Annotated in this window: 198 protein-coding genes, 2 tRNA genes and 3 rRNA genes (2 of these 203 running past the window's edge); 97 read left to right on the top strand and 106 right to left on the bottom strand. The window is 71.5% G+C overall.

All coding sequences use genetic code 11. From position 1 onward, the window contains the following. The 6 genes from J2S55_RS22840 to J2S55_RS22815 form a co-directional block, all read left to right on the top strand. Positions 1 to 511, top strand: the 3' portion of a protein-coding gene (locus J2S55_RS22840; protein ID WP_370879693.1) for a class I SAM-dependent methyltransferase. It extends 203 nt beyond the left edge of the window; only the last 511 of its 714 coding nucleotides appear in the window; the start codon falls outside the window, past its left edge; it ends in the stop codon at positions 509 to 511. Between the two features lie 79 nt (positions 512 to 590). Further along, the gene (locus tag J2S55_RS22835; RefSeq protein WP_306864554.1) at positions 591 to 1,643 is read left to right on the top strand and encodes a prenyltransferase; all 1,053 of its coding nucleotides are present in this window, start codon (positions 591 to 593) and stop codon (positions 1,641 to 1,643) included. A 309-nt stretch (positions 1,644 to 1,952) separates the two neighbouring features. After that, entirely contained in the window at positions 1,953 to 3,440 is a 1,488-nt protein-coding gene (locus J2S55_RS22830; RefSeq protein WP_306864551.1) for a DUF1702 family protein, read from the top strand. A gap of 17 nt (positions 3,441 to 3,457) precedes the next feature. Then, complete coding sequence (locus J2S55_RS22825) at positions 3,458 to 5,623, top strand: CRTAC1 family protein (RefSeq protein WP_306864548.1); 2,166 nt, start codon at positions 3,458 to 3,460, stop codon at positions 5,621 to 5,623. A 2-nt stretch (positions 5,624 to 5,625) separates the two neighbouring features. Beyond that, positions 5,626 to 6,564 (top strand): enediyne biosynthesis protein UnbU, encoded by a 939-nt coding sequence (locus J2S55_RS22820; protein WP_306864545.1) that lies wholly within the window; start codon positions 5,626 to 5,628, stop codon positions 6,562 to 6,564. 29 nt (positions 6,565 to 6,593) lie between these two features. Then, positions 6,594 to 11,081: an SDR family NAD(P)-dependent oxidoreductase gene (locus J2S55_RS22815; protein WP_306864542.1), complete on the top strand. Its 4,488-nt coding sequence runs from the start codon at positions 6,594 to 6,596 to the stop codon at positions 11,079 to 11,081. 2 nt (positions 11,082 to 11,083) lie between these two features. On the opposite strand, the gene J2S55_RS22810 is transcribed toward J2S55_RS22815, so the two are convergent. Further along, a complete protein-coding gene (locus tag J2S55_RS22810) occupies positions 11,084 to 11,731 on the bottom strand; it encodes a class I SAM-dependent methyltransferase (RefSeq protein ID WP_306864540.1) in 648 nt (215 codons plus the stop codon). A gap of 77 nt (positions 11,732 to 11,808) precedes the next feature. Here J2S55_RS22810 and J2S55_RS22805 point away from each other — a divergent pair, with 77 nt between their 5' ends. From J2S55_RS22805 to J2S55_RS22795, 3 genes are read left to right on the top strand one after another with little or no spacing between them, the layout of a single operon-like run. After that, on the top strand, positions 11,809 to 12,273 hold the full coding sequence (locus J2S55_RS22805) for a pyridoxamine 5'-phosphate oxidase family protein (RefSeq protein WP_306864537.1): 465 nt from the start codon (positions 11,809 to 11,811) through the stop codon (positions 12,271 to 12,273). Positions 12,274 to 12,282: 9 nt separating this feature from the next. Beyond that, positions 12,283 to 12,477, top strand: coding sequence for a ferredoxin (locus tag J2S55_RS22800; RefSeq protein WP_203876987.1), 195 nt, complete (start codon positions 12,283 to 12,285; stop codon positions 12,475 to 12,477). An 11-nt stretch (positions 12,478 to 12,488) separates the two neighbouring features. Continuing rightward, the gene (locus tag J2S55_RS22795; protein WP_306864533.1) at positions 12,489 to 13,574 is read left to right on the top strand and encodes a Zn-dependent alcohol dehydrogenase; all 1,086 of its coding nucleotides are present in this window, start codon (positions 12,489 to 12,491) and stop codon (positions 13,572 to 13,574) included. A 137-nt stretch (positions 13,575 to 13,711) separates the two neighbouring features. Here the strand turns inward: J2S55_RS22795 and J2S55_RS22790 are convergent, their stop codons facing one another. From J2S55_RS22790 to J2S55_RS22780, 3 genes are all read right to left on the bottom strand, one after another. Further along, on the bottom strand, positions 13,712 to 14,002 hold the full coding sequence (locus J2S55_RS22790) for a hypothetical protein (RefSeq protein ID WP_306864532.1): 291 nt from the start codon (positions 14,000 to 14,002) through the stop codon (positions 13,712 to 13,714). A 263-nt stretch (positions 14,003 to 14,265) separates the two neighbouring features. After that, positions 14,266 to 14,937: a response regulator transcription factor gene (locus tag J2S55_RS22785; RefSeq protein WP_306864529.1), complete on the bottom strand. Its 672-nt coding sequence runs from the start codon at positions 14,935 to 14,937 to the stop codon at positions 14,266 to 14,268. Beyond that, positions 14,928 to 15,977, bottom strand: coding sequence for a sensor histidine kinase (locus J2S55_RS22780; protein WP_306864526.1), 1,050 nt, complete (start codon positions 15,975 to 15,977; stop codon positions 14,928 to 14,930). The genes J2S55_RS22785 and J2S55_RS22780 overlap by 10 nt, the downstream gene beginning before the upstream one ends. A gap of 131 nt (positions 15,978 to 16,108) precedes the next feature. On the opposite strand from J2S55_RS22780, the gene J2S55_RS22775 reads away from it, so the two are divergent. Both J2S55_RS22775 and J2S55_RS22770 read left to right on the top strand, forming a co-directional pair. Further along, positions 16,109 to 17,002 (top strand): ABC transporter ATP-binding protein, encoded by an 894-nt coding sequence (locus tag J2S55_RS22775; protein ID WP_306864523.1) that lies wholly within the window; start codon positions 16,109 to 16,111, stop codon positions 17,000 to 17,002. Beyond that, a complete protein-coding gene (locus J2S55_RS22770; RefSeq protein ID WP_306864519.1) occupies positions 16,999 to 19,209 on the top strand; it encodes an alpha/beta fold hydrolase in 2,211 nt (736 codons plus the stop codon). Before J2S55_RS22775 ends, J2S55_RS22770 begins: the two co-directional genes overlap by 4 nt. A 246-nt stretch (positions 19,210 to 19,455) precedes the next feature. Here J2S55_RS22770 and J2S55_RS22765 read toward each other — a convergent pair whose 3' ends face one another. The 8 genes from J2S55_RS22765 to J2S55_RS22730 form a co-directional block, all read right to left on the bottom strand. After that, entirely contained in the window at positions 19,456 to 20,463 is a 1,008-nt protein-coding gene (locus J2S55_RS22765; RefSeq protein WP_306864517.1) for a sugar phosphate isomerase/epimerase family protein, read from the bottom strand. Further along, positions 20,460 to 21,647, bottom strand: a complete 1,188-nt coding sequence (locus J2S55_RS22760) for a Gfo/Idh/MocA family protein (protein WP_306864514.1) — start codon at positions 21,645 to 21,647, stop codon at positions 20,460 to 20,462. The genes J2S55_RS22765 and J2S55_RS22760 overlap by 4 nt, the downstream gene beginning before the upstream one ends. Next, positions 21,647 to 22,708: a substrate-binding domain-containing protein gene (locus J2S55_RS22755; protein ID WP_306864513.1), complete on the bottom strand. Its 1,062-nt coding sequence runs from the start codon at positions 22,706 to 22,708 to the stop codon at positions 21,647 to 21,649. The genes J2S55_RS22760 and J2S55_RS22755 overlap by 1 nt, the downstream gene beginning before the upstream one ends. 117 nt (positions 22,709 to 22,825) lie before the next feature. Further along, on the bottom strand, positions 22,826 to 23,887 hold the full coding sequence (locus J2S55_RS22750; RefSeq protein WP_306864511.1) for an ABC transporter permease: 1,062 nt from the start codon (positions 23,885 to 23,887) through the stop codon (positions 22,826 to 22,828). Continuing rightward, positions 23,884 to 25,419, bottom strand: coding sequence for a sugar ABC transporter ATP-binding protein (locus J2S55_RS22745; protein WP_306864508.1), 1,536 nt, complete (start codon positions 25,417 to 25,419; stop codon positions 23,884 to 23,886). Before J2S55_RS22745 ends, J2S55_RS22750 begins: the two co-directional genes overlap by 4 nt. Continuing rightward, positions 25,416 to 26,597: an ROK family protein gene (locus tag J2S55_RS22740; protein WP_306864504.1), complete on the bottom strand. Its 1,182-nt coding sequence runs from the start codon at positions 26,595 to 26,597 to the stop codon at positions 25,416 to 25,418. Before J2S55_RS22740 ends, J2S55_RS22745 begins: the two co-directional genes overlap by 4 nt. Positions 26,598 to 26,741: 144 nt before the next feature. Further along, the gene (locus tag J2S55_RS22735; protein ID WP_306864501.1) at positions 26,742 to 30,245 is read right to left on the bottom strand and encodes a ThuA domain-containing protein; all 3,504 of its coding nucleotides are present in this window, start codon (positions 30,243 to 30,245) and stop codon (positions 26,742 to 26,744) included. Between the two features lie 333 nt (positions 30,246 to 30,578). After that, positions 30,579 to 31,475, bottom strand: a complete 897-nt coding sequence (locus J2S55_RS22730) for an SDR family oxidoreductase (RefSeq protein ID WP_306864498.1) — start codon at positions 31,473 to 31,475, stop codon at positions 30,579 to 30,581. Positions 31,476 to 31,693: 218 nt separating this feature from the next. On the opposite strand from J2S55_RS22730, the gene J2S55_RS22725 reads away from it, so the two are divergent. Next, positions 31,694 to 32,752: an NAD(P)H-dependent amine dehydrogenase family protein gene (locus tag J2S55_RS22725; protein WP_306864496.1), complete on the top strand. Its 1,059-nt coding sequence runs from the start codon at positions 31,694 to 31,696 to the stop codon at positions 32,750 to 32,752. 34 nt (positions 32,753 to 32,786) lie between these two features. On the opposite strand, the gene J2S55_RS22720 is transcribed toward J2S55_RS22725, so the two are convergent. The 6 genes from J2S55_RS22720 to J2S55_RS22695 all read right to left on the bottom strand — a co-directional run bounded on the left by J2S55_RS22720 (position 32,787) and on the right by J2S55_RS22695 (position 37,929). Next, positions 32,787 to 33,293, bottom strand: a complete 507-nt coding sequence (locus J2S55_RS22720) for a flavin reductase family protein (protein ID WP_306864493.1) — start codon at positions 33,291 to 33,293, stop codon at positions 32,787 to 32,789. 180 nt (positions 33,294 to 33,473) lie between these two features. After that, positions 33,474 to 33,995 carry an NADPH-dependent FMN reductase gene (locus J2S55_RS22715; RefSeq protein WP_306864492.1) on the bottom strand — a complete coding sequence of 174 codons (522 nt, stop codon included), beginning with the start codon at positions 33,993 to 33,995 and terminating at the stop codon, positions 33,474 to 33,476. Continuing rightward, positions 33,992 to 35,320: an LLM class flavin-dependent oxidoreductase gene (locus J2S55_RS22710; RefSeq protein ID WP_306864490.1), complete on the bottom strand. Its 1,329-nt coding sequence runs from the start codon at positions 35,318 to 35,320 to the stop codon at positions 33,992 to 33,994. The genes J2S55_RS22715 and J2S55_RS22710 overlap by 4 nt, the downstream gene beginning before the upstream one ends. Further along, the gene (locus J2S55_RS22705) at positions 35,320 to 36,135 is read right to left on the bottom strand and encodes an ABC transporter permease (RefSeq protein ID WP_306864488.1); all 816 of its coding nucleotides are present in this window, start codon (positions 36,133 to 36,135) and stop codon (positions 35,320 to 35,322) included. The genes J2S55_RS22710 and J2S55_RS22705 overlap by 1 nt, the downstream gene beginning before the upstream one ends. Continuing rightward, positions 36,128 to 36,922 (bottom strand): ABC transporter ATP-binding protein, encoded by a 795-nt coding sequence (locus tag J2S55_RS22700; protein ID WP_306864486.1) that lies wholly within the window; start codon positions 36,920 to 36,922, stop codon positions 36,128 to 36,130. The genes J2S55_RS22705 and J2S55_RS22700 overlap by 8 nt, the downstream gene beginning before the upstream one ends. Further along, positions 36,919 to 37,929 carry an ABC transporter substrate-binding protein gene (locus tag J2S55_RS22695; protein WP_306864482.1) on the bottom strand — a complete coding sequence of 337 codons (1,011 nt, stop codon included), beginning with the start codon at positions 37,927 to 37,929 and terminating at the stop codon, positions 36,919 to 36,921. Before J2S55_RS22695 ends, J2S55_RS22700 begins: the two co-directional genes overlap by 4 nt. Positions 37,930 to 38,263: 334 nt before the next feature. Between J2S55_RS22695 and J2S55_RS22690 the strand changes: the two genes are divergently transcribed. The 7 genes from J2S55_RS22690 to J2S55_RS22660 all read left to right on the top strand — a co-directional run bounded on the left by J2S55_RS22690 (position 38,264) and on the right by J2S55_RS22660 (position 48,465). Then, positions 38,264 to 39,208, top strand: a complete 945-nt coding sequence (locus J2S55_RS22690; protein WP_306864479.1) for a glutathione S-transferase family protein — start codon at positions 38,264 to 38,266, stop codon at positions 39,206 to 39,208. A gap of 206 nt (positions 39,209 to 39,414) precedes the next feature. Then, positions 39,415 to 41,931, top strand: a complete 2,517-nt coding sequence (locus J2S55_RS22685; RefSeq protein WP_306875533.1) for a glycoside hydrolase family 9 protein — start codon at positions 39,415 to 39,417, stop codon at positions 41,929 to 41,931. A gap of 144 nt (positions 41,932 to 42,075) precedes the next feature. Then, positions 42,076 to 42,741: a B3/B4 domain-containing protein gene (locus J2S55_RS22680; RefSeq protein ID WP_306864475.1), complete on the top strand. Its 666-nt coding sequence runs from the start codon at positions 42,076 to 42,078 to the stop codon at positions 42,739 to 42,741. A gap of 169 nt (positions 42,742 to 42,910) precedes the next feature. Then, a complete protein-coding gene (locus J2S55_RS22675; RefSeq protein ID WP_306864473.1) occupies positions 42,911 to 46,582 on the top strand; it encodes a multifunctional oxoglutarate decarboxylase/oxoglutarate dehydrogenase thiamine pyrophosphate-binding subunit/dihydrolipoyllysine-residue succinyltransferase subunit in 3,672 nt (1,223 codons plus the stop codon). 109 nt (positions 46,583 to 46,691) lie between these two features. Continuing rightward, on the top strand, positions 46,692 to 46,868 hold the full coding sequence (locus tag J2S55_RS22670) for a DUF6104 family protein (protein WP_306864470.1): 177 nt from the start codon (positions 46,692 to 46,694) through the stop codon (positions 46,866 to 46,868). A 71-nt stretch (positions 46,869 to 46,939) separates the two neighbouring features. Next, the gene (locus J2S55_RS22665) at positions 46,940 to 47,737 is read left to right on the top strand and encodes a DUF4097 family beta strand repeat-containing protein (RefSeq protein WP_306864467.1); all 798 of its coding nucleotides are present in this window, start codon (positions 46,940 to 46,942) and stop codon (positions 47,735 to 47,737) included. Then, on the top strand, positions 47,734 to 48,465 hold the full coding sequence (locus J2S55_RS22660) for a PadR family transcriptional regulator (protein WP_306864464.1): 732 nt from the start codon (positions 47,734 to 47,736) through the stop codon (positions 48,463 to 48,465). Before J2S55_RS22665 ends, J2S55_RS22660 begins: the two co-directional genes overlap by 4 nt. A gap of 80 nt (positions 48,466 to 48,545) precedes the next feature. On the opposite strand, the gene J2S55_RS22655 is transcribed toward J2S55_RS22660, so the two are convergent. The 3 genes from J2S55_RS22655 to J2S55_RS22645 form a co-directional block, all read right to left on the bottom strand. Continuing rightward, a complete protein-coding gene (locus J2S55_RS22655) occupies positions 48,546 to 49,424 on the bottom strand; it encodes an oxygenase MpaB family protein (protein ID WP_306864461.1) in 879 nt (292 codons plus the stop codon). Positions 49,425 to 49,600: 176 nt separating this feature from the next. Further along, the gene (locus J2S55_RS22650) at positions 49,601 to 50,563 is read right to left on the bottom strand and encodes a zinc-binding dehydrogenase (RefSeq protein ID WP_306864458.1); all 963 of its coding nucleotides are present in this window, start codon (positions 50,561 to 50,563) and stop codon (positions 49,601 to 49,603) included. A gap of 216 nt (positions 50,564 to 50,779) precedes the next feature. Then, positions 50,780 to 52,240, bottom strand: a complete 1,461-nt coding sequence (locus J2S55_RS22645) for an acetyl-CoA acetyltransferase (protein ID WP_306864455.1) — start codon at positions 52,238 to 52,240, stop codon at positions 50,780 to 50,782. Between the two features lie 317 nt (positions 52,241 to 52,557). Here J2S55_RS22645 and J2S55_RS22640 point away from each other — a divergent pair, with 317 nt between their 5' ends. Next, on the top strand, positions 52,558 to 53,670 hold the full coding sequence (locus J2S55_RS22640) for a trypsin-like serine peptidase (protein ID WP_306864453.1): 1,113 nt from the start codon (positions 52,558 to 52,560) through the stop codon (positions 53,668 to 53,670). A 121-nt stretch (positions 53,671 to 53,791) separates the two neighbouring features. Here the strand turns inward: J2S55_RS22640 and J2S55_RS22635 are convergent, their stop codons facing one another. Continuing rightward, a complete protein-coding gene (locus J2S55_RS22635) occupies positions 53,792 to 54,139 on the bottom strand; it encodes an SSI family serine proteinase inhibitor (protein ID WP_306864450.1) in 348 nt (115 codons plus the stop codon). A 766-nt stretch (positions 54,140 to 54,905) separates the two neighbouring features. Between J2S55_RS22635 and J2S55_RS22630 the strand changes: the two genes are divergently transcribed. The 4 genes from J2S55_RS22630 to J2S55_RS22615 all read left to right on the top strand — a co-directional run bounded on the left by J2S55_RS22630 (position 54,906) and on the right by J2S55_RS22615 (position 61,500). Beyond that, a complete protein-coding gene (locus tag J2S55_RS22630) occupies positions 54,906 to 56,489 on the top strand; it encodes a trypsin-like serine peptidase (RefSeq protein ID WP_306864448.1) in 1,584 nt (527 codons plus the stop codon). Between the two features lie 206 nt (positions 56,490 to 56,695). Next, entirely contained in the window at positions 56,696 to 57,859 is a 1,164-nt protein-coding gene (locus tag J2S55_RS22625) for a trypsin-like serine peptidase (protein ID WP_306864445.1), read from the top strand. A gap of 136 nt (positions 57,860 to 57,995) precedes the next feature. Then, positions 57,996 to 59,060, top strand: a complete 1,065-nt coding sequence (locus J2S55_RS22620) for a trypsin-like serine peptidase (RefSeq protein ID WP_306864442.1) — start codon at positions 57,996 to 57,998, stop codon at positions 59,058 to 59,060. An 847-nt stretch (positions 59,061 to 59,907) separates the two neighbouring features. After that, positions 59,908 to 61,500 carry a trypsin-like serine peptidase gene (locus J2S55_RS22615; RefSeq protein WP_306864440.1) on the top strand — a complete coding sequence of 531 codons (1,593 nt, stop codon included), beginning with the start codon at positions 59,908 to 59,910 and terminating at the stop codon, positions 61,498 to 61,500. A gap of 146 nt (positions 61,501 to 61,646) precedes the next feature. Here the strand turns inward: J2S55_RS22615 and J2S55_RS22610 are convergent, their stop codons facing one another. Together J2S55_RS22610 and J2S55_RS22605 are read right to left on the bottom strand one after the other, a co-directional pair. After that, complete coding sequence (locus J2S55_RS22610; RefSeq protein ID WP_306864437.1) at positions 61,647 to 63,005, bottom strand: NsdA family TPR-like regulatory protein; 1,359 nt, start codon at positions 63,003 to 63,005, stop codon at positions 61,647 to 61,649. 370 nt (positions 63,006 to 63,375) lie between these two features. After that, positions 63,376 to 64,581 carry an NAD(P)-dependent malic enzyme gene (locus J2S55_RS22605; protein ID WP_306864434.1) on the bottom strand — a complete coding sequence of 402 codons (1,206 nt, stop codon included), beginning with the start codon at positions 64,579 to 64,581 and terminating at the stop codon, positions 63,376 to 63,378. Between the two features lie 277 nt (positions 64,582 to 64,858). Between J2S55_RS22605 and J2S55_RS22600 the strand changes: the two genes are divergently transcribed. Beyond that, on the top strand, positions 64,859 to 65,404 hold the full coding sequence (locus J2S55_RS22600) for a CGNR zinc finger domain-containing protein (RefSeq protein ID WP_306864431.1): 546 nt from the start codon (positions 64,859 to 64,861) through the stop codon (positions 65,402 to 65,404). Here the strand turns inward: J2S55_RS22600 and sodX are convergent. Further along, positions 65,371 to 65,676: a nickel-type superoxide dismutase maturation protease gene (sodX, locus tag J2S55_RS22595; protein ID WP_306864429.1), complete on the bottom strand. Its 306-nt coding sequence runs from the start codon at positions 65,674 to 65,676 to the stop codon at positions 65,371 to 65,373. The two genes, J2S55_RS22600 and sodX, sit on opposite strands and share 34 nt — an antisense overlap. Positions 65,677 to 65,766: 90 nt before the next feature. On the opposite strand from sodX, the gene sodN reads away from it, so the two are divergent. The 3 genes from sodN to J2S55_RS22580 all read left to right on the top strand — a co-directional run bounded on the left by sodN (position 65,767) and on the right by J2S55_RS22580 (position 67,712). Further along, the gene (gene sodN / locus J2S55_RS22590; RefSeq protein ID WP_306864426.1) at positions 65,767 to 66,168 is read left to right on the top strand and encodes a superoxide dismutase, Ni; all 402 of its coding nucleotides are present in this window, start codon (positions 65,767 to 65,769) and stop codon (positions 66,166 to 66,168) included. 321 nt (positions 66,169 to 66,489) lie between these two features. Further along, complete coding sequence (locus tag J2S55_RS22585) at positions 66,490 to 66,915, top strand: anti-sigma factor (protein WP_370879692.1); 426 nt, start codon at positions 66,490 to 66,492, stop codon at positions 66,913 to 66,915. A gap of 17 nt (positions 66,916 to 66,932) precedes the next feature. After that, positions 66,933 to 67,712, top strand: coding sequence for an RNA polymerase sigma factor SigF (locus J2S55_RS22580; protein ID WP_197048491.1), 780 nt, complete (start codon positions 66,933 to 66,935; stop codon positions 67,710 to 67,712). 31 nt (positions 67,713 to 67,743) lie between these two features. Here J2S55_RS22580 and J2S55_RS22575 read toward each other — a convergent pair whose 3' ends face one another. Next, positions 67,744 to 68,112: a hypothetical protein gene (locus J2S55_RS22575; protein WP_306864422.1), complete on the bottom strand. Its 369-nt coding sequence runs from the start codon at positions 68,110 to 68,112 to the stop codon at positions 67,744 to 67,746. 92 nt (positions 68,113 to 68,204) lie between these two features. On the opposite strand from J2S55_RS22575, the gene J2S55_RS22570 reads away from it, so the two are divergent. Together J2S55_RS22570 and J2S55_RS22565 are read left to right on the top strand one after the other, a co-directional pair. Then, the gene (locus J2S55_RS22570) at positions 68,205 to 69,164 is read left to right on the top strand and encodes a diacylglycerol/lipid kinase family protein (protein WP_306864419.1); all 960 of its coding nucleotides are present in this window, start codon (positions 68,205 to 68,207) and stop codon (positions 69,162 to 69,164) included. A 280-nt stretch (positions 69,165 to 69,444) separates the two neighbouring features. Further along, positions 69,445 to 69,699, top strand: a complete 255-nt coding sequence (locus J2S55_RS22565) for a WhiB family transcriptional regulator (protein WP_306864416.1) — start codon at positions 69,445 to 69,447, stop codon at positions 69,697 to 69,699. Positions 69,700 to 69,730: 31 nt separating this feature from the next. On the opposite strand, the gene J2S55_RS22560 is transcribed toward J2S55_RS22565, so the two are convergent. Further along, on the bottom strand, positions 69,731 to 71,194 hold the full coding sequence (locus tag J2S55_RS22560) for a sensor histidine kinase (RefSeq protein WP_306864414.1): 1,464 nt from the start codon (positions 71,192 to 71,194) through the stop codon (positions 69,731 to 69,733). Positions 71,195 to 71,253: 59 nt separating this feature from the next. Here J2S55_RS22560 and J2S55_RS22555 point away from each other — a divergent pair, with 59 nt between their 5' ends. From J2S55_RS22555 to J2S55_RS22530, 6 genes are all read left to right on the top strand, one after another. Then, positions 71,254 to 72,423, top strand: a complete 1,170-nt coding sequence (locus tag J2S55_RS22555) for an 8-amino-7-oxononanoate synthase (RefSeq protein ID WP_370879691.1) — start codon at positions 71,254 to 71,256, stop codon at positions 72,421 to 72,423. 76 nt (positions 72,424 to 72,499) lie between these two features. Beyond that, entirely contained in the window at positions 72,500 to 73,219 is a 720-nt protein-coding gene (locus J2S55_RS22550; RefSeq protein ID WP_306864408.1) for a GntR family transcriptional regulator, read from the top strand. Between the two features lie 75 nt (positions 73,220 to 73,294). Then, positions 73,295 to 74,017, top strand: coding sequence for a dethiobiotin synthase (gene bioD, locus J2S55_RS22545; protein WP_306864405.1), 723 nt, complete (start codon positions 73,295 to 73,297; stop codon positions 74,015 to 74,017). 35 nt (positions 74,018 to 74,052) lie between these two features. Further along, positions 74,053 to 75,048: a biotin synthase BioB gene (gene bioB, locus J2S55_RS22540; protein WP_306864401.1), complete on the top strand. Its 996-nt coding sequence runs from the start codon at positions 74,053 to 74,055 to the stop codon at positions 75,046 to 75,048. Between the two features lie 48 nt (positions 75,049 to 75,096). After that, positions 75,097 to 76,065 (top strand): thermonuclease family protein, encoded by a 969-nt coding sequence (locus J2S55_RS22535; protein ID WP_306864399.1) that lies wholly within the window; start codon positions 75,097 to 75,099, stop codon positions 76,063 to 76,065. A gap of 231 nt (positions 76,066 to 76,296) precedes the next feature. Further along, a complete protein-coding gene (locus J2S55_RS22530) occupies positions 76,297 to 77,949 on the top strand; it encodes an acetolactate synthase (protein ID WP_306864396.1) in 1,653 nt (550 codons plus the stop codon). Positions 77,950 to 78,248: 299 nt separating this feature from the next. On the opposite strand, the gene J2S55_RS22525 is transcribed toward J2S55_RS22530, so the two are convergent. Together J2S55_RS22525 and bsaP are read right to left on the bottom strand one after the other, a co-directional pair. Further along, positions 78,249 to 79,928, bottom strand: a complete 1,680-nt coding sequence (locus J2S55_RS22525) for a serine/threonine-protein kinase (protein WP_306864394.1) — start codon at positions 79,926 to 79,928, stop codon at positions 78,249 to 78,251. Positions 79,929 to 80,297: 369 nt separating this feature from the next. Then, positions 80,298 to 80,480 carry a biotin synthase auxiliary protein BsaP gene (gene bsaP, locus J2S55_RS22520; RefSeq protein ID WP_306864392.1) on the bottom strand — a complete coding sequence of 61 codons (183 nt, stop codon included), beginning with the start codon at positions 80,478 to 80,480 and terminating at the stop codon, positions 80,298 to 80,300. Positions 80,481 to 80,503: 23 nt separating this feature from the next. Here bsaP and J2S55_RS22515 point away from each other — a divergent pair, with 23 nt between their 5' ends. Further along, positions 80,504 to 80,884: a thioesterase family protein gene (locus tag J2S55_RS22515; protein ID WP_306864389.1), complete on the top strand. Its 381-nt coding sequence runs from the start codon at positions 80,504 to 80,506 to the stop codon at positions 80,882 to 80,884. A gap of 291 nt (positions 80,885 to 81,175) precedes the next feature. Here J2S55_RS22515 and J2S55_RS22510 read toward each other — a convergent pair whose 3' ends face one another. The 7 genes from J2S55_RS22510 to J2S55_RS22480 all read right to left on the bottom strand — a co-directional run bounded on the left by J2S55_RS22510 (position 81,176) and on the right by J2S55_RS22480 (position 87,849). After that, positions 81,176 to 81,388 (bottom strand): biotin/lipoyl-binding carrier protein, encoded by a 213-nt coding sequence (locus tag J2S55_RS22510; RefSeq protein ID WP_306864387.1) that lies wholly within the window; start codon positions 81,386 to 81,388, stop codon positions 81,176 to 81,178. 49 nt (positions 81,389 to 81,437) lie between these two features. Further along, complete coding sequence (locus tag J2S55_RS22505; RefSeq protein WP_306864385.1) at positions 81,438 to 82,769, bottom strand: acetyl-CoA carboxylase biotin carboxylase subunit; 1,332 nt, start codon at positions 82,767 to 82,769, stop codon at positions 81,438 to 81,440. 200 nt (positions 82,770 to 82,969) lie between these two features. Continuing rightward, entirely contained in the window at positions 82,970 to 84,253 is a 1,284-nt protein-coding gene (locus tag J2S55_RS22500) for an HD-GYP domain-containing protein (protein WP_306864383.1), read from the bottom strand. A gap of 111 nt (positions 84,254 to 84,364) precedes the next feature. Next, complete coding sequence (locus J2S55_RS22495; RefSeq protein WP_399963525.1) at positions 84,365 to 85,720, bottom strand: HD-GYP domain-containing protein; 1,356 nt, start codon at positions 85,718 to 85,720, stop codon at positions 84,365 to 84,367. A 198-nt stretch (positions 85,721 to 85,918) separates the two neighbouring features. Next, positions 85,919 to 86,860 carry an NAD-dependent epimerase/dehydratase family protein gene (locus J2S55_RS22490; RefSeq protein ID WP_306864380.1) on the bottom strand — a complete coding sequence of 314 codons (942 nt, stop codon included), beginning with the start codon at positions 86,858 to 86,860 and terminating at the stop codon, positions 85,919 to 85,921. Between the two features lie 55 nt (positions 86,861 to 86,915). After that, positions 86,916 to 87,182 carry a mycothiol system anti-sigma-R factor gene (rsrA, locus tag J2S55_RS22485; RefSeq protein WP_306864376.1) on the bottom strand — a complete coding sequence of 89 codons (267 nt, stop codon included), beginning with the start codon at positions 87,180 to 87,182 and terminating at the stop codon, positions 86,916 to 86,918. Between the two features lie 61 nt (positions 87,183 to 87,243). Then, positions 87,244 to 87,849: a sigma-70 family RNA polymerase sigma factor gene (locus J2S55_RS22480; protein WP_306864373.1), complete on the bottom strand. Its 606-nt coding sequence runs from the start codon at positions 87,847 to 87,849 to the stop codon at positions 87,244 to 87,246. A gap of 282 nt (positions 87,850 to 88,131) precedes the next feature. On the opposite strand from J2S55_RS22480, the gene J2S55_RS22475 reads away from it, so the two are divergent. Then, positions 88,132 to 88,872: a class I SAM-dependent methyltransferase gene (locus J2S55_RS22475; protein WP_306864370.1), complete on the top strand. Its 741-nt coding sequence runs from the start codon at positions 88,132 to 88,134 to the stop codon at positions 88,870 to 88,872. 273 nt (positions 88,873 to 89,145) lie between these two features. Here the strand turns inward: J2S55_RS22475 and J2S55_RS22470 are convergent, their stop codons facing one another. Both J2S55_RS22470 and J2S55_RS22465 read right to left on the bottom strand, forming a co-directional pair. Further along, entirely contained in the window at positions 89,146 to 89,478 is a 333-nt protein-coding gene (locus tag J2S55_RS22470; protein WP_306864368.1) for a TraR/DksA family transcriptional regulator, read from the bottom strand. Between the two features lie 199 nt (positions 89,479 to 89,677). Beyond that, a complete protein-coding gene (locus J2S55_RS22465; protein ID WP_306864365.1) occupies positions 89,678 to 90,436 on the bottom strand; it encodes an SOS response-associated peptidase in 759 nt (252 codons plus the stop codon). Between the two features lie 58 nt (positions 90,437 to 90,494). Between J2S55_RS22465 and aroA the strand changes: the two genes are divergently transcribed. Both aroA and rsgA read left to right on the top strand, forming a co-directional pair. Then, complete coding sequence (aroA, locus tag J2S55_RS22460) at positions 90,495 to 91,772, top strand: 3-phosphoshikimate 1-carboxyvinyltransferase (RefSeq protein ID WP_306864363.1); 1,278 nt, start codon at positions 90,495 to 90,497, stop codon at positions 91,770 to 91,772. A 130-nt stretch (positions 91,773 to 91,902) separates the two neighbouring features. Beyond that, complete coding sequence (gene rsgA, locus J2S55_RS22455) at positions 91,903 to 92,955, top strand: ribosome small subunit-dependent GTPase A (RefSeq protein ID WP_370879792.1); 1,053 nt, start codon at positions 91,903 to 91,905, stop codon at positions 92,953 to 92,955. On the opposite strand, the gene J2S55_RS22450 is transcribed toward rsgA, so the two are convergent. Beyond that, on the bottom strand, positions 92,952 to 93,395 hold the full coding sequence (locus J2S55_RS22450) for a DUF4442 domain-containing protein (RefSeq protein ID WP_306864357.1): 444 nt from the start codon (positions 93,393 to 93,395) through the stop codon (positions 92,952 to 92,954). The genes rsgA and J2S55_RS22450 overlap by 4 nt on opposite strands. A 382-nt stretch (positions 93,396 to 93,777) precedes the next feature. Between J2S55_RS22450 and hisN the strand changes: the two genes are divergently transcribed. The 6 genes from hisN to J2S55_RS22420 all read left to right on the top strand — a co-directional run bounded on the left by hisN (position 93,778) and on the right by J2S55_RS22420 (position 99,577). Further along, positions 93,778 to 94,581 (top strand): histidinol-phosphatase, encoded by an 804-nt coding sequence (gene hisN / locus J2S55_RS22445; protein WP_306864355.1) that lies wholly within the window; start codon positions 93,778 to 93,780, stop codon positions 94,579 to 94,581. A gap of 490 nt (positions 94,582 to 95,071) precedes the next feature. Further along, on the top strand, positions 95,072 to 96,190 hold the full coding sequence (gene pstS, locus J2S55_RS22440; RefSeq protein WP_306864353.1) for a phosphate ABC transporter substrate-binding protein PstS: 1,119 nt from the start codon (positions 95,072 to 95,074) through the stop codon (positions 96,188 to 96,190). A gap of 4 nt (positions 96,191 to 96,194) precedes the next feature. Continuing rightward, complete coding sequence (pstC, locus tag J2S55_RS22435) at positions 96,195 to 97,172, top strand: phosphate ABC transporter permease subunit PstC (RefSeq protein ID WP_306864350.1); 978 nt, start codon at positions 96,195 to 96,197, stop codon at positions 97,170 to 97,172. Then, positions 97,169 to 98,044: a phosphate ABC transporter permease PstA gene (gene pstA, locus J2S55_RS22430; protein ID WP_306864346.1), complete on the top strand. Its 876-nt coding sequence runs from the start codon at positions 97,169 to 97,171 to the stop codon at positions 98,042 to 98,044. The genes pstC and pstA overlap by 4 nt, the downstream gene beginning before the upstream one ends. A 13-nt stretch (positions 98,045 to 98,057) precedes the next feature. Further along, on the top strand, positions 98,058 to 98,834 hold the full coding sequence (gene pstB, locus J2S55_RS22425) for a phosphate ABC transporter ATP-binding protein PstB (RefSeq protein ID WP_306864344.1): 777 nt from the start codon (positions 98,058 to 98,060) through the stop codon (positions 98,832 to 98,834). Between the two features lie 23 nt (positions 98,835 to 98,857). Beyond that, positions 98,858 to 99,577, top strand: a complete 720-nt coding sequence (locus J2S55_RS22420) for a response regulator transcription factor (protein WP_306864341.1) — start codon at positions 98,858 to 98,860, stop codon at positions 99,575 to 99,577. Here the strand turns inward: J2S55_RS22420 and J2S55_RS22415 are convergent. Continuing rightward, positions 99,550 to 100,548 (bottom strand): serine hydrolase, encoded by a 999-nt coding sequence (locus J2S55_RS22415; protein WP_503167703.1) that lies wholly within the window; start codon positions 100,546 to 100,548, stop codon positions 99,550 to 99,552. The genes J2S55_RS22420 and J2S55_RS22415 overlap by 28 nt on opposite strands. A gap of 212 nt (positions 100,549 to 100,760) precedes the next feature. Beyond that, on the bottom strand, positions 100,761 to 101,654 hold the full coding sequence (locus tag J2S55_RS22410; protein ID WP_306864335.1) for a phenylalanine 4-monooxygenase: 894 nt from the start codon (positions 101,652 to 101,654) through the stop codon (positions 100,761 to 100,763). 120 nt (positions 101,655 to 101,774) lie between these two features. Here J2S55_RS22410 and J2S55_RS22405 point away from each other — a divergent pair, with 120 nt between their 5' ends. Beyond that, entirely contained in the window at positions 101,775 to 102,242 is a 468-nt protein-coding gene (locus J2S55_RS22405) for an Lrp/AsnC family transcriptional regulator (RefSeq protein WP_306864332.1), read from the top strand. A gap of 128 nt (positions 102,243 to 102,370) precedes the next feature. Here J2S55_RS22405 and rrf read toward each other — a convergent pair. From rrf to J2S55_RS22390, 3 genes are all read right to left on the bottom strand, one after another. Further along, positions 102,371 to 102,487, bottom strand: a 5S ribosomal RNA gene (gene rrf, locus J2S55_RS22400). A 144-nt stretch (positions 102,488 to 102,631) separates the two neighbouring features. Continuing rightward, positions 102,632 to 105,755 (bottom strand): 23S ribosomal RNA (locus J2S55_RS22395). Between the two features lie 390 nt (positions 105,756 to 106,145). Beyond that, positions 106,146 to 107,668, bottom strand: a 16S ribosomal RNA gene (locus J2S55_RS22390). Together the 16S, 23S and 5S rRNA genes form the textbook arrangement of a ribosomal RNA operon. Positions 107,669 to 108,303: 635 nt before the next feature. Here J2S55_RS22390 and J2S55_RS22385 point away from each other — a divergent pair. Both J2S55_RS22385 and J2S55_RS22380 read left to right on the top strand, forming a co-directional pair. Further along, positions 108,304 to 108,705, top strand: a complete 402-nt coding sequence (locus J2S55_RS22385) for a hypothetical protein (RefSeq protein WP_306864329.1) — start codon at positions 108,304 to 108,306, stop codon at positions 108,703 to 108,705. A 53-nt stretch (positions 108,706 to 108,758) separates the two neighbouring features. Next, on the top strand, positions 108,759 to 109,001 hold the full coding sequence (locus J2S55_RS22380; protein WP_306864327.1) for a hypothetical protein: 243 nt from the start codon (positions 108,759 to 108,761) through the stop codon (positions 108,999 to 109,001). A 3-nt stretch (positions 109,002 to 109,004) separates the two neighbouring features. Here J2S55_RS22380 and J2S55_RS22375 read toward each other — a convergent pair whose 3' ends face one another. The 8 genes from J2S55_RS22375 to J2S55_RS22340 form a co-directional block, all read right to left on the bottom strand. Continuing rightward, positions 109,005 to 109,424 (bottom strand): PH domain-containing protein, encoded by a 420-nt coding sequence (locus J2S55_RS22375; RefSeq protein ID WP_306864324.1) that lies wholly within the window; start codon positions 109,422 to 109,424, stop codon positions 109,005 to 109,007. A gap of 26 nt (positions 109,425 to 109,450) precedes the next feature. Then, positions 109,451 to 110,218 (bottom strand): group II truncated hemoglobin, encoded by a 768-nt coding sequence (locus J2S55_RS22370; RefSeq protein WP_306864321.1) that lies wholly within the window; start codon positions 110,216 to 110,218, stop codon positions 109,451 to 109,453. Between the two features lie 165 nt (positions 110,219 to 110,383). Next, positions 110,384 to 110,457: transfer RNA gene (locus J2S55_RS22365), tRNA-Met, on the bottom strand. Positions 110,458 to 110,577: 120 nt separating this feature from the next. Next, positions 110,578 to 110,651 (bottom strand) — tRNA-Met (locus J2S55_RS22360). 72 nt (positions 110,652 to 110,723) lie between these two features. Then, complete coding sequence (locus J2S55_RS22355; protein ID WP_306864319.1) at positions 110,724 to 113,630, bottom strand: UPF0182 family protein; 2,907 nt, start codon at positions 113,628 to 113,630, stop codon at positions 110,724 to 110,726. Positions 113,631 to 113,949: 319 nt separating this feature from the next. Then, the gene (locus J2S55_RS22350) at positions 113,950 to 114,996 is read right to left on the bottom strand and encodes a YlbL family protein (RefSeq protein WP_306864314.1); all 1,047 of its coding nucleotides are present in this window, start codon (positions 114,994 to 114,996) and stop codon (positions 113,950 to 113,952) included. A gap of 84 nt (positions 114,997 to 115,080) precedes the next feature. Beyond that, on the bottom strand, positions 115,081 to 115,506 hold the full coding sequence (locus tag J2S55_RS22345; RefSeq protein WP_306864311.1) for a molybdenum cofactor biosynthesis protein MoaE: 426 nt from the start codon (positions 115,504 to 115,506) through the stop codon (positions 115,081 to 115,083). Between the two features lie 226 nt (positions 115,507 to 115,732). Beyond that, positions 115,733 to 116,806 (bottom strand): NAD-dependent epimerase/dehydratase family protein, encoded by a 1,074-nt coding sequence (locus J2S55_RS22340; RefSeq protein WP_306864308.1) that lies wholly within the window; start codon positions 116,804 to 116,806, stop codon positions 115,733 to 115,735. Positions 116,807 to 116,885: 79 nt separating this feature from the next. Here J2S55_RS22340 and J2S55_RS22335 point away from each other — a divergent pair, with 79 nt between their 5' ends. The 3 genes from J2S55_RS22335 to J2S55_RS22325 all read left to right on the top strand — a co-directional run bounded on the left by J2S55_RS22335 (position 116,886) and on the right by J2S55_RS22325 (position 119,828). Continuing rightward, a complete protein-coding gene (locus J2S55_RS22335) occupies positions 116,886 to 118,190 on the top strand; it encodes a zinc-dependent metalloprotease (protein ID WP_306864305.1) in 1,305 nt (434 codons plus the stop codon). After that, complete coding sequence (locus J2S55_RS22330) at positions 118,187 to 118,732, top strand: NUDIX hydrolase (RefSeq protein WP_306864303.1); 546 nt, start codon at positions 118,187 to 118,189, stop codon at positions 118,730 to 118,732. The genes J2S55_RS22335 and J2S55_RS22330 overlap by 4 nt, the downstream gene beginning before the upstream one ends. Before the next feature lie 94 nt (positions 118,733 to 118,826). Continuing rightward, a complete protein-coding gene (locus J2S55_RS22325; protein ID WP_306864300.1) occupies positions 118,827 to 119,828 on the top strand; it encodes an endonuclease/exonuclease/phosphatase family protein in 1,002 nt (333 codons plus the stop codon). A 6-nt stretch (positions 119,829 to 119,834) separates the two neighbouring features. Here the strand turns inward: J2S55_RS22325 and J2S55_RS22320 are convergent, their stop codons facing one another. The 3 genes from J2S55_RS22320 to J2S55_RS22310 all read right to left on the bottom strand — a co-directional run bounded on the left by J2S55_RS22320 (position 119,835) and on the right by J2S55_RS22310 (position 121,873). Continuing rightward, positions 119,835 to 120,434 (bottom strand): DUF2064 domain-containing protein, encoded by a 600-nt coding sequence (locus J2S55_RS22320; RefSeq protein ID WP_306864297.1) that lies wholly within the window; start codon positions 120,432 to 120,434, stop codon positions 119,835 to 119,837. After that, positions 120,431 to 120,946: a M48 metallopeptidase family protein gene (locus tag J2S55_RS22315; RefSeq protein ID WP_306864294.1), complete on the bottom strand. Its 516-nt coding sequence runs from the start codon at positions 120,944 to 120,946 to the stop codon at positions 120,431 to 120,433. Before J2S55_RS22315 ends, J2S55_RS22320 begins: the two co-directional genes overlap by 4 nt. Positions 120,947 to 121,087: 141 nt before the next feature. Continuing rightward, the gene (locus J2S55_RS22310) at positions 121,088 to 121,873 is read right to left on the bottom strand and encodes an enoyl-CoA hydratase/isomerase family protein (protein WP_306864291.1); all 786 of its coding nucleotides are present in this window, start codon (positions 121,871 to 121,873) and stop codon (positions 121,088 to 121,090) included. 160 nt (positions 121,874 to 122,033) lie between these two features. Here J2S55_RS22310 and J2S55_RS22305 point away from each other — a divergent pair, with 160 nt between their 5' ends. Next, positions 122,034 to 123,134, top strand: coding sequence for a ThiF family adenylyltransferase (locus J2S55_RS22305; RefSeq protein ID WP_306864289.1), 1,101 nt, complete (start codon positions 122,034 to 122,036; stop codon positions 123,132 to 123,134). Between the two features lie 64 nt (positions 123,135 to 123,198). Next, on the top strand, positions 123,199 to 124,536 hold the full coding sequence (locus J2S55_RS22300) for an ABC1 kinase family protein (RefSeq protein WP_306864286.1): 1,338 nt from the start codon (positions 123,199 to 123,201) through the stop codon (positions 124,534 to 124,536). A 695-nt stretch (positions 124,537 to 125,231) separates the two neighbouring features. On the opposite strand, the gene J2S55_RS22295 is transcribed toward J2S55_RS22300, so the two are convergent. The 5 genes from J2S55_RS22295 to J2S55_RS22275 all read right to left on the bottom strand — a co-directional run bounded on the left by J2S55_RS22295 (position 125,232) and on the right by J2S55_RS22275 (position 129,222). After that, positions 125,232 to 125,426, bottom strand: a complete 195-nt coding sequence (locus J2S55_RS22295) for a putative WhiB-interacting protein (RefSeq protein WP_306864284.1) — start codon at positions 125,424 to 125,426, stop codon at positions 125,232 to 125,234. A gap of 52 nt (positions 125,427 to 125,478) precedes the next feature. Continuing rightward, positions 125,479 to 125,748, bottom strand: coding sequence for a WhiB family transcriptional regulator (locus J2S55_RS22290; protein WP_012894732.1), 270 nt, complete (start codon positions 125,746 to 125,748; stop codon positions 125,479 to 125,481). A gap of 129 nt (positions 125,749 to 125,877) precedes the next feature. Then, positions 125,878 to 126,174, bottom strand: a complete 297-nt coding sequence (locus J2S55_RS22285; protein ID WP_306864279.1) for a hypothetical protein — start codon at positions 126,172 to 126,174, stop codon at positions 125,878 to 125,880. A gap of 115 nt (positions 126,175 to 126,289) precedes the next feature. Further along, a complete protein-coding gene (locus tag J2S55_RS22280) occupies positions 126,290 to 127,156 on the bottom strand; it encodes an acyl-CoA thioesterase (RefSeq protein ID WP_306864275.1) in 867 nt (288 codons plus the stop codon). After that, entirely contained in the window at positions 127,153 to 129,222 is a 2,070-nt protein-coding gene (locus J2S55_RS22275) for an ATP-dependent DNA helicase UvrD2 (protein ID WP_306864273.1), read from the bottom strand. Before J2S55_RS22275 ends, J2S55_RS22280 begins: the two co-directional genes overlap by 4 nt. 178 nt (positions 129,223 to 129,400) lie before the next feature. Here J2S55_RS22275 and J2S55_RS22270 point away from each other — a divergent pair, with 178 nt between their 5' ends. Next, positions 129,401 to 130,597, top strand: coding sequence for an alpha/beta hydrolase (locus J2S55_RS22270; RefSeq protein ID WP_306864270.1), 1,197 nt, complete (start codon positions 129,401 to 129,403; stop codon positions 130,595 to 130,597). A gap of 99 nt (positions 130,598 to 130,696) precedes the next feature. Further along, entirely contained in the window at positions 130,697 to 130,933 is a 237-nt protein-coding gene (locus J2S55_RS22265; protein ID WP_306864267.1) for a mycoredoxin, read from the top strand. On the opposite strand, the gene nudC is transcribed toward J2S55_RS22265, so the two are convergent. Next, a complete protein-coding gene (nudC, locus tag J2S55_RS22260; protein WP_306864264.1) occupies positions 130,934 to 131,911 on the bottom strand; it encodes an NAD(+) diphosphatase in 978 nt (325 codons plus the stop codon). 186 nt (positions 131,912 to 132,097) lie between these two features. On the opposite strand from nudC, the gene J2S55_RS22255 reads away from it, so the two are divergent. From J2S55_RS22255 to J2S55_RS22240, 4 genes are read left to right on the top strand one after another with little or no spacing between them, the layout of a single operon-like run. Further along, entirely contained in the window at positions 132,098 to 133,261 is a 1,164-nt protein-coding gene (locus J2S55_RS22255) for an ATP-grasp domain-containing protein (RefSeq protein ID WP_306864261.1), read from the top strand. Then, positions 133,258 to 134,898, top strand: coding sequence for an IucA/IucC family protein (locus tag J2S55_RS22250; protein ID WP_306864258.1), 1,641 nt, complete (start codon positions 133,258 to 133,260; stop codon positions 134,896 to 134,898). Before J2S55_RS22255 ends, J2S55_RS22250 begins: the two co-directional genes overlap by 4 nt. Then, the gene (locus tag J2S55_RS22245; protein ID WP_306864256.1) at positions 134,895 to 136,454 is read left to right on the top strand and encodes an IucA/IucC family protein; all 1,560 of its coding nucleotides are present in this window, start codon (positions 134,895 to 134,897) and stop codon (positions 136,452 to 136,454) included. The genes J2S55_RS22250 and J2S55_RS22245 overlap by 4 nt, the downstream gene beginning before the upstream one ends. Further along, positions 136,451 to 137,521, top strand: coding sequence for an alanine racemase (locus J2S55_RS22240; protein WP_306864253.1), 1,071 nt, complete (start codon positions 136,451 to 136,453; stop codon positions 137,519 to 137,521). Before J2S55_RS22245 ends, J2S55_RS22240 begins: the two co-directional genes overlap by 4 nt. Before the next feature lie 26 nt (positions 137,522 to 137,547). On the opposite strand, the gene J2S55_RS22235 is transcribed toward J2S55_RS22240, so the two are convergent. Together J2S55_RS22235 and J2S55_RS22230 are read right to left on the bottom strand one after the other, a co-directional pair. Beyond that, positions 137,548 to 138,576, bottom strand: a complete 1,029-nt coding sequence (locus tag J2S55_RS22235; protein WP_306864250.1) for an aldo/keto reductase — start codon at positions 138,574 to 138,576, stop codon at positions 137,548 to 137,550. Further along, entirely contained in the window at positions 138,573 to 139,019 is a 447-nt protein-coding gene (locus J2S55_RS22230) for a VOC family protein (protein ID WP_306864247.1), read from the bottom strand. Before J2S55_RS22230 ends, J2S55_RS22235 begins: the two co-directional genes overlap by 4 nt. Positions 139,020 to 139,095: 76 nt before the next feature. On the opposite strand from J2S55_RS22230, the gene J2S55_RS22225 reads away from it, so the two are divergent. Continuing rightward, entirely contained in the window at positions 139,096 to 139,782 is a 687-nt protein-coding gene (locus J2S55_RS22225) for a TetR/AcrR family transcriptional regulator (protein WP_306864244.1), read from the top strand. A 63-nt stretch (positions 139,783 to 139,845) separates the two neighbouring features. On the opposite strand, the gene qcrB is transcribed toward J2S55_RS22225, so the two are convergent. From qcrB to J2S55_RS22165, 12 genes are all read right to left on the bottom strand, one after another. Continuing rightward, the gene (qcrB, locus tag J2S55_RS22220; RefSeq protein ID WP_306864241.1) at positions 139,846 to 141,468 is read right to left on the bottom strand and encodes a cytochrome bc1 complex cytochrome b subunit; all 1,623 of its coding nucleotides are present in this window, start codon (positions 141,466 to 141,468) and stop codon (positions 139,846 to 139,848) included. 196 nt (positions 141,469 to 141,664) lie between these two features. Further along, positions 141,665 to 145,357 (bottom strand): ATP-dependent helicase, encoded by a 3,693-nt coding sequence (locus J2S55_RS22215; RefSeq protein ID WP_306864238.1) that lies wholly within the window; start codon positions 145,355 to 145,357, stop codon positions 141,665 to 141,667. A 112-nt stretch (positions 145,358 to 145,469) separates the two neighbouring features. Beyond that, entirely contained in the window at positions 145,470 to 148,625 is a 3,156-nt protein-coding gene (locus J2S55_RS22210) for an ATP-dependent helicase (protein ID WP_306864235.1), read from the bottom strand. Positions 148,626 to 148,973: 348 nt separating this feature from the next. Further along, entirely contained in the window at positions 148,974 to 151,769 is a 2,796-nt protein-coding gene (locus tag J2S55_RS22205) for a CDP-glycerol glycerophosphotransferase family protein (RefSeq protein WP_306864231.1), read from the bottom strand. Positions 151,770 to 151,941: 172 nt separating this feature from the next. Beyond that, positions 151,942 to 152,262 (bottom strand): MGMT family protein, encoded by a 321-nt coding sequence (locus J2S55_RS22200; protein ID WP_306864228.1) that lies wholly within the window; start codon positions 152,260 to 152,262, stop codon positions 151,942 to 151,944. Then, positions 152,250 to 152,618: a hypothetical protein gene (locus J2S55_RS22195; protein WP_306864226.1), complete on the bottom strand. Its 369-nt coding sequence runs from the start codon at positions 152,616 to 152,618 to the stop codon at positions 152,250 to 152,252. The genes J2S55_RS22200 and J2S55_RS22195 overlap by 13 nt, the downstream gene beginning before the upstream one ends. Positions 152,619 to 152,745: 127 nt before the next feature. After that, positions 152,746 to 153,981 carry a S8 family serine peptidase gene (locus J2S55_RS22190; protein WP_306864224.1) on the bottom strand — a complete coding sequence of 412 codons (1,236 nt, stop codon included), beginning with the start codon at positions 153,979 to 153,981 and terminating at the stop codon, positions 152,746 to 152,748. Then, positions 153,975 to 154,934, bottom strand: coding sequence for a hypothetical protein (locus J2S55_RS22185; RefSeq protein ID WP_306864222.1), 960 nt, complete (start codon positions 154,932 to 154,934; stop codon positions 153,975 to 153,977). The genes J2S55_RS22190 and J2S55_RS22185 overlap by 7 nt, the downstream gene beginning before the upstream one ends. 170 nt (positions 154,935 to 155,104) lie before the next feature. Then, positions 155,105 to 156,337 (bottom strand): S8 family serine peptidase, encoded by a 1,233-nt coding sequence (locus J2S55_RS22180; protein WP_306864219.1) that lies wholly within the window; start codon positions 156,335 to 156,337, stop codon positions 155,105 to 155,107. After that, on the bottom strand, positions 156,331 to 157,065 hold the full coding sequence (locus J2S55_RS22175; RefSeq protein WP_306864217.1) for a hypothetical protein: 735 nt from the start codon (positions 157,063 to 157,065) through the stop codon (positions 156,331 to 156,333). The genes J2S55_RS22180 and J2S55_RS22175 overlap by 7 nt, the downstream gene beginning before the upstream one ends. 150 nt (positions 157,066 to 157,215) lie before the next feature. After that, on the bottom strand, positions 157,216 to 158,397 hold the full coding sequence (gene moeZ, locus J2S55_RS22170) for an adenylyltransferase/sulfurtransferase MoeZ (RefSeq protein ID WP_306864215.1): 1,182 nt from the start codon (positions 158,395 to 158,397) through the stop codon (positions 157,216 to 157,218). A gap of 77 nt (positions 158,398 to 158,474) precedes the next feature. Continuing rightward, positions 158,475 to 159,389, bottom strand: a complete 915-nt coding sequence (locus J2S55_RS22165; RefSeq protein ID WP_306864212.1) for an alpha/beta fold hydrolase — start codon at positions 159,387 to 159,389, stop codon at positions 158,475 to 158,477. Between the two features lie 294 nt (positions 159,390 to 159,683). Here J2S55_RS22165 and J2S55_RS22160 point away from each other — a divergent pair, with 294 nt between their 5' ends. Next, positions 159,684 to 160,004: a hypothetical protein gene (locus J2S55_RS22160; protein ID WP_306864209.1), complete on the top strand. Its 321-nt coding sequence runs from the start codon at positions 159,684 to 159,686 to the stop codon at positions 160,002 to 160,004. Positions 160,005 to 160,371: 367 nt separating this feature from the next. Here the strand turns inward: J2S55_RS22160 and ku are convergent, their stop codons facing one another. After that, positions 160,372 to 161,289, bottom strand: a complete 918-nt coding sequence (ku, locus tag J2S55_RS22155; protein ID WP_306864206.1) for a non-homologous end joining protein Ku — start codon at positions 161,287 to 161,289, stop codon at positions 160,372 to 160,374. A 196-nt stretch (positions 161,290 to 161,485) separates the two neighbouring features. Between ku and J2S55_RS22150 the strand changes: the two genes are divergently transcribed. From J2S55_RS22150 to J2S55_RS22140, 3 genes are all read left to right on the top strand, one after another. Next, entirely contained in the window at positions 161,486 to 161,794 is a 309-nt protein-coding gene (locus J2S55_RS22150; protein WP_306864203.1) for an Rv3202a family protein, read from the top strand. 84 nt (positions 161,795 to 161,878) lie between these two features. Then, on the top strand, positions 161,879 to 162,508 hold the full coding sequence (locus tag J2S55_RS22145) for a TetR/AcrR family transcriptional regulator (RefSeq protein ID WP_306864200.1): 630 nt from the start codon (positions 161,879 to 161,881) through the stop codon (positions 162,506 to 162,508). Positions 162,509 to 162,602: 94 nt separating this feature from the next. Next, on the top strand, positions 162,603 to 162,833 hold the full coding sequence (locus tag J2S55_RS22140; RefSeq protein ID WP_306864199.1) for a DUF3107 domain-containing protein: 231 nt from the start codon (positions 162,603 to 162,605) through the stop codon (positions 162,831 to 162,833). A gap of 417 nt (positions 162,834 to 163,250) precedes the next feature. On the opposite strand, the gene J2S55_RS22135 is transcribed toward J2S55_RS22140, so the two are convergent. Then, positions 163,251 to 163,901, bottom strand: a complete 651-nt coding sequence (locus J2S55_RS22135; protein ID WP_306864197.1) for a ferritin-like fold-containing protein — start codon at positions 163,899 to 163,901, stop codon at positions 163,251 to 163,253. A gap of 365 nt (positions 163,902 to 164,266) precedes the next feature. Here J2S55_RS22135 and J2S55_RS22130 point away from each other — a divergent pair, with 365 nt between their 5' ends. The 3 genes from J2S55_RS22130 to J2S55_RS22120 all read left to right on the top strand — a co-directional run bounded on the left by J2S55_RS22130 (position 164,267) and on the right by J2S55_RS22120 (position 168,138). Next, complete coding sequence (locus J2S55_RS22130) at positions 164,267 to 166,156, top strand: DEAD/DEAH box helicase (RefSeq protein ID WP_306864194.1); 1,890 nt, start codon at positions 164,267 to 164,269, stop codon at positions 166,154 to 166,156. 99 nt (positions 166,157 to 166,255) lie between these two features. Beyond that, complete coding sequence (locus J2S55_RS22125; RefSeq protein WP_306864191.1) at positions 166,256 to 167,128, top strand: alpha/beta fold hydrolase; 873 nt, start codon at positions 166,256 to 166,258, stop codon at positions 167,126 to 167,128. 92 nt (positions 167,129 to 167,220) lie between these two features. Then, positions 167,221 to 168,138, top strand: a complete 918-nt coding sequence (locus tag J2S55_RS22120) for an oxygenase MpaB family protein (protein ID WP_306864189.1) — start codon at positions 167,221 to 167,223, stop codon at positions 168,136 to 168,138. Between the two features lie 34 nt (positions 168,139 to 168,172). Here J2S55_RS22120 and J2S55_RS22115 read toward each other — a convergent pair whose 3' ends face one another. The 4 genes from J2S55_RS22115 to J2S55_RS22100 form a co-directional block, all read right to left on the bottom strand. After that, positions 168,173 to 169,054: a RecB family exonuclease gene (locus J2S55_RS22115; protein ID WP_306864186.1), complete on the bottom strand. Its 882-nt coding sequence runs from the start codon at positions 169,052 to 169,054 to the stop codon at positions 168,173 to 168,175. Between the two features lie 6 nt (positions 169,055 to 169,060). Then, entirely contained in the window at positions 169,061 to 169,777 is a 717-nt protein-coding gene (locus tag J2S55_RS22110; RefSeq protein WP_306864183.1) for an MBL fold metallo-hydrolase, read from the bottom strand. Positions 169,778 to 169,907: 130 nt separating this feature from the next. Further along, positions 169,908 to 170,519: a MarC family protein gene (locus J2S55_RS22105; RefSeq protein WP_306864180.1), complete on the bottom strand. Its 612-nt coding sequence runs from the start codon at positions 170,517 to 170,519 to the stop codon at positions 169,908 to 169,910. 115 nt (positions 170,520 to 170,634) lie between these two features. Continuing rightward, positions 170,635 to 171,309 (bottom strand): DUF6758 family protein, encoded by a 675-nt coding sequence (locus tag J2S55_RS22100; protein WP_306864177.1) that lies wholly within the window; start codon positions 171,307 to 171,309, stop codon positions 170,635 to 170,637. Here J2S55_RS22100 and J2S55_RS22095 point away from each other — a divergent pair. Continuing rightward, positions 171,302 to 171,772, top strand: a complete 471-nt coding sequence (locus J2S55_RS22095) for an NUDIX hydrolase (protein ID WP_306864175.1) — start codon at positions 171,302 to 171,304, stop codon at positions 171,770 to 171,772. The genes J2S55_RS22100 and J2S55_RS22095 overlap by 8 nt on opposite strands. A gap of 162 nt (positions 171,773 to 171,934) precedes the next feature. Here J2S55_RS22095 and J2S55_RS22090 read toward each other — a convergent pair whose 3' ends face one another. Then, positions 171,935 to 174,382 (bottom strand): hypothetical protein, encoded by a 2,448-nt coding sequence (locus J2S55_RS22090; RefSeq protein WP_306864172.1) that lies wholly within the window; start codon positions 174,380 to 174,382, stop codon positions 171,935 to 171,937. Positions 174,383 to 175,722: 1,340 nt separating this feature from the next. Here J2S55_RS22090 and J2S55_RS22085 point away from each other — a divergent pair. Together J2S55_RS22085 and J2S55_RS22080 are read left to right on the top strand one after the other, a co-directional pair. After that, complete coding sequence (locus J2S55_RS22085; protein ID WP_306864170.1) at positions 175,723 to 176,397, top strand: hypothetical protein; 675 nt, start codon at positions 175,723 to 175,725, stop codon at positions 176,395 to 176,397. Then, positions 176,397 to 176,957, top strand: coding sequence for a DUF6529 family protein (locus tag J2S55_RS22080; protein ID WP_306864166.1), 561 nt, complete (start codon positions 176,397 to 176,399; stop codon positions 176,955 to 176,957). The genes J2S55_RS22085 and J2S55_RS22080 overlap by 1 nt, the downstream gene beginning before the upstream one ends. Positions 176,958 to 176,988: 31 nt before the next feature. Here J2S55_RS22080 and J2S55_RS22075 read toward each other — a convergent pair whose 3' ends face one another. Next, a complete protein-coding gene (locus J2S55_RS22075; RefSeq protein WP_306864163.1) occupies positions 176,989 to 177,930 on the bottom strand; it encodes an HpcH/HpaI aldolase/citrate lyase family protein in 942 nt (313 codons plus the stop codon). 159 nt (positions 177,931 to 178,089) lie between these two features. On the opposite strand from J2S55_RS22075, the gene J2S55_RS22070 reads away from it, so the two are divergent. Both J2S55_RS22070 and J2S55_RS22065 read left to right on the top strand, forming a co-directional pair. Continuing rightward, positions 178,090 to 178,659 (top strand): biotin transporter BioY, encoded by a 570-nt coding sequence (locus tag J2S55_RS22070; protein ID WP_306864159.1) that lies wholly within the window; start codon positions 178,090 to 178,092, stop codon positions 178,657 to 178,659. 61 nt (positions 178,660 to 178,720) lie between these two features. Beyond that, complete coding sequence (locus J2S55_RS22065) at positions 178,721 to 179,086, top strand: hypothetical protein (RefSeq protein WP_306864156.1); 366 nt, start codon at positions 178,721 to 178,723, stop codon at positions 179,084 to 179,086. On the opposite strand, the gene J2S55_RS22060 is transcribed toward J2S55_RS22065, so the two are convergent. Continuing rightward, positions 179,061 to 180,005, bottom strand: a complete 945-nt coding sequence (locus J2S55_RS22060) for an EamA family transporter (RefSeq protein ID WP_306864152.1) — start codon at positions 180,003 to 180,005, stop codon at positions 179,061 to 179,063. The genes J2S55_RS22065 and J2S55_RS22060 overlap by 26 nt on opposite strands. Positions 180,006 to 180,137: 132 nt before the next feature. On the opposite strand from J2S55_RS22060, the gene J2S55_RS22055 reads away from it, so the two are divergent. Continuing rightward, entirely contained in the window at positions 180,138 to 181,379 is a 1,242-nt protein-coding gene (locus tag J2S55_RS22055; RefSeq protein ID WP_306864148.1) for a magnesium transporter MgtE N-terminal domain-containing protein, read from the top strand. After that, a complete protein-coding gene (locus J2S55_RS22050; RefSeq protein ID WP_306864146.1) occupies positions 181,372 to 181,872 on the top strand; it encodes a DUF1003 domain-containing protein in 501 nt (166 codons plus the stop codon). Before J2S55_RS22055 ends, J2S55_RS22050 begins: the two co-directional genes overlap by 8 nt. Here the strand turns inward: J2S55_RS22050 and J2S55_RS22045 are convergent. Continuing rightward, positions 181,869 to 182,342, bottom strand: a complete 474-nt coding sequence (locus tag J2S55_RS22045) for a MarR family winged helix-turn-helix transcriptional regulator (RefSeq protein ID WP_306864142.1) — start codon at positions 182,340 to 182,342, stop codon at positions 181,869 to 181,871. The genes J2S55_RS22050 and J2S55_RS22045 overlap by 4 nt on opposite strands. A gap of 269 nt (positions 182,343 to 182,611) precedes the next feature. Here J2S55_RS22045 and J2S55_RS22040 point away from each other — a divergent pair, with 269 nt between their 5' ends. Beyond that, positions 182,612 to 183,754 (top strand): Mrp/NBP35 family ATP-binding protein, encoded by a 1,143-nt coding sequence (locus tag J2S55_RS22040; RefSeq protein ID WP_306864139.1) that lies wholly within the window; start codon positions 182,612 to 182,614, stop codon positions 183,752 to 183,754. 110 nt (positions 183,755 to 183,864) lie between these two features. Here J2S55_RS22040 and J2S55_RS22035 read toward each other — a convergent pair whose 3' ends face one another. From J2S55_RS22035 to sigE, 5 genes are all read right to left on the bottom strand, one after another. Beyond that, the gene (locus J2S55_RS22035) at positions 183,865 to 184,236 is read right to left on the bottom strand and encodes a sec-independent translocase (RefSeq protein ID WP_306864137.1); all 372 of its coding nucleotides are present in this window, start codon (positions 184,234 to 184,236) and stop codon (positions 183,865 to 183,867) included. Positions 184,237 to 184,341: 105 nt separating this feature from the next. After that, positions 184,342 to 185,889 (bottom strand): S1C family serine protease, encoded by a 1,548-nt coding sequence (locus J2S55_RS22030; protein WP_306864135.1) that lies wholly within the window; start codon positions 185,887 to 185,889, stop codon positions 184,342 to 184,344. A gap of 95 nt (positions 185,890 to 185,984) precedes the next feature. Beyond that, entirely contained in the window at positions 185,985 to 186,998 is a 1,014-nt protein-coding gene (locus J2S55_RS22025) for a sigma-E factor regulatory protein RseB domain-containing protein (protein ID WP_306864132.1), read from the bottom strand. Next, positions 186,995 to 187,525, bottom strand: coding sequence for an anti-sigma factor family protein (locus tag J2S55_RS22020; protein WP_306864129.1), 531 nt, complete (start codon positions 187,523 to 187,525; stop codon positions 186,995 to 186,997). Before J2S55_RS22020 ends, J2S55_RS22025 begins: the two co-directional genes overlap by 4 nt. 52 nt (positions 187,526 to 187,577) lie before the next feature. Next, positions 187,578 to 188,210 (bottom strand): RNA polymerase sigma factor SigE, encoded by a 633-nt coding sequence (gene sigE / locus J2S55_RS22015; RefSeq protein WP_306864126.1) that lies wholly within the window; start codon positions 188,208 to 188,210, stop codon positions 187,578 to 187,580. A 171-nt stretch (positions 188,211 to 188,381) separates the two neighbouring features. Here sigE and J2S55_RS22010 point away from each other — a divergent pair, with 171 nt between their 5' ends. Further along, the gene (locus tag J2S55_RS22010; protein ID WP_306864123.1) at positions 188,382 to 189,032 is read left to right on the top strand and encodes an O-methyltransferase; all 651 of its coding nucleotides are present in this window, start codon (positions 188,382 to 188,384) and stop codon (positions 189,030 to 189,032) included. Here J2S55_RS22010 and J2S55_RS22005 read toward each other — a convergent pair. After that, positions 189,022 to 190,488, bottom strand: a complete 1,467-nt coding sequence (locus J2S55_RS22005) for a leucyl aminopeptidase (RefSeq protein WP_306864119.1) — start codon at positions 190,486 to 190,488, stop codon at positions 189,022 to 189,024. The two genes, J2S55_RS22010 and J2S55_RS22005, sit on opposite strands and share 11 nt — an antisense overlap. A 176-nt stretch (positions 190,489 to 190,664) precedes the next feature. Continuing rightward, a complete protein-coding gene (locus J2S55_RS22000; RefSeq protein ID WP_012894793.1) occupies positions 190,665 to 190,832 on the bottom strand; it encodes a DUF3117 domain-containing protein in 168 nt (55 codons plus the stop codon). 189 nt (positions 190,833 to 191,021) lie between these two features. On the opposite strand from J2S55_RS22000, the gene J2S55_RS21995 reads away from it, so the two are divergent. Beyond that, positions 191,022 to 191,804 carry a PaaX family transcriptional regulator gene (locus J2S55_RS21995; RefSeq protein WP_306864110.1) on the top strand — a complete coding sequence of 261 codons (783 nt, stop codon included), beginning with the start codon at positions 191,022 to 191,024 and terminating at the stop codon, positions 191,802 to 191,804. Between the two features lie 13 nt (positions 191,805 to 191,817). Beyond that, positions 191,818 to 192,600, top strand: coding sequence for an enoyl-CoA hydratase-related protein (locus tag J2S55_RS21990; RefSeq protein ID WP_306864107.1), 783 nt, complete (start codon positions 191,818 to 191,820; stop codon positions 192,598 to 192,600). Between the two features lie 76 nt (positions 192,601 to 192,676). Here the strand turns inward: J2S55_RS21990 and J2S55_RS21985 are convergent, their stop codons facing one another. Continuing rightward, on the bottom strand, positions 192,677 to 193,234 hold the full coding sequence (locus tag J2S55_RS21985) for a DNA-3-methyladenine glycosylase I (RefSeq protein ID WP_306864106.1): 558 nt from the start codon (positions 193,232 to 193,234) through the stop codon (positions 192,677 to 192,679). Continuing rightward, positions 193,231 to 193,881, bottom strand: a complete 651-nt coding sequence (locus tag J2S55_RS21980; protein WP_306864103.1) for a hypothetical protein — start codon at positions 193,879 to 193,881, stop codon at positions 193,231 to 193,233. Before J2S55_RS21980 ends, J2S55_RS21985 begins: the two co-directional genes overlap by 4 nt. 41 nt (positions 193,882 to 193,922) lie before the next feature. Here J2S55_RS21980 and J2S55_RS21975 point away from each other — a divergent pair, with 41 nt between their 5' ends. After that, complete coding sequence (locus tag J2S55_RS21975; protein ID WP_306864101.1) at positions 193,923 to 194,222, top strand: hypothetical protein; 300 nt, start codon at positions 193,923 to 193,925, stop codon at positions 194,220 to 194,222. Here J2S55_RS21975 and J2S55_RS21970 read toward each other — a convergent pair. The 3 genes from J2S55_RS21970 to dapE all read right to left on the bottom strand — a co-directional run bounded on the left by J2S55_RS21970 (position 194,199) and on the right by dapE (position 196,866). Next, positions 194,199 to 194,786, bottom strand: coding sequence for an LOG family protein (locus J2S55_RS21970; protein ID WP_306864098.1), 588 nt, complete (start codon positions 194,784 to 194,786; stop codon positions 194,199 to 194,201). The two genes, J2S55_RS21975 and J2S55_RS21970, sit on opposite strands and share 24 nt — an antisense overlap. Before the next feature lie 9 nt (positions 194,787 to 194,795). Then, complete coding sequence (locus J2S55_RS21965) at positions 194,796 to 195,590, bottom strand: LOG family protein (RefSeq protein ID WP_306864096.1); 795 nt, start codon at positions 195,588 to 195,590, stop codon at positions 194,796 to 194,798. A 214-nt stretch (positions 195,591 to 195,804) separates the two neighbouring features. Beyond that, entirely contained in the window at positions 195,805 to 196,866 is a 1,062-nt protein-coding gene (gene dapE / locus J2S55_RS21960; RefSeq protein ID WP_306864094.1) for a succinyl-diaminopimelate desuccinylase, read from the bottom strand. On the opposite strand from dapE, the gene J2S55_RS21955 reads away from it, so the two are divergent. After that, entirely contained in the window at positions 196,865 to 197,161 is a 297-nt protein-coding gene (locus J2S55_RS21955) for a hypothetical protein (protein WP_306864092.1), read from the top strand. The genes dapE and J2S55_RS21955 overlap by 2 nt on opposite strands. Positions 197,162 to 197,165: 4 nt before the next feature. Here J2S55_RS21955 and J2S55_RS21950 read toward each other — a convergent pair whose 3' ends face one another. After that, positions 197,166 to 198,050, bottom strand: coding sequence for a 2,3,4,5-tetrahydropyridine-2,6-dicarboxylate N-succinyltransferase (locus J2S55_RS21950; protein WP_306864090.1), 885 nt, complete (start codon positions 198,048 to 198,050; stop codon positions 197,166 to 197,168). 125 nt (positions 198,051 to 198,175) lie between these two features. Between J2S55_RS21950 and J2S55_RS21945 the strand changes: the two genes are divergently transcribed. Then, on the top strand, positions 198,176 to 199,000 hold the full coding sequence (locus J2S55_RS21945) for a hypothetical protein (protein WP_306864088.1): 825 nt from the start codon (positions 198,176 to 198,178) through the stop codon (positions 198,998 to 199,000). On the opposite strand, the gene J2S55_RS21940 is transcribed toward J2S55_RS21945, so the two are convergent. From J2S55_RS21940 to fdxA, 3 genes are all read right to left on the bottom strand, one after another. Further along, positions 198,997 to 199,668: a DUF4178 domain-containing protein gene (locus tag J2S55_RS21940; protein WP_306864085.1), complete on the bottom strand. Its 672-nt coding sequence runs from the start codon at positions 199,666 to 199,668 to the stop codon at positions 198,997 to 198,999. The genes J2S55_RS21945 and J2S55_RS21940 overlap by 4 nt on opposite strands. Before the next feature lie 11 nt (positions 199,669 to 199,679). Further along, positions 199,680 to 200,759 (bottom strand): succinyldiaminopimelate transaminase, encoded by a 1,080-nt coding sequence (gene dapC, locus J2S55_RS21935; RefSeq protein WP_306864082.1) that lies wholly within the window; start codon positions 200,757 to 200,759, stop codon positions 199,680 to 199,682. A gap of 114 nt (positions 200,760 to 200,873) precedes the next feature. Then, the gene (gene fdxA / locus J2S55_RS21930; RefSeq protein ID WP_306864079.1) at positions 200,874 to 201,200 is read right to left on the bottom strand and encodes a ferredoxin; all 327 of its coding nucleotides are present in this window, start codon (positions 201,198 to 201,200) and stop codon (positions 200,874 to 200,876) included. Between the two features lie 109 nt (positions 201,201 to 201,309). On the opposite strand from fdxA, the gene J2S55_RS48635 reads away from it, so the two are divergent. From J2S55_RS48635 to J2S55_RS21890, 9 genes are all read left to right on the top strand, one after another. After that, a complete protein-coding gene (locus tag J2S55_RS48635) occupies positions 201,310 to 201,528 on the top strand; it encodes a putative acetyltransferase (protein ID WP_442480490.1) in 219 nt (72 codons plus the stop codon). Between the two features lie 126 nt (positions 201,529 to 201,654). Beyond that, positions 201,655 to 202,701, top strand: coding sequence for an ABC transporter substrate-binding protein (locus J2S55_RS21925; RefSeq protein WP_306864076.1), 1,047 nt, complete (start codon positions 201,655 to 201,657; stop codon positions 202,699 to 202,701). A gap of 105 nt (positions 202,702 to 202,806) precedes the next feature. Then, positions 202,807 to 203,583 carry a class I SAM-dependent methyltransferase gene (locus tag J2S55_RS21920; protein ID WP_306864074.1) on the top strand — a complete coding sequence of 259 codons (777 nt, stop codon included), beginning with the start codon at positions 202,807 to 202,809 and terminating at the stop codon, positions 203,581 to 203,583. A gap of 111 nt (positions 203,584 to 203,694) precedes the next feature. Further along, positions 203,695 to 205,866 carry an ICP22 family protein gene (locus J2S55_RS21915; protein ID WP_306864071.1) on the top strand — a complete coding sequence of 724 codons (2,172 nt, stop codon included), beginning with the start codon at positions 203,695 to 203,697 and terminating at the stop codon, positions 205,864 to 205,866. Between the two features lie 3 nt (positions 205,867 to 205,869). Beyond that, positions 205,870 to 207,927, top strand: a complete 2,058-nt coding sequence (locus tag J2S55_RS21910) for a UvrD-helicase domain-containing protein (protein WP_306864067.1) — start codon at positions 205,870 to 205,872, stop codon at positions 207,925 to 207,927. A gap of 49 nt (positions 207,928 to 207,976) precedes the next feature. Then, on the top strand, positions 207,977 to 209,824 hold the full coding sequence (locus tag J2S55_RS21905; protein WP_306864064.1) for a sigma factor-like helix-turn-helix DNA-binding protein: 1,848 nt from the start codon (positions 207,977 to 207,979) through the stop codon (positions 209,822 to 209,824). Positions 209,825 to 209,865: 41 nt separating this feature from the next. Next, on the top strand, positions 209,866 to 211,245 hold the full coding sequence (gene cysS, locus J2S55_RS21900) for a cysteine--tRNA ligase (protein ID WP_306864062.1): 1,380 nt from the start codon (positions 209,866 to 209,868) through the stop codon (positions 211,243 to 211,245). Positions 211,246 to 211,418: 173 nt separating this feature from the next. After that, on the top strand, positions 211,419 to 211,895 hold the full coding sequence (locus tag J2S55_RS21895) for a GNAT family N-acetyltransferase (RefSeq protein ID WP_306864060.1): 477 nt from the start codon (positions 211,419 to 211,421) through the stop codon (positions 211,893 to 211,895). Positions 211,896 to 212,092: 197 nt separating this feature from the next. Then, positions 212,093 to 214,636, top strand: coding sequence for a penicillin acylase family protein (locus J2S55_RS21890; protein WP_306875525.1), 2,544 nt, complete (start codon positions 212,093 to 212,095; stop codon positions 214,634 to 214,636). A 152-nt stretch (positions 214,637 to 214,788) separates the two neighbouring features. On the opposite strand, the gene J2S55_RS21885 is transcribed toward J2S55_RS21890, so the two are convergent. The 4 genes from J2S55_RS21885 to J2S55_RS21870 are packed head-to-tail and all read right to left on the bottom strand — an operon-like array spanning position 214,789 to position 218,145. After that, positions 214,789 to 215,214 carry a hypothetical protein gene (locus J2S55_RS21885; protein ID WP_306864058.1) on the bottom strand — a complete coding sequence of 142 codons (426 nt, stop codon included), beginning with the start codon at positions 215,212 to 215,214 and terminating at the stop codon, positions 214,789 to 214,791. Between the two features lie 14 nt (positions 215,215 to 215,228). Continuing rightward, positions 215,229 to 215,714, bottom strand: a complete 486-nt coding sequence (locus J2S55_RS21880; RefSeq protein WP_306864055.1) for a DUF6113 family protein — start codon at positions 215,712 to 215,714, stop codon at positions 215,229 to 215,231. Positions 215,715 to 215,728: 14 nt separating this feature from the next. Next, positions 215,729 to 216,637, bottom strand: a complete 909-nt coding sequence (gene mshB, locus J2S55_RS21875; RefSeq protein WP_306864050.1) for an N-acetyl-1-D-myo-inositol-2-amino-2-deoxy-alpha-D-glucopyranoside deacetylase — start codon at positions 216,635 to 216,637, stop codon at positions 215,729 to 215,731. Then, positions 216,634 to 218,145 carry a glycosyltransferase family protein gene (locus tag J2S55_RS21870; protein ID WP_306864046.1) on the bottom strand — a complete coding sequence of 504 codons (1,512 nt, stop codon included), beginning with the start codon at positions 218,143 to 218,145 and terminating at the stop codon, positions 216,634 to 216,636. Before J2S55_RS21870 ends, mshB begins: the two co-directional genes overlap by 4 nt. Before the next feature lie 86 nt (positions 218,146 to 218,231). Between J2S55_RS21870 and J2S55_RS21865 the strand changes: the two genes are divergently transcribed. The 6 genes from J2S55_RS21865 (at position 218,232) to J2S55_RS21840 (ending at position 229,787) form a co-directional block, all read left to right on the top strand. Continuing rightward, entirely contained in the window at positions 218,232 to 220,292 is a 2,061-nt protein-coding gene (locus J2S55_RS21865) for a S9 family peptidase (RefSeq protein WP_306864044.1), read from the top strand. Between the two features lie 408 nt (positions 220,293 to 220,700). Next, positions 220,701 to 223,619 (top strand): class IV lanthionine synthetase LanL, encoded by a 2,919-nt coding sequence (lanL, locus tag J2S55_RS21860; RefSeq protein ID WP_306864041.1) that lies wholly within the window; start codon positions 220,701 to 220,703, stop codon positions 223,617 to 223,619. Beyond that, positions 223,616 to 225,409 carry an alpha/beta hydrolase family protein gene (locus J2S55_RS21855; protein ID WP_306864038.1) on the top strand — a complete coding sequence of 598 codons (1,794 nt, stop codon included), beginning with the start codon at positions 223,616 to 223,618 and terminating at the stop codon, positions 225,407 to 225,409. Before lanL ends, J2S55_RS21855 begins: the two co-directional genes overlap by 4 nt. Before the next feature lie 175 nt (positions 225,410 to 225,584). Further along, the gene (locus J2S55_RS21850; RefSeq protein ID WP_306864033.1) at positions 225,585 to 225,728 is read left to right on the top strand and encodes an ALQxL family class IV lanthipeptide; all 144 of its coding nucleotides are present in this window, start codon (positions 225,585 to 225,587) and stop codon (positions 225,726 to 225,728) included. A 235-nt stretch (positions 225,729 to 225,963) separates the two neighbouring features. After that, positions 225,964 to 227,820, top strand: coding sequence for an ABC transporter ATP-binding protein (locus J2S55_RS21845; RefSeq protein WP_306864031.1), 1,857 nt, complete (start codon positions 225,964 to 225,966; stop codon positions 227,818 to 227,820). Beyond that, positions 227,802 to 229,787 carry an ATP-binding cassette domain-containing protein gene (locus J2S55_RS21840; RefSeq protein WP_306864029.1) on the top strand — a complete coding sequence of 662 codons (1,986 nt, stop codon included), beginning with the start codon at positions 227,802 to 227,804 and terminating at the stop codon, positions 229,785 to 229,787. Before J2S55_RS21845 ends, J2S55_RS21840 begins: the two co-directional genes overlap by 19 nt. An 84-nt stretch (positions 229,788 to 229,871) precedes the next feature. Here the strand turns inward: J2S55_RS21840 and J2S55_RS21835 are convergent, their stop codons facing one another. Then, a protein-coding gene (locus J2S55_RS21835) for an ABC transporter ATP-binding protein (RefSeq protein WP_306864026.1) crosses the window boundary here: on the bottom strand, positions 229,872 to 230,686 show its 3' portion. It continues 931 nt past the right edge of the window; only the last 815 of its 1,746 coding nucleotides appear in the window; its start codon lies beyond the right edge, outside the window; its stop codon occupies positions 229,872 to 229,874.

The following is a 230,686-nucleotide window of genomic DNA, read 5'->3' as shown; positions in this document are numbered from 1 at the left end:
GACGGCCGAGACCGTGACCGGCGACGCGCTCAAGATGCCGTTCGAGGACGCCAGCTTCGACCGGGTGATCGCGGCCGAGGTGCTGGAGCACATCCCCGACGACATGGCCGCGATGCGGGAGATCTTCCGGGTGCTCAAGCCGGGCGGCCGGGCGGCCATCACCGTGCCGAGCTTCCTGCCGGAGCGGATCTGCTGGGCGCTGGACGAGGCCTACCACACCGCCCCCGGCGGGCACGTCCGCATCTACACGCTGGCCGAGCTGAGCGCCAAGCTGAAGTCGATCGGCATGGAGATCGGCCCGCACCACCACGCCCACGGCCTGCACGCGCCGTACTGGTGGATCAAGTGCGCGGTCGGCGTCAACAACGACGACCACCCGCTGGCCAAGGCCTACCACGAGATCCTGGTCTGGGACATCATGAAGCGCCCGGCCGCGACCAGGATCGCCGAGGCGCTGCTCAACCCGCTCATCGGCAAGAGCGTGGTGCTCTACGTGCGGAAACCCGCATGATCTACTGGGAGCGGATCCGACGCGGCGGGCGCAGTGGGCCGCGGAGGGACGGGGCGGACCGCGGAGCGAATGGGGAGCGGTGAGCGACCGGTTGGAGTGGGAGCAGGTCGTCCAGACCGCTCAGAGCATCGCGGACGTGCAGGAGGCCGACGGCGGCATCCCGTGGCCCGAGGGACACGTGGACGCCTGGAACCACGTCGAATGCCTGATGGCGATGAGCGTGGCGGGGCTCTCCGGACCGGCCCGCAAGGGTTACGACTGGCTGGTCCGCACGCAGCGGGCCGACGGCTCCTGGCCGATGAAGCTGGTCGGCGGCAGGGCGGTCGAGCAGGGCGGGGAGTCCAACCACGCCGCATATGTCGCGGTCGGCGTCTGGCATGAGCTGCTGGTCACCGGGGACGACGGATTCGCCCGCGAGATGTGGCCGGTCGTCCGGGCGGCGCTGGACTTCGTGGTCGAACTGCAGACCACCCGGGGTGAGATCGTCTGGGAGCGGGCGGCCGACGGCACGCCTGCCCGCTACGCCCTGCTGACCGGCTGCTCCTCCGTTTACCAGGGGCTCCGCAGCGGCGTGCTGCTGGGTGAGCGGCTGGGCGATCCGCAGCCCGACTGGGAGCTCGCGGCCGACCAGCTCGGCCACGTGCTCGCCGCCCATCCTGAGGCGTTCGCCGACAAGAGCCGCTTCTCGATGGACTGGTACTACCCGATCCTCGGCGGCGCGCTCCGCGGCCCGGCCGCCCAGGCACGGCTGGCCGAGGAGTGGGACACGTTCGTGGAGCCGGGCCTCGGCATCCGCTGCGTCTCCGACCAGCCGTGGGTGACCGGCGCCGAGTCATGCGAGCTGGTGCTCGCCCTGGACGCCCTGGGCGAGCGGGACCGGGCGCTGAAGCTCTTCGCCGACATGCAGCACCTCCGGCACGAGGACGGCTCCTACTGGACCGGCTGGCAGTTCGTGAACGGCAAGCACTTCCCGCACGAGCGCTCCGCCTACACCGCGGCCGCCGTGGTGCTGGCCTCCGACGCGCTGACCGGGCACACCCCCGCCGCGGGCATCTTCCGGGACGCGGGCAGTCACGTGACCGACCGCCCCACGGCGGCCTGCGGCTGCAGCCACGCCCCCTCGCGGACCTGAGCCCGTGCCCCGCACGGGCGCGGGCCATGACATTCCGGACCGAGCCCGTGCCGCTCAGGACTTGGCCCTGTGGCACCTACGGGACCTGAGTCCGCGCCCCGCACGGACGTGACACTCCGGAGCGAGCCCGTGCCGCTCACGGGCCCGGGTCTGTTTCCCCGCGCGGACCCGGAGCCGGTGACCCGTGTCCGTGATCCCGTCGACGGGCCCGCGGGCCTGACGGGACCACCCGGGATCTAACGCTTTCTTTGCCCGGAACCCGAAACGCGGTGCTTGAAGGGCCGAATGCGGCTTACTACGTTCGGGCCTGTGAGCAATGCGGAGGGCACCCGGACAACAGCTCAGAGTGACGGAGCCGAGGAGGTCTCCGCGGCGAAGGCCCCCGACGTGGCCCAGGTCCCCGGCACCGGGGAGGCCCCCGAGGAGGGGTGGTTCTCCGGCGCGGCCTCCGATCCCTCCGGCGCGGCCCCCGATCCGGAGGCGCCGTCCGGCGACGTGCCGGAGCCGGCCTCCCCGGCCTCCGCGTCTCCCGCCTCCCCGGCCTCCACGTCTCCGGCCGCCCCCGCCGTCCCATCCCTGGACACGCCGACCGCCCCGGCCGTCCCATCCCTGGACACGCCGACCGCCCCGCTCCCGGTCGTCCCACTCCCGGTCGCCCCGGCAGCATCAGCCTCGGCCGCCCCTTCCCCGGGCACCCCACTCCCTGCGTCCCCGGCCACCTCGACTCCGGCCACCTCGACTCCGGTCGCCTCTGCCCGGGCCACCCCTTCCCCGGGCACTCCGCTCCCGGCCTCCCCGGCCGCTCCGGGCCCGTCGGCTCCGGACGCCCCCACCCTCATGGACCCGGCGGAGCTGGAGCTGACCAGACCACGTGGCCTGACGAGCCTGCTCTGGCAGGACCTCGCCCGGGCCGACTCCGGGCCGCGCCGGTTCCGGCTGGGACCGGCCCGCGAGCGGCTGGAGAACTCGGGCCGGTCGTTCCTGACGGGCTACAACGCGGTGATCGCCGGTGAGGTCGAGCGGATCGACGACATCCACGACGAGCTGCGCGGATACGCCTACGGGGGCGCGGGAGCGGCCTGCGCGACCCTGGACGTGCTGACGGGCACCGGCGGCCGACGGCTGAGGGGCCTGCTCAACGGGCCCGGCATGCGCCATCCGCACATGATCCACCTGGGCACCGGCTGGGCGTACGCCCGGCTGCGCATGCGGCCGATGTGGGGCATCCGCTCGGTCCACCCGCTGCTGCGCTGGCTGGCCTTCGACGGCTTCGGTTTCCACCAGGGCTTCTTCGCCACCGACCGGACGGTCGGGCGGCAGCGTACGGCCGGCCTGATGGACCGGACGCGCCGGGCGATCTTCGATCAGGGACTGGGCCGGATGCTCTGGTTCCACGAGTGCGCGGGCGTGGACGACGTCATCCTCCGCATCGCCGAATTCCCTCCGGGCCGCCGCGCCGACCTGTGGAGCGGTGTGGGCATGGCCGCCACGTACACCGGCGGGGCGGGCGCCGCCGAGCTGGAACGGCTGGGCGCGGCGGCGGCCGAGGACGGCTTCCGCGCCCACCTCGTCCAGGGCAGCGCCTCCGCCTGCGCCGCAAGGCTGATCTCCGGGACCGTGCCCGAGCACACGGCCGCCGCCGCGCCCGCGCTGTGCGGGGCGGACGTCGACGAGGCCGCCGGCTGGACCGACACCGCGCTCATCGCCCTGGGGCACAACGCGCACAGCGGCGACCACTACCAGGCTTGGCGGGCGGGGATCAGGAAGACCTGGGCGCGGCGCAACCGCGACTCATGACCACAGCTCGGGGAGTCGTGAAAGCGGTGCCGGGGATCCGCAGGTGCGCGGCGGGGGCGCTGGCCCTGACGGCCTGCGCCGCCGGCTGGCTGCTGACCGGCCCCCCGCGCGCCTCCACGGTGGAGGCCGCCGCGGGCTTCTCCTTCGCCGCCAGCCGCCTCGGCCCGGCCGACCGGCCGGGCGACCGGAGCCTCCGGCCGGTCGCGCCGGGCTACCGGAACCTCCGGGCCTGGGTCTCCTCGACGGGCGCGGGGGTCGCGCTGTTCGACGTCGACAACGCGGTCGTCTCCGACGACGTGTGCCTGGTCGACCCGCGTCATGACACGGTGACCGTGAGCCCCGCGCCGGGGACGCCCCGGCGCTACCGGCCGTTCACGCTGTCCGCGCCGGGGCGGATGCCGTACGAGGCGCCGACGGGGTGCCTGCCGGCCGACCTCGACCAGGACGGCTGGCAGGACCTGGTCGTCTACTACTGGGGCCGCTCCCCCTCGCTGTTCCTGCGCGTGCCCGGGGTCCCGCCGTCCGGGGCGGCCTTCCGCCACCGGGACCTGACCCCGCGGCCGGAGGTCTGGAACACCAGCGCCGCCACGGCCGGTGACTTCGACGGCGACGGCCGCCTCGACCTGGTCTTCGGCAACTACTTCCCGGACGGCGCCAGGGTGCTGGACGACACCGGCGACCACGGCGACATCGTGCTGCCCGGCTCGCTGTCCGACGCCGGGGACGGGGGTGCCGACCGGCTCTACCGGGCGACGGGGCCCGCCCGGTTCGCCGAGGCCGAAGGGGTGTTCGGCGAGTCCGGGGGCAGGGGGTGGACGCTCGCGCTGGGCGCCCAGGACCTGGACGGCGACGGGCTGCCCGAGCTGTACGTGGCCAACGACTTCGGCCCGGACGAGCTGCTGGTCAACGAGTCCGCGCCCGGCAGGATCAGCTTCCGGGAGGCGCGCGGCACCCGGCACCTGGCCACGCCCAAGTCCCGCGTGGTCGGCCAGGACTCCTTCAAGGGCATGGGGGTCGGCTTCACCGATCTCAACGCCGACGGCACACCGGACATCCTGGTCAGCAACCTCACCGAGGACTACGCGCTGCACGAGAGCAACTTCGCCTTCGTCTCCCGGCCGGGCGGGCTCCACGGGGGCCACGCGCCCTACGACGACCGCGGCGAGGAGCTGGGGCTGGGCCGTACCGGCTGGTCCTGGGACGTCAAGGCCGCCGACTTCGACAACGACGGCACCGACGAGATCATGCACGCGACCGGGGCGGTCCGGGGGGAGGTCAGCCGGTGGGCGCAGCTGCAGGAGGCGGCGATGTCCAACGACCTGTTCCTGCGGGAGCCGGCGCTGTGGCCGCGCCTCGGGGCCGGGGACGACCTGTCGGGCCGCGACACCAACAGCTTCTTCGCCCGGGGCGCCGACGGCCGCTACGTGGACGTGGCCCGGCGGGCCGGGGTCGGCGGGGACACGGTCAGCCGGTCCTTCGCCGTCGGTGACGTCGACGACGACGGGCGGCTGGACTTCGCGGTCGCCAACCAGTGGGCCGCCTCGGCGCTCTACCGCAACGACGGCGCCACCGCGCCGTTCGTGGGCCTGCGCCCACGTCTTCCCGCCGGTCCCTGCGCCACGGCCCCCGCCCAGGCCCATCCCTTCCCGGCCCAGGCCCGCCCCCTCCCGGCGCCTCTCACCTCAACCGGCCCGGCAACGGCGCTCTCCGCGCTCATCAGCCCCCTCCCGTCCCGCTCCGCCCCCGGGCTCACCGGCCCCCTCTCACCCCACCCCGTCGCGGCGCTCTCGGCGCTCATCAGCCCTCTCCCGACCGGCCCGCCGCTGGAGCGGCCGCGGCTGACGCTCCCCGCGCTCGTCGGCCCGGCCGCGTCAGGCGCCGTCCGGTCCCGCTCCGCCGCGCCCGGCCGGGTCCGGACGCGTCCGGCCGTCGGAGCCACCGCCACGGTGCGCCTGCCCGGCGGGAGGACGCTGAGCCGGCAGCTCTACCCGGCCAACGGGCACAACGGCGTCTCCGCGCCGGAGCTGCTGTTCGGCCTGGGCGACGGCGCGCCGGACGGCCCGTACCCGGTCGAGCTGTCCTGGCGCGACGCCTGCGGCGTCCTCCACGCCGCGTCGGTGTCCGTACGGCCCGGCTGGCACCGGCTCCTGCTGGCCGACGGCCGCGCCCGGGAGATGGACTGATCATGACCACCGCCCGGGAACGCGACAGGGCGCTCCGGTATTTCGCCGGGTCCATCACCCTGGTGACGGTGCTGGGGCACACCGTGCTCGGCTTCGAGCAGGCCTATCTGGCGCCGATCGTGGGCGCGGTCACCGGGGTGACCGCCGAGTTCGCGCTGGAGACCGTGGAGGCGTGGGCGTGGCGGCGCCGGGCGCGGTACCGCGGGGCGGGGCCCGGCCGGGTGGCCGGCTTCCTGCTGCCCTCCTACATCACCGGGCTGACGTGCGCGATGCTGCTGTCCGGCAGCGCGCACCCGGCGCCGGTCGCGCTGGCCGTCCTCATCGGCGTCGGCAGCACCTACGTCCTGCGGGTCAGGGTGCCCGGCACGGCGGCGGGCACGCCCGGCAGGCACTACCTGAACCCGCCGTGCTCCGGCGCCGCCGCCGTGCTGCTGCTGATGCCGTGGGTCGGCGCCGCGCCGCCGTACCAGTTCACCGAATGGGTGTCGGGGCCGTTCGACGCGCTCGTGCCGCTGGCCCTGCTGGCGCTGGGCGCGGCGAACGCCGGGCTGGCCGGGAGGCTGCCGCTGGCCCTGGGCTGGGCGGTCGGGTCCGCCCTGCAGGGGCTCGTCCGGGGCGCGGCGGCCGGCCTCCCGCCGCTCGGCGCCCTGCTGCCGATGACCGGTGCGGCGTTCGTCCTCTACACCACCTACCTGGTCACCGACCTGGACACGACTCCGGCGAGGCCCCGTAACCAGGTCTGGTTCGGCCTGGCCGCGGCGGCGGTCTACGGCCTGCTGGTCCAGCTCCACGTCGTGTTCGGGCTGCTGTCCGCCCTTTTGATCGTCTGCGCCGGCCGGGGGGCGGGCCTGGCCCTGCTCGCCCGCGTCCGCCCGCTCACCGTCCCCGTCCCCGCCGGCGCGCGGGACCTGCCCGAGGTCCCGGCGGGCGTCCAGCCATGATCCATGTGAACACCGGAGAGGTGTGCCGAATGTCCGTCGCGATCGTGGGGTTGGCCTGCACCTATCCGGACGCGCCCGATCCGCTGGCGCTGTGGGAGACGGTGCTGTGGCAGCGGCGGGCCTTCCGCCGCCTGCCCGTCGAGCGGCTGGACCTGACCGACTACCACTCCCCCGACCGGTCGGCCCCCGACCGCACCCACAGCACCCGCGCCGCCCTGATCGAGGGCTGGGAGTTCGACCGGGCCGCCTTCGGCGTCCCCGAGGCGGTCCACCGGGTCACCGACCCGGCCCACTGGCTGGCCCTGGACACCGCCTCCCGCGCCCTGGCGGACGCGGGGGTCCCCGGCGGGGAGGGGCTCGACCGGGACCGGGTCACGGTGGTCGTCGGCAACACCCTGACCGGCGAGGTCTCCCGGGCCGCCGCCCTCCGGCTGCGCTGGCCGTACGTGCGGCGCGTGCTGGCCTCGGCCCTGGCCGAGCTCCCCCAGGAGACGGCCGCCCGGTTGCTGGCCCAGGCGGAGACCGGGTATCTGCGGCCCTTCCCCGAGATCTCCGACGAGAGCCTGGCCGGGAGCCTGCCCGGCACGATCGCCACGCGCATCTGCGACCACTTCGGCCTGCGCGGCGGCGGATACGCGGTGGACGGCGCCGGCGCCTCGTCCCTGCTCGCGGTGGTCACCGCGTGCCGTTCGCTGCTGGACGGGAGCGCGGACTTCGCCCTGGCCGGCGGCGTGGACCTCAGCCTCGACCCGTTCGAGCTGGTCGGCCTGGCCAAGGCGGGCGTGCTGGCCGGTGAGCGGATGCGGGTCTACGACGTCCGGTCGGACGGTTTCTGGCCGGGCGAGGGCTGCGGGATCGTCGCCCTGGCGCGTACGGCCGACGCCCGTGCCGCCGGGTCCCGGATCTACGCGGAGATCGCCGGCTGGGGCGTGTCCTGCGACGGCGGGGGCGACCTCTCCCGCCCGGAGGCCGACGGCCGGCTCCTGGCGCTGCGCCGCGCCTACGCGCGGGCGGAGGTCTCCCCCGCCGCGGTCGCCCTGTTCGAGGGCAGCGGCACCGGCACGGCCGCCGCCGACACCGCCGAGCTCACCGCGCTCACCCGCCTCCTCTCCGACGCCGCGCGGCAGGCGGTCCCCGAGCCTGACCCCGTACGGCGGGCGGCGCCCGGCGCAGGTCCCGCTCCGGAGGCGGTGAACAGGAGCGGGTCTGCGAAGGAGGCGGTGAACGGGACCGGCCTCGCGGAGGAGACAGTGAACGGGACCGCGCGGCGGGCGGCGATCGGGTCCGTCGGCGCCAACATCGGGCACACCAAGGCGGCGGCCGGGGTCGCGGGGCTGATCAAGGCCACCCTGAGCATCGCCTCCGGCGTGCTCCCCCCGACCACCGGCTGCCGGTCCCCGCACCCCCTCCTGACCGTCCCCGGCGCGCCCCTGCGTGCCCTGACCGCCCCCGAGCCGTGGCCCGCCGGACCCCGCCACGCGGGGGTGAGCGCCATGGGCTCCGGCGGCGTCAACGTCCACCTCGTCCTCACCGCGCCCGGCCCGGCCGGCGCGGATCCCCTCCCCGCCGGAGCGGGGGACGTCCGGCCCCGGCGGGCGATCGACGGGCCCTCGTGGGAGGAGCCGGTGGTGTTCGCCTTCTCGGGCGAGGACGCCGGGGCCGTGCGGCCGGTGCTGGAGCGTGTCGCGGACCAGGCGGCGCGGTGGTCGGAGGCGGAGCTGTGCGACCTCGCGCACGCGCTGGGGACCGCCCCCGCCGGGCCGTCGCGGATCGCGATCGTGGCGGGGTCGGCCGAACAGCTCGCCGAGCGGGCCGGCACCGCCCTGGAGTGGCTGGACGCCTCGGGGTCCGGCCTGCCGGCCGCCCTGCCGGGGATCTATCCCGGGCCGGGTCCGGACGCCGGTACCGCCCCCTCCCTCCCCGCCGGGTCCTGCCCCGCCGGGGTCCCCTCGGCCGAGACCGCCGCCGCTCTCTGGGCGGCCATGATGGTCCCGGACCTCACCGCCCTCTACGGTGACCTCCCGGCCCGCCCCGTCGACATCTGGCGCGACCGCGTCTTCGTCGCCGGCCCGTGCGCGCCCGTCCGGCACGGCGGCGCCGGGCAGGAGACCCGCGCGGAGGCGCCCCGGGAGCGGGCCGGCGCCGGGCCGGTGGCCGGGGTGGCGCGCTGGGTGAGGTGCTTCGCCGAGGATCCGGAGGCCGGCGGCCGGGCCGCCCCCGTGGCGACCGGGGCCGGTCCCGCGGTGGCCGGGGCCGCTCCCACGACCGGGAAGGGACGTCCCGGCACCCGGCCGCGGACGGAGGCCCGGAACAGTCCGGGCAGGCGGGTCGTGATCGGCGACCCGCTCCGGCCCGGGGCGGTCGAGACCCTGGTCACGGCGGTCCATGAGGCGATCGCGGGCCTCGAGGGGCTGACCGTGGTCTGCGAGGGCGACGCCCTGTCCGGGTTCCTGGCGTCGCTGCGGCTGGAGCATCCCGGCCTCGACCTGGGCACCGGGCACCCGGGCGGCAGGATGCCACTCGCCCTCGACGGGCAGGGACCGCTCCCGGTGGGCCCCGCGGACGTGGTGCTGGTCAGCGGGGACGACGAGGGGATCGGGTCCGCCTGTGCCGTGGCGCTGGCCGAGGCGAGCGGGTGCGCGCTGGCCCTGCTCGGGCGGGAGCGGCCGGACCCCGGAGCGGTGGCGGCCGGAGATCCGGAGAAGCTTGCCGCCAGGGGGATCCGGCACGGCTACGCGGCGGCGGACCTCGGTGACGCCGAGGAGGTGGGGCACGCCGTACGGGAGCTGGAGAGCACGCTGGGGCCGGTCACCATGGTGATCCACTCGACGCGCGGCGGCCGGCCGGGCCGGTTCGCCGACCTCACGGCCGAGGACTTCGCGCGGCACGTCACCTCCGAGCTGACCGGCCTGGACAACCTGCTCGCCGCGGCCGCGCCCCGGCACGTCGTGACGTTCGGATCGGTGGCCGGCCGGTACGGCATGGCGGGCGAGAGTTGCCGGGCGCTGGCCTGCGGGCTGGTGCGCGACCGGGTCGGGAGGATCGGCGGGCTGCACGTCGACTGGCCGGCGTGGGCCGTCGACGGCTCCGGACCGGGGCCGGCCGGGTCCCCGGGCGGCGCGGACGCGACGGTTCTCACGCCGCGGGAGGGGACGGAGCTGTTCCTCACGCTGCTCACGAGCGGGGACCTGCCGTCCGGCGTGGCCGTCCACGGCAGGCTGGACGGGCCCGCGGCCCCCTGCCAGGGAGGGGGCCGCTTCCTCGACGAGGTGCGCGTGCACGTCCCCGGGGTGGAGCTGGTCGCCGACAGCCGCCTGTCGCTCAAGAGCGACGCCTACCTGGACGACCACCGGATCGACGGGCTGGCGGTGCTGCCCGCGGTGGTGGCGCTGGAGGCGATGGCGCAGGCCGCGGGGGTGCTGGCGGGGCGGCCGCTGGACGAGGCCGGGCAGATGACGTTCGACCGGCCGGTGGTCGTGCCCGACGAGGGCGGCACCACGATCCGGGTGTGCGCGCTCCGGCACGGGCAGAGCGTCGAGGTGGTGGTCCGCAGCGAGGAGACGGGATTCCACGTCGACCACTTCAGGGCCGTGTTCCCGGTGGACCCGGCCGACGAGACGCTCGCCGTGCCACAGCTGAACCGGGACGGCACCGAGCCGCTGGACGCCGGGGAGCTGTACGGCGCGCTGTGCTTCCACACCGGCCGGTTCCAGCGGGTCAGGGAGCTCACCCTCGTCGAGGCGCGGGGGTGCCGGGGCGAGCTGCAGGGCGACGGCCCGGACGGCTGGTTCGAGGGCAGGCCGGTGCTGGGCAGCCCGGGGCTGAGCGATGCCACGATCCACGCGCTGCAGGCGTGCGTGCCGCACCGGCGGCTGCTGCCGGTCGGCGGCGAGCGGCTGGTGGTCCGCCCGTCCCAGGGGGACGTCCGGCTGCACGCCACCGAGCGCCACCACGACGGGGGCGAGTACGTCTGGGACGTCACCGCCACCGACGTGCGCGGGCGGCTGGTGGCGGCGTGGACCGGGCTGCGGCTGAAGGACGTCGGCCCGATCCCCCGGCGTGACCCGTGGCCGCCGAACCTGCTGGCCGTCTACCTGCAACGGGCCGCGATCGCCCTCGGCCTCGATCCGGCGCTCCACGTGACCATGGACGGCGGGGCCTCCCGCAGCCGGCTGGGCGATCTCGTGCTCGGCGTGGACGCCCCGGCCCACTGTGCCTGGGAGCGGGTGGGCGGGGCGAGCGGGACCCTGGGGCCGGCGTTCGCCCCGCTGATCGACGAGTTACGGCTGTGCTGCGACGAGCCCGAGGAGACCGTGACCACCCGGATCTGGACGGCCGTCCAGTGCCTGACCCGGGCGGACCGCCCGCCGTCGGCGCCGCTCACCGTCGTGGGAGGTCATGAGGACGGCTGGCTGCTGCTGCGGGCCGGCTCCGACCTGATCGCCTCGGCGGTGGTCCGGGTCAGGGGCGTGCAGGAGCCGGTCGCGGTCTCCATCGTGACCGGGGAGCGGCGATGAGGTCAGCCGATGCCGGGGCCGACCCGCTCCAGCACCCGCAGCGACCCCTCCTGCCTGACCTCCTTGAACGCGCCGGAGGCCAGGACCCGCTGGTAGACGCGGTAGGGCGCCTGCCCGCCCGTCGCGGGGTCGGGGTAGATGTCGTGGAAGACCAGCGCGCCGCCCTGGACGACGTGCGGGGCCCATCCTTCGTAGTCCTTGGTCACCGGTTCCTCGGAGTGGCCGCCGTCGATGAAGAGCATCCCCAGCGGGGTCCCCCACAGCCCGGCGACCCGCTCCGACCGGCCGACGATCGCGACGACCTCCTCCTCCAGACCGGCGGAGGCGATCGTGGCGCGGAAGGTGGGCAGCGAGTCCATCTTGCCGAAGCGGGGGTCCACCAGCGTGGGATCGTGGTGCGCCCAGCCCGGCTGGATCTCCTCCGAGCCCCGGTGGTGGTCGACGGTGAAGACGACGGAACCGGTCTGCCTGGCCGCCGCGCCGAGGTAGACGGCGGACTTGCCGCAGTAGGTGCCGATCTCGCAGATCGGCCCGCGCGGGCCGTACTCGACGGCGGTCTCGAACAGGGCGAGACCCTCGGCGTGGGGCATGAAACCCTTGGCACGCTGGGCCGCGTACAGCAGGTCGGCAGGCATGGTCGCGTCGCTCATCGGAGCAGACTACCTAGACCGAACAACATTCCGAACGGCCCTTGCCCGACCTTATGGAACGTGTTCTACTTTGCACCGTGAACCAGCGCGCTCGCATCGTGATGACCGAGGACGAGATCACCGCCTTCATCGCCGAATCGCGGAAGCTCCAGCTCGGCACGGTCAACCCTGACGGGACACCGCACCTGGTGACCATGTTCTACGGGCTGTCCGGGGGCCGGATCTCGTTCTGGACCTACGGGAAGGCCCAGAAGGCGCTCAACATCCAGCGGGACGCCCGGGTGAGCTGCCTGATCGAGGCCGGCGACGAATACTCCGACCTGCGCGGTGTCCTGGTGTACGGCGTCGCCCGGCGGATCGACGACTCCGAGGGCATCCTTGAGGTCGGCATGAACGTCGCCCGGCGGATGGCGGGAATGCCTGACGCCGAGGAGCTCCTCACGGAGTATGTCGCCCACACCGGCCGCAAGAGGGTCGCCTTCGTGGTGGAGCCCACTCGAGTGATCTCATGGGATCACCGTAAGCTCACCATCCCGGTCTAGGAGGCTCACATGAAAGTGAAGGTCGACTATCTGGTCTGCGAGGCCAACGCGGTCTGCACAGGACTCGCCCCGGAGGTCTTCGAGCTCGACGACGACGACCAGCTGCACCTGCTGCTGCCTGAGCCGCCGCCGGAGATGATGGACCGTGTCCGGCACGCCGTGCGGTCCTGTCCCAAAGCCGCCCTCTCCCTTGAGGAGAACTAGGAGGACCCCCAATGCGTGGTGCGCTTCTGCATGCCGTCGGCGACGACAAGCTCGACATCCGCGACGACTTCACCCTCACCCCGACGGGCCCGACGGACGTCCGCGTCAAGATCAAGGCGACCGGCGTCTGCCACTCCGACCTGTCGGTGATCAGCGGGGTGCTGCCCATGCCGCTCCCCGTCCTCCCCGGTCACGAGGGGGCGGGTGAGGTGGTCGAGGTCGGTGACCACGTGACCACGGTCCAGCCCGGCGACCACGTCATCATCAACTGGGCCCCCGCCTGCGGCACCTGCGCCAACTGCCTGGTGAACCAGCCGTTCCTGTGCATGACCTACATAATGGACAGCTTCGTCAACGCCCGCTTCCGCTACGGCGGCGACACTCCGGCGTTCGGCATGTCCGGGTGCGGCACCTGGTCCGAGGAGATCATCGTGCCCTGGCAGGGCGCGATCAAGATCGACCCCGAGGTGCCCTACGAGGCGGCGGCGCTGATCGGCTGCGGCGTCACCACCGGCGTCGGGGCGGCGCTCAACACCGCCCGGGTGAGGGCGGGCTCGACCGTGGCCGTGGTCGGCTGCGGCGGCATCGGCCTGTCGGTGATCCAGGGGGCCCGGATCTCCGGCGCGACCACGATCCTGGCGATCGACCCGCTGGAGTCCAAGCACGCGCTGGCCAAGAAGGTCGGAGCCACCCACGCCATCACCCCAGACCAGCTCATGGACGCGCTCGGGTCGCTGACCGGCGGCCGGGGATTCGACTACGGCTTCGAGGCCGTCGGCAAGTCCGCCGCCATCATGACCGCCTGGCAGGCCACCCGCCGCGGCGGCGACGTGATCGTGGTGGGCGCGGGCGCGATGGACGACACCGTCCCGCTGAGCGCTTTCAACCTGCTGTTCGAGGGCAAGAACATCTTCAGCTCGATGTACGGCGGGTCGGACGTCCGCCGTGACTTCCCGTTCTTCGCCGAGCTGTACAAGGCGGGCAAGCTCGACCTGGAGAGCATGATCAGCGCCCGCATCAAGCTCGCCGACCTCAACGACGCCGTGGCCGCGCTGCGGGCCGGCGAGGTGCTGCGCCAGGTCGTCGTCATGGACTAGGTCATGTGACAGGCCGTGAAGGCGCCGGCGGCAGCGGCTGTGCCTCCTGCCCGCCGGACCGGCGCATCGGCGGCAGTCCGCCTGGCCGGCTCGGGCCCGAGCCGGCCAGGCGGACGGACGGGCCGGCCCGCCGCCGGCTACTGGTCGTCTCTTCTGTGGCGCTCCCGCCATTCGTCATGGAGGTCCTCCAGCCCGTCCCGGCGCTCCCGCAAGCTCCGGTGGCACCTGACGCCTTTCTCGGACCCGCAGCAGACCAGAGGGCCCTTGCGCCGGCAGGGCCTGGCGGTGGAGATGTCACTCCGGGAAGAGGCGGCCGCCACCGCCCCGGCGGGGCCCGAGGTCGAGGCCACCGCCGAGATCCCGGCCGGCCAGAGCGCGACCGTGGCGATGATTGCCGCGCCGAGCGCCGACGACCGTCTGCCCTTCATGGGCGTCTCCTCCCGGTGGGACTCACGGCTCTCGTCCTGGAGCCGCACGCAACACAAACCGGACAGACTTCTGTTTTACCGGCATTTCCCTCATACATCCACAATTCCCCTGGCAGATTGCCCCGCTCCGGTGGAATCCGGGTGACGTCAAGATCTGTGCGATGAGCCGCCGGACCGCGCCTGAACCGGGATTTCGGAGGGATCGAACGTTGTCGGCGGCGTGCGGCACGCCCCGGGCCGCAACAATCAGAGCATCCGCACTGTTACCAGGACGGATCCGGAGAGACGGGGCCCGCCTGGAGGTAGGCGAGGACGGCCATGACACGGCGGTTGTGGTCGTCAGAGGGCGGGAGGCCGAGCTTGGCGAAGATGTTGTTGGTGTGCTTGCCGATCGCCTTGTCCGTGACCCCGAAGCGGGTCGCTATCGCCAGGTTGGACAGGCCCTCCGCCATCAGGGCGAGGACCTCGCGCTCCCTGACGGTCAGCTCCGCCAGGGGTTCGTCCCTCGATCGGCGGGTCAGGAGCTGGGAGATCACCTCCGCGTCCATGGCGGTGCCGCCGCCGGCGACCCGGCGCACCGACTCGACGAATTCCGCCACATCGCCGATGCGGTCCTTCAGGAGGTATCCGATGCCGCCCGACCGGTCCGAGAGGAGCTCGCGGGCATAGAGCTGCTCGACGTACTGCGACAAGATCAGCACCGGAAGCCCCGGCCGGCGGCGCCGGGCCTCCAGGGCGGTGCGCAGGCCCTCATCGGTGAAGGTGGGCGGGAGCCGCACGTCGATGACGGCCACGTCGGGGGTCTGCTCCACCAGGGCCGTCAGGAGCATGGGGCCGTTGTCCACCGCCTCGACGACCTCGAAGCCGTGCGCCGACAGTAGCCGGATCAGGCCGTCGCGAAGCAGGGCGAGATCCTCGGCGATCACTACGCGCACGGCAGCTCCATGGTGAGGATGGTCGGACCGCCCGGCGGGCTCTGCACGGTCAGCGTGCCGTCGAAGGCGGACAGGCGTTCCGCGATCCCGCGCAGGCCGGTGCCCGCCGCCGGATCCGCACCGCCGTGCCCGTTGTCGCCGACGACCAGGCGGAGACCGTCGCCGGTGTGGCGCACCCGTACCCATGCACGGGTGGCCTGGCTGTGCTTGGTGACGTTGGACATGGCCTCGACAGCGGCGAAGTAGAGCGCGGACTCGACCGGCGGCTCGGGGCGGCCGGTCAGGACGAGGTCCGTGGCGACCGGGACGGGGCAGAGCAGGGCGGTCGCTTCGATCGCGCCCGCCAGGCCGCGGTCGGCGAGCACGGGCGGGTGGATGCCGCGCACCAGATCGCGCAGGTCGGTGAGGGCCTGTCCGACTGACTCCCATGCCTCCTCGATCAGCTCGCGGGCCTGCTCAAGGTCATTGGCGCTCCTGGCCAGGCCGAGGTTCATCCGTACCGCGATGAGCCTGGCCTGGGCGCCGTCGTGCAGGTCGCGCTCGATCCGGCGCAGTTCGGCCGCCCGCGCGTCGACGGCGGCGGCCCTGGAGGCGGTCAGCTCCCGCACCCGCCGGGCCAGCGGGCCACCACTACCGAGGAGCAGTTCGGCGAGCCGGGCCTCGGCCAGTCCCATGAGCGCGGCGACGGCCAGGGCGAGTGCCGAGAGGGTGAGCAGCGCCAGGCTGAGCGTGAAGGTCACACTCGGGCCGTTGACGGCGGGCTGCAGGTAGAAGATGACACCCACGGTGTTCACCACGGCGGCCACCGCCGTCAGGAGGGCCGGGCCGACGACAGCGTTGATCGCCAGCCAGGCCAGCACGCGCAGGCCGGGCTCACGCGCGGGGATGTCCCGCCCCAGAGCCGCTCCCGCCCACGCTCGCTGCAGCGAGACGACAGCCGCGCGGATGGTCGGCACCCAGGCGAGGACCACGGCCACACCCATGATCGCGTTCAGCGGCACCCCGGCCGCCGCGATCAACCCCCTCCTGGCTCTGCTCACCCCGCCAGTCTGCCTGCCGATCACCGGCCGCACGGTAGGCCCAGCCCTACCTTCGAGGGTGGGAGATCCCACCTCATGTGCTGGGCGTGAGCGGATGGAGGACGCGAGCACACGCGGCGAGGTTGGACCCCGTGATCGAAGTCAATGGCCTAACAGTCAGATATGGCGACGCCACCGCGGTGGACGAGCTCACCTTCGCCGCGGAACCGGGCCGGGTGACCGGTTTCCTCGGACCCAACGGCGCCGGGAAATCCACCACGATGCGAGCCGTTCTCGGTCTGGAAGCCCCGCACGCCGGCACCACCCTGGTCGCCGGGCGGCCCTACGCCTCGCTCGAACGCCCGCTGCTGACGCTCGGGGCGCTGCTGGACGCCGGAGCCGTACACGGTGGCCGCACCGCACGGGCGCACGTGGCGTGCGTGGCGCGCAGCAACGGCATCGGCCTGGCCCGAGTGGAGGAGGTGATCGACCGGGTGGGGCTGACGTCCGTGGCGGGCAAACGGATCGCGAGGTTCTCGTTGGGCATGAAGCAGCGGCTCGGGATCGCGGTAGCGCTGCTGGGCGACCCGGAGGCGCTGATGTTCGACGAACCAGTCAACGGACTGGACCCGGAGGGCGTGCGGTGGATCCGCGAGCTGATGCGCACGCTGGCCGCGGAGGGTCGGGCGGTGCTCGTCTCCAGCCACCTGATGGCCGAGATGGCCGTGACCGCCGACCACGTCGTGGTGGTGGGGCGCGGCCGCCTGATCGCCGACACGGCCATGGCGGTCCTCGCCGAGCGGTACCGGCGCGACGTGCTCGTCCACGCCGCCGACCCGGCGGCGCTGGCGATGGTCCTGCAGGCCGACGGGGGCGTCGTCCGGGCGGAGGACGGGCTGGCGGTGACCGGGCTCGAAGCCAGGCGCATCGGCGAGCTGGCCTTCGCCCACGGCATCGCGCTGTACGAGCTCACGCCGCGCGAGGCCTCCCTGGAGGAGGCATTCATGGAGCTGACCGACGGCAGCAGGGAGTACGTGGCACGATGAAGGACGCGATCGCGGCGGAGTGGCTGAAGTTCAGAACGCTCCGCTCCAACCCCTACCTGCTGATCTCCGCACTGATCGCGGTGGGCCTTAGCGCGGGCGTGGCCTTCCTGGTCACGCGTGGTTTCGATGCCCAGCGGGGCGCGGACCTGCGGCGCTTCGACAGCCTGGGCGACGGGCTGGGCACCGGTCTGCCCTTCGCCTACCTCGTGATGGGCGCGCTCGGCGCGCTTTCCATCACCACCGAATACGGCACGGGCCACATCAGCACGAGCCTGACGGCCGTCCCTGCTCGCCGTACCTTCCTCCTCGCGAAGATCCCGGTCCTGGTGGCCGTGAGCCTGGTCGCGGGGCAGGTGCTGGTCTTCGGCATGTACGCCGCCACCATGGCGGTCCTCGGCACCAGAGCGGACACGGTGCTGCTGGGCGGGGAGACGCTCGGTGCCTCCCTGTCCGAGCCGGGCGTCCTGGCGGGACTGCTGATCACCGGCACCTCGATGCCGCTGGTCGCGCTCATGGGGCTAGGACTCGGCACGGCGATCCGTTCCACGGCGGGCACGCTGGTCACGCTGATTGTTTTGCTGCTGATCCTGCCCGCCGCCGCGCAGACCCTGCCGCGCCCGCTCGGCTACCAGATCGGCGCGCACCTCATCGGGGCGCTGCCCGGCCAGATAGCCGCTGACGGCCTGCTCACCCCGATCGCCGCGGGCGCATTGCTGGCCGCCTACGCCGTCGCCGCCCTGGCCGCCGCAGCGGCCGCCATCGCGCTGCGCGGACACCGCCTCCGGCCGCTGCTCGCCGGTTCGGCCGCCACAATCCTCCTGGTGGGCGCTGCGCCCGTATCCGCCGCCGCCACTCCCGAGTCCACATTGGCGTGGAAGCCCTGCGACAAGATGCTCTGCAGTGAGATCCGTGTCCCCGTCGACTGGGCCAGACCCCAGGGCCGCACGATCACGCTCCCCCTCGCGATGCTGCCCCACACCGGCAGGCGCCACCGCGTCGGCGTGCTGTTCTCCATCCCCGGCGGGCCCGGCGGGTCCGGGGTGCAGGACCTCGAGCGGCACGCGGGCAGCTTCGCCCAGATCCGGGACCGCTTCGACGTCGTCAGCCTCCTGCCGCGCAACGGCATCGAGCTGGGCCTCCTCGACCAGGACTGCCTCAGCACCGGTCCGTGGATCACCACGCCGGACAACGAGCACGAGTGGGCCGCGCTGGCCCGCTCGAACCGGGCGGCCGCCGAGAGCTGTCGCGCCGCCGACCCTGACCTGTTCGGTCACCTCGACTCCGCCTCGTTCGCGCGCGACATCGACGCGATCCGTTCGGCGATGGGCGAGCGGCAGCTCACCTTCATGGCCACCTCCTACGGCGGCGTTCCCGGGCTCGCCTATGCCAGGCTCTTCCCCGGCCGGGTACGAGCGATGTACCTGGACGGGACCGTCAACACGCTCCGAGACAAGAGCGAGGAGGAGCAAACGCGATACGCCCTCATGGAGGCGCAGTTCACCCGCTTCTCCCGGTGGTGCGCGGACGACCCCGCCTGCGCACTGCATGGACGCGACATCGGCACAGCCTGGAAGGAACTCCGCTCCACGGCCGACCGCTCCCCCGTGCCCGCCGAGAAGGGGGTCGCGTACAGCGGTTTCGACATCACCGTGGCCGCCATGCCCCACCTCGTCACGCCCGGCGTGGACAACGCCCGGTGGAAGGAACTGGCCCAGGCGATCAGGCGGGCCGAGAAGGGGGACGCCACCGGATTCTCCGACTACGTCAAGGCGGGAACGCTGGGCAGCCTGAAGCCGCCCTCGTTCGTCGGGATGAACATGACCCATTGCCTGGATGGAATCCGCTATCGCGACTACGCGGAGTACCGCCGCCTGCGAGCCCTGGGTGACCGGATCGCACCGCACCTGTCCGGTAACGAGCTGTGGCACCCGCTGGGCTGCGTGGGCTGGCCGGAACCGGTACGCAATCCCACCGCTCCTCTTCCCGTGGACCGGCTGCCGCCGTTCGTCGGCGCGGGCACGTGGACCGACTACGCGGACACCGCCGACCTCGCCCTCCGGGTGCCGGGCTCGGGCACGATCCGCTTCGAGGGACATGGGCACGGGCTGTACCACACGGGTGATCCGTGCACGATCGCGCACGCCAACCGGTACTTCATCGACCTCCGCGTCCCACCCAGGAACACCGTCTGTCGCGCGGAGAGTTGATCCGTCGTGCGGCACGACATCCCAGTGGCGATCAACTCTCCCGGCCGACCAGCGGGGCACGATCTTTGGGTGGGACTCAAGGTCCGGTAGCCAGGAGTGCTCACCCTCGGGAAGCTCCCACGCCCGGTCCGGTCCGGCCCGTTCCGGTACGGCCCGCGCCGCCGTCGCGATCGGCGGGCGCGGGCCGTGTCCCATCCCTCGCCCCGAGGCCGTGTCCCATCCCTCATCCCGAGGGGGGAGCGGCGTTCACTCGGAGGAGAAGGCGGCGTCGAAGGCGGCCGCCGGCGGGGTGATGGCGTTGAGCCTGCGGATCACCTCCAGCGCCTCGGGGGCGCCGTCCAGGCGGTCCATCCCGGCGTCCTCCCACTCGATCGAGATCGGCCCGGTGTAGCCGATGCTGTTCAGCGCCCGGAAGCAGTCCTCCCACGGCACGTCCCCGCGGCCGGTGGAGACGAAGTCCCAGCCGCGGCGCGGGTCGGCCCAGGGCAGGTGGGAGGCCAGCCGGCCACGGCGGCCGTCGCCGGTGCGGACCTTGGCGTCCTTGCAGTCGACGTGGTAGATCCGGTCGGCGAAGTCCAGGATGAAGCCGACCGGGTCGAGCTCCTGCCAGACCATGTGGGAGGGGTCCCAGTTCAGGCCGAAGGCCGGCCGGTGGCCGATGGCCGCCAGGGTGCGGACGGTGGTGTGGTAGTCGTAGGCGATCTCGCTGGGGTGCACCTCGTGCGCGAAGCGGACGCCGACCTCGTCGAAGACGTCCAGGATCGGGTTCCAGCGGTCGGCGAAGTCGGCGTAGCCGTCGTCGATCATGGAGGGTGGGACCGGGGGGAACATCGCGACGGTGTGCCAGACGGCCGAGCCGGTGAAGCCGACGACGGTGTCCACGCCGAGTTTGGCGGCGGCGCGGGCGGTGTCCTTGATCTCCTCGGCGGCGCGGCGGCGCACGCCCTCGGGCTCGCCGTCGCCCCAGATGCGGGCCGGCAGGATGGCGCGGTGGCGGCCGTCGATGGGGTGGTCGCAGACCGCCTGGCCGACCAGGTGGTTGGAGATGGTCCAGACCTTGAGGCCGTGGCGGGCCAGCACCTCCCGTTTGCGCTCGACGTAGGCGTCGTCGGCCAGGGCCTTGTCGACCTCGAAGTGGTCGCCCCAGCAGGCGATCTCCAGACCGTCGTAGCCCCATCCGGAGGCCAGCTTGCACACCTCCTCGAACGGCAGGTCGGCCCACTGTCCGGTGAACAGGGTGATGGGTCGGGTCACGGTCCCTCCACAGCGGTGAAGCGGCTCTCATCGGCCGCGCTGGCCTCGACCGCGGCCAGCACCCGCTGCACCCGCAGCCCGTCGGCGAACGCCGGGGCCGGGGCCGCGCCGGCCGCCACGGCCTCGACGAAGTCCTTGATCTCGTGGGTGAAGGTGTGCTCGTAGCCCAGGCCGTGGCCGGGTGGCCACCAGGCTCCGGCGTAGGGGTGCTCGGCCTCGGTGACGAGGATACGGCGGAAGCCGGCCTCGGCCGCGGGCAAGGTGTGGTCGTGGAACCACAGCTCGTTCATCGCCTCGAAGTCGAAGGCCAGGCTGCCGGCCGAGCCGTTGACCTCGATGCGCAGCGCGTTCTTGCGGCCGGTGGCGAAGCGGGTGGCCTCGAACGAGCCGACCGCCCCACCGGCGAAGCGGGCCAGGAACAGCGCGGCGTCGTCGACGTCGACCGTGCCGCTCCGCGCCGAGGTGCCGCCCGCGCTGAGGCCGGCGGACCCCTCGGCCAGCGGGCGCTGCCGGACGAAGGTCTCGGTCAGCGCCGACACACCGGTGATCTGGTCGCCGGTGATGAACTGGGCGGTGTCGATGATGTGCGCGCCGATGTCGCCCAGCGCCCCCGAGCCCGCCCTGTCCCGCTGCAGCCGCCACACCAGCGGGAAGGCGGGGTCGGCGATCCAGTCCTGCAGATACTGGGCGCGCACGTGGTGCAGGCGGCCGAGGCGGCCCTCGGCGACCCAGCGGCGGGCCAGCGCGACGGCCGGGACCCGCCGGTAGTTGAAGGCCACCATCGCGTGCACGCCGCGCTCGGCCGCGGTGCGGGCGGCCTCGGCCATCGCCTCGGCCTCGGCCACGCTGTTGGCCAGCGGCTTCTCGCAGATGACGTGCTTGCCCGCGGCCAGCGCGGCGATCGCGATCTCGGCGTGCGAGTCGCCCGGCGTGCAGATGTCGACCACCTGCACGTCGTCGCGGGCGATCAGGTCACGCCAGTCGGTCTCGGCCGCCGCCCAACCCATCTGGCGGGCCGCGGTGGCGGTGGCCTCCTTCGAACGCCCGCCCAGTGCCGCCATCACCGGCCTGGCCGGCAGGTCGAAGAAGGCGTCGACACTGCGCCAGGCCTGGGAGTGCACCCGCCCCATGAACGCGTAGCCGACCATGCCGATCCCCAGCGTCGGCCTGTCGTCAGCGGCCATCAGGACTCGAATCCGAGCGGGAGGTAGGCGTCGACGTTGTCCTTGGTGATGGTCTCCGAGGCCAGCGTGATCGACTGCGGCACCTGCTTCTCCAGCAGGTCGCTCATCCCCTTGCCCTGCGCGACCAGGCGGGCCAGCTTGATCGCCGAGGAGGCCATCGTGGGACTGTAGGTGACGGTGGCCTTCAGCACCCCGGTGCCCGCCTGGATCTCGCGCATCGCGTTGGCCGACCCGGCCCCGCCGACCATGAAGAACTCGTCACGCCCGGCCTCCTTGACCGCGGCCAGCACCCCGATGCCCTGGTCGTCGTCGTGGTTCCAGATCGCGTCGATCTTCTTGTGCGCCTGCAGCAGGTTGCTGGTCACCTTGGTGCCCGACTCCACCGTGAACTGCGCGTCCTGCCTGGCCGTCACCTCGAAGCCGTAGGTCTTCAGCGCGTCGGCGAAGCCCTTGCTGCGGTCCTGGGTCAGCGGCAGCGTCGCGATGCCCTGGATCTCCAGGATCACCGGGTCGGCCACCCCCTTGTCCTTGAGCGTCTTGCCGATGTAGTGCCCGGCCGCCACCCCCATGCCGTAGTTGTCCCCACCGATCCAGGTGCGGTACGACAGCTTGTCGGGGAAGACCCGGTCCAGGTTGATCACCGGGATGCCCGCGTCGGCGGCCTGCCGGGCGATCTGGTTGAGCTGCTGGCCGTCGTTGGGCAGGATCACCAGCGCGGAGACCTTGGCCGCGATCAGCGACTCCACCGCCGAGATCTGCGCGTTGATGTCGTTGGTCGGCTCGACCGGCCGGAACTCCACATCGGCGTACTGCTTGGCCGCGGCCTCGGCGTTCTTGGCGATCGCGGCGATCCAGCCGTGGTCGGCGGCCGGCGCCGAGAAGCCGATGGCGACCTTCTCGCCGGGGACGTCGTTGCCGCCGGTGGCCGCCGGCGCCGGCGCCGCCGCGGCCGTGCTCGGCGCCGCGGCCGGGGTGTTGCTGGTGCAGGCACTGGCCAGGGCACCGGCGCCGATTACGGCTCCGCCGACCAGGAAACCCCGGCGGGCGAGTCTGTCTGTCATGACCATGCTCCTTTGCGGAGGGGGAAGGCGTGTTTCAGGAGGAAGGAAGGATGTGCCCGGTACCGGCCGGGACCCGCCTGCCGTGGACCCCTGACCGGCCCGCGCCAGGCGGGTCGTTCAGGTCGGCGACCTCAGCCCGCGCCGCTGCAGCAGCACGGCGACCACGATGATCAGCCCCTTGGCGATCAGCTGGTCGCTGGTGTTGAGCCCGTTGAGGATGAACAGGTTCGTGATCACCGTGAAGATCAGCAGGCCCAGGATCGACCCGATGATCGACCCCCGGCCGCCGGTCAGCAGCGTGCCGCCGATGATGACCGCGGCGATCGCGTCCAGCTCGTACAGGTCTCCGTGCGTGGAGGAGCCCGTCGTGGTCCGCGCCATGATCAGAACCGCCGCGATGCCGCAGCACAGTCCCGACAGCGCGTACAGCCACATCGTGTGCCGACGCACGTCGATGCCCGCCAGCCGCGCCGCCTCGGCGTTACCGCCCACCGCGTAGGTCCGGCGGCCGAAGGTCGTGCGGTTCAGCAGCACCCAGCCCAGCACGACCACCAGCGCGAAGACGTACACCAGGAGCGGCAGGCCCAGCAGCCGGGTGGTCGACAGCTCCACGATCAGCTCGTTGCCCTGGGCCACCAGCTGCGTCTTGCGGTCCGACATCCGCTGCGCCAGTCCCCGGGCGGCCACCAGCATCGCCAGCGTCGCGATGAACGGCACCAGCCGCCCGTAGGCGATCAGCAGCCCGTTGACCAGCCCGGCGCCGGTGCCGACCAGCACCGCGCACACGATCATCATGAAGGGGCCGTAGGACTGGGTGGCCAGCGTGGTGGCCCACACCGACGCCAGCGCCATCACCGCGCCGACCGACAGATCGATCCCGCCACCGATGATCACGAACGTCGCGCCGACGGTGATCACCCCGATCGTCGCGGCCAGCGCCAGGATGCTCACCAGGTTGGAGGTGGTGGCGAAGGTGTCGGGCACCGTCACCAGGCCGACCACCGCCAGCAGCGCCAGCGCCGCCACCAGGCCCAGATGCGGCACCTCGCCCAGCCGGGCCAGCGGTCCGGGAGCCGCGGCGGGCCTGGACCCGGCCGCCCCGCCGCGCCCCGGCCCGGGCTCGGCCGGTCCCACCTCGTCCACCGGGCTCGCGGGAGCCTGGCCTTGCGGATCGGTCACAGCGCACTCCCTTCCATGATCATGTCGATTACTCGATGTTCGTCCAGTTCGCGGGCGTCGGCCTGATGGATGATCGCGCCCTCGCGGATCACCAGGACCCGGTCGGCCAGGCCCAGCACCTCCGGCACCTCGCTGGAGACCAGCAGCACCCCGATGCCCTTGTCGGCCAGGTCGCGGATGACGGCGTACAGCTCCGCCCGCGCGCCCACGTCCACCCCCCGGGTCGGCTCGTCCAGCAGCAGCAGCTTGCGGCCGTTGAGCAGCCAGCGGGCCAGCACCGCCTTCTGCTGGTTGCCGCCCGACAACGTCTTGATCGGCCGCTCCGGATCGGCGGGCCGGATGCCCAGCGTCTCGACCAGAGCGTGCGCGTCCCGCGCCTCGCGGCGCCGGTCGAGCCAGCCGAACCGGGAGTATCCGCCGAGGCCGGCCAGGGAGATGTTGCGGGTCACGCTCTGGTCCAGCAGCAGCGCCTGGGCCTTGCGCTCCTCCGGGGCCAGGCCCATGCCCAGCCGCACCGCCCCGGCCGTGCCGCCGCGCCGTACCGGCCGGCCCTCCAGGACCACCTGCCCCGAGAACCGGCGCGCGCCGTAGATCGCCTCGATGATCTCCGAGCGGCCCGAGCCGACCAGTCCGGCCAGCCCCACGATCTCCCCCGCCCGCACCGAGAAGGAGACGTCGGCGAAGACCCCCGCCACGCCGAGCCCCTCCACCCGCAGCACCTCCGGCCGGCCCGCATGACTGCCGGGCGCCGGGCGCGGCGGGAAGACGTGCTCGACGCTGCGGCCGGTCATCAACGCCACCACCTGCGAGGTCGGCGTCTGCTGCGCCGGCAGGCCCACCGCCACCGTGCGCCCGTCCTTGAGCACGGTCACCCGGTCGCCGATCTCCCGGATCTCCTCCAGCCGGTGCGAGATGTAGATCACCGCCACACCCTGGGCGGTCAGCTCCCGGATGATCCGGAACAGGTTGCCCACCTCGTCGTGGGCCAGGGCCGCCGACGGCTCGTCCATGATGATCAGCCGCGTGTCGCGCGAGAGCGCCCGCGCCATGCTGACCACCTGCTTGGCCGCCGGGGACAGCCGGCCCACCTCCGTGCCGGGCCGGATCTCCGCGTGCCCCAGCCGCTCCAGCAGGCGCCGCGCGGCCCGGTTGGCCTCGCCCCGGCTGACGAAGCCCAGCCGGGCCGGTTCGTGACCGAGGAAGATGTTCTGCGCCACGCTCAGCCCGTCGACCAGGTCGAGCTCCTGGTAGATCGTCGAGATTCCCGACCGGATCGCCGCGATCGGGCTGCTCAGCCGCGCCCGCTCGGCGCCCAGGGTGATGGTGCCCTCGTCGGGCTGGTGCGCCCCCGAGAGGATCTTGATGAGGGTGGACTTGCCCGCGCCGTTCTGGCCGAGCAGGCAGTGCACCTCCCCCGCGCGGACGTCGAGATCGACGCCGTCCAGGGCGCGCACGCCGGGAAACTGCTTGACGATCCCCCTCATCACGAGCAGGGGGCTGTCTTCGGACATGGGGCCTCGCTGATCGTTCATGGGGCCGAGAAAACGTGGTCGCTGCCGAGCCGGGCCGCGCCGATCACGCCGGCGCTGTCGCCGAGCTCCGACAGCACGATGGGCAGGTTGCCGGTCGCCAGTGGCAGTGAGCGGCGGTAGACGACGCTTCTGATCTCCGCCAGCAGCACGTGGCCCAGCCGGGCCACGCCTCCCGCGACGATCACGAGGCCGGGGTTGAAGAAGCTGACCAGCCCGGCCAGCACCAGGCCGACCCGGCGACCGCCGTCCCTGATGAGCCGCACCGCCTCGGCGTCGCCCAGCTCGGCCGCCGCGGCGACGTCCTCGCCGGTCAGCGTGCCCGTCCGGCGGAGCCGTTCACCGAGGTACGGCGAGCGGTCGGCGACGGCCATGGCCTCCCTGGCCAGGGCGGCACCGCCGAAGTAGGCCTCGAGGCAGCCGACGTTCCCGCAGGCGCAGGTGGGGCCCATGTCGTCGACGCGGATGTGGCCGATGTCCCCGGCGCTGCCGGAGACCCCTCGGTAGATCTTGCCGTCCACCACGATCCCGCAGCCGATGCCGGTGCCGATCTTGACGAACAGGAAGTCGTCCACCTGCTTGGCCAGCCCCGCGTGGAGCTCGCCGAGGGCCATGATGTTGACGTCGTTGTCGACCACCACGGGACAGCCGAGCTCCTGCCCGAGCGTCTCCCTGACGGGGTAGCGGTCCCAGCCGGGCATGATCGGCGGCGCGACCGGCACTCCCTCGCGGAAGCTGACCGGCCCGGGGATGCCGACCCCCACCCCGTGGAGCTGGGTGAACAGTCCCTGGCCGCGCAGCTTGGCGAGCATCTCCGCGGCCCGGTCCAGCACGGTCACGGGTCCGTCGCGCACGTCGCACGGCTCGCTCGCGCGGCCGAGGATCCCCAGCTCGCCGTCGGTGACGGCCACGTCGACCGAGGTGGCGCCGATGTCGACACCGGCGAAGCGCATGTTCGCGGCCAGCCGTACCAGGCCCGACCTGCGCCCGCCGCGCGAGGCCGCCAGGCCCGCCTGCTCGGCCAGCCGCAGCTCGATCAGCCGGTCGAGTTCGAGGTTGAGCTTGGAGCGTGACAGCTCGACCACGTCGCCGAGCTCGGCGCGCGAGCGCGCTCTCTCACGGAGCAGCCGGAGCAGCACAGCCTGGTGCGGACTCTCCGGACGAGCGGTAATGCGCTTCACAACACCTCCGCATTCGGAGTTGGTGTGCAGAAGCTAACCTCCTTCTGCTCGTGTTGTGAAGACCTTTTAGCTAAATGCCCGCCGACTTTTGCGGATTCACGCAAAAGTCGGCGGGCTGGACCGGCCGGCCCGAAGGGGGGCGGATCAGCTCACCCGCGTGAGCTTCCACTGCTGGTTGGTGCCGGTCCCGCAGGTCCCCTGGGTGAGCTGGGTGCCGTCGGCCGTGGTGGCGCCGGGGACCTCCAGGCAGTGGCCGCTGCCCACGGAGGTGATCTTCCAGTTGCCGTTCGCCGCCGGCGCGAACTTCCACTGCTGGTTGGCGGCGGTGTGACAGGTCCACTGGATGATCAGTGCGCCCGCCGCGGTGGACCCGGCGTTGACGTCCAGGCACTTACCGCTCTTGACCGAGAAGAGGGCGAAGTTGCCGTTCCCCCTGTCGACGGCCTTCCACTGCTGGTTGGTCCCGCCGTTTCCGCCCCACTGCACCACCTTGGCGCCGTCGGCCGTGGACTGGCCCTCGACGTCGGCCACCTTGGAGCTGTGCGCGGCGGTCAGGGTGTAGACGGCGTCCGCCACGGGGCCGCCCGGAGCGCCGACGCCCGCCCCGTTCAGGGTGAAGGAGTCGAGGTCGAACTGGTTGGCCGTCGGATGCTTGAACACCAGGAACAGCGGGTGGCTGCCGGACAGGGCCGCCACGGGTGTGGCGGTCAGCGACTGGTAGGTGTCCCAGCCGCCGGTGTTCGGCACGGCGGTGGTGGACAGCAGTTGGCCGGTCGGCGAGTCGGCGCGCAGCTCGATGGTGCCGCCCCCGTAGGGGGAGGAGACCCGGTAGGCCACCGAGGTGATCCCCTGCACGCTCATCGGCGAGAAGGAGATCCAGTCGTTGTTGGAGATGTCGCCCACGCGCTTGCCGTTCTGCGCGCCGGCCTGCTCGACCACCCGGACGCCGGAGGAGCCGGTGAAGTACTCCGCCTGCTTCTGCCGTGGCTGCAGGATCAGGTTGGCGCTCGCGGCCAGCCCGCCCTTGTCGGTGTAGGTCGCGGTGAGGACGTAGTAGGTGTTGGCGTCGGCGTCGTGCCCGGAGGCGGTGGTCGAGACGGTGCCCGAACAGCCGGTGAACTGGCCCGTGTCGTGGCTGTGGGTGTCATGGCCGAGGGCCGTGACCACGACGACCTTGGAGCAGTCGATCGTGCCGTCCTCCGGGTCGGTGACCGTCACCGTGTAGCCGACCGAGTCCCCGAAGGAGATGACCCCGCCGTTGGGCGGCGAGCCGAACGTCACGACCGGCGCGGTGTTGCCGACGGTGATGGGCACCGTCGCCGAGCCGCTCTTGCCCGAGGAGTCGGTGATCGTCAGCTTGGCGGTGAAGGTGCCGTTGGCGGTGTAGGTGAAGGAGGGGCCGGCCGCGGTGGAGTCGGTCGTGCCGTCACCGGTGAAGTCCCACGCGTAGGTGAACGGGTCGCCGTCCGGGTCCGCCGACCCGGCCGAGGAGAACTGCACCTGGAGGGGGGCCTTGCCGGAGGTGGGCGTCCCGCTCGCCTTGGCCACCGGGGACCGGGAGCCGCTGACGTAGTCGATCCGGTAGACGCCGTCGTCGGGGTTGGACCCGCCGTAGCCGGCGCCCCACTCGATCAGGTACATCGAGCCGTCCGGGCCGAACTTCATGTGCATCGGCGACCTGAACCCGAGGTTGGACAGGAACCGGTTGACCTTCAGGACGTTCCCGCCGCCGTCCAGCCGCATCTCGGCGAGGTAGTTGCGGCTCCACTCGTAGAAGAACGGGGTCTTGTCGAAGTAGGCGGGGAACTTGGTCGTCGAGGGGTTGGCCTCGTCGTAGTGGTAGAACGGACCGCCCATCGGGGCCGCGCCGCCGCTGTCGCCCATCTCGGGCCACTCGGGCGTGAGGTGGTAGGTGTACCAGACCGTGGCGGCCTTGGCCGCGGGCAGGTTGGTCAGGCCGGTGTTGTTGGGCGAGTTGTTGACCGGCGCCGCGCAGTTGAACTTGGCCCCCGAGGTCGAGGTGGCGAAGTCGTAGTCGTTGTAGGGGGTGTTGTTGCCGACGCAGTACGGCCAGCCGTAGAAGCCGGGCGACTTGATCAGGTTCCACTCGACGGTGCCCTCGGGCCCCCGGTTGGCGTTGGCCGCTCCGGCGTCGGGTCCGTAGTCGGCCATCGAGATCCAGCCGGTCTCGGGGTCCACCGCGAACCGGAACGGGTTGCGGAAGCCCATCGCGTAGATCTCCGGCCGGGTCTGCGCGGTGCCCGCCGGGAACATGTTGCCCGAGGGGACCGTGTAGGTGCCGTCGCTCTCCGGGTGGATCCGTAGGATCTTGCCGCGCAGGTCGTTGGTGTTGGCCGAGCTGCGCTGGGCGTCGAAGTTCTGCCGCCCGGCGCGCTCGTCGATCGGCGCGTAGCCGTCGGAGGCGAAGGGGTTGATGTCGTCGCCGACCCCGATGTAGAGGTTCCCGCCGGGCCCGAAGGCGAGCTGCCCGCCGGTGTGGCCGGGCTCGTCGGTCCTGGTCGCGGGGATGGTCAGCAGCTTCTTCTCGCTGCTCAGGTCGAGGGTGTGGTCGTTGAGGGTGAACCGGGAGACCTGGTTGACCGCCGCCGAGCCGGCCGGGGAGTAGTTCAGGTAGACCCAGTGGTTGGTCGCGAAGCCCGGGTCGAGGACCATGCCGATGAGGCCGTCCTCACCGCCGGTGTAGACGTTCAGCGTGCCGGTGACCACGATCTCGCCGTCCTCGTGGATGGCCACGAGCTTGCCGGTGCGGGTGATGTAGTACACGTGCCCGTCGGCCGCGATGTCGAGCTGCATCGGCTGGTCGGGGGCGCTGTCCAGCGTCACCTTCTGGAAACGGTTCCACACGGTGCCGCCGCAGTCGCCCTGGACGTTCCCCGCGGCCCACTTGATGCCGCCGAGCACGTGCTGGCGGAACTGCGGCTCGCTGTAGGAGGCGATCTGGTGGCCCATCCCGGTCGCCCAGACGCGTCCGCCCTCCGCCGAGCGGCACCAGGAGATCGGGTGGTCGGCGCCCATCTTGCTGGGCCCGGCGTCGTAGGTGGTCTCGTCGGCGGTCACCAGGACGTGGACGTCGCCGCGCAGGTTCTTGTCGAAGTTGTACCACTCCTCGGTGCGCGTCCAGCGCTCGGGCAGCCCGGCGGTGGAGGGGTGCACCCGGTCGGCGACCTTGGCGGTGCCCTGCAGGATGCTGGAGTGCGCGGTCATGTGCGCGCCGCCCAGGATCAGCTGGTCCCACCAGGGGAACTGGGCCTCGACGTTCATGTCGGTGGTGTTGTGGATCGCCACGATCCCACCGCCGTTGTTGACGTACTTCTGCACGGCCTGACGCTGGGCGTCGTTGTCCCAGACCATGCCGGAGTTCTGCAGCATGATCACCACGTCGTAGGTGGCGAGGGCCGCGTCGTTGAAGACGGCCGAGTCGGCGGACTGGACGACCTCGAAGTTGTCGGCCGAGGCGAGCTGCTGGACCATCGTGGTCCCGGCCGGGATCGAGTCGTGGACGTAGCCGGCGGTCTCGGTGAACAGCAGCGCGCGGAAGGCGGGCGCCTGTACGGCCCGCGCGTGCGCCGTACCGGCGGATAACAGGAGCAGGATCGGGACCAGCAGGGCGATGAACGGGCGACGCATGGAATCTCCCGGGGGTGAGAAGGACATGCGGAGCGGGCCGGACGGCCCCCGACAGGCGGCCCGGTATGGCGCTGGAGCTCTAGGAGCGAGGAGCAGGATTTGCCGATTTATGGCTTATTCCTGCCACGTTTCTGGATGGTAAGGACCAGTTATGGCGACGGTCAAGCAAAAGTTTGGTTGTTTCCATCAGAAGCGGAGTCCGAGCGAGCGAAAGTAGGGGGAGGCGGCCGGTCCGGCATGAACCCCGGAAATCACAAAGGGCGCCCTCACCTGCGAGGACGCCCTTTCTGAGGCCAGCCGGTCAGCCGGTCAGCCGGTCAGCCGGCCAGCTGGTCAGAGCATGGCCTTCATGGAGGCGGTCGCCTGCTGGCCGAGAGTGGTGGGGGTCAGGTAGGGCTGCTCGGCCATGATGGCCGCCCAGTTGTCCCGGATGTCCTCGACGGTGTGGTCGTCCTGCCGCCAGCCGGGCCCCTCGGCCACGAAGACGCGGGCGATCCGGCCGCCGCCGACGCTGAAGACCTCGCCGCTGGTCTCGCAGGACTCGTGCGCCAGGAACGTCACCAGCGTGCTGACCCGCTCCGCGGTGAACTTGGCCTCGAACTCGGCCGGCAGCAGCGTCTCGGTCATCCGGGTCCAGGCGATCGGCGCGATCGCGTTGGCCTTGATCCCGGCCCGGGCGCCCTCGATGCCGAGCGTCTTGGTCAGGCCGACCAGGCCCATCTTCGCCGTGGAGTAGTTGGCCTGGCCGAAGTTGCCGAACAGCCCGGCGGGCGAGGAGGTGTTGACGATCCGGCCGTAGCCCTGCTCCTTGAGGTGGGGGAAGGCCGCGTGGCTCACCAGGAAGGAGCCGCGCACGTGGACCGCGAGGACCTGGTCGAACTCCTCCACGGTCATCTTGCCGAAGGACTTGTCGCGCAGGATGCCGGCGTTGTTGACGACGATGTCCAGCCGCCCGAAGGCGTCGATCGCGCTCCGTACGATCGCCCTGGCGCCCTCCGGCGTCGCGACGTTGTCGGTGCTGGCGACCGCCTCGCCGCCGTTCTTGTTGATCAGCTCGACCACCTCGGCCGCCGGGCCGGCGGAGGCGCCCGTGCCGTCCAGTGCCCCGCCGAGGTCGTTGACGACCACCTTGGCGCCGCGCTCGGCCAGCGACAGCGCGTGCGAGCGGCCGAGACCGTGCCCGGCGCCGGTGATGACCGCGACCTTGCCGTCAAACCGCAGCTCTGACATCCGCACACTCCCACGAGAACATAGTTCTGTTTTTCTTGAACAATAGCCTGCCCGTCCTCGGAGGACCATGCGGGAGCGGCAACAGGCTGTTGAATCGTCGCGGATAGTGATCGAGCGTGTGAATTTCTGCTAAAGTTTCTGCCCCGAACAGGGCGAGGGTCAACGACGACACTCCTCCCAGCATGGCCCCGCCCAGAGACCCGGGCTGGAGGCAACGCATGCCCTCATCTCCGCCCCTCCGCGTGATCCAATGGGCCACGGGCGCCGTTGGACGATACTCACTGCGCGCTCTGATCGTCCGCCCCGAGTTCGAGCTCGTCGGGGTGCTCGTCTACGACCCGGACAAGGTCGGCCACGACGCCGGAACGCTCGTCGGGCTGCCCGAGACCGGCGTCACCTGCACCGACGACGTCGACAAGATCCTCGCCACGGAGGCCGACTGCGTGCTGCACATGCCGCTGCCCGCCTCCTACTTCGGCCGTGACCACGCAGCCGACGTGGAGACGATCTGCGCCCTGCTCGCCTCGGGCAAGAACGTCGTCACCACGACCGGGTTCGTCTATCCCCGGTGCTACGGGCCCGGCCTGGTGGAGCGCCTGGAGGGCGCCTGCCGCGCCGGAAACGCCTCGCTGCACGGCACCGGCGTCAACCCCGGCTTCATGAGCGACCTGCTCCCCCTCGCCCTGACCGGGCTGTCCAACCGGATCGACCACATCTACGTCCGCGAGTCCTCCGACTTCCGGGGGCACCCCTCACGCCAGATCGTGGTCGACCTGTTCGGTTTCACCCGCTCGGCCAAGGACTACGCCACCGCCGTCCGGCCGTTCCGCGCCTTCCAGCGCTCGCTGTTCGCCGAGAGTGTGCAGTTCGTGGCCGGGAACCTCGACGTGACCCTCGACGAGGTCGAGGAGAGCGACGAGTTCGAGCTCGCCTCCGAGGAGTTCGAGATCGCCGCGGGCCTGGTCAGGGTCGGCACCGTGTGCGCCTCCCGCTGGACGTTCACCGGTCTCGTCCGCGGCCGCCCCTTCATGACCGTGGAGTGCGTCTACAAGGCCGACGCCGCCAGGGTCCACCGCTGGCCCGAGCCCGGCTTCACCATCCACATCGAGGGCGTCCCCCAGATGACGCTCGCGGTGGAGGAGATGTCCCACGGCCTCGCCGGCGCCGCCGCCCACGCCGTCAACACCGTGGCCGCCCTCTGCGCCGCCCCGCCCGGCATCCGCACCCTCCTCGACCTCCCCCTCGCCACCGGCCGCGGCACCGTCCGCCTCGCCTGAGGCGCGGCCGCGGGCCGGGGTGCAGGGCCGCGAGTCAGGGATGCGGGATGAATCGGCCGAAACGGCCCTGGTGGTAGAGGAGAGGGCGGCCGCCGGGGTCGAGGTTGGTCTCGGTGACGAGGCCGACGACGAGGATGTGATCGCCTATGTCGACGGTGGAGTGAGGGGCGCAGATCAGTTGGGCGGACACTCCGCTCAGCAGGGGGACGCCCAGCGGGCCGGGCCGCCAGGAGGTGGGGGCGGCGAAACGGTCGACGCCCTTCCGGGCGAACCGGGTGGCCAGCTCGGCCTGGTCGCTGGCCAGGACGTTCACCGCGAAGTGGTCGGCCTGCCGGAGCCAGGGCCAGGTGGTCGAAGACTGGTCGACGTAGAAGGAGACCAGCGGGGGCTCGAGGCTCACCGAGGAGAAGGAGGTGGCGGTCAGGCCGACCGGGATCCCCTCGGACTGGGCGGTGACCACGACCACCCCGGCCGCGTGCACGGCCAGCGCCTGACGGAACCGCTCGCCGTCGACCGCCCGGCCGGGCAGGGTCTCGGTCATGACTCCTCGCCCCGGTTCTCGGTGGAGCTCGGGAACTCTCGGGGCCTCGTGATCCCGTCGAACGTCACCAAGGTGCCACGCCTCCCGGCCGCCTCGCTCCACTCGATCACTTTTCCTCCTCCGCGGTATGAAACACGCTTATGGTCGGCAACCCATTCATAGCTCCGTCTCTTCCAAATATCACGCCGGAGCTCCTTCCCTGAGCGCCGCGGCGACCTGAGGGGCGACCCGGTCGGCCCAGCGGCCGACGACGGCGTCGAGGTCGTTGATCTCCGACTCCAGCAGCGCCAGGCCCGGGGTGGGGACCGTGGCGCCCAGCTCCACCAGGAGCGGCCGGAAGTGGACCTCCACCGCCAGGGCGTGCCGCGCGTCCCCCATCACCAGCAGCGGCAGCGCCACGCCGGAGGCCAGCGCGCCGCCCGGCAGCCGGTCCAGGAAGGTCTTGAGCAGGCCGGTGTAGGTGCCCTTGTAGGTCGGGGACGCCACCACCAGCACGCTCGCCTGGGCGACGATCTCCAGCGCGGCCTCCACCGCGGACGAGGCCTCCGGGGCGAACAGCAGGGGCGCGAGGCCGGACAGGTCGACGATCTCGGAGGGCCCTTCGCGGCCCGTGCTCCGGGCGAGGATCTGGGTGGCCTGGACGGCCACCTCGTAGGTGCGGGACCCGGCTCGCGGGTTGCCCACCACGGTCACGATGCTCATGAAGCCACCGGCGCCTTCTGCTCGAAACGGGATGCTGGACGCGCCAGGCCGTAGTTCTGGCGCAGTGTGCGGCCTCCGTACTCGGTGCGGAACAGGCCACGGGCCTGTAACTCGGGCACGACGTGGTCGACGAAGTCCGCCAGGCCGCTCGGCAGGACCGGCGGCATGATGTTGAAGCCGTCGGCCGCGCCGCTGGTGAACCATTCCTGAATCTGGTCGGCGATCCGCTCCGGAGTGCCGGTGACCACGCGGTGCCCCCGGCCGCCGGCCAGGCGGCCGATCAGCTCCCGCAGGGTCAGCCGCTCACGCCGGGCGAGATCGGTGACGAGCTTGAACCGGCTCTGCTGACCGTCGGCCGGTTGGGCGACCTCCGGCAGGGGGCTGTCCAGCGGGTGGTCCGACAGGTCCACGCCGAGGATGCCCGACAGCTGCTGCACGCCGTACGCGGGGATGATCAGTTCTTCGAGCTCCCTCTCCAGCTGGAGCGCCTCACGCTCGGTGGAGCCGATGATCGGTGAGATGCCGGGGAGGATCAGCAGCTCGTCGGCGCGCCTGCCGTACCGGCCGAGCCGGGACTTGAGGTCGGAGTAGAACTCCTGGCCCTCCTGGAGGGTCTGCTGCGCGGTGAACACGGCCTCGGCGTAGCGGGCGGCGAACTCCTTGCCGTCCTCGGAGGAGCCGGCCTGGACCAGCAGGGGGTGGCCCTGCGGGGGACGGGAGGTGTTCAGCGGGCCCCGGACCCGGAAGTGGCGGCCGACGTGGTCGAGGGCGTGGATCCTGGCGGTGTCGGCGTAGTCCCCGCTGCGGCGGTCGCCCAGGATCGCCCCGTCCTCCCAACTGTCCCAGAGCTCGGTGACGACCTGCAGGAACTCGGCGGCACGGTCGTAGCGTTCCTTGTGGGCGGGGCGTTCGACGCCGAAGTTGCGCGCCTCCGCCTCGCTCGCGGAGGTGACGATGTTCCAGCCGGCCCGGCCGCCGCTGATGTGGTCCAGCGACGCGAACTTGCGGGCGACGTGGAACGGCTCGTTGTAGGTGGTGGAGACGGTCGCGATCAGGCCGATGTGCTCGGTCACCGTGGCCAGCGCCGCCAGCAGGGTGAGGGGCTCCAGCCCGCCGAGCGCGTTGTGCCTGACGTTGCCCCACAGGGCCAGGCCGTCGGCGAGGAAGACCGAGTCGAGCTTGCCCCGCTCGGCGATCTCCGCCAGCCGCTGGTAGTGCCGGACGTCGGTGATCCCGGCGGGCTCGGCGCGCGGGTGCCGCCAGGCGGCCTCGTGGTGCCCGACGCCCATCAGGAAGGCGTTCAGGTGCAGTTGCCGGGCGGCCATCAGGAGGTCCTCCAGGTCGAGAAGCGGCGCTCCAGACGGACGAGGAGCTGGTTGAAGAGCAGTCCGAGCACGGAGATCGTGAGGATTCCGGCGTACATGTCGGGCACCCGGAAGTTGAACTGGGCGTAGTTGATCAAATAGCCGAGGCCGGCCTTGGCGCCGACCATCTCGGCGGCGACCAGCACGAGGATCGAGTAGGCCCCGGCGAGCCGGACGCCGGTGAAGATCATGGGCACCGCGGCCGGGAGGATCACCTTCTGGAACAGCCGGATTGGGCGGAGCCCCATCGACCGGGCCGACTTGATCAGCAGGGGGTCCACGCTCTTCACCCCGGCGATCGTGTTGAGCAGGATCGGCCAGGCGCAGGCGTACAGGATGATCGAGATCTTGGAGGTCTCGCCGAGCCCGAGGATCAGCACGAACACCGGGAGCAGGGCGAGCGCCGCGGTGTTGCGGAACAGTTCGAGCACCGGGTTGAGCAGGTCGGCCAGCGGCCGGTACCAGCCGATCAGCAGGCCGAGGGGGATGGCCGCGACGATCGCCAGGGCGAACCCGGCCAGGGACCTGACCAGGCTGGCCTGGGCGTGGTCGAGCAGCTCGCCGGAGAGGAGCAGCTCCCACCAGGCCGCCAAGACCTGTGACAGCGGCGTCAGGAAGGTGGGGTCCACCACCTCCAGCCGGGGCAGGACCTCCCAGAGCGCGGCGAGCGCGCCCAGGGCGGCAGCCCGCCGGCCCGCCGCCGCCAGGCGCCCCGGGCCGCGCAGCAGGCGCGCGCCCACCCCGGCGGCGGAGGCGCCGGTCGAGACGCTAGCCAACGGAGATCGCCTCCTCCGCCCTGGCCGCCGCGACCTCGTCGCGCAGGAGCGTCCACACCTCGTGGCGGTACTCGCCGAAGCGCGTGCCGGCCCGCAGGTCCCCCTCGCGGGAGTCGAACTCGACCTCGACGACCCGCTTGATCCGGCCCGGCCGGGACGTCATGACCGCGATCCGCTGGCCGAGATACACGGCCTCGTCGATGCCGTGGGTGATGAACACGACCGTCTTGCCGGTCTTCTCCCAGATCCGCAGCAGCTCCTCCTGGAGGGACTCGCGGGTCTGGGCGTCCAGCGCGGCGAACGGCTCGTCCATCAGCAGCACCTCCGGGTCGAAGGCCAGGCTCCGGGCGATGGCCACGCGCTGGCGCATGCCGCCGGAGAGCTCGTGCGGGTAGCGCTCCTCGGACCCGCGCAGTCCCACCAGCTCCAGATAGGCCCTGGCCCGCTCCGCGCGCTCCTTCCTCGGTACGGCTTTCGCCTCCAGCCCGAACTCGACGTTGGACAGCGCCGTGCGCCAGGGGAACAGCGCGTACTGCTGGAAGACGATCCCCCGGTCCAGACCGGGACCGTCGACGGGGACCCCGTCGAGCAGGATCCGGCCGCTGGTCGGCTCGGTCAGCCCGGCGAGCAGGTCGAGGAGGGTGGACTTGCCGCAGCCGCTCGGCCCGACCAGGGTGAGGAACTCCCCGGCCCGCACGTCGAGGTTGACGTCGTCGAGGGCGGTGAACGGGCGGCCGGCGCCGCGGACGCGGAACTCCTTGCCGATCCCCTGAATCCGGATCTTCATCGGGTGCCTCCGAAGGGGTTGTAGGCATTGGTGAAGAGGTCCTCGGCCTTGACCTGGCCCTTGTCGATCTCGCCCTCGCGCTCCAGCCAGTCGATCCAGGTCTGGAACTCCCGCGCGTCGATGACTCCGCCCTTGTTGGCCACCCCGCTGCTCTTCCAGAACTCGATGGCGGTGGTGTCCTCGTTCCGCCCTCGTTTGGCGATGATCTCCTTCGCCTTGGCCACGACCTCCTCGCGGGAGTGGGTCTGCGTCCACTCGACGGCCCTGGCGTACGCCTCGACGAACTTCTTCGTGGTCTCCGGATTCCGCTCGATGAACTTCTCGGTGAGGACGACGCTGCCCGCGGTGAAGGGGCCGAACAGGTCGATGTCCTTGAAGAGCGGATGGATCCCGCCGCGCCGCAGCGCCTTGTCTCGGAGGATGCCGCTCAGCGCGGCCACGTCGATCTGGCCCTGGCGGAGCGCCTGCTCGGTGTTGACCGGCGGCACGACGACCAGTTCGACCTGCTTGATCTCGTCGGGGGTCAGCCCACCGCGCTTGAGGTATTCCTTGAGCACCGCCTCCAGGTGGGCGCCCAGGGTGTTGACGCCGATCTTCTTACCGATCAGGTCACGCGGGCCCTTCACCGGTGAGCCGTCCGGCACGAAGTAGCCGATGTAGCTGTCCTTGTCGCTGCCGTAGTAGCCGATCACGGCCTTGATCGGGGCCTTGGCCGCGGCCAGCTTGACGATGGCGCCGTTGAACGCGCCGCCGAAGTCGGTCTGACCGGTCGCCGCGGCCTGGATGTCCTGCGGGCCGGAGATCGTGTTGCCGATCCACTTGAGTTTGACGGGGCCGAGGTAGCCGAGCGCCTCGGCGAACTCGGGGAAGGTGACGGCGCCGACGCTGCCCTGGTAGCGCAGCTCCAGCGTCTCGGGCCCGCCGGATCCGGCGGAGGCCCGCGCGCCGCAGGCGGTGAGGAGCCCCACCAGCAGCACGGAGAGAGGGACATGTCTGGTCTTGATCACGAGAGGCGTCCTGGGTGACGGGGAGGGACGGCGGGGGTCGATTCGTGATCAGGGACACTGGGCGCTGGACACTCGACAGAAGTCGACATGTGCACACCGGGTCAGATAGATGCCCATATGGGAGAAGCTACGCACGGCCTGGCGCTAAGTCAATATTTCCTACTGGTTTTGCATGAAATACTCCAAAGGGGGCGGGCGGCAGAGGCGTCACCAGGGATTACCCGGGGAGCCGCAAGCCGGGCCCGCCCACGCCCCGGCGGGCGACCCCGCCCGCCACCCCGATCCCACCCCTGGACAGAATCATGTTCTCCTCGGGGTGGCGTACGGTCGAGCCATGGACCTGGGACGCGAAATCTCCGAGAGCGGACGCTTCGTCCGGCAACCGAACCGGTTCACCGCGCGGATCGAGCCCGACGGCCAGCATCCGCCGGAGCCGGGCCGCTACCAGCTCTACGCCTCCTACGCCTGCCCCTGGGCGCACCGCTCGCTCATCGTGCGCGAGCTGCTCGGCCTCCAGGACGTCGTCGGCGTGACGATCGTGGACCCGATCAGGGACGAGAAGGGCTGGCGGATCCCCGGCGGCGACCCGGTCACCGGCGTGGAGTATCTCTCGGAGCTCTACCTCAGCTCCGACCCCGGCTACCAGGGCCGCTACACCGTGCCCTGCGTATGGGACGTCACCGCCGGGCGCCTGGTCACCAACGACTACCCGCAGATCACCCTGACCCTGGAGACCGCCTTCGCGCCCTGGCACGCCGACGGCGCGCCCGCCCTCTACCCGGCCGCGCTGCGCGGGGAGATCGACGCGCTGAACGAGGTGATCTTCAACGGGCTCAACGACGGCGTCTACCGGACCGGGTTCGCCACCTCCCAGGCGGCCTACGACGAGGCGGTCGTCAGGGTCTTCGACACGCTGGACCTGCTGGAGGAGCGGCTGGCCGGCCGGCCCTACCTGCACGGCGACGCGCTCACCGAGAGCGACGTCCGGCTCTACCCGACGCTCGCCAGGTTCGACGCGGTCTACCACTCCCACTTCAAGTGCTCGATCAGGCGGCTGACCGACTACCCGGCCCTGTGGGCCTACGCCCGCCGCCTGTACGCGACCCCGGCCTTCCGCGACACCACCGACTTCGACCAGATCAAGCGCCACTACTTCGTGACGCAGACGAACATCAACCCGAGCCGGATCGTGCCGCGCGGCCCGGAGCTCGACTGGACGGCGGGACAGCCGCCCTCCGGACGGCCGGAGCGGCCGGCGGACGGCACGGCAGGGGCTTGATCACATGAAAGTTTCACAGCCCGGGCCGGGCATTCGGCCGGTCAGCCGCCGGGGCCGGGGAGCCGCTCATTGACGAGGGGGAAACGCGCTGGAAGCATCGGCGCATCTCCCTATGGGAGCGCTCCCACCTGATCGTGCACCCCCCGCCTGAAGGGACCCACGTGATCAGACCGCCCGCCTGGCTCGCCCTCGCCGTGGCCGCCGCCATGGTGACGCCGCCGTCCTCGCCCGCCGCCGCCACGGCGGCACCGGGCCCCTCTCCCGCCGCCGCCGACGGCCCGGAACAGATCGTCAACGGCACCTTCGACACCGGCACGGCTCCCTGGTGGAGCACCGCCAACACCACCCTGGAGGCCGACGGCGGCCGGCTCTGCGCCGACGTCCCCGGCGGCACGGCCAACCCGTGGGACGTCATCGTCGGCCAGAACGGCATCCCGCTGGTCAAGGACGAGACGTACCGATACTCCTTCTTCGGCGTCGCGACCCCCGGCCGCGTCGCCAAGGCCCTCATCCAGCTCCCGGCCGACCCCTACACCCAGTATCTGTCGGCGAACCCCGAGCTGAGCGTCTCCGGCAACGCCTACACCTACACCTTCACCTCCCCCGTGGACCTGCCCGACGCCCAGGTGGCCTTCCAGCTCGGGGGCAGCGCCACCCCCTGGCGCTTCTGCGTGGACGACGTCTCGCTCAGGGGCGGCGCCGAACCCGACGTCCACAGGCCCGACACCGGGCCGCGCGTCCGGGTGAACATGGCGGGCTACCTGCCCACCGGCCCGAAGAACGCCACCCTGGTCACCGACAGGACCGAGGCCGTGACCTGGAGGCTCAAGAAGGGATCCGCGGTCGTCGCGACCGGGGCCACCACCCCGCGCGGGGTGGACGGCAGCTCGGGCCAGAACGTGCACTCGATCGACTTCGGCTCCGTCACCGCCCCGGGCACCGGCTACACACTGGAGGCCGACGGCGAGACCAGCCGCCCCTTCGACCTCGACGGCGGCCTCTACGGGCGGCTCCGCACCGACGCGCTGAAGTTCTACTACCCCCAGCGCAGCGGCATCGAGATCCTCGACAGCCTCCGCCCCGGGTACGGCAGGCCCGCCGGCCACGTGGGCGCCGCGCCGAACCAGGGCGACACGAGCGTGCCCTGCCGGCCGGGCGTCTGCGACTACTCCCTCGACGTCAGGGGCGGCTGGTACGACGCGGGCGACCACGGCAAGTACGTGGTCAACGGCGGCGTCTCGGTCCACCAGCTGATGTCGGAGTTCGAGCGGGGCATGACCAAGGGCGCCTTCGAGGACGGCGAGCTGGACATCCCGGAGAGCGGCAACGGGGTGCCCGACATCCTGGACGAGGCCCGATGGGAGCAGGAGTTCATGCTCAGCATGCAGGTCCCCGACGGCAGGCCGCACGCCGGGATGGCCCACCACAAGATCCACGACGCTTCCTGGACCGGCCTGCCGCTCCTGCCCCACCTCGACCCGCAGCGGCGCGAGCTGCACCCGCCGTCCACGGCGGCCACCCTCAACCTGGCCGCCACCGCGGCCCAGGCGGCCCGGCTGTTCGCCCCCTACGACGCCGCGTTCGCCGCGCGCAACCTGGCGGCCGCCCGCAGGGCGTGGGCCGCCGCGGTGGCCGAGCCCGCGCGCTACGCCGACCCGGCCGACGGCGTGGGCGGCGGCGCCTACAGCGACGGCGACGTCACCGACGAGTTCTACTGGGCGGCGGCCGAGCTCTACCTCACCACCGGTGAGAAGGAGTTCAGGGACCAGGTGCTCGCCTCCCCGCACCACACCGGCGACATCTGGCGCGAGCGCGGCTTCGACTGGGGCAACACCGCCCAGCTCGGCCGACTCGACCTGGCCACCGTCCCCAGCGAGCTGCCCGACCGCGCCGCCGTCCAGGCGTCGGTCCTCGCGGGCGCCGACAAGTATCTGGCCGTGCAGCGGGCCCACCCGTACGGCCTGCCGTACAACCCGCCGGACTTCGACTGGGGCTCCAACAACCTGGTGCTGAACAACATGGTCGTGATGGCCACCGCGCACGACCTGAGCGGCCAGGCGAAGTATCGCGACGGGGTGCTGGAGGGGATGGACTATCTCCTCGGCCGCAACGCGCTCAACCAGTCCTACGTGACCGGCTACGGCGAGGTCGCCTCCCGCAACCAGCACAGCCGCTGGTACGCCCACCAGCTCGACGCGGCCCTGCCCAACCCGCCGCGCGGCACCCTGGCCGGCGGGCCGAACTCCGGCATCCAGGACCCGGTGGCCCAGGCCAAGCTCCGCGGTTGCAAGCCCCAGTTCTGCTACATCGACGACATCGAGTCGTGGTCCACCAACGAGCTGACCATCAACTGGAACTCCCCGCTCGCCTGGATCTCGGCCTTCGTCGCCGACGTCACCCCCGCGGCCCCCTGCAAGGTGACCTACACCCGGCACGGCGTGTGGCCCGACGGCTTCACCGCCCAGGTCACCGTGCGGAACACCGGCACGGAGGCGGTCGACGGCTGGACCCTGAAGTGGTCCTTCCTCGGCGGCCGGCGGGTCGGCGACGGCTGGAGCGCCTCCATCACCCAGGAGGGGGCCACGGTCACGGCCGAGAACCTGAGCTGGAACCGGAGGATCCGGCCGGGCGGCTCGGTCACCTTCGGCTTCACCGGCAGGAGCGCCCCCGGCGCCGATCCCGTCCCCGAGCGGTTCCTCCTCAACGGAGCGCTCTGCCGCTGACCCCGACCGGTGGCCGCCCCGACGGGCGGCCACCCCGGGGCCCTCTCGCCGGCCCGCGCTCCACCGGTCCGCCCGCACCGGCGGGACCGCCGGGGCCCGTCCGCCTCAACTGGGGCGATGTCCACACGGCCTAAACTGAGACGCGTGATTGACGACATTTGGGTGGACCCCGCGGTCAGGGCGCTCCGGCCGGACTTCGCGGTCCTGGCGGTGGGCGCGTACGGCCTGCGTAACGGACCGACGGACGACAGGTCACGGGCCTGGCTGGCCGGGGCGGCCGGCGAGGCGGTGGGCGTCGAGGATCCGAAGGTCGAGGCGTGGCGGGAGGCCTACCGGGCGTTCGGCGCCAAGCCGCAGCGGACCAGGCCGTCGGTCGACGCGCTGGTCCGGCGGATGCCGCTGCCGGAGATCAATCTGGTGGTCGACGCCTACAACACGGTCAGCGTCAGGCACGGGCTGCCGATCGGCGGGGAGGACCTGGCCCGCTACGAGGGGGCGGCCCGGCTGGTCCGCGCCGCCGGGGACGAGCCGTTCGAGGTCGTCGAGAAGGGCGAGCCCGCCGTCGACCACCCGGAGATCGGCGAGGTGGTCTGGCGCGACGACAGGGGCGTCACCTGCCGGCGGTGGAACTGGCGGCAGTGCGTGCGCACCCGGATCACCGAGGAGACCACGGACGCGCTGTTCCTGCTGGAGCGGCTGGCGCCCATGTCGCTGGAGGAGCTGGGCGCGGCGGGCGACGAGCTGGTGGACCTCCTCAAGGTCATCACCCCCGGCGTCCGGGTCGAGTCGCGGCTCATCGAGCAGGGGTGACCAGGACCACACCTCCCGGACAGGCCCCCGGAGGTGACTGTTTTGCACTCTACTGAGAGGATCAGGCGACGAGCTGCGCTCAGACTGGCGCAGGTCCGGGTCCAGGCGAGTAGCCTTGGACAGGTTCTCTATCATCAACGCCGATCTGCGGAAGAGGGCGATTTCCGCCGTGTCGTCTGAGTCGTCGCGGACAAACCCGCTGGCAGCCTTTGGTCAAAACGAATGGCTTGTCGACGAGCTGTACCAGAAGTACCTCCAGGATCCCGAGTCTGTGGACCGTGCCTGGTGGAATTTCTTCGCTGATTACACCCCTGACTCCGGGTCGGGGCGAGCCGCACCCCCGGGGGCGGCCACAGCCGCGCCCTCCACTCCAACCCCCGCTGCGGCTCCGGTGACCCCGGCCGCCACACCGGTCACCCCCGCGCCGAAGGCCAAGGCCACCCCGGCGGACAAGCCCAAGCAGGAGACGCAGTTGCCCGCCGGTGCCGAGGAAGTCCGACTCCGTGGCGCGGCCGCCAGGACCGCGGCCAACATGGAGGCCAGCCTCGAGGTCCCGACGGCGACCAGCGTCCGCGCAGTCCCGGCGAAGCTTCTCATCGACAACCGCATCGTGATCAACAACCACCTGTCGCGCGGTCGCGGCGGCAAGGTGTCGTTCACGCACCTGATCGGTTACGCGGTCATCAAGGCCCTGGCCGTCCTGCCGGAGATGAACCACTCCTACACCGAGGTCGACGGCAAGCCGGTGCTGGTCAAGCCCGAGCACGTCAACCTGGGCCTGGCCATCGACGTCGCCAAGAGCGACGGCACCCGCCAGCTCCTGGTGCCGTCGATCAAGGCGACGGAGACCATGGACTTCCGCCAGTTCTGGGTGGCGTACGAAGACGTCGTGCGCAAGGCCAGGGCGGGCAAGCTCGGCGTCGACGACTTCTCCGGCACCACGATCTCGCTGACCAACCCGGGCACGATCGGCACCGTCCACTCGGTGCCGCGGCTGATGCCGGGGCAGGGCACCATCATCGGTGTCGGCGCGATGGAATACCCCGCGGAATACCAGGGCGCCTCCCCCGAGACACTCTCCCGCCTCGCGGTGAGCAAGGTCATGACGCTCACCAGCACCTACGACCACCGGATCATCCAGGGCGCCCAGTCGGGCGACTTCCTGCGCCAGGTCCACCGGCTGCTGCTGGGCGAGAACGGCTTCTACGACGAGATCTTCGAGGCCCTCCGGATCCCCTACGAGCCGGTCCGCTGGGTCCAGGACATCTCGACCACGCACGACGACGACGTGGCCAAGTCGGCCAGGGTCATCGAGCTGATCCACGCCTTCCGGGTCCGCGGCCACCTGATGGCCGACACCGACCCGCTGGAGTACAAGCAGCGCAAGCACCCCGACCTCGACATCAAGTCGCACGGGCTGACCCTGTGGGACCTGGAGCGCGAGTTCGCCACCGGCGGCTTCGGCGGCCGTCCCCTGATGAAGCTGCGCGAGATCCTCGGCGTGCTGCGCGACTCCTACTGCCGCACCATCGGCGTGGAGTACATGCACATGCAGAACCCCGAGGAGCGGGCCTGGATCCAGGCGCGGGTGGAGCGTCCGCACGCCAAGCCCGACCGCACCGAGCAGCTGCGCGTCCTGGAGCGGCTCAACACCGCCGAGGCGTTCGAGACGTTCCTGCAGACCAAGTTCGTCGGCCAGAAGCGCTTCTCGCTGGAGGGCGGCGAGTCGCTGATCCCGCTGCTCGACTCGGTGCTGTCGGCCGCCGCGGAGGAGGACCTCGACGAGGCCGTCATCGGCATGGCCCACCGCGGCCGCCTGAACGTGCTGGCCAACATCGTGGGCAAGTCCTACGGCCAGATCTTCGGCGAGTTCGAGGGCAACATCGACCCGCGGACGGCGCACGGCTCCGGTGACGTGAAGTACCACCTGGGCGCCACCGGCGACTTCGTCTCGCCCGACGGCAGCAAGCTGAAGACCTCGGTCGTGGCCAACCCCTCCCACCTGGAGACGGTCGACCCGGTCCTGGAGGGCGTGGTCCGCGCCAAGCAGGACCTGCTGGAGCGCGGCGAGGAGGGCTTCACAGTCCTGCCCGTGCTCGTCCACGGCGACGCGGCCTTCGCCGGCCAGGGCGTGGTGGCCGAGACGCTGAACCTGTCGCAGCTGCGGGGCTACCGCACCGGCGGCACGGTGCACATCGTGGTCAACAACCAGGTCGGCTTCACCACCAGCCCGGCGAGCTCCCGCTCCAGCGTCTACGCCACCGACGTGGCCCGGATGATCCAGGCCCCGATCCTCCACGTCAACGGCGACGACCCCGAGGCCGTGGTCCGGGTCGGCAAGCTGGCCTTCGAATACCGCCAGGCGTTCCGCAAGGACGTCGTGATCGACCTGATCTGCTACCGGCGCCGCGGCCACAACGAGTCGGACAACCCGAGCTTCACCCAGCCGCTGATGTACGACCTGATCGACGCCAAGCGCTCCACCCGCAAGCTCTACACCGAGGCGCTGATCGGCCGGGGCGACATCACGGTGGAGGAGGCCGAGGGCGCGCTCCGCGACTACCAGGCCAAGCTGGAGAACGCCTTCGCCGAGACCCGCGAGGCGGCCAAGGTGACGACCGGCGAGTTCGCCCGCCCGGTCGACGTCGACTCCGTCATCCCCTGGTCGCACGACGACACCCCGACGGGGATCTCCGAGGAGACCGTCAAGCGGATCGTCGACACCCAGCTCAACCTGCCGGAGGGCTTCACCGCCCACCCGCGCCTGCTGCCGGTCATCCAGCGCCGCGGCCAGATGGTCGCCGAGGACCGCATCGACTGGGGCATGGGCGAGACCCTCGCCTTCGGGTCGCTGCTGATCGACGGCCACCCGGTCCGGCTGGTCGGCCAGGACTCCCGGCGCGGCACCTTCGTCCAGCGGCACGCCGTGCTGGTCGACCGCCTCACCGGCGAGGAGCACACCCCGCTCAAGACGTTCAACCAGGGCACCACGAAGTTCTACGTCTACGACTCGCTGCTCAGCGAGTACGCCGCGCTCGGCTTCGAGTACGGCTACAGCGTGGAGCGCCCCGAGGCCCTGGTCGCCTGGGAGGCCCAGTTCGGTGACTTCGTCAACGGCGCCCAGTCCGTGATCGACGAATACATCACCGCGGGCGAGCAGAAGTGGGGCCAGCGCTCCGGCGTCACCCTGCTGCTGCCGCACGGCTACGAGGGTCAGGGCCCGGACCACTCCTCGGCCCGCATCGAGCGCTTCCTGCAGATGTGCGCCTACGACAACATGACCGTGGCCCAGCCCACGCTGCCGGCGAACTACTTCCACCTGCTGCGCTGGCAGACGAAGTCCAACCGGCACCGCCCGCTCGTGGTGTTCACGCCCAAGTCGCTGCTCCGGCACAAGGCGGCGGTCTCGCCGGTCGCCGAGTTCACCTCGGGCTCGTTCCGGCCGGTGCTCGGCGACACCACGGTGAGCCCGTCGGAGGTCCGCAAGGTCGTGCTCTGCTCCGGCAAGATCTACTACGACCTGGCGGCGGCGCGTAACGCGCAGGGCCGCAGGGACGTGGCGATCGTCCGTCTGGAGCGCCTCTACCCGTTCCCGGCCAACCCACTCGCGGCCGAGCTGGGACGCTACGCCGACGGTGTCGAGCTGGTGTGGGCGCAGGACGAGCCGGTCAACATGGGCCCGTGGCCGTTCCTGACGCTGAAGCTGGCGGAGAACCCCGACGCGTTCGGCGGGCGTCCGATCAAGCGGGTCTCCCGCAAGGCGAACTCCTCCCCCGCGACGGGCTCGCACTCGGCGCACGAGGCGGAGCTGCAGCAGATCCTGGGAGAGATCTTCAACTAGGACCCGTCCCGCGGCAGGCAGAAGAGCCGCGGGACAGGGCCTGGGCGTCACCTTCGGAAGTCCCCCACAGGAACCTCTGTGGGGGACTTCCCGTTACTGGAGGAGAAGGATGTACTTCACCGATCGGGGCATCGAGGAGCTCGTCGAGCGCCGCGGCGAGGAAGAGGTCAACATCGTCTGGCTGGCCGAGCGGCTGCGCGAGTTCGTCGACCTGAACCCCGAGTTCGAGACCCCGGTGGAACGGCTGGCCACCTGGCTGGCCCGGCTGGACGACGAGGACGAGTAAGAAGAACGCGATATATCTTGACCTCCTCGCACAACGCGACATATCGTGTCTTGTACAAGGAGGTCACGAACATGCGGCAGTGGACCATCGAGAAACCCGAGCAGCTCGCCTTCGACTCCGTGAGCAGGCTCAACGTCCGGATCGTGGCGGGCCGGCTGGCGGTGCTGGCCAGTGACGGCCCGTCCACCCTTGAGGTCGCCGGCATCGACGACTCTCCCCTGATCGTCACCCACGAGGACGACGGCACGCTCACCGTCGCCTACAAGGACCTGACCTGGGACGGCCTGCTCGGCTGGCTCCGTGCCGGGCGCCGGGAGACCACGCTGACGCTGACCGTTCCGAAAGAGTGCCCGGTCAACGTGGGAGTGGTCTCCGCCTCGGCCGTCGTCGCCGGCTTCGAGAGCCGCACCTCGGTCAAGAGCGTCTCCGGTGAGATCGTGCTCGACGGGGTGAGCGGCGAGATCCACGCCGACACCGTCTCCGGCGACATGGAGAGCCGCAGCCTGGTCGGCGACCTGTCCTTCAAGAGCGTCTCGGGCGAGCTGACCGTGGCCCAGGGCACGCCCCGCCGCCTGCGCGCCACCACCGTCTCCGGCCGGATCACCGCCGACCTGGAGCTCCCCCCGACCGGCCACGTGACGCTGAACAGCGTCTCGGGCGACATAGTGCTCCGGCTGCCGCACGCGGTCGAGACCGATGTCACGCTCCGCTCCACCTCCGGCCGGCTCGCCGCCGCCTTCCCCGGGCTCGACCACTCCAGCCAGCCCGGCGTGAAGACGCTGACCGGCCGGCTCGGCGGCGGCATGGCGTCCCTGTCGGCGACCACCGTCTCGGCGGACGTCACTCTGCTGAAGGGAGAGCAGGCATGAGCCCGGTCTTCGGCCACGGGCGGCTCCGTCTTTACCTCCTCAAGTTGCTCCAGGAGAGCCCGCGCCACGGCTACGAGGTGATCCGGCTGCTGCAGGACCGGTTCCTGGGCGTCTACTCGCCCTCGCCCGGCACGATCTACCCCCGCCTGGCCCGGCTGGAGGAGGAGGGCCTGGTCACCCACGAGGTCGTGGACGGCAAGAAGGTCTTCACCCTCACCGACCAGGGCCACGAGGAGCTGAACGCCCGGCTCGACGAGCTCGCCGACCTCGAACAGGAGATCTCCGACTCCGTCCGCGACATCGCCCGCGAGGTCAAGGAGGACGTGCGCGACACCGTGAAGTCGCTGCGCGAGGAGCTCACCCAGATGGCGCGCGACGTGCGCCAGGGCGCCAAGCAGGAGCAGCGGCAGGCCAAGCAGCAGCAGCGTGACGCCTGGCGGGAGCAGAAGGCCGAGTGGCAGCGGCAGAAGCGTGAGTGGCAGCGCCAGAAGCAGGAATGGCAGCGCCAGACCAAGGAGTGGCAGCACGACTGGAAGCGCATCTGGGCCGAGGGCTTCACCGGGCACGGGTCACCCGACAGCGACGCCCGGCTCGGGCGGATGCTGGCCGAGTTCGTCGAGGAGATCCGTGAGGACGCCAGGCGGGCGCAGGTGACGGAGGAGACGCTGGCCAGCGCGCAGGACGCCCTCTACGACGCCGCCCGTCGCATCCGCGACGCGCTCCGGTGATCCTGCTGTACGGTCCGCGCCCGCCCCTCCTGCTGTCGGGGTTCCCGTCCCGGATGCCCGGGCCGGCCGTACCCCGGCAGTCAGGCGACGCGCATGGCGCGGACGAGACGCTCCCGAGCCCGTGCGGCCTGTCTGGCCCGGTAGGCGATCGGCATGTATCTGGCCCGTTCGGGCAGGCGCGGCACGGTCGCCGCGACCGCCCGGCCGAGCCGGCGCAGCCGCATCTCGTCGCGTGCGGTCCACGCCAGCCCCAGCTTCTGGCGTACGGCGGGCGGCAGGGTGCCGACCGTGACGAAGTGGTTGACCCGGCCTGAGGTGAGTCCGAGCGGGCCCCACAGCCCGCGCAGCGCCGCGGGCATGATCGGCGGCGGGCCCACGGTCAGCGCGGTGCGCAGCACGTCGTGGGCGGTCGGGTGGTTCTCCAGTGTGGTGTCGACCATGTCGTGGAAGTAGCGCCAGTAGTCGTCGACGGTGGCGGGGAACATCCGCTCGGGGACCCGCAGGATCCGGCCGAGATGGATGACCTCCTCATACAGCCGCCGTTCCTCCTGCGGGGTGTACGGCCGGCCGAAGTACTCCGCCATGGTGACGGCCCGCTCGAAGGCGGTCAGGTGCACCCAGGCGTACGGCTCGGCGCTCAGCGCGTGATATCTCCGGCCCTGGGCGTCGGTCCCCTGGATGTCCTTGTGCATCTCCCGCAGGCGCCTGCCCTCGTCGATCGCCTCCGCCCCGCCGTACACCCAAGTCTGCAGCGAGGTCAGCGAGCGGCTGAGCCGCCCCCAGGGGTCGGCCCGGTAGACCGAGTGGTCGCCGATCGCGGCGCCGACGGCCGGGTGCATGACCTGCATGACGAGGGCGCCGCCCAGCAGGAGCATCAGCCGGTGGTCCCCCATGCCCTCCCACAGCAGGGTGCCGGGGCCGAAGGGTTCGGGGTCGGGGTGTGCGGTCGCGTCGGTCATGCCGGGCCTCCGGGAAATACGTCTCCTATCCGTGTCTATCACCCGGAAAGTCAAAAAGTAACCCGTTACTTACATGCCATGATCTGAGTCACCCCGCTCCGGGCCGGCCCGCCGCCACCTGGCGGGCCGGCGGCGGGCCGATCAGGGGTGGCCCGGGAGTGGTTCGGAGGGCCGGCTCAGCCTGCCGCGGTGAAGACGATCTTCCCGAACACGTCCCCCTCGTGCATGGCCGCGAACCCCTCACGGGCCCCGGCCAGCGGGAGCGTCCGGTCGATCGCCGGCCGGAGGCCCGTCTGCTCCAGGAAGCGGGCCAGGCGGGCGAGCTGGTCGCGGGTGCCCATCGTCGAGCCGACCACCGACAGCTGCAGGAAGAAGACCCGGTTCAGGTCGGCCGGGGGGACGGCGCCGCTGGTCGCTCCGGAGACCACGATCCGGCCACCGGGGCGCAGCGCCTTCAGCGAGTGGTCCCAGGTGGCCTGGCCGACGGTCTCCATCACCGCGTCGACCCGCTCGGGCAGCCGGGCTCCGCTCTCGAAGACCCGGTCGGCGCCCAGGTCGAGCGCCCGGGCCCGCTTCTCCTCCGAGCGGCTGGTGGCCCAGACCCGGTAACCGCCGGCCCGGCCCAGCGCGATCAGCGCGGTGGCCACCCCGCCTCCGGCCCCCTGGACCAGCACGGTCGAGCCCGGCTCCAGCCCCGCCTTGTCGAACAGCATCCGGTAGGCGGTCAGCCACGCGGTGGGCAGGCAGGCCGCCTCCTCGAAGCTGAGCGCGGCGGGCTTGGGCACCAGGTTGCGCCGGGGGACGGCGACCCGCTCGGCGAAGGTGCCGTCGTACACCTCCGACAGCAGGGACCGCTTGGGGTCGAGCGTCTCGTCGGCACCGCTGCCGATCACCGAGTGCACGATGACCTCGTTGCCGTCCTCGTCGACTCCGGCGGCGTCGCCGCCCAGCACGATGGGCAGCCGCTCCTGGCGGATGCCCACGCCCTTGAGCGTCCACAGGTCGTGGTGGTTGAGCGCGGCGGCCCGCACCGTGACGGTGGTCCAGCCGTCGGGGACCTTGGGTTCGGGGTGCTCGCCGAGCGTGAGCCCGGCGAGCGGGTTGTCGGGATCGGTCTGTGTGGCGGTTACGGCAAACATGGCCGCACCCTACGCCTCCGGCTCGACCACGGCGCCGGCGAACTCCCCTCCGGCGCGCCGCGCGCCTCCGGGACCACGGCGCTCCCCCGTCCGGCGGACTCCCCTCCGGCACGCCGCTCCGCTCCAGGACCGCGGCGCTCACCCGTCCGGCGGGCCCCGGCCCCCGCCCCGGACCCGTCACCGCCGGGGACCACCGCCGCCGGCGGGTCGCGGCCTTCACCAGGTCGCGACGTTCACCGGACCGTCGGCGGCCAGGCGGACCTTCCTGCCGACGAGCTCCCGGGACTCGGCCTCGGCGATCAGGTCGGGGTGGCGGAGCTGGGCGTGCGCACGGCCCCCGCCGGGCAGGTCGGCGATGAGGACGCCGCGGTCGGCCGCACCGTCCCTGCCGTGCGCGACGGTGTATCCGGCGACGGTCGCGGCCCCCTCGTACCCCGTCACGATCGGCACCGGCTCGGCGGTGTGGACCGGCTCGCCGTCGCCGAGCGAGCCGCCCGGCTCGGTCGACCAGATCGCGTAGGTGTGCTTGGTCAGATGCATGCCGACCCCGGTGACCAGGCCGTGCCCCGGCGCGGCACGCAGGCGTCCGGCCATCGCCGCGGTGGAGTGCAGGACGTAGTCGCTGCCCGGCCCGCCGGCGTACGGCAGGCCGCCGGTGACCGTCAGCCCCCGCGGGTCGAGCGGGTCGAGCCCCGTCGCGGCGCAGGCCGAGCGGAGCGCGATCGCGAAACAGCTGTAGAGGTCCAGCGCGCCGACGTCGTCGAGGCCGACGCCCGCCCGCGCGAAGGCCCGCCGGGCCGCGGCCTTCATCGCCGGGGAGGAGCCGGGCTCCGGCCGGGCCGCGACCTCCCAGGTGTCCTCGGCGTAGGCCCACCCCCGCAGGTGGACACGTCTGTCCCGGGGGACGCCGAGCCGGTCGGCGAGCCCGGTGCTGACCATGATCGCGGCAGCGGCCTGGTCCACCTCCATGACCGCGACGGTCCGCCTGGTGTACGGCCAGCCGACGGTCCGGTTGTCCCGCGACACGGTGACCAGCTCCTGCGGCGTCCGGACCTCCCGGTGCCAGGCGTGCGGGTTGGCCGCGGCGACCTCCGTCATCGGGGCCATCATCCGGCCCCGGCCCGACCGTTCCTCCTCCAGGGACTCCCGGTCCGCGGCCCGCCGGGCGGTCTCCATGATCGCGTAGGTGTGGACCGGCAGGAACAGCTCGTGGGCCAGCTCGTCCGGGTGCGGGGGACGCTCCCAGCCGTAGGGCGGTCTGGGGACGGCCGGGTGGCTCCACCTGACACGCTCCCCCGCCAGGCGCAGGGCCCTGCGCGTGGCCAGCGCCTCCGCCCCGGCGACCAGCGCGGCGTCCATCTCCCCCGCGGCGATCCGGCCGGCCGCCTCACCCAGGAGCAGCTGCGGAGCCGTACCGCTCACCGTGGAGTAGGCCCGGTGCCGGGGGGCGACCCCCAGGCGCTCGGCGAGCCTGGCCGCCGGGTCGTCGTACTGCCAGGACTCGGTGTAGACGACCTGGATCGAGTCGAGGCGCTCCAGCACGCCGGGCGCCCCGGCGTCGGCGGCGGCCTCGCGGGCGGCCAGCTCCCACAGATCCAGCGGTTCCGGCCCCGGCTGCTCGCGGACCGTGTGCTGGGCGACGCCGATGAGGCAGGGAGTCCGAGGATCTACGCTCATGCGGACATCCAACCAGAACATCATTCGGGTTAATAGTCCGGAGTTGTTTGAGTTACCCGGGAAACCGGCGGTAAGGACTGCTACCAGTGATGCCCGGGATGCCGCCCCATCGACCTGAAACCCCAGCCCACCTGGGAGGATACCTACTGGTTAAATTATAACTAATGGCTATTTAAATAACAGCTCCGCATCAAGGGGAACCATTTCCGGCCTTTTCTCGTCAATTCCCATCCGGCTTCTTGATCCATTCAGTAACGTTCCGAACGTTTTCCTGGCAAGGGATGTCCCGTCCCTGGCCGAGAACGAGAGGAGCTCCATTGAACCCCCGAGCACGGCGCCTCACGATCCCCCTCACCGGCCTTCTGATCGCCGGAGTGATCGGCGCCACCACCGGCGCCAACGCCGGTACGGCCCCCAGCGACGTGGTCAGTTCGGCCGCCTCGGAGACGCCCACGGAGGCCACCGCCTTCTGGTCCCCGGAGCGGATGCGCAAGGCCACCGACGCGACCGGCGACCTCGACATCAGCGTCAAGGGCGGCAGGGCCTCCAGCGCGGCCGGCCCCGACGGGCGGCCCGGATCGGTCCCGCCGACCGGCCAGGAGGGCACCAGGTCGGCCAAGAGCAAGCAGGTCAACCTGCCCAACACCGTCGGCCGGATCTTCTTCACCCTGCCGGGCGCCAACCCGCTGGACCCGGGCAGCTGGAAGTACTGCTCCGGCAGCTCCGTCCAGGGCAGGTACCGCAACCTGGTCGCCACCTCGGCGCACTGCGTCTACGACGTGAAGACCAACCGGTTCTACGACAACTGGATCTTCATCCCGTCCTACTGGGACGGCGACCAGGCGTGGAACGGCAAGAACCCCTACGGCATCTACGCGGCCAAGTGGTTCAACGCGCACGACGACTTCGTGGTGAAGGAGGACTACGACTTCGACTACGCCTTCGTCAACGTCCACTCCGGGTCCAAGGTGAACTGGGAGAAGGACTCCGCCGGCACGTGGAAGCCGGTCATCAAGAACGTCGGCAGGCTCGGCGACAACGTCGGCGGCCAGGGCTTCGCCTGGAACCAGAAGGTCAAGGGCAAGGTCTTCTCCTTCGGCTACCCGACCGGCCTCCACCCCGACGGGGACAGGCCCTTCACCGGCCGCACCATGAAGTGGTGCTACGGCACGACCGGCGCCATGCCCGCCGCGCCGAAGTACAACCTCCAGGAGCACACCGGCTTCAAGTGCGCCTTCACCGCGGGCGCCAGCGGCGGCCCCTGGCTGCTGAAGTACAAGAACTCCACCCGGACCGGCTACCTCAACGGCGTCAACAGCGTCGCGTGGGACACCGACAAGAACGACCGGTACGACAAGATCTCCTCGCCGTACTTCAACGGGGACACCTACCAGGTCTACAAGGTCGCGGCCAACCGCTGGACCAACTGACCGCGGCACGGCACATCGCACCGCACCGGCTGTGAGGCCATTCGGCCGGCCCGGCGCGACGAGGGGCCCGGTCTCCCGACCGGGCCCCTCCGCGTTCCGGCGCCACAGGGACCGCGGCGCGCTAGGAGAAGATCAGACCGGTGGTGCCGCGCAGCGAGCACGCGTTGCCGAAGGTCTGCTCGTACCGGATGGACCGGCCGTCCCAGATACCGGTCGCGGTCACCGTGATCGGGTCGTAGGCCATCGCGCACACCAGGTTCGGCAGCGGCCTGAGCCTGGCGATGTCGCCTCCCACCTGGGCCAGCGCCTCACACGCCGCGACCGGGGTGGGGTGCGTGCCGTACGGCGGGTCGCACACCAGCAGGACGTGACGGGCCGCGGCCGCCGAGTTCTCCCCCTCGGCGATGCTCAGCACGAACGCCTTCGTGCTGCCGGGCGGCAGCAGCTGCGCGATCGGCCTGACCGGCACCGGCACACCCGGGCCGGGCCAGTTGGAGCTGAGCCAGGTCGGGCCCGGCCAGTGCGAACCGGGCCAGTACGGACCGTGCCAGTTCGGGCCCGGCCACTGCGGACCCGGCCAGTGCGGAGCGGGCCAGTGCGGGACCGGACGCGGCGGGATCGGACGCGGCGGGACCGGCCTGCCCGGGCCGGGCCAGTTCGGGCCGGGCCCACCGGGCCAGTTGGGCCCCGGCCAGTGCGGACCGGATCCCCCCGGACCGGGCCAGTGCGGACCGGGCCCGCCGGGGCCGGGCCTGCCCGGGCCGGACCATGGCGGCACCGGCTGCGGGACAGGCCGCGGAGCCGGCAGCGGGACGGCCGGGCCGGGCCCGTTGGGCACCGGCGGCGGTGGTACAGCGGCAGCCGTGGTGGAGAACACGAAGGCTCCGGCGGCTGCCAGATGGAAGAGACGTCGCATGAAATCCCCCGATTTCACATCGTGTCGAGTGCCCGCTCAGCGTCCCCCAAGCGTCCCGCCCCAGCAACGACCGACTCTCATGTTTTCGCAGGTCATGGTCTTGTACGGCACACGCCCGCGGGTTCGGTCAAGGGAAGGTAGATCAGACGCGGATCTTGAAAATTCGGTTCCACGATTTTGGTAACGAACTCATATCGGTCCGAGCTTCTGTCCGATTTGTTGCTCTTTAACCGTTCTTTGCCTAGTACGGTCTCGTCTTGTCTCTTTACGCATGCGTGGGCCGTCGTCCCGAGTGGCCCATGACAAAGAAGGAGCTAGATTGAACTCCCGAGCCAAGCGCCTGGTCCTCCCCCTCGGCGGTGCCCTCGTGGCCACCACCATGATCGGCGTCCCCCTCGCAAGCGCCGCCCAGGCAGCGCCCCAGCCCGACATCAAGTCGTCGGCGCTCACCTCCTCCGGTAACGCGAAGGCCATCGCGGGCTACTGGACCTCCTCCAAGCTCAAGTCCGCCAAGAGCTACGTCGCCGACTCCACCGTCTCGGCCAAGCTGACGAAGACCGGCGCCGCCAAGGCCGCCGCCGACGGCAAGCCGGGCACCATCGCCCCCACCGGCGAGGGCGGCAAGTCCGCGGGCCGGTCGAAGAACCTGAACCTGCCCATCACCGTCGGCAAGGTCTTCTTCCTTGACGACAAGGGCCAGGAGCGCTGGTGCTCCGGTTCCTCGATCCAGTCGAAGTACCGCAACCTGGTCGCCACCGCGGCCCACTGTGTCTACGACACCGACACGAACAAGCCGTTCAGCAACTTCGTGTTCATCCCCGGCTACTACCAGGGCAAGGCTCCCTGGGGCATCTACGTCGGCGCCAAGGTCAACACCCACGACGACTTCACCGTCTTCGAGGACTACGACTACGACTACGCCTTCGTCAACGTCTACAACGGCTTCAAGCAGACGGGCGTCAAGGAGGTCAACCGCTCGGAGTACGAGGCCGCCAAGGGCTTCAAGTACACCGAGGACAAGGCGATCTCCAAGTCCGAGTTCGAGGCGGGCTACGAGAAGTACGGCGAGCTCGGCCCGTACTGGAAGAAGGCGGCCGACCCGACCGTCGAGACCGTGGCCAAGCCCGCCGACGTCACCTCCAAGAACGTCGACGAGTACATCGCCACCGGCAAGAACGGCGTCAAGCTGACCGCCGCCGAGGTCGTCGAGAGCGTCTACGCCAAGGCTCCCTCGGGCTTCGAGAACGGCAACAAGTTCGAGCGGAAGACCGTCAAGACCCCGATCAGCCAGGAGGAGTACGCCAGGCTCCTCAAGGAGAAGGGCAACGGCAACTTCCTGGGCAAGCTTGAGGCGACCAAGGACGCCAACGGCACCGAGATCGCCTGGTTCAAGACCCAGTACTTCGTCAAGAAGTGGGTCAAGACCACCGTCAAGGAGCTGTACTTCCACACGAAGTACTTCGTGGTGCTCATGGCCGACTCCGGCCGCCTCGGCGACAACGTCGGCGGCCAGGGCTTCACCTGGAACCAGAAGCTGGGCAAGAAGGTCTTCACCTTCGGCTACCCGACCTCCGCCCACCCCGACGGCAACAAGCCCTACTCCGGGCACACCATGAAGTGGTGCTACGGCACCACCGGCGCCGCGCCCGTCGTCTCGGCCTTCAAGGCCGAGGAGCAGCAGGCGATCAAGTGCGCCTTCACCCCGGGCGCCAGCGGCGGCCCGTTCCTGCTGCAGTACAAGAGCAGCACGCGGACCGGCTACCTCAACGGCGTCGTGAGCCTGACGATCGACAGCGACAAGAACAACCGCTACGACCGGGTCACCACCCCGTACTTCAACGGTGAGACCTACGGCATCTACAAGCACGCCGCCAACCTCTGGACCGGCAAGCTCCCGGGCTGAGCGACGACGTCGTAAGGGTGGGAGGGCCGCTGCCACAGGGCTCTCCCACCCTTTGACGGGGTGCTTATGCCTATCAGGTAAGACTTAACTGGATAACGGTGTAAAGCGGATCAAGCAACTGAGCTGCCCAAAACTTAGTTGATCTGGAAAAATCACCTCTTACAGCCCTCCATTCCACCCCTGATCCCCCGAAGGAAACGGCCTTCATGTTCCCCCGCGCACGGCGGTTCGCGACCACACTCGGCGCCCTCGTCGCCAGTGGTGTGCTCGTGATGTCCGCGCCCGCCGGGGCCGCGAACGCCGACGGCGCCCTCTACGCGCCCAGCAGCATCACCTCCATCACGCTGACCAAGAACAGCGCGGACATGAAGCGGATCGCGGAGTACTGGAGCCCGGCCAGGCTCAAGGAGGCGCAGGACAACACCCCCGCCACGCCCGAGATCAGGCCCAGCGGCGGCACCACCTCCTCGGCGCCCGCCTCTCCCACGCCCACCGGCACCGCCACCACGGCCACCGCCGCCGCGGCGGGCAGCAAGGCGACGGCCACCACGGCCTACAGCAGCGGCGCGACCGCCGGCACCGTCAGGCCCACGCTCCCGAAGGACACTCCCCCTGTCATCGGGAACTCCCCGATGTCCGTCGGCAAGGTGTTCTTCCGGATCGGGGACAAGGACTACTGGTGCTCCGCCTCGGCGGTGGCCTCCAAGAGCCGCAGCCTGGTCGCCACGGCCGGGCACTGCGCCTACGACGCCAAGCAGGCCAAGAACGCCGACTACTGGATCTTCATCCCGGGCTACGACAGGGGCGCCACCCCTTACGGGATCTACGTCGGTCACTCCCTCAACCTGCACGAGAGCTTCGTCGGCGAGGGCGACTACGACTACGACTACGCCTTCGTCAACGTGCACGACGGGTTCAAGTGGAAGCCTGGCAAGACCGCGAACACCTATGAGATGGAGTCCGTGGGCAGCCTGGAGGACAACGTCGGCGGCCAGGGCCTGGTGGTCAGGCGCGGCATCAACCAGTCCACTCTCGCCTTCGGCTACCCCGCCGCCCCCCAGGCCGACGGCAGCAGGCCCTACGACGGCCAGAAGCTGCGCTGGTGCAGCGGGCGCACCAGCCGGAGGACGGCCCCCGCCCGCCTGGTCGAGCTGGGCGTCGCGCTCAAGTGCGGGTTCACCGGCGGGGCGAGCGGCGGCCCCTGGCTGGTCGACTACGACCCCGAGACCGGCCTCGGCTACATCAACGGTGTCAACAGCTTCGCCTGGGACACCGACACCGACCGCAAGTACGACCTGATCTCCTCGCCGTACTTCATCGCGTCGACCTACGTCGTCTATCGGTGGGCGGACAGCCAGCGGGCTAGATGACCTTATAGGCGTCTTAAATACGCCTTAAGGGAGCCTTAGGTCGCACTTCTGTATTCAGGGGCCTACATAGGTTTGTTGCTTGTCGTCCCGCAGTTTCCAGACTTCTGGAGACGTTGCAGCGCAAGGAGCACCTCTTTTGAAGCACTCTCTTCTCCCCCTCGGTGGCGCCGCACTCGCCACCGGTCTGCTGGCCGTCGGCCTGACCGGCACCGCCCAGGCCGCGCCGGACTGGGCCACCGACAGGATGGCCGGCACCGAGGCGTCGGCGCTGTCCGTCGCCAGGTTCTGGGCCGCCTCCAACTACGTGGCCCTGAAGAAGGCGACCGCCTACTCGCCCGACGCCGCGACCCCCAGGCTGACCGCCGGCGGCGGCTACTCCCCCGACGGGCGGCCCGGTACCATCGCCCCCATCGGCGCGGAGAATCCCACCCCGGCGCTCGTCAAGAACGTCAACCTGCCCAAGACCATCGGCAAGGTGTTCTTCGTCGCCAACGGCGAGTTCCGGTGGTGCTCGGCCACTTCGATCCAGTCGAAGTACCGCAACCTGGTCGCCACGGCCGCCCACTGCGTCTATGACACCGCCAACAACGGTCACACCATGGACAAGTGGGTCTTCGTCCCGGGTTACTACCAGGGCAAGGTGCCGTGGGGCATCTACGTCGGCAAGCAGGCGTGGACGCACTACGACTTCGACGTCTTCGAGGACTACGACAAGGACTACGCCTTCGTCACGGTCTACAACGGCATCGGCTTCGACCGCGGCCTCAAGGACGTCGGCCGCCTCGGCGACAACGTCGGCGGCATGGGCTTCACCTGGAACCAGCCGACCGGCAAGCCGGTCTACGCCTTCGGCTACCCCGCCGCCCCGCACCCCGACGGCAACAAGCCCTACAGCGGCGTGACGCCCAAGTACGTGTACGGCAAGCCGTCCGGCAAGATCTACGTCTCCGCCGCGGAGAAGGTCGAGGAGCACGTCGGCCTCAAGGGCGCCTTCACCCCCGGCGCCGACGGCGGCCCGTGGCTGTCGCAGTACAGCAGCAGCCGGCGCCTGGGCTACGTCAGCGGCGTCACGAGCCTGTTCGGCGACCAGGACAAGAACAACCGCTACGACCTGATCACCTCGCCCTACTTCGACGGCGAGACGGCCGACATCTACAAGAAGGCCGCCAACGTGTGGTCCGGCTCGATCGTCCGCAAGTAAGCCTGTCCGGCCCCGGCAAGGGGCCCAGGCACCTCAGCTTCACCCGCGGGACCCGGCGCGTGCGCCGGGTCCCGCACCCGTTTCCGGGGTCGGCGGCCCTCACCCGGGGCCCGCGGGGGCGGAGAACGCGACCCGGGGACCTCCCGGGGCCCTCCAAGCCCCTCCGGGGTTCCCGGAAGACCGGATCCAGCCGGGTTCCAGGAAGGCCGGGCCCGGCCCCGGAAGACCGGAGAGCGCGGGCCGGAGACTTCCCGCGAGATCCGGAGGCCCGATCCGGGCTCTCGCGAGGGGCCGGAGGGCGTGATCCGAGAATTTTCCGGGGCACAGGGGCTTGATCCGGGTCTCGCGGAGGGCTCGGGAACCCCGATCCAGGGCCTCGCGGAGGCTCTGAGAGCCGGATCCGGGGCTTGCGGAGGGCTCGGGAACCCCGATCCAGGGCCTCGCGGAGGCTCGAAGGCCCTGTTTTCCGGCCTTCCGGGGGTCCCGGGACCCCGGATCCGGCGGCGGATCGTGCGCGTTAGACGTGACTTCCGGCAAATCGGTGCCATTGATCTGATGTGATCTGCGTCACATCGCTCTCGTGACCGAACGTATCGGGGCACTCACGCCACATCGGTCACATTCACAACAGGCTCCCGCCTATCTGCGGAAACGCAGCGCATCAGCCTCAAGCACAACAACCACTCCGCAGCCGTTCAAACATCACAGAATGATCTCGGCCCGGCGCATGGGGTCCTTACCCCTCAAAGCGGCTTCCGATCCTCAAGATCAGCCCTGTATGTTCTGGCTATCCCTTTACTGACGCATGGGACGCAAGAAGCGTTCCACATCAGACCAAGGAGTCACCTTGAAGCGCATCCTCCTCCCCGCCGGCGGCGCCGTTCTCGCCACCGGCCTGCTGGCCGCCGGTCTGGCTGGCACCGCCAACGCCAACCCGGACTGGGCCTTTGACACGATGGCCAAGGACGCCCCGTCCGCCGTCGCGGTCGCCAAGTTCTGGCTCGCGGCCAACAACCACACCAACAACCTCGCCAAGGCGACCCCCTACACCTGGGAGACCAAGGCGACGCCGACGCTGAACGCCGGTGGTGGCTACACCCCCGACGGCAAGCCCGGCACCATCGCCCCCATCGGCGAGGAGAAGAAGTCCACCTCCGTCGTCAAGAACATCAACCTGCCGCGCACCATCGGCAAGGTGTTCTTCGTTGACGCTGAGGGCGACCTCAAGTGGTGCTCCGCCACCTCGATCCAGTCGAAGTACCGCAACCTGGTCGCCACGGCCGGTAGCTGCGTCTACGACGACAAGAAGAACGCCAGTGTCATGGACAACTGGGTCTTCGTCCCGGCTTACTACCAGGGCAAGGCGCCGTTCGGTGTGTTCGTCGGCAAGCAGGCGTACACCCACTACGACTACACCATGTTCAACGACCGTGACAAGGACTACGCCTTCGTCACCGTCTACAACGGTGTGCAGGTCGGCGGCGGCACCCCCAAGCAGGTCACGAAGGCTGACTTCGACAAGTACACGGGCGCCAAGGTCGTGGACGAGAAGTCGATCACCGAGGCCGAGTACAAGGCCGGCCTGGAGAAGTACGGCCAGGACGGCCCGTACAAGTCGGCCGCTGTCGACCCCAAGGTCGAGACCGTCGCCAAGCCGGCTGACGCTGCTGCGAACATCGAGAAGTACATCGCCGAGGGCAAGGACGGCGTCAAGCTGGTCGGCGCCGAGGTTGTCAAGAGCGTGTACGACGCTGCCCCCTCCGGCCTGGAGAACGGCAACAAGTTCGAGCGTCTGAGCAACCTGGTCAACATCAGCCTTGAGGAGTACAACGAGCTCAAGGCGAAGAAGGCCAGCGGCGGCTTCCTGGGCAACCTCGAAGAGGTCAAGGACGCCAAGGGCAACGTCATTGGCTGGACCAAGCAGCAGTTCTACGTGAAGAAGTGGGTCAAGACCACCACCGCCACGCGGTACTGGGTCGAGACCTACTACGTCATCGACGGCTTCATCAAGGACACCGGCCGTCTCGGCGAGGCCGTTGGTGGCCAGGGCTTCACCTGGAACCAGAAGACCGGCCAGACCGTGTACATCTTCGGTTACCCGGCGGACGCTCACCCCGACGGCAACAAGGCCTACACCGGCACGACGCCGAAGTGGTGCTACGGCAAGACCACCGGCAAGGTGTACGTCTCCGCGGCTGAGAAGGTCGAGGAGCACGTTGGCCTCAAGTGCGCGATGACCCCGGGCGCCAACGGCTCCCCGTGGCTCGTCAAGTACAGCAGCGCCAAGCGTCTCGGCTACGTCAACGGTGTCACCAGCCTGTTCGGTGACCAGGACAAGAACGGCCGCTACGACCTGAGCACCTCGGCGTACTTCGATGGCGAGACCGCCATGATCTACAACAAGGCTGCCAACGTGTGGTCCGGCTCGATCGTCAAGTAGTCCTGACGATCACCTGAGTCCGGGGGTCCAAACCTCGAACTCACCTTGCTCCATCCGAGGGGCCCGGCTTCTGCCGGGCCCCTCGGCCTTTTCCCCCATGTCCCACCCGGGAGCCTGCGGTCCCCGGAGCTTGCGGTGACACGGCCTCAGGCGAGACTGAACTCCCTGGTCCGCTCGTTCAGCTCCCGCACGGCGGGCTCGCCGGCGAAGGGGGCCAGCCGCCGCCGCAGGTCGGCGGCGTATGACTGGGTGCGGGCCGACTGCAGCCCCCCGGCCAGTTCCAGCGCCTGACCGGCGGCCACGCAGGCCTGCTCCACCTCGCCGCACCCGAGCAGCCCCGCCGACAGCAGCGACAGGTTGAACATGCGCCCGCGGACGTAGCGCCCGTCCATGTCCAGCGACCGCGTCGCGTGCCGTACCGCCCCCGGCCCGTCGCCCAGGTCGCGGAAGCAGTGGGCGAACTTGGCCGACAGGTAAGCCTCGTCGAAGTAGGCGATCCAGTCGGGCTCGTCACCGGCCTCGCGCTGGTCGAAGGCCAGCTCGGCGCCGTGCAGGGAGTTGGCGCAGGCCCCCCGGTCGTCCATCAGGGCGTGGGCGTGGGCCTCCAGCACCTGCGCCTCCGCCAGCAGGGCGAAGACCCCGGCGCGACGGGCCGACAGCTGCGCGGCGCGCGCCAGGTCGAGGGCGTGCGCGGGCTGCCCTATGTAGAGGGCCTGGTGGCTCATCCCGGCGAGGATCTCACCGCCGAGTCCGTGGTCCCCCGCCCCCCGGGCCAGGCGCAGCGCCTGGATCAGGTAACGCTGGGCCAGACCGTGCTGCTCCAGGTCGTAGGCCATCCATCCGGCCAGCCGGGTCAGCTCGGCCGCGGCCGACGCCAGCGCCTTGCCGGTGCTCTCGCCGTAGGAGCCGTCACTGAGCAGCGGCGCGACCGCCGTGTCCAGATATTTCACGACCGCCGAGCGGACCCTGCCGCCGCCGAACCTGTTGTCCAGCTCGCCGAAGGACCGGGTGACCTCCCGGATCGCCTCGATGTCGGCCATGCCCACCCGCCGGGCGCCGCCCGCGACGGGACGGCTCTCCAGCGGGAGGGTCAGCCAGCGCAGGGCACCGGCGGACCCGGCCCCGATCGCGAAGGTCGAATCGAGCAGGAACCTGCGTCTCTCAACATCTCCCCGCCACAGTGCCGTCACGGTCGCGATCCCCTCCTGCCATGTATGTGTGAACTCCTGCCCGAGGTCGGAAGGGGTCGAGACGACCGGCAGACCGAGATCTTCCGGGCTGACCGTCCGGCCGAGCCGGAGTGCGAAGATCTCCGCCAGCAGTCCCGGCACCGGATCCCTCGGCCGCCGGCCGCCGATCCAGCGCAGCACGGAGCTGTGGTCGTACTTCAGGCCTGGCAGACCCCGGGCCGCGCCGAGGTCGTTGACCCTGCGGGACAGTCCTTTGTGTGTGAAACCCGCTTCAGCGATGAGTCGCTGAAGCAATTGGTTGGGCTCGCGTTCCACCGCTCTCCTCACCGTGAGAAGCCGCCGGGGCGCCGGAACCCGTCCGCGCCCCCCTGCGCCCGTATCCGTCCCTCGTGCACACTCTTGCCCGATAGGTGACGGAGAGCTTTTTTTATAGCACGATCCGTGACTGTTTTTTGAATTTCCCAAAAGCAGAAGACGCCTCTTGCCCGATCGGGCGAGAGGCGTCTTCACAGGCGGATCCGGAGGTCTTCGCGGACGCGCCCGAAGGGCTGCACTGGTAGCGGCGCCGTCGGCGCGGACGGGCCCGGACCTGGATACAGGCCGGGACCGACGCCCGCGGACGGACGGGGACAGGGACAGGGACGGGACCGACGCCCGCGGACGGGGACGGCGCCGCCAAAGACGGCTAGAGGCGGGCGACCCCGTCGGCGCGGGCCTGCGCGGCCACCGCGGCGATGACCGCGGGGGCCACGCGTCCGTCGAAGGGACTCGGGATCACGTAGTCGGCCGACAGATCGTCGCCGACCACCGCGGCCAGCGCCTGGGCCGCGGCCACCTTCATGTTCTCGGTGATGGTGGTGGCGCGGACGTCGAGCGCCCCCCGGAAGACGCCGGGGAAGGCCAGCACGTTGTTGATCTGGTTGGGGAAGTCGGAGCGGCCGGTCGCCACCACCTGGGCGTGCCGGCCGGCGACCGCCGGGTGCACCTCGGGCTCCGGGTTGGACAGCGCGAAGACGATCGCGCCGGGCGCCATCGAAGCGATGGCCGCCTCCGACACCGTCGAGCCCGAGAGCCCGACGAACACGTCGGCACCGGCCAGCGCCTCCTCCGTGGAGCCCCGCAGGGCGGCCCGGTTGGTGTCGCGCGCCAGCGCCTCCTTCACCGGGTTGAGGCCGTCGCGGCCCTGGTGGATCAGGCCCTTGGAGTCGGACACCGCGATGTCACCGATGCCCGCGTTGAGCAGGATGCGGCTGACCGCCACGCCGGAGGCTCCGGCGCCCGCCACCACGGCCCGCAGGTCGCCCAGTGAGCGGCCGGTCAGCCGGGCGGCGTTGGTCAGCGCCGCCAGCACGACGATCGCGGTGCCGTGCTGGTCGTCGTGGAAGACGGGGATGTCCAGGAGTCCGCGCAGCCGGTCTTCGACCTCGAAGCAGCGCGGCGCGCTGATGTCCTCGAGGTTGATGCCTCCGAAGGAGGGCGCGAGCCGCACCACCGTCTCGACCAGCGCGTCCACCTCGGTGCAGTCGAGGCAGATCGGCACCGCGTCGACACCGGCGAACTGCTTGAACAGCAGGGCCTTGCCCTCCATCACCGGCATGGCGGCGGCGGGCCCGATGTCGCCGAGCCCGAGCACGGCGGTGCCGTCAGAGACGACGGCGACCACGTTGGACACCCAGGTGTAGTCGTTGACGAGCTCGGGCTGCTCGGCGATCGCGGTGCAGACCCTCGCCACCCCGGGGGTGTAGGCGAGCGCCAAGTCGTCGGCGTTGTTGACCGGGACAGTGGAGCGGGTCTCCAGCTTGCCGCCGCGGTGCAGGGCGAAGGCCGGATCCAGGTCGAGGGCTTCGAGGGATTCGGAGGAGATGGAGATGGAGGATGGCGTAACAGCCACAGCGACCCCTGTAGTTCAGTCAGACAGACGGATTGGTTCCTTCGGAGACGCCGTGGCGGGCGTGGCCCGGCTTCGGTAGCCGCTCGGGCCCGCTCGCTGAGAACGGTCGTCTGGAGGGGTACGGGGGTCACCCGTCGCTCGATTGTGCCACATGGTGAGACTCTCACCGGTGACAGAGATTGCTCACTTCCGTTGACATGATGTCGGCCTAGTTCATTGACATGGTGCAGCCCCTCCGTGCGTGTAATACTCAGAGCCCCATTCGTCTCTTACATCGATGGACCGCCCGGTGGATCTGACCTCCTACGCCGAGTTGGCTGTGCTGCTCATCAACAGCCCCGACCGACTGACCGGTCTGGACGGGCTGCGCGCCCTCCTGGAGGAGGGCCGCCGTTACCGTCCCGGCTGCCGCATCACCCGGGGCGATCTCGACGCCCTGCGTGACCTGCGCGAAGAGCTGGTGACCGTGTTCGAGTCCGCCGCCGGCGGCGACGAGCAGGACGTGGTCGACCGGCTCAACTCGCTGCTGATCCAGCATCCGGTCCAGCCGCAGATCTCCGGCCACGACGGCGAGCGCTGGCACCTGCACCTCACCGAGGGCGGCCGGATGGCCGACCAGTACGCCGTGGGCGCCGTCATGGGCCTGGCCACCATCGTGACCGACCTCGGCGTGGACCGGCTCGGTCTCTGCCAGGCGCCGCCCTGCCGCCGGGCCTACCTCGACACCTCCTCCAACCGCTCGCGGCGCTACTGCTCCGAGCGGTGCGCCAGCCGGGCGAACGTGGCCGCCTACCGCGCCCGCCGGAAGGTCAACGGCCAGTAGCGCAGCACCACCCGGCCGACGAGCAGCGACGGCGGCACGGCGCCGAAGTCCCAGCTGTCACGGCGGCCGGAGGCCCGCTGGTTGTCGCTCTCCAGCCACCATCCCCCGTCCGCCTCCCAGGCGGCCCGTTTGACGATCAGCCGCGACGGGTCGGCGGGGAGCCGGGCGACGACCAGATCTCCCGGCCTGATCCGGGCGCCGCGGCGCACCCAGAGCCAGTCCCCGGAGCGCAGCGCGGGCAGCATCGAATCCCCGTCGACACGGACTCTCACGGGCGCAACCCCCTTACACACGGGCTTTTCGAAGACGAGTAAGGTCGGTACTGGACCATGCTGATCTCAGCATCAAGGAAGGATTTTCCGATGCTCGCACGACTTCTGCGACCCAAGCACGTCGCGTCCGCCCACTGTGACCTGCCCTGCGGCGTGTACGACCCGGCCCAGGCCCGCATCGAGGCCGAGTCCGTCAAGGCGATCATGGAGAAGTACGTCGCCAACGAGGACCCGGTCTTCCGCACCCGCGCGCTCATCATCAAGGAGCAGCGGGCCGAGCTGGTCAAGCACCACCTGTGGGTGCTGTGGACCGACTACTTCAAGCCCCCGCACCTGGAGACCTACCCCCAGCTGCACCAGCTCTTCTGGGACGCCACCAAGCTGGCCGGCGCCGCGGGCGGCAAGGGCACCGTCGACCCGAAGCAGGCCGACGACCTGCTGGCCAAGATCGACGAGATTTCCAAGATTTTCTGGGCGACCAAGGCCGCCTGAGCGGCGAGCCGCGACGCGCAGCGTCGCGATTGACCCGCGAGGGTGCGCCGGTGAGCTGGACCGAGGAGCGAGGGAGCGCAGCGGACGAGCGACGAGGGAAGCCACCGGTTATCAGCACCCGAGCCGCGACGCGCAGCGTCGCGATTAAACGGACAGGCCCCGTGAGGAGTGCGACCCCACGGGGCCTGAGCTGTTGAGACGCCCCATTCAGGCGTCTTAGGGTGTTCTTGAGGTGTTCAAATCGCCCCGATCGCGAGTCCAATTGGGCCAACCACCCTCTCGGGGCTGTAGGTTGCAGTCAGCGACTCTGCGAGGAGGAACGTGACCGAACACACCGAGACACCCGCGGTCGGTATGGGTGGGATCCGGGACGTGGTGAGCGTCCGGCTGCCGGCCGCGAGTGCCTATCTGTCCGTGCTACGTACGGCGACCGCCGGACTGGCCGCACGGCTGGACTTCACGCTCGACGAGATCGAGGATCTGCGGATCGCGGTCGACGAGGCGTGCGCGATGTTGTTGACCCAGGCCGTGCCCGGCACCGATCTGGTCGCCGAGTTCGAGCTCACCGGGCAGCTGATGCAGATCCGGGTCGAGGTCAGCACGGTCGGGAGTTCCGCGCCGAAGCGCGACGACTTCGCGTGGATGGTGCTCACCGCCCTGGCTGACGACGTGGATGCCGTAACCGACTCCCCCGACCGCATGGCGATCGTGCTACGCAAGCGCCGAGGCGCGGCGAGGCCGGCGTGACGGAAAGGACTCGTGCCATGGCCGCCAGCGACCACGCGGTGCCCGACCGGGTGCGCGCGCGCCTGCTCTTCGCGGAACTGGCGGAGTTGACCCCCGACGACTCGCGGCGCCAGCGTATCCGTGACGAACTCGTCGAGCTCCACCTTCCCCTGGTGGAGTATCTCGCCCGCCGGTTCCGCAACCGGGGCGAGTGGCTTGACGATCTCACCCAGGTCGCGACCATCGGCCTGATCAAGTCGATCGACCGCTTCGACCTCGGCCGGGGGGTGGAGTTCTCCACCTACGCCACCCCGACGATCGTGGGCGAGATCAAACGGCACTTCCGCGACAAGGGCTGGGCGGTCCGCGTGCCGCGCCGCCTGCAGGAGCTCAAGCTCTCGCTGACCAAGGCGATAAGCGAGCTCTCGCAGCGCGAGGGACGCGCGCCCACCGTCGGCGAGCTCGCGGCGTTCCTGAAGATGAGCGAGGAGGAGGTGCTGGAGGGGCTGGAGTCGGCCAACGCCTATTCCACGGTCTCCCTCGACGCACCCGACTCCGGTGACGACGACGCGCCCGCGGTGGCCGACTCCCTCGGCATCGTGGACGACTCCCTGGAGGGTGTCGAATACCGCGAGTCGCTCAAACCGCTGCTCGAACGGCTGCCGCCGCGCGAGAAGCGGATCCTGCTGCTGCGGTTCTTCGGCAACATGACCCAGTCCCAGATCGCCACCGAGCTCGGCATCTCGCAGATGCACGTGTCCCGGCTGCTGGCCAGGACCCTGGCCCAGCTCCGTGAGGGCCTGACCGCGGAAGACTAGGCCCCGCCCGCGGACGACCGAGGAGACCGGGTCAGTCCTGGTCCCCGTAGAGGGCCTGCGTCGTCGGCGGCGACAGCAGCGCGACCAGTCCGATCACTGCCACGGCGATGAGCGGGATGCCGATGGTCTGCTGGTCGGACTGGATCAGCGTGATGCCGATCACGGTGGCGAAGATCTGGGCCAGCACGCCCAGGCTCCGCGTCCACCGTTCGGCCTGCAGCATGCCCCAGCCCACCCAGAGCAGGACCACGCCGACCAGGATCCCGAAGCCGGCGACGAAGATCGAGCTCAGCACGTCGGACGGCTGGCCGATCACCGTCTCGACTCCGGCGTAGCCGCCGAGCACCAGGGTGATGAGGCCTTCCAGCCCCATGACGACGGCGGCGACGGTGAGGGTCATCGGGCGATTCGACACATCCCAACCCTATCGCCGGGGCAGCCCGGCCTGATTTCCGCAGCCGCAGTGCCGTTATCGGCGGATACGCTGGCATTATGCGCGCGATGCTCCTGGTGAACCCCAAGGCGACGTCGACCAACCAGCGGACGCGGGACGTGCTCATCAGGGCACTGAGCGCCACCATGAATCTCAAGGTGGAGGAGACCGCCTACCGTGGGCACGCGGCCCTTCTGTCCCGCAAGGCCCATGCCTCAGGGTTCGACGTGGTGGCCGTGCTGGGCGGCGACGGCACGATCAACGAGGCCGTGAACGGCCTGCTCGACGCGGAGGACGGCAGGAGCGGCGCCGACGGGGACGCCTCGGAGCGGCCGGCGCTGCTGGTCATCCCCGGTGGCAGCGCGAACGTGTTCGCGCGGGCGCTCGGGCTGCCGAACAGCCCGGTGGAGGCGGTCGGCGCGGTGCTCGAGGCGATCCGTGACGATCGGCGGCGGACCGTCGGGCTTGGTCAGGCGATCTGGGATGACGAAAGCCGATATTTCACCTTCTGTAGTGGCCTGGGGTATGACGCCGAGGTGATCCGGGCGGTCGAGGGGATGCGCGGCACCGGCCGCAAGGCCACTCCCACCCGCTATGTGAACACCGCGCTGCACCACTATCTGACGACCGACAAGCGCCATGCCGCCATGGCCGTCGAGGGCCCCGACGTGCCCCGGGCCGGGCACATCTTCATGGCGGTCGTCTCCAACACCTCGCCGTGGACCTACGTGGGTTCCCAGCCGGTCTGCCCGACCCCGTGGGCGAGCTTCGAGACGGGCCTCGACCTGCTGGGACTGCAGCGCCTGGGCCTGCCGTCGATGCTCCGCCTGATGCCCCAGATCATGGGGGTCCGCGACACCCTGCCCAACGGCCGCCACCTGGTCCAGCTCCACGACGAGCGGGAGTTCACGCTGACCGCCGAGCGCCCGGTGGCCTTCCAGCTCGACGGCGACTACCTGGGCGAAGTCGAGCGAGTGACGTTCCGGTCTATCCCGAACGCGTTACAAGTTTTGGTCTGACTCGTTACATGCGGTCATTGTGTGACGCATCCGACATGCATATCCGGCAAAACGTTCTCCCAAACCTCTTGCATGTACTGAGCGTGGCTGACAATCTCAACATTGACGTCGGAACGTAGGACCTTTGAGCGGCCACCTCGCTCCCAGGCCACCGACGATCAAGTGAACCTGCCCCCGACCGAACAAGGCTCGGGTAATTGTTCGCGCTGGTTAGTGAAAGTCTTCACAAAGTGAGCCGACGGAGCCGCAGCAAGGGCTCCTCTTACGAAGGAGTGGACGCATGGACTGGCGCCACCGCGCTGCCTGCCGTGACGTGGACCCCGAGCTGTTCTTCCCGATCGGCAACACCGGCCCCGCCCTGATGCAGATCGAAGAGGCCAAGCAGGTCTGCCGTACGTGCACTGTAAGTGAAGCATGCCTGAAGTGGGCCCTGGAATCCGGGCAGGACGCCGGCGTCTGGGGCGGCCTGAGCGAGGACGAGCGCCGCGCCTTCAAGCGCCGCACCGCCCGCGCCCGCACCCGCGCGAACGTCTGACCGGCGAGAAAGCGCCCCTCCCCGGCCCGGCTCAGACCGCGGGGAGGGGAATGCCTAGGGTGACCTCCGTACCGCCGCCCTGCCGGGGCTCGATGGCCAGCCGCCCGGACAGCTCCCCGACGACCAGCGTGCGCACGATCTGCAGGCCGAGACTGGTGGACGACTCCAGGTCGAAGCCCTCCGGCAGACCGGTCCCGTCATCGGAGACGATGACGTCGAGCCGGTCGGCCCCCCGCGAAACGATCACCTGAAGTTTGCCCGGCCGGTGTGCCAGCCCGTGCTGGACGGCGTTCTGCAGCAGCTCGGTGAGGACCATCGCCAGCGGCGTCGCGATCTCCGAGCGCAGCACCCCGAACGTCCCGATCCGGCGCGGCACGACCTGCGCCTCCGGCGCCGCCACCTCGCCCGTCATCGCGATCACGCGGTCGGCGATGTCGTCGAAGTCCACCTGCTCGTCGGGCGTGTGCGACAGCGTCTCGTGCACGATCGCGATCGACCCGACCCTGCGCACCGCCTCCTCCAGCGCCTCGCGCCCCTCCGGCTGCTGCAGCCGCCGGGCCTGCAGCCGCAGCAGCGCGGCCACCGTCTGCAGGTTGTTCTTCACCCGGTGGTGGATCTCCCTGATGGTGGCGTCCTTGGTCATCAGCTCCCGCTCACGGCGCCGCAGCTCGGTCACGTCGCGGATGAGCACCAGCGCGCCGATCCGCCCGCCGCCGACCACCAGCGGGATCGCCCGCAGCTGCACGACCGTGCCGCCCGACTCGACCTCGGTCTCCCTGGGCTCCCGGCCGCTGGCCACGATCATCAGGTTCTCGTTGATGGGCTCGTCGGAGTAGCAGAGGGTGGCGGTGGTGCGGCCCAGCTCGGCGCCGACCAGGTCGGCGTTGAGCCCCAGCCGCCGGTAGGCCGACAGCGCGTTCGGCGAGGCGTAGGTGACCCGGCCCGCCCGGTCGAGCCGGAGCAGCCCGTCGCCCACGCGCGGCGAGCGGACCAGGATCGGCTCGGCGCCGGAGAAGGGGAAGCGCCCCTCGGCCACCATCTGGGCCAGGTCGGAGGCGCTCTGCAGGTAGGTGAGCTCAAGCCGTGAGGGAGTGCGCGCCGACGACAGGTTCGTCGAACGCTGGATCACGCCCAGGAAGTGGTCGGCCCGCCGTACCGGGATGGTCTCCTCGCGCACCGGCACCCCGCTCGACCAGTCGGGATCGCCCTCCCGGCAGATCCGCCGCTCGTCCCAGGCGGTGTCGATGAGCGCCCGTTCCCCCTTGGCCACCGTCATCCCCACGATGTCGTCGTGATAGACGGTGGGGCCCGTGGTGGGCCGCATCTGCGCGATGGCGATCCAGCCCGATCTCTCCCTGAGCGGGATCCACAGGATGAGATCGGCGAACGACAGGTCGGCCAGCAGCTGCCAGTCGGAGACCAGCGAGTGCATCCACTCGAGGTCGGCATCGTCGAGCGCGGTATGACGGACTACCAGGTCGCTTAGAGTCGGCACTCGTGCATCATGCGTTCTTTGCGGGCCCAAACGCGAATCGGGCGGGTCCGGCTGGCAAGATGCCCGCTATGGAGCAGACCCCAGATCCGCTGGCACGGTTGCGCACGGCCGCGGGCACGCGGGAGGCCGCGGGGCTGAAGCGTAGCCTGCGCGCCCGGACGCCGGACGACGACGGCCTGATCGACCTGGCCTCCAACGACTACCTCGGGCTGGCCAGGGACCGGCGGCTGATCGAGGCGGCGACGGAGGCCACCCGGGTCTGGGGCACCGGCTCGACCGGCTCCCGCCTGGTCACCGGCTCCACCGCGCTCCACGCCGAGCTGGAGGCGCGGCTGTGCGCCTTCACCCGGGCCCGCGGCGCGCTGGTGTTCTCCTCCGGCTATCTGGCCAACCTGGCGGCCGTGGCGGCCCTGGGCAGGGGCGCGCTGGTGGTCTCCGAGGCGGGCAACCACGCCTCCATCGTGGACGCCTGCCGCCTGTCCCGCTCGCGTGTGGTGGTCACCCCGCACAAGGACGTGACGGCCGTGGAGAAGGCCCTGGCCGACCGGGACGAGGAGCACGCGATAGTGGTCACCGACGCGGTCTTCTCCGTCGACGGCGACCTGGCGCCGCTGGCGGAGCTGCACGCGGCGACCGTACGGCAGGGCGCGCTGCTGATCGTGGACGAAGCCCACTCGATCGGCGTCATCGGCCCCCACGGCCGGGGAGCCGTGCACGCCGCGGGCCTGGCGGCCGAGCCGGGCGTTGTGAGAACGGTCACACTCTCCAAGTCCCTGGGCTCCCAGGGCGGAGCCGTGCTCGGGGCCCCGGAGGTGATCGAGACCCTGATAGACACGGGCCGTTCGTTCATCTTCGACACCGGCCTCGCCCCCGGCAGCGTGGCGGCGGCACTCGCCGCTGTGGATATCCTTCAAAACCAGCCCGAACTGCCCGGATGCGTGCGGACCAGAGCGAGAGAGCTGGCCTCGATGGCCCGCGAACTCGGCCTGGAGACCAACGATCCGGCGGGTGCGGTCGTCCCGATCGTGCTCGGCCCACCCGAGAGCGCACTGCGGGCCGCCCTCATCTGTGCGGAACGCGGAGTGCGCGCCGGATGTTTCCGGCCGCCCTCAGTGCCGGTCGGCCGCTCTTGCCTGCGGTTGACCGCGCGGGCCAATCTGAGTTCCGAAGATCTAGCGGTGATCAGGGGTGCGCTCACCGCCGTGGCCGAGATGAAGGTGACCATGTGAGTGAGCGAAGCGGGCGAGCCGGCGGGCACGGCACCTCCGGCCACGCCGTTTCCGAGCCGTCAGGTGAGGTGCCGACGTGACGGACGACTCCCCCAGGATTCCTAAGTACTACGACGTCAAACGCAGCCTGCTCGCGCTGACCAAGAGCCTGTCGGCGGGCAGCGCGCTGCCCCCCGAGCGGACCCTGGCGGTGCGCTTCGAGACGTCGCGCACCACCGTGCGCCAGGCCCTGTCGGAGCTGGTGGTCGAGGGCCGCCTGGTGCGCATCCAGGGCAAGGGGACGTTCGTCGCGCAGCCCAAGGTCGCCCAGGTCCTCCAGCTCACCTCATACACCGGCGACCTGCGGACGGTCGGCCTCGAACCCGACACCAAGATCCTCGATATCAGCTACATCACCGCCGACGAGCCCCTGGCCCGCCGGCTGGCGATCAACCCCGGCGGCCGCGTGCTGCGCATCCACCGGCTGCGCCTGGCCAACGGCGAGCCGATGTCGATCGACACCACCCACCTGTCGGCCCGGCGCTTCCCCCGGCTCCGGCGCGAGCTGGAGGTGCACTCCTCGCTGTACGAGACGCTGCACAACGCCTACAACGTGCGGCTGACCGACGCCGAGGAGATCATCGAGACCGTGCTGGCCACGCCGTACGACGCGCAGGTGCTGAGCGTCGACGTCGGCCTGCCGATGCTGCTGCTCACCCGGCACGCCTTCGACGCCGACGGCAACCCGGTGGAGTGGGCCCAGTCCCTCTACCGCGGCGACCGCTACAAGTTCGTCACCCGGCTGCGCCGCCCCTGAGGTCTCCGGCGGGCGGTCCGCGTCCGGGCTGTGAGTCCGGGCCGCGGAAGGCCACAGCCGCCTAAGGTGAGGTGCGTGAGCATTCTCGTGGTCACCGGGACCGACACCGGAGTGGGAAAGACGATCGTCACCGCGGCCGTGGCCTCGCTCGCCAGAGAGCGGGGCGTCCCGGTCGCGGTGGTGAAACCCGCTCAGACCGGGGTGGGCGAGACGGAACCCGGAGACCTCGACGACGTCATCCGGCTGTCCGGGGTGACCTCGACGTTCGAGTTCGCCAGGTTCCCTGACCCGCTGTCCCCGGCGGCGGCCGCCCGCACGGCGGGCCTGCCGCCGGTCTCCCTCACCCAGGCGGCCGCCCGGATCGAGGAGCTGGCCGAGTCGCACCGCCTGGTGGTCGTCGAAGGGGCGGGCGGGCTGCTCGTCCGCTTCGACGAGGAGGGGGCGACTCTGGCCGACCTGGCCCGGGAGCTCTCCGCGCCGGTGCTCCTGGTGACCCGGGCGGCGCTGGGCACGCTCAACCACACCGCGCTGACGCTGGAGGCGATGGCCCATCGCGGGCTGGAGCCGGCCGGGGTGGTGATCGGCTCCTGGCCGGCCGCCCCCGACCTGGCCGAGCGGTGCAACGTGGCGGACCTGGAGATGCTGGCCGCCCGGCCGCTGGCCGGCGTGCTCCCGGAGGGGGCCGGAGCCCTCGGCCGGGAGGACTTCGCCCGGACCGCCCACGCCGGCCTGAGCCCGGTGCTGGGCGGCGGTTTCGACCCCTCTGCCTTCCGGAGGGCCCTTAGGCTCTTGCCGTAGACGACGGCCGGAGATCGGACGGAGAACGGAGCAGCATGAGCGACATTCTTGAGATCGCCCGGACACAGGTCCTGGAGGAGGGCCGGGGACTCGACGCCGCGCAGGTGCTGCGCTGCCTCGAACTGCCCGACGACCGCCTCGCCGACCTCCTGGGGCTCGCGCACGAGGTGCGGATGAAGTGGTGCGGCCCCGAGGTGGAGGTCGAGGGGATCATCTCCCTCAAGACCGGCGGCTGCCCGGAAGACTGCCACTTCTGCTCCCAGTCGGGTCAGTTCACCTCCCCGGTCCGCGCGGCCTGGCTCGACATCCCCTCCCTCGTCCAGGCGGCCAGGGAGACCGCGGCGACCGGCGCGACCGAGTTCTGCATCGTGGCCGCGGTGCGCGGCCCCGACCGGCGGCTGATGGACCAGGTCCGCGAGGGGGTCAAGGCGATCCAGGAGGCGGTCGACATCAACGTCGCCTGCTCGCTGGGCATGCTCACCCAGGCCCAGGTCGACGAGCTGGCCGGGATGGGCGTGCACCGCTACAACCACAACCTGGAGACCGCGAGGTCGCACTTCGACAGGGTCGTCACCACCCACACGTGGCAGGAGCGCTGGGACACCTGCCTGATGGTGCGCGAGGCCGGGATGGAGCTGTGCTGCGGGGGCATCGTGGGCATGGGCGAGAGCCTGGAGCAGCGGGCGGAGTTCGCCGGGCAGCTCGGCGAGCTGCAGCCCGACGAGGTGCCCCTGAACTTCCTCAACCCGCGCCCCGGCACGCCCTTCGAGTCGCTGCCCCTCCTTTCGGGCTCCGAGGCGCTCAGGACGATCGCCGCCTTCCGGCTCGCGCTGCCCCGCACGATCCTGCGCTACGCCGGCGGCCGCGAGCTGACCCTGGGCGACCTGGGCACCCGCGACGGCATGCTCGGCGGGATCAACGCGATCATCGTGGGCAACTACCTGACCACCCTCGGCCGGACCGCCGAGGCGGACCTCGACCTGCTGGTCGACCTGAAGATGCCGATCAAGGCGCTCTCCGACACGCTCTGAGAGCACTGATGCCATGACGTGCCGCGGACGGGCGTTCATGATGTGAGCATGGCCAAGGCGATCGAACAGCCCGTTCCCGGTATCACCGTCGGACACGCGCTCCTCGCGCGGTCGGCGGGAGCCCCGCAGCCCGTCGACAAGGTCGTGCACGACGGTGACACGATCAACATCGCCGCCGACGGCAACTTCGGCGTGCGCCTGCTCGGCGTGGACGCCCCCGAGGTCAGCTTCGAGCTGCCCCGCAGCTCCGTCGTCCCCGACCTGCCCAGGGGTTTCGTCAAGATCTCACACCCGGCCTGGACCGACTTCCTGGCCGACCCGTTCGCGCCGGGCTTCGAGCCGCTGCCGCTGCGCGCCGCACTCCACGATCATCTGCTGGGCAGGCTCGGCCCGACCACCGCGCGCAACCACGCCGAGCTCGGCGGCCCGTCCACGCAGGCGCTCAGAGACATGATCAGCTCCGACATCGCCGAGCAGGGCCTCGACGGTGAGACCTTCAAGTTCCGGCTGGCCTTCGCGCACGAGGTCCTCGACCGGTACGGCAGGCTGCTGTGCTACGTCAACCGGGACCAGAAGCTCCGGCCCAGGCCCGCCCCGTACAACGAGCGGCTGCTCGCCGGCGGGCACGCGATGCCCTACTTCATCTGGCCCAACGTGGACCCCTTCGTCCGGCAGGAGAACCGGGTGGCGCAGGCCGTACCGGCTCCCGGGACGGCCCGCACGGTGGCGGAGGCGGGCGCGCTGGGCCGGGCCCGCGAGTCGGTACGGCAGGCACGCCAGACGGGTCTCGGGGTCTGGAACCCGGCGGACCCGTTGCGGCTGCACGCCTTCGAGCTGCGCTATCTGGCCGGGCGGCGGGCGCCTGACCGGTATGTCCTCGACCTGTCCGACAGTTCCTCCGAGCTGCTCCACCCGCAGAGCTACCACCGGATCCCGCAGCCGGAGGACCGGTTGTTCGTCAACGCCGAGCACGCGCCCCTGTGGGCGGAGAAGGGCTGGTCGGTCCCACCGCTGTAGACGCCGGCCCGGCCGTCCGGGTCGGCCGGCGCGGACCGGTGACCGCGGGGCCGCACGGGCCGGTCGGGCCGTCCGGGCCGGCCCGGTCGTCGGCGCGTGCCGGGCGACCGGGGCCGTGCGGCCGGGGCCGCCGGACGGGGCGAATATGCGCTGGCAGCGTTAGGTGGGAGGAATCTGGGCAGGGTGAAGAACCCCTGTCCGGCTAAGTGACTGACTGGTAGGTTGCGCGGTATGGAGTCCCCAAAGCACGCAGGTGACATCGCGGTCGCCGTCTCCAAGGCCTATGGAATCGAGACCATGTTCACCCTGTCCGGTGGGCACGTCTTCCCGCTGTATGACGGGGCGGTCCACGAGGGCATGCCCATCCTCGACGTGCGGCACGAGCAGAGCGCGGTCTTCGCCGCCGAGGCGACCGCCCGGCTGACCCGCAGACCCGGACTGGCCGTGCTCACCGCCGGCCCCGGCGTCACCAACGGCGTCAGCGGCGTGGCCACCGCGCACTTCAACGGCTCCCCCGTCGTGGTCATGGGAGGCCGGGCACCGCGCTCACGCTGGGGCTCCGGCGCGCTGCAGGAGATCGACCACCCGCCGCTGTTCGCGCCGATCACCAAACTGGCCTTCACCGGCTCCGGCCCCGACTCCGTCGCCGAAGACGTGGAGATGGCCTTCCGCACGGCCCTGGCCCCGCACCGCGGCCCGGTCTTCCTCGACTTCCACATGGACCACCTGTTCGCGGCCGCGCCCCCGCCCGACCACGTCACCGAGACGCTGACCCCGTCACCGCTGGAGCCCGACCCCGACTCCCTCGCCGGGATCGCCCGCCTGCTCGCCGAGGCCGAGCGCCCGGTGCTGGTGCTCGGCTCGGACGTGTGGATGGACCGCGCCGAGGAGGTCGCCCGGGGCTTCGCCGAGGAGTTCCGCCTGCCGGTCATCCCCAACGGCCAGGGCCGCGGCATCCTGCCCGCCGGGCACGAGTTGCTGGTCACCCGGGCCCGAGGGCTGGCCCTCACCCAGGCCGACCTGGTGATCGTGGCGGGCGCCCCGCTGGACTTCCGCCTCGGCTACGGCTGGTTCGGCGGCAAGGACGGCGCCCCGCTCGCCAGGGTCGTGCACCTGGCCGACGCCCCGTCGCAGCTCACCACGCACATCGAGCCCTCCGGGACCGCCGCCGGCGACCTGTCGCTGGTCTTCTGGGGGCTGGGTACGGCCTGCAACCAGGCCGGCGTCTCCCCCGCGTCCTACGCGCCGTGGCTGTCGAAGCTGTCGGAGGCCGCGTCGGCGGCCATCGCCGCCGACGCGGACCTGCTGGCCTCCGGCTCCGACCCGATCCACCCGATGCGCATCTACGGCGAGCTGGCCAAGGTCCTCGCCGACGACGCCGTGGTGATCGGCGACGGCGGCGACTTCGTCTCCTACGCCGGCAAATACGTCGAGCCCAAGCAGCCCGGCAACTGGCTCGACCCGGGCCCGTACGGCTGCCTGGGCACCGGCCTGGGCTACGCCATCGCCGCCCGGGTGGCGCGGCCCTCCTCGCAGGTGGTGCTGCTGCTCGGCGACGGCGCGGCCGGTTTCTCGCTGATGGACGTGGACACGCTCGTACGGCACCGCCTGCCGGTGGTGATGATCTGCGGCAACAACGGCATGTGGGGACTGGAGAAGCACCCCATGCAGATGCTCTACGGCTACGACGTGGCGGCCGAGCTCCAGCCGCAGTGCCGCTACGACCAGGTGGTGACCGCTCTGGGCGGCGGCGGCGAGCTGGTCACCGACCCGTCGCAGATCGGCCCGGCGCTGCTGCGCGCCTTCGACTCCGGCGTCCCGTACATGGTCAACATCGCCACCGACCCGTCGGTCGCCTACCCCCGCAACACCACCGGGGTCTGAACGGCGCCGGCTGGGGCCCCGCCACGGCGGGGACCCAGCCGCGCCGAGGCCGGACGGGGGCGGCCGGGTATGGCCGGGGTGGGGTCGGCCGGACCCCGGGCAGGGCCTGGGCCACCGCCGAGGTCAGCGGTTCGGCACCGGCCGGCTCCGGCGGAGGTCCGATGCGGGCCGGCCTGCCGGACCAGTCACCGCGCGGCGAGAAGGGTGTCGACGGCTGCCGTCACAGACAGGTCGTCGACCCCCTTCGCCGTCTCCGCGGCTCGCCGTCCCCGCACCCGAACGGCTCAGGTCTTGCTCGTCTAGGGGCTGGGCGTCGAGGTCGGGGTGGGCGCCGGGCTGGACGGGCAGCCGTAGTTGGCCACGACGATCTCCACCGGCTTCCTCGGGTCCCACATGGTCCCGCCGGGCGGATGCTGCTCGACCACCCTCATGCACTGGGTGCGGTCGAGGTCGGCGCTGTCAGACGTCTTCGGCTTCAGGCCCGCCTTCTGCAGCTCGCTCCTGGCCATGTCCGGCGCCATGCCCGTGACGTCGGGCACCTTCCGCTTCGGCAGCGGCGTCGGGGTGGGTGTGGGCGTCGGGGTCGGCGTCGGGGTGGGTGTGGGCGTCGGGGTGGGGGTCGGGGTGGGTGTGGGCGTGCGGGTGGGGCGGGTGGGCTGCTCGGCCGGGGCGGTGGCGGTCTGCCTCGGCCTGGGGGGCTTGGAGGACCTGGTCTTCGTGGGGCTCGGCGAACCGCTCACGCTGGGCAGCGGCTCGGGCTTCGTCGTCTGGGTGTTGGACACCGTGGAGGCCGCCATCCCGTTGATCGCCAGGGCGACGAGCCCGACGCACATCACGGCCGCCGCCGCGGAGACCGCCAGCAGCCCGCCCTTCCTCCGGGGCCGCTTCGCGCCGCGGCGGCCACGGCCCTGCGGGACCGCTTGCGTGGCCGGGCCGGGCGATGGCGCCGTCTCGGGCGGCACGGCCCCCTGCGGGCCCGCCGGAGGCATGGCCCCCTGCCAGCCGGTCTGCGGCAGCGGCGCCTCGGACCGGTCGGCCTGCGGAGGGGCTCCGTGCCGGCCGGTCTGCGGCGGTGCGGCGCCCTCCCAGCCGGCCTGCACCGCGCCGGCGGGCGGGAGCGGCGGCGCCATCGTCGAGCCGGTCTCCGGCCCGAGGCGCGCCGCCTGCCTGGCGGCGGTGCTCATCGCGGCGGCGCTGGGGAAGCGCCGGGCCGGGTCCTTGGACAGGGCCCGCTCCACCAGGGCCCGGACCGCGGGAGGGATGTGCGGCGGCAGTGGCGGCGGCATCTCGCGGATGTGCTTGAGCGCGATCGTGACCGGGGTGTCGCCGTCGAAGGGCCGCTGCCCGGCCAGGCACTCGTAGGCCACCACGCCCAGCGCGTAGATGTCGACCGCGGGGGTGACCGGCGCGCCCTCGGCCTGCTCGGGCGCGCAGTAGGCGGCGGTGCCGAGCACCATGCCGGCGTCGGTCAGCCTGCTGGCCGCGTCCGACCTGGCGATGCCGAAGTCGGTGAGCACGAGTGTGCCGTCGGAGCGGACCATCAGGTTGCCGGGCTTGATGTCCCGGTGGACGATGCCCTGGTCGTGGACGGCCTGCATGGCGGAGGCCGCCTGGGCGATGAGCTCCATCGCGGGCCCGGGGGCGATGCTCCCCAGCCGCCCGAGCAGCCGGTCGAGCGGCTCGCCGTCCACGAACTTCATCACGAGATATGCCGTCGCCCCCGCGCCGGGCACCTCGTGAATCCCGTAGTCGTAGACGTCTACGACCCCGGGGTGGTTGATCGTCGCCATCGCCCGGGCCTCGCCCTGGAAGCGCACCAGGAAGCCGGGGTCGTCAGTACGGCCCGGGAGCAGCACCTTGACCGCGACGGTGCGGGCCAAGACGGTGTCCTCACCGCGCCACACCTCGCCCATACCGCCGGCGCCGATGCGGGTATCCAGCCGATACCGCCCCGCCAGCGTCGTGCCTTGGGCCACCATGACTCCCCCGTAACCCTCTCCGCTCCCACCCCAGGGTTCTCCAACAAAGCGGATTTGTATCGCGCCAACGTCACGGCAACGTAACGAAACCCTGCAAGCCGTATGCCTCACAAACAAGACGCGTGCCGTAGCATCGCACAAAACTCAGGACTTTTAAGCGTACTTGTATAGGTTGCGCACTTTTACGGCAAGAGCTGCCAGGCAGCCGTCGGCGCGCACCGCCCCCGGCGCCCACGGATCATCGACGGAGCCTTGGCCACCCTGGAATCCCCCACAAGAGTACATAAAACGTACATAAAACTAGCGGCCGGAGAGCAGTGCTCGGTCCGTCGCGGGGCGGTGATCCGCCCCGGCCGACGGAACCGGGGCTCAGCCGCTCAGCGTGCCGTGCTCCGCGCAGCGCGCCGACCAGCCGGTGGGGGTCACCTGGACCACCATGCGCCGGCAGCAGTGGGGACAGTAACGCGGCGGCTCCATCGCGCGCGCGGCGCGGCAGCCCGCGTGCTCGCCCTCGTGCGCCGGGCGGCCGCAGTGATCGCAGTAGGGGGTCACCCGATCACCTTATGCTGACGCCCATGACGTTGACTCCCGGCCTGCGCGCCCAGCTCCTCATCATGGTCGAGAGGGAGGACACCGCGGCCGTGGTCGGCAGCGGAGACGTCCCCGTCCTGGCCACCCCCCGCCTGCTGGCCTTCGCCGAACAGGCCACCGTCCGGGCGGTCACGGGCGCGCTGGAGCCCGGCCAGACCTCCGTGGGCACCAAGGTCGTCCTGGAGCACCTGGCGGCCAGCCCGGTCGGCACCCACGTCGAGATCGCCGCCGAGCTCACCGAGGTCGACGGCCGCCGTCTGGTCTTCGCCTTCACCGCCGCCGACCGGCACACCACCGTCGCGACCGGCACGATCGAACGCGTGGTCGTCGACCGCGAACGCTTCATCGCCAGACTCTCCCGCTGACCGCCCGCGCTCACCGCACACCGCCCGGGACACCCCCGACACCGCCCCGCACACCGTCCGGAACCACCGCGCACCGTCCCACACCCACCGCGCGCCACCCGGAACCGCCGCACACCGTCCCACACCCACCGCGCGCCACCCGGAACCGCCGCACACGCTCACCGTGCGCCAACCGGGCCCCACTATGCGACCGGAGCCGGGACCGCTCACGCGGGACTCTCACCGGCGCCGGTACGGCGGGAGCACGCGCGGCGGTGACCGGCGCCGCGGCACGGTGCGGGGCCGGGCAGGCTACTCGATGACGGCGATGACGTCGCCTTCCTGGATGACGTCGCCCTCGGCGACCTTGATCTCGGTGATCACACCGTCGTCCTCGGCGATGACGGGGATCTCCATCTTCATCGACTCAAGGATGACCAGGGTGTCGCCGTCCTCGACGGTGTCGCCCTGGGAAACGAGGACCTTCCAGACATTTGCCACCATCTCTGCGCGTACTTCAGCCACCGGACACTCCCATCAATCACTGTGATCCATCTGTGTCAGACCGACCTGTTCAGGCCCGCATGCGAGCCACCAGTCCGGTGTCGTAGGTCCCCTCGACGAACTCGGGGTGCTCCAGCAGCTCCGCGCAGAACGGCAGGTTGTTCTTGGGTCCCGCGATCTCGAAGCCCGCCACGGCCGCCCGGGCGCGCTCCAGGGCCTCGGCCCGCGTCTGCCCGAACACGCACAGCTTGGCCATGAGCGGATCGTAGAACGGCGTGACCGTGTTGCCGTCGGTGTAGCCGGAGTCCACCCGGACGCCCTCGCCGGACGGTTCCGTCCAGATGTCGATCTTCCCGGGACCAGGGAAGAACCGCTTGGGGTCCTCGGCGTAGACGCGGAACTCGATCGCATGGCCGCGCGCGATCACCTCCGGCGCGGTCTTCTCGCCCGCGGCGATCAGCAGCTGCTGCTCGACCAGGTCCACGCCGGTGACCAGCTCGGTGACCGGGTGCTCCACCTGGAGCCGGGTGTTCATCTCCAGGAAGACGAAGTCCTGCTTGTCGGCGTCGACCAGGCACTCCACGGTCCCCGCGCCGAGATAACCGACCGCCTCGCCCGCCCGTACGGCCGCCGCCAGCATGCGCTCGCGCAGCTCCTGGGTGATGCCGGGGGACGGCGTCTCCTCCACGACCTTCTGGTGCCGGCGCTGCACCGAGCAGTCGCGCTCGCCCAGCGCGACGACCGTGCCGTCGGCGAGGCCGAGGATCTGCACCTCGACGTGGCGGGCGTGCTCGATATAGCGCTCCAGCAGGATCGCGGGCGTCCCGCCGAAGCGCGAGGCGGCCCTGGACGCCTGCTCGAACGCCTTGGCCAGCCCGGCCTCGTCGTGGGCGACGCCCATGCCGATGCCGCCGCCGCCCCCCGCCGTCTTGACCATGACCGGGTAGCCGATCCCGGCGACGGCGGCCACGGCCTCCTCCAGCCCGGTGACCGGCTCGCGGGTCCCGGCGGCGACGGGCACGCCCGCCGCCTCCATCAGGTTACGCGCGTTGATCTTGTCGCCCATCCGCTCGATCGCCTCGGGCGAGGGCCCGATCCAGGTCAGACCGGCGTCGATGACGGCCCGGGCGAATCCGGCGTTCTCCGAGAAGAACCCGTAGCCCGGATGGACGGCCTGGGCGCCCGACACGCGGGCGGCCTCAAGCACCTTGTCGGCGTCGAGATAGCTCTGCGCCGGGTTGGCCGGCCCGAGCAGGATCGCCTCGTCGGCCTCCCGGACGAACGGCAGGTCGGCGTCGGCCTCGGAATACACCGCGATGGCTCGCAGTCCCATGCGCTGGATCGTGCGGATGATTCGCCGTGCGATTTCGCCACGATTGGCTACCAGAACAGACTCGAACACGTTGGCAGACCCCTTTCGACCGCTCCACCCTATGATCGGGGTCTTAGCACAGCCCTAAGCCCGAAACCACCGATCACGGGAACGTGATCTGTAGGAAACCCACAAGCGCGCGGGATCGGAACCCTCCCGGGGACCACCCGGTCAGGAAGGGAGATCCTTCGGGTCCGGGAGGCGATCGTTCGGATCCGCAAGGAGATCTTTCAGATCCGGTACGACGGAGTCAACCTGTCGATGACGCGGGCTGCCGCTTCGACGACCGGTGGATCATACTCCTCGCCGGCGCCGAGGCGGAGCCGTTCGAGGGCGGCCCCGGCCCGGTCCCGGTCGGTGGAGCCGCCGACCAGGTCGTCATAGGCGTTGGCCACCTTGATGATGCGGCTGGCCAGCGGCGGCGTCTCGGCGCAGGGATCGCACTGGCGGCGGACGATCTCGGCCACCCGGTCCAGCACCCCGGTCTGCCGGATCACCTCCGCGCCGAGTTCGGCGATGCGCCGGGCCTGCTCGGGCTCGGTGAGCACCGTGGCGCCCCCGGGGATCGGATCGCGCAGCGAGAGCTGGCCGATGTCGTGCATGAGCGCGGCGTACTCCAGCTCCAGTAGCTCGGGCTCGGCCAGGCCCAGCTCCCGCCCGACCGCGACCGCCAGGCGGCTGACCCGGCGCGAATGCCCCGGCTCGACGTAGCCGCCGACCTCGGTGACCCGCGACAGCGCCCGGACCGTCTGGAGGTAGGTGGCCCGGATCCCGGCGTATTTACGGAAGGCGACCTGGGTGACCAGCAGCGGCGCGGCGAAGACCAGCAGCGCCGCCATGTCCATGCTGTGCGAGGCGAGGGCGAGCAGGATGCCGGAGGCGGCGACGGCGGCCCACAGCGGCGTGGCCATCCGCGCCTCGTCGCGGAGGGCCACGCCGAAGGCCGCGCGCACCTGCTCGGCCCGGAGCACGGCGGCCAGCAGCACGTCCGCCAGCACCATGACCAGTAGGAGCAGGGCCATCACGCCGAGCGCGGGCCACCAACCGCCCTCGGGCCCCTTCGTCAGCTCGAACAGCGACCCCGCCAACGGCCGGTAGGCCACCGCCAGCAGCGCGCCGGTGAGCAGCCTGCGCGCCATCGCGTCCGGCCGGGGCGGGCGGCCCACCGCCAGGTGCGGCAGCGCCCCGGCGGCCATGCCGACCGCCAGCACCGCGACGACCTGGAGCGCCGAGTGCCGCGCCGGGACGTCGCCCATGTCCAGCAGCAGCGTGTAGCCGAGCGCGGCCGCCGCGCCGATCGGCGCCACCTCCCGGTTGCCCGGCATCGTGAGCCTGGCCAGCTCCCCCGCCGCGATGAGCGCGCCGAACCCGATGGCGACCTCCGGGTCGAGCAGCCCGGCGGCGGCGGTGTGCGCCACCCCCGTCACCGCCAACAGGCCCGCCGCGCAGATCAGCAGGAGCTGGCCCGAGTCGAGCCGCTGGAACGCCCGCGTGGCGGTGGTGGTGCCGTTCATCGCCCTGCTTCCATGGTCGCCCCCGCCTTCACCCTCGCCCCGCCCCGGCGGCTCACCGCTCTGTGCCCATGGTCGCGCCCGCCCTCACCCTCGCCCCGCCCGCCCGGCGGCTCACCGCTCCGACACCACCTGGATGGGCATGGTCGGGTCGTCGTGGTCCTTGGTGGTGGTCTCCGCCTCGCCGGCCGGAGGCGTGACGACCTTGCGCGGCGGCTCCCAGCCGTCGCGGTCGACGGCCTTGATGAACGCGACCACCATCACCGGGTCGAACTGAGTGCCGGCTCCCTTGCGGAGCTCGGCCATCGCCACCTCCACGGGGCGCGCCCCCCGGTAGGAGCGGTCGGAGGTCATGGAGTCGAAGGCGTCGGCCACCGCGATGATCCGGGCGAACTCCGGGATCTCCTCCCCGGCCAACCCCATCGGGTATCCCTTACCGTCCTGCCGCTCGTGGTGGTGCATGATCCCGGCGAACGCCTCGTCGAGGAAGTCGATGCCGCGCACGATCTCCAGCCCGCGCATCGGATGGAGCTGGATCGCGGCGAACTCCTCCTCGGTGAGCGGGCCGTCCTTCTGCAGCACCTTGGTCGGCACGCCCAGCTTGCCCACGTCGTGCAGCATCCCGGCGTAACGGATCGCCCGCAGCCGCTCGGACCCCATGCCGATCTCCTGGGCGATCATGCCCGAGGCCAGCGAGACGCGGGTGCAGTGACCACGGGTGTAGTAGTCCTTGGTCTCCACCGCCTGGCAGAGCGCCGCGATGGTGGCGTCGTAGGAGCGCTGCTGGGCGAGGTATTGGCCGAAGGCCCAGCGGGCGACGAACAGCGGGAGCAGCACGAGGACCGCGGAGATCGAGCTGACCGTCGCCCACAGCCCGGCGATCAGCAGGCCGAAGGTGGCGTAGCCCAGGTAGGAGACCATGAACTGGGCCACCCCCCGCAGCGGCACCTGGTCGGCCTGGCCGGTGAGCACGAGCACGATCGCGATCAGGACGAAGTTCAGCGGGACGAAGACCGCCGCCGCGCCCGCGAACGGCACGATCAGATCGTCGAACCCGGCGATGGTCGGCAGGCCCGCCGTGCCCCCCAGCCACTCGTAGGCCCGGCCCGCTGCGTAACCGCAGATGGCGAACTGGGCACCGTTGAACAGCCGCTTCACCAGCGGCAGCCCCGGCCGCACGCTGAAGACGGCCGTCATGCCGACCAGCGCCGCCCCCTCGGGACCGAGGAGCACCACCGCGGCGAGCGCGGCCGAGAAGCTGACCGACACCGCGGCCTGCTTGACGTTGAGCAGCGTCGGCACCGACTCGCACACCAGGAACAACAGGGCCAGTACGAGTAGGTTCGACCAGTCGAGCCGCTCAAGACGACCGCTCACCGCCACGCTGTATCCGAGGAGCGCGACCGCCGCCCCGATCACAGCGACAAGGTAGACCTTGGCAAACCACGGCAGTCCACGCAAAGCGGCCACCCTTGGGTCCTACGAGCGCGTGCTCAAGTCCAGGAGATCCCGAGACGTGCCGGGCTGACCGTTTCCTTCAACATGCGCTGCCTCCATGTCGTTTTCGCAACTCAGGCTACAGAAGCGAGCCCGACCCGGAGGGGCTGACCGAGAATCGCAAGCAAAGCGTAACCAATCCATCACCGCACGCCATCGCCGGTGTCGCGGTTAGCGGGCCGCCAGCCGGGCCCGCGCCCAGTCGACGGTGGCCTTCAGCCCGGTGGGCAGGTCGGTCTGGGGCCGCCAGCCCAGCCCCTCCAGCGCGGGGGCCGGATCGACGGCCATCGCCGGGAGATCTCCCGGGCGTGCCACGGCGGTCTCCGGGCCGTCGGGCGCGCCGACGGCCTCGGCCACCAGGGTGTGCAGCGCGCGGTCGGTGGTCTCCACCCCGGTGCCCAGGTTGAACCGGCGGCCGTCACCGCTCCCGCAGGCACGGACGAAACCGTCCACCACGTCGTCGACGAAGACGTAGTCGCGAGTCTGGGTGCCGTCGCCGTACAGCACCGTGGGGGTGCCGTTGAGCAGGGCGTCGGTGAAGATGGCGACCACCCCGGCCTCGCCGCCGGGTGACTGACGGGGGCCGTAGACGTTGGCGAGCACCAAGGTGGTGTAGTCGATGCCGTGGAGCGCCTTGAAGGCGGCCAGGTAGGTCTCCGCGCTGAGCTTGGAGGCCGCGTACGGCGAGCGCGGGTCGGTCGCCGCGTCCGCGGGGACCGGGATGACCGCGGGCCTGCCGTACACGGCGACCGAGGAGGCGAAGACGACCTTGCGGGTGCCGCCGCGCTGGGCGGCGGTGAGGACGGAGGCGGTGCCCTCGACGTTGAGCCGGGCGTCGTGGACGGGGTCGGCCACGCTCTTGCGCACGCTGATCTGCGCGGCGAGGTGGCAGATGACCTCGGGCTCCCAGTCGGCGACCAGGCCGATCAGGGCGGGGTCGCGCACATCCATCTGATGGAGCCTGAACAGCGGGCTCTGCGCCGCGCCGGCGAGGTTGTCGCGGTCGCCGCCGGACAGGTCGTCCACGGCCGTGACCTCGTGGCCGTCGGCCAGCAACCGGTCCACCAGATTGGATCCGATGAATCCCGCTCCACCGGTGACGAGTATGCGCATGCCGCCCCCCAAGCTCCTCGGCCATCGCCATGGCCATGGGAGAGATCCTAGGAGGTCAGCCGGTCAAGTCCGAGCGGACCTGCTTGATCCTGTCGAGCACTTTGGCGCGCAGGTCCTCCGAGGCCCGGTCGCAGCCGCAGTGCTTGGCGACCAGCTGCTTGACGACCTGCTCCAGGCCGTATTCCTCCAGGCAGGGGCCGCACTCGTCCAGGTGCTCGCGGATGTCGACGCAGTTGTTCTCGTCGAGCTCACCGTCAAGGTAGGTGTAAACCTTGTCCAGGACTTCACGGCAGTCGGTGGCGTGGGGCTTGCCGCAGCTCATGCGATCACCCCGTCCGCGATCGCCGGGCCGGTCCGTACGGGCTCGCCGTCGCCTCGCTCGCTCACTTCGCACCCTCCGCGGGAACCAGGCCACGCTCGCGGGCGTAGTCCTCCAGTTGGGTCCGCAGTTGGCGGCGCCCACGGTGAAGCCGCGACATCACGGTCCCGATGGGGGTGCCCATGATGTCGGCGATCTCCTTGTAGGGGAAACCCTCGACGTCGGCGAGGTAGACGGCGATGCGGAACTCCTCCGGGAGCGCGGCCAGCGCCTGCTTGACGTCGCTGTCGGGCAGATGCTCGAGTGCCTCGATCTCAGCGGACTTCAGCCCGGCCGAGGTGTGCGACTCGGCCCTGGCGAGCTGCCAGTCCTCGATCTCCTCGGCGCCCGACTGCTTGGGCTCCCGCTGCTTCTTGCGGTAGCTGTTGATGAAGGTGTTGGTCAGGATGCGGTACAGCCAGGCCTTGAGGTTGGTGCCTTCCTGGAACTGGTGGAAGGACGCGAAGGCCTTGGCGAAGGTCTCCTGGAGAAGATCTTCGGCATCCGCTGGGTTCCGGGTCATCCGGAGCGCGGCGGAGTAGAGCTGGTCGAGATAAGGCATCACATCCCGCTCGAACCGTGTGCTCCGCTGCTCCAGAGTCTCCGCGTCTGTCGCAGGGACCGGACCCACCCCCTTAAGATCGCCGAAGCCCTGCTGACGCGGGACTCCGTACTGAGCGGAGGATACCCGCTCATCAGGGATGGACCGATCACCGGGGCGGGTGATGGGTTCGATCAACGCGAGCATCGGCTTGCCAACCTCCCGAAAGGATCGTGCGTTGTCCGCTGCAACACGCCCGTCCTGTCATCTGTTCCCACAAGATAGAAGGTGACGAAGGACCCGGTACGGGGAAAAACATACGTACCGGCAGGTAGCTGTAGACCACCGGATACCCGACGCCAGGAGCCGCTTGTGCTGCCCATCCCGGCCGAAGAGCTGAACGGCTCAGGAACGCTCGGGCCGTACTGGACCTTTTATCGCGCGGTCGCCGCCGAGCAGCTGAGCCGATGGCTGCCGGAGAGCCCTTCGACCGTCCTCGACCTGTCCGGCGGCCGGGGCCGCTGGTCGGCCCAGGCCGCCAAGGCCGGGCACCGGGTGCTGGAGGTGGTCGACTTCCGCCGCACCGTGGAGGGTCAGCCGCTGCTGCACGACGTCTCCAAGGTCAGTCAGGTCCGCGCCGACGATCTCCGATTCCTCCCCGACCGCAGCGTGGACGCCGTGCTCGCCGAGGAGCGCGCCATGTCGGTGGAGCTCATGGCCGAGTCGGCGATCGACGACGTCGCCCGGGTGTTGCGGCCCGGCGGGCGGGCGCTGCTCTGCGTCGACTCCCTGGTGCTGGGGATGGCGATCCTCGCCGAGCAGAACTACTGGGCCCATCTGCGCCAGACCGGCGAGGTCATGCTCGTGCCCTGGCCCGACGGGAGCATCACCCGGTGCTTCAGCAGCGGCCAGCTGCGCGACCTGCTCACCGACGCCGGCCTGGAGGTGGAGTGGATCCGGCCCCGCACGGTGCTGTCCCCCTCGACGGTCGACCACGTGCTGGCCTCCGACTCGCGCGCGCTCACCTGGCTGGTCAACACCGAGCTGGAGGCGGATCCGGCCGACGACGACACCGTGGGCATCCACCTGGTCGCCAGCGCCCGCCGCCGGTAGGACCCGCCGGAGCCGTGGAAGGCCCCTCCGCGGCTCCGGGACGGCCCCTGCGCGCCTCCGGGACGCCGGTGGGCGCCGTCCTGGGGACCGTCCTTAACCCCGTGGAGGACCGCCCCCAGGAGGCGCCGTCCGAGCGAGGCACCGTCCCCAGGAGGCCCTGTCCGCCCCTAGCAGGTCCTGTCCGAGGTCCACCCCTAGGAGGTCCTGTCCGAGGTCCACCCCTAGGAGGTCCTGTCCGAGAGAGGCAGGGACAGAGAGCGGGCCGGCCACGGGTCAGCGCCTGCGCTCGCGCTTCGCCTGGCACTGCACGCAGCGGGCGGCCTCGGGGCGCGCTTCGAGCCTGCCCTCCGGCACGGGACTGCCGCAGTCGGCGCAGAGGCCGTAGAGCCCGTCGTCCAGCCGCCTGAGTGCTTCGAGCACCGAGCGGCGCTGCTGGGTGGCCGCCTCCAGCATGGCCCGGTTGCGGTCCGCGTCGGTCAGGACCGACCCGGCATCGCCCGCGGACCGGTCCCACGCGGTCAGGGGATCTCCCCGCAGCACCCCGATGGACCGGTCAAGCTCGGCGAGCATGCTCTCCAGGCGCACACGCGCGGTCGCGGCGTTCACGTATCCGCACCTCCGCAGAGTGGGGGCGGCCTGTGAAGGGATCCCCGATTGTCCCGTCAGGCGCGAAGGGGATGAGGTTTTACGGCGACACCCTCTTTCAGAGGTATCGCTTTCATCAGCGGATGCCCACTTGGCGTTGGTTTTACACCGGTTACAGATTGTTTTCGGATACGGACGCTCCCGGAAGGGGGACGGACGCTCAGAAGAGCGCCTGACCGTCATCCTCTTCCAGCAGCGGCTCGATGAGCTCCGGGCCGTTGTTCCGCACCGAGTTCACCGCGGTGGAGACCGGATACGCCTTCAGCCCGGTGGAGCCGGCCGGGACCAGGAACCCCTTCGCGTCGGGCACCCCGGGGTCGAGCCACTCCGCCCAGCGGTCCCGCTCGATCAGCATCGGCATCCGGTCGTGGACCGTGCCGGCCTCGTCCAGGGCGGAGGTGGTGATGACGGCGCAGGTCACCAGCCAGGCGAGCGGGTCGTCGTCGGGCCGGCCCCGGTCGCGCCAGAACTCGTACAGCCCCGCCATGGCCATGACCCCGCCGTCGGCGGGGTGGATGAAGTAGGGCTGCTTCTTCGGCTTCTTGACCGTCCCGCCCTCCTCCGCCACAGCCCATTCGAAGTAGCCGTCGGCCGGGAGCAGGCACCGGCGCTCGGCGAACGCCCTGCGGAAGGACGGCTTCTCGGTGAGCGTCTCGACCCGCGCGTTGATCATCCTTGAGCCGATGGACGGGTCCTTCGCCCAGGAGGGGACCAGGCCCCAGCGGAGCACCCGGAGCTGCCGGACCGCCTCGGCCTCCGGGTCGCTCTTGGGCACCCGGCTCAGCACCGCGTAGACCGGTTTGGTCGGCGCGACGTTGTAGTCGGGCCGGAGCTCCTCCTCAGCGGCCCCGTCGACCTCGACCTGGAACTGCTCAAGCAGCTCCTGCTTCTTCCGCGCAGACGCGTATCTCCCGCACATATCACCACCTTGCCATGTGTTCGAAGCGCAGGGTCACCGTCCCGGTAGGCTTTTGACCATGTCCGCTCCGCTGTGGCCCGCACCGACCGCGACCGAACCCGTCCGCGCGACCGTCTCCCTGCCCGGCTCGAAGTCGGTGACCAACCGCGCCCTGCTGCTGGCCGCGCTGGCCGACGGCCCGGGCACGGTACGGCTGGCCCTGCGCAGCCGGGACGCCGACCTGATGGCGGACGCGCTGCGGGCACTCGGCGCGACGATGACCCCCTCCAACGAGAGCGCCTCCAGCGTCGACTGGGCGATCACACCCGGCCCGGTCACCGGCGGGGCGCGGATCGACGTGGGGCTGGCCGGCACGGTGATGCGGTTCGTGCCGCCGATGGCGGCGCTGGGCGACGGCGAGGTGTTCTTCGACGGCGACCCGCACGCGCGCAAGCGCCCCATGGGCACGATCCTGGGGGCGCTGCGTGCCCTCGGCGCCGACGTGGACAACGACGCGCTGCCGTTCACCGTCCGGGGCCCGCTGACCGGCGGAGAGGTCACGCTCGACGCGTCCGGGTCCTCCCAGTTCCTCTCCGGCCTGCTGCTGACCGCCGCCCGGTTCGAGAAGGGCGTGACAGTACGGCACGCCGGCCCGCCGATCCCCTCCCAGCCGCACATCCAGATGACCGTTCAGATGCTGCGCGAGCACGGTGTCCGGGTCGACGACTCCGAGCCCGACGTCTGGCGGGTCGAGCCCGGCCCGATCGGCGCCAGGGACTTCACCGTGGAGCCCGACCTGTCGAACGCGGCGCCGTTCCTGTGCGCCGCGATGGTCACCGGCGGCACGGTCACCATCCCGGGCTGGCCCGCGGCGACGACCCAGCCGGGCGACCAGCTCCGGCGGCTGCTGGCGGACATGGGCGCCTCGGTCGAGCGCACGCCCGGCGGCCTGGCGGTCAGCGGCACCGGCCGCGTCACCGGCATCGAGGCGGACCTGCGCGACGTCGCCGAGCTGACCCCGACGATCGCCGCCCTCGCCGCCCTCGCCGACTCCCCCAGCCGGATCAGCGGCGTCGCCCACATCCGCGGGCACGAGACCGACCGGCTCGCCGCGCTGGTCGCCGAGATCAACGGCCTGGGCGGTGACGCGTCCGAGACCGACGACGGCCTGGAGATCCGGCCGCGCCCGCTCCACGGCGGGGTGTTCCACTCCTACGACGACCACCGGATGGCCACCGCGGGCGCGGTGCTCGGCCTGGCCGTGCCGGGAGTGCAGGTGGAGAACATCGCCACCACGGGTAAGACCCTCCCCGAGTTCGCCACCATGTGGGCGGACATGCTGGAGGGCCCACGGTGACGGGCCGCCGGCCGGCGGCCCCGCGGACGCCGGGCCGTGACGGGCGCCCGTCCGTCAGGGATCCGGGCAGAGCCCCCGCGCCTCAGGGCGTGGGGAGGGAGCCGGACGAGGGTAGATCGAGGCGGAGACACTGAGAAAGCGCGAATACGACGAGGACGACGTCAGGGTCAGGCCGGGCAAGGGTTCCCGGCCCCGGACCCGGATCCGGCCTGCGCACGACGACGCGGTGCGGGGGTTCGTGGTGGCGGTCGACCGGGGCCGCTACACGTGCCTGGTGGAGTCGGCGGGCGAGAAGGACCGCCGCCGTAAGAAGGACCGGCCGGAGGGCGCCGCGATGAGCGGCCGCGTCGTGGTGGCCATGAAGGCCCGCGAGCTCGGCCGCAAGGGGATCGTGGTGGGCGACCAGGTGGCCCTGGTCGGCGACGTCTCCGGCGCGTCCGACACGCTGGCCCGTGTCGTCCGCGTGGAGCCGCGCACCTCGATGCTGCGCCGCTCCGCCGACGACACCGACAACACCGACGGCATCGAGCGTCCCGTGGTGGCCAACGCCGACCAGCTCGTGATCGTGACGGCCCTGGCCGACCCGCCGCCCCGGCCGCGCATGATCGACCGGATGCTGGTGGCGGCCTTCGACGCCGACATCGAGCCGATGCTCTGCCTCACCAAGTCCGACCTGGCCCCACCCGACGAGCTGGTCTCCCTCTACGCCCCGCTCGGCGTGCCGTACGTGGTGCTGCAGAAGGGCGGCACCCTGGAGGAGGTCCGAGAACGCCTGAACGGCCGGACCAGCGTGCTGGTCGGCCACTCGGGCGTGGGCAAGTCCACCCTGGTCAACGCCCTGGTCCCGGACGCCAACCGGGCCGTCTCCCACGTCAACGCGGTGACCGGCCGGGGCCGTCACACCTCGACCTCGGCCGTGGCCCTGGAGCTTCCCGGGGGCGGCTGGATCATCGACACCCCGGGAGTGCGCAGCTTCGGCCTCGCCCACGTCTCGGTGGAGACCGTCCTGGCCGGCTTCCCCGACCTCGTCGAGGGCACGGTCGACTGTCCCAAGGGCTGCAACCATCTCGGCGAGGAGTGCGCCCTGGACGCCTGGGTGGCCTCCGGCCACGCCGACCCCGCCAGGCTCGTCTCCCTGCGCCGCCTGCTCGCCAGCCGCGAGGGCGCGCCCGACGACGACTAGCGGTTGGGGCGCAGGGTCCAGGAGACGGTCATCTCGGAGACCAGCGTGCCGTCGGTGGTCCTGATGTCGACGGCGACCTCGAACTCGGGGCGCTCCCCGGCGTCCAGCTTGGCCACGACCTCCTCGCGGGAGGCCCGCAGGCGGGCCTCGGCGACGACTTCGCCCTTGGCGAGCTTCACGTAGCGGATCGCCGCGTTCGCGGCCAGCGGGGTCGCCCGCGAGAGCTGGTCGCCGAAGGCCGCGAGCATCGCGGCGCCGGAGGCGGACTCGGCGAGGCTGAACAGGGCTCCGGCGTGCGGGCCGCCCACGTGGTTGTGCAGGTCCGCGCGGTCGGGCATGCGGGCCACCGCCGATCCCGGCTCCACTTTGTCGAAGGAGATGTCCAGTGTCCGGGCGAAGGGGACGCTCTGCAGCATGAAGGCGCCTACGTCGAAGCTCATGCCCCGCATGCTACTCGCCAGTAACAGCGGAGCCAACGGAAGATCCGGGACGCCCGCGCAGACCGGGCCCCCTCCAGGGGCCGGCCCGCGAGCGCGCCCATGAGAGGAGATTGGGAGCGGACCCGCGAAGGGGCCCGGAACACATCCGTGAGAGGGGACCTGGACCAGGCCCGCGAAGGGGACTGGGAACGCAGTCCGTGGGAGGGGGCCCGGAGCGGACCCGCGAAGGTCCGGGGGCGGCGAGATCCGGCCGCCGGGCACGGCGTGCGGCGCGTTCCCCGCTTTACGGCGTATCCGGCTGAGTGATGTGACGCGACACAATTCCCCGGGCTTGTTCCCCGCTCTCCTATTGACCACCACTGAGGCGATAGCGTTACCTCCTGTGACGGGTTACAACGACGACCTGCGCCTCGCGCACGTCATGGCCGACGCCGCCGACGACCTGACCATGCGCCGGTTCAAGGCCGCCGACCTCCGGGTCGACACCAAACCGGACCTCACCCCGGTCAGCGACGCCGACCGGGCGGTCGAGGAGGCGATCCGCAGCACGCTCAGCCGGGCCCGCCCCCGTGACGCGGTGATCGGCGAGGAGTTCGGCAAGACCGGCTACGGCGCGCGCTCGTGGGTGATCGACCCGATCGACGGCACGAAGAACTACGTGCGCGGCGTCCCCATCTGGGCCACGCTCATCGCGCTGATGGACCAGGGCCGGGTCGTCGTGGGCCTGGTCTCCGCCCCGGCGCTCGGCCGCCGCTGGTGGGCCGCCCGCGACAGCGGCGCGTGGACGGGCAAGAGCCTCACCAAGGCCACCCGCTGCCAGGTCTCCTCCGTCACCCGGCTGGAGGACGCCTCCTTCTCCTACTCCAGCTTCGGCGGCTGGGAGGAGGCCGGCAAGCTTGAGGAGTTCCTCGACCTCAACCGGTCGGTCTGGCGCAGCCGCGCCTACGGCGACTTCTGGTCGCACATGCTGGTCGCCGAGGGCGCGGTCGACCTGTCGGCCGAGCCCGAACTCTCCCCCTGGGACATCGCGGCGCTGACCGTGATCGTCGAGGAGGCGGGCGGCATCTGGACCGACCTGTCCGGCGTCCCCGGCCTCGACGGGGGCAGCCTGGTGTGCACCAACGGCCCGCTGCACAGCGAGGTCCTCAAGCGCCTCGGCGGCGGCCCGCTCACCCTTCCCGTGTAGCGGAGTCCCGTCCTTCCCGTGTGGCGGAGTCCGGTCGGCCCCGTGTAACGAAGTCCCGCCGGCCCCGTGTAGCGGCGCCCACTCTCACCCTGCCCGCGTGGCCGAGCCCGTCGGCCCCGCGTGGAGGAGTCCGCCCACCTTCCTCGCGTGGCGGAGCCCCGTCGGCCCCGTGTGGAGGAGCCCGCTCGCCTTCCTCGTGTGGCGGAGCCCTGTCGGTCCCGCGTGGAGGAGTCCTGCCGGCCTCGCGTGGCGGAGCCCCACCGGCCAATCTGCACGGAAGCTCCGCCGAAACCCCCCGGCGGCTCTCGCCTCGGCCTGTCCTGGGCCCGGAAAGGGCCCCGGACCTGGCCGGAACTTCAAGACTCGCCCAAGCCGTCGCCACAACTCCGACCGAATGCATTCATTTTGCGTTCACCTTCCTACCGGTTTCGAGTCATCTCGCCTCCCTACTGTCTTGAACGTTGAAGGACTTAGTGGGAGGAACCCAACCGTGAAGTATGCAGGCCGGCTCGCCGCGGTCACCCTCGTCGGCGCGCTCTCGCTCGCTGCGTGCGGCACCGATAACAACTCCGCCAGCACCGACGCCTCCACGGCACCGGCCTCAACGGCGCCCTCGGCCGGATCGGACGCCGGTCTCAGCGGCACGATCAACGCTGCGGGCTCCTCGGCGCAGGCGAACGCCATCGACGAGTGGAAGAAGAACTTCCAGCAGGCCAACGCGGGTGTGAGCCTCAACTACCAGCCCAGCGGCTCCGGCGCGGGTGTGCAGGCCTTCATTCAGGGCACGGTCGCCTTCGCCGGCTCCGACTCGGCGCTGAAGGACGACAAGGGTGAGCCCGCGCAGGCCGACGCCCGGTGCAAGACCGGCAAGGCCATCAACATCCCGATGGTGACCGGCCCGGTAGCCGTCGTCTACAACCTGCCGGGCGTCGAGGGGCTGCAGCTGTCCCCCAAGACCATCGGCGGCATCTTCAACAGCAAGATCACAAAGTGGGACGACGCGGCGATCAAGGCCGACAACCCGGACGCCAAGCTCCCCTCGACCCCGATCCAGGCCTTCCACCGCTCGGACGAGTCGGGCACCAGCGACAACTTCACCAAGTTCCTGTCCAAGACCGCCGAGTGGCCGTACGAGCCCGCCAAGGCGTGGCCGGCCGAGGCCAAGGGCCAGGGCGCCAAGGGCTCCGACGGCATCGCGCAGGCCATCAAGAGCGCCCCCGGCTCGATCAGCTACGTGGAGCTCTCCTACGCCGAGAACTCCAGCCTGGCCAAGGCCAAGGTCGCCAACGGCTCCGGCGAGTTCGTGGAGCTGACCCCGGAGAGCGCGGCCAAGACGGTCGAGGCCGCCGAGGTCGTCGGTCAGGGCAACGACCTCAAGCTGAGCATCGACTACGCCACCAAGGCCGCCGGCGCCTACCCCATCGTCCTGGTGACCTACGAGATCACCTGCGAGAAGGGCCTGGCTCCCGAGGAGGCCAAGCTGGTGAAGTCCTTCCTCACCTACACCTCCAGCGACGAGGGCCAGCAGGCGCTGACCAGCCTGGGCTACGCCCCGCTGCCGGCGACGGTTCTCGCCAAGGTCCGGACCGCCGTCGAGGCGATCTCCTAAGTTGATGGCGACTCCAGTTCGCACCCGTGACGGCGGATCGGCCCTGAGCCGGTCCGCCTCTCGGCGCAGCCGAGGTGAGGTGCCCTTCCGCTACGCCTCCACGGCCGCCGGCATTCTCCTGCTGGCGATCATGGCGGCCATCGCCGTCTTCCTCGTCGTCGAGGCGGTCCCCGCGCTGCAGGCCAACAAGGGGAGCTTCCTCACCACCCTCACCTGGGAGCCGAACAGCACCCAGTCCTTCGGCATCGGGGCGCTGGCCTTCGGCACGCTGATCAGCGCGGTCCTCGCGCTGATCATGGCGGTGCCGGTGGCCGTCGGCGTGGCGCTGTTCATCTCCCACTACGCGCCCCGGCGGATGGCCGGGATCCTGGGATACGTCATCGACCTGCTGGCCGCCGTCCCCAGCGTCGTCTACGGCCTGTGGGGCGTCGTCTTCCTCGTCCCGTTCATGCAGGGCCCCTCCGAGTTCCTGCACGAGTATCTGGGGTTCATCCCGCTGTTCGGCGGTGACATCATCACCGGCCGCTCGATGCTGACGGCGTCGATCGTGCTCGCGGTCATGATCCTGCCGATCATCGCGGCGATCTCCCGGGAGGTGTTCCTCCAGGTGCCCAGGGCGCACGAGGAGGCGGCACTGGCCCTCGGCGCGACCCGCTGGGAAGTGATCAGGATGGCGGTCCTGCCGTTCGGCCGTCCCGGCGTCATCAGCGCGTCCATGCTCGGTCTCGGCCGGGCCATGGGAGAGACCATCGCCGTCGCCCTCATCTTCCCCGCGACGTTCGGCATCAGCCTTGAGATCCTCACCCCGCAGGGCAACAGCATCGCCGCCAACATCGCCAACGGGTTCGGCGAGGCCACCCCGATCGGCCGTGGCGCGCTGATCGCGTCGGGCCTGGTGCTGTTCATCATCACGTTGCTGGTGAACATGGGCGCCCGCCTGATCGTCGCCCGTCGCAAGGAGTTCTCCGGAGCCGCCGCATGACCGCGATCCAGCGCATCTCAGCCGGCAGGCGGTTCAAGGACCGGCTCGTCCGGTCGCTGGTCTATCTGTCGTTCGCCATCGCCGTGGTGCCGCTGATCGCGGTCCTCTGGATGGTGGTCAAGAACGGCCTCGCCCGGTTCGACATGGAGTTCCTGACGCACTCCATGCGCAACATCGGCGCCCGGGACGCGGGGGGCGGCGCCTACCACGCGATCCTCGGCACGCTGGAGCAGGTCCTGCTGGCCTCGCTCATCTCGATCCCGGTCGGCCTGCTCACCGCGATCTACCTCGTGGAGTACGGCGCGGGCACCCGGCTGAGCCGGGCGATCAGCTTCTTCGTGGACGTCATGACCGGCATCCCCTCGGTGGTCTCCGGCCTGTTCATCCTGGCCTTCTGGATCCTGGCGCTGGGCCTGCCGTTCTCCGGTTTCGCCGGCGCGCTGGCCCTGTCGATCCTGATGATGCCGACGGTGGTCCGCTCCGCCGAGGAGATGCTCCGGCTGGTCCCCACCGACCTGCGGGAGGCCTCCTACGCGCTGGGCGTGCCGAAGTGGCGGACGATCACCAGGGTCGTCCTGCCGACCTCCTTCACCGGCATCGCGACCGGCGTCATGCTCGCCATCGCGCGTGTCGCGGGAGAGACCGCTCCGCTCCTGCTCACGGTCTTCTTCACCGACTCCATCAACAGCGATCCCTTCAACGGGCCGCAGATGGGACTGCCGCTCTTCGTCTTCGACCAGGCGGGCCGTCCGACCGACACCGCCATCGACCGTGCGTGGGCCGGAGCGCTCACGCTCATTCTGATCGTCATGCTGCTCAACCTGGTGGCACGCCTCATCGGCTGGTGGCGCTCGCCGGCCAGAGGCCGTTAGGAGGAATGTCGAAGTGAGCCAGCAGATCCAGGTCTCCGGCCTCGACGCGTACTACGGAAAGCACAAGGCGATCGAGGACATCTCGATGACGATCGAGCCCCAGTCGATCACCGCCTTCATCGGCCCCTCGGGGTGCGGCAAATCGACCTTCCTGCGGACCCTCAACCGCATGCACGAGGTCATCCCCGGCGCGCGCGTGGAGGGCAAGGTCCTGCTCGACGGGGAGGACCTCTACGCCTCCGACGTCGAGCCGGTGTCGGTGCGCCGCATGATCGGCATGGTCTTCCAGCGCCCCAACCCGTTCCCCACGATGTCGATCTACGAGAACGTGGCCGCCGGCCTCCGGCTCAACGGCAGGCACCCCAAGTCCACGGTCGACGGCATCGTCGAGGAGTCACTGAAGGGCGCCAACCTCTGGAACGAGGTCAAGGACCGCCTCCACAAGCCCGGCGCCGGCCTCTCCGGCGGCCAGCAGCAGCGCCTGTGCATCGCCCGGGCCATCGCGGTCAAGCCGGAGGTCCTCCTGATGGACGAGCCGTGCTCCGCCCTGGACCCGATCTCCACGCTGGCCATCGAAGACCTGATGGCCGAGCTGAAGAGCCGGTTCACGATCATCATCGTGACGCACAACATGCAGCAGGCCGCACGGGTGAGCGACCGCACCGCCTTCTTCAACCTGGCGGGGCAGGGACAGCCGGGCCGCGTCATCGAGATGGACGACACCTCGCGCATCTTCACCAACCCCGCCCAGCAGGCGACCGAGGACTACATCACCGGCCGCTTCGGATAAACCGACCACATTGGAGGACCCGGGTGATCCAGCCGCTGACGGCACCCGAGGTGAACGGGGACACTCGGACGGCGCCCCTGCTGCTGGTGGCCGATCCCGAATCGGCCTTGGTCCAGGGACTGGCCGACGCCCTCGAACGCGAGGGCGTCGTGGTCACGGGCGTCACCGACGGCGCCCAGGCCCTTTTGCAGGCCGGGGCGCTCCGGCCTGACGTCGTGCTCGTCAGCGCCTCGTTGCCGGTCATCGGGGCGGTGGAGTTCATCCGCGCCGTACGGCTGACGCGGGCGGTGCCGGTGCTGCTGGGCGTGGGCGAAGGCCATGCCGAGCAGGCCGTCCAGGCGCTCGCGGCCGGGGCCACCGCGTGTGTGGCCCGGCCGTACCGGGTGCCCGAACTCCTTCCGCTGGTGCAGGCGGCCTTCTCCGGCGAGGCGGCGACCCGCCGGACACTCGTCGTCGGCAGGGTCGAGCTCGACGTGAACGCCTACCAGGTGAAGGTCAGCGGCCACACCGTCCACCTGCCGCTGCGCGAGTTCGAGCTGCTGCACTACCTGATGCGCAACGCGCACCGCACGGTCACCCGTGAACAGATCATGCGGCATGTCTGGAACTCCACCGACACCACCTCCACCAACACGATCGCCGTGCACGTCAAACGCCTGCGTGCCCGCCTCGGCGACACCGACGACCAGCTGATCCAGACCGTGCGCGGGGTGGGTTACCGGCTGGTCGACAAGTCGTCCTGACCGCCGGCCGCCGCGCATCCTCGCCGGCCCCGGAAGGCGGCCAGGATGCGCGTGACCGTGCCCTCGACCCGGGCGATGCCGCTGCCCATGCTCCCGCTGTCCTCGGTGAGGACCGCCACGGTGTAGTCGTGTCCGGGCTCCCTGATCAGCCCCGCGCTGGTGACCGCCCAGCGCCCGTTGGAGCCATGCCGCAGCCAGCCGTTCTTCAGTGAGACATGGCCGCCCTCGCACGCCGCCGCGCTGATCCCCCAGCGCTGCTCCGGGATCACGTGCCCCATCAGCCGCAGCACCCGCGCCCGGTCCTCCTCCGGCAGCGGACCACGGCCCCCGGCCAACGCCCTGATCAGCCGGACCTGGTCTCCCGCGGTGGTCTGCGTGATGCCCCAGCAGTACAGGCCCAAGCACCGTCCCGCCGGCGTGTAGGTGCGCCTGAGGCCGAACTTCCGGTTCGCCCTGCCCAGCCCGGTCTCCAGGCCGATGTGCTCGTACAGCCGGTCGGCCGCCGCGTTGTCGCTGAAACGGATCATCCGCTCCGCGTCGTCCCTGGTCCGCTCGGTCAGCCGGCGCCACGGCGTCCTGAGCAGCAGCGCCATCAGGATATTGATCTTCGAGGTGCTCGCCGTCGGCAGCCTCAGGCCACGGTGGTACCGGTACGTCCGGCCGGTGGCCAGGTCCCGCACCATGGCGGTGGTCCGGCCACCGTAGCGCGCGAGGAAACGGTCGAGGCCGCGGGTGAGCGCCGCGGCGGGGACCTTCGGAGCGGGGGCTCCCGGTGGCGTCTGCGGCCGGGGAGAGGGCCGGGGATCCTCGGAGGGGGCGGCGCTCGGCGTCGCCGCCCCGGAGGGGGAGGGCCAAGGAGACCCGGAGGGGGAGGGCCAGGGGGACGAGAATCCGGAAGATGGCGTCCCGGAGGGCGAGGATCCGGAGAGGGAGGGTCCGTAAGGGGAGGGCGAGACGGTGCCTGCCGTCATCCCGTCCCCGGCCGCGCAACCACCCATCGCCCCGGATACCAGTACGGCTACCGCCGCAACCGCCCAATGCGCCGTCTTCACCATCGACTCGATCGCTCCCCCCCGATTACCTCATGATCGGGATCTATCCCCGGACGGGGATCCGGAAGACGGCGGGACGGAACCTCGCCCGGGGGGAGCCCAAACCCTTGGAGAACGGGCCGGTGAACCAGCTAGCCTTGGCGGACACCGGCGGTTAGCCGGGCGATGCTCTCGTCGTCGCAGGTCGCCCAGAACCCCCCGACCACGTCCTCAAGATGGTCCAGCGACTCCGCCCGGAACAGCACATCCTGGTATTTCGTGATGTCGTAGTGGGTCGTGCCCATGGCCAGGAGGTCCAGGGGCCGGATGTCCATGCCCCGGAACTCCTCGATCTCCCCGTAGGAGGAGAGGATGCCCGCCCCGTACGCCCGCAGCTCGTTCTGGTCGGTCATGACGCCGAACTCCAGCGTGAACCAGAACACCTTCGAGATGAACTCCAGCGCCTGCTCGCTCTCGACCCGACGCGCCGCACCGCCGGCCAGCCGGTAGAGGCGCGAGTAGCGGTCGGAGGCCAGCGCGTTGGCGTGCCCGATCACCTCGTGGATCACGTCCGGCTCCGGCGTGTAGAGCGGCGTCGAGTGGTGCCGGATGTACTGGGTCGAGTGGAAGAAGCCGTCGGCCAGCACGCCGTAGAAGTCCCGCAGCGGCACCAGTCCGGCGGCCGGCAGATAGCGGAACCCGGTCAGCGGCTCCAGCAGCTCGCTCACCTCCTGAAGCTGCGGGATCCGGTCGGCCGGCAGTCCCAGCCTCTCGGCCGCGTCCAGGTATTCAGCGGTCGCGTATCTACGGTGCTTGATCGCCAGCTCCCGGCTGACCAGGGCCCACACCTCGTGCTCCTGGCCGGTGTACTCGGCCGTGGGGATCGGCGCACCGGGCACGTGTCCCACCGCGAGCGCGGCGATGGCGTTGCGCCGGAGCCGGTAGACCGGATCGGCGAAGCCGGGGTGACTCGCGGCGAGCTCCACCTCGACCGTGCCGTCCTCACGGGTCGCCACCGGCGCGAAATACTGCGCTTCCTCGAACATGAATGAAATGACAGCAATTCTTCGAATCGTTGACAAGAGCGAGCAGTTTGAGTGCGCGATCCGCGCATGATCACACTGTCAGCCCTGTGCCTGACTGGTCATATCGCCTAGTCTGGTGCGGTGCCCATCGACGACCTGGACAGCCGCCTCCTGGTGACCATGCGCGCCCATCCGCGCATCGGCCTCACCGAGCTCGCCCGGCTGCTCGGCGTGGCCCGGGGCACTGTGCAGGCCCGCGTCGAGAAGCTCACCGCCCGCGGCGTCATCGCCGACTTCGGCCCCACGGTCACCCCCGAGGGCGTCGGCTACCCCATCCTGGCCTTCGTCTCCCTGCAGATCGCTCAGGGCCGGCTGGCCGAAGCCGTGCGGGCGCTCCGGTCCCTGCCGGAGATCCTTGAGGTGTACGGCACCAGCGGCCAGGCCGACCTGCTCTGCCGCGTGGTCGCCCGCAGCACGCCGGATCTCCAGGAGATCATCGCTCGTATCCTGGCCTCGCCCGCGGTCCAGCGCACCGACACCACGATCGCCCTGTCGGTCCAGGTGCCCTACCGGATCGAGCCCCTGCTCCACGCCGCTCCGGACGCCTGAGCGGATCCTCCACCAGGGCCGCCCGGGTGCCAGGCTCGGGGTGCCGGGCTCGGAGTGCTGGGCTCGGGTAAAAGTCCCCGGAACGCAGGAAAGGCCACCCCCGAAGGGATGGCCTTTCCTGAATGATTGTCCGGCGGCGACCTACTCTCCCACACCGTCCCCGGTGCAGTACCATCGGCGCTGAAGAGCTTAACTTCCGGGTTCGGAATGTAACCGGGTGTTTCCCCTTCGCCATAACCGCCGTAACACTATGAAACTGTCAAACACACACGTGTCGCGGTGTTCGCTGTTTCAGAATCGCATAGTGGACGCGGGCAACAACCCTGATCACGCGCTGCTCCGGACCCGGCGAAGGGACCAAAGCGCTGCAGTGACCAAGAATATGCTTTGTGGTCAAGTCCTCGGCCTATTAGTACCGGTCAGCTCCACACATTACTGTGCTTCCACCTCCGGCCTATCAACCCAATCGTCTATTGGGAGCCTTACCCCTCACGGGTGGGAGACCTCATCTCAAGGCGAGCTTCCCGCTTAGATGCTTTCAGCGGTTATCCCTTCCGAACGTAGCCAACCAGCCGTGCTCCTGGCGGAACAACTGGCACACCAGAGGTTCGTCCGTCCCGGTCCTCTCGTACTAGGGACAGCTCCTTTCAAGTCTCCTGCGCGCGCAGCGGATAGGGACCGAACTGTCTCGCGACGTTCTAAACCCAGCTCGCGTACCGCTTTAATGGGCGAACAGCCCAACCCTTGGGACCTACTCCAGCCCCAGGATGCGACGAGCCGACATCGAGGTGCCAAACCATCCCGTCGATATGGACTCTTGGGGAAGATCAGCCTGTTATCCCCGGGGTACCTTTTAGCCGTTGAGCGACGGCGCTTCCACAAGCCACCGCCGGATCACTAGTCCCAGCTTTCGCTCCTGCTCGACCCGTCGGTCTCACAGTCAAGCTCCCTTGTGCACTTACACTCGACACCTGATTGCCAACCAGGCTGAGGGAACCTTTGGGCGCCTCCGTTACTCTTTAGGAGGCAACCGCCCCAGTTAAACTACCCACCAGACACTGTCCCTGATCCGGATCACGGACCGAAGTTAGACGTCCAAAACGACCAGAGTGGTATTTCACCAATGACTCCACCATCACTAGCGTGACAGCTTCACCGTCTCCCACCTATCCTACACAAACCGTTCCAAACGCCAATGTCAAGCTGTAGTGAAGGTCCCGGGGTCTTTCCGTCCTGCTGCGCGTAACGAGCATCTTTACTCGTAGTGCAATTTCGCCGGGTCTGCGGTTGAGACAGCGGGGAAGTCGTTACGCCATTCGTGCAGGTCGGAACTTACCCGACAAGGAATTTCGCTACCTTAGGATGGTTATAGTTACCACCGCCGTTTACTGGCGCTTAAGTTCTCAGCTTCGCCACATTACTGCAGCTAACCGGTCCCCTTAACGTTCCAGCACCGGGCAGGCGTCAGTCCGTATACATCGTCTTACGACTTCGCACGGACCTGTGTTTTTAGTAAACAGTCGCTTCCCCCTGGCCTCTGCGACCCCCACCAGCTCAGGGAGCAAGTCCCATCACCAGCGAAGGCCCCCCTTCTCCCGAAGTTACGGGGGCAATTTGCCGAGTTCCTTAACCGCAGTTCACCCGATCGCCTTGGTATTCTCTACCTGACCACCTGAGTCGGTTTCGGGTACGGGCCGCCACGACACTCACTAGAGGCTTTTCTCGGCAGCATAGGATCACCCACTTCGCCACAATCGGCTCGGCATCACATCTCAGGATACATGGACCGCGGATTTGCCTACGGTCCTCCCTACATGCTTACCCCAGGACTACCATCGCCTGGGCTGGGCTACCTTCCTGCGTCACCCCATCGCTTACCTACTACCAGATCAGGCCAGGCGTTCACTCTGACGCCGCCCCCGAAGGGGCAACCGAGTTAAGGACCCTTAGTATCACTGGATTCAGTATTGGCGCATCGTAGCGGGTACGGGAATATCAACCCGTTGTCCATCGACTACGCCTGTCGGCCTCGCCTTAGGTCCCGACTTACCCTGGGCGGATTAGCCTGCCCCAGGAACCCTTGGTCATCCGGCGCAGAAGTTTCTCACTTCTGATTCGCTACTCATGCCTGCATTCTCACTCGCACGGCCTCCACAACTAGATCACTCTGCTGCTTCGCCGGCCGCACGACGCTCCCCTACCCATCCACACACCTAAACCACAAAGGCTCGGACACATGTGTGAATGCCACGACTTCGGCGGTGTACTTGAGCCCCGCTACATTGTCGGCGCGGAATCACTTGACCAGTGAGCTATTACGCACTCTTTCAAGGGTGGCTGCTTCTAAGCCAACCTCCTGGTTGTCACTGCGACTCCACATCCTTTCCCACTTAGCACACGCTTAGGGGCCTTAGTCGGTGGTCTGGGCTGTTTCCCTCTCGACTACGGAGCTTATCCCCCGCAGTCTCACTGCTACGCTCTCACTTACCGGCATTCGGAGTTTGGCTGACGTCAGTAACCTTGTCGGGCCCATCGGCCATCCAGTGCTCTACCTCCGGCAAGAAACACGTAACGCTGCACCTAAATGCATTTCGGGGAGAACCAGCTATCACGGAGTTTGATTGGCCTTTCACCCCTAAACACAGGTCATCCCCCAGGTTTTCAACCCTGGTGGGTTCGGTCCTCCACGCGGTCTTACCCGCGCTTCAACCTGCCCATGCCTAGATCACTCCGCTTCGGGTCTACAGCATGCGACTCAAACGCCCTATTCAGACTCGCTTTCGCTACGGCTCCCCCACACGGGTTAACCTCGCCACACACCATAACTCGCAGGCTCATTCTTCAAAAGGCACGCAGTCACATCACAAACAGGCAAGCCTGTTTACGCTCCTACGGCTTGTAGGCACACGGTTTCAGGTACTATTTCACGACCCCTCACCGGGGCGCTTTTCACCTTTCCCTCACGGTACTTGTTCACTATCGGTCATCAGGGAGTATTTAGGCTTACCAGGTGGTCCTGGCAGATTCACACAGGATTTCTCGGGCCCCGTGCTACTTGGGATCCCCTCAAACAGTCGACAAGATTTCGCCTACCCGGCTCTCACGGTCTCCGGCGCAACTTCCCAGAAGCTTCGACTATCCCATCGATTTCTCACTGTTTGGAGGAGCGGCAGCTCCTCCCAGAGGGTCCCACAACCCCGCACACGCAACGCCTGCCGGCTATCACACGCATACGGTTTAGCCTCTTCCGCTTTCGCTCACCACTACTCACGGAATCACTAATTTGTTTTCTCTTCCTACGGGTACTGAGATGTTTCACTTCCCCGCGTTACCACCAACCGCCCTATACATTCAGGCGGAGGCAACACCACATGACTGGTGCTAGGTTTCCCCATTCGGACATCCCCGGATCAAAGTCAGGTTGGCGACTCCCCGGGGCTTAACGCAGCCTCCCACGTCCTTCATCGGCTCCTGATGCCAAGGCATCCACCGTGTGCCCTAAAAAACTTGGCCACAAAGATGCTCGCGTCCACTATGCAAATCTCAAACAACAAACAGCGACCGCACCCACCCCACCACCAAACACCCAGGAAACAACGCTTCCCAAGCCGGTATGACAGGAGGACGGTCCCGCACGAGGTCACACAGACCACGAAGCCCGCCACAGGCAGGCTCCGCATCCGGTCCGTTTCCTCAGGACCCAACAGTGTGTCCAGACCCATCCGCGTCCCCCGGCCGCCGTTCCCACTCCCCCTCGCGAGGGCGGTACTAGCCGACCCGGACCGACCCGGATCATCCGATTAGCCAGTGCTCCACTAATGAGCGCGTCATGTGCAGAACACGCGCCTGCAGACATGACCTGGACCAGACCCTCAAGCTGAGGATGTGGCCGATGCTCCTTAGAAAGGAGGTGATCCAGCCGCACCTTCCGGTACGGCTACCTTGTTACGACTTCGTCCCAATCGCCAGCCCCACCTTCGACCGCTCCCCCCACAAGTGGTTGGGCCACGGGCTTCGGGTGTTGCCGACTTTCGTGACGTGACGGGCGGTGTGTACAAGGCCCGGGAACGTATTCACCGCAGCGTTGCTGATCTGCGATTACTAGCGACTCCGACTTCATGGGGTCGAGTTGCAGACCCCAATCCGAACTGAGACCGGCTTTTTGGGATTCGCTCCACCTCACGGTATCGCAACCCTCTGTACCGGCCATTGTAGCATGTTTGCAGCCCAAGACATAAGGGGCATGATGACTTGACGTCATCCCCACCTTCCTCCGAGTTGACCCCGGCAGTCTCCAATGAGTCCCCACCACCCCACAAGGGAGCGTGCTGGCAACATTGAACAAGGGTTGCGCTCGTTGCGGGACTTAACCCAACATCTCACGACACGAGCTGACGACAGCCATGCACCACCTGTCACCCGATCCGAAGAGGCACCCATCTCTGAGTGTTTCCGGGCGATGTCAAGCCTTGGTAAGGTTCTTCGCGTTGCGTCGAATTAAGCAACATGCTCCGCCGCTTGTGCGGGCCCCCGTCAATTCCTTTGAGTTTTAGCCTTGCGGCCGTACTCCCCAGGCGGGGCGCTTAATGCGTTAGCTACGGCGCGGAAACCGTGGAAGGTCCCCACACCTAGCGCCCAACGTTTACAGCGTGGACTACCAGGGTATCTAATCCTGTTCGCTCCCCACGCTTTCGCTCCTCAGCGTCAGGTAAGGCCCAGAGAACCGCCTTCGCCACCGGTGTTCCTCCTGATATCTGCGCATTTCACCGCTACACCAGGAATTCCGTTCTCCCCTACCTACCTCTAGCCAGCCCGTATCGAATGCAGACCTGGAGTTAAGCCCCAAGCTTTCACACCCGACGTGACAAGCCACCTACGAGCTCTTTACGCCCAATAATTCCGGACAACGCTTGCGCCCTACGTATTACCGCGGCTGCTGGCACGTAGTTAGCCGGCGCTTCTTCTGCAGGTACACGTCAACTTCGTCCCTGCTGAAAGAGGTTTACAACCCGAAGGCCGTCATCCCCCACGCGGCGTCGCTGCGTCAGGCTTCCGCCCATTGCGCAATATTCCCCACTGCTGCCTCCCGTAGGAGTCTGGGCCGTGTCTCAGTCCCAGTGTGGCCGGTCGCCCTCTCAGGCCGGCTACCCGTCGTCGCCTTGGTAGGCCGTTACCCCACCAACAAGCTGATAGGCCGCGAGTCCATCCCCAACCGAAAAAACTTTCCACCACCATCCCATGCGGGAAGTGGTCGTATCCGGTATTAGACCCAGTTTCCCGGGCTTATCCCAGAGTCAGGGGCAGGTTACTCACGTGTTACTCACCCGTTCGCCGCTCGAGTACCCCGAAGGGCCTTTCCGCTCGACTTGCATGTGTTAAGCACGCCGCCAGCGTTCGTCCTGAGCCAGGATCAAACTCTCCAAACAATGTCTACAGAGTTGCTCCCGGCTGAAAGCACCCACCACCGGCAAGGGTGGCGGTGTCATCAACCAAAGGAATCCGTCCTCCCACCTGCGTGGGTGGGACGGGGTTGTGCTTCATGCACTGGCTTTTAACACACTGTTGAGTTCTCAAGAAACGGACGCGTTCTCCGTCACCGTGACCATGGTCCCGGCTCCGGGGCGTTTCGTTCGTTCCGTTGTGCCTTTATTCTTTCAGGCCCGCTTTTCCGTGTCAAACCCGCCCGTTTGAAGCGACTTGACTTGATCTAGCTGGCCCTACCGGAATTCCGGCCGCCCCGTTTCCGGAGCAACCCTTCTAACTTACTCCGACATCCGGTTCCTGTCCAATCGTGCGGACAGGCCCGAATTATCGGGTTCAGCTTGGAGGGGGTGCGGGGCTCTCAGCCGACCTGGAGACCGTCTGGCCTCCGGGGCTCGTTGCCCTGCAGGAAGAACAGTAGCAGGACTCCTGTGCAACAGAGACAACTTGCCAACCATTCCCGAGACTCGCGCGTCCCAAACCGGGCGGCGCAAGCAGACAACAAGCGATCCGCAACCGGCGCTGGATACGAAGTAGGCACGAGGGTCAGGATCCTGACTCCACCGTGGAGGTGAGCACCATGACCCGCTCGGAGTTCGACGACATCCGCGCGCACATCGACGCGGAGGCCGATCATCCTGGCGACCTGCTCAGGGTCGCCAGGTCTCTGCTGAGCGACCTTGAAGACGCACGGATGCGCGAGGCGACCCTCCGCGCTCATTACCTGCGTCTCCTTACCGCGGCCCGGGCGACCGCCGCCGCCGAGGCGGCCGGCTACCCGGAGCCGCTGACCTTCCTCACCGACGAGCTGGCCAAGCGCGGCCAGCTCCCGGCGGGCGAGGAGGAGGTGCATCGGATCTTGGCCGACGCGCGGACCGCGGCCGCGCTCCTGGCCTGCCTGGAGCAGGCCTCCGCCCCGCCGGCCGGGAAGGGGCCGCGTGTCCGCAGGTGCGCGGGCACGAGCCGCCCTCTCCCCCGATGAGGTGTTCCACGTCATTGACCTGGCCTTGAAGCAAGGTCTGTAAGACTTCGGGCATGTGGCAGCGGAGACTGAACTGGGCTGCGACGGCCCTCGTGGGCGTCTTCGGCGTTCTGTGGGCCGGCGTCGTGACGTTCGCCGCCCTGGACACGTCGATGTGGTTGCGGATCGGGCAGGTCGTCTTCGGGGCCTTCCTCGTGAGCTGGTCCCTGCACAAGACGAGCCTGCTGCTGCGCCGTACCGGGGCCGGGGACACGGCGGCGGGGGACACGGCGCGGCACCGCCGGGCCAGGGCCTGACGGTCAGGAACCGGTCCGGAAGGAGCACAGTTCGTCGGCGACCTCCTGGCACGGAGCGCCGAGATCGAACTGGCTCAGGAGGAAGACCGCCTCACCGGTGTCGATCTCCAGAACCCCGGTGCGCGAGGCGAAGCGGGTCCGCGTGTCCACGCGGATCCGCTCGACCGCGCTCCACGGCACCCGCTGCAGACCGGCGAAACCCCTGACCACGACCAGTCCCTCGCCGTCGGCGCTGAGCCGTACCGGGGCCAGGACGTCGCGCAGGGCCAGCATGGCCATCATCAGGGTCGCCGCGCCCGCCAGGATCATCCCGCGCGGGTCACCGATGCTCAGTACGGTGGCCACCGCGAAGGCCAGGGCGGCGACCGCCTTCAGGACGAGGAGATCGCGGCGTACGCGCCAGCGCAGAACCGGTCCGGACATGTCATCCACACTGGCACGTTAACCGCTCAGCCCTTGGGCACGTACGGCGGCGCCACACCCCAGCCCCAGTGCGGCACCGGGGCGTGGGCGAACGGAGTCGCGCCCGGCTGGGAGTTGGCGAACGCCAGGCGGGTCCCCCACTCGATGTAGCCGAGGAAGGCCGCGCGGAACTCCGGATCCGCGGGGAGTTCGACCTCGTCCGCGGCGTCCAGGAGGAGGTTCACCCAGCGGCGGCGCTGCGGTTCGGTGATGCCCTTGCCGATGTGCTGGGAGAGCATGTGGGGGTATCCCCCGCGCTCACGCGTGTAGCGATCGGGGCCGCCGAAGACCTCGCCGAGCCACATCGCCACATACCTGGGGTGGCCGGGGTCCATGTGCGCGAAGAGCGGCCCGATGAGATCGTCCTTCTTCACGTGGCCGTAGAAGACCTCGGTGAGCCGCTCGAACGCCTCGGCCCCGCCGGCCCAGTCGTAGAGCGTCGGCGTCGCGGCCCCCTGGCCCCGGATGCCGGTGGGCGCGTAGTGGCGCATCTCCTCGATGTCGGAGACGTAGGGCCGGATCTCCGCGAAGAAGGCCGCGAAGTCCGGACCGCCCCGGAACCCCTGGAGGTGGTCCTCCGCGGAGGTCCAGGTGATCCGCAGGATGTAGCAGGCGGGCTCGTCCACGCATCGGGTGAGCTCGTAGTCCACGCACTGAGGGGCGTTGGCGAGCGGTACGGCGGCGCGCCGGTAGGCGGCCTCGAACTCCGCCGACCGCTCATCGGGGACGCGGTAGCGGATGTATTCGACGATCATTGGTCACCTTCCAACCAGATGTAACCGATGAGTCGATGTAATCATGTAATTGATCACCTGCGCACCCTGTCCGGCCAAGAAGGCCGAGAAACAGGGCTGCGGCGTGCTCCGGGAGCGAGAAACGACGAAGGCCCCGGTCTCTGGGAGACCGGGGCCTTCTTTCAGTAGCGGGGACAGGATTTGAACCTGCGACCTCTGGGTTATGAGCCCAGCGAGCTACCGAGCTGCTCCACCCCGCGTCGGTATGTTTAGAGACTACCGGGCCTCGGCACCGGAGAGCAAATCAACGGCAGGAGACGGAGATCCGCATCTACGACAGAAGGCCCGGATCTCAGAGAGATCCGGGCCTTCCACATCAGTAGCGGGGACAGGATTTGAACCTGCGACCTCTGGGTTATGAGCCCAGCGAGCTACCGAGCTGCTCCACCCCGCGTCGGTGTGTCTAAAGACTACCCGGCTTTGGCGGTGGACGCGAATCAGACGGCTCGCTGTGCTCGGAGACCCCCTATGGGCTGGGCGAGGACGTCGGCGTCGCCGACGGCGTGGGAGTGCCGGAAGGGGCCGGGGTCGGGGTCTGCGAGGGGGCCGGGGTGGCCGTGGGGACCACCCCCTTCAGCTTCTCCAGCGCCTTCGCCAGCTCCTGCTGCGCCGCGCCGTACGCCGTCCAGTCCGGCGGGTTCTTCGCCAGGGCCTCCTGCGCCTTGTCGTACGCCTGCTGCGCCTCGCTGATCGCCTGGTTCAGCGTGGTGCTCGGCTGGGAGGGCAGCTCCGGCTTGGTGGTGTCCGGCTTGGCCGGCTGGGCGCCCTCTCCGAAGACCTGCTTCAGAGCGCCTTCCAGGGTGTCGGCGAAGCCGACCCGGTCACCGTAGGAGACCAGGACCCGGCGGAGGATCGGATAGGGCTCCTGGCCGGAGGAGGCGGCGGTCTCCACGTAGACCGGCTCGATGTAGACCAGACCGCCGGCGAATGGCAGGGTCAGCAGGTTGCCGTAGCGGACCTTCGCCCCGCCGATGCCGAGCAGGTTGAGCTCGCCGGAGAACTTGTTCTGGAAGTTGTTCTGCACCTGGCCGGGGCCGGGGATGGTTGTGTTGGAGGGCATCCGCAGGATGCGGAGCTTGCCGTAGTCGTCTCCCGGGGTGGCGTCCACGGACATGAACGCGGCCAGGTTGGGCCCCTGGCGCGGCACGAACGTGGTGGTCAGGGAGAACGTCGGGTCCGTCGTGTCGGGCATCTTGACCGACAGGTAGTACGGCGGCTGCTTGACGTCACGCTCGCCCGAGGACGGGTCGTTCGGGACGTTCCAGAAGTCCTGGCCGCTGTAGAAGGCGCTCGGGTCCTGGATGTGATAGCGGGACAGCACGTCGCGCTGGACCTTGAACAGCGCCTCCGGGTAGCGCAGGTGCTGCTTGAGGCTCTCCGACACCGCGTCCTTCGGCTTGATGATGCCGGGGAAGGCCTTGCGCCAGGTCCGCAGGATCGGGTCCTGCTCGTCCCAGGCGTACAGCGTGACCGTGCCGTCGTAGGCGTCCACCGTGGCCTTGACCGAGTTGCGCATGTAGTTGATCTGGTCGCGCGGCTGCGGCACCACCAGGCGCGGGTCGGTGACCGTGTCCCGCGTCATCGCCTCCAGGCTCCTGCTGTCGGAGTAGGGGTAGGAGTTGGAGGTGGTGTAGGCGTCGGCGATCCAGACCACCCTGCCGTCGACGATGGCCGGGTAGGGGTTGTCGTCCAGGCTCAGGAACGGCGCCACCTTGGCGATGCGCTCCTGCGGGTTGCGCACGTAGAGGATCTTGGACTTGTCGTTGATGTCGCTCGACAGCAGCAGGTTCTTCTCACCGTATTTGGCCGCGTACAGCACGCGGTTGAAGAACGAGCCGACCGGGACGCCGCCCTTGCCGGTGTAGGTGGTGTTCTGCTGGCCGGTGCCGCTGCTCAGCGGGTAGTCGAGCTCCTGCTTCTTGTCGCCGCCCACGATGACGTATTCCGGCGCGCTCGGGGACTCGCCGAAGTAGACGCGCGACTCCTTCAGGCCCGTCCGCTCGACCAGCGGGCCGGTCACCGGCATGTCCTTGGCGTCGAAGTTGGGCAGGCCCTGCGAGTCGACCTCGTTGCCCGGCGCGGCCACGAACCCGTAGCCGTGGGTGTAGACCAGGTGCCGGTTGATCCAGTTGTCCTGCTCACGCGGCGGGCCGGTGAGCTCCCGCACCGCCACCACGGTGTCGCGCATCTTGCCGGAGGCGTCCGGGTAGCGGTCGACGTCGAGCGGGTCGTGGAAGTCGTAGTAACCGCGGATACGCTGCTTCTGCTGATAGGTCTTGGCGACCAGATTGGGGTCGAGCAGCCGCACGCCGGAGATCGAGCTGTCGGTGGTGACGTTCACCTTCGAGGCGTCACCCTGCGCCGTGTAGTCGATGACGTCGGTCTTGTCGACACCGTAGGCCTTCCTGGTGGCGACGATGTTGCGCTCGATGTAGGCCTTCTCCTTGTCCTGCTGGTTCGGCTTGACCTGGAACTGCTCGACCAGGGCCGGGTAGACCCCGCCGATCAGGATGGCCGACAGCACCAGCAGGCCGAAGGAGACGCCGGGCAGCATGCCGCCGGGCCGTACGACTCCGGCGAAGAAGAGGGCGGCGCAGATCAGGGCGATGATCGCCAGGATGGTCTTGGCGGGCAGCACCGCGTTGACGTCGGTGTAGGACGCGCCGTAGGCGAAGCCCCGGTCGGAGAAGACCAGGCCGTAGCGGTCGACCCAGTAGGCGACGGCCTTCAGCAGCACGAACACGCCCAGCAGCACCGACAGGTGGACCCGGGCGGCCCGGGAGGCGTGCACCCCCGGCGACTGGAGCCGGAACCCGCCGTAGAGGTAGTGCACGATCGCCGCCATGACGGCCGACAGCACCACCGCGGTGAACAGGAAGTTCAGCACCATCCGCAGGAACGGGTAGGTGAACATGAAGAACGACACGTCCATGCCGAACAGCGCGTCGTTCTCGTTGAACGGCGTGGCGTTGATGTATTCCAGCCAGGTCTTCCACTGGTTGGAGAACGACGATCCGGCGAACAGCGCGAGCACGGCGGCGCCGATCAGGAAGATCAGCTTGCGGTGCGGGTCGAGGGCCATCCGGTAGCGGTCGGCGCCGCTGGCGCCGCCGAACATCCCCGGGCCGAACATCGGCCGCATCCGGTAGGCCAGCAGCATGTTGCCGCCCACCAGGCCGACCATCAGCACGGCGCCCACGATGAAGAGCAGGATCTGCGTGACGATCACGCCGGAGAAGACCGCCGTGTAGTCCACCGAGTCGTACCAGAGGTAGTCGGTGAAGATGCCGGCGAACAAGAAGAACAACGCAACGAGCGCGACGATGGCGATCGCGACAGGAAGCAGCAGTCGTGGCCGGCGGGGCAAGCGCATTGCCCTACCGGCTCCGGGGGTCCGGAAGCTCAAGGCCAACCCCTTGTCGTAAGAGCACGGTCCGTGTTTGGAAACCTACACCGGCGGGGGTTCCGTCGTGCTCAGCCGCTTGGCCACGGTCCGGCCACAACCCCCACAGGTCTCGGATTCACCACTGTCAACGCACGGGAGGCCGGATCAGTGCCCGGGGCAGGATCGGCGTGCGCGTGCGCGTGCGCCCGTCCCGCCGCCGACCGCTCCCGGCGGCTCGGCGCGGTGCCGGAGCCGGAGCCGGGTCAGCCCGCCGGACAGCCCGGCGTGATGCCGGAGCCGGGCCGGGTCAGCTCGCCGGACAGCTCGGCGCGGTGCCGGAGCCGGTGCGGACCACGTCGATCGCCTGGACCGCGTCGTGGAGCGTCTCGACCCTCATCAGCCTCAGGCCGTCGGGGACGGCCTTCATCGCCTCGGCGCAGTTGTCGGCGGGGGTGAGGAAGACCGTGGCCCCGGCCTTACGGGCGCCCACCATCTTCTGCTGGATGCCGCCGATCGGGCCGACCCTGCCCTCCGGGGTGATCGTCCCGGTCCCGGCGATCGCCTTGCCTCCGGTCATCGGCCCCGGGGTGAGCTTGTCCATGATGCCGAGGGAGAACATCATCCCCGCACTCGGCCCGCCCACGTCGCCGACGTTGATCTTCACCTTGAAGGGGAACTTGTATCTGATCTGCATCGTGATGCCCACGATGGGCGTGCCGTCCTCGGCCGCGGCGGTCGGGACGGTCACGGTGGTGCTCTGGTCGGCGCGGTTGACGGTGAAGTTGACCTTCTCACCGGCCTTGTGCTTGCGGACGGCGGCGGAGACGGTCTCGCGGTCCGCCGCGGGCACCCCGTCGACCGAGACGATCTCGTCGCCGGTCTTGAACTTCCCGTCGGCCGGCAGGCCCTTCTGGATGGAGGCCACGCTCACGACCGAGGTGTAGGGGATCTTCAACTCGGTCAGCGCGGCCGCGGTCGCGTCGTCCTGGGAGTTGGTCATCTCCTGGCTGTTCTGCTGCTCGACCTCTTCGGCCGTGCTCGTCGGCGGGAAGATCGTCTCTTCCGGCACGACCGCGACGGTCGGGTCGACCCAGCCCCTGAGTGCGCTGAACAGGTCGATCCTGTTGCCCGGCCCGCCCTGGTAGGCCACGGTGACGAGGCTGAGCTTGCCGGAGGTGGGGTAGGTCGGGCGCCCCTCGATGCTGATCACCGGCTTGCCCTTGACGTCTCCGATGGTGTTCTCGGTCGGTCCGGGACTCAGGACGACGTAAGGGACCGGCAGCAGGGCGCCGACGACGCCGAGCATGAGCGTGAGGAAGCCGGCCACCATCAGGGTCAGCGCTCGTCGGGACATAGGAGGAAGCCTATGCCGTGTTACCGGGCAGACAGGTGCACGTACGCGCCGCCATGTTCCGGATCGTACGGCTTGCGCCCGATCTCACTCGCAGGCCCCGACCCATTCGGCCGAGCCGTCCACGAAAAGCTGGTTCTTCCAGATCGGCACCTCGCTCTTGAGGTCGTCGATCAGCCGCCGGGAGGCCGCGAACGCCTCGGCGCGGTGGGGGCAGGCGACCGCCACGATGACCGCGATGTCGCCGAGTTCGAGGTCGCCGACCCGGTGCACCGCGGCCAGCGCGGTCACCGGGAAGTCGGCGGCGACCTTCTCGGCCACCCGGCGCAGCTCGCTCTCGGCGCTGGGGTGCGCCGAGTAGGACAGCCGCGTGACCGGCTTGCCGTGGTCCTGGTCGCGCACCGTGCCGATGAAGATCGTCGTGCCGCCCGCGGCGTGGTCGCCGACGGCGGAGTAAACCTCGTCGACGGAGAGCGCGCTGTCGCGGATACCCAGCAACCGGATGACTTCCACACCGCAGAGCCTACCGTCCCGGAAAGCTGCCCCCCAGGCCCAACCGGCGAGCGCCCGACCGACAGCCCCAGCCGGCAGCGCTCAACCGGCAAATGCACGACCGGCATGCTCAACCGGCGGCCCCGACCCGCAGCGCTCGACCGGCAGGCGCCCGACCGGCCGCCCCGCCCCGGCCGCTCTCACCGCCCCGGGACGGGTCCCGGGGCGCGGGCCGTGCTCGCCGGGCTCAGACCCGGCGCTTCTTGCGAGCGGCGCGGACGATCGCGGCGGTGCCGAGGACCGCGACGGTCGCGCCGGCGGCGGTGAGCGTCGCCTCCTTGCCGGACAGGCGGCGTCCGACGACCGTGTGCCGGCCCTCGCGCAGCTCCAGGAGCTGCGCGAAGGCGGCCTCGTTGCTCCACAGCGGTTTCCAGCCGGCCGTCCGCAGCGCGGCGCAGTCGACCACCCACGGGTAGACGACGTAGTGCAGGTCGGTGGCCGGGGCCGGGGTGACGCCCAGCCGGTGCAGGCGCTGGGCGGTGCCGAAGGTCAGCCCGGCGGGCAGCTCGAAGCGGCGCAGGCCGGAGAGCTCCTCCACCTGGTCCTGCTCCAGCCAGCCGTCGCTGCCCACGGCCACCACCCCGGATACCGCGCCGAGCGCGGCCATCTCCAGCGCCGCGACCAGGTCGTCGATGTGGCAGAACTGCCAGCGGGGGCTGCACCCCTTGACGCTGAGCAGCCTGGGCGACTCGAAGTGACGGGTGACCACGCTGTCGACGCCCGGGCCGACCACGGCGGCGGGCCGCAGGACGGTCACCTCAAGCCCGGGATGGCTGCGCAGCGAGCGCCGGACCAGTGCCTCGATCTCCAGATGGTCGCCGACCATGCCGGTGTCGGGTTCGGCGGCCACCGGGGAGTCCTCGGGCAGCGGGACGGGGTTGTCCGGCGCCGCGCCGTACACCATGGCGCTGGTGACCAGCACGACGCGGCGCACCCGGGCGGCGGCGCTGGCGGTGAGCACCGTCTGGGCCGCGCGCAGGTTGTAGGCGCGTCGCTCTCCGGAGTCGGCGTCGAGCGCGTAGTCACCACCCAGGTGGACGAGCACGTCTATGTCAGAGATCCGGTTCGCCAAGAGCGGATCTCGGACGTCGAGCACCCGCCAGGTGACGTCGGGCACGTCGCCGCGCTGCTCGTCGATGGCCACGACTCGGCGGAAATCCGCAGACGAGGCGACCTTCGCGAGGAATGCGCGGCCGATTCCCGAGGCCGCGCCGGTGACGGCGACGACCGGGGGCCGGAGGCGTTTCGAGGTAGGCACCATGTCCTCACTTTGCACTGACCCGCCATGCGACGGATAACGTGGCGGATGTGGACTCCTCCATCCTGCACGAGGTAGAGCTGTGACTGACTTGCCAGGTCGGGAAAACGACCCCAACGAGAATCCGTTCGCCATGTTCGGCGACCCGGAGCAGATCGCAGCGGCCATGCGCCAGTTCGCCGACATGCTCTCCGCGCCACCGAGCTCCGGTCCCGTCAACTGGGACATGGCGAAGAACATCGCCCGGCACGTCGTGGCCGCCGAGGGCGACCCGAGTGTCATGGAAGGCGAGCGGCGCCAGATCGTGGACGCCCTCAACCTCGCCGACCTGTGGCTGAACGAGGCGACGGCGCTCCCCAGCGGGGTGAGCAACCCGCAGGCGTGGAGCCGGTCGGAGTGGATCGAGAAGACCGTCCCCGTCTGGCGGCAGCTCTGCGACCCGATCGCGGCGCGCATGGTCGAGACCATGAGCGGCACCCTCGGCGCCGCCGGTCTGCCCGCCGAGGCCCAGGCCATGGCCGGGCCGCTGATGGGCATGATGAAGCAGATGGGCGGCATGATGGTCGGCCAGCAGATCGGCCAGGCCATCGGCTCGCTCGCCCGCGAGGTGATCGGCTCCTCCGACATCGGCCTGCCGCTGTCGGACAACGCCGCCCTGCTGCCCGGCGGCATCGCCGCCTTCAGCCAGGGGCTGGAGACGCCCGCCGAGGAGATCCGGCTCTATCTGGCCCTGCGCGAGGCGGCCCACCACCGGCTGTTCCAGCACGTGCCGTGGCTGCGCGCGCACCTGCTCGGCGCCGTGGAGGAGTACGCCAGGGGCATCACGGTGGACGTGTCCGCCCTTGAGGAGCAGCTCCGCGGCCTCGACATCAACAACCCCGAGCAGCTCCAGCAGGCACTGAGCGGCGGCAACCTGCTCAAGCCCGAGGAGACCGACCGGCAGAAGGCCGCCCTGGCCCGGCTGGAGACCATGCTCGCCCTGGTCGAGGGCTGGGTCGGCACGGTCGTCGACGGCGCCGCCGACGGCAAGCTGCCCTCCTCGGCCGCGCTGGCGGAGACCGTACGGCGCCGCAGGGCGACCGGTGGTCCCGCCGAGCAGACCTTCGCCACGCTCGTCGGCCTTGAGCTGCGCCCCCGCCGCCTGCGTGAGGCGGCGGCCCTGTGGCAGGCGCTGGAGGCCGACCGCGGCGTCGACGGCCGCGACGCGGTCTGGAACCACCCCGACCTGATGCCCACCGCCGACGATCTCGACAATCCCGAGCGCTTCGTCCGGGGAGAGCCCGAGTTCGACCTGTCCGGCCTGGAGGCGTCCCTGCGGGAGCCCCGCGCCGAGGACGGCGAGGGCGGCGAGGACGACAGGGGCGAGGGCAAGGGCGACCCCGCGTGAGCCTGCGCGCGCACGCGCAGGACGTGCTCACGGCGTGGGCCGCGCCGACGGCGCAGGAGGAGCTCCTGCGCAAGGAGTTCCTGGGGCACGTGCACGCCCACGAGGACGCGATGTGGCGCGAGTGCGTGCCTGGTCACCTGACGGCCACGACCGCGGTGCTCTCCCACGACGGCGAGCGGGTGCTGCTCACGCTGCACCCCAAGGCCGGGATGTGGCTGCCCATGGGCGGTCACTGCGAGCGCGGCGACGCCTCGCTGGAGGCCGTGGCGCTGCGGGAGGCCACCGAGGAGTCCGGCATCCCCGGTCTGCGGCTGCTGCCGGGGCCGCTCGCCCTCGACCGGCACCGGGTCTGGTGCCACCCGCCGCACAGCCACCACCTGGACGTGGAGTACGGCGCGGTCGCCCCGGCCGACGTCGAGGCCGTGATCAGCGACGAGTCGCTCGACCTGAGGTGGTTCCCGGTGGACGGGATCCCCGAGCTCTCCGACGAGGCGACCCGCCGGCTGGCGCGCCGCGCGCGGGAAGTCCTGCGCTCCCTCTGACGCCCTCGCCGCCCCTGAGCGCTGTTTTACGCTCCGCTCACACCCCCCTGGATATCGTCCCGCTCACGGGGCGTGACGAGCGGAGCGTGGCGACGTGAGCGTTGACACAACCGGCCGGGGCGTGGGCGGCGCGATCGTGACGCCCGCGCGGCGGCGCCGACGGATCCCCAGAGCCCTCGCCTGGGCGGTGGTCGTGCCGTTCGCCGCCTGGGCCGTGGCCCGGGTCGCCGGGCTGGAGCGGGGATCGCTGGCCACCCAGCTCATGACCGGCACTCCGTACGTGGCGGCGGGCTCGCTCGTCCCCGTGCTGCTGGCCGCGCTGGCCCGGGGCCGCGCGGCCGCGGTCGTCGCGCTGGTCACCGCCGCGGCGCTCGGCCTCAGCGTCCTGCCGCGGGCCGTCGGCTCCGCGGAGGGCGGCTCCGGGACGCCGCTGCGGGTGCTGACCCTCAACATGTTGTTCGGCGGCGCCGACCCCGCGACCGTGATGGACCTGGTCCGGCGGTTGAGACCGGATGTGCTGAGCACCCAGGAGCTGACTCCGGAGATGGTCGGCAAGCTCGACGCGGCCGGTCTGCGGGAGCTCCTGCCGCACCGCCTGCTGGCCGCGGACGAGGGCGCGCGCGGCAGCGGCCTGTACGCCAGATATCCGCTGACCCCGCTGGAGAACCTGTTCCGGCCGATCGGGCACAACATGCCCGCCGCCGCGATCACCCTTCCCGGCGTCAAGCCCGTCGAGCTCGTCGACGTGCATCCTTACGCGCCGCTGGGTGAGGACGTGCGGGAGTGGGAGGCGGCGCTGGAGGCCCTTCCCCCGGCCGTCCCCGACAGGGTCCGCGTCCTCGCCGGCGACTTCAACGCCAGCCTCGACCACGCCGCCCTGCGCCGTCTGCTGAGCCGGGGATACGCGGACTCGGCCGACCGGGTCGGTCAGGGGCTGAGGCCCACCTGGCCCGCCAACAGGCGCCTCCCGCCGCTCATCACCATCGATCACGTGATGGTGGACCAGCGGGTGAAGGTGGCCGGGGTCAGCGTCCACACCGTCCCCGGCACCGACCATCGGGCCGTCTTCGCCGACCTGCGCCTGCCCGGGCCGTGACCCGGCTCACACCGACAGCAGCGCCCTGGTGCTGTCCCAGCCCTCGAGGCCGGGGTCCAGCCTCGCGAGGTCGCCGGGGGCGCGCAGGCGGTGCCAGCCGGGCCCGGTGGCGACCGTCCGCGGGCCGGGCGCGGCCGCGCGCAGCGCCTTGACCGGGTCGTGGTCGTCGAACCCGGCGGCGGCCCAGTCGGGGTAGGGCAGATGGGCGGCTATCGCCACGGCGCCGCCGTCGGCGGCCGGGCAGAGGGCCACCTTGGCCCGGCCGAGCGCGCGGAAGAGCTTGCCGATCAGCAGTGGGGGCAGGTCGGGGGCGTCGCCGCTCAGCAGGACCGCCTGCCCGCCGTACGGCAGCGCCTCGAAGGCGGCCCGGACCAGGGCCTCTCCGGACAGGTCGGGGATCTCGACGACCGGGGTCCCCGGCCAGACGATCTCCTCCATCCCCGGGACGCTCGTCACCAGGACCGGCGAGACATGGTCGAGCCCGGCGGCGATCTCATAGGCGTCTTCGGCCACGGCCATCAGGAAGTCGGCGGGGTCGACCCCCGGCGGGGCCGCTCGCGCGATCGAGGGCGTGACGACGACCGCCACCACCCGCTCTCCGGTCAACACTCCTCCGCGGCGCCGTTGGCCGCCATGGAGAACCCCTCAAGGAATCCTCGTGCCCGCTCGGCTTTGGGATAGTGTTCCACCAGCGCCCAGAACCGGGGGCCGTGGCTGGGCACCAGCAGGTGCACGAGCTCATGCATGATCACATAATCGACCACCCACGAGGGCATGCCCCGCAGTCGCGTGGAGAGCCTGATGGTGCCGTGGTCGGGGGTGCACGAGCCCCAGCGGTGCTGCTGATTGTCCACCCATCGCACGCTTGACGGGTTGGCCCGGCCGTCGAGATAACGCGCCGACAGCTCGCTGGCCCGCTCGAGCAGGTCGTCGTCCGAGGGGCGTCTTCGCTGCTCCTTGGCCGCGAGCCGGTCGAGCATCCGCCGTACCCATTGCTCTTCATCGGTGCTGCTCAATCCGGCGGGGAGCAGCACGATCGTTTTCTCGCCGTCGCGGTACGCGGAAACCGTCCGCCGGCGACGAGAACTTCGACGGACCTCGACTGTCTCGGGGGGCACATATGAACGGTAGCCGAGAATGACGAATTCACACCAGAGGGCAGAACACGTTCTGGCTGGTCAATCCCCGTTCGTCGATTGTTCAGCGAGACCGATCGGTTATGGCTGCGACTTATCTAATTAACCTGGATATCGCCTGTCTCAGGAGTTGCCGAATCGCGGGGCCCGCCGTTCTCTGTGCGCCGCCAGCCCTTCAAGCATGTCGGCTGAGGCCATCGTGACCGGTTGGGCGAGGGATTCCCAGCGCAGCGCGGCGTCGAGGTCGGCGTGCCCGCCGCCCGCGAGGGCGACCTTGGTGAGCCGGGTGGCGATGGGCGCGTTCGCGGCGGTCCTGGACGCGATCTCCAGCACCTCCGCCGTCAGGGACTCGCGAGGGAAGGCCCTGGTGACCAGTCCGGCCGCCGCCGCCTCGGCGCCCAGCAGCACCCGCCCGGTCAGCAGCATCTCCCTGGCGACCCACACCCCGGCGACCCGGGGCAGCAGGTAGGTCGCCGCCATTCCGGGATGCAGGCCGAGCGAGGTGAAGGGGACGGCGAGCCTGGCGTCATCGGCGGCGTAGACCAGGTCGCAGGCGAGGGCGGCGCACAGCCCCGCCCCGATGGCGGCGCCGTTGACCGCGGCGATGGTCGGCACCTCCAGGTCCGCGATCGCCAGCCAGGTGCGGTAGAAGCCGAGCATCCGGTCGCGCAGGTCGGGCACGCTCTCGACGCCGCGCTCGGCGAGCCAGGACAGGTCTCCCCCGGAGCAGAACGCGCTCCCGGCCCCGGTGACGACCACGCACCGCACGTCCCGGTCACGGCGGAGTGCGGCGATCTCCTGCCGCCACCGCTCGGTCATCCCGTCGGTCATCGAATTGCGCCGGTCCGGGCGGTTGAGGGTGAGCACCACGACGCCGTCGTCCCGCCGGTCGACCAAGAGCTCGTCCATGCCGGGGAGCGTAATGCACGGAAGTCGTCCACAGGCGGTGCGGGAGTTATCCACAGGCGGCGGGAAACCCGCCCGGAGCCTCACGGAGGCATGGCACGCTGGCACGCCTCCACCCGGTGGCACAGCTCCGCCAGCACGCCCCCCGAGGAAAGGCCGTCTCATGAGACCACGCCTGAAGCCCGCGCTGCGCAGGGTCGCGCGCGACGAGCGCACCCTGCAGTTCGGCCTGCACCCCCGGCACGCGGTGGTGCTGGCCGATCTCGAACCCGAGGTCCGCCGCTGGGTCGAGAGCCTGGACGGCGTGCGGGACCTCGCCGGCGTGCTGGCGGGCGCGGCCGAGGCCGGGATCGGCGCGGAGCGCGGCCGGACCCTGCTCGACCTGCTGGTCAGGCGGGGCGTCGTGGACGACGCCGGGGCGCCGCCCGGCCCGCTGCGCGCGCTCTCGGTGGCCGAGCGGGACCGGCTCCAGCCCGACCTGGACGCGCTGTCCCTCTCCCCCGGCACGACCGACGGCGGGCTCGCGACGCTGGAGCGCAGGCGCGAGGCCCAGGTGCGCGTATACGGGGCGGGCCGGGTCGGCGCGCAGATCGTCGCATTGCTCGCCGCCTCCGGGGTCGGCCGGCTCTGCGTCGTCGATCCCGGCACGGCCCGCCCCCGCGACGTCGTCCCCGGCGGGCTGAGCTGGGCCGAAGTGGGGATGAGCCGGCAGGACGGCGCGGTCGCGGTGGCCAGGGCCCTGGCGCCCGGGGTCACCGCGTGGACCGGCGCGGGCGCCTCCCAGCTCGCCGACGGCGCCCGCAGACCCGACCTGGCGATCCTCGCGCCGGTGGAGCCGCTGGACGGCCTGCTGGTCGGGGAGCTGCTCGACTGGAAGGTGCCGCACCTGCTGGTGACCGCCTTCGAGGGCTCCGGATCGGTAGGGCCGCTGGTGCTGCCTGGGCGGAGCACATGCCTGCAGTGTCTAGATTTGAGTCGACGCGACCGCGACCCCGGGTGGCCGGTCGTCAGTGCCCGCCTGGGAGGCTTCCCCGCAGGGGAGATCGCCTGCGGCGCGGTGGTGTCGACGCTGGTCGCGGCGGCCGCGGTCGGTCATGCGCTTGCTCTGCTCGACGGGGGTGAGCCAACTGTGACCAACGGCACATTAGATGTATTGCCTGATTGGAGCTGGAAGCGGCGATCCTGGAGTGTTCATCCGCAATGTCGTTGCTTCCGAAACGACATGGGTTCGCTAACAATGGTCGCGTCGGCTACCTGCCGCTGATAGACACCACACCGAAGGGAGGGAGCGGCGTCTCGCTGTACGGCGGACACGCCGCAGACCAAAGGTGAGTGACCTTCCGCGCCGCGCCGTTGCGCGCTCCGCCAAACTGGCGGCCCTCCCCATCGGGTTCGCCGGCCGCACCGCCCTCGGGCTGGGAAAACGGATTGGGGGAAAATCCGCAGAGATCGTCGCCCAGGAGATCCAGGAGCGCACCGCAGAGCAGATCTTCAAGGTTCTGGGAGAGCTCAAGGGCGGGGCGATGAAGCTCGGCCAGGCACTGTCCATCTTCGAGGCCGCGCTGCCCTCGGAGATCGCCGGCCCCTACCGCGCCACCCTGACCAAGCTCCAGGACGCCGCCCCGCCGCTGCCGGCCGCGACCGTGCACAAGGTCCTCGTCGAGCAGCTCGGGGACGACTGGCGGGAGAACTTCCGGTCCTTCGAGGACCGGCCGACCGCCGCCGCGTCGATCGGGCAGGTGCACAAGGCCGTCTGGCACGACGGCCGGACGGTCGCGGTCAAGATCCAATATCCGGGGGCGGGCAAGGCGCTGCTGTCCGACTTCACCCAGCTGGCCAGGCTCGGCAAGCTCTTCGGCGTGCTGCTGCCCGGCCTCGACATCAAGGCCGTGCTCAGCGAGCTGCGCGAGCGGGTGGTCGAGGAGCTCGACTACCTCCGCGAGGCGGAGGCCCAGCACGCCTTCGCGCTGGAGTTCAAGGACGACCCCGACTTCCTGGTCCCGGACGTCATCGCCGCCAACGAGCAGGTGCTCGTCTCCGAGTGGGTGGACGGCACCCCGCTGTCGCGGATCATCACCGACGGCACCAAGGAGGAGCGCGACCGCGCGGGTCTCCTCCTCGTCCGATTCCTGTTCTCCTCCCCCGCGCGGGTGGGCATGCTCCACGCCGATCCCCATCCGGGAAACTTCCGGGTCATGGACGACGGGCGGCTGTGCGTGCTCGACTTCGGGGCCGTCAACCGGCTGCCGGACGGCTACCCTTCGGTCTTCGGGAAGCTGACCCGCATCTTCAACAACGGCGACATGGAGAACGTGGTCCAGGGTCTGCGCGACGAGGGTTTCATCCTCCCGCACATCGAGGTGGACATGGAGGCGCTGCGGGCCTTCCTCGCCCCCTACGTCGAGCCGACCGCGGTCGAGGAGTTCACCTTCAGCCGGGAGTGGCTGCAGCACCAGGCGGCCACTGTCACCGACCTGCGCCCCGGCAACGTCGTGCGCCAGCTCAACCTGCCGGTGTCCTACGTGCTCATCCACCGGGTCCACGCGGCCGGGGTGGGAGTGCTCTGCCAGCTCGGCACCACCGCCCGTTTCCGCCAAGAGGTGATCCGCTGGGTCCCCGGCTTCGCCGAGGAGGATCCCGGAGAGCGCGCGGTCGCCGCAAGCTGACCCTGAGGCGTCCCCGCAGCCCCCGGGGCACCCCGCAGGTCCAGGGGTCCCGCAGGCGTGCCTCCCCGCCCCCATGAGGGCCTTCCCCGTAAGGCCCGCGGGTTGCCTCCATCGGCGTATGTGCCATGGGTTACCTCCGTCGGCGCCCTCGGGCCCGGGCAGGAGACAGGGACATCCTCCGGGGATTCCGGACGGCCTCATGAGAACCAGGGGTGCCCTTGCGGCCCGGGCATGGCTGCCGACACGGCCGTGGCGACGTTGAGGAACGGGCACCGGACACGGCCATGGGCATGACGGGGAGGCCGTGGGCATGATGAGGGACGGCCAACCGGGCACAGCCGGGATCCGGCACAGCCGGGATCGGGCGCGGCGGTGACCGGGTGGGGCCGGACAGCACGGAGGGGCGGCCCGTTCGGGACGGGCCGCCCCTCGGCGGTCATTCTGTTGTCCGGCCGTGCTGCGCCGGTCCCTGCCGGGACCGGACCCGGCCCTGCGGACGGGCCCCGGGCCTTACCGGTTCTCAGAGATCAGACCCAGCCCTGCGGACCGGACCCGAGCCTTACCGGTTCTCAGAGATCAGCCCCGGCACTGCGGACCGGACCCGGCCTCTACGGACCAGGTCCGGTCTCTTACCGGACCTGGCCTTACCGGACCGGGCCCGGTGCCCACTGGACCGGGCCTGGTCCTCGGCCGGATCAGACGAGGCGCAGGAGCGCGTGGCGCAGGCGCGAGGAGGCGCGCTCCGCGTCACGACGGGCGCGCCGTACGCGCAGGACGCCGGAGATCAGGCGCTGCTCCTCCGCCTCGCGGTGGAGCGTCCGTATTCGGTCCCGGACCAATTCTTCTTGCATAGAGGACATGTCCAGGTTCCAGGAGACGGAGTGGTTCATCGGAAGTGGTCCTTTCAGGGACGTCAAGGTTCTTGGGTTGATCAGGTGCTGGTCAGGCAGCGAGCGGAGTCTTGCGAGGACGTCCACGCGGACGCTTCCGCGGGACGACGGCTCCCCGGAGGATGAGCTCGCCGCCCCAGACGCCCCACGGCTCCTCGCGCTCGAGCGCGCGGGCCAGGCAGGCCTGCTGGATCGGGCAGCCTCCGCAGAGCGCCTTGGCGAACTCCACGTCCTCCGGAGACTCGGCGAACCAGAGGTCGGGGTCGGTACGACAGGGGATTGTGGCTTCGTCGATCAGGTCCATGACCGTCTGGGCCCCCATCTGCTTCACCTCTCTGTGTCAGGTGTTGATCTTCGATTACCTCTGGGTGGGGGTCAGGAATGACGCGGACAAACAAGAAGGCCGCGGATCCTGGTTGCGGATCCGCGGCCTGAAGGCTTTTCCTCCCGGTCAGGTTATGACCGGAGGTTGCCTCCAGGGATACGGACCACGCAGTCCACCGTTTCGGGCGTGCTTGGTCGGTGCGTAGCCGCCGGCATCCGGGATCCGGACTGCCGGTGCGCCCGCCGCCGGGAAGGCGATCAGGGTGCTCGGACGGCCGGCCACGATCTGGACGCGGGCAGACTGCTCCTGCTGAAGCTGAGCGGCCGCACCAACCGTGAGGATGGCCTGGCTGCCGCAGGGCAGGGTGGTGCTGTGGAACGCGGAAGCGAGCCCGTACTGGGCCGACATCATGGTGTTCTTCACAGCGGACTCACCTCCATTCGTGGATCGTCGGACAGGACCGTCCGACTTGCTTGACCATGACCCTAAACCCGGGTGCCGGGAGTGGGCAACATATTTTCTACCTGCAGTTTTACACCTAACTCACGCGGATCATGGCCTCCTGCACCACCGACACCGCCAGTTCGCCGGATCGGGTGAACATCTCTCCCCTGGCCAGTCCGCGGGCCGCCCCCGACCACGGTGACTCCTGGGCGTAGAGCATCCAGTCGTCCACCCGGAAGGGACGGTGGAACCACATCGCGTGGTCCAGGGAGGCCCCGGAGACGTTGGAGGCCCCCCAGGCGAGGCCGTGGTTCAGCAGCACGGTGTCCACCAGGGTGAAGTCCGAGGCGTAGGCGGCGAGCACCACGTGCAGCAGCGGGTCGTCGGGGAGCTCGGCGTCGTAGCGGAACCACACGTTCGTCTCCGAGCCGCGCAGCGCCGGGTCCCGATGGGCCTCCCACGTCAGGGGGGTCACGTATCTGGCGTCCACCGGGCGCGGCCGGGTCAGCCACTCCCGCCACGGTGAGTCCTCCCCCACGACCTCCAGGATCCGCTCCTGGAGCATGGGCAGGCTCTCCGGGGCGGCCACCTCCGGCATGATCGCGGCCTGGTGCTCGACGCCCTGCTCCAGGATGTGGAAGGAGGCCGACATGGTGAATATCACCTTGCCGTGCTGGATGGCCGAGATCCGGCGGGTGGTGAACGACCGGCCGTCGCGGACCCGCTCGACGTTGTAGACGATCGGGACCGCCGGGTCGCCGGGCCGGATGAAGTAGGCGTGCAACGAGTGCACGTAACGCTCCGAGGGCACCGTACGGCCTGCCGCCACCAGCGCCTGGGCGGCCACCTGGCCGCCGAACACCCGCTGGATGCGCTCCTCGGGGCTGCGTCCCCGGAAGATGTCGAGCTCGATCTGCTCCAGGTCGAGCAGGTCCAGCAGCTCCTTGAGCGCCTCGTTCACGCGTCCTCCGTCTGATCCTCGGCAGCACGGCAGAGGGCGATGACCGCCTCGCCGTACCGCTCTAGTTTGACGCGTCCTATCCCGGTGATGGCCAGCAGGTCCTGTTCGGAGGCCGGCGCCCGCTCGGCGATCGCCTGCAGGGTGACGTCCGTGAAGATCACGTAGGTCGGGACCTTGGTCTCCTTGGCGACGCTGGTGCGCCATGCCTTCAGGCGCTCCAGCAGGGCCTCGTCGTAGTCGGCCGGACAGCCGGCGCACCTGCCGAGCTTCTGCTCGGCGGCGGCGACGAGGGTCTTGGCGCAGATCCGGCAGCTCACCGGCGCGGCGACCGTCCGGCGGTCCTTGGGCGCGGGCGAGAAGGCGCGGCCCGACGCGGCCGGGCGGCCCGTGAGGCCGTCGAGGAAGCGGGAGGGCCTCCTGGAGCGGCGGCCCCCCGGGGAGCGCGCCAGCGCCCACGACAGCGTCAGGTGGGCCCTGGCCCGGGTGATGCCGACGTAGAGCAGCCGGCGCTCCTCCTCGATCTGGTCGGGTGTCTCGGCGTAGACGATCGGCAGCATGCCGTCGGTGACGCCGACCAGGAAGACCGCGTCCCACTCCAGGCCCTTGGCCGCGTGCAGCGAGGCCAGCGTCACCCCCTCGACCGGCGGCGCGTGCTGCTCGCTGGCCCGGCGCTCCAGCTCCGCCACGAAGGCCGGCAGGTCCCCGCCTTCGGCGGCGATGTCCTCGGCGAGGTCGGCCAGGGCCCTCAGCGACTCCCACTTCTCGCGGGCCTTGCCGCCTCCCGGGGCCTCGGGGGTCAGGCCGATGCCGGAGAGGATGTGGTGGACCGTCGGGGCCAGCTCGTCGTCGTCCGCCGCGGAGCGGGCGGCGCCGCGCAGCAGCACGACGGCCTGGCGGACCTCGGGACGCTCGAAGAAGCGGTCGGCGCCGCGCAGCAGGTAGGGGATGCCCGCCTTGGCGAAGGCCTGCTCGTAGACCTCGGACTGGGCGTTGACCCGGAACAGCACGGCGATCTCGCGGGTCGGCACGCCGCTGTCGGCGAGCTTGCGCACCGCTCGCGCCACCCCCTCGGCCTCGGCGGGCTCGTCGTCGTATTCGGCGAAGACGGGCTCGGGGCCGTCGGGGCGCTGGGCGATCAGAGCGAGCTTGTGCGGGGTTCTCGACCTGTCGAGCAGCCGGTTGGCCAGGGACACGACCTGGGGGGTGGAGCGGTAGTCGCGGACGAGTTTGATCACGGCGGCGCCGGGGTGCTCGACCGAGAAGCCGGTCAGGTAGCGGGGGGTGGCGCCGGTGAAGGAGTAGATCGTCTGGTTGGGGTCGCCGACCACGCACAGGTCGTCGCGCCCGCCGAGCCAGGTGTCGAGCAGCAGCTTCTGCAGCGGGTTGACGTCCTGGTATTCGTCCACGACGAAGTAGCGGTACTGCTGGCGGATCTGGGCGGCCACCTCGCGGTGCTCGGTCATCACGGCGGCGGTGAGTTCGAGGATGGTCTCGAAGTCGACGAGGTGCCGTTCGCGGCGGAGCCTCTCGTAGGCGTCGAAGATCCGGAAGACCTCTTCGGCCGGGACCGGCGGGGTCCGGCCGGCCTTCCTGGCGGCCTCGGCGTAGTCCTCCGGGCCGACCTGGGTGACCTTGGCCCATTCGATCTCCGAGGCGATGTCCCGCAGCTCGGAGCGGTCCGGGTTCTTGCGGATGGCGCGGCAGGCGTCGACCAGCAGCGGGAGCTTCGACTCGATCACCCGGGGCGGCTCTCCGCCGATGACGCGTGGCCAGAAGTAGGTGAGCTGGCGCAGCGCGGCGGCGTGGAAGGTGCGCGCCTGCACCCCCGGCGTGCCGAGCTGCCGCAGGCGCTGCCGGAGCTCCCCGGCGGCGCGTGTGGTGAATGTCACCGCCAGCACGCTCTGCGCGTCCACCACCCCGCTGCGCACGGCGTGCGCGATGCGGTGGGTGATCGCCCGCGTCTTGCCGGTGCCCGCTCCGGCGAGCACGCAGACCGGACCTCGGACGGCCTGCGCCACCTCACGCTGCTCGGGATCCAGCCCCGCCAGAACGTCGTCGGGCTCCACGGAGACTCCTTACGGCCGGGTAACGGGTCGGAAGGGAACATCCTTCCAGCCGGTGGTCAAGCATCGCCCATTCTGGCAACATGCCGCCGTCAACCTATGTCGTTCGCTGAGATGCACAGACAGGCCTGTTTACCCCACAATGGGGAACGAACTGTGCCTTGGGGGAAGGAAGAGACCCGTGCGAACTGTGGTAACCGTGAGTGCCCTTGCCCTGGCGGCACTGGTGATCACACCCGCCGCGGTGCACGCCTCCCCGAGCGCGCACGCGGCCGCGGCGGATCCCTCGCAGCCGGGCGCCGGGTCGGCCGCGCGGGCCACGCCGGCGCCGAGGGTCGCCTCCAGGGCCGGGGCCACCGCGGAGACCACGGCCGCACCGGCGCCCAGGACCACGGCGAAGACCGCGGCCACACCGACGCCCGGGACCACGGCGAAGACCACGTCCGGGACCAAGAGCACAACCGCAACCACGGCGAAGACCACGTCCGGGACCAGGGCCGCGGCCGGGGCCGCCGGGACGGCGAGGCGGGGCGATCCGACGCCCACCCCGACGCCCACCCCCACGCCGACGTCGACGTCGTCCACCGGGGCGACCGACCCGCTGCTGCAGGACGTCTCCGTCGACACCGTCTCCTACGGCCCGCACCTCCGCCAGCGGATGGACGTCTGGCACCACTCCGACGGTCTCGTCCGGCCGGCTGTCTTCCTGATCCACGGCGGCTGGTGGTCCTCCGGGGACAAGAAATACATGACCGCGGTGAGCCGCAGCTACGTCGAGCAGGGCTACACGGTCTTCAACATCAACTACCGTCTCTCCAGCGACGCGGCCTGGCCGGCCCAGCGCACCGACACGCTCGACGCCATCGCGACCGCGCGCAGGCACGCCCTGCTGTGGGCCTTCGACCCGGCCAACTACGTGGTCGTCGGCTTCTCCGCCGGAGGCCATCTGGCCACCGCCGTCGGCACCTACAAGAACGGCCTGCCCGGTCTGCGCGGCGTGGTGGGCGTCTCCCCGGTGGTCTCACCGCTCACCGCCTACAACGAGGGCGCCGACACTCTCGACTCCAACAAGCGCAAGCTGCGCGAGTCGGCCATCCGCCTCGCCGGGGGCTGCGAGCCCGGCAAGTGTCCCCGGATCTGGAACAGCATGGAAGTGCCGCTGCACGCCAGCCGCGGCGACGCGCCCGTCCTGACCGTGCACTCGCAGGACGAGTTCGTGCCCGTCGAGCACAGCCTGCGGCTCAAGGACCGGCTGGCCCGGTTCGGCGTCAACATGACGGTGATGGCCGAGCCCGGCGTCGAGCACAGCTCACCGCTGTACCGGCTGCCCGGCGTGGCCGAGTCGGTGCACGCCTGGATCGCCGCCAGGTTCTCCTGACCGGCCCCCCGCCGGCCGGGCCCGCGGCCGGCGGGAAGATGAACGGCTCTCGCTTTGTTGCCATGAGCGCCGAACATCACATGAGGGGATTTTCACGAAATGGCGCTGACTGTTTACACCACCACCTGGTGCGGCCCCTGCAAGCGGCTGAAGACCCAGCTCACTCGCGAGGGCATCTCCTACAAGGAGATCGACATCGAGCGCAACCCGGACGCCGCGCAGTTCGTCATGAGTGTCAACAACGGCAACCAGACCGTCCCGACCGTGCTGTTCGACGACGGCACGGCCGTGACCAACCCCTCGGTGATCGAGGTCAAGGCCCGTCTGCGGGTCTGATCACCAGTCTCCGGTCAACGGCCCGCCGTACCAGGTCTCGATCAGCCTGCGGGCGATCGAGACCTCTGACGGCAGGCGCACCTCACCGCTCTCCAGAGCGGCCAGCAGCTCGGCCCGGCTGAACCAGCGGGCCTCGGCGATCTCTTCGAGGTCGAGGACGAGCTCGGTCGAGACGGCCCGCGCGAAGAAGCCCAGCATCAGGCTGCGCGGGAACGGCCAGGGCTGGCTGCCCAGGTAACGGGGGTCGACGACCCGCACGCCGACCTCCTCGATCACCTCACGGGCCACGGCGTGCTCCAGCGACTCGCCCGGCTCGACGAACCCGGCGAGCACCGACAGCCGCCCCTCGGGCCACTGCGGCCCCCGGGCCAGCAGGCACCGGTCGGCGTCGTCGTGGACCAGCATGATCACCGCCGGGTCGACCCGGGGGAAGTGCTGGCTGCCGTCCTGGAGGCAGACCCGCACGTGCCCGCCCGCCCGCACCTCGGTGCGGCTGCCGCATCTCGGGCAGAACTCGTGGCTGGAGTGCCATGCCTCCAGCGCGACGGCGTAGACCAGGAGCCCGGCGTCCAGGTCGCCCAGGAGCGGGCCCACCTGGCGGAGCCCGGCGGCGACGGGCTCTCCCTCCCGCAGCGCCGACGGGGCGAGCGGGGCGACGATCCGGTTGAAGGAGTCGTCATGGGCGACGCCCGTCAGCGGGGCCGACACGGCGAAGTAGGCGATGCCCTCGGCGTCCACGCCGAGCAGGTAGCGCTCGCCCTCGGGTGCGTCGGCGGTGGGCAGCAGCACCAGGGCCGCCCCGTCTCCGTTCCGCCGGATCAGCGCCTGCCCGTCGTCGACGACCACGACCCGGCTCGCGCCGTCCGTCCACGTCCGCTCGAACCATTCGGCGTCACCGCGGAGCGCCGCCGAACGGTCGATGGCGCTGCGTGCGAGCAGCAGCGGCCCCAACAATCCCTCTTGTGTCGTGATCTCCACGTCGTCCCGCCTCCCAGACCGAGTGGACATCTTACGCCGCAGAACAGAGCCGGTTTCCGGGCTCCCCCCGATCTCGCCGGACCATCTGGACGAGACCGAATACGCGAGGACGGCAGCGCGATGATCTCTGCCCGGCTAAGATACAGCGAGTTAGGTTAGGCTTACCTGATACCGGGGGTCCCTGCATTGCGGCTGTACCTCACCGCGCTCAAACCGACCGACTCGGTCACGGACGGGTTCCTCCCGGCGGCACGCGCCCTGGGCTGCGACGTCACGATCCTGACCGACCGGCCGGAGCACCATCTGGACACGGGGACCGAGGTGCTCCGCTGCGACGTCCGCGACGCGCGAGCGGTGATCGACATCATCGCGCACCATCACGCTCCGGACGCGGTTTTCTCCAATTCCGACCACATCCAGGCGGAGACCGCCCTCGCCGCCGCCTACTTCGGCCTGCCCGGCAAGGACTGGCGGGCCTGCGTCGCCACCAAGAACAAGGCGCTCACCCGGCGCCGACTGGCGGCGGCCGGGGTCGAGACCGTCCGCTCCGTACGGCTGGCACCGGGCGACCCGGTCCCGCCGGAGGTGCCCTTCCCCGCCGTGGTCAAGCCGCGCGAGGGCGTGGCCAGCGAGGACGTGGTGCTGGCGGAGGACGCCGGCGAGCTCGCGGCGGCCGTGCGGGCGATCCGGGACCGGCGGCCGGGCGAGGCGCTGGTCGTGGAGGAGTATCTCGACGGCCCCCTGCACACCCTGGAGACGCTCGGCGACGGGCGGAGCGTCGAGGTGCTCGGCGGCTTCCGGACCACCCTCGGACCCCCGCCGCACTTCGTGGAGGAGCGGCTCGACTGGGAGCCCCCGCCCGGGCGGGACCACGTGCTGCGGGCGCTGGAGGCGCTGGGGGTGGGCTTCGGGGCCTGCCACACCGAATACGTCATGACGCCCGCCGGGCCGCGGATCGTCGAGGTCAACTACCGGGTGATCGGCGACCACTGCGACTTCCTCGTCGCCGGCCTGTTGGGCATCCCGCTGTTCGAGCGCGTCCTCGCCCTCCACCTGGGATCGGGGCTGGAGGGCCCGGCCTCGGGGGCCTCCGGGGCGCACGGGACCGCGCTGAGCCTGGTGGCCGACCGGCCGGGGACCGTGGTGGCCGCTCCGGGCACGGTCGTGCCCGCCGCCGGCGACCGGGTCAGGCTCTGGCACCGGCCGCTGCGCGCCGTGGGCGAGCGGATCGAGCTGAGCAACACCAACCGCGACTACCTGGGGATCGTCCGCGCGATCGGTCCCGACCGGGCCAGTGTGGACGCGGCCGTCGCGGCGTTCACCGCCGGGAGCCCGTGGGTGATCGCATGATCGGCGGACCGGCCGCGGGCGGGCGGGAGCCGTACCTGGCCGCCCGCGTCCTGGACGCGCTGCTGCGCGAGAACTACGGCGGCCTGGCCGGGCGGGTGACCCGGAGCAGGGACGGCGTCGCGCTGCTGCTGCCCGGGGGCCGCAGGGTACGGCTGACGCCGGGGTCGCTGTTCCAGGACTTCGTGGTGGCCCCGGAGGAGGCGCTCCGCCTGGAGGAGGTCCTGCGCACCCTGCGGGAGATCTCCGCCCCGGCCGACGCCGCCGGGGTCGAGGCGTTCGTCCAGGAGTGCCACGAGGCGCTGCGCGCCCTCGACCTCCACGACGCCCGCCGCGACGAGGTGTTCGCCCGGCTCGGCCAGGGCCTCCCGGCCGCCGCGCGGTCCCTCGGGCGGTCCGGCACCGTGCGCTACGAGGCGCTGGCGGCCTCCGTCGACCATCCGGTCTACCCGACGGCACGCTGCCGGGCCGGGCTGTCGGACGAGGAGCTGACGGCCTACGCGCCGGAGTTCGCGCCCGTCTTCGGGCTGCGCTGGGCCGCCGTGCCCGGGGAGCGCGCGGCCGGGGCGGCGCCGCCGTTCGCGCCGGAGTTCCCGGTGGTCGGGCTGGCGCGGAAACTGGCCGGGACGCACGTGCTGTTCCCGGTGCATCCGCTGACCGTCCCGGCGGTCGAGGAGATCCCGTGGGCGGTCATGGCGCCGGAACCACACCTGGAGGTCAGGCCCACGCTGTCGATGCGCACGGTCGTGGTCGACCGGGACACGCACCTGAAGCTGCCGCTGGCCACCAGCACGCTCGGGCTGCGCAACCGGCGGTCGATCAAGCCGGACACGCTGGCCGACGGGGCGCGGGCCGAACGGCTGCTGCGCGAGATGCCCGACCCCGGGGTGCTCCTGGCCGACGAGCAGACCTACGGCCACGCGGGCCACGAGTATCTGGGCTGGCTCGTGCGCCGCCTGCCGGCGGGCGAGATCGTCCCGGTGGCCGCGCTGACCGCCCCCCTTCCGGGCGGCGGCCTCGTGGTGGAGGAGCTCGCCGGGCGGTGGTACGGCGGGGACGTGACGCGCCTGCTCACCGAATACCTGCGGCTGCTGTTCGGCTTCCACGTGCGGCTCTTCGTCCGGTACGGCACCGCGCTGGAGACCCACCAGCAGAATCTCTCGCTGGTGCTGGGGGACGGCCCCGCCAGACTGCTGATCAAGGACAACGACGGGCTGCTGGCCTCGCCCGACCGGCTGCGCGCCGCACGGCTCGCGGTGCCGGACTTCGCCGACCGGCGGATGCTGACCGACGACCCGCACGCGCTCGCCGACGTGTTCGTCACCATCACCCTGCACCTGGCCGCCGCGGCGGTGACCTTCGGCGCGCTGCCGTCGCCGCAGGCCGCCCGGCTGGTCCGCGACGCGCTCAGGGAGGCGCTGGCCGAGCACGGGGACGACCCGATGGCCAGGTTGCTGCGGGCCAGAACCCTCGACGCCGCCCGGCTCGTCGGCAAATCGATGGTCACCGCCGGGACCCTGGTGGACAAGGCACGCACCGGGGCACGCGATGTGAACAAGTTCTACGGCACCAGCGGCCCCAACTACCTGCGTCAGCCCCCTCAGGCCATCCAGACCCTGATCATGCGAAGGACGCGATGACCAGCCTCGCACTCGATTTCTCTCCAGCCGCCGTCGCCGAGGAGGCGTCGCTGGCGGCCCTGCTGCGCTGCTGCGTCAGGGAGGTGGCCGGACCTCGCGGACAGGTCTGGCACGCCGAGCCGTACGTGCTGCTGCGCGTGGCCGGCACCCTGCTGCGGGCGCGGACGCACGGCGGGCTCGCGCTGCGTTTCGAGGGCACCCCTGAGCGGCTGGAGCACGGCTGCTGGCAGCCGCTCTCCGCGGACCTGCTCGTCCGGCTCGTCGAGACGGAGCTGGAGGGGGGCAACGAGGAGTTCGCGGCGCAGGTGGCGGCCAGCCGGAACGCCATGACCACGCTGCTGGCGGTCCGGCAGGACGCCCCGCCGCCGGCGGACCCGTGGCTGGCCTCCGAGCAGGGGCTGGTGCTGGGGCATCCGTTCCATCCCAGCCCGAAGGCGCGCGGCGGCGCCGACTGGCTGCGCTACGCCCCCGAGGCGCACGCGAGCTTCCCGCTCCGGCTGCTCGGGGTCCGGGACGACGTGCTGGCCGAGGGGGGCGACACCGGCCCGCTGGACGGGCTCGGCACGGCCCCGCGGGGCTACGCGCTGCTGCCCGCGCACCCGTGGCAGCTCGACCTGCTCGCGGCGGAGCTCGCCGCCCCGCTGGCCGACGGGCGGCTGATCGACCTGGGCCAGGGCTCGCGGATGGCGGTCCCCACCTCGTCGGTCCGCACGGTCTACGAGCCGCTGATCGACCGGTGCCTGAAGTTCAGCCTGGACGTGCGGATCACCAACTGCGTCAGGAAGAACTCCTGGTACGAGCTGGCGGGCGCGGTCGAGCTGACCCGGCGTCTCGGGCCGGTGTTCCGGGACCTCTCGGCCGGGTTCCCCGGCACCCGCTGGCTCCCCGAACCCGGTTACCGCTCCGCCGACCTGGGCACCCGGCTCCTGGAGGGGCTGGGCGTGATCATCCGTGCGAGCCCGTGGTCGGTCTGCCGCCCCGGGGTGACCCCCCTGCTGAGCGGCGCGCTGGCCGTGCCCGGTGAGCCTCCGGCCGAACCCGTGCGCTGGTGGCGCGCCTACGTGGAGCGGGTCGCGCTGCCGGTGCTCGACGCCTACCTGAGCCACGGCGTGGTGCTGGAGCCCCACCTGCAGAACGTCCTGGTCGGCGTGGACGCGGCCGGCCTGCCGGTGGAGGCGGTCTTCCGCGACATGGAGGGCACCAAGCTCGTCGCCGGCCGCCACGACCTGTCCGGCCTGCCGGAGCGGGTGGCCGAGGCGCTCACCTACGACGCGGCCGGCGGCTGGGACCGGGTGGTCTACTGCCTGATGGTCAACCACCTCACCGAGATCGTCGCCTCCCTCGCCGGGTCCGGGTCCACGCGGGAGCTGTGGGCGGCGGCCGGTGAGGTGCTGGCCGGATACGCCGACTCGGTGGGATGGCCGCAGCCCCTGTCGGACCTGCTGGCCGGGGCGCCGCTGCCGGCCAAGGCCAACCTGTCGGTCCGGTGGGCACGCTCGGCCGACCGCTCGGCCGGATACGTGCCGGTGGCCAACCCGCTGGCGGTGCTCTCGTGATCCAGGACGAGTTGCCCGCCTACGTCTACGATCTCGGCGCGCTCGACGGGCATGCGGCCGCCGTACGGGCCGCGCTGCCGGGCATCGAGCTGTACTACGCGGTGAAGGCCAACCCCGACCCGGAGCTGCTGCGGGTGCTCGCCCGGCACGTGGACGGCTTCGAGGTCTCCTCCGGCGGGGAGCTGGCGCACGTGCGCGGGCTGTTCCCCGGCGCCGCCGTTGCCCTCGGCGGCCCGGGGAAGACCGACGCGGAGCTGTCCGCCGACGTCACCCGGCTCCACCTGGAGAGCCCGAACGAGCTGCGCCGGCTCCTCGCCTCGGGGCGCCGCGCCGACGTGCTGCTCCGGGTCAACCTCGACGTGCCCGTGGCCGGGGCGTCGCTGACCATGGGCGGCGGCGCGACGCCGTTCGGCATGGACCCGGCCGGGATCGCCGAGTGCGTCGCGCTGCTGTCCGGCCAGAGCGCGGTACGGCTGCGCGGCGTCCACGCCCATCTGGCCAGCGGCCTGGCGGCCCCCGCGCTGCTGGAGCTGGCGGCGGCCGTACTGGAGTACGCACGGGAGCTGGGCGTCACGGAGATCAACCTCGGCGGCGGCATGGCGGTGTCGTACGCCGACCCGGACGCGCGGTTCGACTGGCGCTCCTACGGCGAGGGCCTGGCGGGGCTGCGCCGCCCCGGCGAGGTGCTGCGGATCGAGCCGGGACGGGCGCTGTCGGTCTACTGCGGGCGGTACGTGACCCGGGTGATCGACGTCAAGCGGGTCCACGGCGAGCTGTTCGCGGTGGTCGCCGGGGGCACCCACCACCTGCGCACCCCGGCCACCAAGGGGCACTCCCAGCCCCTGGCCGCGCTGCCCCCGGGCGAGCCGGTCACGATCGTCGGCCAGCTCTGCACGCCCAAGGACGTCCTGGCCCACCGGGTGCCGGTCCGCCTGGCGCCCGGCGACGTCGTGGAGTTCACCATGGCCGGGGCCTACGCCTGGAACATCTCCCACCACGACTTCCTGATGCACCCGGAACCCGGCTTCCGCTATCTGTCCCCCGAGCTCGCCGGCCGGGAGAGCTGAAGGCGGAGCCTCCGGGTGCGCGGTCGTCATCGCGTGGTCGTGGCGGGACGTGGGTCGATGAGCGCCGAGCCGAAGACCCATGGGGAGGTCTGGGTGATGAAGTCACCCGGGAATCCGAGTGTGAAGTCGGTGGCCTGTTCCAGGTGAGCGACGCTTTCGGGTGGGAGGACGAGGTCGAGGGCGCCGAGGTTGTCGCGGAGCTGGTCGGCACGGCGTGCCCCGATGATCGGGTGGACAGCGCGGGAGCGGCTCATCGTCCAGGCGATCGCTACCTGTGAAGGCGTGGCACCGAGGTCGTCGGCGACCTCCTGCACGACTCGGGCGACGGCGTGGTCCCGAGCCGAGACAGAGTCAGCGGTCAGCCGGCTACCGGCCACGGGCCCGTCCGCGCGGGTGTATTTGCCGGACAGCACCCCGCCGGCCAGCGGGCTCCACGCGGTGACGCCCAGCCCGAGGGACTCGGCCATCGGCAGCAGCTCACGCTCGATGTCGCGCTGAAGCAGGCTGTAGGGGACCTGCAGGCCGATGAACGGGCTCCAGCCGTGCCACTGCGCCAGTGTGTTGGCGCGGGCCACGACCCACGCGGGGGCGTCGGAGATCCCCACGTACAGCACCTTGCCTGCCTGGACCGCGTCGTCCAGCGCGCGCATGGTCTCCTCGATCGGCGTGTCACGGTCCCACATGTGCACCCAGTACAGGTCCACGTAGTCCGTGCGCAGCCGACGCAGGCTGGTCTCCAGCGACGCCCGCAGGTTCTTACGGTGGTTCCCGGCGGCGTTGGGGTCGGCGCGGTCGCGGGACACGGTGTACTTCGTGCCGAGCACGAACGACTCTCTCCGGCCTTTCAACAGCTCGCCGAGGATCTGCTCGCTGGCTCCGTCGCGGTAGTTGATCGCGGTGTCGATCACGTTGCCACCGGCCTCGGCGTAGAGGTCCAGCATCCGCCGGCACTCCGGCAGTGGCGCGCCGACCCCGCCCTGCTCGCCGAAAGTCATCGCGCCCAGGATCAGGTCGGAGACGCGCAGCCCGCTCGTGCCCAAGGTGCGATATCTCATGCTGTCGCCGACCCGCTGAACAGTTCCGCGGCCCGGGAGACGATCTCATCGTGCGGCACGTCCCGCACGTGCTCGTCCAGTGCCCAGCGGTGCCCGAACGGATCCAGCAGCTGGCCGGTGCGGTCACCCCAGAAGGCGTCGTGCACCGGCGTGAAGACCGTGGCTCCTGCCTGCAGCGCCCGCGCCCAGGCCGCATCGACGTCCGGGACCCGCAGGTGCAGGGCGGCGGAGGTGCCACCGAGACCGGCGGGCGAACGCATGCCCAGCGCGGGCATCTCACCGGCTACCGCCAGGACGGTGTCGCCGAGCAGGAGCTCCACGGTCAGCGTACGGCCGTCGGGAAGCGTGACGCGGTCCGTTTCCCGCGCACCCAGGGCTTCGGCATACCAGGTGGCGGCCTGGTCCGGGTCGGTGACGACCAAGTGGATCGCTATCTGTGCCATGACTTGGACCATACACACTGTATGGACGCTATGTCCATACACTGTGTCCGTACATGCCGTCGTTATGCTGGATCGCATGCCTTCCAAGCACACCGCCCGCGCTGCCCGTCGATCCGGACCGGCGCCGGGGTCCGCCGAGCTACGGGAGCGGATCTTGTCCGCGACGTGCGAGCTGCTGCGGCAGCGCCGCTTCGACGCCCTCAGCGTGGCCGACATCCTGACTGCCGCCGAGGTCTCCCGGGCCAGCTTCTACTTCTATTTCCCCAGCAAGCAGGCCGTGCTCGGCGAGCTGGTGCGCGAGGCCGTGGCGCAGGGACAACAGGCCGCACAACCCTGGATCGGCGGGCAGCAGGACCCGGTCGCCGCGCTCCGTGCAGGCGTGCGGGACGGTGCCCGTCTGTGGCGTGCCAACGCGGGCGTTCTCATGGCGATCGTGGAGAGCTGGGGCTCGGACGAGGGCCTGCGAGCCCTGTGGCTCGAACAGATGGACCTGTTCACCGACGCCGCCGCGGGACGCATCCGATCCGACCCGAACGCCTGCCGACGACTCGGCGACGTGGACATCCGAGCCGTCGCCGCCTCGCTGACCTGGCTCGGGGAACGGCTCTACTACCTCGCCGCAGCCGGAGTCCCTCCCTTCGACAACGAGGAAATCCTCATCGACACCCTCACCAACGCGTGGACTTCCACCCTTTACGGCCACCCGGTCACCCACCCGGGAACCCCGCCGCACCCGGTGACCGGAGCGCAGGAGTTCGGATAAGGCCAGGCGGCAACCGGCCGCCACCCACCGCCCCCCGACCGGAACCGGTCAGAAGGGCAGTGCCTAGTCCTCCTTGACGTCCGGGCCGACGGCCGCGTGCTCGTCGTGGGCGTGTTCGCTGTCGAGCGGGACCTTCTCGCCACCGTAGGCCCTGCTCAGCTTCGCACGGAGCTTGCCGAGCGGGCCGCGCATCCCCTTGGGCGGGATGCCGTCGCTGTCGAGCTGGGTTCTCTCGATGGTCGGGACCGCCGTCTTGCCCCGGACGTGGGCCTCGACGGCCTCGCTCTGCGGGACGTGGACCTCGATGTATTCACCCGAGGGCAGACGCTTGATGACGCCGGACTCCACGCCGTGCCCGATGACCGCGGCGTCGTTGCGCTGCAGGCCCAGGCAGACCCGGTAGGTGATCATGTAGGCGAGCGCGGGGCCGAGGAAGATCAGCACCCGGCCGACGTAGGTCGTCCAGTTCAGTGAGACGTGGAAGAACGAGGAGATCTCGTCGTTGGCGCCCAGCAGCCACAGGATGCCGTAGAAGGTGACCGCCGACATGCCGATCGAGGTGCGGTGCGGGTTGTTGCGGGGACGCTCGGCGATGTGGTGCTCGCTGCGGTCCCCGGTGACCCACCGCTCGATGAACGGATACAGGGCCAGGCCCGTCATGATGATGCCCATCGGGACCAGCGCCGGGATCAGCACGCTCAACGGCAGCGTGAAGCCCAGGAAGTTGATCTCCCAGGACGGCATCAGGCGGAGCGAGCCCTCCAGGAATCCCATGTAGAAGTCGGGCTGGGATCCCGCCGAGATGTCGGCCGGCGTGTAGGGGCCGAACAGCCAGATCGGGTTGATCTGCGCGAAGGTGCCCAGCAGCGCGATGGTGCCGAAGGTGAACATGAAGTAGGCGCCCGACTTGGCCATGAAGGACGGATAGAACGGGGCGCCCACCACGTTGTTGTTCGTGCGGCCCTTGCCCGGCATCTGCGTGTGCTTCTGCACCCACATCAACATGAGGTGGGCGGTGATGAGCGCCAGCAGGATGCCCGGGATGAGCAGGATGTGCATCGAGTAGAACCGGGCGACGACATCCTGGCCGGGATACTCGCCGCCGAAGAGGAAGAAGGTGATCCAGGTGCCGACCAGCGGCAGCGAGATCATCACACCCTCGGTGATCCGCAGACCCGCGCCGGAGAGCAGGTCGTCGGGGAGCGAGTAACCGGTCAGCCCCTCGAACAGGGCCAGCGTCAGCAGCCCGACGCCGATCAGCCAGTTGAACTCACGCGGCTTGCGGTACGCACCGGTGAAGAACACCCGGAGCATGTGCACCATCATCCCGGCGACGAACAGCAGAGCGGCCCAGTGGTGCATCTGCCGCATCAGCAGACCACCGCGGATGTCGAAGCTGATGTGCAGCGACGAGGCGTACGCCTCGGACATCATGACGCCCTTGAGCGGCTCGTAGGAGCCGTCGTAGACGACCTCGCCCATGCTGGGCCTGAAGAAGAAGGTCAAGAACGTGCCGGTCAGCAGCAGGACGACGAACGAGTAGAGCGCGATCTCGCCCAGCAGGAACGACCAGTGGTCAGGAAAGATCTTCCGTAAATTGCGCTTGAGGAAGTTCCCCGCCCCGGTGCGGTCGTCGATGAAGCTGCTCATGCTCGCTATGGGCTTCGGAACGGTTCCGCTGCTCATGCGTGGTCTCCGTCCTCACGAACCTCGGCCTCGGCGTCGCCGCGCTCCCAGAAGCCAGGACCGGCCGCCGTGGATAACCAGGTATTTCTCATCATCCACAGCGATGGGTAGATCGAGGCAAAGGCCGGGTGACCGGACCGAGGACAAGAGCGCCGGCGATGAGGAGGGCCTTCCCCTTTCCCGCTGTCTCCTCGGGTCAGCCGAGAGCGGGGACCGACTCCAGGAGCCTGATCAGACCGCGCTCGTCGAGGAGGTTGACCGGCCTGACCGTCTCGTTGAGACGGACGAAGTGGAAGGCGGCGCTCACCCGGTGGAGGGGGACCTCGGCCAGATGGGACCAGGCCAGGCGGTAGGCGGCGAGCTGTACCGCCGCCGCGGCCGCGGCCTTCTTGCCCTTGGGAGGCCGGCCGGTCTTCCAGTCGACGACCTCGTAGCCGCCGTCGGGGGTCTCGAACACCGCGTCCATCCGGCCCCGGACCAGCCGGTCGGCGATCATCGTCTCGAAGGGGATCTCGACGTCCAGCGGCTCCCGGCCGGCCCACTCGCTCTCCTCGAACCGGTCGCGCAGCTCGTCGAGCTGGAGGTCGGTCTCCTCGAAGCCGTCGGAGGAGCCGGGCAGTTCGAGCTCGTCGAGCAGGCGCTGCTGGCCCCACCGGGACTCCAGCCAGCGGTGGAAGGAAGTGCCCCGGCGGGCCAGCGGGGTGGGTTTCCTGGGCACCGGGCGGCGGATCTCCCGGGCCAGGGCCTTGGCGTCGGCGGCCAGGGTGACCAGTTCCGAGACGCTCAGATGGGTGGGCAGCTCCACCTGCCCGCCACCGCGCCGCCGGTTCACGGCCCGCTCCCGGAGCAGGAGCTCGGTGTCGCGCTCCCACGCCTTCGCCCGCTCCCTGTCCCAGCCGCGCAGCTCCGCGAAGGCAGTGGCGCGCTCCCCCTGAGGCTCCGGCTCGGGCCCGCTCCCGGACACGCCTCCGCGCTCCGGGGGCCCCTCACCCCCACGCCCGGGGCCGGCCGGGGCACCCCGCCCCGCCTGGGCGGCGGGCCCCTCACCCAGCACGGCTCCGGGGAGGTCCGCCGGGGCGCCGGAGAAGTGCCCCGCGTCCCCGGAGAAGTCGGGGACCTCCGGGAAGTCCAGGAAGTCCGGGTCCTCCAGGAAGAGATCCTCCTCGTCCTGCGGGGCCTCAGGGAAAGGAACCTCCTCGCCGTCCGGAGCCCCCGGGAAGGGGATGCCCTCACCGTCCCGCGGGGCCTCGGGGAAGGGAATGTCCGCGCCGTCCGCGCCGGAGCCGGCCGGGCCGCTCCGGCCGGCGGGAGGGAGCGGCCCGGCTCCGGTGAGGGCCGCGAGGGCCTCCTCGACCATGGTGGCGCCGTCGAGGACGGCGCCGTAGCGCAGACCTTCGGGGGTGACGGGCCAGGTGGCCTCGGCCGGCTCGGCGAGGAGGGGGTTGGTGGCGCCCTCGGCGGCCTCGGGCGCCCAGGCGGCGACGCGGCCACAGGTCTCGCGGATCTCCACCAGGAAGTCGGAGGGCTCCAGGGGCTTGGCCGCGCTGCCCCAGCGGTAGCCGGAGGCGATCAGGAGGTAGTGGGCGCGGGTGACGGCCACGTAGGCCAGGCGGCGCTCCTCCAGCAGGTCGCGGTCACGGCAGCGCTCGTCGAACTCGGCCAGCTCCTCCTTGCTCAGCCCGGCCAGCCCTGGCAGGTCGGAGGCGTCGCCGCGGAGCGGGTAGGGCAGCTTGCGCGGGTTGTCCGTCCACTTGGGACTGGTCGTCGGGCGGGCCGGGAACATCGTGCCGACGGTCAGGGTGCCCGCCTTGGACAGCGCCTGGGACAGCCCCGGGAGCACGACGACCGGCCACTCCAGGCCCTTGGAGGCGTGGATGGTCATCAGCTTGACGCTGTTGCTCTCCCCCACCCGCCCGGCGTCCAGGCCGTTCTCCTCCTCGTCGGCCGCCTTCAGGAAGGCCAGGAACGCGCCCAGCGTCGGGTCCTCGGAGTCGCCCGCGAACCGGGCCGCGGCGTCCAGGAAGGCGTCCAGGTCGGCCCGGGCGGCGAACGGGCCGACAGCCGTGCCCCGTGCCGCCACCTCGATGTCCAGGCCGAGCCTGCGCTCGATCTCGATGATCAGATCGGGGAGCGGCTGGCCGGTGTGGGCGCGCAGGATCCGCAGCTCCTGCGCCATGGCGAGCAGCCGCACCCGGGCCAGGGGCGAGAACAGGTCCTGCCATTCGGGGCGGTCGGGCAGCTCGTCGAGGGCGTCGACCAGGCTGCCGCGCTCCTCGGCCAGGTCCGCCACGACCTGGTCCAGCGGGTCGGCCACCGCCGATCCGCCCTCCCGGGTCTCCCGGTTCAGTTCGCGCGCCCGCTCGCCCAGCTCCTTCAGGTCGGCCGGGCCGATCCGCCACCGGGGGCCGGACAGCAGCCGGACCAGCGCGTCGCCCGCGGTCGGGTCGTAGAGCACGCGCAGAGTGGAGACGATGTCGGCGACCTCCGGCACGGTCAGCAGGCCGCCCAGGCCGACCACCTCGACCGGGATCCCCCGCTCCTCCAAGGCCCGGCGCAGCGCGGGGAACTGCGACCGTTTGCGGGCCAGCACCGCCACGTCGTGCGGCTGCAGGCACTGCGGGCCGCCCCACGCGCTCTGCTTGGCCTTCTTGCGCTCGCCCTCGCCCCAGGGCAGGCCGTCGGGGGCGCTCTCGCTGCCGAGCAGCCTGGCGACGCCGTCGGCGATCCACGCCGCCTCGTCGTCGGCGGTCTCGTGGAAGGCGCACACCACCCGGCCGCGCTCGACCCGGTTGCCGCCGGGCACCAGCACCGGCACCTCCCGCGCCTCCATCCGGAGCGGGAGCTGCACCCGGGCCGCGACGTCCAGTACGGCGTCGCCGTTGCGGAAGCTGACCGACAGGCGGCGGACCGGGGCGGGCTCCCCCGAGGCCGTCGTGAAGTCACGGGGGAATCGGGTGAGGTTGCCCGCCGAGGCGCCGCGCCAGCCGTAGATGGACTGGCAGGGGTCGCCCACGGCGGTCACCGGATGGCCGCCGCCGAACAGCGAGCGGAGCAGGACGAGCTGGGCGTGGCTGGTGTCCTGGTATTCGTCGAGGAGGACGACGGCGAAGCGGCCCCGCTCGATCTCGCCGACCTCGGCGTGCCTGGCGGCGATCCGGGCGGCCAGCGCCATCTGGTCGCCGTGGTCGACGACCTCGCGGCCCCGCTTGAGCCGGCCGTACGCCTCGACCAGGGGCAGGAGCTGCTCCCTGGCTCGCTGCGTGGCCAGCGGCCGGCGCTGGGGCAGGGTGGGCGAGCCGGGCAGCTCGCCGTAGCGCTCGGTGAGCCAGGCGCCGATCTCCCGCACGTCCTGCGGGCCGCGCAGGTGCTCGGCCATCTCCCCGGCCAGCTCCAGCACCGCCCGGGTGACGGTGGCCGGGCCCCACTCGATCTGCTCCATGGGCCCGTCGTAGGCGCTGACCACCCGCCCGGCCAACTGCCAGGAGACGGCCGGGCTGACCAGGCGCATGGTCGGCTCCAGCGCCTCGCGCAGGGCGTGGTCGGTGACCAGCCTGGCCGCGTAGGCGTGGTAGGTCGAGATGGTCGGCTCGCCCTCCAGCAGCTCGGCGGGGACCTGCTCGGCGGTGACCAGGCCGTTGAGCCGCTCGCGGACGCGGTGGGCCAGCTCGCCGGCGGCCTTCCTGGTGAAGGTCAGGCCGAGCACCTGTTCGGGGCGGACCAGGCCGTTGGCCACCAGCCAGACGACCCGCCCGGCCATGGTCTCGCTCTTGCCGGACCCCGCCCCGGCGACCACGACCATCGGTCCGAGGCCGGCCTCGATCACCTCGGCCTGCTCGGGGGTGGGGGGGAGGATGCCCAGCTTGGCGGCGAGCAGGCTCGGGCTCAGCACGGGACGTCCTCGCGGCGGGGGGTACGGCTCGGCACGCCTGATCTCCGTTCTCGCTGACCGGGCAGCTCGCCCGCACCGCGCAGGTGCGGCACCCGCCGGCCGCGGCACCGGCTCAGCACACCTGGTCCCCGTTCTTGCTGACCGGGCAGCTCGCCCGCACCGCGCAGGTGCGGCATCCGTCGTTGACCTTGGCCTGGAAGAACGGCCCGGACATGCCGAGCGCCACGGTGTCGACCATGTCGCGCGCCCAGCCGGGGTCGGCGTCCTCCGACAGGGCCCGCTGGGCCTGCTCCTTGGCGTCCTTCTTGCCCGCGGCGTCGCCCACCTGGACCAGGGCCGCACCGCCGGGCTCGGTCATCCCGTGCCGCTGGAAGGCGCCCAGCAGCGCGGCGAGCTGGTAGACCCCGAGCTGGGGGTGGCGCTCGATCTCGGCGTCCTTCGGCCCGTTCTTGCCGGTCTTGATGTCGATGATCACGGCCCGGCCCTCGGCGTCGCGTTCGACCCGGTCCACCCGCCCCTTGATCTGCACGCCCTCGGAGACCATGGCCGTGAACGCCTCTTCCAGCCCGACCAGCTCGCGGGGGTTCTCCTGGTGCCAGCGGACGAACTTGGAGATCATCTGCTCGGCGACCTGGCGCTGCTTGCGGTTGTACCAGACGCCGCCGAAGTCGAGCTCGTGCCAGACCTCGTCCAGGCGCTTGCCGAGGGTGTCCTCGGCGGGCATGCCCGTCGCGGCGAGCACGGCCAGCGCGTGGATGACCGTGCCCAGGCCCCGCGCCGCGTCGGTGCCGCTCGCCCCCACGGAGGTCTCCAGCAGCCAGCGCAGGCCGCACTTGGTGAAGTTCTCCACCGCCGAGGGTGAGACGCGCACGATGTCGTCGGGCCAGCTCAGCGGGCGGTCGTCGGAGATCGGGGTGAGGGCGTACCACTCGTTGGGGTGGGCGCCGGGCACCCCGGCGGTGGCGAGCCTGGCCAGGTGCCCGGCGGCGGCCCTGCGCAGCGGGGTGGGCCGGGTCGGGTCGGAGACGGCCGAACGCAGGTCCGCCACCAGGGCGGACATGCTCAGCCAGCGGGAGCGCTCGTCGACGACCGTCTCCTCGGCCGCTCCGGGCACCAGCTCGCCGAGGAACCGGGAGGGCCGCTCCTCGCTGTCGTCGCCGCCCACGGCGGTGACGATGAGCCTGTGCCTGGCCCTGGTCGCCGCCACGTAGAACAGCCGGCGCTCCTCGGCCAGGAGCTGGGAGGCCAGCGCGGCGGAGACGGCGGCCGGGTTCTCGTGCTCCGATCCCTCCGCCCTGGCGACCATGTCGTCGGTGCTCAGGATGGACCCGCGCAGCCGCAGGTCCGGCCAGGCCCCCTCCTGCACGCCGGCGACGACCACGACGTCCCACTCCAGGCCCTTGGCGCGGTGCGCGGTCAGGATCCGCACCGACTCGGTGTCGGGGGCGCGCGCGGCGAGGGAGTCGCCGGGGATCTCCTGGGCGACCAGGTCCTCGACGAACACCTCGACGCCCGCGTGCGGCAGCCGGTCGACGAACCTGGCCGCGTGGTCGAACAGCGCCACCACCGCGTCGAGGTCGCGGTCGGCCATGGTGCCCCGGAAACCGCCCGCGACGCTCGTCTCGGTCCACTTCTCGGCCAGCCCGGTGGCCTGCCAGACGGTCCAGAGGACGTCTTCGGCGGTGCCGCCCTGCCGTACGGCCTCGGCGGCGCCGGAGATGAGCCGGGCGAGCCGTTCGGCGGGCAGCGCCACGTGCGGCTCCACCCGGACCAGCTCCCGCACGTCCTTCAGGGCCGCGACCAGCAGCTCACCCGACGAGCGCGGCTCGGCGGCGTCGCGCTCGCCGGAGTGGTCCACCAGGTCGCGTCCGTCGGGGTCCGTCAGCGCCTCGTGCTCGGCGATCCGCAGGGCCCGGCGCAGGCGGCGCACCCCGATCATGTCGGTGCCGCCGAGCGCGCCGGTCAGCAGCTCCTCGGCCACCCCCTCGTCGAGGGTCTCCGGATGGAGGGCGACCTGGATGAGCCTGATCAGCGGCCGCACGCCCGGCTCCTGGAACAGCGGCAGCGCACCACCGCCCACGACGACCGGCACCCCGGCCGTGACCAGGGCGCGGCGCAGCAGCGGCACCTGGCGCGTGGCCGAGCGGACCAGCACCGCCATCCGCGACCAGGGGACCCCGTCCAGCAGGTGCGCCCGGCGCAGCGTGTCGGCCACGACCGCGGCCTCCTGCGTGGCCCCGTCGGTCACCACCACCCGGACGTCGCCGGGCTCGGCCTCCGGCAGCGCGCGCAGGTCGCGGTGGGCGGCGCCGCCCGGGGTCGCGGGCAGGCGCGCGGCGACGCGGCGGGAGGCCCTCAGGAGCTCGGGGCCGCTGCGGCGGCACACACGCAGGGCGATGACGGGCGCGTTCTCGCCGTCGGCCGTGGGGAAACTCTCCGGGAAGCGCATGATCCCGCGCACGTCGGCGCCGCGGAAGCCGTAGATCGACTGGTCGGGGTCGCCGACCGCGACGAGGTCGCGGCCCTCCCCCGCCAGCTGCTGGAGCAGGAACTCCTGGGCCGGATCGGTGTCCTGGTATTCGTCCACGAAGACGACGTCGTAGGCGGCGCGCTCGCGCAGCCGCACCTCGGGGTCGGTGAGCAGGCCGCCGGCGGTGCGGATCAGGTCGGAGTAGTCGAGCACCGGCTCCATGTCCAGGTCGAACCTGGACTGGTAGCGGTCGGCGAACCGTCCGGCGGCCACCCAGTCGGGGCGGCCGTGCCGGCGGCCCAGCTCGACCAGCTCGTCGCCGTCAAGACCCCGCTCGGCGGCACGGGCCAGGAAGTCACGCAGCTCCTGGGCGAAACCACGGGTCTTGAGCGCCTCGCGCATGTCGTCCGGCCAGTGCGGGGCGCCGTCCTCCAGCTCGCCGTGGAGCAGGCGGCGGATCTCCAGGAGCTGCTCGGGACCGGTCAGCAGGCGGGGCGGCACGCCCCCGGCGAGCACGGCCTCGCGGCGGAGCAGCGCGTAGGCGTAGCTGTGGAAGGTGAGGGCGAGGGGGGTCCGGGTGGTGCGGCGCATCCGGCCGGTGATACGTTCGCGCAGTTCCTCGGCGGCCTTGCGGCTGAAGGTGAGGACGAGCACCCGCTCGGGATCCACGCCGCGGCGCTCGATCCGGTCCACCACGGTCTCCACGATCGTGGTGGTCTTGCCGGTGCCGGGCCCGGCGAGCACGAGCAGCGGGCCGCTCCCATGGGCCACCACCGCCCGCTGATGCTCGTCGAGCACGGGGGCAACAGCTCTCCCCGCACCCTCACGACGCACCAAACGCCAGCCCCGGCCACTCACAACTCGCCATTCCACCAGATCTCGGGCGATGATCGTGCCGACTCCGGGTGCGCGGCATGGCGGAACGTCGATCCGATCAGCCGGACGGCCGGGCCGTCCGGGCCGCCTTTCTTGGTCGTCGGAGGCGTATGCCCTGCTCAGACCGGCACAGGGGCGCGTGTGGCGCCGGAGGCCGGGGCGCCCCGGGCCGGTGCCGCGGCCGGCGGACGGGAGCGCGCAGTGACGCATGCCATCTGATCGCCGCCGCGGCCGGTCCGGCCCGGCACCGGGTCAGGAGACGGAACCGGGTCAGGAGACGAAGACGTGGTCGACCAGCCGGGCGGTCGCCTTGCCGTCGTCGCGGGGGGCGTAGCCGCGCCGGAAGCGTTCGTACCGCTCGGCGTGCGCGGCGGCCACCTCGTCGATCGTCCGCACCGCCTCGATCACCTGGGCGCCGGTGGTCAGCAGGGGCCCGGGGGCCTCGGCGGTCAGATCGAGGTAGAGGCCCCGCTTGGCCGAGTAGCGCGACAGGTCGTGGGTGAAGAAGAGCATGGGCCGCCCGGTCGCGGCGAAGTCGAACATGACGGAGGAGTAGTCGGTGATCAGCACGTCGGCGACCAGCAGCAGGTCCGCCATGTCCGGATACGTGGTGACATCGCGGCCGAGGCCCCGGGGCACGTTGGGCGCCGCCTGCATCGAGTGCGCCCTGATCAGGAACTCGTGGCCGGGACCGAGCACCCGCCGCGCCTCGGCCAGGTCCAGCCGGAGCGAGGCGTTCTTGCGGTCGTAGTCGCGGAAGGTCGGCGCGTAGAGCACCACCTTGGCGCCCTCGGCGATGCCGAGCCTGCGGCGTACCCGCGCGGCCAGCTCGTCCCGGTCGGGGGCCGACAGCACGTCGTTGCGCGGGTAGCCGCTCTCCAGGACCTCGCCCTGGTAGCCGAACGCCTTGCGCAGGATCGGGGTGGCCCACGGGCTCTGTGAGACCAGCAGGTCCCAGCCCCGCACCTCGACCGCCTGCCGGTGCCAGGCCGGCGGCTTCGGGTCGCGGGACATGTGCGGCAGGTCGTTGCCCAGGCGCTTGAGCGGGCTGCCGTGCCAGGTCTGCACGACCATCTGGTCCTCGCGGGCGCGGAACCACGGTGGCAGGAAGCCGTTGGTCACCACGTGGCGCGAGCGCGCGAGCACCGCGTAGTGCTCGCGGCTGCCCGCGCGGACCACCGTCGGCCGGATGTCGGAGCCGAACCCGAGCTCCGTCGAGCCCGGCGGCACGAACGCCCCGTCCTTGACCACCCAGATGTGCTCACGGTCGTCACCGCGCCGGACGCGCTCCTCGTAGATCGCCCGGACGTTGCCTTCGTACTGCCGGCCGTCGTAGGCGACGTAGACGGTCGCGTCGCTCAGCTCGCGGGCCCGCTCGGCCGGGTAGAACGAGCGCCGCAGGGCGTAGAGGCCGCCGGCGCCCTTCTCGTCGTCGGGCCGGTGCTCGGCGACGGTCAGCACCGGCACGTCGAACCGGGTGGAGACCAGGCGGTATTCCCGGCCGTCGCGGAGCTTGGGCTCCTCGTCCAGCGAGTCGAGGACGGCGTGGTCGACCCGGAGCGGCACGATCTGCCCGGCGGGGTCGCGGACCGCCATGCTCCAGCTCCCGCTGCCCAGCGGCACGGTCTCCCCGAAGCGGGGCATCGCGGCGGGCGCGAACCGCGCCGAGAAGCGGGATCCGGCCCGCTCCAGCGCGACGGTGTGGATGAGCCCGGTGCGGTGCCTGAGCGTCAGCTCGGCCGCCCCGGAGCCCGGATAGGAGCCTTCGAGGGTGAGAGCGCCGTTCTCGTCCCAGGTCGCCGCCGAGATGATCGGGCGGATCCGGTGCGCGGAGACGATCACCCGGTCGCGCCGGTCGCCCAGCACGGTGATCTCCCGCTCGCCGACGACCGAGCGGCTCTCCTCGGCCCGGCCGAGCATGACCGCGGCCGCCGGGTCGCCCTTGGGCTCGATCCAGAGCCGGCCGCCGTCGCGCTCCTGCAGCAGCGAGGGAACGGCGAGCGGCACGACGACCTCGGTGCCCCCCTCGACCGGGGTGAAGTCGGCCGACATCCGGTGGCCGTCCAGGCGCGCGTGGCCCTTGTTGTGCCCCCGGCCGGGCAGGAACACCTTCAGCTCCAGCCGGTCGCCCTCCAGCCGCACCTCCGTCAGCTCGGCCCGGGTGGGCTGGAGCACGACCTGGAGGGCGCGGTCGGAGGTCCAGACCGGGCGGACCCACCGGCCACCGCCGAGGTCCAGGCCCCGGGGACGCTCGGTGCGGCCGATGGAGGGGCCGCGGAGCAGGCCCTTGGCACGGGCGCCCCGGCTCCAGATCACGATCTCGGCACGCCAGGTGGTGGTGTCGCGCACGACGGCCCGATGGCGGAGCAGCCGCTTGCCGCCGCGCACGACGGCCCGCGCCGCGGCCCGCCAGCGCAGCGCCCAGGGGTGCAGCTCGGCGGTGAAGCCGGACCAGTCGTAGTTGCAGCCGGCCTCCTCGGCGCCGTGGGTGGCCTCCGGGTGGAAGATCCTGCGGGTGCGCAGCCGCACCGGGGGCAGCCAGCGAGGACCGCGCAGCACGACGGTGGCGCGATTGAACCGGGGGCTGCGGACCGAGAGCCCGGCCAGGTAGGCGTGGCCGCTGATCCGCAGCCGACCACCGGACCAGGAGACGTCCTCGACCTGGGTCATCGGGATCAGGTCGGCGGCGCGCAGCCGGTACATGGCCTCCGGCAGCTCGTCCTGGAGCGGCAGGTCCGCATACCAGCGCAGTTTCCTGCGGACCCGCCTGGACGGCTCCGCCGCGGCCGCGGCGATCTTCTGCAGCGCGTCGCCGTCGGCGAGGTCGTCCACCTCCCGGTGCTCGACCAGGTGGAAGGCGATCCTGCGGGCCACCGGCAGGTCGCGCTTGACCCGCGCGTCCACGCCGGCGAGGTAGGGCTTGACGGCCGTGACGAACTCGCGACGGCGGGCGGCGCCGCGCTTGACCGCCAGATCGAGCCGGGAGCCGAGCGGGCCGGCCAGCGCGTCGGCGTCGAACCTGCGGCGCTCGGCCGGGGTCAGCCCCTCGGCGAGCACCGCCGCCATGATCGCTTCGAGCGGTTCTCCCCGGTCACAGAGATCTTGAACAGCCCGTAGGCGGTCGGGGGCGGAATCGCCGCCGGACCGCGCTGGTGTGGTGCCGGTGGCCATGGGGGAGGCACCGCCTTTCGGACAGACCGCTGTCCTAGGCCATGTTAGTGGGCCGCGCTGGAGCCGGTTACGCCGTGCTTTCCGGCATCCCGTCCCATCGCGCCGAGCGCATGTCCGCGCGGGCGCCCCTCAGCGGGGTCCGCTCCTGCCGCCACTGCGCCAGACACCTCTGCTCGTGGCCCGGCGGCGGGGTCCCGTCGGCGTGCACGACACGCCACCAGGGCACGCCTCCACCCCAGGTGGACATGACTTTCCCGACCTGGCGGGGGCCTCCCTCGCCGAGGTATTCGGCGATGTCGCCGTAGGACATCACCATCCCGGGCGGGATGCGCTCGACCAGGTCGAGCACCCGCTCGGCGTACGGGGGCGGGTGGCCTACTGGCTCCATACGGCTGGCCCGGCCGCGAGGATCTCGTCGAGCTTGCCGAACTCGTAGGCCGCCGAGCCGTTCAGCTGCTCGACGAGGCCGTCACGGATCGCGTAGGACTCCCCGTCCTCGCCGACCAGGCGCGCGCCCAGCAGGGCGGAGACCCGCGCCAGCTGGGCCACCTGCCAGTCGGATCCGGGCGTGCCGGACAGGCCGCCGTTCCAGACGGCTATGGCGTGAACGGCCCCGTCGTGGCGGGCCAGGACCTCGCCCACCTCCTGCGAACCGCGGAACTCGAACCCCGCCTGCCCCAGCACTGTCGCGAGTTCCGCGAAGGCGAGAGGCGCCGGGCGCTCCACGCGCAACTCGTACCCCATGAGGGGCGACCCTAGCGAACATCCGGCGATCCTCCGACCGCCAGGGCCGTCATCCGCCCCACCGCGTCCGAACAGTGTCCAAAAAGCGTTCCAATCGATTCAACGCCCCGATGTCCCGCGGCCCGGCTCACGGCCATGGCCCGGCCTGCCCGGCCGCCCGTTCCCCGGCCGCCGGAGCCGCCGGCCCCGACCGCCGGGTGAGCATCACCACGGCCCCGCCGAAGGCCAGCAGCCCGCCGATCAGGCCCACGCCGTACAGACCGAGCCGGAACGGGTCGGGGCCGGGCCGGGTGGGCTCCCGGGACAGGGATCCCGCGCCGAAGTGCTGGACCGCCGGCGGGGACGCCTGCGCCGTACGGCTCATCAGCTCTCCCGCCCTGGCCAGCGCCGCGCCGGCGTCGACGACCCCGAATCCGACGTGGTCGTCGTATCCGGCGGCGGGGGCGGATGTGGCGGTGGAGGTGAGGGCCCGCGACACCAACTGCGGTGGGATATCCGGATATTTCGCTTTTATGAGTGCGGCGACCCCCGCAACCAGTGCCGCCGCGGCACTGGTGCCCTCCGCGGAGCGGTAGCCGCCGCCCGGGATCACCACCGGTATGTCCACGCCCGGTGCGGAGACCAGCACCGACAGGTTGTCGCTGCTGAACGGGGCCGGCCGGCCCGTCACGTCTACCGCGCCCACCCCGATGACGCCGGAGTATCCGGCGGGGAAGTTCCAGAAGGAGGTGGCGTTGTCGAGGGAGTGCTCGGAGCCTCCGTCGTTGCCGACGGCCGCGACCAGCACCACGCCCCGCGACAGCGCGTAGGAGACCGCCTCGCGCTCGGCCTTGTGCGGCCCGTAGGCGCCCAGGGACATGCTGACGACCTTGGCCCCATGATTGGCGGCGTAGCGGATCGCGCGCGCCACCGGGCTGTCGCTCTGCGTCCGCAGGTCCGCCTCCGGCTGGGCGGTCCGGTTCTCCGGCCCGCCCCGCAGGACCAGCGGCAGCGACAGGATCCGCGCCTCGGGCGCGGTGCCGAGGAGGCCGTCGGCGCCGTTGCCGGCTCCGGCGATGAGCGAGGCCATCGCCGTGCCGTGCCAGCCCGCGTCGGGCCCGCCCTCCGCGGGCTGCGCCGAACCCATGTCGGGGCCGGAGACGACCCGGCCGCGCAGCTCCGCGACGCCGCCGTCCACCGTGCTGTCCACCAGGGCCACGGTGACGCCCGCGCCTTTGGTGGTCTTCCATGCCTGCTCGACGTTCATCGCCTCCAGCACCCAGCGCTGGTCCGCGCGCACGTCGGCGGCGCCCACCGGGGTGGCGACCGTCAGGGAGAGAGCCGCCAGGGCGCCCGCCGCCCAGGCCCGCCGCCGCCTCAACACACGTTTCCCTGGGTGCACTGCGGCACGGCGCTGGGCTCGTCGCCCAGGGCACGGGCGATGCGCCCGGCCACCGCCTGCGCCGCCGGCCACAGCTCGCTGTGCAGGATCTCCTCCGGGGAGATCGACGCGCGGGTGCGCCCGTCGCTGTAGCCGGCGGTGGAGAAGACGACGTACGGGCCGACCGCGACCCAGGCGTTGCGCTGCCGCTGGGCGGCGCCGAACAGCTCGCTGGGCGTGCCGGGGAAGGCCACCGGCCGCACCCCCACGCGGTCGTCCACCGGCAACTGCGCGGTCGCGGCGATCCGCGTCTCCTCGTCCCGGAGCACCGCGACGCCCACGGTGATGACGAACATGGAGGTCTGGTCCACGTAGGTGGCCCGCAGCAGCGTGCGGCAGCCGTACTGGGCCAGGACGGAGCCCGTCGAGGCGTCCACGCCGGACCTGCAGGGGACCTCGGGGGCGAGGCCGACCCGCCGGGCGTATTGCTGGGCCCGGCCGAGGCCGATGTACTGAAGCTCCGTGGGAAAGACCAGATCGGTGGACCAGGCGTGCCAGCGCCTGGCGATGTCGTCCTTGATGTAGCGGGCCTGCTCGGCGGCCGTGAGCGGGCGGGCGGCGGTCTCCCGGAGCAGCCCGACCGCACCGGTCAGCACGTCGCTCGCGCCGATCGCCAGGATCGTGCCCATCAGGATCAGGAAGATCGTCCGGAACCGGATCCCCTGCTCCAGGGTGGCGCGCTCGGCGCGCTCGGCCGCCAGGCGGTCACGGCCCGCCGCGGGCCAGGCCCGGACCCGGACCCGCCGGGCGGCGGTGCCGGACGGGGAGACCCGCCGCACCCGGGTGCCGCCCGCGCGCGGCGTCCAGGAGCCGGGCGGCGGGCGGCCGTCGCGGGCGGGAGACGCCGAGGCCTCCGGTCGCCGTCCTGGCTCCTGGGGCCGCTCCGGCTTCGACATACCTCGATGCTACGTCGCAGGGCGCTGCCACCCTATCGTCGGAGTGCGTTTGTGATGTCACGGTCCGTGAGATCCGGCTGCGTCCGCACACCGGGACCGGGGACTGTCACAGGCGACCCGGCACACTCACGGAACCAGGACCGGGGACCGTCACAGGCGACCCGGCACACTCACGGAGCCGGGACCGGGGGCTCCGCCGCGTCCGCGGACCGGGCCGCCGACCGCACCCGCCCCACCAGCACGGCGATCACCGCCAGGGACGCGACCGCGCCGAGCCCGGCGGCCGCCGCCACCCCTCCGTACACCGTGATCTTGTGCTGGTCCCGGTGGATCACCTGCACCGGGGCCACCCCTCGGCCCAGCGGGCGTGCGGGGTCATGGCTGCCGGGGCCGGCGGTGAGGGTGTGACGGGAGATCCTGGCGGCCTCGGCGAGTGCCCGGGGGGCGTTGACGACGCCGAAGCCCATGCCGGTGTCGTAACCTCCGCTCGGCCGCCGGACCGCTCCGGTGGTGAGCGCCTGCGCGACCAGCGCGGGCGACATTTTCGGATATTTCGCTTTTATCAGCGCGGCGACGCCGGAGACCAGCGCGGTCGCCTGGGAGGTGCCGCGGCCGACCCAGTATTCGTCACCGGGACCGGCGCCGAGGATGTCCACCCCGGGCGCGGCCACCAGGACCGAGGGGTTCCAGTTGGAGAAGGAGGCCCTGCGCAGCCCCCGGTCGGCCGCGGCCACCGAGACCACCCCCGGGAAGGCCGCCGGGTAGGAGTAGGGGGCGTAACCGGTGGAGTCGGGCTTGCCCGCCCCCTCGTTGCCCGCCGCGGCGACGAGCACGACCCCCCTGGAGATCGCGTAACGGACCGCCGCGCGCTCCTCCTTGGTCGCCAGCTCCTTGGAGATCGACATGTTGATCACGTCCGCGCCGTGGTCCACGGCGTATCTGATCCCCCTGGCCACCACGTTCTCGAACCGCTCGGCGGTGTTGAACTCCCGGAATCCCGGCTCCTCGTCCTCCAGGATCACCCGGACCGACAGCACCTTCGCCCTGGGCGCGACCCCGATCACCCCGTCCGCCCCGCCGGGGCCGTGCCCGTGCCCGGCGATGAGTGAGGCCATGTAGGTCCCGTGCAGCCGCAGGGGGGCCACCCCCGGCGGGTTGGCCCCCGCGGTGAAGTCCTTGCCCTCGGTCACCGAGCCGGCCAGGTCACGATGGGCGGGGTCCACCCCCGAGTCCAGCACCGCCACGGTCACGTCCCCGCCCATGGAGGTCCGCCAGGCGCTGGGCAGGTCGAGGGTCCGCAGCACCTGACGCTGGCTGCCCCGGACGTCGTCGGCGTGCGCGGCGGGCGCCGTCCCCAGCGCGATCACGGCCAGCGCCCCGACGGCGCCCGCCCACCTCAACATCGCCATTCCTCCGAGACGCAGTCGGGCCGCACGGGCGTGGACAGGTCGGCGAGGACCCTGTCGGCGATGTCGCCGGTGAAGGCGAACATGGTCGGCCGCTGCTCCCCCACCGCCCTGGCCGGACGGCCGTCGATCTGACCGACCGTGGTCATCACCACGTACGGTCCGGCCTGCCGCACCAGGCTGTGCTGCCGCCCCGCCGAGGTGAAGCGGTCGGTGACCGTGCCGGGGAAGGCCAGCGCCTTCAGGCCCGGGGAGGGGCGGCCGCCCCTGGGCAGCGCCGCCTTGGCCGCGGCCGCGCCCGCCTCTCCCGGGAAGGCCGCGACGCCGACGGTGACGACGACGCCCTGGAGCGCGTCGAGATAGGTGGCGCGCAGGATGCCCCGGCAGCCCGCCCGGCGCAGCGCCTTCCCCAGCTTGGCGTCCACCCCCTTGTCGCAGCGGGTCTCCGGCGAGATGCCCACGCGGCGCGCCTTCTCCTCCCCGCCCTGCTCGGCGGCGTAGCTGATGGTCTCGGGGAAGACCCGCCCGGCGGGCCACACCTGCCAGCGCCGGGCCATCTCACCGGCGGCGGCCCGCTCCAGCTCCGCCACGCTCGGACCGCGGGTGAGCTCCGTCCCCGCGATGCTCGAAGCCACCCCGGCCACCACCGCGCAGGTCAGCGTCAGCACGGACGCCGCGACCAGCGTCGGCCAGGCAGGCCGCCGCTGACCTGGGGCTCCGTTCACGTCTCCGACCTTAATGTGGCGAGGAGGGTGTCATCCGCCGTTCCGCCCAGATCAGACGGATTAGAAGGCACTTGGGGGGCGGAATGACACGACGCCCCGCGGAGCGGTGCTCCGCGGGGCGTCGGCGGTGGCCGGTATCGGGTATGGGGGTCAGTAGCTCGGCAGGCTCGGGTCGACCGTCTTGACCCAGCTCAGCACGCCGCCGCCCACGTGGACGGCGTCGGAGAAGCCGGCGTTCTTGACGATCGCCAGGACCTCGGCCGACCGGGCGCCGGACTTGCAGTGCAGGACGATGCGCTTGTCCTGGGGGAGCTTCTCCAGCGCGGAGCCGTTGAGGAACTCGCCCTTGGGGATGAGCACGGCGCCGGGGATGGAGACGATCTCGTACTCGTTCGGCTCGCGGACGTCGATCACGTAGATGTTCTCGTCGGCGTCCTGCATGGACTTGAGCTCCGTCGCGGTGATCGTGGAGCCCGAGGCGGCGTCCTGGGCCTCCTGGGAGACCGCGCCGCAGAACGCCTCGTAGTCGTCCAGGAGCTGGGTGACTGTCGGGTTCTTGCCGCAGAGCACGCACTCGGGGTCCTTGCGGACCTTGACCGAACGGTAGTTCATCTCCAGGGCGTCGTAGATCATCAGCCGGCCGACCAGCGGCTCGCCGATGCCGGTGAGCAGCTTGATGGCCTCGTTGACCTGGATGGAGCCGATCGAGGCGCAGAGCACGCCGAGCACGCCGCCCTCGGCGCAGGAGGGGACCATGCCGGGGGGCGGGGGCTCGGGGTAGAGGCAGCGGTAGCAGGGGCCGTGCTCGGCCCAGAAGACGCTCGCCTGGCCGTCGAAGCGGTAGATCGAGCCCCAGACGTACGGCTTGCCGAGCAGGACGGCCGCGTCGTTGACCATGTAGCGGGTGGCGAAGTTGTCGGTGCCGTCCACGATCAGGTCGTACCGGGAGAAGATCTCCATGACGTTGTCGGTGGTCAGCGCCACGTTGTGGACGACCACGTCGACCAGCGGGTTGATCTCCCGGACGCTGGCCGCGGCGCTCTCGGCCTTGAGGCGGCCGACGTCGGACTGGCCGTGGATGACCTGGCGCTGCAGGTTGGACTCGTCGACGACGTCGAAGTCGATGATCCCGAGCGTGCCCACGCCCGCGGCGGCGAGGTACAGCAGGGCCGGCGAGCCCAGGCCGCCGGCGCCCACACAGAGCACCTTGGCGTTCTTCAGGCGCTTCTGCCCGGCCATGCCCACGTCGGGGATGATCAGATGGCGCGAATAACGGCGCACCTCGTCGACGGTCAGCTCGGCTGCCGGCTCTACCAGCGGTGGCAACGACACAGTTCCACTCCCGTTTCAGGGCGTCATGGCGGTGCGGCTGGGCACAGCACGCACCACTCACAACCTAACGCGGTGCCTCAGTCATTCCCAATCGGGACGGGAGCAGTCTCACCTATCAGACGCCGGGCCTCACGGGCCACCCTTCCGGGAAGTTCCATCTGTGCCACGTGCCCGGCGTCGGGCAGCAGCACCAGCCGCACGTGCGGGAAGGTCCGTCCGGCCCGCGCGGCCATGCGCGGGTTGACCAGCCGGTCGTGGCGGCCGTGGACGACCAGCGTGGGCGCGGTCACCCGGGCCGCCTGCCGCCACAGGTTCTCCGCGCCGCGCCTGAAGTATTCGGCGACGATGCCCCGGGCCGAGCCGACCAGCGCGGCCGCCGCGTACGGCAGGCCGTCCCTGCGGCGCAGCTCCTCGGCAGCCTCCCGCAGCCGCTCCGGGTGGAGCCGGCCGAGGTCGGCGTAGCACATGGCGAGCGTGGCGTTGAGCCTGCGCTCGGCCGGCAGGGCGGCCAGCTGCGTCGCCGCCCACTCGCCCAGCCTCGGCACCGCCGACAGGGCCACCCGCGCCGGGCCGTATCTGGGCAGCAGGTCGGGCAGGGCCGGCGAGATGAGCGTGAGGGAACGGACCAGCTCCGGGCGGGTCGCGGCGACCCGCACCGAGACCGCGCCGCCCAGGGAGTTGCCGAACAGGTGGACGGGCCCGGTGGCGACCCGTTTGATCAGCGCGGCGACGGTCCCGGCGTGGGCGCCGACCGAGTAGTCGCCACCGGGCGGCTCGGGCGAGTAGCCGGATCCGGGCAGGTCGATCGCGTGGCCGGTGACCACGTCGGACAGCTCGCCCATCAGATCGGTCCAGTTGGTCGCCGAGCCCGCCAGGCCGTGCACGTAGACGGCCGTCTCGGTGGGGCCGGGCGGGGTCGAGCGCACATGGACGCTCCGCTCCCCCAGCTCGATCAGCTCACCCGGCCAGCTCGGAATCGGCTCGACACTCACACATCCTCCTTTGTCCACCTTTGTCCGCCTTCCTTTAACGATAGCCCCCGCCGTGCAGCCCGCACACAAATGCGACATTAAACACATTCCACTCCAAAACTCACAGATAAAGTCCAACATCATCAATAAACGGATAAGCAGATAGTAAAAGCCGCTAATCTCCGTTTGTCACCCGAGATGCCAGGAAATCAAGACAACCAGGGATGGACCATTAGCGACCATCCCGGGGCATTTTTCGATCACTCCGGAAAATGCCTTAAACGGGGCAACCGATCCTTTCAAGGGGGAAACGCAATGCCCAAGTTCAAGAGTGTCATCGCAGGTCTCGCACTCAGCACGGCGATGGCCGGTGGCGGCGCCGCTCTCGGCGGCGTCACCACCGCGGCCAACGCCGCCGCCGGTGCGACCACCACCTCCATCGCCTCCTTCCAGGCCAACTGGGGCTGGGCCGGCTGCGGCTGCCACCGCCGGTGGCGCTGCGGCGGCTGGGGCGGCTGGCGGGGCAACCGCTCGTGCCACCACCGCCACCACCGTCAGAAGTTCAACATCAACATCAACAACAACAACAACAATGAAGAGGACGCCCAGAACGACAACAACAACAACAACGTCTAGCCTTCCGGGCTGGACGCCGGACCGGGGTCGCGCTCGGCTCTGAGCGCGGCGGGTGGTCGAGACATCTGACCGCCCACGCCCCGATCCACCGTTGTTGCCCGCTCCGGGCCCACGGCGGGGCAATGGCTTCGGGCCCACGGCGGAGGAGCGGGGTGCCCGTGTCCAGCAGGATCGCGATTCCCCACAGGGAGCCGTGATCACGCGGAGGACACGGGCACTCGAAAGGCGGTTTCCGGGTCTTCGATTCTCAGCCGGCGCGTGAAATCGCTTTTCTCGGCATTCCAGGTGAGGGCTCCAGGCTTTCGGGTCTGGAGCCCTCACTCCACGGAGAAACCGGTCTCCGGCGCGTCGGCGTTCATCCGCCCGTTCACGCCGGACGGCGCGCATTCCGTTTACGGGAGGCCTTTTCCTTTTCTCCGGCCTTTCCGTTATTTCCGGTGTCTCCGGCATTTCCGGCCTCTCCGGCGGCGGGCTCCGCAGGGGCCCTCTCCCTCGCCGGAGCCGTGCCACGGCGGTCTTTCTTGGCCGCCTCGACGCTGGCGCGGAGGGCGGCCATCAGATCGGCCGGCGGCCCCTCCTCGACCGGGACCTCGGCGGGGACGATCTCCCGGCCGGCGACCTTCGCCTCGATGACCTCGTGGACCGCCTCCCGGTAGGCGTCCTTGTGGGCGGAGGGGTCGAAGTCCGCGACCATCGCCTCGATCAGCGACTCCGCCATCCTCACCTCCTGCGGCCGGACGTCGACGCCCTCCTCCAGGAACGTGAAGTCCGCCGGGCGCACCTCGTCCGGCCAGAGCATGGTCTCCAGCACGAACACCCCCTCGCGGACCCGGAGCGTCGCCAGGGACTCGCGCTGCCGCAGCGCCACCTTGACGACCGCCACCAGCCCGGACCGCTCCAGCGCGTCACGGAGCAGCGCGTACGGCTTGACCCCGACGGCGTCCGGCTCCAGGTAGTAGGACTTGTCCAGCAGGATCGGGTCGATCTGGTCCGCCGGACTGAACTGGAGCACCTCGATCCTGCGCGAGGTGGACAGCGGCAGGTCCTCGAAGTCGTCGCCGGCGAGCACGACCATGTCCCCGTTGGGGAACTCGTAGCCCTTGGCCACGTCGGCGAACGAGACCTCCTCCTCGCACACCTGGCAGAACCGGCGGAACCTGATCCGGCCGCCGTCCTCCCCGTGCACCAGGTGGAAGGTGACGTCACGGCGCTCCGTCGCGCCGAACAGCCTGACCGGGATCGTGATCAGCCCGAACGAGACCGTGCCTTTCCAGATGCTCCGCATGGCGACCCCCTGCCTTGGAGTTACCCGTCAAGTTTCGCGCACATGTTCGGAAATGGCGCCAAGTAACTGCAAACACTCACCAACCGGGCAGGTACCCCTCATGGCAGACCCGATGCCATGCCTTTCTCAGCAGGCGGGGCCCGACGCCGTACGCTTGGCGATGTCCGGTGTTCGCAGGAGAACGGAAACAGAGCGGATGTCAGAGATGGATGTGCGCGACGACAGCCTGCACGGGGAAGAGCCCGAGGACGCCCGCTCCGAGGAGATCGGGATCGAGGCGCCCGAGGCCGACGCGGCCGAACAGCACCGCCGGGCAAGCGACGACGTCGGCGACTGGCCCGGGGAGACCTCGCCCGAGGCGCCCGAGGCCGACGTGGCCGAGCAGCACCAGTCGGTGGACGCCGACGGCCCCGAATGGCCCGACCACATCCCGCTGGAGGCCGACCCCGCCGACGCCGCCGAGCAGAGCCGCACGGTGGAGCTGGACGAGGACGACTACCGTTGACCCGGGTCACGCGGCTATCGCTGACCCGAGTTACCCGCGCGTAGGATGATTCAAGACAGCAGGAGCACCCGCAAGGAGAACGCCGTGACCGCTACCCCGGACGCCAAGCCCCGGGGCACCCGGCTGCCCCGAATGGCCCGTCGCCGCCAGCTGCTCAGCGCGGCGCAGGAAGTGTTCGTGGAGAACGGCTACCACGCGGCCGCGATGGACGACATCGCCGAGCGGGCCGGGGTCAGCAAGCCGGTGCTCTACCAGCACTTCCCCGGCAAGCAGGAGCTCTACCTGGCCCTGCTCGACCTCCACGTGGACGACATGATCGCCCGCTGCCGCGACGCGCTGGCCTCCACCACCGACAACAAGCAGCGTGTCCAGGCCGCGATCGGCGCCTTCTTCGACTTCGTCTCCGGTCAGGGCGAGGCGTTCCGCCTGGTCTTCGAGTCGGACCTGCGCAACGTCGCCTCGGTCCGCCAGCGCATCGAGCGCAACCTCCGCGAGAGCGCCGAGATGATCAGCCAGGTCATCCAGGAGGACACCGGCTGCTCGAGCGACGAGGCGCGGCTGCTGGGCGTCGGCCTGGTCGGCATGGCCGAGGTCAGCGCCCGCTACTGGATCAGCAGCAACGGCTCCATCCCCAAGGACGCCGCCACCCAGCTCATCGCCCGGCTGTCCTGGCGCGGGATCTCGGGCTTCCCGCGCACGAACGCCGACCACTGACCGACACCTCTGTTCGCTTGACGCGATCAACCGGCGCGTCGCGCGCCCGATGGGGCGACCATGGGACGAGCAGCCCTCGTCGAAAGGGAGCACTATGGAAATCAAGATCGGCGTGCGTTCCGTGCACCGTGAGCTTGTAGTGGAGACCGACCTGTCGGCAGAGCAGGTCGAGGAGGAACTCGGCAAGGCCATCACCACCGAACGCGGCGTCTTCGGCATCACCGACAGCAAGGGCCGCAGGGTCCTCGTCCCGATCTCCTCACTCGGCTTCATCGAGATCGGTGAGGACGAGCCCAGGACCGTCGGTTTCGGCGGCACCCTCTAGACCCCGTACGGCTCGCGCCAGGCCGTCCCCTGTCGGCCATGGCGCGGGTCCGGGGCGCCGGGCGCGCGGCGGGCTCAGCCCGCGCGGCACCCGTCCCGCTCGCCCAGCCCGCAGCAGCGTGGCCGACGGGCCCGGCGGACGCGGTGCCGTCCCAGGGTGATGGCCGGACAGTCGTCGCCGCCCCTGCGTAACACGGCGCGCGAAGTCCAGCGGTTCGGCCCACATCTCGTCAAGGAACTGCCGTAGCGGCGCGAGGCCCTCATATCTCGCACGTTACAACCGTTCGGCGCCTTCACGCTGCTCGATCAGCAGACCTGTCCGCAGCCGCCCCCGCCCGCCCGCGGCGGACGCCGTCGGAGAACGGACCGGGCCTCCCCCGGCGGAGCGGCCGCCCGCCGGCCCGCCCGCCCCTGCGGATCAGGGTCCCGGGGTCAACCCCATGGCGGCCATCCGCCTGCCGTGCGCCTCCGTCAACCGGGCGAACATCCGGCCGATGTCCTCCCCGGCCGCCTCCACCAGCAGCTCGGCGAGCTCCGGCCGGGCCGCGGCCACGTGCTGGCCCTGGCTCAGCGACTCTCCCACCAGCCGCCTGGCCCACAGCGCCAGCCGCCCGCTCAGCGTGGGGTCCTCCTTGATGGCCGCGCCGACCCGCTCGACGGCGAACTGCGACCGCCCCTCGTCCGCGAGCACCTCGTCGACGAGCCGCCGCGTCTCGGCGTCCACGCCGGCGGCGGCCTCCCGGTAGAAGTCGAGCGCGATCCCGGTGCCGACGTACGCCTTGACCAGCGCCTCCGGCCAGTCTCCCGGGGTGGTCTGGGTGTGCCAGTCGTCCAGCGGCCCGACGAACGGGGCCATCGCCTCCTCCGGATCGATCCCGAGCGAGGCGATCCGGTCGTGGAGCAGCCGGAAATGGGCGTATTCGGTGGCGGCCAGGTCGCCGAGCGCGGCCCGGTCGGCCAGTGACGGGGCGTGCCGCGTGGCATCCTCGGCAAGGCGGAGGAACGCGGTCAGCTCCGCGTAGGCGAGCACGCCGAGCAGGTCGGCGACGCCGGCAGGGGAATCACTCATGAAGGCAGCCTACGAGTTGACTGACCCGGCGATTCATCAGGAATACTAAGAAATCGGTTCCGCGTTGTGGTATCGAGTACACTGCTCTGAGAAAGTGCGACCGCACTGTGTTAATCCAGGAGATCTGCTCCCGGACGCCCCCGAAGTCGGCATGACGCCGCAGCGGTCGCTGATGACATGAGAGGGCTGGCCCTTCCACGAGGACCCGGGCACGGGGATTTTTGCGTCCGTGGTCCCGACAGGCTTGCCTTCAACGGAGATTTAGGCAGGCCAAGCTGACGACGTTCCGAGACCTCGGAGTCACACCAGAGATCGCCGATGCCCTCGAGACCGAGGGCATCATCACGCCGTTCCCGATTCAGGAGATGGCACTCCCCCTGGCCCTCAACGGCCAGGACATCATCGGCCAGGCGCGCACCGGCACCGGCAAGACCTACGCCTTCGGCGTGGCGATGCTGCAGCGTGTCGGCAAGCCCCGGAAGAACCGCAAGAAGCCCCGCGGGCTGGTCGTCGTGCCGACCCGTGAGCTGGCCGTCCAGGTCACCGAAGACCTGGTGACGGCCGCCGGCAAGCTCGGCTCGCGGATCCTCACCGTCTACGGCGGGCGCGCCTACGAACCCCAGATCGAGGCGCTCAAGCAGGGCGTCGACGTCATCGTCGGCACCCCGGGCCGCCTGCTCGACCTGGTCAAGCAGAAGCACCTCGACCTCGGCCAGATCGACGTGCTCGTCCTCGACGAGGCCGACCGCATGCTCGACCTGGGCTTCCTGCCCGACATCGAGCGCATCATCAAGCTCATCCCGGACAAGCGGCAGACGATGCTGTTCTCCGCGACCCTGCCGGGCGAGATCGTCGCCCTGTCCCGGCGTTACCTCACCCGCCCCACCCACGTGCGGGCCGAGAACCACGACGCCGAGGCCGAGGCCACGCCGCAGACGACCCAGTTCGTCTGGCGCGCGCACCGGATGGACAAGATCGAGATCGTGGGCCGCCTGCTCCAGTGCGAGGGGCGCGGGCTCACGATGGTCTTCTGTGAGACCAAGCGCGCCTGCGACATGGTCGTCGACGAGCTCAAGAGGCGCGGCTTCGCCGCCGCGGCCGTCCACGGAGACCTGGGCCAGGGCCAGCGCGAGCAGGCTCTGCGGGCCTTCCGCAACGGCAAGATCGACGTGCTGGTCGCCACCGACGTGGCCGCGCGCGGCATCGACGTCGACGACGTCACGCATGTCGTCAACTACGACTGCCCGCAGGACGAGAAGGCCTACGTGCACCGGATCGGCCGCACCGGCCGGGCGGGCAAGACCGGCGTCGCGGTGACCTTCGTGGAGTGGGAGGACCTCACCCGCTGGAAGGTCATCAACAACGCGCTGTCGCTCGACTTCGCCGAGCCCGTGGAGACCTACTCGACCTCCCCGCACGTCTTCAGCGACCTGGGCATCCCCGAGGGCACCAAGGGCGTGCTGCCGCACGCCAACCGGTCCCGGGCGGGCCTGGCCGCCGAAGAGGTCGAGGACCTCGGCGAGACCGGGCGCGTCCGCTCCCGCGGTCCCCGCAGGGGGCGCGAGGAGGAGCGGGAGGAGCGCCGCGAGCGTCCCGCCCGCACCCCCCGGGAGCGCCGCCGCACCCGCGGCGGCCGGTCGGGCGAGGAGGCGGCGGAGACCGTGCAGGACGTGCGGGCGGAGGAGACGGCCGTCGAGGCGGCGCCGGTCGAGGAGCCCAAGCGCCGTCGCACACGTGCCGGCCGTACCGCCGAGGAGACCCCGGCGCCGGCCGCGGCCCAGGGGATCCAGAGCCCGCTCGTCGAGCTCCCCGAGGTGGAGGTGGATGTGACCTCTCGCAAGGACGACCGTGACGACCGGTCCGCCGAGACCGCGCCCCGCCGGGGCCGGACCCGCAGGGCCGGACTGAACCCCGAGGTGAGCCTCACCGAGGGCACCGGGGCGCAGGCTCCCGACGGACCCGCGGCGGAGCAGGCCGACAGGCCGCGCCGCAGGCGTGAGCCGGTGGCCGAGGTCCCGCAGTGGGAGGAGGAGCCCGTGTCCGACCGCTGGGACGACGAACCCGCCGAGGCGCCCGCGCCCCGTCCGCAGCCGGAGAAGATCATCCCCCCGAGCCCGTTCGCGGTGATCTTCCAGTCACCCGACCTGGCGACGGACGACGACGAGATCGCCCCGTCGGCGGCCTCCGAACGGGCGCAGAGCCGCCGCCGCCCGCCGGGCAGGGGCCAGCAGCGGGGCGCACGCCGCCCGAGCTAGCCGGTACCGAAGGGAAGGGGCGCGACCACGAGGTGGCGCCCCTTTTCGCGTCCTGAGACGCACAGAGCCATGTCACCAAGAGAGGTATCGTGGGGCCACGTGAGTACGCCGCGATTTCTGACCCTGCCTCCTGGCGTCCGGACCCGCCAGATCGAGACGTCGGTGGGCGCCTTCGCCGTGCTGGAGGCCCTGCCGGTCAGCGGCGTCCCCGAGCGCTGGCCCGCCCTGCTGGTCCCGGGCCTCACCGGCAGCAAGGAAGACTTCATCGCGGTCCTGCAGACGCTCGCCCAGTCGGGGCGCCAGGTCATCGCGGTCGACATGCGCGGGCAGTTCGAGACCGCCGGCCCTGAGGACCCCCAGGCCTACACCTTCGCGGCGCTCGGCAACGACATCGACGTCCTGGCGCACACGATCGGCGGGGGCGAGCCCCTCCACCTGGTCGGCCACTCCTTCGGCGGCCTGGTCACCCGGGAGGCGGTCATCGACGGCCGCACCAAGTTCGCCTCCTACACGCTGATGAGCTCGGGCCCCGCCGCCATCGTGGGCGTCCGCGAGCACGCGGGCCGGACCATGATCTCGGAGCTGCCCGAGGCCGGCCTGGAGCACATGTGGCACACCCGGATGGAGCCCGAGGCCCTGTCCGCGGGGGTGCCGGACGACATCATCGCGTTCCTGCGCAAGCGGTTGTTCGCCAACTCCCTGACCGGCATGGCCACGATGACCGAGCAGATCCTCTCCGCGCCGGACCGGTGCGACGAGCTCGCCCAGGTCGAGGTCCCCACCCTGGTCCTGTACGGCGAGCACGACGACGGCTGGCCGCCGCCGATGCAGTCGGAGATGGCCGCCCGGCTGAACGCCGAGTGCGTGGTCGTCCCCGGCGCCGCCCACTCCCCCGCGGTGGAGGCCCCCGAGACGACGGCCGCCGCGCTCACCCGGTTCTGGAACGCGGCGGAGACGCGCTCACTCGGCTGAGGCGCGCCGCCACCCCGGTCCACCGGCGGTTTCCTGTCATCGACCACCCCTGTTGGATTTCCCGTCGAATGCCATGTAATCATCTACTTACTATGGCGAGCATCGAAGAAATCGTCGTCCAGCCCCCGCACACCGCGACGTGGCTGGTGCACATCGACCGCTCCATGTGGGTCGGCGGGGTCCGGGGCCTCATGCTGCAGGCGCTGCACCCGCTCGCGATGCGCGGAGTCTGGCAGAACTCCAACTTCCAGGAGGACCCGTTCGGACGGCTCCGCCGTACGGCGGACTTCGTGGGCCGGGTCACGTTCGGCAGCCCGGCGGAGGCCGACGAGATCGGCCGCCGGGTCCGGGGGATCCACCGCCGGCTGCGCATCGACGACCCCGACACCGGCAGGACGCACCGGGTGGACGACCCCGAGCTGCTGCTCTGGGTGCACTGCGCCGAGGTCTCGTCCTACCTGTCGGTGGCGCGCCGGGCCGGCCTCGGCCTCAGCGACCGCCAGGCCGACCGCTACCTGGCCGAGCAGCGCCGCAGCGCCACCTACGTGGGCCTGCACGCCGAGGACGTGCCCGGCTCGATGGCGGAGCTGGACGACTACTTCACCGGGATGCGGCCCCGGCTGGGGGTGACCCCGGAGTCGGCCGCCACGGTGCGCTTCCTGCTGTGGCCGCGCCTGCCGGCCGAGCTCCGGATGCTCGCCCCCGGTAAGCCCGCCTACTTCCCGTTCGGCGCGCTGTGCTACTACTCGCTGCCGGACTGGGCCAGGAAGCTGTACGGCGTGCTGCCCGAGGTGCCGCCGAGCACCGTGAGCGCGGCGCTGAGGGCCTTCCGGCTGGGCATGAACTCGGTGCCCGAGCCCGTCCACGACCGCGCGTTCATGCCCTACACCCGGGACATGCTCGCCGGGGCCCGGGCCCGCCTGGGCGCCGCGGGCTACGACGTGAGCCGGGGGCTCAGGGGGCTGACCGACCCGCGCCGCTGGCCGGCCGGGGTGCCGGACGCCGCCTGACCCCGGCCGCGTCCCGGCACCCGCAGGGGCGCGGTCAGTCGGCCAGGCCGTCCCAGGGCAGGCGGTCGCCCGAGGCCGCCTGGCCCTCCGGGCAGTGCCTGCGGAAGTCGCACCAGGAGCAGAGGGGGCCGGTCCTGGGCGGGAAGAGCGCGTCGACCTCCGGGGGCACCTCGGGCGGGGTGCGGCCGGCACCGCCGGTCCGCGCCGGGCCCGACCAGGCCCGGTAGCGGTCCTCGGCCTCGGACGCCTCGATCGCGATCTCCTCGGCCCGGCTCAGATGGCGGGCCAGGGACTCGTCGGTGTGCTCCCACTCGGCGACCGTGCCGGTCGGCAGGTGGTGGAGCTCGACCCGGTGACAGGGCCGGCGCAGCACCCGCGAGGAGGCGATGGCGTAGACGGCCAGCGCGAGCGAGGAGCGGGCGTCGTCGGCGGTGAGGGGGCGGCGGCCGGTCTTGTAGTCGACCACGACCAGCTCGTCACCGCGCCGGTCGAGCCGGTCGATGCGGCCGGAGACGGCGATGACGGAGGTCCGGGTGGCCACGGTCCGTTCGACGCCGACCGGCTCGTCGGCGGGATCGAGGCCGGCGACGTATCCGGCGGTCATGTCGCGGGCCCGGTCACGCCAGGCCGCCGACTGCTCGGCGTCGCGGAACCCCTCGTTGATCCACCCCTTGGTGACCAGGGTGGCCGCCGTCACCGGTGTCCGGCGTCCGTACGGCTCGCGCCACCAGGCGGCCAGGGCGTTGTGCACGCTGGACCCCACGCTGTTGTGCGCCCAGGGCGGCCCCTTCTGCGGCGAGGGCCGGTCCAGGTAGGTGAACCGGTGGCGCCGAGGACAGTCGAGCCAGGTGTTCAGCCGCGACGGCGTGCAGGAGTAGAGCCGCCGCGGCATGCCCTCAAGGGGGAGCTGGTCCACGGAGGACTACTCGTCGAGGAGCTTCAGGTTGATCTTGGCCGCCCGGGTCCCGTCGCTCAGCGGGCCCTCGCTCTTCTCGGTCACCTCACCGCGGGTCAGCGAGCCGGACAGCCAGGCGTCGAACTGCGGCTCCAGGGCGCCGATGGTGGTCTCCTCGCCGTGCGCGGGCAGCACGCGGATGCCGTGGCGCAGGGTGAACAGCCGGCCGCCGATGGCGGTGAGCTGGTCGGCCAGCGCGGGATACTCCCCACCGATCTTGCCGGGCCCGTCGGCCTGCAGGGTCTTACCGGTGAAGACCGCGTCGAGGGCCTCGCAGTAGAGCGAGACACCGCCCTGGGAGACGCCGGGGGTGGCCATGACCTCCAGCTCGACGTCGGCGACGCCGAACACGCCCTCGTCCTCCATGTCGATGTCCGGCCAGGTGTCCGGCCAGGTCAGCCGCCACAGCGGCCGGTCCTTGGGATGGAGGGCGACCACGGCCTCGTCCCGCGCCGCCACCTCGATGGCCGCGCCCACGTGGTCGGGCAGGCCGTGGGTGCAGATGACGGCCAGCACCTCCCGCTCGCCGACCTTCTCCAGGATCTTCTCCGCGTCACGCGCGGGGTCGATGACGATGACCTCCTCATCGTCACCCAGGATCCAGGTGTTGTTCTCGACCTTGTGCTCGGCGCCGTCGACATCGACGACGCCCTCGGTCACCACTCGTTCGATACGCGCTGTCACGCTTCCGAACTTTACTGCCTCGCTCCACCCTGCGGCTCGAGCGCGGGTAACGGATAGTCTTCCCATTTACCCTATTCGCCCGTCTATTCCCTCAGCATTGCCCGTCACCGGCCAACACACCCCCACGGGCCTATCCCGCCCCGACGAGCGTGCGGATCGCGGTGATGATGAGCTGCACCGCGAGGGCGGACAGCAGCAGGCCCGAGACGCGGGTGACGAGCTCGACGCCGTTCTCCTTTATGACCCGGAGGATGGTCACCGAGAAGCGCATGAACACCCAGAGCAGGATGTGCACGGCCGCGATGGCCAGGGCCAGCGCCAGGATGCCGCCCTCCTTCTGCCCGGCCTGCTGGGCGAAGACGATCGTCGCCACGATGGCCCCCGGCCCGGCCAGCAGAGGGGTGCCGAGCGGGACGAGGGCGACGTTCACGCTGGACTTCATCGTGTTGGGGGGCGGCTCGGTCTCCCCGGTGAGCAGTTGCAGGGCGACCAGCAGGAGCAGCAGGCCACCGGCGATCTGCATGGCCGCCACCTCGACGTGCAGGTAGCCCAGGATGGCCCGGCCGAAGACCGCGAACAGCACGACGAGGCAGAACGCGACGATGGGCGCCTGCCAGGCGATCCGCCTGCGTTCCTGCGCCGTACGGCCGCGGGTGTAGGCCAGGAAGAGCGGGATGATGCCGGGCGGGTCCATGATGACGAACATGGTGACGAACGCCTCGACGAAGAACTGGAGGTCCAACGCACGCTCCCCTGAGCCGTGGTGAGGTGAGGGGAGTGGTCGGTGCCGGGTCGGACGTCCGCACCGCCCGGGTGCGGAGAGATCGGGCGTCCTTCTCCGCCCGGGGACGGAGAGGTCAGTCCTCCTCGCCGCCCAGGCGCGGGGAGAACGCGCCGAAGGGCAGGTCGAGGACCTGGTCCTGGTCTCGCAGGTCGCGCAGGGAGAGGTCGGCCAGGGTCATCATGTAGCCCGCCTCGGCGGGCCAGACGACCGTCCACAGCCAGTTGCCCAGCGCCTCGCCGGCGTAGGCCGCTCGGTCGGGGGCGGCGGACTCGACGCACCACAGCGCGGTGGGGTGCCCCTTGATCTCGACCTTGGCGTGCGGCGGCCCCTCGTCGAACCCGGTGCCCGGGTCGGGGCCCTCCAGCCCGGCGAACCCCGCGCCCAGGCCCACTCCGGGCTCCTCCGCGATGATCAGCAGGTCGGCCGGTCCGTGGATCAGCGAGGGACCGCTGAGCGCGACCACGGTGGCCCTGACGCCGCTGCGGTCGTCGCCCGCCTCGGCCAGCCCGGTGACCAGCCAGCCCTGGGGCAGGGGCCACGGGAGCCAGACGGGGACGAGGGCGCTCCGGCCGACGGCCTCCATGGCGGCGGCGGAGGGGCGTCTCGGCGGCTGCAGTGGCAGGACGTCACCGTGCGGGCCACATCGCCAGGCGCTCGACCAAGCGCTCGGCGGACGGAGCGGGCCGAAACACCGTGGGCAGGTAGGCGCGGCTCTCACGCCTACCCACGGTGCTTTGTCAGTGGCCATTCGTCAAGGGCAGACCGCGTTATCGAGCCGTAATCTTATCAATGTGCGCGTAAATTGTGTCGGAGCAATAATCTTCGACGGTTCCGAGCGGATGCTCCTCATCCGCCGGGGCCGTCCCCCGAGTGAAGGTCTCTGGTCGATCCCCGGCGGCCGGGTCGAACCCGGCGAGTCGGACGCCGAGGCGGTGGCCCGCGAGGTGCTGGAGGAGACCGGCCTGACGGTCACCGCGGGCCGCCTGGCCGGCACCGTCGACCGTCCCGGCCCCGGCGGCCTCGTCTACGAGATCCGCGACTACCTGGCCGAGGTCTCCGGCGGCACGCTCTCCGCCGGGGACGACGCCGCGGAGGCCCGCTGGTTCAGCGACGAGGAGCTCCGGCGTCTCCCGCTCGCCCCGGGGCTGCTGGAGGCCCTCACCGGATGGGCGGTCATCGCGCCGCGGTCAGGGTCGAGCGCCACGACATGACAGCCGACACCGGCGACTTCCCCTCCCCTGACCCGCTGGACGCTCCCGCCGGACGGACGGTCACCGCGCCGCGGCCAGGGTCGAGCGCCACGACATGAGACAGCCGACACCCGCGGCTCCCGCTCGCCCCTGACCCGCTGAACGCCCCCGCCGGACGGACGGTCACCGCGCCGCGGCCAGGGTCGAGCGCCACAGCGTGAGGTGGTCGGCGTTGTAGGTGGTGGACCTGCCCAGGGCCACCACCTGGTCGCCGGAGACCGCCACCGCGCCGAGCCGCTGGGCCCCGTCGCCTGCCAGGCTGCCCTGGGTGGGGGCGTGGCGCTGCCAGCCCAGCCCGTCCTCGGAGGTCCAGGCCACGCTGTCGCCCTCGCCGGGCAGCCCCTGCCAGCCGACCGCCACCACGCCCGCCTCCGTGGCGGCCAGGTCCTGCACGGCGGCCGCCTCCTCGGCGGGGAACCAGGAGAACTCCCACGTCGAGCCGTTGTCGGCCGACACCGCGCCGAAGGCCCGGAGCCCGTCACCGGTCCGGGCGGTGCCGGCGGCGACGATGTGCCCGCCGTACAGGACCACGTGCCGAAGCCCCGCCGACGTCGCCCCGGGGGGCAGGACCGGCTTGCGCGCGGTCCAGTTGACCCCGTCGGCCGAGACCCAGACCACGCCGGTCTCATGGTCCGCGCCGCCGGCGCCGCCGACGGCCACATACCCGGACGAGGTCACCGAGACGTCGTGCAGCCGCACCCCGCCGCCGCCGGCGGGCAGCTTCGCCGCCCTGGTGTAGCGCTTCAGGTCGGAGGAGAACCACAGGACCGGGACGGTCCCGGCCGGGCTGCGGTCCTCGCCGGCCAGGACGTAGCCGGACGGGCCCGCGGCGACCGCGTGGGGGGCGAGGAAGTCGTGCTCGGCGGCCGGGGCGAGGGGGCCCAGGACGGGCACCCTGCGCCAGCTCCTGCCGTCGTCCGAGGTGACGAGCAGGGGCTCGGTGGTGGAGGCGTCGGTCATGGCGCTGCCCACCGCCAGCCAGCCCCGCCTGCCCCGGGCGACGTCGCTGAGCGCCTGCCGGCGCGAGCCACCGAGGATCTGCGCCGGGCCGGCCGCCTGCCAGCTCTGCCCGTCGGCGCTGGTCCAGATCCCCGCGTCGCCGGACACGGCGCCCACGGCGACGAACCCGCCCTCCCCGGCAGCCACCCTGGCCGTCTCCCGCGCGGCCCTGGTGAGCCCGTCGATGCCGCTCAGGGGGACCGCCCGCGCCTGCCCCCCCTTGGGGGCGGTGAGGAGGACCAGGCGGTTGTCCACGTCGGCGGCGCGCTCGTCGCCGCCGACGACGAGCGTGCCCTCGGCCGAGACGGCCAGCGCCCGCAGCGAACCGGGCACCTGGCCGAGGTCGGTGCTCTTGCTCCAGTCGCGGCCGTCCTTGCTGGTGTAGACGGCGTAGTGCTCGAAACCGGACTCGGTGATCGCGGCCACTCCGGCCGAGGAGGAGGCCAGGCGCTTGACGCCCGAACCGTCGGGGGCCAGGCCGCCGATGGTGCCGCACCGGGTCCAGTCGACGCCCTGGGGCGAGCAGTAGACGGCCACCTCGCCCTTGTCGCTGCGCTGTTGGGTGGGGACCAGCACGAACCCGTCGGCCGCCACGGCCAGCGCGCCCGGTTCGGGGACGACGCCCGTCAGCGCCGCACCGGTCCTCAGCCAGGACTTCCCCCCGTCGGCCGAGCGCAGGATGACCGAGGTGGACTGGCCTTCGGCCGGATCGCCCAGCGCCACCACGGCGTCACCCTTGGCGATGACCGCCTTCAGGCCCCGGACCTTGTCCGGCAGGCCGATCTCCCTGGTGTCCACCCGGTCCCAGCTCCGCCCGTCGGGCGAGACCCAGGCGATGGCCCCGGTGGTGCCGTCCGGGAGCACGGTCGTGCCCACCGCGACGAAGCCCGCGGCGGTCCTCGCCAGGTCCATGATCTTGTCCCCGGCCGAGAACGCCTCCAGCGCGCCGGGGTCCACCGCGCCCCAGCTGTAGCCGTCGGCGCTGGTCCACAGGCCGTGTCCGGCGCCGAAGGGGTCATTGCCCGCGGCCAGCCAGCGGCCGTCGCCGCCGGCGACCAGGCCGACCGTGGTCGGCCCCGTCTCGTAGCCGGCCGGGCCGGTCACCTTTCCGAGCTGCCAGCTCCCGCCCCCGTCGGCGGAGACCAGGAACAGCGGCCTGGGGACCGGGCTGGTGGTGTCGCTGCCGACGGCGACCATGACGGTGCCCGCCGAGGCCACGGCGTTGAGCACCTGGCTCGATCCGTCGCCGGCGACGTCGGGCGGCGGCACGAAGTTCGCGTCACCGGAGTGCACCTCGTCACCGACCAGCCGGAGCCCGGAGGTGAACGGGCCGCCCACCCACTCCCACAGCACCAGGCCGCCGCCGACCGCGACGGTCAGGACCAGGACCATCATGAACGGGATCATCAGGCCACGGCCGCGCCCGCGCCTGGTCGGGCTGGAGCGGCGCATGGCGGAGGGCGCGGGGGCCGCGCGGTGGTGCCGTCCGCCGTTCGGCCCCCGCCTGCCGGGCGGGCCCTGGGCGACCAGCAGGTCCGGCCGGGCAGGCCGGCCCTCGGGAGGGCGTCCCACGCGGCGCACCGGCTCGAAGCCGTCTCCGCCCGGTACGGCCGGCCCGTCCGGTACCGCCGGCCCGTCCGGCGCCCCGGAGGCAACCGGCGGACCGGAGGCAGCCGGCGGACCAGAGCGGCTCCCATCCCCGGGCTCGCGCGACGGACCGGAGCGGCTCCCATCCCCGGGCTCGCGCGGCGGGCCGGAGGCGACCAGCAGGTCCGGCCGGGGCCCCCTTCCCCGCTCGCGCGGTGCCCCGGACCCGGCTTGGGGACTCTGCCCCTCGCCTCCCGGCCTCCGCAGCGACCCGGACCCGGCCTGGGGACTCTGCCCCTCGCCTCCCGGCCTCCACGGCGACCCGGACCCGGCCTGGGGGCCGGAGCGGCGCCCGTCCCCGGGCTCGCGCGGCGGGCCGGAGGCGACCAGCAGGTCCGGCCGGTCGGCCCTCCGCCCGCGGAAGGGCCCTTCCGGTGGGGCGTCCCGGCGTCCGGCCCCGGCGGACCGGCCGTCCGCGGGTGGCCGCCCCGCGCCGGAGGGGTCGGGGGGAGGACCGTTGGAGGGACCGGCCGAAGGACCGGGAGGATTGTTGGAGAGGTCGGCGGAAGGACCGGGAGGACCGTTGGAGGGGCCGGCGGGAGGGTCGGCCGGGGGGGCGGCGTAGGGCTGGGTGTGGGGGCGGCGGCGCTCGCCGCCCAGGCCCTCCGGACGGGCCTGGAGGGGTTCGCTGTCGTCCGGGGTGGGCGAGGCGAACGGCGGGAGCATCCAGGGGGAGGCCAGCGGGATGCCTCGGGGGGCGTCGTCGGAGGGCCCGGGCGGGGAGTGCTGGATCGTCGGCGGTGACTCCTGGGACTCCTGGGGCCTGCTTTCGGGTGTCGCGTCACCGTGGGCGCCGTCGTCGTGCGCCGGCCACTCTCGCGGGCGCGGGTCGTGGGGGCCCGGGGCCACGCTCAGCACCTCCTGTAGGGAGCCCTTCTGCGCCCGGGGCCGTCACCCCGGACCGTTCCAGCCGTCACCGTGACACTCCACCGCAACCCCCTATGGGAGCGGCGAATCGCACGCGACCCTACTCCTACCCTGTTCCACCGGAACGATCACCTGCCCTGGCCGGGGGGACCGGGGCCTGCCGTACACAGTCCAGAGCAACACGTCGGAGCCGCGCTGACGAGACCTCTCTAGTCAGATTTATCGGCGCAGCGCCGGAATTATCACTGTTTGCCCCAGTAATCCGGAGATCGCTGTCCGCGGCGGCGCCCCATACCGGGCTCCCGCCGGCCCCGTCCTTGTGCGGATTAGTTCACAGACGCCGACGCCCGGCAGGCGTACACCTGAGGGCAGGAAACCACCACCCCAGGGAGCAGACGATGAAACGGCTGGGGCCCGTCCACACGCTGGCGGCCGGAGCGGCGACAGCCGTCGCACTCGGCGCGCTCAGCGTCATCACCACACCGGCCGCGCAGGACGCGGGCGCGCGGGACGCCTCCGCCAACGCCGCGGCCGCCTCGCCGGCGCCGGCCACCCCCGAGGCCACCCGGGCCCCCGGGACCACCGAGACCGCCAGGCCCACCCCGGCCAAGGCCGACTACGCCGGGCGGGTCAAGGGCAACGGCGGGCTCATCGCCATCTCCGTCCGCGACGGCAGGGCGATCGCCTACTTCTGCGACGGCAGGATCGAGTCCTGGCTCAAGGGCCGGGCCGCCGACGGCCGGGTCACCCTGTCCGGGCGGGGCGGCGCCTCCGTCGTCGCCCGGCTCGGCGGCGGCGGGGCGGCCGGGGAGCTGAGGTTCGGCGGCAGGCGGTGGGACTTCGGCGCGCCCACCGTGAAGAAGCCCTCCGGGCTCTACCGGGCGAGCGCGATCGTCCGCGGCGCGAAGGTGCGGGCCGGCTGGATCTACCTGGACGACGGCAGCCGGGTCGGGCTGACCCTCGTCGACGGCAGCCCGGCCGACGTGGCGATCCCGGAGCCCGGCGAGAACGCGACCGTCAACGGCCAGGAGGTCGACCCCAAGGACGTCGACGAGTTCATTGGAGAGCTCTGATGAATGACACACAGGTCTCGCAGGTCCCGCGCGGGCGGAGCCTCGCCCTGCTGCTCGCGCCGCTCGCCGTCGGCGGCCTGATCGCGGTCGGGCTGGGCGTCTACGGCCGCGTCCATCTCGCCACCGGCTACGCGGTCGGCCCCGCCGGGTTCTCCGGGCCGCTGGCGATGAAGTCCTGGCTCACCACCGGCGCCTTCCTGCTGGCACTGGTCCAGCTGTTGTCCGCCCTGGTCATGTGGGGCCGGATCAAGCTGGACGCGCCGTGGATCGGCCCCCTGCACCGCTGGTCGGGCCGGGCGGCGTTCCTGCTGACGGTCCCGGTGGCCTTCCACTGCCTGTACGCGCTGGGCGCGCAGTTCGACACGCCCCGGGTGATGACCCACTCGCTGCTGGGCTGCTTCTTCTACGGCGTGTTCGCCGCGAAGATGATGGCACTGCCCAGGCGCGGGCTGCCCGGCTGGGCCCTGCCGGTGCTCGGCGGGCTGGCGTTCACCGCCCTGACCGGGCTCTGGCTGACCTCGTCGCTGTGGTTCTTCACCACGATCGGGGTCACGCTGTAGGCGTCGCTGTGGTTCTTCACCACGATCGGGGTCACGCTGCAGGCGGGGTGAAGGTGGTGGTGCGCCCGAGGCCCGCGGCCCGGCCCTTGGCCGCCACCACCAGCGCCATCTTCCTGGACGCCTCGTCGATCATCTCGTCGCCGAGCATGACCGCGCCGCGCTTTTCGACCGTCGTGTAGTACTCGTACGCGTCGAGGATCAGCTCGGCGCGGTCGTAGTCGTCCTGGGAGGGCGAGAACACCTCGTTGGCGGCCTCGACCTGGGTCGGGTGGAGCACCCACTTGCCGTCGAAGCCGAGCGCCGCGGCCCGGCCGGCCACCCGGCGGTAGCCGTCCAGGTCCTTGATCGCCAGATATGGGCCGTCGATGGCCTGCAGGTCGTGCGTGCGGGCGGCCATCAGGATGCGCATCAGGATGTAGTGGTAGGCGTCCCCCTCGGTGTAGCCGGGCGGCTGCTCGCCGACCACCAGGGTCCGCATGTTGATCGAGGCCATGAAGTCGGCGGGGCCGAAGACCAGCGTCTCCAGGCGCCGGGACGAGCCGGCGATGGCGTCCACGTTGACCAGGCCCCGGGCGTTCTCGATCTGGACCTCGACGCCGATCCGGCCGACCTCCAGCCCGTTGGCCTTCTCGATCTGGGTCAGCAGCGTGTCGAGCCAGAGCACCTGGGCCGGGTCCTCCACCTTGGGCAGCATGAGGCAGTCGAGGAACTCCCCCGCGCCCTCCACGACCTCGATGACGTCCCGGTAGGTCCACTGCGTGCCCAGGTCGTTGACCCGCACGACCCTCGTCTTGCCCGACCAGTCGCCCTCACGCAGGGCGGCCACGATGTTCTTGCGCGCCCCCTCCTTGGCGAGCGGGGCGACGGAGTCCTCCAGGTCGAGGAAGACCTCGTCGGCGGGCAGGCCCTGGGCCTTCTCCAGGAAGCGAGGGTTGCTGCCGGGCACCGCCAGGCACGAACGTCGCGAGCGCATGGGCACACGCTAGCGGCCGCCCCGCCCCGAGCGGCAGGCCGGGCCGCTCTATGGTCCTCATACAAAGACCCTGCTCTGTTCTTGGCGCCGATCTCGTACGACTCTTGTCTGAGGTATCCGAACAATAGGTATCAAGCATCGGTAAGGGAGACATTCACGATGGCAAACGCTTCTTCGGTGGCCCGGCCCGCCGTACTGTCCGACCTCATCCCGGGTTCCCGCGTCCGCGACATCGCGCTCGTGCTCGGCGGCGCCGCCCTGACGGGCCTGGCCGCGCAGCTCACCTTCCCCATGTGGCCCGTCCCGGTCACCGGTCAGACGTTCGCGGTCGTGCTGGTCGGCGCGGCGCTCGGGATGAACCGCGCGGTGCTGAGCATGGTCCTCTACACGCTCGTCGGCATCGCGGGCGTCCCGTGGTTCCAGGGTGGCACCTCGGGCTTCGGCGGTGCCACCTTCGGCTATGTCATCGGCTTCATCGCCGCCGCCGCCATCGTCGGCAAGCTGGCCGAGCGCGGCGGTGACCGCACCGTCGCGCGCACGGTCGGCACGATGGTCCTCGGCAACCTGACGATCTATGCCTTCGGCCTGCCTGTCCTCATGGCCGTCACCGGGCTGGGTCTGGGCAAGGCGCTCGCCGCGGGCGTGATCCCCTTCCTGGCCGGCGACGCCCTCAAGATCGCCATCGCGGCCGGCCTGCTGCCGGCGGCGTGGAAGCTCTCCGGCCGCTGATCCGGTGACCGTGTACGGCCTGCCCCTCCGGCTCGGGAGGGGCAGGCCGTACATTCGTCTCATGGGTGTGATCGAAGAAGGGGCCAAGAAGTCGGGTGTCCTGTGGCTCGCCCTGGACCGGCCCCGGCTGGCCTGGCACGCCTGGCACGACGGCGCGATCTACGTGGTCACCGGCGGCGGCGAGCAGTCGCTGCCCGGCCTGGCCGGGTCGGGTGAGGTCCAGGTGACGCTCCGGAGCAAGGACAACGGCGGACGGCTGGTCGTCTTCGACGCCTCCGTCGAGGTGGTGGACCAGGCGGAGGCCGCCGAGGCGGTGGCCGCGCTCGCCAAGGAGCGGCTCAACGCCGTCGACGGCGCGGGCCTGACCGAGCGCTGGGCCGCCCGCTCACAGGTCGTACGGCTCACGCCGCGCGGACCGGATCTCTGACCTCCACCGGGGTCGGCGGCAGGTCGGCCGTGGCCCGCTGGGCCAGGTAGGCGCCGGACAGGACGATGAGGCCGCCGGCGATCTGGAAGGGACCGAGGGCCTCCCCCACCAGGATCCAGGCGATCACCGCTCCGGCGATGACCTCCAGGGAGGCCACCGTGGAGCCGATCGCGGCCGACAGCCGGCGGACCGCGGTGACACCGAGGATGTAGGCCAGGACGGTGGCGACCACGATCATCCAGGCCACGGCCGCCAGCGCCGGAAGCGCGTAGCCGCCCGCGGGAGCCGCGCTCCGGGTGAACGCCTCCCATGGGATGTTCCACGGCTGGGAGATCGGGGCGAGCGCCGCGGCCGCGCCCACCAGGCCCCAGGCGATCAGGCCGAGCGGGTCGACGTCGTCGCCGAAGCCGTCACTGAGCAGGAAGTATCCGGCGCAGCACGCCGCCGCGCCGATGGCCAGCAGCAGGCCCACCGGGTCCAGGGCGAGGCCGGACCACGCCTCGACCACGATGCCGAGCCCGATCACCGCGACCACGGCGCCGACGAAGGCCGCGCGCGGCAGCCGTACCCGCCGGACGAACCGCACCCAGAGCACGACCAGCACCGGCGAGGTGAACTCGATCAGCAGGGTGACGCCCACCGGCAGCCGGGTGATCGCCGCGAAGTACAGCGCCTGCACCCCGGCCACCGCGACCACCGCGTAGGCCAGGAAGAACAGCAGCCGCGAGCGCGGGATGCGCAGCGCGTGGGGCCTGGTGACCGCGAGGACGCCGACGAGCAGCAGCCCGGCGCCGGCCATCCGCACCCAGACGGCCTCGAGCGGCGCCAGCCCGGCGGCCCCCAGGTATTTGGCCATCGGTCCGGAGAAGGCGAAACACCAGGACGACGCAAACGCGACCAGCAGGCCGGCACGCCTCATAGAACACCACCTACGTAATTACCGTATATAGCTTTTGATGCTGTCACGACAGGCTGGATCGGGGCAAGTGGGCGTCCGAAATGTGAGCGTGCCTTGAACCGGCGGATCCGGGATGCGGCCTACGCTTCAAATGTGAAGATCTTCATCGCACGGCTCGCCGGCACCCCGGTCTTCGACCCGGCCGGTGACCAGATCGGGCGGGTGCGGGACGTGGTGGTGTCCATCGCCGGCACCGCGCCGCCACGCGTGCACGGGCTGGTCGTCGAGGTGCAGACCCGGCGGCGGGTCTTCCTGCCCATCACCCGGGTGCGGGGCATCGAGGCCGGGTCCGTCGTCTTCAGCGGCCAGATCAACGTGCGCCGGTTCGAGCAGCGGGCGACCGAGACGCTGGCCATCAGCGAGATCCTCGACCTTGAGGTGGAGGTCGAGGGCGAGCGGATGACGGTCCTCGACCTGGCCATGGAGGAGACCCGGCGCGCCGAGTGGGTGATCACCAAGGTGGCGGTGGTCAAGGGCGGCTCGGGCCTGGGGCTGCGGCGGCGCGGCCCCACCAAGATCGTGGAGTGGTCCGAGGTCAGGGGCTTCAGTGCGGTCCAGAAGGACCAGGGCGCGGCCAGCCTGCTGTTCGCCTTCGAGACGATGCGCGCGGCCGACCTGGCCAGCGCCCTGCACGAGCTGCCGGACAAGCGGCGCGTCGAGGTGGCCGCGGCCCTCGACGACGTACGGCTGGCCGACGTGCTCGAAGAGCTCCCCGAACGCGACCAGATCGGCATCATGAGCCGGCTGTCGCCGGAGCGGGCCGCCGACGTGCTGGAGGAGATGAACCCCGACGACGCGGCCGACCTGCTGCAGGACCTCCCGCCCGAGCAGGCCGAGACGCTCATGGCGCTGATGGAGCCGGAGGAGGCCGCGTCGGTGCGGCGGCTGCTGATCTACCCGGAGGACACCGCGGGCGGCATCATGACGAGCGAGCCCGTGGTGCTCCCCCCGAACGCCACGGTCGCCGAGGCCCTGGCCCACATCCGCCAGCGGGAGGTCACCCCGACGGTGGCCGCGCAGGTCTACGTGACCCGCCAGCCCATCGAGACCCCCACCGGCCGCTACCTCGGCCTGGCCCACTTCCAGCGGCTGCTGCGCGAGCCCCCGTCCGTCATGCTCGGCGGCGTCATGGACACCTCCATCGATCCGATCAGGCCCGAGTTCACCCTGAACCAGGTGACCTCCTACCTGGCCACCTACAACCTGATGGCGGTGCCCGTGGTGGACGAGGTCGGCCGCCTGGTCGGCGCCGTCACCGTGGACGACGTGCTCGACCACCTGCTCCCCGACGACTGGCGGGAACAGGACCACGGGGCGGAGGCGGACCGTGGTTGATCGGCTGGACCAGCCCAGGCAGCAGGGCCTGCGCCTGCGTCCGCACTACGACCCGGAGGCCTTCGGCCGACTGTCGGAGCAGATAGCCCGGTTCCTCGGCACTGCCAGGTTCCTGGTCTACATGACCGTCTTCGTGGCGGTATGGGTCCTGTGGAATGTCTTCGCCCCGCAGGAGTGGCGCTTCGACCCCTACCCGTTCATCTTCCTCACGCTGATGCTCTCGCTCCAGGCGTCCTACGCGGCGCCGCTGATCCTGCTCGCCCAGAACCGGCAGGACGACCGGGACCGGATCCAGAACGAGCTCGACCGCAGCGCGGCCGAGCGGAACCAGGCCGACGTGGAGTATCTGACCCGGGAGATCGCGGCGCTGCGCATCGCTCTCGGCGAGGTGGCCACCCGCGACTACATCCGCTCGGAGCTGCAGCGCCTGCAGGAGGAGCTCCAGGAGCCGTACGCGCCCGCGGCCGCCCCCCACTCCAGGGAGGCCCGCTAGACGGGCTCGGGGCCGGGGAAGAGCTTGTCCAGCATCGCCGCGCACTGGCGCAGCTCCCCGGCGTCGAGGACGTCCAGGAACTGGGCGCGGATACCGCGCAGGTAGGTGGGGGTGGCCTCGGCCAGCCGTACGGCGCCGCCGTCGGTGAGGACCGCGAACAGGCCCCGCGCGTCGCTGGCGCAGGCCTCGCGCTCGACCAGGCCGTCACGCTGGAGGCGGTCGATGAGCCGGGTCAGGCCGCTGCGCGACAGGAGCACCCGGTCGGCCAGGTCGTTCATCCGCAGCCGCCGCCCGGGCGACTCCGCCAGGTGCGCGAGCACGTCGTAGGAGGCCAGTGCCAGGTCGTGCTCGACCAGGAGGTCGGCCTCCAGGACCCGGGTGATGCGCACCTGGGCCCGCTGGAGCATGCGCCACAGCGCGAGCTCCCCGGAGCTGAGGATCTCTCTTGACTCGCCTGCCGTCAGGGTCACGGAGTAACCTTAGAACGTTGCACGCGCATCTACATAGCGAATTGTCCGGATCAGATGTCACAGCCGGATGCCGGAATTCCTCTCGGGGCCCCCGGGTTCATACCATGGGTCTGTGACTTCTCCGCTCCCGTCCCGGGAGCGGCCTCGCGCTAAGCCACATGGGCGTCGTGACGTATGAGCCCTGCCCAAGAACGTCTGGACGACAAATAGACAAGGAGGGACGGCATCCTCCCGTCGCCTCAGGGTGGCGGTCTGTTGCCGACATTTCGATGGCACCTACCCCGGAACTGGTGATGGCCGCTCTCGCGACCGTCAACGACCCTGAGATCCGTCGGCCGATCACCGAAATCGACATGGTCAAGAGCGTCGACATCTCCCCCGACGGGATGGTGCGCGTCGGGATCTTCCTCACCGTGTCGGGCTGTCCGCTGAAGGACACCATCACCCGTGACGTCACCTCCGCGGTCTCCAAGATCGACGGTGTGAGCGGCGTCCAGGTCGAGATGGACGTGATGAGCACCGAGCAGCGCAAGGCGCTGCAGACCAAGCTGCGCGGCAACAGGGGACCCGAGAAGGAGATCCCCTTCGCCCAGGCGGGCTCGCTGACCCGTGTCTTCGCGGTCGCCTCAGGCAAGGGCGGCGTCGGCAAGTCCTCCGTCACCGTCAACCTGGCCGCCTCGATGGCCGCCAACGGCCTCAAGGTCGGCGTCGTGGACGCCGACATCTACGGCCACAGCATCCCCCGGATGCTCGGCGTCTCCGAGCGCCCCACCAAGGTCGAGGACATGATCATGCCGCCGGTGGCGCATGACATCAAGGTGATCTCGGTCGGCATGTTCAAGCCGGAGGGCAACACCCCGGTCGTGTGGCGCGGCCCGATGCTGGACCGGGCGCTGCACCAGTTCCTCGCCGACGTCTACTGGGGCGACCTCGACGTCCTGCTGATGGACCTGCCCCCGGGCACCGGCGACATCGCGATCTCGGTCGCGCAGCGGATGCCGTCGGCCGAGATCCTCGTGGTGACCACCCCGCAGCAGGCCGCCGCCGAGGTGGCCGAGCGGGCCGGGTCGATCGCCGTGCAGACCCACCAGCAGATCGCCGGCGTCATCGAGAACATGTCCTGGCTGCCCTGCCCGCACTGCGACGAGCGGATCTCCGTCTTCGGCGAGGGCGGCGGCCAGACCGTGGCCGACGCGCTCACCCGCACCCTCGGCGCCCGCGTGCCGCTCCTCGGCCAGGTGCCGATCGACATGCGGCTGCGCGAGGGCGGCGACGAGGGCAAGCCGCTGGTGCTCAGCGACCCCGACGCCCCGGCGGCCGTCGAGCTGGGCCGCATCGCCGCCGGTCTGAGCAAGAAGTCGGGCAGCCTCAAGGGCATGCAGCTCGGCATCTCCCCCACCAGGGGCCGCTGACCGCACGGCGGACAGCGAGAGGCGCCCTCCTCGGGGAGGAGGGCGCCTCTCGCCGTGTCAGGGCCGCGGCCGGCCCGGGGCCCGGGTCAGAGCCCGCGTCAGGGCCGGGGTCAGGTGGCCTCCGAGTCGTACGGCGGGAGCTCGCCGTAGCCGAGCTCACCGGCCGCCTCGGCCGCGTAGGAGTCGGTGTAGGCCGGGGCCGTGGCCGCCGCGGCGGCCGCGGGGCGGTTCCAGTCGTCCTCCAGGTCACCGGTGAGGTGCTTGCGGACGAAGTTCTTCGGGTTGAGGTCGGCCGGGTCGAAGTCGGCGAACTCCGGGCCCAGCCCGGCCTGCAGGTCGCTCTTGGCGTTGTTGGCCATCTGACGGAGGTTGCGCAGCGTCTTGCCCGCCTGGGCGGCGGCCTGGGGCAGCTTCTCCGGGCCGAAGACGAGAAGGGCGATGACCACCAGCGCCACGATCTCAGGCCAGCCGAGTCCGAACACGGTGATCTCCTACCGGGACAACGCTAGGGCGGCTCCCCGGGCATACACCCGGAGAGCTTCCAGACTAATGCCCTCAAGCCCTAGCATGCACCCGCACGTCGCTGGTCAGGAGGGCTGGGGCGTGGGCTGGGCGGCCGCCGCGCCGACGACCACAGTGGCCGTCTTCTCCTGGCCACCGCGCTGGAACTTGATCGCCAGCTTCTCGCCGGGCGCCTTGTTCCGGATCAGCGCGATCAGTTCGGTGCTGTCCTGCACCACCGTGCCGTTGACCTCCAGGATGACGTCACCGGGCTTGAGACCCGCCTTGTCGGCGGGGCCGTCCGGCTCGATCGGGCGGGTGCCCTGCCTGACCTCGCTGTCGATGCGGACCCCGGCGCCCTGGTAGGTCTGGTCGATGGTGATGCCGATGCGCGACTTCTTGGCGACGCCGGTAGTGACCAGCTCCTCGGCGATGCGGCGCGCGTGGTTGACCGGGATGGCGAAGCCGAGGCCGATGCTGCCGCTCTGGCCGCCGGCCGATCTGCCGAGGGTGGCGATCGCCGAGTTGACCCCGATGACCTCGCCGTTGGCGTTGACCAACGGACCGCCGGAGTTGCCGGGGTTGATGGCGGCGTCGGTCTGGATGGCGCTGAGCCAGGTGGTGTCGGAGCTGTTCTCCTCCCCCGCCTGGACCGGGCGGTTGAGCGAGCTGACGATGCCGGAGGTGACGGTGCCGACCAGGCCCAGCGGGGAGCCGATGGCCACCACCGGGTCGCCGACGACCACGTTGTCGGAGTTGCCGAGGCTGATCTCCGGGGCGCCGAAGGTCTCCTCGGGCTTGACCACCGCGAGGTCGGACTCGGGGTCACGGCCGATGATGCGGGCGGCGGTGGACTTGCGGTTGTTGAACTGGATCTGGATCTCACCGCCCGGCGCGGCCGCGGCGACCACGTGGTTGTTCGTCACCACGTAGCCTCCCTTGATCAGGAAGCCGGAGCCGGTGCTCGCGCTGGTGCCGCCGTCGACGGCCAGGGAGACCACGCTGGGCAGCACCTTGGCGGCCACCCCGGCGATCGAGTCCGGGGGCCGGGAGTTGGTGCCGGTCGGCGCCTTGCCCAGGGTGAAGGAGGGGTCGCGGCCCGAGACGGAGGGCCGGGTGAGCAGGTAGGTGCCGACGCTGCCCAACGTCGAGGCCAGCAGCGCGATCACCACGGCGAGGACGACCAGCGTGCTGGTGCGCGGCCCGCGCCGGGCGGGGACCGCCACGCCCGCGAAGGGGCCGGGAGGCGGCGCCCAGCCGGGGCCCATGCCGAACGCCTGGGAGGGCGGGGGAGGCGGGCTCCCCGGCACGGCGAAGACCGCCGTGTCCTGGCGCACCCGGCCCGACGGGTCGCCCCAGCCGCCCTGGCCGGGCCGCTCGCCCCGGTCGTCGGGCCCGGGCAGCCCGGTGCCGCCCTGCTGCCCGCCCTGGCCCCACCTGCCCTGGCCCGGCTGCTCACCCAACTGGCTCCAGCCGTCGTCGCGGGGCTGCCCGTCGTATGAGGGGGCCGCCTCGCCGGCGGGCAGGAAGTCCGGGCGGGAGGGCTCCGGGGCATGGCCTCTGTCGTCGGTGAAATCCGACGGCGTACGCCCCTCAGCACCGTGCGCCTCGTGGGTACGGCTCTCGTCGGTCATCGAATATTCACCATTCCTTGCCTCGCATGAGGCCACTCACTGGGACGCCCCGACAATCTTCCCCTGAGTGGGATACGAGAGATGTAAAGCGCGCCTTACCCGAAGGGGTTGACCCAGGACAGGAGACGGTCGGCGCCCCGGCCGAGCCGTGTCCACAGGCTGGGCAGGGGCTCGTGCGGCAGCGCCGCGACGGCGGCGTCGACCATGTCGGCCGGAGCGTCCGCGAAGACGGTGTAGACATGACCCCCACTCGCCCAGATCGTCTCCTGCTCGGCTGAGTCCCGGATCCAGATCGTATGCCCGTTGCGCTGTCGAGCATGCCACCCGCGGAGCCGTTCTTCATCAAGCACCCCAGGCTGGATGAAGACCGACACGACTGACAAGCCATCCGAATATCCCAGATACAAGTATCCAGGAGAGGCGTCGTGGGCGGCGAACAGCTCCAGACGGCCGGGCAGGAGGTCGGGGAAACGCCAGCCCCGGGCGCGCAGGGCGGGTGTCCGCCCGAGATCGAACCCCCCGGCGGCGAGCGCGGGGGTGGCGACCTGCCGCGCCGGATCGAGGGTCAGGTCGACGAAGGCGCCGGCGTGGACGACCCTGCCGCGGCCGTCGAGGAGCTCCCGGCGCAGCACCGGCCCCCCGGCCTCGTCGAGCCAGTAGCGGGCGGCGACCGTGCCGTCGGCCCGCACGGCGTGGACGAGGCGGGCCGGCCGGCCGCAGACGCGCCCCTCGCCCACGGCCACGACCCGGTAGTTGCGGGCCAGCACCTCCAGCATGGTCTCGGAGGGGGTGGACATGCCGCCGGCGGGGGTGCCGGGGTCCACCCGCTGCAGGAGGCCCGACGGCTGGGCGTGCACGGTCAGTCCCTCACCGGGGACGTTGCGGACCTCCAGCACCGAGGAGACCGCGGCCGAACGGCCCCAGGCGGTGACGTACTGGGTGCCGGAGTATCCGCGGGCACGGCCCGCGACGGCCGCCTCGCGCAGCAGGTGCAGGCCGGTGTCGTCGCTGTCGGACTCGTCCGGCTGGACGGCGTGCGCCGGACCGCCCATCACCAGTCCGAGCAGCATGACGGCCGCGAGGACGACGGTGACGGGCAGCCGGATCACGGAGTGGGCGAGAAGGTCGGCGTCGCCGACCCTCCGTAGGGCGCGGTGTTGCGGTGCTGGTTGGCGAACATGTCGACCGGCGGCACGACGCGCGGGCCGGGCTCGGAGCCGCCCACGACGAACAGCGTGCCGATCGCCACGGCGGCGGAGGCGACGCCCACCGCTACATAGCCCGCCCGCCTCGCCCGGCGGGGACCTCCGGCGCGGCCCCGGGGCCGGTTGTCCGGCGGCGCGATGCTGTGCATGCTCGGGATCGGCGCGCCGCCGAACGTCCGCGAGGTCGGGAAGGGCCGCTCACGCGGCGGTAACGGGCCGCCGGGCTCGGCCATCCGCAGCAACGACATCGTCAGGTCGGCGGGCATCGCCGGCCCGTCCAGAGATCGCAACCGGCTCTTCAACGCCCGCACGGACTCGACCTCGGCCCGGCAGTCCGCGCAGAAGGTCAGATGTGACAGGGCACGGTCGCGCTCATGGTGATTGAGCTCACCGTCGACCAGTGCGGAAACACGCTCTCCAAGATGACTCATGCCCACTCCTTGCCAAGCGGCCCGTCGTGACATTCGTCATGACTGTGGTCTCTCATGCGAATCCCTCCCCGCGGGTGGCGGTCGGGGGGAACTGGTCGCCGCGGGGCGCGCGGTGCTCCAGCGCCTCGCGCAACTGCGCCCGGCCGCGGTGGATGCGGCTGCGGACCGTGCCGAGCTTCACGCCCAGCGTGGCGGCGATCTCCTCGTAGGACAGCCCCTCGATGTCACACAGGACAACGGCCGCGCGGAACTCGGGCGCGAGCGCGTCGAGTGCCGCCTGGATGTCCGGCTCCAGATGGGTGTCGTCGTACGCCTGGGCGGGGGACGGCTCGCGCCCGCGCAGCCGCTCGGCCGCGTCGTCGGCGAGCCCCTCGAACCTGATGCGCTGCTTGCGCCGCGCCATGTCAAGGAACAAGTTGGTGGTGATGCGGTGCAGCCAGCCCTCGAAGGTGCCTGGCGTGTAGTTCGACAGGGACCTGAAGACCCGGACGAACACCTCCTGGGTGAGGTCCTCGGCGTCGTGCACGTTGCCGGTCAGCCGGTAGGCCAGCCGGTATACGCGTGCCGAGTGATTCCTGACCACCTCCTCCCAGGTGGGAGGCGTCCAGTCAGACATGGGAGCATCCGTCTGGTGGTCGGAATCCTCCACCAGCACTCCTCTCTCCGGGACCACCGCTATCGCCATAGTGCCTGGTTTCGTCCCTTCGTGCGCACTCACTACCTTCAGGACCGGCAAAGGCCGCTTAAACCGTGCAACGCACCGGGCGTGACATGAGTTCCCGATCGGGCCTGCCTCCCTTAGGCTGCGACCCAGTGCCTATATGACTGTGTACGGAGAAAGCGGGAGGAGAGGCCGATGGCAGAGACGCCGACAAGTCCGTTGGAGGCCACTCTGGCCTATGCCGAAGAGTTCCACACGGAGGACGAGATTCTGCTCACCGCGCGTCAGCGCGGCGCGGAGGTGGGAGCGCCCCCGATCCTGCCCGGCGGCGGCGCCGCCCTCTGCTTCCTGGCCACCGCCGTCAACGCCCGCGCGGTCGTGGAGATCGGCACCGGCTGCGGCGTGTCCGGCCTGTGGCTGCTCCGTGGCATGCGCCAGGACGGCACGCTCACCAGCGTGGACGTGGAGCCGGAGCACCAGCGCCTGGCCCGGCAGAGCTTCGCCCAGGCGGGTTTCTCCGGCGGCCGGATCAGGCTGATCACCGGCCGCGCCCTGGACGTCCTGCCCCGCCTGTCCGACGGCGGCTACGACCTGGTCTTCTGTGACGCCGCCAAGCATGAGTACGGCGACTACCTGGCCGAGGCCGTCCGCCTGCTGCGCCCCGGCGGCATCGTGGTCTTCGACGGCACCCTGTGGCACAACAGGGTCGCCGACCCCGCCCGGCGCGACCCGGACACCGTCGCCGTACGGGAGCTGGGCAAGCTGGTCCGGGCCGACGAACGGCTCCGCCCGCTGATGATCCCCCTCGGCGACGGCATCCTGGCCGCCGTCAAACTCACCGACTAGAGAGCCACTCCAGCAGCAGGCGCACGCCATAGCCGGTGGCGCCCTTGCTGAAGACGCCCTCGTCCGCGCTGCTGCGGCCGACCCCGGCGATGTCCAGGTGCGCCCACGGCCGCTTGCCGGTGAACTCGCGCAGGAACAGCGCCGCGGTGATGGAGCCCGCGCCGTAGGACGATCCGACCTCGATGTTGGCCAGGTCGGCCACGCTGGAGTCGAGGGCGGGGACGTAGTCGTCGATCAGCGGCATCCGCCAGAGCCGCTCGCCGGTGCTCTCGCCCGCCGCGGTCAGCTCGGCGGCCAGATCGTCGTCGGAGGCGAAGACGGCGCCCAGGTCCTTGCCGAGGGCGATGGCGATCGCCCCGGTCAGCGTGGCGATGTCCACCATGACGTCCGGGTCGAGCTCGGCGTCGGCGTAGGCCAGCGCGTCGGCCATCACCAGGCGGCCCTCGGCGTCGGTGTTGAGCACCTCGACGGTCCGCCCGCCGTACTGGGTGATCACGTCCGAGGGGCGCTGGGCCGTGCCGGAGAAGGAGTTCTCGGCGGCGGCGATCAGGCCGGTGACCCTGACCCGCACACCGAGGGAGGCCAGCGCGCCCAGGACCGCGATCACGACCGCGCCACCGGCCATGTCGGTCTTCATGAACTTCATGCCCTCGGTCGGCTTGAGCGACAGGCCGCCGGTGTCGTAGGTGATGCCCTTGCCGACCAGGACCACGTGCCCGGTCGCGTCCTCGGGCTCGTAAGAGAGCTGGATCAGGCGGGGCGGGCTCACCGAACCCTGGCCGACGGCGACGATGCCGCCGAACCCGCCGGAGCGCAGCTCCTGCTCGTCCCACACCTTCGCGGTGACGCCCTGCTCCAGGGCGCGCTCGGCGAGCCAGGCGGGGGTCTTCACCGAGGAGGGCATGTTGGCCAGGTCCCTGGCGAGCGCGACGGCCCTGGCGACCACCTCTCCCCTGGCGATCTCGGCCTCGGCTCCGTCGCCGACGAATTCGACCAGCGCCACCGGCGTGGACTTCGCCTCGCCGATCCGGAAGGTGTAGGTGGCCAGCAGCGCGCCCTCCACGAACGCGGCCACCGGCCCCTCCGGCAGCACGACCCTGATCGCGTCCTTGCCCTTGCCCCGCCTGGCCACCGCCGCGCCGGCCTTGCGCAGGGCGGTGGCCGAGCCGTCCCCCACCCCGTAGAGCAGCACCCGGCCGACGGCGTCGCCGTTGGCGACGGGGACGTCGACGATCTCCCCGGCCTCCCCCTTGGCCTCGTAGTGGGCCAGCAGCGCGGCGGCGGGCAGCGGTAGCTCCACCTCGGGCGCGAGGTCGGCCCCGAAGGGGACCGCGAGCAGCCGGGCGTCCTCGGCGGCGGGGCTCTCGGCGCCCCCGCCCTCTCGGGAGACCGCTCCGGCGGACAGACCCTGCCCGTAAGGAGTGCGAGGCAGTAGTGAATAGGGCGATATGGGCATGCGAACTCCAGTCATCATCCGGGGAGAACACCGCGGCCCTGGCGCGAGCCGCCGTTGGGCGGTCCGACGGCCAGGGCCGTGTTCATCGGTCGCGGTCGCGTGGGCCGTAGCGGCTGTCGCGCGCTCCAAGCAAGATCGAAAAGACCCGGCCACACCGCTTGAATCTCAGATCGGGATCAGACGACGACCTTCTTCAATTCCTCACCAAGGGCACTGGCTTCGTCTGCCGAGAGTTCGACGACGAGCCGGCCGCCACCCTCCAGAGGGACCCGCATGACGATTCCCCTGCCTTCTTTGACGACCTCCAGCGGACCATCACCGGTCCTCGGCTTCATAGCCGCCATGCGTGTATCCCTTCCTGCTTCGGGCTCCGGATCTCCGACTGACCCGAGGGTGGCCGACGCATTCACGTCTTCTGTGATGTCCTATTATCCCGTCTCCGCGCTGGGAATGGGAACGATCAGCCCCAGCATCGACTCATCGGGCAATCAAGACCGTTGTCCGAGACCCTTCAGACGGCCAAACTTGTCCTCGTGAACGCCCGCGCCGCTCTGTTCGATCTGTACGGGGACCACCTGCGGTCCCGGGGCGGTCGCGCGTCCGTAGCCGCCCTCGTGCGGCTGCTCGCACCTCTGGATATCGCCGCTCCCGCCGTCCGCACCGCCGTCTCGCGGATGGTACGGCAGGGCTGGCTGGTCCCCGCCCGCCTGCCCCAGGGCCCCGGCTACGAGGTCACCCCCAAGTGCGTGCGCCGTCTCGACGAGACGGCGTCGAGAATTTACCGAGTTGGGACGATCACCTGGACGGGCCGGTGGCACGTGCTCGTGGTCGAGCCGGTGCGCGAGCGGCCCCGGCGCGACCGGCTCAAGGCCGACCTCGCCTTCCTCGGATACGCCCCGCTGTCGGAGACGACCTGGATAGGCCCGCGCCCCTCCCCCGAGCTCGGCCCGCTCCTGGCCGCCGAGGACGTCCGCGCCGACCGGTTCGACGCGATGCTCGACGGCGACCCCAGGGCGCTGGTCGCCCGGACGTGGGACCTTGACGGCATCGGCGCGGCCTACGAGAAGTGGCTGGCCCAGGCGGTCGACCTGATCGACGCGCTGCCCCGCGACGCCGCCGACGACCAGGTGTTCGCCACCCGCAGCAGGCTGCTGCACGGCTGGCGCAACTTCCTGTTCCGCGACCCCGGGCTCCCCGCCGACCTCCTGCCGCCTGACTGGCCCGGTGAGAAGGCCAGAGCATACTTCGAGCAGGAGGCGGCCCGGCTGCTCCCCCGCGCCGCCGCGTTCGTCGACCGCCATCTCACCGATCCGTAGAAGGAGCCTTCCGTTGAACGACGTTCTCTACTCCGTCGACGACGCCGTCGCCACCATCACCATCGACCGGCCGGAGGCGATGAACTCGCTGACCGAACGGGCGAAGGCCGGCCTCCTTGAGGCGCTGACCATGGCCTCGCAGGCCTACAGCGTGCGGGCGGTGGTGCTGACGGGGGCGGGCCGGGCCTTCTGCGCGGGCCAGGACCTGAACGAGCACGCCGCCAACCTGGAGGCGGGCCGCGGCCTGAACGACACCGTGCGCACGCGCTACAACCCGATCATCCGCACCATCACCGAGATGGGCAAGCCGGTCGTCGCGGCGGTGAACGGCGTCGCCGCGGGCGCGGGCGCTTCCCTGGCCTTCGCCTGCGACCTGCGGATCGCCGCCGACAGGGCGAAGTTCGCGATGGCCTTCACCGCCATCGGCCTGGCCCCCGACTCCGGCGCCTCCTGGACGCTGCAGCGCCTGGTCGGCCCGGCCCGCGCGGCCGAGCTCCTGCTGCTCGGCGAGCCCTTCGACGCGGCCCGCGCGCTGGAGCTCGGGGTCGTCTCCAAGGTCGTCCCCGCCGACGAGCTGGCCGCCGCGGCCCGCGCGCTGGCCGTACGGCTGGCGCAGGGTCCGACGAGCGCCTACGCCGCCACCAAGCGCGCCCTGGAGTATGCCGCCAGCAGCTCCCTGGCCGACGCCCTGACCATGGAGGCCGACCTCCAGGACGCCTGCGCCAAGACCGGCGACCACCTGAAGGCCACCCGCGCCTTCCTCAACAAGGAGCGTCCCGTCTTCGAGGGTCGCTAGGTCCCGCCCGGCGCCGCCGGTGCCGTCCGGCGCCGCCGCGCGGGCGACGGGTCACCGGCCCCCGGCCCGCCGGGCGTCACCGGCAGGAGTCGCGCACCCAGCAGTCGGCCAGATGGTCGTTGACCAGCCCGATGGCCTGCATCAGCGCGTAGGCGGTGGTGGGGCCGACGAACCGGAAGCCACGGGACTTGAGCTCCTTGGCGAGCGCCTTGGAGCCGGGGGTCTGGGCCGGCACGTCCGCCAGGGTCTTCGGCATGGTGGAGTCGGGGTCGGCGTGGCGCCAGACGAGGTCGGACAGGTCGACCTCCAGGGCGGCGCGCGCGTTGGCGACCGTGGCCTCGATCTTGGCCCGGTTGCGGACGATCCCGGTGTCGGCCAGCAGGCGGTCGACGTCGGAGTCGCCGAAGGCCGCCACGGCCGGGATCGAGAACCCGGCGAAGGCGGCCCGGAAGTTCTCCCGCTTGCGCAGGATCGTGATCCACGACAGGCCGGACTGGAACGCCTCCAGGGTGAGCCGCTCGAACACGCGGTCGTCGCCCTCGACCCTGCGGCCCCACTCCTCGTCGTGGTAGGCGATGTATTCGGGGGCCGAGCTCACCCAGCCGCAGCGGACGGGCTGCGTGTGCCCGGTCATCGTGCCTCCTCCGAGTCCGGCACGCCCGGCCGGTCGCGCTCCCAGCCGTCATCCGGGCGGTGCTCCCAGCCGCCTCCCCGGTCGCCGTCGCGGCCCACCTCACCGTCGCGGCCGGCCTCACCGTCAAGATCGGCCTCACCGTTGAGGTCGGCCTCACCGTTGAGGTCGGCGGCGTCACGGACACGGTCGGCGGCGGCCGCGTCACGGTCGCGGTCGGTGGCCGCGTCGCGGTCGGCGAGGGACTCCGGCAGCGCCTCGGACAGCTCGGGCAGCTCCATCGGCCCCTCGGGCTCGTGGTTGGTGCGCGGGCCGTCCGGCGGGCCGGCGTGGATCTCCTTGCGGGCCTGGAGCCGGAAGGCCAGCAGCTCCGACACCCGCTGCTCGAGGACCGCGATCCTGGTGTCGCGCTCGCCCAGCGCGTTCACGACCCGGTTCAGCGTCTCGTCCACGCTCTGCGTGTGATAGCCGACGAGGCTCACCGGCAGTTGCAGGCTCATGAGGTCGGCGGCGCCGAGCTGACCGGCGCCGGGCAGGTCGAGCGGAGGGACGTCGGGGGCGAACTCGCTCAGTTCGCCGCCCCGCCCCGTGGCGACCACCACCACACCCGCGAGAATGGCTACGGCGGCGAGAGCGAGTATGACCAGCACATACGAATCGTGCCACAACTCCCCTGATCTAGGATCGCGCCATGACAGCTCTCGCGGTAATCGGCCCCGACGACCCGGGCGGACCGGACTGGGCCGAGGCCCACTCGATCACCGAGATCGAGGAGCTCGTCCGGGCCGGGCGGACCGTCGCCGTCACGCCCGCCGCGCTGGCCGGGGACGACCGGGAGGCCGCGGAGCTCGCCGCGGCCTCGATCTGCGCCTGGGCCGGCGCCCGGGTCTTCCGCACCACCCGCCCCGACCAGGTACGGCTGGCGGTCGAGATGACCGAGTCCCTCGCCGGGCGGCGTCCGCCCGCGCTAACCCGCCGTGGCCTCGCCTAGCTCCTCGGCGCTCGGCACCAGGTGCGTGGTCCTCTTCTCCAGGTGCTGGAACGCCTCCTCGACCGTGGTGGTCCAGGAGATCGCGTCGAAGACGTTCGGCCGGGTGAAGCCCTCCTCGTGCATCCGCTCGACCAGGGTCTTCAGCGGCGCGTAGACACCCCATGGGTCCAGCAGCACCAGCGGCTTGTCGTGCAGGCCGATCGTCCGCGCCGTCCAGATCTCGAACAGCTCCTCAAGCGTCCCGATGCCGCCGGGCAGCACCAGGAAGGCGTCGGAGCGGGCGTCCATGACGCCCTTGCGCTCACGCATGTCGGTGGTGACGACCAGCTCGTCGGAGTCTTCGTCGGCGACCTCGATGTCCACCAGGGCCTGCGGGATCACCCCGATGGTCCGGCCTCCGCCCGCGCGTGTCGCCCGGGCCACCGCGCCCATGCAGGACACCTTGGCCCCGCCGCTCACCAGCGTGTGCCCGCGGCCGGCCAGCTCGGTGCCGACCTCCTCGGCCAGGGTCAGATACTTCTGATCGATCTTCTGACTCGATGCCAGGAATACACATATGAACACAGGCAAACCCTATTGTGCGTCGCCGACCGTGTTCCGGGCCGCCCGCTGCTCCTCCCTGAGCCGCTCGGCCCTGTTCCGGTCGGCGTCGGCGATGATCCGCACGGCCTCGTCCACGTCGTCGGTGAGGTGGACGAGGTCCAGGTCCGCCGGGGAGATCTTGCCGCTGGACACGAGGGTGTCCTTGATCCAGCCGATCAGCCCGCCCCAGAACTCCGTGCCCATCAGCACCACGGGGAAGGAGGTGACCTTGCGCGTCTGGACCAGCGTCAGCGCCTCGAACAGCTCGTCCATCGTGCCGAAACCGCCCGGCAGCGCGATGAAGCCGCAGGCGTACTTCACGAACATGGTCTTGCGGACGAAGAAGTAGCGGAACTCGATGCCGAGGTCCACGTACTCGTTCAGGTGCTGCTCGAAGGGGAGCTCGATGCCCAGGCCGACGGAGACCCCGCCCGCCTCCCTGGCCCCCCTGTTGGCCGCCTCCATGCAGCCGGGCCCGCCGCCGGTGATCACGGCGTAGCCCGCCTCGGAGAGTTTCCGGCCGATCTGGACGCCCAGCTCGTACTCGGGGGTGCCCTCGGGGGTCCGGGCGGACCCGAAGACGGTCACCGCCTGAGGCAGCTCGGCGAGCTGGCCGAAGCCCTCCACGAACTCCGCCTGGATGCGCATCACCCGCCACGGGTCCATGTGCAGCCAGTCGGCGGGCCCCCGGCGGTCGAGAAGCCGCTGGTCATGAGTGGATTCGGAGACGAGGTCGCCGCGGACCACGGCGCCTCCCTGACGGCGTTCCGGACGTGTCTTCTTCATGCCGGTCACCGTAGCGCCGCCTTCGGAAAAATCTTGGAAAATCTCCTGGAAAACACGGAACCGGATTTCGCGGAGCCTGCGTCTAACTGCCGAGGGTGCTGCTCGGGACTGAAAGTGGCTTTCCCCGCCAAATGGCCGGCGAGGAAAGCCACTTTCATTTGTGTCCGGACCAGGCGGCCGATACGCCCAGGTCAGACGGCCGGTCGCGGCGGTGTCAGCCCAGCCAGCCGAGCATTCTGCGCTCACAATCGGCGATCTTCTTCAGTGAGACGTACTCCCCGCGCTGATGCGCCAGATTCGGGTCGCCGGGACCGTAGTTCACCGCGGGGACCCCGAGGCCGGAGAACAGCGACACGTCGGTCCAGCCGAGTTTGGCCCTCGGGGTGCCGCCGACGGCCTCCAGGAAGGCCGCCGCCACCGGATGGGTCAGGCCGGGCCGCGCGGCCGCGGCCCCGTCGGTGAAGCGGACCTCGAAGCCGTCGAACACCTCGCTCACGTGCGCCTGGGCGGCCTCCAGCGACAGGTCGGGGGCGAAGCGGTAGTTGACGGTCACCACGCACTCGTCGGGGATCACGTTGCCCGCCACGCCGCCGTCGATCGCCACCGCGTTCAGGCCCTCGTGGTATTCCAGCCCGTCCACCACCGGCAGCCTGGCCTGGTAGGCGTTCAGGATCGCGAGCACCGGCTCGGCCGCGTGGACGGCGTTGACCCCGAGCCAGGACCTGGCGCTGTGGGCTCGCCTGCCGCGGGTGGTGATCTGGGCCCGGAGCGTGCCCTGGCAGCCGCCCTCGATCACGCCGTCGGTGGGCTCCATGAGCACCGCGAAGTCACCGGCGAGCCAGTCCGGGTGCCTGCGGCTGAGCCGGAGCAGGCCGTTGCGCTCGGCCTCGATCTCCTCGCAGTCGTAGAAGACGTAGGTCACGTCCCTGCTCGGCGTCCGGAGCGCCGCCGCCAGCTTCAGCGCGACCGCGACGCCGGCCTTCATGTCCGAGGTGCCGCAGCCGTACAGCAGGTCGCCCTCGACCCGGCTGGGCAGGTTGCCGGCGACCGGGACGGTGTCGATGTGCCCGGCGATCACCACCCGCTCGCCGCGGCCCAGCTCGGTGCGGGCGACGATCGCCTCGCCGTCGCGGTGCACGCTCAGGTGCGGGAGAGGCCGTAGTGCCTGCTCGACCGCGTCCGCCAGTGCCTTCTCGCCGCCGCTGACCGACTCGACGTCCACGAGCCGCGCGGTGAGCGCCCCGACGTCCTGTGTGAGATCCAGACGCGTACTCATGCCCGCGACCCTATCCCCGCCCGCGGGTTCCGCTGGAGGGCGCGTCGCGCATCAGCGAGCCGGCCGCGCCGACCGGACGCTCGGCCCGGCATCGGAACTGCGCGAGGCTCCGGCGGATCCGGACACCGACCTGGCCAGGGAGGAGGCGGCCGTCCGGCGGCAGCGGGCCATGCTCGCCGAGCTGACGCACACCGGCCACGACCCGGCGCCGGCCGCGGGGCCGGGCCACAGCTTCGCCGAGCTGGAACAGCTCTTCCCCGCGCGGCGCGGGGTCGTCTGGCTCCTCGTGGGCTGACGCCTCACACGTTGACGCCGTGCTCGCGGAGGATCCCGTCGAGCTCCGCCCTGCCGTGCCGCCGCCCCTCACGCAGGCGTCTGAGCACCAGCACGCAGGGCAGCCCGAAGGTGCCGCCGGGGAACTCCCTGGCGTGGGTGCCGCCGACCGCCACGCACCAGTCGGGGATGCGGCCCCGGTCCAGCTCCTCGCCCGTCCGCGCGTCGATGACCGGCGTCGAGGCGGACAGGATCGTGCCGGCGCCGACCACGGCGCCCCTGCCCACCCGGGCCCCTTCGACGATCATCGCGCGGCTCCCGACCAGCGCGCCGTCCTCGACGACCGCCGGGGCCGCGCTCAGGGGCTCCGGCGCCCCGCCGACGCCCGCCCCGCCGGACAGGTGGACGTTCTCGCCGATCTGCGCGCACGAGCCGACCGCGGCCCAGGTGTCCACCACGGTCCCGGCGCCCACGTGGGCGCCGATGTCGACGAAGGAGGGCATCAGCACGGCGCCGGGCGCGATGTAGGCGCCCCAGCGGGCGATCGCCCCCGGCACCACGCGGACACCGTCGAAGGAGGTCTTCAGCGGGACGCGGTCGTGGTGGTGGAAGTCACCCACCTGGGAGCGGGACATGCCGAGCACGAGGGAGGCCAGCAGGACGGCGCGCCTGGCCCGCTCGTCCACGACCACCTCACCGGCGGAGGAGACGGCGGCGGCCCTGGCCCTGCCGGTGTCGATCATGTCGACGGCGGCGACGACGACGCTCCGCGCCTCGTCGTCGCCGGGGCCCAGCTCGGCCCGGCGCTCCCACAGCTCGTCGACAGCCGCCGGCAGCGGGCTGGAATGGGTCTGGATCGTGACTCCTCCGCTCCCACGCGAAAGCGGCTTCTCGCCAGGCCGGACGGGCATCGCGGCGGACAGGCCCGGCCCGCGGGACCTGTGGAACGATAACAGAGGGCGACCGTCCGGCTTCGGGATTATGCCGAGAATCTCCGGCGGTTCTTCTCCTGCCCGGGACCGGTAGGTTCTTCAGGGTGCAACGGCGCTTCTCCAAAGGGGTCATCACGATCTTCGTGATCGTCACCGTGCTCGCGGCGGCCATCACCGTGGGCCTGTTCACCCTGCTGAACCGGGTCACCTCGTTCACCGCACAGCAGGAGGGTTGCACGATCACCACCCCGGCGGGCTCCATCGAGCTGGAGATCGAGCAGGCGCAGGTGGCCTCGGCCATCGCGGCGGTGGCCGCCCGCCGGAAGCTGCCCGAGCGGGCCGTGGTGATCGCCTACGCCACCGGCATCCAGGAGTCCAAGCTGCTCAACCTGCCCTTCGGCGACCGCGACTCGGTCGGGGTGTTCCAGCAGCGGCCCTCGCAGGGCTGGGGCAAGCCCAGTCAGCTGATCGACCCGGTCTACGCCGCGGGGAAGTTCTTCTCCGCCCTGGTGAAGGTCAAGCACTACCGGAAGCTGCCGCTGCACGAGGCGGCCCAGGAGGTGCAGCGCTCGGCCGACGGGTCGGCCTACGCCCAGCACGAGGGCGAGGCGAAGATCCTGGCGGCGGCGTTCACGGGGCGGGTGCCCAAGGCCGTGCGCTGCTGGTTCCCGGCCCCCACCGGGAAGACGCCCCTCCCCGGCGCCGCCGCGGCCAGGCAGGAGCTCGCCCGCGCGCTCGGCTCCGGCACCACGCTCAACGCCACCTCGCAGAAGCACGGCTGGCTGATGTCCACCTGGTCGGTCACCCATGCCCGAGAGTTCGGGCTGAGCCGGGTCCGCTACAACGGCCAGGTCTGGTCGTCGACGGATGACGACGGCGGGTGGAAGGCCGACGCGGGCGCCCCGGCGGGCCGGGTCGAGATCTCCTAGCCCTTCTTCTCGATCTTGATGGAGCCCGGCGGGAGCGGCTGGGCGTAGGAGGAGCTCCAGGGCTGGCCCTGGAGCCGCTCGAAGCAGAGCAGGCGGCCGTCGGCGGCCCGGTAGTCGGCGAAGTCGAGCAGGCCCCGCTCGGGCATCGAGGTGACGCCCTCCCCGCGGAAGGCCGCCGTCCCGCGGTCCACCGGGAAGAACTCGACCCCCTCGACACTCAGCGTGGTCTTGGCCGGGATCATGCCCTGGGTGGGCACCGGCGTCCACAGCAGCACCTCGAGATGGGGCGGGTCGCCCGGTTTCAGGCCGGGACGGGTCTCGACCGACAGCCACTGGTAGCGGCGGGTGCCGTCGTCGAGCAGGTATTCCGTCCACTGGGTGCCCTGCCACGACAGGTACATGGCGCCCAGGACGCGGGTCCGCGCGCCCTGGCAGTCGATCGTGTCGCCCACCTTGATCGTACGAGGATCGGGGTAGTCGATGCCGACATGGCCCATGCTCGGCTGGGGCGGCGGCTGCGCGTCCTCGGCCGGTTGGAGGGGGGTATCGCCGGGCGGCTCGGGCTTGCGCGGTTTCCTGTCCTGGCGCGTGGTCGCGTAGAACGCGCCGAGCAACAGGACGAGCGTCACTGCGCTGAGTCCGAGTATCGCGGCGACCTCAGGGGTCATGCCGCGGGATCCTACTGGAGGCGGCGGACCGCCGCACTGACGCGTTCGTCGCTCGCGGTCACGGCGATCCGGATATGTGACCCACCGGCTTCTCCGTAGAAGTCACCGGGTGCCACCAGAATCCCCTTGTCGGCCAGCGCCCGCACCTGCTTCCAGCAGTCCGTGCCGTTGGAGGCCCACAGGTAGAGGCCCGCGGTGGAGTGCTCGATCTCCCAGCCGGCCGCCTCCAGGGCGGGGCGCAGCGCCGCCCGGCGGGCGGCGTAACGGGCCCGCTGCTCCTCGGCGTGCTCGTCGTCGTCCAGGGCGACGGCCATCGCCGCCTGGACCGGCGCCGGCATGAGCATGCCCGCGTGCTTGCGGACCTCCAGCAGCCGCCGGATCAGCGCCGGGTCACCCGCGACGAACCCGGCGCGGTAGCCCGCCAGGTTGGAGCGCTTGGACAGCGAGTGCACCGCGAGCAGGCCCTCGTGCGAGCCGCCGCACACGTCCGGGTGCAGGATCGAGATCGGCCGCTCCTCCCAGCCCAGCTCGATGTAGCACTCGTCGGAGGCCACGACCGCGCCCCGCTCGCGCGCCCACGAGACGATCTTGCGCAGGTGCTCGGCGGGCAGGACCTTGCCGGTCGGGTTGGACGGCGAGTTCACCCAGACCAGCGGCACCCGCTCGGGCCCGAGCGCCAGCAGCCCGTCGGTGGCGTACGGCTGGGCGCCCGCGAGCCGGGCCCCCACGTCATAGGTGGGGTAGGCCAGCTCGGGGAAGATCACACGCTGGCCGGGGCCGATGCCGAGCAGCGTCGGCAGCCAGGCCACGAACTCCTTGGAGCCGATCAGCGGCAGCACGTCCGCCTGGTCGAGGCTCACCCCGTGCCGGCGGCGCAGCCAGCCCGCCGCGGCGGAGCGGAGCCGCTCGGTGCCGTAGGTCAGCGGGTAGCCGGGACTGTCGGCGGCCTCCGCCAGCGCCTGCCGCACGACGGCCGGGACCGGGTCGACGGGGGTGCCGACCGAGAGGTCGACGATCCCGTCGGGATGCGACTGCGCCAGCTCCTTGAGCGGCGTGAGTCGGTCCCATGGGAAATCCGGCAGGCCGATCACAGCTCTCCCCGATAGGCAGGTCCCCCGCCCCGGCCGGGAGGGGGAAGACGTCTTGTCAGCGGGCTCCGGCCGGGCGGGGCGGCTCAGTGCGCGCCGCCCCGCCCGGCCGGGCTCCTAGTGGCTCTCGGCCTGCGGGGGCAGGGCCGCGACGACCGGGTGGTCCTTCTGGATCTTGCCGACCTTGGAGGCGCCACCGGGCGACCCCAGGTCCTCGAAGAAGTCCACGTTGGCCTTGTAGAAGTCCTTCCACTGCTCGGGAAGGTCGTCCTCGTAGAAGATCGCCTCAACGGGGCAGACTGGCTCGCACGCACCGCAGTCCACGCACTCGTCGGGGTGGATGTAGAGCATGCGCTCGCCCTCGTAGATGCAATCGACGGGGCACTCCTCGATGCACGCCTTGTCCAGGACGTCCACGCAAGGCTGCGCGATGACGTAGGTCACCTCGGGCTCCTTCTTTTTTACGCACCTAGGCACGACTTCGACCGCGGGTTGCTACGCCCTAGTATTGCCGTGCCCGCCAAATGTCCGAAACGGGAGGGGGCAAAAGACGGTGAACCCAGGCCTCGGCGCTCGCCTAAATATCACCATAACCCCTTCTGACGTGGGCAAAAGAGTAACCACACGGCGGCGGGTTCCAGAAGGGTTTCGCGACGCGGTGGGCCAACTCGAATTCTGGCGGGACGGCGTGCTCGGGGTGCGCAAGCGCGACGGCAGCCTGGTCGAGATCCCCCAGGACACCCTCGTGGCGGCGAAGGTCGTCCCGGGCTGAGCCCGACCGCGCAGGTCACGGCCCGGCCGGTGGGGACGGCGGCCCGCTCCGTCCGGGTGTAAGCCGTTCACCAAGAAAGGCCGCGCCTCCTCGACCCGCCCCGCCTTCACCAAGAGTATTCGACATGTGACCGTACGCATCAGCGCCGCAGCCGTGATTCTCACCGCCACGATCGCCGGGTGTGGCGCCCCGGCCACCGAGAACCGCCAGCTTCCGCCGGCCAAGCCCCAGGCCGCCTCCCTTCAGGAGGGGTTCTCGACCATGGACCACCTCGTCGAGACGGCCCGCAAGGAAGGCTCGCTCACCGTGATCGGGCTGCCGCGCGACTGGGTGAACTACGGAGAGATCATCGACGCCTTCTCCGAGGAGTACGGGATCAAGGTCGACCAGCTGGAGCCGGAGGCGAGCAGCCGGCGGGAGATCGAGTCCGCGGCCCGGCTCAGGCCCGACGTCTTCGACCTGAGCCTGGAGGTCGCGGTGGCCAACGCCGCCGCCTTCGCCCCGTACAAGGTCCAGAACTGGCAGGACATCCCCGACGAGCTCAAGGACCCGGCCGGGCGGTGGTACGCCGGCTACGGGGGCTACATGTCCATCGGTTACGACCCGGGCAAGGTCGCGGCCCCCACCTCCTACGGCGACCTGCTCAAGCCCGGCTACAGCGTCTCGCTGTCCGGCGACCCGCGGCAGGCCGCCTCGGCCTTCAACGGGGTGATGGCCGCCTCGCTCAGCAACGGCAGGGCCCAGGCGGAGCGGGGGGTGGAGTTCTTCCACCGCCTGAAGCGGGCCGGCAACCTCGCGGCCTCGGAGCAGGCGGCCTCGGTCGTCCTCGACTGGGACTACCGCAACGCCGGGCGGGCGGGCTGGAAGGTCGCGATCCCGGGCGACGCCGCGCTCAGCGCGTACTACGTCCAGGCCATCAGCAAGAACGCCCCGCACCCGGCCGCCGCGCGGCTGTGGCAGGAGTTCCTCTTCTCCGACAGGGGCCAGAACCTCTTCCTCAAGGGCTACGCCCGGCCGGCCCGGATGGAGGCCCTCCGGATGCGGGGCGCGCTGGACGGGGATCTCGCCGCCAGGCTGCCCGCCACGAACGCCCGGCCGGTGATGCTGACCATTCCGCAGACCGACGCCGCCAAGGCGTACCTCCAGCGTGCGTGGGGTGGGAAGGTCGGATAACCCTGAGGCTGCCGAGACTGATATGTCGCGACATCCCGGAGGCTCTAAAGTGTCTGGAGAGCACCGATAAGAGGCCGTGGCGTCTCAGAATGTGAGCTGATCGTCATGCGATACGACGCCCCGGGCCTGACGAGGTGGAACGCTCGCTCCTACGACAGCGGCTTCGGATACGTCTCGGCGCACGGCGCCCCCCTGGTCGACCTGCTCGACCCCCAGCCCGGGGAGCGCATCGTGGATCTCGGCTGCGGCACCGGGGTGCTGACCGCCGAGATCACCTCCCGGGGGGCCCGCGTCCTGGGGATCGACGGATCCCCGGCGATGATCGAGAAGGCCCTGGCGCAGTATCCGGGGCTGGACTTCATCGTCGGCGACGGCAGTGACTTCACGGTCGCCCAGCCGTACGACGCGGTCTTCTCCAACGCGGCCCTGCACTGGATGGGGCGTGAGCCGGACGCGGTGATATCCAGCGTGCGCGAGGCACTGACCCCCGGCGGGCGGTTCGTGGCCGAGATGGGCGGCGCGGGCAACTGCGCCGCGCTGACGGCCGCGCTGTCCACCGCGTGGCGGGAGCACGGGCTGCGCGAGCCCGACCTCCCTTGGTACTTCCCCACTCCGGCCGAATACGCCACGCGGCTGGAGAAAGGCGGGTTCGTCGTCCGGCTGCTGGAGTACTTCGACCGGCCGACCCCGCTTGACGAATGCCCCAACGGGGCGGCGGACTGGGTGCGGATGTTCGCCGGCTCGCTGCTCCACGGAGTGCCCGTGGAGCTGGCCGAATCACTGCTGCGCCGGGTGAACGAGCTGGCCGCGCCCGCGCTGCGCCGGGAGACCGGGTGGATGGCCGACTACGTGCGGCTCCGGTTCGCGGCCGTACGCCGCTGACCGGACCCGATGCGCCGGGGCGATTTGCCAGACTATGGTCTGTTCCATGAGTCTCGTTCCCCGGCGACGTGGAGTGACTCGGGCGGCTTGAGGGGCTGGTGAAGGGAACGGATGAACTTCTGTCTGAGTGACCTCGTGCCGCCGCTGCGCTGGAGCGACGCGGCCACGATCCCACTCCTGCGTGACCGGCCCGGTCTCCCGGACGCCTGGTGGCGCAGCCTGCCGATGGCCCGGGTGCTCGCCGTGCTGGAGCCGGAGGAACTGGCCGAGATCCTCGCCCGGATCGCCCTGGAGCACTGGCCGGCCGCCGCCGTGGGCGACGTGCTGCCCGCCCTGTACGTCCTGGACCCCGACGAGGCCGACGAGCCCTGTACGGCGATCGCCCTCGACCGGGCCGGCTCCTGGGCCGGCCTGCTCTCCCTCACCGGGCACGAGCTGCGCGACCAGCCCTTCATCCAGCCCTATCCCGTGCTGAACGTCCTGTTCGCCGCGGTCTTCCACCGCGTGGCCCACCCCGGCGGCGCCGCGGCCCCGGTGAACGGCGCCGCGGCGGCGGCAGCGGCCGGGCGCGGCGCCGAGCACCAGGAGGCCGCCGGCGCGGCCCCGGCCGGGGCCGCGGCCCTCACCTCCGGGCCGGAGCCCGCCGCCGAGCCGGAGCCCGCCGGGCCGGAGCCCGCGACCGCCCCGGAGCCGGCGGCGGCAGCGGTGGCCGGCCGGGAGCCCGCGGCCGGGACGGAGCCCACGGCCGACCAGGAGCCGGAGCGCGTGCCCGCGCCGGACGCCGGAGCCCTGCCGGACGCCGGGGACTCGCCGGACGCCGGAGCCCTGCCGGACGCCGGGGACTCGCCGGAGGCCGGAGCCGTGCCGGAGGCCGGGGACGCCCCCGCTCCGCACGCCGCCGTGCCGGCCGCCCGGGCCGCGCTGGAGTCCGAGGAGGTCCCCGCCCCGGGCCGGGAGCCGGACCAGGATCCGGACCCGGGTCGGGAGCCGGACGCGGACCAGGAGCCGGTCGCGGCGTCCGCCGGGGTCGGCCGGGAGGCCCGGCGGCCCGCGGAGAGCGTCCACGCGCTGGTGGACGGCGCCTTCGCCAACCTGGAGGACAAGAGCTGGGCCATCGCGCAGAACAGGCTGTTCAGCGACGAACCGGCGACGGTGGAGGCGCTGGCCAAGCTCTTCGCGGTGCAGCCCGAGGTGATCCGCGAGCTGGAGGACGACCTGCGCCTGCGGTTCGCGGCGTGGCTCGGTTCCGAGGAGGCCGCCCCCTACCGGGAGCACCTGGCCGAGGTGAAGCGGGTCCTCGGCAAGGCGGCGCCCAAGACGCGCCTGATCACGGCGGCCGACTGGCACGAGCACGAGCTCCACTCCCTCGACGTGCCCGCCTGGCAGTTCGTGCTGGCCAGCCTCCCCGAATACCACCTGGTCGACGAGTGGCTGGTGGAGGGCGACATCACCGAGCTGCGCCACCACACCCGCGACGTGATCAGCGGCGCCAAGCCCCCGCTGACCATGACCAAGGCCCTGGCCCTGGTCACCTCCCTCGGCATCCACCCCGAGGTCTCGAAGGAGTGGCTGGAGAACGTCCCCCAGCTCCGCATCCTGGGCGCCGGTCAGCGGGCGAACGGCTCGGCGGCCAAGGTCAAGAGCGCCGAGAAGGCCAAGGGTCCGGAGAAGGCCGGCAGCGCCGAGAGGACCATGAGCGTCGAGAAGGCCGAGCTGCCCGGCAGATCCTCCGGCCCGCCCGGCGGGGAGGCGGGCAAGGCGCCGTTCCGGCCCCTCAAGGACGTCTCGCTGACCCGGCGCTGCTTCCGGCAGCCGGACGGCCGCTGGTGGCTCAGGATCGACATCACCCCCGAGCACCTCCAGGGGGCCGAGTGCCCGCTGCCCAGCGGGTTCGCCGCCTACCTGGGCATGTCGCCCGGCGGCGGCCGTACGGTCACCAGCGCGGTGGGCGAGCTCACCCTGAGCTGGCGGGAGCGGCCCGTCGTGGAGTCGCTCAGGACGCTCCTGGCGGACGTGGGCGCCAAGCAGGGCAGCCACCTGTTCCTGACGCTGTCCGACGAGGGGGTCCTGCGCGCCCGGCACCTGCCGGCCGCCGGCAAGGGGGTCGAGCCGACCGCGCAGGCGCTGCGGCTGGTCGGCTACACCGCGCCGGGCGGCACCCCCGAGCAGGCCGGCCGGGTCATCGCCACCCGGATCGGCATGACGGGCCCGGTGGGGCTGCCCGACCTTCTCGTCCGGCTGCGGGAACGCGGGGACCGCGACCTGCTGTCCCTGCTGGCCTAGCCGATGCCCCGAATCGCGATCTCCCCGGAGTTCCCCGCGGAACTCGGCGCCCTGACCCAGCCGGTGCGCCGGGACGTCGTCGTCGCCGTGCGCCGGTTCATGCAGAACGTGGCGGGCGCGCCGCACCCGGAGCGGGTCAGGGGGGCCGGGGACCCCCGGCTCGTCACCCTCCGCCTGGCCGCCGGGCACCGCGGCGTCGCGGTCAAGCAGCGGGACGTCTACTGGCTGCTGACCGTGCTGCCGGACGCCGAGGCGTGGGCCTACGCGCGGCGCCACCGTTACGGCGTCAACAGCGCGCTGGGCGTGGTCGAGGTGTGGGACACCGCGGCGCTGGAGCGGGTCGGACCCGCGGTGCGCAGGGCGGCCGAGTCCTCCCCGGCGCGGCTGTTCGCCGACACCTGTGACACCGACCTGGCCGAGCTGGGCATCGACCGGCGGTTCCTGCCGCTCGTCCGGCAGATCACCGACGAGCTGATCCTGGAGGCGCTGGAGCCGCTGCTGCCCCCGACGCAGTACGGGCCGCTGGCCGCGCTGGCCAGGGGCGAGTCGATGGCCGGGGCCTGGCGGGAGCTGGAGGCCTGCCGCGCGGTCGCCGCCACCGGGGACCCGGTCGACCCCGACGACTTCGCCGCCGCGCTCGTGCGCAGCCCGGACCGCGCCGTCTTCGTCGGCAGCCCGCGCGAGCTGAACCACGTGCTCGACGCGCCGGACTGGTGCGTGTTCCTGCATCCGCCGCAGCACCGTCTGGCCCGCTGGGAGTCCTACGAGCAGCCGATGCTGGTCACCGGCGGCGCGGGCACCGGCAAGACCCTCGTCGCCCTGCACCGCTCGGCCTTCCTGGCCGAGCGCGGCGGCGGCCAGATCCTGCTCGTCACCTTCTCGCAGGGGCTGAGCGCCGATCTCGCCGCCCGGCTCGACCTGCTGATCGAGGACGAGACGGCGCGCAAGCGGGTCGAGGTCGGCAACGTGGACCGGCTGGCCCACCGCATCGTCTCCGAGTCCGAGGGCCGCTCGCCCGTGCTGGCCGGCGCCGCCGAGCTGACCGCGCTCTGGCAGGAGACCGACACCGGCCACAGCCCGGCGTTCCTGCTGCGCGAGTGGGAGCAGGTGGTGCTGGCGCAGAACCTCCGGACCCTGGAGGAGTATCTGACCGCCCCGCGCCCCGGCCGCAGCGTCGAGCTCACCGGTCCGGAGCGGACCGCCGTGTGGCGGGCCGTCGAGCACGTCACCGGGCAGCTGCGGGAGCGCGGCAAGCGCACCCTGCTCCAGCTCACGGCCGAGGCGTCGGCGCTCCTGGGCCAGACGACTGGGGACCTGCTGGAGGAGACGGCGCCCAGGCGGGAGCCGTACCGGCACATCGTGGTGGACGAGGCGCAGGACCTGCACCCCGCGCAGTGGCGGCTGCTGCGCGCGGCCGTGCCGCACGCCCGCGACGACCTGTTCGTCGTGGGCGACCCGCACCAGCGCATCTTCGACACGCGGGTGTCGCTGGGCTCCGTCGGGATCGACGCGGTCCAACGCCGGCTTCAGGTGTCATACCGGCTTCCGCAGGAGATCCTCTCCTGGGGGGTGCGACTGCGGGGTGGCGGACCCGCCGACGGGCTGGTGGAGGGGGTTCAGGAGCTGTACGGCTTCCAGGCCACCCGGCACGGGCACCGGCCGATGGTCCGAGCCTACGATTCACCGGAGGAAGAGCTGACCGGTCTGGCCACACAAGTGGGACAGTGGGTGGAGGAGGGTGTGCCGCCGCAGGAGATCGGGGTGGCCGCCAGGACCGCCGGCCTCGTGCGCGAGGCCCGGTCCGCCCTGCGTGATCTGGGGGTGAGAGTGACGACGTTGCACGGCATGAAGGGCCTGGAGTTCCGGCGGGTCGCCGTGATCGGCGTGGCCGACGGGACCGTGCCGCCTCCCGACTCGCTCACCCCCGCCGACGAGGACCCCTCGGCGCGGGCGCACGACCTCCAGCGCGAGCGCGGCCTGCTCTACGTGGCCTGCACCCGGGCCAGAGAACTGCTGTACGTCTCCTACTCCGGACGGGCCAGTCCGTTCCTTCCTACCTGATCACATACTCTGAACTGCGGATATATTCCCCTTTGCCGGTTGGACCCCAATGAACCTCAGCCTGAGCGACATCGCGCCACCCCTGCGCTGGACCTCTCCCGGCCAGGTAGCGCCGATCGCAACCGACCCCCGTCTCCCCGAGGCGTGGTGGCAGGCACTTCCGCTGGACCGGGCCTGCTCCACCATCGGGACCTCAGAGGTCGCCGGACGTCTGGCCGATCTCGCCCTGGCCTGCTGGGGACATCTGACACTCGGCGACGTCCTGCCCCTGCTCAGGTTCGCCGACCCGGCCGAGAGCGTCCGCACCCCCGAGGGGCTCGGCCGGGAGGTGGTGCACAAGCTGTTCACCGGCGTGCTCGAACGGCTGCTCGAACCCGTCACCGAGGAGAGCGTCGCCCAGGTCCGCCCCTCCCGGCCGGACCGGCCGCTGCCCGAGCTGATCGACGAGGTCTTCGCGGCCCTGGACGAGCGCCAGCGCGCCATCGCCAGGGACCGCCTCTACGCCTCGCAGCGGGCCACGCTCGACGACCTGGCCCAGCGGTTCTCGGTGACCAGGGAGCGCATCCGGCAGATCGAGCGCGACCTGCGCGACCACGTCGAGTCCTGGCTGGCCGGCGACGACGCCGCGCCGCTGGTCGCCCACGTGTCCTGGCTGCGGGGCCGGCTCGGCTCCGCGGTGCCCGCCGACGACCTGGCCGCAGCGGTGCCGTGGCACCGCACCGACATGGCCACGCTGGGCATCCCGGCCTGGCGGTTCGTGCGGACCCTGCTGACCGGCTACGACCAGGTGGACGGCTGGCTGGTGGCGGGCGGCGCCGACGAGCTGCGGGAGAAGACCCGGCAGCTGTTCACCGACGGGCCGCGCCCTCTCGACGAGGCCGTCACGCTGGTCAGCCAGCTCGGCATCCGCGAGGACGTGGCCGAGCGGTGGCTCATCGCCGTGCCCCAGCTCCGGGTCCTCGAAGGCCATGTGGTGCCGTGGCCGCGCAGCGTCAACGACAAGGCCGAGGCCGTGCTCGCGGTGGCGGGCGGCGCGCTGACGCCCGAGGAGATCCAGGAGCGCATCGGCGAGGACTACAGCCTCGTCGGCATCCGCAACCAGCTCACCGCCGACGACCGCTTCCTCCGGCTCGACCGCAACAAGTACGGGCTGTCGCGCTGGGGCGGCGAGCAGTACCTGGGCATCAGGGAGATGATCGTCCGGGAGATCGAACGGTCCAACGGCGAGGCGTCGGTCAACACGATCGTGACGAACCTGACCTCGCGCTACGACGTGAGCGAGAGCTCGGTCCGCGCCTACGCGGGCGGGCCCGGCTTCGAGCGCACCCAGCGCGGGTGGATCCGGGTGGCCGGGGCCGAGCAGGCCGACTACCAGCCGCGCCGCGACGTCTCGGCGACCCGCCGCTGCTTCCGCAGCCGCGACGGGCGCTGGTGGCACCGGGTGGACGTCAACGCCGAGCACCTGCGCGGCTCGGGCTCCCCGCTGCCGACCGGCTTCGCGGCCCACCTGGGCATGGCCCCCGGGGGCCAGCTCACCGCCTCCACCCCGTCGGGCGACGTGGTGATCAGCTGGCACAACCAGCCGACCATGGGCTCCATCCGCCCGATCCTGGTCGCCTCCAACGCCTCCGAGGGGGATCACGTCTTCCTGACGGTCTCCGACGGCGGCGAGCTCCTGACCCGCTACCTGCCCGCCGCGGCCCCGGGCCTGCCGGCCCTGAACCGGGCCCTCTACCTGATCGGCTACACCGCCCCGGTCGCCTCCGAGGCCGAGGGCATCCGCCTGATCGGCGCCCGGATCGGCCTGGCCGACGGCTGCACCCGCGAGGAGGTCATCGCCCGCCTGCGCGACCGCGGCGACCGGGAGATCCTCGCCTTCCTGGAGGGCCCCGCCTGAGAATCTTCCTCAAGGACCCCGGTGGAGAATAGGGTCGAAGGATGCTACGGCTGTATGACACGCGGCACCGCCAGGTCGAGCCGGTCCTCCCCGAGGGGGCCCGGTCGATGCGGATGTACACCTGCGGGCCGACCGTCTACCGCCACGCCCACCTGGGCAACTTCCGGTCGTACGTGCTGTCGGATCTGATCAGGCGGGTCAGCGAACGGCAGCGGGTGCGGGTGGTCGTCTGCCGCAACATCACCGACGTCGGGCACCTGGTGGACGACGCCGAGATCGATCCCGGCGGCGAGGACAAGATCCTGGCCCAGGCGCGGGCCGAGGGCCGGAGCGGGCTGGAGATCGCACGGTTCCACGAGGCGGCCTTCCTGTCCGACACGGCCGCGCTGAACATCCGGCCGCCCGAGCACTCCCCCAGGGCCACCGAGACGATCGACCTGATGATCGAGTTGATCGTCAAGCTGATCGAGAAGGGGCACGCCTACCCGACACCCGACGGGTCGGTCTTCTACGACGCGACCTCCTTCCCGTCCTACGGCGAGATCTCCGGCAACCGGCTCGACCGGCTCAGGCCCGGCCACCGGGTCGAGGGCGTCGACCCCCGCAAGCGCTTCCACGCCGACTGGGCCCTGTGGAAGCCCGCCGACCGCGAGATGACCTGGCAGGCCCCCTGGGGCCGCGGCTTCCCCGGCTGGCACATCGAGTGCTCGGCCATGTCGCTGCGCTTCCTCGGCGAGCGCGTCGACGTGCACACCGGCGGGATCGACCTGCGCTTCCCGCACCACGAGGACGAGCGCGCCCAGTCCGACGCCGCCGCCGGGCGCGAGGTGGTCGAGCACTGGGTCCACGGCGAGCACCTGCTGTTCGACGGGCGCAAGATGGCCAAGTCCACCGGCAACGTGGTCCTGCTCCAGGACGTGGTCGAGGCGGGCCTCGACCCGCTGGCCGTACGGCTGGCGCTGCTGGAGCACCGCTACCGCCAGCAGATGAACCTCACCTGGGACACGCTCCGGGCCGCCGACAGGACCCTGCGGCGCTGGCGCTCGCACGTCGCCGAGTGGTCGGAGTCGCCGAGCCGCCCGATGCCCGCCGGGCACGTCTCCCGGATCGAGGCCGCCTTCGACGACGACCTCGACACCCCGCTGGCCCTGCGCCTGCTGCGCGAGCTGGAGCGCGACGGCTCGATCGCCCCCGGCTCCCGGTTCGAGGCGTTCCTGCACCTGGACCAGATCCTCGGCCTGGACCTGTCGGCCGACATCGGCAGGTCCAGGAGCCTGCCGCCGGGCGCCGCCGAGCTGCTGGAGCGGCGCCTGCGGGCACGCGAGGCCGGGGACTGGGCCGTCTCCGACCGCCTCCGCGACGACCTGGCCGACCTCGGCGTGCGGGTCGCCGACACCCCGCAGGGCCAGACCTGGTCGTAGCCGGGTACGGCGGGCGGCGGGCACGCCGGGCGGCGGGCATGGCGGGCGGCGGGCATGGCGGGCGGCGGGCACCTGTCAGGCGGGACGGGGGGCGGCGGGCACGGCGGGCACCTTTCCGGCGGGACGGGGGCGGATCGCGGTTAATGTCGGTGGCGGCCGATAGCGTCCCGGTCATGAGTGAGACTGGCGTTGTCGTACGGCCTGCCACGGTTGCCGACCTGGAGGGAGTGGTGGCCTGCAGTTCCGCGCTCTTCGCCGAGGACGCCGGGGCCCGTGACTCCACCCTGAACGTCAACTGGCCCGCCGAGCGGGGCCCGGCCTGGTTCGCCGAGGCCCTGACCGACCCGGGGCGCCTGGTGATGGTCGCCGACGACGGCGGCCGGACCGTCGGCCACCTAACCGGCTCGGTCTCCGGGCCCACCCCGATGCGTCCGGTCACGGTGGCGACGCTGGGCAGCGTCTACGTGCGGCCCGCCTACCGCGGCCAGAAGATCGGGGCCGGCCTGGTGGAGCAGTTCAGGGCGTGGGCCCGCCACCGCGGGGCGCAGTACGCCGGGGTGACGTCCTACGCCGGCAACGAGGCGGCCGTGCGCTTCTACGAGCGCAACGGCTTCGCGGTGCGCTCGGTGGTCCTGGAGACGGCGCTGTGACCCGGGGCCGCCGCCGGTCCCGGCCGGCCGCGTGCCCGGCCGGGGATCCCGCCCTCCGGCGGGCCGGTCATCACGTGGTGGTCGTGGAGATCCCCGGCCGGTAAGTCGGAAGCGGTGTTTCCCCCTCCTCGGTGCTGCCAAACTTGATCGAGCACGCCGCATAGGAGGTCTTTGTGAGGTTCCGGCCGTATGCCTGGATGCCCCGGCCACTCAAGTGGTCCGCGCGGGCGCTGACCGTCCTCGTGGTGCTCGGTGTGGTCCTCGCCGGAGCGGGCGTGTGGACCGTGCGCGCGTCCTTCCCGCAGCTCGCGGGGGAGCTCAAGGTGGACGGCCTAGCCAAAAAAGTCACCGTATACCGGGATAAAACGGGTATTCCGCATATCTATGCCGACTCCCCCGACGACCTGTTCCTCGCCCAGGGCTACGTGCACGCGCAGGACCGGTTCTTCGAGATGGACTTCCGCCGGCACGTGACGGCCGGGCGGCTGTCGGAGATGTTCGGCTCGGCGACACTCGTCGAGGACAAGGTCATCCGGACCATGGGCTGGCGCAGGGTGGCCGAGGCCGAGCTGCCGATGCTGACCGAGCAGACCCGGCACTACCTCGACGCCTACGCCAAGGGCGTGAACTCCTGGATGGACCGGAACCCGGGCTTCGCCGGCAGGAGCCTGGAGTACGCGGTCCTCAAGCTCACCAACTTCGGCTACCAGCCCGAACCGTGGACCCCGGTGGACTCCCTCTCCTGGCTCAAGGCCATGGCCTGGGACCTGCGCTCCAACATGTCCGACGAGATCGGCCGGGCGCTGGCGGCCAGCAGGCTGCCCCGCGAGCGGGTGGAGCAGCTCTGGCCCGGCTACCCCTTCGACACCCACCAGCCGATCGTCACCCAGGGCTCGGTCACCGGCGACGGCTTCGACCAGGACACCGAGCCCGGCCAGGACACCGGAGCGGGCCGGGACACCACCACGCGGCCGGACACCGGCGCGCTGACCCGGGCGGCCGAGGCCATGCGCGCGGTGCCGAGCCTGATGGGCGACCCCAAGGGCGGCAACGGCATCGGCTCCAACTCCTGGGTGATCGGCGGCAGGCACACCACGTCGGGCAAGCCGCTGCTGTCCAACGACCCGCACCTGTCGGCCGGGATGCCCTCGGTCTGGTACCAGGTCGGGCTGCACTGCCGCACCAAGAGCGCCGCCTGCCCGTTCGACGTCACCGGATTCTCCTTCTCCGGCGTGCCCGGCGTGATCATCGGGCACAACGACAAGATCTCCTGGGGTTTCACCAACCTGGGCCCCGATGTCGCCGACCTCTATCTGGAGCGGGTCAAGGACGACTCCTACCTGTTCACCGGCTCCTGGAAGCCGCTCACCACCAGGGTCGAGACGATCAAGGTCGCCGGCGGCGACCCGGTCCGGCTCAAGGTCCGCGAGACCATGCACGGCCCGATCCTCTCCGACGTCATGGAGAGCGTGAAGGAGACCTTGCCCGGCGCGGCGACCGCCTTCCAGGAACAGGCCGACGCGGTCGCGCTGAAGTGGACGGCCCTGGAGCCCGGCCGGACCGCGGACGCGATCTTCTCGCTCAACTCGGCGCAGGACTGGCAGCAGTTCCGGGCGGCGGCGAGCCGGTTCGACGTGCCCGCGCAGAACCTGATCTACGCCGACACCCGGGGCAACATCGGCTACCAGGCGCCGGGCCGGATCCCGGTGCGGGCCCGGGGCGACGGCACCTGGCCGGTGCCGGGCTGGACCGGCGAATACTCCTGGCAGTCGACCATCCCCTTCGACGAGCTGCCCAGCGTCTACAACCCGCCCGAGGGCTACATCGTGACCGCCAACAACGCGGTCGTCGACCCCGAGCGCTACCCGCACCTGCTCACCAAGGACTGGGCGTACGGCTACCGCTCCCAGCGCATCCTGGACCGCCTTCAGAGCGAGCTCAGGAAGGGCAAGGTGGACGTGGCGACGATGGGCAAGGTGCAGCAGGACACCCACAACGGCTTCGCCCAGTTCCTGGTGCCCAAGCTGATGGACCTCAAGGTGGCCGGCGCCTCCGGGGACGCCCGTGAGCTGCTGCGCTCGTGGGACTACTCCCAGAGCGCGGGATCGAGCCCGGCGATGTACTTCAACGCCGTCTGGCGGCACCTGCTCATCGAGACCTTCAACGACGACCTGCCGGAGAGCGCCTGGCCGGGCGGCGGCGACCGCTGGTTCGAGGTGGTCCGCGTCATGCTCGACGATCCCGGCGACCCGTTCTGGGACGACGCCCGGACCGAGGCGGCCGAGACCCGCGACGACATGCTGCGGCGGGCCATGGCGATGGCCTACGACGAGCTGAGCGCCACCCTCGGCCCGGACCCCAAGTCCTGGCACTGGGGCGACCTGCACTCGCTGGAGCTGGTCAACCAGACCTTCGGCACCTCCGGGATCGCCCCGATCGAGTGGCTGTTCAACCGGGGCCCGTTCCCGGTGGGCGGCAACGACGACGCGGTCAACGCCGCCGGCTGGGACGTCCAGAAGGACTACACGGTGGGCTGGCTGCCGTCCATGCGGATGGTCGTCGACCTGGCGGACCTGGACAGGTCCCAGTGGGTCAACCTGACCGGCGCGTCGGGCCACGCCTTCCACGACAACTACTGGGACCAGGCCCCGCTGTGGGCCGACGGGAGGACCGTCCCCATGCTCTCGAGCGAGGGAGCGGTCAAGAACGCGGCCAGGAATGTCCTGACCCTCGTCCCCTGACGGCGAGGGGCTTCGGCGGCCCGACCCCGCGGATCACGTGGGCCCGCCGGCCGTCGGGCCCCGCGGGTCCGCGCGGGGCCCGCAGGGCATGGGGGCCGCAGGGCATGGGGACCGCTGGGCCCGCAGGTCCGCGCGGGCCCGGCCGGCGGGCCTCAGGAGGCTGCCTTCCGCACCCACCAGGGCGATCTGCGGGGATAGTTCCCGTCCTCCAGGTCCGCCAGCCGCTCGAAGACGTTCCACGAGGCCTGGTGCCCGCAGATCAGGATGGAGACGACCACCGCGACGACGTACAGCGGGAGCATCGGCAGACCGACGCAGGCCATGTATTGGGAGGCGTGCCGGTCCTCGTGCCTGAGCAGGTCACCGGCCAGGTAACCCTCCTCGTGCCGGGTCAGCACCACGTTGCCGAGGGTGAACGCCCCGGCGACCGGGAAGGGGATGCGGTAGCCGTGGGCGAGGAGCAGCCCGCCGGGTCCCGCCGTCACCCGGGCCCGGCCGAGGCGCGCCACCAGCAGCCCCAGCGGTGTGGACAGGTTCACGTAGTTGAGCGTCCGCCGTATCCGGTGCATCCGCCGCATACCGGGATTGTGCGCTATCGGGCCGGGCCGTGGTAGGGGTCGTCGCTCCGCGCCGGAGCCGGTCCGGACCCGGCCGGGGACGGCTGGGGACCGTACGGGCGCTGCGCGAGCAGCCACGCCCCGCCGCCCGAGGGGGAGAGCAGGACGCCCGCCAGGACCGCGATCAGGCCGCCGTAGAGGTAGACGTAGCCGGACGGGTCGTTGGCGATGACCACGTCGCCCTCCGGGCTGCCGCCCAGCCAGATCAGCGTGATCGCCATCCAGCCCGCCCCCGGGGCCAGGGCGGCCAGCTTGCCTCTCATCGCCCGCCCGGCGCCGTAACAGGCCGCGGCCAGCAGCACGGCCCAGCCGATCGCCGAGACCGGGACGGGCCGGGCGTACCACGAGTGCTGGAAACCCCCGACGACTCCCGCCACGAGGCCGGCCAGGACCAGCACGGCGTACGCCGCCGCGGTGACCGCCGCCGCCGGGGGCCGCCGTGCCTGTCGGTCCTGCTCCATCACAACCATCGAGGCTAGTGGATCCCGGCGAAGAGGTCGGCTTCGCGGTCGTACGGCTCGCCGAGCCCCCCGACTTCGAGCGGCGCCCCCGGGCCGGCGGGCCCGGGCACCCCGGAGCGCAGGATGAAGTGCTCCACCGCGAGCGCCTCCTGGCCGATGTTGTTGGACAGGGCGAACCAGGGCGCCGCCACGCTGATCTGGGTGGCGTGCGCCCGCATCGCGTCGAGCTTGCGGCCGACGTAGGGCCGGCCGTCGATCTCGGTGGTGATGTCCTCGTCCGCGCAGCCGAACGGCAGGTCGTCGACGGTGTCCTCGGCCAGGAACCCCACCCCGGCCTCGCGGATCGCCTCGGCCGCCCGGCGCATCGTGGACCTGGCCGTCGCGGTGAAGTAGAACTTGGCGATCCGCCACGGCCGGCCCTCCCCGAACGCCGGGTCGGCGGCCAGCTCGAAGGCCCGCCAGGAGACGCGGTGGGCCTGGATGTGGTCGGGGTGGCCGTAGAAGCCGTTCTGGTCATAGGTGACGAGGACCTGGGGCCGCACCTCGCGGATGACCTTGACCAGCTCCCCGGCCGCCTCGTCCAGGTCGGCCTGCCAGAAGGCGTTGTCGCGGTGGTTGGAGGCGACGCCCATCATGCCGGAGTCGCGCCAGCGGCCCGGACCGCCCAGGAAGCGGTGGTCGGTGACGCCGAGCGCCTCGCAGGCCGCGGCCAGCTCGCCGATGCGGTGCTTGCCCAGGGTGTCGTCCCGGTCGGCGGCCAGGTGGGCCAGCTCCGGCGGGATGACTTCGCCCTCCTCGCCGAGCGTGCAGGTCACCAGCGTGACCTGGGCACCCTCGGCGGCGTATCTGGCCATGGTCGCACCGCTGCCGATCGTCTCATCGTCTGGGTGGGCGTGCACGAGCAGCAGGCGCCGGTCATTCATGCCTTCGAGGGTATCCGGGCCCTTGTGTACAAGGTGATGTGGACCGCCCCGAACACCCGGGTCCGTCCCTTGGTGAACTCCCGCTCCAGCGCCTTCAGCGTCGGGTAGCCGGTCCATCTGGGGCCGTTGAGCCGCCGCGAGACCACCCACACCCGGCGGGAGTCCGGACCGGGCGGCCCCAGCCTCCGGTACGGCTCGCCGTACACGGCGACGAACAGCCGGAAGCGCTCGGGAACGTAGAGCAGCGCGTCGCCGGGCCGCTGCTCGGCGCTCAGCACGGCCGCCAGGGTGCGCAGGTCGTCAGGGCGGTTGGCGGGGGCGCGGACGGCGAGGTGAGCGCTCGTGGAGAGCACCGCCAGGGCGGTGAGGGCCGCCCAGCTCGCCGGGGCGCGGCCGAGCGCGGCCAGACCGGCTCCGGCCAGCAGGGCCAGACCCGGGACCGCGAAGAGGACGTAGCGCGGGCTGTAGACCGGGTGGACCTGCGAGATCAGCAGTGACAGCACCACCGGCAGGACCGCCCAGGGCAGCGCCACCCACACCAGCGACGGCCGTCCGGGAGCCGTCCCGGGCGGCGGCGTGCCCGCGGACACCTGCCCGGGGGCCGTCCCGGGCGGGCGCGCGCCTCCGGACCCCGGCCCGCGGACCGCCCCGGCCACCGGCCCCTCGCCGCCCGCGGCCGCCCCGCCCGTCCCGGCCCGGCCGGCGGGCCGTACCCCGCGCCAGATCCCGAACAGGACGAGGGCGATCAGCGCGGCCAGGAACAGGGCGGGCAGCAACGGCGCGGCCCACGCCGCGTCGCCGCCGGCGATGTCCACCCCGAGCTGCCCCAGGCCGTCGAGGCCCGGCACCTTCAGCCAGAACAGCTGCTCCTCCCGCTGCCCGGCCGCGATCAGCGCGAGCGGCGCGAGCAGCGCCCCGGCCCCGGCCAGCGACGCCAGCCACGGGACGATCTCCGCGCGCCTGCGGACCACGACGCAGGCGTGCGCGGGCAGCAGGAGCAGGGCGTAGAGGTGGAACCAGCCGAGCAGCGCGATCAGCAGGCCGTAGCCGGCGTACCGGGACCGGCGCTCACCGAGCAGGACCCAGGTGGCCGCGACCGCCACCGCGCTGACCAGGGCGTAGCTCCGCGCCTCCTGGCCGTAGCGGCTGACCATGGGCAGCAGCGCGTAGACCAGCCCGGCCAGCAGGCCCACCCGCGGGGTGGCCAGCTTCCGCCCGATGGCCGCGATCCCGAACGCCGCCCCGGCGACCCCGAGCGCGGAGGGCAGCCGGGCCGCGGTCTCCCCGCCGAAGGCGGCGAACGGCCTGAGCATCAGGTAGTACAGCGCGTGCACGGCGTCGATGTCGTCGAGCAGCCGCCACAGCTCGTCGAACGGCATGGTCGCGGCCAGCACGCTCACCGACTCGTCCCGCCAGAACGACGGGGTGCCGATCCCCCAGAGCACGGACACGAACGCCAGCACGGCAGGTGTCCCCGGAGAGCGGGCGATTCGCGCGGTGAGTGTCACCTGCCCAAGTTTCTCCTAAGACATCTGTTGCTCAAGCCGCCGCCGAGAACCTCGGGACGAGACATGGAACTGGCAAGATGACTGGTATGAGTGAGAGTTTCCCTCGTCTGCAGGCCAGGACCCGCCGGTTCACCCTCGGCGTGCCCCGTGGCTTCACCATCGCTCCGGGTGGCGACCGCGTCGTCTTCCTCCGGACGAAGAGCGGTTCCGACCCGGTCACCTGCCTGTGGGAGTTCGACGTCGCCGGCGGCAAGGAGCGGCTGATCGCCGACCCGCGCGCCCTGGCCGTGGACGAGGAGGACCTGCCGCCGGAGGAGCGGGCACGGCGCGAGCGCAGCCGGGAGCAGGCGGGCGGCATCGTCGGCTACAGCACCGACACCGCGGTGACCACGGCGGCCTTCGCCCTCTCCGGCGGACTCTACGTCGTCGACCTGAAGACCAAGCACATGCGGCGGCTGAAGACGTCCGGCCCGGTGATCGACCCGCGGGTCTCCCCCACCGGCGAGCACGTCGGCTACGTGACCGGCGGCGCCTTCCACGTCCAGGACCTCGAGGACGAGATCGACCACGTGCTGGCCCGCCCCGAGTCCCCCGAGGTGACCTACGGCCTGGCCGAGTTCATCGCCGCCGAGGAGCTGAACCGCATGCGGGGCTACTGGTGGTCCCCGTCCGGCGACGCGGTGCTGACCGAGCGGGCCGACGAGTCGCCGGTCGCGAGGTGGCACATCGCCGACCCGGCCAACCCCGCCCGCCCCGCCACCGAGCAGCGCTATCCCGCCGCCGGCACGGCCAACACCCGGGTCGAGCTGTACATCCTGTCCCTGGACGGCTCCCGCACTCCCGTCCCCTTCGAGGACGAATACCTGGTCACCGCCTCCTGGGACGCCCACGGCCTGACGATCGTCACCCTGTCGCGCGACCAGCGGACCATGCGCCTGCTCAAGGTCGACCCGGCCACGGGCCGCTCCACGACCGTCCGCGAGGACACCGACCCCGCCTGGCTGGACGTCGTCCCCGGCGTGCCCGGCCACCTGTCCGACGGCACGCTGGTCTGGGCCGCGAGCAGCGACGGGGGCCACCGTCTGATCATCGGCGACGAGCCCGTCACGCCCGCCACGCTCCAGCTCCGCGAGGTCGTCGACATCGACGGCGACGCCGTGCTCTTCCGGGCCAGCGGCGAGCCCACCGAGGTCGCCCTGTGGGCCTACAAGGACGGCCGGATCACGCTGGTCAGCCCGGCCGAGAGCGGTGTCTACAGCGGCCACACGGCCGGCGGCACCCTGGTGGTCACCGGCCAGACCCTCGGCGACGAGGGCTCGGCGACCCGCGTCTTCCACCACGGCAAGCCCCGGGGCCACATCGCCTCCTACGCCGAGCGGCACGGCCTGGACCTGCGGGTCTCCCTCATCCGCGCGGGCGGGCGCGACCTGTCCACCGCCGTGCTCTTCCCGGCGGGGCACGTGCCCGGCTCGGCGAGGCTGCCGGTCCTCATGGACCCCTACGGCGGGCCGCACGCCCAGCGGGTCCTGGCCGCCTCCGGCGCCTACCTGACCAGCCAGTGGTTCGCCGACCAGGGCTTCGCGGTGATCGTGGCCGACGGCCGCGGCACCCCGGGCCGCGGCCCCGAGTTCGAGCGGGCCGTCCTGCACGACCTGGCCACCCCGCCCCTGGAGGACCAGGTGGACGCGCTCCAGGGGGCCGCCGAGCGCTTCCCCGACGACCTGGACCTGTCCCGGGTCGGCATCCGTGGCTGGTCCTTCGGCGGCTTCCTCGCCGCCCTGGCCGTGCTCCGCCGCCCGGACGTCTTCCACGCGGCCGTCGCCGGGGCGCCGGTGACCGACTGGCGCCTCTACGACACCTGCTACACCGAGCGCTACCTCGGCCTGCCCGAGGAGGGGCACTACGAATCGTCGTCGCTGTTCGCCGACGCCGAGAAGCTGGACCGCCCCCTCCTGCTGATCCACGGCCTGGCCGACGACAACGTGGTCGCCGCCCACACCCTCCGCCTGTCCTCCGCGCTCCTGGCGGCCGGCCGCCCGCACAACGTCCTGCCGCTGTCCGGTGTCACCCACATGACCCCTCAGGAGGTCGTGGCCGAGAACCTGCTCCTGCTCCAGGTCGACTTCCTCAGGAAGGCCCTCGCCTGAACCCGGCGCCATCGGGCGCGATCAGCGTGATCTGAGGGGACGGACCGTGGAGGACACGGGCCGTCCCCTCAGTCCGTGAAGGGACGCGTCCCGGGACGGCGGGCGCGGAAAGCGCTTCCTCCACGATGGTCGGCCCGGTCCCGTTCATGGCCGCCACCGGCGCTTGGAGCCGCTTGGGAGGACCTGTCGGTGATCAGTGCCGGGAGGCCGGCGCGACCACAGGTCGGCCACAAGTCGTCTCCGTAACTTTGCTGAGGCCGGGTCCCCGGAGCCGTCGGCGTCGCGCCGTCGCGCCGGGACCGGCCCTCTCCACGGATCCGGAAGAACGGATCCGGCGACCGCCGGCAGGCGGCCGTCCCGGCCGGTCCGGGCCCCGCGGAGAGCAAGGACGGCGCAGGCAGTGAGGACGTGAGCAAGTCCATGAACGAGGGTGAACTCCCCGGCGGGGACCGTTTCCTGCTCGGAGACGTCGCCAGGGCGGCTCTGGCGCGGACGGCCGCCCAGGCCGCCGGGGCGCCGCACGCCGCGGTGGCGGACGGGGCCGGGAGCACGGCGTCCCGGGTGTCTCCGGGAGCGGAGGCCGTCGCCGGCTGGGAGATCCGTCCCGGCACGCCATGGACCTATGTCACCCCCGCGGGCTCGGCCTCCCGGGCGCAGGGCTGGAAGCTGCACGTCTCGGCGACACCCCTGTCGGCCCCCCTGGTGCTGACCCGGGTGGTCGAGGTGCTGGGCCGCCACCGGTGCGCGTTCAAGTTCGCCTCCGACCTTGAGGAGCTGGTCAGGCTCATCTCCCGGGAGACGGGCCGCGGGTCGGTCGGCAAGTTCGTCACGGTCTACCCGCCCGACGACCCGACCGCCGTGGTGATCGCCGAGGAGCTGCACGCCGCCACCTACGCCCTGCCCGGACCACCGGTCCTGTCCGACCGCCCCTACCGGCCGGGGAGCCTGGTGCACTACCGCTACGGGGTGTTCTCCGCCCCGAGCGAGCTGGGCAACGACGGCACCTACGCCTCGCGGCTGACGGCGCCCGACGGCACCCGGGAGCTGGACCAGCGCAACGCGTGGTACTCACCCCCGGCGTGGGCGACCTGCCCGTTCGAGTCGGGGCAGGCGTCGGCGGCGCCGGCCGGCCCGGTGCTGCTCGGCGACCGGTTCGTGGTGCGCCGGGCGATCCGGCACGGCGCCAAGGGCGGTGTGTTCCTGGCCGAGGACCGGACCGGGGGCGGCGAGGTGGTGGTCAAGCAGGCCCGCCCGCACCTCTGCGCCTCGACCGATGGGCGCGACGTGCGTGACCTGCTGCGCCACGAAGCGCACATGCTCGAACTGTTCGCACCGCTGGGCGTCACGGCACGGAAGGTGGCCTTCTTCGAACAGGACGGCAACCTCTTCCTGGCGCAGGAACTCCTGGCCGGGACCGTGCTGAGCGCCTGGGTCGGCGAGCAGCGCCACGTCACCTCCGACCGGGACCGGTACGACACCGTCCTGCGCCTGGCCCGGAGTCTGGTGGCGCTGGTCTCCACCGTGCACGGCCAGGGGTATGTGCTGCGTGACCTGACGCCGAACAACATCATGGTCACCCCCGAGCTGGAGTGCCGGCTGATCGACCTGGAGCTGGCCGCCGTCCCCGGCACCCCCGTCCAGCGGAACTTCACCCTCGGCTACGCGGCCCCCGAGCAGGTCTCCGCCCCCAGGCACTCCCCCGCGCCCGGAGCGGCCGTCGACCTGTTCGCGCTGGGCGCGACGCTGTACTTCCTGTCCACCGGATCCCAGCCGACGCTGCTGGAGGACAGACCGCTCGGAGCACGCTCGCGCGATCGGCGGCTGGAGACGCTGGTGAGCGTCGTCGGCGCCGGTGATCCCGTGGCGACGGCACTGGCGCCGCTGCTGCTCGGCCTGATGGCGGAGGCTCCCGAGCGGCGCTGGGAGCTGCGGCGGGTGGAGGAGTTCCTCGCGGCGGCGGCCGCCGCCCCGGCCGGGACGCCGGACGCCTACCGCCTGGGCGTCCCCGAGCAGGACCGGCTGCTGAACGACGGCATCGCCCACACGCTGCGGACGATGTCGCCGGAGGCCCTCGCCGACCCCGGGGCGAGGGGCAGCCTGTGGCCCACTTCCGGGTTCGGCTCGAACGCCGATCCGTGTGCCGTGCAGTACGGCTCGGCGGGAGTGCTCAGCCTGTTCGCCTCGGTGCTGGAGACCTCAGCGTTGGAGACCTCAGCGCCGGAGACCTCAGCGCTGGAGACCTCAGCGCTGGAGACCTCAGTGCCGGATACCTCGGAGTCGGGGTCCGGCCGGGCGGTCCCCCCGGCGTCGCGGGACGAGGTCCGCAGGGGCCTGCGTCAGGCGGCGGACTGGACGGCGCGCCGTCTGGCGAATGAGCACCGGCCCTCGCCGGGGCTGTACTTCGGCCGGGCCGGGATCGCGTGGAGCCTGTACGAGGCGGGCCGCGCGCTCGGCGACGAGGCGCTGCGCGGGGCGGGCGTCGAGACGGCCCTGGCCCTGCCGGTCAGCTGGCCGAACCCGGACGTGTGCCACGGCCTGGCCGGGACGGGACTGGCGCTGCTGCACCTGTTCCGGGCCACCGGTGACACCCGCTTCGCCGACCGGGCCGGGGAGTGCGCCGACACCCTGCTGAAAGCGGCGCGGCACACTCCCGGCACCGTGCTGTGGCCCGTCCCCGACGACTTCGACTCCGCGCTGGCGGGGGCGGTGCACTACGGCTTCGCGCACGGCGTCGCGGGGGTCGCGACGTTCCTGCTGGCCGCCGGGACCGCGCTGGGGCGCGAGGACTGCCTGGAAACGGCCGTGACGGCCGGGGAGACGCTGCTGGCCGCGGCCGAGTACCGGGACGGGGCGGCCTGGTGGCCGCAGTCCCCGGACGGCGGCGACCGGATCCCCCACTGGTGCAGCGGGTCGTCGGGGGTGGGCACGTTCCTGCTCCGCCTGCACGCGGCCACCGGTGACCCACGCCTGCGGGAGGCCGCCGAGAGCGCCGCCCGCGCGGTGCACGCACGGCGCCTGGTCTCCGGCACCGCGGCCTGCCACGGCCTGGCCGGTGACGGCCAGTTCCTCCTGGACCTGGCCGACCTGCTGGACGAGCCGGTCTACCGCGAGCGGGCCGAGGAACTGGCCGGGGTCCTGTGGAGCCGGGCCGTCGTCCGCGACGGGCTGCTGGTGGTGCCGGACGAGGAAGGGACCGCGGTGACCATCGGCTGGAACACCGGGCTGGCGGGCATCCTGGACTTCCTGCACCGGCTCCGGCACGGCGGGCCGCGTCCCTGGATGGCCGACGCCCCCGGCGGCGACCTCCGCAGCGGTCCGGTCCGATGAGCCAGACCGTCACCAGGGCGGGTGAGAACCGCCCGCCGGATGTCCCGCGGATCAACTTCCGCTTCTCCGGGCGCGGCCGGTACGCCGCCTGCCTCACCCAGCTCGGCCACGGCCGCCTCACCGCGGAGATGTGGGACCTCGCCGACGCCCGGCCGCGGCCGCGGCCGCTCCGCACCCGCGCCGGCGAGACCTCGCTGAGCCTGCCGGTGCCCACCGAGGGGGGCGACCTGCTGCTGTGCCGCCTCGGGCCTGGCGAGCATCGCCTGACGCTGGTCACCGCGGCGCCGTACGGGGCGGAGAGCGCCGCAGAGCACGAGGTGGGCGTCCTGCGCGGCAACGGGGTCAGGATCGTCGCGGGCACGGCCCGGGGGACCGCCGCCCTGGCGTTCGGCGCCGGCGCCGACGGGCGCACCACCGCGTGGCGCCTGTCCGGACGGGCGGAGCGGCCCGAACCGATCGCCGAACTGCCCTACCTCCTCAGCGGCGGGATCTGGCTCGACGGGGCCGGCCACCGCCTGGCCCTGACCACAGTGGGGCCGGGGCCGGCGACCGTGGTCCTGGACACCTCACGCGGCACCTTCACCTCCCCGGCCGGGCCCGCGGGCGACGAGCGTCTCCTGCTGGCGGCGCCCGGACCGGGCGTGCTGCTCACCGCCGCGCACCGCGACGGCGCCTACCGCCTCGGCGTCCGCCACCGCGACGGCGAGGGGCCCACCCGCTTCCCCGAGCGGCTCAACGCCGTGGAGGGCGTGGTGACGCCGCTGGCCCTGGAGCCGGCGGGACGGCGGCTGGCCCTCGCGGTGACCCGCCGCACCCGCTCCCACCTCCTCCTGCACGACCTGGTGGAGGACACCACCGTCGAGGTCGGCCTCCCGGCCGGGACGCTGTACCCGGCGGCCCACTGGGGCCCCACCGGCCTGCACGTGATCCACAGCGCGCCTGACCGCCCGCCGGGCTTCGTCAGGGTGGACGGGTGCGGCCGGCCGCGGTTCCTTCCCGTCGGGGAGGACCACGCGGCCCGGCTGGAACCGGCCCGTGTCCGGTCCTACGCCGGCGCGGCGGGCCCCGTCGAGGCGATCGTGTACGGCGACCCGGCCACCAGCCGCCTGGCCGTGCTCGCGCTGCACGGCGGCCCCGAGGACGCCTGGCACTTCGCCTTCGACCCGCTCTTCCAGCGCCTGGCCGCCGCGGGTGTCGCCGTGGTCGCGCCGAACCAGCGCGGCAGCACGGGGTACGGCGCCGCCCACCGTGAGGCCGTCCACGGCGCGTGGGGCGGACCCGACCTCGCCGACATCCTCCAACTGGGCCGCGCCCTGGCCGCCGCCCGCGGGCCGGACAGGCCGCGGGCGATGCTCTACGGCGCCAGCTACGGCGCCTACCTGGCGCTGCTGGCCGCCGCCGCCCAGGCCGACCTGTGGTCCCGTGCCGCGGTCGTCGCGCCCTTCCTGTCGGGGCGGGAGCTGGCGGAGGACGGGCCGGCGCCGGTCCGTGCCCTGCTGGAGCGGCTCGGCGGACAGGCTGAGATCGACGACGACCTCGGCCCCCGCGACCTGCTACGGCTGGTCGGCCGCATGCGGCTGCCACTGCTCATCGTGCACGGCGACGACGACCCGGTCATCCCGGTCGGCCATTCCCGCCGGCTGTACGCCCGGTTACGCGGAGCCCACGGCCAGGTGACCTACCTGGAGGTCCCCGGCGGCGGTCACGACCCGCAGCACGACACCCGGGACGGCGCCGTTCTCGGCCGCATCGTCGACTTCCTCGGCACCGGGCCGCCCCGCGGCCGCTGACCGGACATCCGCGTCCCGCACGGCCTGGCAGGCCGTGGACGCGCCACGAGCCCGGCCGGTGCACACCCGGCGTCCCGCCCCGCGTCAGCGCGGCGGGGACGTCCGGCGCCGGCCGTGAAAAAGGGCTGCCGTAAAGGACGGCGGCCCGGTCATCACCATCGAGAAAGGAAACGCCATGGAGCTCAACATCGCCGCTCTGGACATGCTTCCCGCCACCGAGGAGGCCGGCCTCCAGCAGTGCCGGATGACCTGCGGGGAGACCTGCTCCGACCCGTGGAGCCCCACCTGCGGCGTCACCGGCGGCGCCCCCACCTGGTAAAACGCTCGCACCGCGGATGCGGTGAGCACCAAATAGATCACTGAGTGAGGCCCGGGGCACGCGCCCCGGGCCTCACCACGGGGCGGCGGACTCACCGCCGCCCCGCCGCGGACACCCGCCCCCGGTCGCCCGGCCACCGCCGGGAGCCGCCCGGCGGCCGACGACCGCGGCGGCAACGGATACGTCCCGGAGGGAGACGATGTCAGATCAGGCACCGGGCGGCCCGCCACAGCAGGTGACGCGCGCAGACGCCGACCGCCTCCTGGCGTCCGCCGCACGCCGGGCGTGGGCGCCGCTGGCGGTGGCCGCGGTGGCCGACATCGTGGCCACCGCGGCCGCGCTGGCCCTGCCCGCCGTACTCGCCGCCGCCGTGGACGGGGTCCTGTCCGGTCAGGGCGGACAGACCGCCTGGCAGCTCGCGCTCGTCCTGGCGGCCGCGGTGTGCGCCGAGGTCGTGGGCGTGCCGGCCGGCGCGGCCTCCACCGCGTCCGCCACGTCGGCCCTGCGGCTGCGCCTCACCGCCCACCTCCTCACGCTCGGAGCCGCCGGGACCCGCCGCCATCCGGCCGGGGAGCTGGCGAACCGCCTGGTGAGCAACACCGCCAGCACCGGTTACCTCCCCCTGACGCTGCTGGGCACGGCGACCGGGCTCGTCACCTCGGCCGGCGGCGTGGTCGCGCTGCTGATGACCGACTGGCGGGCGGGCATCGCCTTCCTGGCCGCCGCGCCCATCGCGCTGATCATCGTACGGACCTTCGTCACCCGGGTCTCCGGGCTCTACGGCCGCTATCAGGAGGCGCAGGGCCGGCTGGCCACCCGCCTCACCGACGCCCTGGCCGGCATCCGGACGGTACGCGCCTCGGGCACCGCCGGCCGTGAGATCGCCCGGGTGCTCGCCCCCCTCGCGGACCTGTCCAGCGCCGGGCGGGCCCTGTGGCGCGCGCAGGCGCGCGGCGTGTGGCAGATCGCCCTGCTGCCGCTGGTGGAGCTGCTGGTCCTCGCCGTGGCCGGATTCGGCGTCACGGACGGCCGTCTGGAGCCGGGACAGCTCCTGGCCGTGGCCGGCTACACCGCCCTCGGTCTGACCTTCATCGAGCAGGTCGACGGGCTGATGGGGCTGGCCCACGCCCGCTCCGCGGCCCGGCGGGTGGGGGAGGTGCTGGCCCTGCCCTCCCCCGTCCCCGGCACCCGCCCGCTGTCCGCGGGCCCCGGCGCCCTGTCGTTGCGCGGCGTCACCGTGACCCGCGAGGGCACCCCGCTCCTGGACGGCGTCGACCTGGAGATCCCCGCCGGAGCGCTGACCGCCCTCGTCGGACGTTCCGGGGCGGGCAAAACCACGCTGGCCCTGCTGGCCGGGCGGCTGATGGACCCCGACCGGGGGCAGGTGCTGCTCGACGGGCAGCGCCTCACCGACATCCGGCCGGACGCCCTGCGCGGTGCGGTCGCCTACGCCTTCGAACGCCCCGTGCTCCTCGGCGGCGACCTCGCCTCGGCCATCGCCTACGGCAGGCCCGAGCTCGACCGCGACGCCGTCCGGCGGGCCGCGCGCGCCGCGCACGTGGACGAGGTCGTCTGCCGTCTCCCGGACGGTTACCGGACCCCCGCCGACACCGCCCCGCTGTCCGGCGGCGAGCTCCAGCGCCTGGGCCTGGCGCGCGCCCTGGTACGGCGGGCCCGCCTGACCATTCTCGACGACGCCACCTCCAGCCTCGACACGGTGACCGAGGCCCAGGTGACCCGCACCCTGCTGGAGGGCATGCGCGGGTCCACCCGGCTGGTCATCGCCCACCGCACCACCACCGCCGCCCGCGCCGACCTCGTCGTCTGGCTGGACGACGGCCGGATCCGCGCCCAGGGCACCCACCGGACGCTGTGGCGGGACCCGTCCTACCGCGCCCTGTTCGCCTCCGGCACCGGACCGGCCGACGCCGGACCGGCCGACGCCCACCCCACCGACGCCGGACCGGCCGACGGCGGACCGGCTGACACCCACCCCACCGGCACCGAGTCGACCGGCGGCGGACCGGACTGCGCCGGACCGGCCGGCGGCGGCTCGCCGGGGACGGAGGAAACGTGCCCGGCCCGTCTGTGACCCGCCCGCGGCCTGATCCCGGCGGCGTGGCCGCCCGCACCGCGACGGGGGCCCCGGCAGCGGACCGGTCCGTCGCCGCCGGGCTCAGGCTGCTGTCGGCGCTGCTGCGCCGCCGCAGGCGGCCCCTCGCCGCCGCCATGGCCTGGTCCTTCGTCGAGGCCGGTCCGGCGTGGCTGTCCGGGCTGTTCGTCGCCGCCGCCGTCGACCGTGGTTTCCTGGCCGGAGACCCGGGCGCCGGCCTGGCCTGGCTCGCCCTCCTCGGGGCCGCGATGCTGCTGCGAGCCGTGGCCACGCGGCTGATGTTCCCCCATCTGGCCGCGGTGGTGGAGCCGCTACGCGACGACCTCGTCACCGCCGTCGTCACCGCCACCGTCACCCGCGCCGCCCACGGCGGCGGACCGCCCGACACCGCCGCCGTCAGCCGCCTCACCGAGCAGGTGGAGACGGTGCGGAACCTCGTGTCAGCGCTGCTGCGGAGCAGCCGCTCGCTGGGCGTCTCCCTGCTCGCCGTGCTCGGAGGGCTGCTGCTGCTGTCCCCCGTGGCCGCGGCCGTCGTCGCCGTACCCGTGCTCGTGGCGCTGGCCGTGTTCGCCAGGACGCTGCGCGTGCTCGTGGTCCGCCAGCGCGAGCTCGTCCTCGCCGGCGAGGCGCTCACCGCCCAGGCCACCCCGATCCTGGCCGGACTGCGCGACATCGCCGCCTGCGGGGCGCAGTCCCAGGCGTACGCCACCGTGGAGACCGCCGTCACCGCCCACGCCACGGCCACCCGGGCGCTGGCCTGGGCCGGTCTGGGCCGGCGACTCGTCGTCACGCTCGGCGCGCACGTCCCGCTGCTCGGCCTGCTGGTCGCCGCCCGGCCGCTGACAGAGAACGGCGGGCTCAGCGCCGGAGAGGTCGTCGGAGCGATGACCTACCTGGCCACCGGCCTCGATCCGGCCCTGCGCTCGCTCACCGGCACCGTCGGCGGCTGGGGCGTGGCGCTCGCCGTCACGCTGCGCCGGATCGCCGAGACCGTCACCGTGCACGCCGTCCCCGCCCCGCCCGACGGCACCGCCTCCCCGCCCGGCACCGTCCCACCCGGTGACACCGCCCTGTCCGACGGCACCGCCTCCCCGGACAGCGCCTCCCCGGACAGCGCCGCCCCGCCCGACGGCACCGTCCCGCCCAGTGGCACCGCCCTGTCCGGTGACACCGCCCTGTCCGACGGCACCGCCTCCCCGGACGGGTACGGGCTGCGGGCGGAGCGGCTGAGCTTCGCCTACGCGCCGCAGGCCACCCCCGTCGTGCGCGACCTCGACCTCACGGTCGCCGAAGGCGAACACCTGGCCGTGGTCGGCCCCAGCGGCATCGGCAAGTCCACACTGTCCATGCTGTTCACCGGGCTGAGCCGGCCCACCGGAGGGGAGATACGGCTCGGCGGAGTCCCGCTCCGGACGATAGCCGGACACGAGCTGCGGGCCATGGTGGCGCTCGTGCCGCAGGAGGCGTACGTCTTCACCGGGACGGTCCGGGAGAACCTCGCCTACCTCTGCCCCGCCGGGACCGCGGACGCCAGGCTGCGCGGGGCGGCGGAGGCGGTGGGCGCCGGCGCGCTCGTCGAACGGCTCGGCGGCCTCGACGCCGTGATCGACGGACCGTCCACGCTGTCGGCCGGCGAGAGACAGCTCATCGCCCTGGCCCGCGCCTACGCCTCCCCGGCCCGCCTGGTCGTCCTGGACGAGGCCACCTGCCACCTCGACCCGGCCGCCGAGGCGGCGGCCGAGACGGCGTTCGCGGCCAGGCACGGCACCCTGATCGTGATCGCGCACCGGATCAGCTCCGCGCGCAGGGCGCAACGCGTCCTCCTGATGGACGGCGCCACCGTGCTCACCGGCTCCCATCATGACCTGGCGGCCCGATCCCCCCTGTACGCCGTCATGGTCGGCCTGTGGCAGCACGACCACGGCGCCCCGTCCATGAACGGTTGACGGCTCCCGGGAGGGGCCGGCCGCCCCCGGCACCCGTGCCGGGGCGGCGCGGGCGGGGGCGCAGTCCTACTTGGACGTGCCGTCCTACTTGGACGTGCCGTGCCAGCTGCTCCACAGCGCCGCGTAGGAGCCCTCGGCCGCGACGAGCTCTTCGTGGGAGCCGAGCTCGCTGATCCGGCCGTCCTCGACCACCGCGACCCGGTCGGCGTCGTGCGCCGTGTGGAGGCGGTGGGCGATGGCGATCACGGTGCGGCCGTCGAGCACGGCGGCCAGCGACCGTTCCAGGTTGCGCGCCGCCCTGGGGTCGATCAGCGAGGTGGCCTCGTCCAGCACCAGGGTGTGCGGGTCGGCCAGGACCAGGCGGGCGAGGGCGAGCTGCTGCGCCTGGGCGGCCGAGACCGGCTCGCCGCCGGAGCCGACGGCCGTGTCCAGGCCGCCGGGCAGCGCCTCGACCCACTCCAGGGCGTCCACGGCCGACAGCGCCGCGCGGACCTGGGAGTCGTCCGCGTCGGGGCGGGCGATCAGCACGTTGTCGCGCAGGGTGCCCCGGAACACGTGGTGCTCCTGGGTGACCAGGGCGACGTGACCGCGCAGGTCGTCCAGCGGGAGCTCGACCAGGGGGGTGCCGCCGACCGTGACCGCGCCGCTGCGCGGGCCGTGGATGCCCGCGAGCAGGCGGCCCAGCGTGGACTTGCCCGCGCCGGACGGGCCGACCATCGCCAGCCGCTCCCCGGGCTGGACCACCAGGTCGATGCCGTGCAGCACGTCGTGGCCCTCGCGGTAGGCGTAGCGGACGCCGCTGGCCCGCAGCTCCTCTCCGTCGGGAGTGCCGGGGCCGGCCTCGCGGTCGTCCGGCACCTCGGCGACCCCCAGCAGGCGGGCCATGGAGGCCCCGCCGA

Source organism: Streptosporangium brasiliense (assembly GCF_030811595.1).
GTDB classification, from domain to species: domain Bacteria; phylum Actinomycetota; class Actinomycetes; order Streptosporangiales; family Streptosporangiaceae; genus Streptosporangium; species Streptosporangium brasiliense.
This window is presented reverse-complemented; position numbering and strand designations above follow the sequence as displayed.

What these genes read in the sequence shown, in the direction of transcription:
- J2S55_RS22800 (WP_203876987.1), top strand. Translation starts at nt 12,283, where the DNA reads ATGAAAGTGAAGGTCGACTATCTGGTCTGCGAGGCCAACGCGGTCTGC.
- mshB (WP_306864050.1), bottom strand. Translation starts at nt 216,637, where the DNA reads ATGAATGACCGGCGCCTGCTGCTCGTGCACGCCCACCCAGACGATGAG.
- J2S55_RS22355 (WP_306864319.1), bottom strand. Translation starts at nt 113,630, where the DNA reads ATGCGCTTGCCCCGCCGGCCACGACTGCTGCTTCCTGTCGCGATCGCC.
- J2S55_RS21940 (WP_306864085.1), bottom strand. Translation starts at nt 199,668, where the DNA reads ATGACCCCTGAGGTCGCCGCGATACTCGGACTCAGCGCAGTGACGCTC.
- J2S55_RS22290 (WP_012894732.1), bottom strand. Translation starts at nt 125,748, where the DNA reads ATGGGGGCCCAGACGGTCATGGACCTGATCGACGAAGCCACAATCCCC.
- J2S55_RS22230 (WP_306864247.1), bottom strand. Translation starts at nt 139,019, where the DNA reads ATGGCACAGATAGCGATCCACTTGGTCGTCACCGACCCGGACCAGGCC.
- J2S55_RS22160 (WP_306864209.1), top strand. Translation starts at nt 159,684, where the DNA reads ATGCCCAAGTTCAAGAGTGTCATCGCAGGTCTCGCACTCAGCACGGCG.
- J2S55_RS22580 (WP_197048491.1), top strand. Translation starts at nt 66,933, where the DNA reads ATGGCCGCCAGCGACCACGCGGTGCCCGACCGGGTGCGCGCGCGCCTG.
- J2S55_RS22565 (WP_306864416.1), top strand. Translation starts at nt 69,445, where the DNA reads ATGGACTGGCGCCACCGCGCTGCCTGCCGTGACGTGGACCCCGAGCTG.
- J2S55_RS22000 (WP_012894793.1), bottom strand. Translation starts at nt 190,832, where the DNA reads ATGGCGGCTATGAAGCCGAGGACCGGTGATGGTCCGCTGGAGGTCGTC.
- J2S55_RS22655 (WP_306864461.1), bottom strand. Translation starts at nt 49,424, where the DNA reads ATGACCGACGCGACCGCACACCCCGACCCCGAACCCTTCGGCCCCGGC.
- sodN (WP_306864426.1), top strand. Translation starts at nt 65,767, where the DNA reads ATGCTCGCACGACTTCTGCGACCCAAGCACGTCGCGTCCGCCCACTGT.
- J2S55_RS22020 (WP_306864129.1), bottom strand. Translation starts at nt 187,525, where the DNA reads ATGAGTCATCTTGGAGAGCGTGTTTCCGCACTGGTCGACGGTGAGCTC.
- J2S55_RS22010 (WP_306864123.1), top strand. Translation starts at nt 188,382, where the DNA reads ATGGCAGAGACGCCGACAAGTCCGTTGGAGGCCACTCTGGCCTATGCC.
- J2S55_RS22265 (WP_306864267.1), top strand. Translation starts at nt 130,697, where the DNA reads ATGGCGCTGACTGTTTACACCACCACCTGGTGCGGCCCCTGCAAGCGG.
- J2S55_RS22135 (WP_306864197.1), bottom strand. Translation starts at nt 163,901, where the DNA reads ATGAGTGATTCCCCTGCCGGCGTCGCCGACCTGCTCGGCGTGCTCGCC.
- J2S55_RS22450 (WP_306864357.1), bottom strand. Translation starts at nt 93,395, where the DNA reads ATGAGCTTCGACGTAGGCGCCTTCATGCTGCAGAGCGTCCCCTTCGCC.
- J2S55_RS21985 (WP_306864106.1), bottom strand. Translation starts at nt 193,234, where the DNA reads ATGACCGGGCACACGCAGCCCGTCCGCTGCGGCTGGGTGAGCTCGGCC.
- J2S55_RS22060 (WP_306864152.1), bottom strand. Translation starts at nt 180,005, where the DNA reads ATGAGGCGTGCCGGCCTGCTGGTCGCGTTTGCGTCGTCCTGGTGTTTC.
- J2S55_RS22340 (WP_306864308.1), bottom strand. Translation starts at nt 116,806, where the DNA reads ATGGTGCCTACCTCGAAACGCCTCCGGCCCCCGGTCGTCGCCGTCACC.
- dapE (WP_306864094.1), bottom strand. Translation starts at nt 196,866, where the DNA reads ATGAGTACGCGTCTGGATCTCACACAGGACGTCGGGGCGCTCACCGCG.
- J2S55_RS22245 (WP_306864256.1), top strand. Translation starts at nt 134,895, where the DNA reads ATGACCAGCCTCGCACTCGATTTCTCTCCAGCCGCCGTCGCCGAGGAG.
- J2S55_RS22815 (WP_306864542.1), top strand. Translation starts at nt 6,594, where the DNA reads ATGTCCGTCGCGATCGTGGGGTTGGCCTGCACCTATCCGGACGCGCCC.
- J2S55_RS22515 (WP_306864389.1), top strand. Translation starts at nt 80,504, where the DNA reads ATGACGTTGACTCCCGGCCTGCGCGCCCAGCTCCTCATCATGGTCGAG.
- J2S55_RS21865 (WP_306864044.1), top strand. Translation starts at nt 218,232, where the DNA reads ATGAGTGAGAGTTTCCCTCGTCTGCAGGCCAGGACCCGCCGGTTCACC.
- J2S55_RS22350 (WP_306864314.1), bottom strand. Translation starts at nt 114,996, where the DNA reads ATGTCCCGACGAGCGCTGACCCTGATGGTGGCCGGCTTCCTCACGCTC.
- J2S55_RS22385 (WP_306864329.1), top strand. Translation starts at nt 108,304, where the DNA reads ATGACCCGCTCGGAGTTCGACGACATCCGCGCGCACATCGACGCGGAG.
- J2S55_RS22700 (WP_306864486.1), bottom strand. Translation starts at nt 36,922, where the DNA reads ATGAAGATCCGGATTCAGGGGATCGGCAAGGAGTTCCGCGTCCGCGGC.
- J2S55_RS22600 (WP_306864431.1), top strand. Translation starts at nt 64,859, where the DNA reads ATGGACCGCCCGGTGGATCTGACCTCCTACGCCGAGTTGGCTGTGCTG.
- bioB (WP_306864401.1), top strand. Translation starts at nt 74,053, where the DNA reads ATGAGCGACATTCTTGAGATCGCCCGGACACAGGTCCTGGAGGAGGGC.
- J2S55_RS22380 (WP_306864327.1), top strand. Translation starts at nt 108,759, where the DNA reads ATGTGGCAGCGGAGACTGAACTGGGCTGCGACGGCCCTCGTGGGCGTC.
- J2S55_RS21950 (WP_306864090.1), bottom strand. Translation starts at nt 198,050, where the DNA reads ATGCCCGTCCGGCCTGGCGAGAAGCCGCTTTCGCGTGGGAGCGGAGGA.
- J2S55_RS22375 (WP_306864324.1), bottom strand. Translation starts at nt 109,424, where the DNA reads ATGTCCGGACCGGTTCTGCGCTGGCGCGTACGCCGCGATCTCCTCGTC.
- J2S55_RS21885 (WP_306864058.1), bottom strand. Translation starts at nt 215,214, where the DNA reads ATGCGGCGGATGCACCGGATACGGCGGACGCTCAACTACGTGAACCTG.
- J2S55_RS22535 (WP_306864399.1), top strand. Translation starts at nt 75,097, where the DNA reads ATGGCCAAGGCGATCGAACAGCCCGTTCCCGGTATCACCGTCGGACAC.
- qcrB (WP_306864241.1), bottom strand. Translation starts at nt 141,468, where the DNA reads ATGAGCAGCGGAACCGTTCCGAAGCCCATAGCGAGCATGAGCAGCTTC.
- J2S55_RS22525 (WP_306864394.1), bottom strand. Translation starts at nt 79,928, where the DNA reads ATGGTGGCCCAAGGCACGACGCTGGCGGGGCGGTATCGGCTGGATACC.
- J2S55_RS22075 (WP_306864163.1), bottom strand. Translation starts at nt 177,930, where the DNA reads ATGCGCTCGCGACGTTCGTGCCTGGCGGTGCCCGGCAGCAACCCTCGC.
- J2S55_RS22225 (WP_306864244.1), top strand. Translation starts at nt 139,096, where the DNA reads ATGCCTTCCAAGCACACCGCCCGCGCTGCCCGTCGATCCGGACCGGCG.
- J2S55_RS22690 (WP_306864479.1), top strand. Translation starts at nt 38,264, where the DNA reads ATGGACCTGGGACGCGAAATCTCCGAGAGCGGACGCTTCGTCCGGCAA.
- J2S55_RS22665 (WP_306864467.1), top strand. Translation starts at nt 46,940, where the DNA reads ATGCGGCAGTGGACCATCGAGAAACCCGAGCAGCTCGCCTTCGACTCC.
- J2S55_RS22490 (WP_306864380.1), bottom strand. Translation starts at nt 86,860, where the DNA reads ATGCGCATACTCGTCACCGGTGGAGCGGGATTCATCGGATCCAATCTG.
- J2S55_RS22465 (WP_306864365.1), bottom strand. Translation starts at nt 90,436, where the DNA reads ATGTGCGGGAGATACGCGTCTGCGCGGAAGAAGCAGGAGCTGCTTGAG.
- J2S55_RS22120 (WP_306864189.1), top strand. Translation starts at nt 167,221, where the DNA reads ATGGCGAGCATCGAAGAAATCGTCGTCCAGCCCCCGCACACCGCGACG.
- J2S55_RS22790 (WP_306864532.1), bottom strand. Translation starts at nt 14,002, where the DNA reads ATGAAGGGCAGACGGTCGTCGGCGCTCGGCGCGGCAATCATCGCCACG.
- J2S55_RS21955 (WP_306864092.1), top strand. Translation starts at nt 196,865, where the DNA reads ATGCCCGCGACCCTATCCCCGCCCGCGGGTTCCGCTGGAGGGCGCGTC.
- rsrA (WP_306864376.1), bottom strand. Translation starts at nt 87,182, where the DNA reads ATGAGCTGCGGCAAGCCCCACGCCACCGACTGCCGTGAAGTCCTGGAC.
- J2S55_RS22195 (WP_306864226.1), bottom strand. Translation starts at nt 152,618, where the DNA reads ATGGGGTACGAGTTGCGCGTGGAGCGCCCGGCGCCTCTCGCCTTCGCG.
- J2S55_RS22250 (WP_306864258.1), top strand. Translation starts at nt 133,258, where the DNA reads ATGATCGGCGGACCGGCCGCGGGCGGGCGGGAGCCGTACCTGGCCGCC.
- J2S55_RS22415 (WP_503167703.1), bottom strand. Translation starts at nt 100,548, where the DNA reads ATGACGGCAGGCACCGTCTCGCCCTCCCCTTACGGACCCTCCCTCTCC.
- J2S55_RS21975 (WP_306864101.1), top strand. Translation starts at nt 193,923, where the DNA reads ATGACAGCTCTCGCGGTAATCGGCCCCGACGACCCGGGCGGACCGGAC.
- J2S55_RS22185 (WP_306864222.1), bottom strand. Translation starts at nt 154,934, where the DNA reads ATGTCGAAGCCGGAGCGGCCCCAGGAGCCAGGACGGCGACCGGAGGCC.
- J2S55_RS22755 (WP_306864513.1), bottom strand. Translation starts at nt 22,708, where the DNA reads ATGACAGACAGACTCGCCCGCCGGGGTTTCCTGGTCGGCGGAGCCGTA.
- J2S55_RS22410 (WP_306864335.1), bottom strand. Translation starts at nt 101,654, where the DNA reads ATGTTCGAGGAAGCGCAGTATTTCGCGCCGGTGGCGACCCGTGAGGAC.
- J2S55_RS22235 (WP_306864250.1), bottom strand. Translation starts at nt 138,576, where the DNA reads ATGAGATATCGCACCTTGGGCACGAGCGGGCTGCGCGTCTCCGACCTG.
- J2S55_RS22080 (WP_306864166.1), top strand. Translation starts at nt 176,397, where the DNA reads ATGAATGACACACAGGTCTCGCAGGTCCCGCGCGGGCGGAGCCTCGCC.
- J2S55_RS22150 (WP_306864203.1), top strand. Translation starts at nt 161,486, where the DNA reads ATGTCAGAGATGGATGTGCGCGACGACAGCCTGCACGGGGAAGAGCCC.
- J2S55_RS22725 (WP_306864496.1), top strand. Translation starts at nt 31,694, where the DNA reads ATGCCCTCATCTCCGCCCCTCCGCGTGATCCAATGGGCCACGGGCGCC.
- J2S55_RS22715 (WP_306864492.1), bottom strand. Translation starts at nt 33,995, where the DNA reads ATGAGCATCGTGACCGTGGTGGGCAACCCGCGAGCCGGGTCCCGCACC.
- aroA (WP_306864363.1), top strand. Translation starts at nt 90,495, where the DNA reads ATGTCCGCTCCGCTGTGGCCCGCACCGACCGCGACCGAACCCGTCCGC.
- J2S55_RS22065 (WP_306864156.1), top strand. Translation starts at nt 178,721, where the DNA reads ATGGGTGTGATCGAAGAAGGGGCCAAGAAGTCGGGTGTCCTGTGGCTC.
- J2S55_RS22040 (WP_306864139.1), top strand. Translation starts at nt 182,612, where the DNA reads ATGGCACCTACCCCGGAACTGGTGATGGCCGCTCTCGCGACCGTCAAC.
- sigE (WP_306864126.1), bottom strand. Translation starts at nt 188,210, where the DNA reads ATGGCGATAGCGGTGGTCCCGGAGAGAGGAGTGCTGGTGGAGGATTCC.
- J2S55_RS22645 (WP_306864455.1), bottom strand. Translation starts at nt 52,240, where the DNA reads ATGAGCGTAGATCCTCGGACTCCCTGCCTCATCGGCGTCGCCCAGCAC.
- J2S55_RS22720 (WP_306864493.1), bottom strand. Translation starts at nt 33,293, where the DNA reads ATGACCGAGACCCTGCCCGGCCGGGCGGTCGACGGCGAGCGGTTCCGT.
- J2S55_RS22735 (WP_306864501.1), bottom strand. Translation starts at nt 30,245, where the DNA reads ATGCGTCGCCCGTTCATCGCCCTGCTGGTCCCGATCCTGCTCCTGTTA.
- J2S55_RS22575 (WP_306864422.1), bottom strand. Translation starts at nt 68,112, where the DNA reads ATGACCCTCACCGTCGCCGCCGTCGTCATGGGGCTGGAAGGCCTCATC.
- J2S55_RS21965 (WP_306864096.1), bottom strand. Translation starts at nt 195,590, where the DNA reads ATGAAGAAGACACGTCCGGAACGCCGTCAGGGAGGCGCCGTGGTCCGC.
- J2S55_RS22140 (WP_306864199.1), top strand. Translation starts at nt 162,603, where the DNA reads ATGGAAATCAAGATCGGCGTGCGTTCCGTGCACCGTGAGCTTGTAGTG.
- J2S55_RS21880 (WP_306864055.1), bottom strand. Translation starts at nt 215,714, where the DNA reads ATGGAGCAGGACCGACAGGCACGGCGGCCCCCGGCGGCGGCGGTCACC.
- J2S55_RS22555 (WP_370879691.1), top strand. Translation starts at nt 71,254, where the DNA reads ATGCCCGCTATGGAGCAGACCCCAGATCCGCTGGCACGGTTGCGCACG.
- J2S55_RS21855 (WP_306864038.1), top strand. Translation starts at nt 223,616, where the DNA reads ATGAGCCAGACCGTCACCAGGGCGGGTGAGAACCGCCCGCCGGATGTC.
- cysS (WP_306864062.1), top strand. Translation starts at nt 209,866, where the DNA reads ATGCTACGGCTGTATGACACGCGGCACCGCCAGGTCGAGCCGGTCCTC.
- pstA (WP_306864346.1), top strand. Translation starts at nt 97,169, where the DNA reads ATGACCGCGATCCAGCGCATCTCAGCCGGCAGGCGGTTCAAGGACCGG.
- J2S55_RS22130 (WP_306864194.1), top strand. Translation starts at nt 164,267, where the DNA reads ATGGCACTCCCCCTGGCCCTCAACGGCCAGGACATCATCGGCCAGGCG.
- J2S55_RS22200 (WP_306864228.1), bottom strand. Translation starts at nt 152,262, where the DNA reads ATGGAGCCAGTAGGCCACCCGCCCCCGTACGCCGAGCGGGTGCTCGAC.
- J2S55_RS22100 (WP_306864177.1), bottom strand. Translation starts at nt 171,309, where the DNA reads ATGGCCACTGACAAAGCACCGTGGGTAGGCGTGAGAGCCGCGCCTACC.
- J2S55_RS22085 (WP_306864170.1), top strand. Translation starts at nt 175,723, where the DNA reads ATGAAACGGCTGGGGCCCGTCCACACGCTGGCGGCCGGAGCGGCGACA.
- J2S55_RS22625 (WP_306864445.1), top strand. Translation starts at nt 56,696, where the DNA reads ATGTTCCCCCGCGCACGGCGGTTCGCGACCACACTCGGCGCCCTCGTC.
- J2S55_RS22730 (WP_306864498.1), bottom strand. Translation starts at nt 31,475, where the DNA reads ATGTCAGAGCTGCGGTTTGACGGCAAGGTCGCGGTCATCACCGGCGCC.
- J2S55_RS22710 (WP_306864490.1), bottom strand. Translation starts at nt 35,320, where the DNA reads ATGGCCGCCCGGCAACTGCACCTGAACGCCTTCCTGATGGGCGTCGGG.
- J2S55_RS22570 (WP_306864419.1), top strand. Translation starts at nt 68,205, where the DNA reads ATGCGCGCGATGCTCCTGGTGAACCCCAAGGCGACGTCGACCAACCAG.
- J2S55_RS22660 (WP_306864464.1), top strand. Translation starts at nt 47,734, where the DNA reads ATGAGCCCGGTCTTCGGCCACGGGCGGCTCCGTCTTTACCTCCTCAAG.
- ku (WP_306864206.1), bottom strand. Translation starts at nt 161,289, where the DNA reads ATGCGGAGCATCTGGAAAGGCACGGTCTCGTTCGGGCTGATCACGATC.
- J2S55_RS22205 (WP_306864231.1), bottom strand. Translation starts at nt 151,769, where the DNA reads ATGGCGGCGGTGCTCGCCGAGGGGCTGACCCCGGCCGAGCGCCGCAGG.
- J2S55_RS21915 (WP_306864071.1), top strand. Translation starts at nt 203,695, where the DNA reads ATGAACTTCTGTCTGAGTGACCTCGTGCCGCCGCTGCGCTGGAGCGAC.
- J2S55_RS22745 (WP_306864508.1), bottom strand. Translation starts at nt 25,419, where the DNA reads ATGAACGATCAGCGAGGCCCCATGTCCGAAGACAGCCCCCTGCTCGTG.
- J2S55_RS22500 (WP_306864383.1), bottom strand. Translation starts at nt 84,253, where the DNA reads ATGAACGGCACCACCACCGCCACGCGGGCGTTCCAGCGGCTCGACTCG.
- J2S55_RS22030 (WP_306864135.1), bottom strand. Translation starts at nt 185,889, where the DNA reads ATGACCGACGAGAGCCGTACCCACGAGGCGCACGGTGCTGAGGGGCGT.
- J2S55_RS21920 (WP_306864074.1), top strand. Translation starts at nt 202,807, where the DNA reads ATGCGATACGACGCCCCGGGCCTGACGAGGTGGAACGCTCGCTCCTAC.
- J2S55_RS21850 (WP_306864033.1), top strand. Translation starts at nt 225,585, where the DNA reads ATGGAGCTCAACATCGCCGCTCTGGACATGCTTCCCGCCACCGAGGAG.
- J2S55_RS22795 (WP_306864533.1), top strand. Translation starts at nt 12,489, where the DNA reads ATGCGTGGTGCGCTTCTGCATGCCGTCGGCGACGACAAGCTCGACATC.
- J2S55_RS21890 (WP_306875525.1), top strand. Translation starts at nt 212,093, where the DNA reads ATGCCCCGGCCACTCAAGTGGTCCGCGCGGGCGCTGACCGTCCTCGTG.
- J2S55_RS21910 (WP_306864067.1), top strand. Translation starts at nt 205,870, where the DNA reads ATGCCCCGAATCGCGATCTCCCCGGAGTTCCCCGCGGAACTCGGCGCC.
- J2S55_RS21905 (WP_306864064.1), top strand. Translation starts at nt 207,977, where the DNA reads ATGAACCTCAGCCTGAGCGACATCGCGCCACCCCTGCGCTGGACCTCT.
- J2S55_RS22685 (WP_306875533.1), top strand. Translation starts at nt 39,415, where the DNA reads ATGGTGACGCCGCCGTCCTCGCCCGCCGCCGCCACGGCGGCACCGGGC.
- J2S55_RS22760 (WP_306864514.1), bottom strand. Translation starts at nt 21,647, where the DNA reads ATGGCCGCTGACGACAGGCCGACGCTGGGGATCGGCATGGTCGGCTAC.
- J2S55_RS22305 (WP_306864289.1), top strand. Translation starts at nt 122,034, where the DNA reads ATGAGACCACGCCTGAAGCCCGCGCTGCGCAGGGTCGCGCGCGACGAG.
- J2S55_RS22670 (WP_306864470.1), top strand. Translation starts at nt 46,692, where the DNA reads ATGTACTTCACCGATCGGGGCATCGAGGAGCTCGTCGAGCGCCGCGGC.
- J2S55_RS22370 (WP_306864321.1), bottom strand. Translation starts at nt 110,218, where the DNA reads ATGATCGTCGAATACATCCGCTACCGCGTCCCCGATGAGCGGTCGGCG.
- J2S55_RS21895 (WP_306864060.1), top strand. Translation starts at nt 211,419, where the DNA reads ATGAGTGAGACTGGCGTTGTCGTACGGCCTGCCACGGTTGCCGACCTG.
- J2S55_RS22810 (WP_306864540.1), bottom strand. Translation starts at nt 11,731, where the DNA reads ATGAGCGACGCGACCATGCCTGCCGACCTGCTGTACGCGGCCCAGCGT.
- J2S55_RS22180 (WP_306864219.1), bottom strand. Translation starts at nt 156,337, where the DNA reads ATGTTGAGGTGGGCGGGCGCCGTCGGGGCGCTGGCCGTGATCGCGCTG.
- J2S55_RS22650 (WP_306864458.1), bottom strand. Translation starts at nt 50,563, where the DNA reads ATGTTTGCCGTAACCGCCACACAGACCGATCCCGACAACCCGCTCGCC.
- J2S55_RS22820 (WP_306864545.1), top strand. Translation starts at nt 5,626, where the DNA reads ATGACCACCGCCCGGGAACGCGACAGGGCGCTCCGGTATTTCGCCGGG.
- J2S55_RS22295 (WP_306864284.1), bottom strand. Translation starts at nt 125,426, where the DNA reads ATGAACCACTCCGTCTCCTGGAACCTGGACATGTCCTCTATGCAAGAA.
- pstC (WP_306864350.1), top strand. Translation starts at nt 96,195, where the DNA reads ATGGCGACTCCAGTTCGCACCCGTGACGGCGGATCGGCCCTGAGCCGG.
- J2S55_RS22770 (WP_306864519.1), top strand. Translation starts at nt 16,999, where the DNA reads ATGAAGGACGCGATCGCGGCGGAGTGGCTGAAGTTCAGAACGCTCCGC.
- J2S55_RS22005 (WP_306864119.1), bottom strand. Translation starts at nt 190,488, where the DNA reads ATGCCCATATCGCCCTATTCACTACTGCCTCGCACTCCTTACGGGCAG.
- J2S55_RS22310 (WP_306864291.1), bottom strand. Translation starts at nt 121,873, where the DNA reads ATGGACGAGCTCTTGGTCGACCGGCGGGACGACGGCGTCGTGGTGCTC.
- J2S55_RS22070 (WP_306864159.1), top strand. Translation starts at nt 178,090, where the DNA reads ATGGCAAACGCTTCTTCGGTGGCCCGGCCCGCCGTACTGTCCGACCTC.
- J2S55_RS22530 (WP_306864396.1), top strand. Translation starts at nt 76,297, where the DNA reads ATGGAGTCCCCAAAGCACGCAGGTGACATCGCGGTCGCCGTCTCCAAG.